This is a genomic window from Nitrobacter sp. TKz-YC02, assembly GCF_049852135.1.
Taxonomy (GTDB): Bacteria; Pseudomonadota; Alphaproteobacteria; order Rhizobiales; family Xanthobacteraceae; genus Nitrobacter; species Nitrobacter vulgaris.
Map to the genome: position 1 here is coordinate 1632336 of NZ_CP180728.1, position 229629 is coordinate 1861964.

200 protein-coding genes, 6 tRNA genes and 7 pseudogenes (1 of these 213 cut by a window edge) are annotated in these 229629 nt (G+C 59.3%); 95 read left to right on the forward strand and 118 right to left on the reverse strand.

What is annotated here, in order from left to right; translation table 11 throughout:
• The 5 genes from ACM561_RS07745 to ACM561_RS07765 form a co-directional block, all read left to right on the forward strand.
• Positions 1–283, forward strand: the 3' portion of a protein-coding gene (locus ACM561_RS07745; protein ID WP_309773997.1) for a sigma-54-dependent transcriptional regulator. 1088 nt of this gene lie to the left of the window's left edge; the window shows 283 of its 1371 coding nt (coding positions 1089–1371); its start codon lies beyond the left edge, outside the window; the stop codon is at positions 281–283.
• 22 nt (positions 284–305) lie between these two features.
• Positions 306–1163, forward strand: a complete 858-nt coding sequence (locus ACM561_RS07750; protein WP_425909220.1) for a D-amino-acid transaminase — start codon at positions 306–308, stop codon at positions 1161–1163.
• Positions 1164–1342: 179 nt separating this feature from the next.
• Positions 1343–1591, forward strand: a complete 249-nt coding sequence (gene hfq, locus ACM561_RS07755; RefSeq protein WP_425909222.1) for an RNA chaperone Hfq — start codon at positions 1343–1345, stop codon at positions 1589–1591.
• A 23-nt stretch (positions 1592–1614) separates the two neighbouring features.
• The gene (gene hflX / locus ACM561_RS07760) at positions 1615–2994 is read left to right on the forward strand and encodes a GTPase HflX (protein WP_425909224.1); all 1380 of its coding nucleotides are present in this window, start codon (positions 1615–1617) and stop codon (positions 2992–2994) included.
• 220 nt (positions 2995–3214) lie between these two features.
• Entirely contained in the window at positions 3215–4651 is a 1437-nt protein-coding gene (locus ACM561_RS07765; protein ID WP_425909225.1) for an NAD-dependent succinate-semialdehyde dehydrogenase, read from the forward strand.
• 71 nt (positions 4652–4722) lie between these two features.
• Here the strand turns inward: ACM561_RS07765 and mazG are convergent, their stop codons facing one another.
• Positions 4723–5571, reverse strand: a complete 849-nt coding sequence (gene mazG / locus ACM561_RS07770; RefSeq protein WP_425909226.1) for a nucleoside triphosphate pyrophosphohydrolase — start codon at positions 5569–5571, stop codon at positions 4723–4725.
• Positions 5572–5705: 134 nt separating this feature from the next.
• Here mazG and queC point away from each other — a divergent pair, with 134 nt between their 5' ends.
• Positions 5706–6422, forward strand: a complete 717-nt coding sequence (queC, locus tag ACM561_RS07775) for a 7-cyano-7-deazaguanine synthase QueC (protein ID WP_425909228.1) — start codon at positions 5706–5708, stop codon at positions 6420–6422.
• 150 nt (positions 6423–6572) lie between these two features.
• Here queC and ACM561_RS07780 read toward each other — a convergent pair whose 3' ends face one another.
• Complete coding sequence (locus ACM561_RS07780) at positions 6573–6917, reverse strand: carboxymuconolactone decarboxylase family protein (RefSeq protein ID WP_425909230.1); 345 nt, start codon at positions 6915–6917, stop codon at positions 6573–6575.
• A 276-nt stretch (positions 6918–7193) separates the two neighbouring features.
• On the opposite strand from ACM561_RS07780, the gene ACM561_RS07785 reads away from it, so the two are divergent.
• Together ACM561_RS07785 and ACM561_RS07790 are read left to right on the forward strand one after the other, a co-directional pair.
• Positions 7194–7847, forward strand: coding sequence for a TetR/AcrR family transcriptional regulator (locus ACM561_RS07785; RefSeq protein ID WP_425909232.1), 654 nt, complete (start codon positions 7194–7196; stop codon positions 7845–7847).
• A 466-nt stretch (positions 7848–8313) separates the two neighbouring features.
• Positions 8314–8739, forward strand: a complete 426-nt coding sequence (locus ACM561_RS07790; RefSeq protein ID WP_425909233.1) for a cation transporter — start codon at positions 8314–8316, stop codon at positions 8737–8739.
• A gap of 101 nt (positions 8740–8840) precedes the next feature.
• Here ACM561_RS07790 and ACM561_RS07795 read toward each other — a convergent pair whose 3' ends face one another.
• Both ACM561_RS07795 and ACM561_RS07800 read right to left on the reverse strand, forming a co-directional pair.
• The gene (locus ACM561_RS07795; protein WP_425909235.1) at positions 8841–9644 is read right to left on the reverse strand and encodes an MBL fold metallo-hydrolase; all 804 of its coding nucleotides are present in this window, start codon (positions 9642–9644) and stop codon (positions 8841–8843) included.
• Positions 9641–10432, reverse strand: a complete 792-nt coding sequence (locus ACM561_RS07800) for a TatD family hydrolase (RefSeq protein WP_425909678.1) — start codon at positions 10430–10432, stop codon at positions 9641–9643. Before ACM561_RS07800 ends, ACM561_RS07795 begins: the two co-directional genes overlap by 4 nt.
• 596 nt (positions 10433–11028) lie before the next feature.
• Between ACM561_RS07800 and ACM561_RS07805 the strand changes: the two genes are divergently transcribed.
• Positions 11029–11532, forward strand: a complete 504-nt coding sequence (locus ACM561_RS07805) for a DoxX family protein (protein ID WP_425909237.1) — start codon at positions 11029–11031, stop codon at positions 11530–11532.
• Between the two features lie 137 nt (positions 11533–11669).
• Here the strand turns inward: ACM561_RS07805 and ACM561_RS07810 are convergent.
• A pseudogene (locus ACM561_RS07810) lies at positions 11670–12260 on the reverse strand (DUF1259 domain-containing protein); the annotation flags it as partial.
• Between the two features lie 225 nt (positions 12261–12485).
• Between ACM561_RS07810 and ACM561_RS07815 the strand changes: the two are divergent.
• From ACM561_RS07815 to ACM561_RS07825, 3 genes are all read left to right on the forward strand, one after another.
• Positions 12486–12701 (forward strand): hypothetical protein, encoded by a 216-nt coding sequence (locus tag ACM561_RS07815; protein WP_425909238.1) that lies wholly within the window; start codon positions 12486–12488, stop codon positions 12699–12701.
• A 142-nt stretch (positions 12702–12843) separates the two neighbouring features.
• Positions 12844–13113: a hypothetical protein gene (locus ACM561_RS07820; RefSeq protein WP_425909240.1), complete on the forward strand. Its 270-nt coding sequence runs from the start codon at positions 12844–12846 to the stop codon at positions 13111–13113.
• Between the two features lie 133 nt (positions 13114–13246).
• Positions 13247–13570 (forward strand): hypothetical protein, encoded by a 324-nt coding sequence (locus ACM561_RS07825; protein ID WP_425909242.1) that lies wholly within the window; start codon positions 13247–13249, stop codon positions 13568–13570.
• Between the two features lie 726 nt (positions 13571–14296).
• On the opposite strand, the pseudogene ACM561_RS07830 reads toward ACM561_RS07825, so the two are convergent.
• Positions 14297–15101: pseudogene (locus tag ACM561_RS07830) on the reverse strand (inorganic phosphate transporter); the annotation flags it as partial.
• 172 nt (positions 15102–15273) lie between these two features.
• Here ACM561_RS07830 and ACM561_RS07835 point away from each other — a divergent pair.
• Both ACM561_RS07835 and ACM561_RS07840 read left to right on the forward strand, forming a co-directional pair.
• Complete coding sequence (locus ACM561_RS07835; RefSeq protein WP_425909244.1) at positions 15274–15414, forward strand: hypothetical protein; 141 nt, start codon at positions 15274–15276, stop codon at positions 15412–15414.
• Between the two features lie 462 nt (positions 15415–15876).
• A complete protein-coding gene (locus tag ACM561_RS07840) occupies positions 15877–16125 on the forward strand; it encodes a hypothetical protein (RefSeq protein ID WP_425909246.1) in 249 nt (82 codons plus the stop codon).
• Between the two features lie 66 nt (positions 16126–16191).
• On the opposite strand, the gene ACM561_RS07845 is transcribed toward ACM561_RS07840, so the two are convergent.
• From ACM561_RS07845 to ACM561_RS07900, 12 genes and pseudogenes are all read right to left on the reverse strand, one after another.
• Complete coding sequence (locus ACM561_RS07845) at positions 16192–17559, reverse strand: OprO/OprP family phosphate-selective porin (protein ID WP_425909247.1); 1368 nt, start codon at positions 17557–17559, stop codon at positions 16192–16194.
• Positions 17560–17900: 341 nt separating this feature from the next.
• Positions 17901–18038, reverse strand: coding sequence for a hypothetical protein (locus ACM561_RS07850; RefSeq protein ID WP_425909248.1), 138 nt, complete (start codon positions 18036–18038; stop codon positions 17901–17903).
• A gap of 159 nt (positions 18039–18197) precedes the next feature.
• On the reverse strand, positions 18198–20186 hold the full coding sequence (metG, locus tag ACM561_RS07855) for a methionine--tRNA ligase (protein WP_425909250.1): 1989 nt from the start codon (positions 20184–20186) through the stop codon (positions 18198–18200).
• A 52-nt stretch (positions 20187–20238) separates the two neighbouring features.
• Positions 20239–21279 carry a DNA polymerase III subunit delta' gene (locus tag ACM561_RS07860; protein WP_425909251.1) on the reverse strand — a complete coding sequence of 347 codons (1041 nt, stop codon included), beginning with the start codon at positions 21277–21279 and terminating at the stop codon, positions 20239–20241.
• Positions 21276–21968: a dTMP kinase gene (gene tmk / locus ACM561_RS07865; RefSeq protein ID WP_425909253.1), complete on the reverse strand. Its 693-nt coding sequence runs from the start codon at positions 21966–21968 to the stop codon at positions 21276–21278. Before tmk ends, ACM561_RS07860 begins: the two co-directional genes overlap by 4 nt.
• The gene (locus ACM561_RS07870; RefSeq protein ID WP_425909255.1) at positions 21968–23209 is read right to left on the reverse strand and encodes a D-alanyl-D-alanine carboxypeptidase family protein; all 1242 of its coding nucleotides are present in this window, start codon (positions 23207–23209) and stop codon (positions 21968–21970) included. The genes tmk and ACM561_RS07870 overlap by 1 nt, the downstream gene beginning before the upstream one ends.
• 126 nt (positions 23210–23335) lie before the next feature.
• Positions 23336–24268: a septal ring lytic transglycosylase RlpA family protein gene (locus tag ACM561_RS07875; RefSeq protein ID WP_425909679.1), complete on the reverse strand. Its 933-nt coding sequence runs from the start codon at positions 24266–24268 to the stop codon at positions 23336–23338.
• A gap of 148 nt (positions 24269–24416) precedes the next feature.
• Positions 24417–24716: a PilZ domain-containing protein gene (locus ACM561_RS07880; protein WP_425909257.1), complete on the reverse strand. Its 300-nt coding sequence runs from the start codon at positions 24714–24716 to the stop codon at positions 24417–24419.
• A gap of 352 nt (positions 24717–25068) precedes the next feature.
• Positions 25069–25299 (reverse strand): annotated as a pseudogene (locus tag ACM561_RS07885) (antibiotic biosynthesis monooxygenase family protein); the annotation flags it as partial.
• Positions 25300–25330: 31 nt separating this feature from the next.
• Positions 25331–26433 (reverse strand): IS3 family transposase gene (locus tag ACM561_RS07890; RefSeq protein ID WP_425905403.1). Its coding sequence is split into 2 segments (ribosomal slippage): positions 25331–26172 and positions 26172–26433, totalling 1104 coding nucleotides; the frame shifts between segments, so codons are not numbered across the junction.
• A gap of 76 nt (positions 26434–26509) precedes the next feature.
• Positions 26510–26614: pseudogene (locus ACM561_RS07895) on the reverse strand (antibiotic biosynthesis monooxygenase family protein); the annotation flags it as partial.
• A gap of 98 nt (positions 26615–26712) precedes the next feature.
• Positions 26713–26916, reverse strand: coding sequence for a cold-shock protein (locus tag ACM561_RS07900; protein ID WP_079446424.1), 204 nt, complete (start codon positions 26914–26916; stop codon positions 26713–26715).
• Positions 26917–27271: 355 nt separating this feature from the next.
• Here ACM561_RS07900 and ACM561_RS07905 point away from each other — a divergent pair.
• Positions 27272–27361, forward strand: a tRNA-Ser gene (locus tag ACM561_RS07905).
• A 234-nt stretch (positions 27362–27595) separates the two neighbouring features.
• Here ACM561_RS07905 and ACM561_RS07910 read toward each other — a convergent pair.
• Positions 27596–28698, reverse strand: a protein-coding gene (locus tag ACM561_RS07910) for an IS3 family transposase (protein ID WP_425905403.1) whose coding sequence is annotated in 2 segments (ribosomal slippage) — positions 27596–28437 and positions 28437–28698 — 1104 coding nt in all. Because the reading frame shifts where the segments join, the coding sequence is not laid out codon by codon here.
• A 999-nt stretch (positions 28699–29697) separates the two neighbouring features.
• Here ACM561_RS07910 and ACM561_RS07915 point away from each other — a divergent pair.
• Positions 29698–29958 carry a hypothetical protein gene (locus tag ACM561_RS07915; RefSeq protein ID WP_425909258.1) on the forward strand — a complete coding sequence of 87 codons (261 nt, stop codon included), beginning with the start codon at positions 29698–29700 and terminating at the stop codon, positions 29956–29958.
• Between the two features lie 37 nt (positions 29959–29995).
• Positions 29996–30736 carry a carbonic anhydrase family protein gene (locus ACM561_RS07920; protein WP_425909260.1) on the forward strand — a complete coding sequence of 247 codons (741 nt, stop codon included), beginning with the start codon at positions 29996–29998 and terminating at the stop codon, positions 30734–30736.
• On the opposite strand, the gene ACM561_RS07925 is transcribed toward ACM561_RS07920, so the two are convergent.
• The 4 genes from ACM561_RS07925 to ACM561_RS07940 all read right to left on the reverse strand — a co-directional run bounded on the left by ACM561_RS07925 (position 30705) and on the right by ACM561_RS07940 (position 32762).
• Complete coding sequence (locus ACM561_RS07925) at positions 30705–30977, reverse strand: hypothetical protein (RefSeq protein ID WP_425909262.1); 273 nt, start codon at positions 30975–30977, stop codon at positions 30705–30707. The genes ACM561_RS07920 and ACM561_RS07925 overlap by 32 nt on opposite strands.
• A gap of 111 nt (positions 30978–31088) precedes the next feature.
• Positions 31089–31355, reverse strand: coding sequence for a BolA/IbaG family iron-sulfur metabolism protein (locus tag ACM561_RS07930; protein WP_425909263.1), 267 nt, complete (start codon positions 31353–31355; stop codon positions 31089–31091).
• 294 nt (positions 31356–31649) lie between these two features.
• Positions 31650–31883: a hypothetical protein gene (locus tag ACM561_RS07935; RefSeq protein ID WP_425909264.1), complete on the reverse strand. Its 234-nt coding sequence runs from the start codon at positions 31881–31883 to the stop codon at positions 31650–31652.
• Between the two features lie 441 nt (positions 31884–32324).
• Positions 32325–32762 carry a hypothetical protein gene (locus ACM561_RS07940; protein WP_425909266.1) on the reverse strand — a complete coding sequence of 146 codons (438 nt, stop codon included), beginning with the start codon at positions 32760–32762 and terminating at the stop codon, positions 32325–32327.
• Positions 32763–33103: 341 nt separating this feature from the next.
• Between ACM561_RS07940 and ACM561_RS07945 the strand changes: the two genes are divergently transcribed.
• Both ACM561_RS07945 and ACM561_RS07950 read left to right on the forward strand, forming a co-directional pair.
• The gene (locus ACM561_RS07945) at positions 33104–33247 is read left to right on the forward strand and encodes a hypothetical protein (protein WP_425909268.1); all 144 of its coding nucleotides are present in this window, start codon (positions 33104–33106) and stop codon (positions 33245–33247) included.
• Positions 33248–33505: 258 nt separating this feature from the next.
• Entirely contained in the window at positions 33506–33958 is a 453-nt protein-coding gene (locus tag ACM561_RS07950) for a hypothetical protein (protein WP_425909270.1), read from the forward strand.
• Between the two features lie 266 nt (positions 33959–34224).
• On the opposite strand, the gene ACM561_RS07955 is transcribed toward ACM561_RS07950, so the two are convergent.
• Complete coding sequence (locus ACM561_RS07955) at positions 34225–34635, reverse strand: (R)-mandelonitrile lyase (RefSeq protein WP_425909272.1); 411 nt, start codon at positions 34633–34635, stop codon at positions 34225–34227.
• Between the two features lie 190 nt (positions 34636–34825).
• Between ACM561_RS07955 and pxpB the strand changes: the two genes are divergently transcribed.
• Genes pxpB through ACM561_RS07970 form a run of 3 tightly spaced genes read left to right on the forward strand, consistent with a single transcriptional unit; the run spans position 34826 to position 37388 of the window.
• Positions 34826–35557, forward strand: coding sequence for a 5-oxoprolinase subunit PxpB (gene pxpB / locus ACM561_RS07960; protein WP_425909274.1), 732 nt, complete (start codon positions 34826–34828; stop codon positions 35555–35557).
• Positions 35554–36591, forward strand: coding sequence for a biotin-dependent carboxyltransferase family protein (locus tag ACM561_RS07965; RefSeq protein ID WP_425909276.1), 1038 nt, complete (start codon positions 35554–35556; stop codon positions 36589–36591). The genes pxpB and ACM561_RS07965 overlap by 4 nt, the downstream gene beginning before the upstream one ends.
• A 29-nt stretch (positions 36592–36620) precedes the next feature.
• Positions 36621–37388: a LamB/YcsF family protein gene (locus tag ACM561_RS07970; RefSeq protein ID WP_425909278.1), complete on the forward strand. Its 768-nt coding sequence runs from the start codon at positions 36621–36623 to the stop codon at positions 37386–37388.
• A 346-nt stretch (positions 37389–37734) separates the two neighbouring features.
• Here the strand turns inward: ACM561_RS07970 and ACM561_RS07975 are convergent, their stop codons facing one another.
• The 3 genes from ACM561_RS07975 to pcsA all read right to left on the reverse strand — a co-directional run bounded on the left by ACM561_RS07975 (position 37735) and on the right by pcsA (position 40243).
• The gene (locus tag ACM561_RS07975; protein ID WP_425909280.1) at positions 37735–38709 is read right to left on the reverse strand and encodes a quinone oxidoreductase family protein; all 975 of its coding nucleotides are present in this window, start codon (positions 38707–38709) and stop codon (positions 37735–37737) included.
• A 78-nt stretch (positions 38710–38787) separates the two neighbouring features.
• A complete protein-coding gene (locus tag ACM561_RS07980) occupies positions 38788–39513 on the reverse strand; it encodes a TerC family protein (RefSeq protein ID WP_425909282.1) in 726 nt (241 codons plus the stop codon).
• Positions 39506–40243: a phosphatidylcholine synthase gene (pcsA, locus tag ACM561_RS07985; protein WP_425909283.1), complete on the reverse strand. Its 738-nt coding sequence runs from the start codon at positions 40241–40243 to the stop codon at positions 39506–39508. Before pcsA ends, ACM561_RS07980 begins: the two co-directional genes overlap by 8 nt.
• A 150-nt stretch (positions 40244–40393) precedes the next feature.
• Between pcsA and ACM561_RS07990 the strand changes: the two genes are divergently transcribed.
• Entirely contained in the window at positions 40394–41620 is a 1227-nt protein-coding gene (locus ACM561_RS07990; protein WP_425909285.1) for a UbiH/UbiF family hydroxylase, read from the forward strand.
• A gap of 90 nt (positions 41621–41710) precedes the next feature.
• Positions 41711–42043 (forward strand): heat shock protein HspQ, encoded by a 333-nt coding sequence (gene hspQ, locus ACM561_RS07995; RefSeq protein ID WP_425909287.1) that lies wholly within the window; start codon positions 41711–41713, stop codon positions 42041–42043.
• 69 nt (positions 42044–42112) lie between these two features.
• Here hspQ and ACM561_RS08000 read toward each other — a convergent pair whose 3' ends face one another.
• The gene (locus ACM561_RS08000; RefSeq protein ID WP_425909681.1) at positions 42113–42886 is read right to left on the reverse strand and encodes an invasion associated locus B family protein; all 774 of its coding nucleotides are present in this window, start codon (positions 42884–42886) and stop codon (positions 42113–42115) included.
• 530 nt (positions 42887–43416) lie between these two features.
• Between ACM561_RS08000 and ACM561_RS08005 the strand changes: the two genes are divergently transcribed.
• The 3 genes from ACM561_RS08005 (at position 43417) to ACM561_RS08015 (ending at position 47954) form a co-directional block, all read left to right on the forward strand.
• Positions 43417–45132 (forward strand): extracellular solute-binding protein, encoded by a 1716-nt coding sequence (locus tag ACM561_RS08005; RefSeq protein ID WP_425909289.1) that lies wholly within the window; start codon positions 43417–43419, stop codon positions 45130–45132.
• A 4-nt stretch (positions 45133–45136) separates the two neighbouring features.
• Positions 45137–46639, forward strand: coding sequence for an AMP-binding protein (locus ACM561_RS08010; RefSeq protein WP_425909291.1), 1503 nt, complete (start codon positions 45137–45139; stop codon positions 46637–46639).
• Between the two features lie 85 nt (positions 46640–46724).
• Complete coding sequence (locus tag ACM561_RS08015) at positions 46725–47954, forward strand: GGDEF domain-containing protein (protein ID WP_425909292.1); 1230 nt, start codon at positions 46725–46727, stop codon at positions 47952–47954.
• Positions 47955–47960: 6 nt separating this feature from the next.
• Here the strand turns inward: ACM561_RS08015 and mfd (ACM561_RS08020) are convergent, their stop codons facing one another.
• Positions 47961–51485, reverse strand: coding sequence for a transcription-repair coupling factor (gene mfd / locus ACM561_RS08020; protein WP_425909294.1), 3525 nt, complete (start codon positions 51483–51485; stop codon positions 47961–47963).
• Positions 51482–51769 carry a succinate dehydrogenase assembly factor 2 gene (locus ACM561_RS08025; RefSeq protein ID WP_079446548.1) on the reverse strand — a complete coding sequence of 96 codons (288 nt, stop codon included), beginning with the start codon at positions 51767–51769 and terminating at the stop codon, positions 51482–51484. The genes mfd (ACM561_RS08020) and ACM561_RS08025 overlap by 4 nt, the downstream gene beginning before the upstream one ends.
• Positions 51770–51927: 158 nt before the next feature.
• On the opposite strand from ACM561_RS08025, the gene recG (ACM561_RS08030) reads away from it, so the two are divergent.
• Positions 51928–54027 (forward strand): ATP-dependent DNA helicase RecG, encoded by a 2100-nt coding sequence (gene recG / locus ACM561_RS08030; protein ID WP_425909296.1) that lies wholly within the window; start codon positions 51928–51930, stop codon positions 54025–54027.
• On the opposite strand, the pseudogene ACM561_RS08035 reads toward recG (ACM561_RS08030), so the two are convergent.
• A pseudogene (locus ACM561_RS08035) lies at positions 53941–54690 on the reverse strand (invasion associated locus B family protein); the annotation flags it as partial. The gene recG (ACM561_RS08030) and the pseudogene ACM561_RS08035 sit on opposite strands and share 87 nt — an antisense overlap.
• A gap of 530 nt (positions 54691–55220) precedes the next feature.
• Between ACM561_RS08035 and ACM561_RS08040 the strand changes: the two are divergent.
• The 3 genes from ACM561_RS08040 (at position 55221) to ACM561_RS08050 (ending at position 59758) form a co-directional block, all read left to right on the forward strand.
• A complete protein-coding gene (locus ACM561_RS08040; protein ID WP_425909289.1) occupies positions 55221–56936 on the forward strand; it encodes an extracellular solute-binding protein in 1716 nt (571 codons plus the stop codon).
• 4 nt (positions 56937–56940) lie between these two features.
• On the forward strand, positions 56941–58443 hold the full coding sequence (locus tag ACM561_RS08045; RefSeq protein ID WP_425909291.1) for an AMP-binding protein: 1503 nt from the start codon (positions 56941–56943) through the stop codon (positions 58441–58443).
• A gap of 85 nt (positions 58444–58528) precedes the next feature.
• Entirely contained in the window at positions 58529–59758 is a 1230-nt protein-coding gene (locus ACM561_RS08050) for a GGDEF domain-containing protein (RefSeq protein ID WP_425909292.1), read from the forward strand.
• Positions 59759–59764: 6 nt separating this feature from the next.
• On the opposite strand, the gene mfd (ACM561_RS08055) is transcribed toward ACM561_RS08050, so the two are convergent.
• A complete protein-coding gene (gene mfd, locus ACM561_RS08055) occupies positions 59765–63289 on the reverse strand; it encodes a transcription-repair coupling factor (protein ID WP_425909294.1) in 3525 nt (1174 codons plus the stop codon).
• Positions 63286–63573, reverse strand: a complete 288-nt coding sequence (locus tag ACM561_RS08060; RefSeq protein ID WP_079446548.1) for a succinate dehydrogenase assembly factor 2 — start codon at positions 63571–63573, stop codon at positions 63286–63288. The genes mfd (ACM561_RS08055) and ACM561_RS08060 overlap by 4 nt, the downstream gene beginning before the upstream one ends.
• Before the next feature lie 158 nt (positions 63574–63731).
• On the opposite strand from ACM561_RS08060, the gene recG (ACM561_RS08065) reads away from it, so the two are divergent.
• A complete protein-coding gene (gene recG / locus ACM561_RS08065; RefSeq protein WP_425909296.1) occupies positions 63732–65831 on the forward strand; it encodes an ATP-dependent DNA helicase RecG in 2100 nt (699 codons plus the stop codon).
• A gap of 106 nt (positions 65832–65937) precedes the next feature.
• Here the strand turns inward: recG (ACM561_RS08065) and ACM561_RS08070 are convergent, their stop codons facing one another.
• Both ACM561_RS08070 and glmS read right to left on the reverse strand, forming a co-directional pair.
• A complete protein-coding gene (locus ACM561_RS08070; protein WP_425909297.1) occupies positions 65938–66711 on the reverse strand; it encodes a DUF502 domain-containing protein in 774 nt (257 codons plus the stop codon).
• Between the two features lie 104 nt (positions 66712–66815).
• Positions 66816–68642, reverse strand: coding sequence for a glutamine--fructose-6-phosphate transaminase (isomerizing) (glmS, locus tag ACM561_RS08075; protein ID WP_425909299.1), 1827 nt, complete (start codon positions 68640–68642; stop codon positions 66816–66818).
• A 427-nt stretch (positions 68643–69069) separates the two neighbouring features.
• Here glmS and ACM561_RS08080 point away from each other — a divergent pair, with 427 nt between their 5' ends.
• Positions 69070–69255: a hypothetical protein gene (locus ACM561_RS08080; protein ID WP_079446552.1), complete on the forward strand. Its 186-nt coding sequence runs from the start codon at positions 69070–69072 to the stop codon at positions 69253–69255.
• Positions 69256–69332: 77 nt separating this feature from the next.
• On the opposite strand, the gene ACM561_RS08085 is transcribed toward ACM561_RS08080, so the two are convergent.
• From ACM561_RS08085 to ACM561_RS08110, 6 genes are all read right to left on the reverse strand, one after another.
• Positions 69333–69406, reverse strand: a tRNA-Cys gene (locus ACM561_RS08085).
• Positions 69407–69507: 101 nt separating this feature from the next.
• Complete coding sequence (locus ACM561_RS08090) at positions 69508–70233, reverse strand: tRNA-uridine aminocarboxypropyltransferase (RefSeq protein ID WP_425909301.1); 726 nt, start codon at positions 70231–70233, stop codon at positions 69508–69510.
• Positions 70234–70283: 50 nt separating this feature from the next.
• A complete protein-coding gene (locus tag ACM561_RS08095) occupies positions 70284–73379 on the reverse strand; it encodes an efflux RND transporter permease subunit (RefSeq protein ID WP_425909303.1) in 3096 nt (1031 codons plus the stop codon).
• Positions 73379–76501: an efflux RND transporter permease subunit gene (locus ACM561_RS08100; RefSeq protein WP_425909305.1), complete on the reverse strand. Its 3123-nt coding sequence runs from the start codon at positions 76499–76501 to the stop codon at positions 73379–73381. The genes ACM561_RS08095 and ACM561_RS08100 overlap by 1 nt, the downstream gene beginning before the upstream one ends.
• Positions 76502–76565: 64 nt before the next feature.
• Positions 76566–77891, reverse strand: a complete 1326-nt coding sequence (locus ACM561_RS08105) for an efflux RND transporter periplasmic adaptor subunit (protein WP_425909307.1) — start codon at positions 77889–77891, stop codon at positions 76566–76568.
• On the reverse strand, positions 77881–79296 hold the full coding sequence (locus ACM561_RS08110; RefSeq protein WP_425909308.1) for an efflux transporter outer membrane subunit: 1416 nt from the start codon (positions 79294–79296) through the stop codon (positions 77881–77883). The genes ACM561_RS08105 and ACM561_RS08110 overlap by 11 nt, the downstream gene beginning before the upstream one ends.
• 517 nt (positions 79297–79813) lie before the next feature.
• Here ACM561_RS08110 and ACM561_RS08115 point away from each other — a divergent pair.
• Entirely contained in the window at positions 79814–80854 is a 1041-nt protein-coding gene (locus ACM561_RS08115; protein ID WP_425909310.1) for a cysteine synthase A, read from the forward strand.
• A 13-nt stretch (positions 80855–80867) separates the two neighbouring features.
• Here the strand turns inward: ACM561_RS08115 and ACM561_RS08120 are convergent, their stop codons facing one another.
• The 4 genes from ACM561_RS08120 to ACM561_RS08135 are packed head-to-tail and all read right to left on the reverse strand — an operon-like array spanning position 80868 to position 85401.
• Complete coding sequence (locus tag ACM561_RS08120) at positions 80868–81611, reverse strand: amino acid ABC transporter ATP-binding protein (RefSeq protein WP_425909312.1); 744 nt, start codon at positions 81609–81611, stop codon at positions 80868–80870.
• 15 nt (positions 81612–81626) lie between these two features.
• Positions 81627–83147 (reverse strand): amino acid ABC transporter permease, encoded by a 1521-nt coding sequence (locus ACM561_RS08125; protein ID WP_425909314.1) that lies wholly within the window; start codon positions 83145–83147, stop codon positions 81627–81629.
• Entirely contained in the window at positions 83144–84349 is a 1206-nt protein-coding gene (locus ACM561_RS08130; protein WP_425909316.1) for an amino acid ABC transporter permease, read from the reverse strand. Before ACM561_RS08130 ends, ACM561_RS08125 begins: the two co-directional genes overlap by 4 nt.
• A 14-nt stretch (positions 84350–84363) precedes the next feature.
• Positions 84364–85401, reverse strand: a complete 1038-nt coding sequence (locus ACM561_RS08135; protein ID WP_425909317.1) for an amino acid ABC transporter substrate-binding protein — start codon at positions 85399–85401, stop codon at positions 84364–84366.
• A gap of 424 nt (positions 85402–85825) precedes the next feature.
• On the opposite strand from ACM561_RS08135, the gene metC reads away from it, so the two are divergent.
• Entirely contained in the window at positions 85826–87022 is a 1197-nt protein-coding gene (gene metC / locus ACM561_RS08140) for a cystathionine beta-lyase (RefSeq protein ID WP_425909319.1), read from the forward strand.
• A 33-nt stretch (positions 87023–87055) separates the two neighbouring features.
• Here metC and ACM561_RS08145 read toward each other — a convergent pair whose 3' ends face one another.
• The 5 genes from ACM561_RS08145 to ACM561_RS08165 form a co-directional block, all read right to left on the reverse strand.
• Complete coding sequence (locus ACM561_RS08145) at positions 87056–87379, reverse strand: lipid-A-disaccharide synthase N-terminal domain-containing protein (RefSeq protein ID WP_425909321.1); 324 nt, start codon at positions 87377–87379, stop codon at positions 87056–87058.
• Positions 87372–88133, reverse strand: a complete 762-nt coding sequence (locus ACM561_RS08150) for a glycosyltransferase family 2 protein (RefSeq protein ID WP_425909322.1) — start codon at positions 88131–88133, stop codon at positions 87372–87374. The genes ACM561_RS08145 and ACM561_RS08150 overlap by 8 nt, the downstream gene beginning before the upstream one ends.
• A 311-nt stretch (positions 88134–88444) precedes the next feature.
• The gene (locus ACM561_RS08155) at positions 88445–90187 is read right to left on the reverse strand and encodes an ArnT family glycosyltransferase (RefSeq protein WP_425909323.1); all 1743 of its coding nucleotides are present in this window, start codon (positions 90185–90187) and stop codon (positions 88445–88447) included.
• Between the two features lie 52 nt (positions 90188–90239).
• A complete protein-coding gene (gene pbpC / locus ACM561_RS08160) occupies positions 90240–92363 on the reverse strand; it encodes a penicillin-binding protein 1C (RefSeq protein WP_425909325.1) in 2124 nt (707 codons plus the stop codon).
• Positions 92360–97579, reverse strand: a complete 5220-nt coding sequence (locus ACM561_RS08165) for an alpha-2-macroglobulin family protein (RefSeq protein ID WP_425909327.1) — start codon at positions 97577–97579, stop codon at positions 92360–92362. The genes pbpC and ACM561_RS08165 overlap by 4 nt, the downstream gene beginning before the upstream one ends.
• Positions 97580–98054: 475 nt before the next feature.
• Here ACM561_RS08165 and ACM561_RS08170 point away from each other — a divergent pair.
• Positions 98055–98131 (forward strand) — tRNA-Arg (locus ACM561_RS08170).
• 153 nt (positions 98132–98284) lie between these two features.
• Here the strand turns inward: ACM561_RS08170 and ACM561_RS08175 are convergent.
• The 3 genes from ACM561_RS08175 to ACM561_RS08185 form a co-directional block, all read right to left on the reverse strand.
• Positions 98285–98410: a hypothetical protein gene (locus ACM561_RS08175; RefSeq protein WP_425909329.1), complete on the reverse strand. Its 126-nt coding sequence runs from the start codon at positions 98408–98410 to the stop codon at positions 98285–98287.
• A gap of 110 nt (positions 98411–98520) precedes the next feature.
• Positions 98521–100185: a pilus assembly protein TadG-related protein gene (locus ACM561_RS08180; protein ID WP_425906041.1), complete on the reverse strand. Its 1665-nt coding sequence runs from the start codon at positions 100183–100185 to the stop codon at positions 98521–98523.
• Positions 100186–100196: 11 nt separating this feature from the next.
• Positions 100197–100637, reverse strand: coding sequence for a TadE/TadG family type IV pilus assembly protein (locus tag ACM561_RS08185; RefSeq protein ID WP_425906043.1), 441 nt, complete (start codon positions 100635–100637; stop codon positions 100197–100199).
• Between the two features lie 68 nt (positions 100638–100705).
• Between ACM561_RS08185 and ACM561_RS08190 the strand changes: the two genes are divergently transcribed.
• Both ACM561_RS08190 and ACM561_RS08195 read left to right on the forward strand, forming a co-directional pair.
• Complete coding sequence (locus ACM561_RS08190) at positions 100706–100990, forward strand: hypothetical protein (RefSeq protein WP_425909330.1); 285 nt, start codon at positions 100706–100708, stop codon at positions 100988–100990.
• A 76-nt stretch (positions 100991–101066) separates the two neighbouring features.
• Positions 101067–101252: a hypothetical protein gene (locus tag ACM561_RS08195; RefSeq protein WP_425909331.1), complete on the forward strand. Its 186-nt coding sequence runs from the start codon at positions 101067–101069 to the stop codon at positions 101250–101252.
• Between the two features lie 57 nt (positions 101253–101309).
• Here ACM561_RS08195 and ACM561_RS08200 read toward each other — a convergent pair whose 3' ends face one another.
• The 6 genes from ACM561_RS08200 to nusG all read right to left on the reverse strand — a co-directional run bounded on the left by ACM561_RS08200 (position 101310) and on the right by nusG (position 104520).
• Positions 101310–101585 carry a DUF6527 family protein gene (locus ACM561_RS08200; protein ID WP_425909333.1) on the reverse strand — a complete coding sequence of 92 codons (276 nt, stop codon included), beginning with the start codon at positions 101583–101585 and terminating at the stop codon, positions 101310–101312.
• On the reverse strand, positions 101582–102343 hold the full coding sequence (locus ACM561_RS08205) for a ParB/Srx family N-terminal domain-containing protein (RefSeq protein ID WP_425909334.1): 762 nt from the start codon (positions 102341–102343) through the stop codon (positions 101582–101584). Before ACM561_RS08205 ends, ACM561_RS08200 begins: the two co-directional genes overlap by 4 nt.
• On the reverse strand, positions 102336–102740 hold the full coding sequence (locus tag ACM561_RS08210; RefSeq protein WP_425909336.1) for a P27 family phage terminase small subunit: 405 nt from the start codon (positions 102738–102740) through the stop codon (positions 102336–102338). Before ACM561_RS08210 ends, ACM561_RS08205 begins: the two co-directional genes overlap by 8 nt.
• Complete coding sequence (locus ACM561_RS08215) at positions 102737–103219, reverse strand: hypothetical protein (protein WP_425909338.1); 483 nt, start codon at positions 103217–103219, stop codon at positions 102737–102739. The genes ACM561_RS08210 and ACM561_RS08215 overlap by 4 nt, the downstream gene beginning before the upstream one ends.
• Positions 103220–103303: 84 nt before the next feature.
• Positions 103304–103627, reverse strand: a complete 324-nt coding sequence (locus tag ACM561_RS08220) for an HNH endonuclease (RefSeq protein ID WP_425909339.1) — start codon at positions 103625–103627, stop codon at positions 103304–103306.
• Positions 103628–103815: 188 nt separating this feature from the next.
• On the reverse strand, positions 103816–104520 hold the full coding sequence (gene nusG / locus ACM561_RS08225) for a transcription termination/antitermination protein NusG (protein ID WP_425909341.1): 705 nt from the start codon (positions 104518–104520) through the stop codon (positions 103816–103818).
• A 93-nt stretch (positions 104521–104613) separates the two neighbouring features.
• Between nusG and ACM561_RS08230 the strand changes: the two genes are divergently transcribed.
• From ACM561_RS08230 to ACM561_RS08240, 3 genes are all read left to right on the forward strand, one after another.
• Complete coding sequence (locus tag ACM561_RS08230; protein WP_425909342.1) at positions 104614–105321, forward strand: DUF5131 family protein; 708 nt, start codon at positions 104614–104616, stop codon at positions 105319–105321.
• 232 nt (positions 105322–105553) lie between these two features.
• A complete protein-coding gene (locus ACM561_RS08235) occupies positions 105554–106732 on the forward strand; it encodes a tyrosine-type recombinase/integrase (protein ID WP_425909344.1) in 1179 nt (392 codons plus the stop codon).
• Positions 106713–106784, forward strand: a tRNA-Arg gene (locus ACM561_RS08240). Before ACM561_RS08235 ends, ACM561_RS08240 begins: the two co-directional genes overlap by 20 nt.
• Positions 106785–106821: 37 nt before the next feature.
• On the opposite strand, the gene ACM561_RS08245 is transcribed toward ACM561_RS08240, so the two are convergent.
• Positions 106822–107313: a single-stranded DNA-binding protein gene (locus ACM561_RS08245; RefSeq protein ID WP_425909345.1), complete on the reverse strand. Its 492-nt coding sequence runs from the start codon at positions 107311–107313 to the stop codon at positions 106822–106824.
• A gap of 391 nt (positions 107314–107704) precedes the next feature.
• Here ACM561_RS08245 and ACM561_RS08250 point away from each other — a divergent pair, with 391 nt between their 5' ends.
• From ACM561_RS08250 to ACM561_RS08270, 5 genes are all read left to right on the forward strand, one after another.
• Positions 107705–108475, forward strand: a complete 771-nt coding sequence (locus ACM561_RS08250) for an outer membrane protein (protein ID WP_425909347.1) — start codon at positions 107705–107707, stop codon at positions 108473–108475.
• Between the two features lie 276 nt (positions 108476–108751).
• A complete protein-coding gene (gene uvrA / locus ACM561_RS08255) occupies positions 108752–111727 on the forward strand; it encodes an excinuclease ABC subunit UvrA (protein WP_425909349.1) in 2976 nt (991 codons plus the stop codon).
• A 209-nt stretch (positions 111728–111936) separates the two neighbouring features.
• Positions 111937–112494 (forward strand): BA14K family protein, encoded by a 558-nt coding sequence (locus tag ACM561_RS08260; RefSeq protein ID WP_425909351.1) that lies wholly within the window; start codon positions 111937–111939, stop codon positions 112492–112494.
• 665 nt (positions 112495–113159) lie between these two features.
• The gene (locus ACM561_RS08265) at positions 113160–116900 is read left to right on the forward strand and encodes a vitamin B12-dependent ribonucleotide reductase (RefSeq protein WP_425909353.1); all 3741 of its coding nucleotides are present in this window, start codon (positions 113160–113162) and stop codon (positions 116898–116900) included.
• A 250-nt stretch (positions 116901–117150) separates the two neighbouring features.
• Positions 117151–117309: an ImmA/IrrE family metallo-endopeptidase gene (locus tag ACM561_RS08270; protein WP_425909683.1), complete on the forward strand. Its 159-nt coding sequence runs from the start codon at positions 117151–117153 to the stop codon at positions 117307–117309.
• Between the two features lie 530 nt (positions 117310–117839).
• Here ACM561_RS08270 and ACM561_RS08275 read toward each other — a convergent pair.
• The 3 genes from ACM561_RS08275 to ACM561_RS08285 all read right to left on the reverse strand — a co-directional run bounded on the left by ACM561_RS08275 (position 117840) and on the right by ACM561_RS08285 (position 119331).
• Positions 117840–117995, reverse strand: a complete 156-nt coding sequence (locus ACM561_RS08275; protein ID WP_425909354.1) for a hypothetical protein — start codon at positions 117993–117995, stop codon at positions 117840–117842.
• Positions 117996–118157: 162 nt separating this feature from the next.
• Complete coding sequence (locus tag ACM561_RS08280; protein ID WP_425909356.1) at positions 118158–118517, reverse strand: hypothetical protein; 360 nt, start codon at positions 118515–118517, stop codon at positions 118158–118160.
• Positions 118518–118584: 67 nt separating this feature from the next.
• Positions 118585–119331, reverse strand: coding sequence for an ROK family protein (locus tag ACM561_RS08285; protein ID WP_425909358.1), 747 nt, complete (start codon positions 119329–119331; stop codon positions 118585–118587).
• A gap of 164 nt (positions 119332–119495) precedes the next feature.
• On the opposite strand from ACM561_RS08285, the gene yghU reads away from it, so the two are divergent.
• The 6 genes from yghU (at position 119496) to ACM561_RS08315 (ending at position 123528) form a co-directional block, all read left to right on the forward strand.
• Positions 119496–120368 carry a glutathione-dependent disulfide-bond oxidoreductase gene (gene yghU, locus ACM561_RS08290; RefSeq protein WP_425909359.1) on the forward strand — a complete coding sequence of 291 codons (873 nt, stop codon included), beginning with the start codon at positions 119496–119498 and terminating at the stop codon, positions 120366–120368.
• A gap of 48 nt (positions 120369–120416) precedes the next feature.
• Positions 120417–121097, forward strand: coding sequence for a 3-oxoacyl-ACP reductase FabG (gene fabG, locus ACM561_RS08295; protein WP_425909361.1), 681 nt, complete (start codon positions 120417–120419; stop codon positions 121095–121097).
• 164 nt (positions 121098–121261) lie between these two features.
• A complete protein-coding gene (fabA, locus tag ACM561_RS08300; protein ID WP_425909363.1) occupies positions 121262–121789 on the forward strand; it encodes a bifunctional 3-hydroxydecanoyl-ACP dehydratase/trans-2-decenoyl-ACP isomerase in 528 nt (175 codons plus the stop codon).
• Positions 121790–121838: 49 nt separating this feature from the next.
• Positions 121839–122516 carry a DUF2161 domain-containing phosphodiesterase gene (locus ACM561_RS08305; protein WP_425909365.1) on the forward strand — a complete coding sequence of 226 codons (678 nt, stop codon included), beginning with the start codon at positions 121839–121841 and terminating at the stop codon, positions 122514–122516.
• Positions 122517–122855: 339 nt separating this feature from the next.
• Entirely contained in the window at positions 122856–123155 is a 300-nt protein-coding gene (locus ACM561_RS08310) for a hypothetical protein (protein WP_425909366.1), read from the forward strand.
• Between the two features lie 127 nt (positions 123156–123282).
• Positions 123283–123528, forward strand: coding sequence for a DUF6719 family protein (locus tag ACM561_RS08315; RefSeq protein WP_425909367.1), 246 nt, complete (start codon positions 123283–123285; stop codon positions 123526–123528).
• Positions 123529–123570: 42 nt separating this feature from the next.
• Here ACM561_RS08315 and ACM561_RS08320 read toward each other — a convergent pair whose 3' ends face one another.
• Positions 123571–124131, reverse strand: a complete 561-nt coding sequence (locus ACM561_RS08320) for a CreA family protein (protein WP_425909368.1) — start codon at positions 124129–124131, stop codon at positions 123571–123573.
• A gap of 201 nt (positions 124132–124332) precedes the next feature.
• On the opposite strand from ACM561_RS08320, the gene ACM561_RS08325 reads away from it, so the two are divergent.
• From ACM561_RS08325 to ACM561_RS08335, 3 genes are all read left to right on the forward strand, one after another.
• Complete coding sequence (locus tag ACM561_RS08325) at positions 124333–125778, forward strand: L,D-transpeptidase (RefSeq protein WP_425909370.1); 1446 nt, start codon at positions 124333–124335, stop codon at positions 125776–125778.
• A gap of 178 nt (positions 125779–125956) precedes the next feature.
• Positions 125957–126886: a polysaccharide deacetylase family protein gene (locus tag ACM561_RS08330; RefSeq protein ID WP_425909372.1), complete on the forward strand. Its 930-nt coding sequence runs from the start codon at positions 125957–125959 to the stop codon at positions 126884–126886.
• A gap of 22 nt (positions 126887–126908) precedes the next feature.
• On the forward strand, positions 126909–127460 hold the full coding sequence (locus ACM561_RS08335) for a dihydrofolate reductase (RefSeq protein ID WP_425909374.1): 552 nt from the start codon (positions 126909–126911) through the stop codon (positions 127458–127460).
• A 115-nt stretch (positions 127461–127575) separates the two neighbouring features.
• On the opposite strand, the gene ACM561_RS08340 is transcribed toward ACM561_RS08335, so the two are convergent.
• Both ACM561_RS08340 and aspS read right to left on the reverse strand, forming a co-directional pair.
• On the reverse strand, positions 127576–129858 hold the full coding sequence (locus ACM561_RS08340; protein ID WP_425909375.1) for an NADP-dependent malic enzyme: 2283 nt from the start codon (positions 129856–129858) through the stop codon (positions 127576–127578).
• 187 nt (positions 129859–130045) lie between these two features.
• Positions 130046–131818 carry an aspartate--tRNA ligase gene (gene aspS / locus ACM561_RS08345; RefSeq protein WP_425909377.1) on the reverse strand — a complete coding sequence of 591 codons (1773 nt, stop codon included), beginning with the start codon at positions 131816–131818 and terminating at the stop codon, positions 130046–130048.
• Positions 131819–132205: 387 nt separating this feature from the next.
• Here aspS and rnd point away from each other — a divergent pair, with 387 nt between their 5' ends.
• The gene (rnd, locus tag ACM561_RS08350) at positions 132206–133354 is read left to right on the forward strand and encodes a ribonuclease D (RefSeq protein WP_425909379.1); all 1149 of its coding nucleotides are present in this window, start codon (positions 132206–132208) and stop codon (positions 133352–133354) included.
• A 40-nt stretch (positions 133355–133394) separates the two neighbouring features.
• On the opposite strand, the gene ACM561_RS08355 is transcribed toward rnd, so the two are convergent.
• The 5 genes from ACM561_RS08355 to ACM561_RS08375 all read right to left on the reverse strand — a co-directional run bounded on the left by ACM561_RS08355 (position 133395) and on the right by ACM561_RS08375 (position 139961).
• Positions 133395–134705 (reverse strand): hemolysin family protein, encoded by a 1311-nt coding sequence (locus ACM561_RS08355; protein ID WP_425909381.1) that lies wholly within the window; start codon positions 134703–134705, stop codon positions 133395–133397.
• Between the two features lie 99 nt (positions 134706–134804).
• Complete coding sequence (gene ppx / locus ACM561_RS08360) at positions 134805–136316, reverse strand: exopolyphosphatase (protein WP_425909382.1); 1512 nt, start codon at positions 136314–136316, stop codon at positions 134805–134807.
• Positions 136317–136323: 7 nt separating this feature from the next.
• On the reverse strand, positions 136324–138525 hold the full coding sequence (locus ACM561_RS08365) for an RNA degradosome polyphosphate kinase (protein WP_425909383.1): 2202 nt from the start codon (positions 138523–138525) through the stop codon (positions 136324–136326).
• A gap of 147 nt (positions 138526–138672) precedes the next feature.
• Positions 138673–139353, reverse strand: a complete 681-nt coding sequence (locus tag ACM561_RS08370; protein ID WP_425909385.1) for a chromosomal replication initiator DnaA — start codon at positions 139351–139353, stop codon at positions 138673–138675.
• A gap of 65 nt (positions 139354–139418) precedes the next feature.
• Entirely contained in the window at positions 139419–139961 is a 543-nt protein-coding gene (locus tag ACM561_RS08375) for a CDP-alcohol phosphatidyltransferase family protein (RefSeq protein WP_425909386.1), read from the reverse strand.
• 170 nt (positions 139962–140131) lie between these two features.
• Between ACM561_RS08375 and purM the strand changes: the two genes are divergently transcribed.
• Together purM and purN are read left to right on the forward strand one after the other, a co-directional pair.
• Positions 140132–141205 carry a phosphoribosylformylglycinamidine cyclo-ligase gene (gene purM, locus ACM561_RS08380; RefSeq protein ID WP_425909388.1) on the forward strand — a complete coding sequence of 358 codons (1074 nt, stop codon included), beginning with the start codon at positions 140132–140134 and terminating at the stop codon, positions 141203–141205.
• 27 nt (positions 141206–141232) lie between these two features.
• Positions 141233–141886 (forward strand): phosphoribosylglycinamide formyltransferase, encoded by a 654-nt coding sequence (gene purN, locus ACM561_RS08385; RefSeq protein WP_425909389.1) that lies wholly within the window; start codon positions 141233–141235, stop codon positions 141884–141886.
• Positions 141887–142019: 133 nt separating this feature from the next.
• Here the strand turns inward: purN and ACM561_RS08390 are convergent, their stop codons facing one another.
• Positions 142020–142847, reverse strand: coding sequence for a TerC family protein (locus tag ACM561_RS08390; protein WP_425909391.1), 828 nt, complete (start codon positions 142845–142847; stop codon positions 142020–142022).
• Positions 142848–142885: 38 nt separating this feature from the next.
• Positions 142886–143308 (reverse strand): nucleoside-diphosphate kinase, encoded by a 423-nt coding sequence (ndk, locus tag ACM561_RS08395; protein WP_425909393.1) that lies wholly within the window; start codon positions 143306–143308, stop codon positions 142886–142888.
• 274 nt (positions 143309–143582) lie between these two features.
• Here ndk and ACM561_RS08400 point away from each other — a divergent pair, with 274 nt between their 5' ends.
• Positions 143583–143930: a DUF6481 family protein gene (locus ACM561_RS08400; protein ID WP_425909395.1), complete on the forward strand. Its 348-nt coding sequence runs from the start codon at positions 143583–143585 to the stop codon at positions 143928–143930.
• A 158-nt stretch (positions 143931–144088) separates the two neighbouring features.
• Here the strand turns inward: ACM561_RS08400 and ACM561_RS08405 are convergent, their stop codons facing one another.
• The 4 genes from ACM561_RS08405 to ACM561_RS08420 form a co-directional block, all read right to left on the reverse strand.
• Positions 144089–146089 (reverse strand): acetyl-CoA carboxylase biotin carboxylase subunit, encoded by a 2001-nt coding sequence (locus tag ACM561_RS08405; protein ID WP_425909397.1) that lies wholly within the window; start codon positions 146087–146089, stop codon positions 144089–144091.
• Between the two features lie 2 nt (positions 146090–146091).
• A complete protein-coding gene (locus ACM561_RS08410; RefSeq protein ID WP_425909399.1) occupies positions 146092–147696 on the reverse strand; it encodes a carboxyl transferase domain-containing protein in 1605 nt (534 codons plus the stop codon).
• 101 nt (positions 147697–147797) lie between these two features.
• Positions 147798–148103: an ETC complex I subunit gene (locus ACM561_RS08415; RefSeq protein WP_309773156.1), complete on the reverse strand. Its 306-nt coding sequence runs from the start codon at positions 148101–148103 to the stop codon at positions 147798–147800.
• A 124-nt stretch (positions 148104–148227) separates the two neighbouring features.
• Positions 148228–150039: a carbamoyltransferase family protein gene (locus tag ACM561_RS08420; protein ID WP_425909685.1), complete on the reverse strand. Its 1812-nt coding sequence runs from the start codon at positions 150037–150039 to the stop codon at positions 148228–148230.
• Positions 150040–150504: 465 nt separating this feature from the next.
• On the opposite strand from ACM561_RS08420, the gene ACM561_RS08425 reads away from it, so the two are divergent.
• On the forward strand, positions 150505–150867 hold the full coding sequence (locus ACM561_RS08425) for a hypothetical protein (protein ID WP_425909400.1): 363 nt from the start codon (positions 150505–150507) through the stop codon (positions 150865–150867).
• A 265-nt stretch (positions 150868–151132) separates the two neighbouring features.
• Here the strand turns inward: ACM561_RS08425 and ACM561_RS08430 are convergent, their stop codons facing one another.
• Positions 151133–151483, reverse strand: a complete 351-nt coding sequence (locus ACM561_RS08430; RefSeq protein WP_079446617.1) for a hypothetical protein — start codon at positions 151481–151483, stop codon at positions 151133–151135.
• A 488-nt stretch (positions 151484–151971) separates the two neighbouring features.
• Between ACM561_RS08430 and ACM561_RS08435 the strand changes: the two genes are divergently transcribed.
• Positions 151972–152304 carry a hypothetical protein gene (locus tag ACM561_RS08435; RefSeq protein ID WP_425909402.1) on the forward strand — a complete coding sequence of 111 codons (333 nt, stop codon included), beginning with the start codon at positions 151972–151974 and terminating at the stop codon, positions 152302–152304.
• Positions 152305–152783: 479 nt separating this feature from the next.
• Here the strand turns inward: ACM561_RS08435 and ACM561_RS08440 are convergent, their stop codons facing one another.
• The 6 genes from ACM561_RS08440 to ACM561_RS08465 all read right to left on the reverse strand — a co-directional run bounded on the left by ACM561_RS08440 (position 152784) and on the right by ACM561_RS08465 (position 155938).
• A complete protein-coding gene (locus tag ACM561_RS08440; protein WP_425909403.1) occupies positions 152784–153107 on the reverse strand; it encodes a hypothetical protein in 324 nt (107 codons plus the stop codon).
• Between the two features lie 350 nt (positions 153108–153457).
• Positions 153458–153534 (reverse strand) — tRNA-Pro (locus ACM561_RS08445).
• Between the two features lie 78 nt (positions 153535–153612).
• On the reverse strand, positions 153613–154104 hold the full coding sequence (locus tag ACM561_RS08450; RefSeq protein WP_425909405.1) for a DUF192 domain-containing protein: 492 nt from the start codon (positions 154102–154104) through the stop codon (positions 153613–153615).
• Between the two features lie 139 nt (positions 154105–154243).
• Complete coding sequence (locus ACM561_RS08455) at positions 154244–154897, reverse strand: cold-shock protein (RefSeq protein WP_425909407.1); 654 nt, start codon at positions 154895–154897, stop codon at positions 154244–154246.
• Between the two features lie 252 nt (positions 154898–155149).
• The gene (locus ACM561_RS08460) at positions 155150–155455 is read right to left on the reverse strand and encodes a hypothetical protein (protein ID WP_425909409.1); all 306 of its coding nucleotides are present in this window, start codon (positions 155453–155455) and stop codon (positions 155150–155152) included.
• Between the two features lie 90 nt (positions 155456–155545).
• Entirely contained in the window at positions 155546–155938 is a 393-nt protein-coding gene (locus tag ACM561_RS08465; RefSeq protein WP_425909410.1) for a hypothetical protein, read from the reverse strand.
• Between the two features lie 328 nt (positions 155939–156266).
• Here ACM561_RS08465 and ACM561_RS08470 point away from each other — a divergent pair, with 328 nt between their 5' ends.
• Together ACM561_RS08470 and ACM561_RS08475 are read left to right on the forward strand one after the other, a co-directional pair.
• Positions 156267–156716, forward strand: coding sequence for a VOC family protein (locus ACM561_RS08470; RefSeq protein ID WP_425909411.1), 450 nt, complete (start codon positions 156267–156269; stop codon positions 156714–156716).
• Positions 156717–157512: 796 nt separating this feature from the next.
• Positions 157513–157587: transfer RNA gene (locus tag ACM561_RS08475), tRNA-Glu, on the forward strand.
• Between the two features lie 207 nt (positions 157588–157794).
• Here the strand turns inward: ACM561_RS08475 and ACM561_RS08480 are convergent.
• Positions 157795–158145: pseudogene (locus ACM561_RS08480) on the reverse strand (PRC-barrel domain-containing protein); the annotation flags it as partial.
• 612 nt (positions 158146–158757) lie between these two features.
• On the opposite strand from ACM561_RS08480, the gene ACM561_RS08485 reads away from it, so the two are divergent.
• The 6 genes from ACM561_RS08485 to ACM561_RS08510 all read left to right on the forward strand — a co-directional run bounded on the left by ACM561_RS08485 (position 158758) and on the right by ACM561_RS08510 (position 162481).
• Positions 158758–159483, forward strand: a complete 726-nt coding sequence (locus ACM561_RS08485; RefSeq protein WP_425909413.1) for a Crp/Fnr family transcriptional regulator — start codon at positions 158758–158760, stop codon at positions 159481–159483.
• 593 nt (positions 159484–160076) lie between these two features.
• Entirely contained in the window at positions 160077–160229 is a 153-nt protein-coding gene (locus tag ACM561_RS08490) for a hypothetical protein (RefSeq protein ID WP_425909414.1), read from the forward strand.
• A 1-nt stretch (position 160230) separates the two neighbouring features.
• On the forward strand, positions 160231–160383 hold the full coding sequence (locus ACM561_RS08495; protein WP_425909416.1) for an aa3-type cytochrome c oxidase subunit IV: 153 nt from the start codon (positions 160231–160233) through the stop codon (positions 160381–160383).
• Positions 160384–160664: 281 nt separating this feature from the next.
• Positions 160665–161006 carry a GNAT family N-acetyltransferase gene (locus ACM561_RS08500; RefSeq protein WP_425909417.1) on the forward strand — a complete coding sequence of 114 codons (342 nt, stop codon included), beginning with the start codon at positions 160665–160667 and terminating at the stop codon, positions 161004–161006.
• A 402-nt stretch (positions 161007–161408) separates the two neighbouring features.
• Positions 161409–161951: a chromate transporter gene (locus ACM561_RS08505; RefSeq protein ID WP_425909419.1), complete on the forward strand. Its 543-nt coding sequence runs from the start codon at positions 161409–161411 to the stop codon at positions 161949–161951.
• The gene (locus ACM561_RS08510; protein WP_425909421.1) at positions 161948–162481 is read left to right on the forward strand and encodes a chromate transporter; all 534 of its coding nucleotides are present in this window, start codon (positions 161948–161950) and stop codon (positions 162479–162481) included. Before ACM561_RS08505 ends, ACM561_RS08510 begins: the two co-directional genes overlap by 4 nt.
• A gap of 225 nt (positions 162482–162706) precedes the next feature.
• On the opposite strand, the gene ACM561_RS08515 is transcribed toward ACM561_RS08510, so the two are convergent.
• Positions 162707–163114: a hypothetical protein gene (locus ACM561_RS08515; protein ID WP_425909422.1), complete on the reverse strand. Its 408-nt coding sequence runs from the start codon at positions 163112–163114 to the stop codon at positions 162707–162709.
• Positions 163115–163436: 322 nt separating this feature from the next.
• Here ACM561_RS08515 and ACM561_RS08520 point away from each other — a divergent pair, with 322 nt between their 5' ends.
• The 3 genes from ACM561_RS08520 to ACM561_RS08530 all read left to right on the forward strand — a co-directional run bounded on the left by ACM561_RS08520 (position 163437) and on the right by ACM561_RS08530 (position 165474).
• Positions 163437–163598 (forward strand): hypothetical protein, encoded by a 162-nt coding sequence (locus ACM561_RS08520; protein WP_425909423.1) that lies wholly within the window; start codon positions 163437–163439, stop codon positions 163596–163598.
• A 74-nt stretch (positions 163599–163672) separates the two neighbouring features.
• A protein-coding gene (locus tag ACM561_RS08525; protein ID WP_425905403.1) for an IS3 family transposase occupies positions 163673–164775 on the forward strand; the annotation gives its coding sequence in 2 pieces (ribosomal slippage) (positions 163673–163934 and positions 163934–164775; 1104 coding nt in all).
• Positions 164776–164850: 75 nt separating this feature from the next.
• Positions 164851–165474: a hypothetical protein gene (locus ACM561_RS08530; RefSeq protein ID WP_425909425.1), complete on the forward strand. Its 624-nt coding sequence runs from the start codon at positions 164851–164853 to the stop codon at positions 165472–165474.
• Between the two features lie 11 nt (positions 165475–165485).
• Here ACM561_RS08530 and ACM561_RS08535 read toward each other — a convergent pair.
• A pseudogene (locus tag ACM561_RS08535) lies at positions 165486–165634 on the reverse strand (transposase); the annotation flags it as partial.
• 262 nt (positions 165635–165896) lie between these two features.
• Here ACM561_RS08535 and ACM561_RS08540 point away from each other — a divergent pair.
• A complete protein-coding gene (locus tag ACM561_RS08540) occupies positions 165897–166406 on the forward strand; it encodes a hypothetical protein (protein ID WP_425909426.1) in 510 nt (169 codons plus the stop codon).
• A gap of 464 nt (positions 166407–166870) precedes the next feature.
• Here the strand turns inward: ACM561_RS08540 and ACM561_RS08545 are convergent, their stop codons facing one another.
• Positions 166871–167551 (reverse strand): phosphatase PAP2 family protein, encoded by a 681-nt coding sequence (locus ACM561_RS08545; protein WP_425909428.1) that lies wholly within the window; start codon positions 167549–167551, stop codon positions 166871–166873.
• Positions 167552–167921: 370 nt separating this feature from the next.
• Between ACM561_RS08545 and ACM561_RS08550 the strand changes: the two genes are divergently transcribed.
• On the forward strand, positions 167922–168224 hold the full coding sequence (locus tag ACM561_RS08550) for a hypothetical protein (protein WP_425909430.1): 303 nt from the start codon (positions 167922–167924) through the stop codon (positions 168222–168224).
• 176 nt (positions 168225–168400) lie between these two features.
• A complete protein-coding gene (locus ACM561_RS08555; protein ID WP_425909431.1) occupies positions 168401–168979 on the forward strand; it encodes an HdeD family acid-resistance protein in 579 nt (192 codons plus the stop codon).
• Positions 168980–169045: 66 nt separating this feature from the next.
• On the opposite strand, the gene ACM561_RS08560 is transcribed toward ACM561_RS08555, so the two are convergent.
• The 3 genes from ACM561_RS08560 to epmA all read right to left on the reverse strand — a co-directional run bounded on the left by ACM561_RS08560 (position 169046) and on the right by epmA (position 171552).
• Positions 169046–169306: a hypothetical protein gene (locus ACM561_RS08560; protein ID WP_425909433.1), complete on the reverse strand. Its 261-nt coding sequence runs from the start codon at positions 169304–169306 to the stop codon at positions 169046–169048.
• 102 nt (positions 169307–169408) lie between these two features.
• Positions 169409–170509 (reverse strand): lysine-2,3-aminomutase-like protein, encoded by a 1101-nt coding sequence (locus tag ACM561_RS08565; RefSeq protein ID WP_425909434.1) that lies wholly within the window; start codon positions 170507–170509, stop codon positions 169409–169411.
• Positions 170506–171552 carry an EF-P lysine aminoacylase EpmA gene (gene epmA / locus ACM561_RS08570; protein ID WP_425909436.1) on the reverse strand — a complete coding sequence of 349 codons (1047 nt, stop codon included), beginning with the start codon at positions 171550–171552 and terminating at the stop codon, positions 170506–170508. The genes ACM561_RS08565 and epmA overlap by 4 nt, the downstream gene beginning before the upstream one ends.
• A 144-nt stretch (positions 171553–171696) precedes the next feature.
• Here epmA and efp point away from each other — a divergent pair, with 144 nt between their 5' ends.
• Positions 171697–172263 carry an elongation factor P gene (gene efp / locus ACM561_RS08575; protein ID WP_079446787.1) on the forward strand — a complete coding sequence of 189 codons (567 nt, stop codon included), beginning with the start codon at positions 171697–171699 and terminating at the stop codon, positions 172261–172263.
• Positions 172264–172400: 137 nt separating this feature from the next.
• Positions 172401–173624, forward strand: coding sequence for a lytic murein transglycosylase (locus ACM561_RS08580; RefSeq protein WP_425909437.1), 1224 nt, complete (start codon positions 172401–172403; stop codon positions 173622–173624).
• A gap of 99 nt (positions 173625–173723) precedes the next feature.
• Here the strand turns inward: ACM561_RS08580 and ACM561_RS08585 are convergent, their stop codons facing one another.
• From ACM561_RS08585 to ACM561_RS08610, 6 genes are all read right to left on the reverse strand, one after another.
• Positions 173724–174485 (reverse strand): class I SAM-dependent methyltransferase, encoded by a 762-nt coding sequence (locus tag ACM561_RS08585; protein ID WP_425909438.1) that lies wholly within the window; start codon positions 174483–174485, stop codon positions 173724–173726.
• A gap of 69 nt (positions 174486–174554) precedes the next feature.
• Entirely contained in the window at positions 174555–176396 is a 1842-nt protein-coding gene (recJ, locus tag ACM561_RS08590; RefSeq protein ID WP_425909440.1) for a single-stranded-DNA-specific exonuclease RecJ, read from the reverse strand.
• A 75-nt stretch (positions 176397–176471) separates the two neighbouring features.
• Complete coding sequence (glpX, locus tag ACM561_RS08595; protein WP_425909441.1) at positions 176472–177467, reverse strand: class II fructose-bisphosphatase; 996 nt, start codon at positions 177465–177467, stop codon at positions 176472–176474.
• A gap of 56 nt (positions 177468–177523) precedes the next feature.
• Positions 177524–178846 carry a homoserine dehydrogenase gene (locus ACM561_RS08600; RefSeq protein ID WP_425909442.1) on the reverse strand — a complete coding sequence of 441 codons (1323 nt, stop codon included), beginning with the start codon at positions 178844–178846 and terminating at the stop codon, positions 177524–177526.
• 76 nt (positions 178847–178922) lie between these two features.
• On the reverse strand, positions 178923–180140 hold the full coding sequence (locus ACM561_RS08605; RefSeq protein WP_079446791.1) for an LL-diaminopimelate aminotransferase: 1218 nt from the start codon (positions 180138–180140) through the stop codon (positions 178923–178925).
• 230 nt (positions 180141–180370) lie between these two features.
• Positions 180371–180682, reverse strand: coding sequence for a hypothetical protein (locus ACM561_RS08610; RefSeq protein ID WP_425909444.1), 312 nt, complete (start codon positions 180680–180682; stop codon positions 180371–180373).
• Between the two features lie 284 nt (positions 180683–180966).
• Between ACM561_RS08610 and phaC the strand changes: the two genes are divergently transcribed.
• Positions 180967–182772 carry a class I poly(R)-hydroxyalkanoic acid synthase gene (gene phaC, locus ACM561_RS08615; protein WP_425909445.1) on the forward strand — a complete coding sequence of 602 codons (1806 nt, stop codon included), beginning with the start codon at positions 180967–180969 and terminating at the stop codon, positions 182770–182772.
• A gap of 62 nt (positions 182773–182834) precedes the next feature.
• On the opposite strand, the gene ACM561_RS08620 is transcribed toward phaC, so the two are convergent.
• The 8 genes from ACM561_RS08620 to ACM561_RS08655 all read right to left on the reverse strand — a co-directional run bounded on the left by ACM561_RS08620 (position 182835) and on the right by ACM561_RS08655 (position 190714).
• On the reverse strand, positions 182835–183185 hold the full coding sequence (locus tag ACM561_RS08620) for a hypothetical protein (protein WP_425909446.1): 351 nt from the start codon (positions 183183–183185) through the stop codon (positions 182835–182837).
• The gene (locus ACM561_RS08625; protein ID WP_425909448.1) at positions 183182–185713 is read right to left on the reverse strand and encodes an arylsulfatase; all 2532 of its coding nucleotides are present in this window, start codon (positions 185711–185713) and stop codon (positions 183182–183184) included. Before ACM561_RS08625 ends, ACM561_RS08620 begins: the two co-directional genes overlap by 4 nt.
• Before the next feature lie 289 nt (positions 185714–186002).
• Positions 186003–186434, reverse strand: coding sequence for a CBS domain-containing protein (locus tag ACM561_RS08630; RefSeq protein ID WP_425909449.1), 432 nt, complete (start codon positions 186432–186434; stop codon positions 186003–186005).
• 290 nt (positions 186435–186724) lie between these two features.
• A complete protein-coding gene (locus ACM561_RS08635) occupies positions 186725–187156 on the reverse strand; it encodes a cupin domain-containing protein (protein WP_425909451.1) in 432 nt (143 codons plus the stop codon).
• 218 nt (positions 187157–187374) lie between these two features.
• A complete protein-coding gene (locus tag ACM561_RS08640) occupies positions 187375–187566 on the reverse strand; it encodes a hypothetical protein (RefSeq protein ID WP_425909453.1) in 192 nt (63 codons plus the stop codon).
• 628 nt (positions 187567–188194) lie between these two features.
• Complete coding sequence (locus ACM561_RS08645) at positions 188195–188872, reverse strand: DUF6928 family protein (RefSeq protein ID WP_425909454.1); 678 nt, start codon at positions 188870–188872, stop codon at positions 188195–188197.
• Positions 188873–189092: 220 nt separating this feature from the next.
• Positions 189093–190091, reverse strand: a complete 999-nt coding sequence (argC, locus tag ACM561_RS08650) for an N-acetyl-gamma-glutamyl-phosphate reductase (RefSeq protein ID WP_425909456.1) — start codon at positions 190089–190091, stop codon at positions 189093–189095.
• Positions 190092–190183: 92 nt separating this feature from the next.
• Positions 190184–190714 carry a DedA family protein gene (locus tag ACM561_RS08655; RefSeq protein ID WP_425909457.1) on the reverse strand — a complete coding sequence of 177 codons (531 nt, stop codon included), beginning with the start codon at positions 190712–190714 and terminating at the stop codon, positions 190184–190186.
• Positions 190715–190900: 186 nt separating this feature from the next.
• Between ACM561_RS08655 and parE the strand changes: the two genes are divergently transcribed.
• Positions 190901–192958 (forward strand): DNA topoisomerase IV subunit B, encoded by a 2058-nt coding sequence (gene parE / locus ACM561_RS08660; protein WP_425909459.1) that lies wholly within the window; start codon positions 190901–190903, stop codon positions 192956–192958.
• Positions 192959–193051: 93 nt separating this feature from the next.
• Positions 193052–193456 (forward strand): VOC family protein, encoded by a 405-nt coding sequence (locus ACM561_RS08665; protein WP_425909460.1) that lies wholly within the window; start codon positions 193052–193054, stop codon positions 193454–193456.
• Positions 193457–193546: 90 nt separating this feature from the next.
• Here the strand turns inward: ACM561_RS08665 and ACM561_RS08670 are convergent, their stop codons facing one another.
• A complete protein-coding gene (locus ACM561_RS08670) occupies positions 193547–195040 on the reverse strand; it encodes a caspase family protein (protein ID WP_425909462.1) in 1494 nt (497 codons plus the stop codon).
• Positions 195041–195582: 542 nt separating this feature from the next.
• Here ACM561_RS08670 and ACM561_RS08675 point away from each other — a divergent pair.
• Positions 195583–197034: a DEAD/DEAH box helicase gene (locus tag ACM561_RS08675; RefSeq protein ID WP_425909464.1), complete on the forward strand. Its 1452-nt coding sequence runs from the start codon at positions 195583–195585 to the stop codon at positions 197032–197034.
• Between the two features lie 186 nt (positions 197035–197220).
• Positions 197221–198300: a GGDEF domain-containing protein gene (locus ACM561_RS08680; protein ID WP_425909465.1), complete on the forward strand. Its 1080-nt coding sequence runs from the start codon at positions 197221–197223 to the stop codon at positions 198298–198300.
• A 16-nt stretch (positions 198301–198316) separates the two neighbouring features.
• On the opposite strand, the gene ACM561_RS08685 is transcribed toward ACM561_RS08680, so the two are convergent.
• The 7 genes from ACM561_RS08685 to ACM561_RS08715 form a co-directional block, all read right to left on the reverse strand.
• Positions 198317–198721, reverse strand: coding sequence for a HesB/IscA family protein (locus ACM561_RS08685; protein ID WP_079446802.1), 405 nt, complete (start codon positions 198719–198721; stop codon positions 198317–198319).
• Positions 198722–198780: 59 nt separating this feature from the next.
• Entirely contained in the window at positions 198781–199161 is a 381-nt protein-coding gene (locus tag ACM561_RS08690) for a DUF59 domain-containing protein (RefSeq protein WP_079446803.1), read from the reverse strand.
• Positions 199158–200402, reverse strand: coding sequence for a cysteine desulfurase (locus tag ACM561_RS08695; RefSeq protein WP_425909468.1), 1245 nt, complete (start codon positions 200400–200402; stop codon positions 199158–199160). The genes ACM561_RS08690 and ACM561_RS08695 overlap by 4 nt, the downstream gene beginning before the upstream one ends.
• A gap of 141 nt (positions 200403–200543) precedes the next feature.
• The gene (gene sufD / locus ACM561_RS08700) at positions 200544–201866 is read right to left on the reverse strand and encodes a Fe-S cluster assembly protein SufD (protein WP_425909470.1); all 1323 of its coding nucleotides are present in this window, start codon (positions 201864–201866) and stop codon (positions 200544–200546) included.
• 64 nt (positions 201867–201930) lie between these two features.
• On the reverse strand, positions 201931–202680 hold the full coding sequence (sufC, locus tag ACM561_RS08705; RefSeq protein ID WP_079447019.1) for a Fe-S cluster assembly ATPase SufC: 750 nt from the start codon (positions 202678–202680) through the stop codon (positions 201931–201933).
• Positions 202681–202823: 143 nt separating this feature from the next.
• On the reverse strand, positions 202824–204305 hold the full coding sequence (gene sufB, locus ACM561_RS08710; protein ID WP_425909471.1) for a Fe-S cluster assembly protein SufB: 1482 nt from the start codon (positions 204303–204305) through the stop codon (positions 202824–202826).
• A gap of 81 nt (positions 204306–204386) precedes the next feature.
• Positions 204387–205547, reverse strand: a complete 1161-nt coding sequence (locus ACM561_RS08715) for a cysteine desulfurase family protein (RefSeq protein ID WP_425909473.1) — start codon at positions 205545–205547, stop codon at positions 204387–204389.
• A 197-nt stretch (positions 205548–205744) separates the two neighbouring features.
• Between ACM561_RS08715 and ACM561_RS08720 the strand changes: the two genes are divergently transcribed.
• On the forward strand, positions 205745–206392 hold the full coding sequence (locus ACM561_RS08720) for an alpha/beta hydrolase (protein ID WP_079446807.1): 648 nt from the start codon (positions 205745–205747) through the stop codon (positions 206390–206392).
• 110 nt (positions 206393–206502) lie between these two features.
• Here the strand turns inward: ACM561_RS08720 and ACM561_RS08725 are convergent, their stop codons facing one another.
• Entirely contained in the window at positions 206503–207603 is a 1101-nt protein-coding gene (locus tag ACM561_RS08725; RefSeq protein WP_425909474.1) for an anhydro-N-acetylmuramic acid kinase, read from the reverse strand.
• 158 nt (positions 207604–207761) lie between these two features.
• On the opposite strand from ACM561_RS08725, the gene tyrS reads away from it, so the two are divergent.
• Positions 207762–209015, forward strand: a complete 1254-nt coding sequence (gene tyrS, locus ACM561_RS08730; RefSeq protein WP_425909475.1) for a tyrosine--tRNA ligase — start codon at positions 207762–207764, stop codon at positions 209013–209015.
• A gap of 66 nt (positions 209016–209081) precedes the next feature.
• Here the strand turns inward: tyrS and ACM561_RS08735 are convergent, their stop codons facing one another.
• Entirely contained in the window at positions 209082–212711 is a 3630-nt protein-coding gene (locus tag ACM561_RS08735) for a DUF3971 domain-containing protein (RefSeq protein WP_425909477.1), read from the reverse strand.
• Positions 212712–213005: 294 nt separating this feature from the next.
• On the opposite strand from ACM561_RS08735, the gene ACM561_RS08740 reads away from it, so the two are divergent.
• The 4 genes from ACM561_RS08740 (at position 213006) to ACM561_RS08755 (ending at position 217459) form a co-directional block, all read left to right on the forward strand.
• On the forward strand, positions 213006–213623 hold the full coding sequence (locus ACM561_RS08740; protein ID WP_425909478.1) for a peroxiredoxin: 618 nt from the start codon (positions 213006–213008) through the stop codon (positions 213621–213623).
• Between the two features lie 99 nt (positions 213624–213722).
• Positions 213723–215090: a M23 family metallopeptidase gene (locus ACM561_RS08745; protein ID WP_425909480.1), complete on the forward strand. Its 1368-nt coding sequence runs from the start codon at positions 213723–213725 to the stop codon at positions 215088–215090.
• A gap of 212 nt (positions 215091–215302) precedes the next feature.
• Positions 215303–215476, forward strand: coding sequence for a hypothetical protein (locus ACM561_RS08750; protein ID WP_425909481.1), 174 nt, complete (start codon positions 215303–215305; stop codon positions 215474–215476).
• A 102-nt stretch (positions 215477–215578) separates the two neighbouring features.
• Entirely contained in the window at positions 215579–217459 is a 1881-nt protein-coding gene (locus ACM561_RS08755; protein WP_425909483.1) for an ABC-F family ATP-binding cassette domain-containing protein, read from the forward strand.
• A gap of 131 nt (positions 217460–217590) precedes the next feature.
• Here the strand turns inward: ACM561_RS08755 and ACM561_RS08760 are convergent, their stop codons facing one another.
• From ACM561_RS08760 to ACM561_RS08770, 3 genes are all read right to left on the reverse strand, one after another.
• On the reverse strand, positions 217591–218109 hold the full coding sequence (locus ACM561_RS08760; protein WP_425909485.1) for a hypothetical protein: 519 nt from the start codon (positions 218107–218109) through the stop codon (positions 217591–217593).
• A 160-nt stretch (positions 218110–218269) separates the two neighbouring features.
• The gene (locus ACM561_RS08765) at positions 218270–218722 is read right to left on the reverse strand and encodes a DNA polymerase III subunit chi (RefSeq protein ID WP_425909487.1); all 453 of its coding nucleotides are present in this window, start codon (positions 218720–218722) and stop codon (positions 218270–218272) included.
• On the reverse strand, positions 218719–220221 hold the full coding sequence (locus tag ACM561_RS08770) for a leucyl aminopeptidase (protein ID WP_425909488.1): 1503 nt from the start codon (positions 220219–220221) through the stop codon (positions 218719–218721). The genes ACM561_RS08765 and ACM561_RS08770 overlap by 4 nt, the downstream gene beginning before the upstream one ends.
• A gap of 357 nt (positions 220222–220578) precedes the next feature.
• Here ACM561_RS08770 and lptF point away from each other — a divergent pair, with 357 nt between their 5' ends.
• The 7 genes from lptF (at position 220579) to ACM561_RS08805 (ending at position 229550) form a co-directional block, all read left to right on the forward strand.
• Complete coding sequence (gene lptF / locus ACM561_RS08775; RefSeq protein WP_309773004.1) at positions 220579–221751, forward strand: LPS export ABC transporter permease LptF; 1173 nt, start codon at positions 220579–220581, stop codon at positions 221749–221751.
• On the forward strand, positions 221748–222845 hold the full coding sequence (lptG, locus tag ACM561_RS08780) for an LPS export ABC transporter permease LptG (protein WP_425909489.1): 1098 nt from the start codon (positions 221748–221750) through the stop codon (positions 222843–222845). Before lptF ends, lptG begins: the two co-directional genes overlap by 4 nt.
• Complete coding sequence (locus tag ACM561_RS08785; RefSeq protein WP_425909490.1) at positions 222845–225340, forward strand: LPS-assembly protein LptD; 2496 nt, start codon at positions 222845–222847, stop codon at positions 225338–225340. The genes lptG and ACM561_RS08785 overlap by 1 nt, the downstream gene beginning before the upstream one ends.
• A gap of 87 nt (positions 225341–225427) precedes the next feature.
• Positions 225428–226387, forward strand: a complete 960-nt coding sequence (locus ACM561_RS08790; RefSeq protein ID WP_425909492.1) for a peptidylprolyl isomerase — start codon at positions 225428–225430, stop codon at positions 226385–226387.
• Positions 226388–226471: 84 nt separating this feature from the next.
• A complete protein-coding gene (gene pdxA / locus ACM561_RS08795) occupies positions 226472–227494 on the forward strand; it encodes a 4-hydroxythreonine-4-phosphate dehydrogenase PdxA (protein WP_425909494.1) in 1023 nt (340 codons plus the stop codon).
• Positions 227491–228357, forward strand: a complete 867-nt coding sequence (gene rsmA / locus ACM561_RS08800; protein ID WP_425909496.1) for a 16S rRNA (adenine(1518)-N(6)/adenine(1519)-N(6))-dimethyltransferase RsmA — start codon at positions 227491–227493, stop codon at positions 228355–228357. The genes pdxA and rsmA overlap by 4 nt, the downstream gene beginning before the upstream one ends.
• Before the next feature lie 257 nt (positions 228358–228614).
• Positions 228615–229550: a hypothetical protein gene (locus ACM561_RS08805; RefSeq protein WP_425909498.1), complete on the forward strand. Its 936-nt coding sequence runs from the start codon at positions 228615–228617 to the stop codon at positions 229548–229550.
• The last annotated feature ends 79 nt before the right edge of the window (positions 229551–229629 follow it).

A 229629-nucleotide genomic window follows, 5' to 3' on the forward strand; every position in this document is an offset into this window, starting at 1 on the left:
TGTCGAGCGCGTGATGATCCTGGCCGGCGGAGGTCCGGAGGTCATCATCACCGCGGATATGTTACCGCAGGATGTCGGCTCCATGGTTCCGGCAATGCCGTCAGGCGTCAATGGTGAGCACATCATGGGCCTGCCGCTGCGAGAGGCTCGCGAGGTTTTCGAGCGCGACTATCTGATCGCTCAGATCAGCCGTTTCTCCAATAATATTTCTCGGACCGCGGAGTTTGTCGGCATGGAGCGCTCGGCGTTGCATCGCAAACTCAAGGCGCTCGGCGTCAACTAGAACTCTGAAGCGAACTCGCCGCATGTCGCGAATTGCTTATGTCAACGGCCGATATCGCGATCTGCGCGATGCTTGCGTCAATGTCGAGGATCGCGGCTATCAGTTTGCTGACGGCGTTTATGAGGTCTGCGAAGTGCGCGGCGCGATGCTGGTTGATTTTCCCCGGCACATGGCCCGCTTGCAGCGGTCGCTGCGCGAGTTGCAGATCGCCGAACCGATGCCGATCACGGCGCTCGCGATCATTATGCGAGAGGTGGTGCGGCGGAATCGCGTGACGTACGGAATAGTGTATCTGCAGGTGACTCGTGGCGTTGCTCGGCGTGATCATGCATTTCCGCCAAGCTCTGTGAAGCCGAGTGTCGTCGTCACAGCCCGTGCGCTCGATTACGAAAAAAAGCAGCAAACCGCCGCTACCGGCATCAAGGTGATCACGCTGGCGGAAAATCGTTGGCCGCGGGTGGATATCAAGTCGGTGTCGCTGCTGCCCAATGTGCTGGCAAAGCAGGAGGCTCGCGAGAAGGGGGCCTATGAGGCGTGGTATGTCGACAGCGATGGATTCATTACCGAAGGTGCGTCGAGCAACGCCTGGATCGTGACGAAAGACGGCCGCGCTGTCACCCGGTCAGTGGACCGCGGCATTCTCGCAGGCATCACGCGGGCCGTGCTCGTGGAAGTCATGGGGGCTCTTCAGATCAGGCTGGAAGAACGCCCATTCACACCTGCGGAAGCGCGCGAGGCGGCGGAGGCCTTTGTAACTTCGGCCTCTCAGATCGTCATGCCTGTCGTCGCGATCGACGGTCAGGTGGTGGGAAATGGTCAGCCTGGCGGTATTACAAGGCAGCTTCGGGAAGAATTCCACCGCTTTTCAGCATTTTCCTGATGGTTTTTGTAAATCCGGGCGAACCTATGGCCCGAACTGGCTTGCGTAACATCATGCTCTGCCCTCTAATCTAGGTGCCGGATCCATGAGGAGGAACTCAGAGGGAGCCGGCGGCCACGGGACGCTCCGGGAGGGTTGTTTCCGGCTCAAAAAACAAAGCTGAACTGCGGATAACAAAAATGGCGATAGAGCGCGCACAAAACCTACAGGACACTTTCCTCAACCACGTTCGCAAGACGAAAACGCCTCTGACGATCTTTCTGGTGAACGGAGTCAAACTACAGGGAATTGTTACTTGGTTCGATAATTTCTGTCTGCTCCTTAGACGCGATGGCCATTCGCAACTGGTTTATAAACACGCGATTTCGACCATCATGCCGGGCGCTCCGATCCAGTTGTTCGAGGGTGGCGAGGACGGTCCGCTTTGAGCATGCATTTGAAAGTTTCCTGATTGGAAACCCGACAATTAGAGGGGAGCATCGACCCATCGGGGTCGATGCAGAACAAGCCGACCGGACGAGCGATCGTCATCGGTCCCTATGTGCGGGCGCGGGGCGGCGATGCCGAGACGCCCCAGACAGGACGCACCCTGCGCAATACCGACGCGCGGCTGGATGAAGCCGCCGGCCTCGCGAGGGCGATCGACCTCCATGTGGTTCAGGCGATAGTCGCTCCGGTCAGCCAGATCAGGCCTGCCACATATCTCGGCAAGGGCAAGGTCGAAGAGTTGAAGGGCTTGATCGTCGCCGATGAAGCGAGTCTCGTGGTGATGGATTGTGCGTTGTCACCCATTCAACAGCGCAATCTGGAAAAAGCCTGGGGCACAAAGGTGCTGGACCGGACGGGCTTGATTCTTGAAATCTTCGGGCGCCGCGCCAAGACAAAAGAGGGTGCGCTTCAGGTTGAGCTCGCCCATCTCAACTATCAGCGTAGCCGTCTGGTGCGCTCCTGGACCCATCTTGAACGGCAGCGTGGTGGCTTCGGCTTCATGGGTGGACCTGGCGAAACCCAGATCGAGGCCGACCGTCGCCTGATCGGTGATCGCATCACGCGACTGGAAAACGAACTCAAAAAGGTACAGGCGACGCGAAGGCTGCATCGCGCCGGGCGGCAACGCGTGCCATATCGCGTGGTCGCGCTCGTCGGGTATACAAATGCTGGCAAATCGACGCTGTTCAATCGATTGACGCGCGCTGATGTTCAGGCAGCGGACATGCTGTTCGCGACGCTCGATCCCACGCTGCGCTCGCTTGTGCTACCCCACGGTGCAAAGGCCATGCTGTCAGACACCGTCGGATTCATTTCCAATTTGCCAACTCAGCTCGTCGCTGCGTTTCGCGCGACGCTGGAGGAGGTGATAGAGGCCGACATTCTCCTTCATGTTCGTGACATTTCGCACGAGGATACCGGGGCGCAGCAGCACGACGTCGAAACGGTGCTGCATCAACTTGGCATCGACCCCGGAGGAACCACGCGCGTTCTCGAGGTCTGGAATAAGATCGATCGCTTCGATGTGGATCAACGCAAAGATCTGGAAAACATAGCTGCACGCCGCTCGACGGACGTGCCCTGTTTCCTCGTCTCTGCCGAAACTGGCGAGGGGGTCGAGCCGCTGCTCGCGGCGATCGAGGATCAACTTGCGGCAACCCGAACCACGCTGGACCTTTCGATCGATGCCTCGAATGGAGCGGCGATCAGTTGGCTGCATCGAAACTCCGAAGTGCTCGCCAAGGAACTGCGCGACGGCCATTACGATATGACCGTCAGGGTCGATGAGACAAAACGAGACATACTCGTCAACCAATATGGCGCGGTACCACGCCCGCTTTAGAGCGTGATCCCGAAAAGTGGAAACCGGTTTTCGGACAAGATCATGCTCAGTTGAAAGAGAATAAAGCAGAGTTTGGTTCAACACAGTTGAATCGAGACTCTGTGAGCTGCGTCACCGGATTCCTTTTCGCAAAGCAGGGTCGCGCAGGACCAGTCTTGACCGGCAAAGCCGCAGCCTATTCCATGCTCCACCAATTTCAGGAAAGCCGCAGGAGATCTCCTTGAGCTATCAGAACACATCGCTGCTGATCGACGGGAGGTGGCGCTCCAGCGCCTCCGGCAAGACTATCGCCGTTTTCAACCCCGCTACCGAAGAGCAGATCGGAACGGTCGCTCATGCCGACCGTTCCGACCTCGACGAGGCGCTCGCCGCCGCCGACAAGGGATTTAAGCTCTGGCGAGCAGTCGCGCCTTTCGAGCGTGCCAAGATCATGCGTAAGGCGGCAGCCTTGATGCGGGAGCGGGTCGACAGCATCGCAACGCTGATGACCATGGAGCACGGCAAGATTTTCGCTGAAGCCAGAATGGAGACGCTGGTTGCGGCGGACGTCATTGAATGGTTTGCAGAAGAGTCTCGACGGACGTATGGCCGCGTGATTCCGGCGCGGGGGCCGGGTATCTATCAGATTGCGATCAAGGAGCCGGTTGGTCCTGTGGCGGCTTTCACGCCATGGAATTTTCCGATCTATCAGGTCTGCCGCAAGTTGTCGGCTGCGCTTTCCGCCGGCTGCTCGATCATCGTCAAAGCGCCTGAGGAAACGCCGGCGTCTCCCGCCGAGCTGCTCCGCGCGTTCGTGGATGCGGGGGTGCCCGATGGCGTGATCAATCTCGTATTCGGCGTGCCTGCCGAAATCTCAGAGTATCTGATCCCGCATCCGATCATCAGGAAAATATCTTTCACAGGCTCGACGGCGGTAGGCAAGCAGCTCGCAGCGCTCGCCGGACTGCATATGAAGCGCGCGACCATGGAACTCGGCGGACATGCGCCAGCCATCGTGTTCGACGACGCCGACATTACAAGCGCGGTCAAGATCATCTCGGGCGCCAAATTCCGTAACGCCGGCCAGGTCTGTATCGCGCCGACGCGCCTTCTCGTGCAGGACAAGGTCTATAAGGATTTTGTCGGCAAGTTCACGGAAGCTGCCAAAGCGATCAAGGTCGGCAACGGGCTTGACCCTGAATCAAATATGGGACCGCTCGCCAATTCGCGCCGCGTTTCCGCAGTGGAAGGCCTTGTTCAAGATGCGGTCGGGAAGGGCGGCAAGCTTGCGGCAGGCGGTCATCGTGTCGGCAATAAGGGCTATTTTTTTGAGCCGACCGTGATCACTGATGTGCCGAAGGACGCCCGCGCCATGAACGAGGAGCCGTTCGGTCCGCTGGCGCTGATTTCGCCGTTCTCGAGTTTTGACGAGGTCGCTGAAGAAGCGAACCGGCTGCCATATGGCCTCGCGTCCTATGCGTTTACCAGTTCGACCAAGACAGCAACCGCCATCGGCGCTGCAATTGAGAGCGGCATGGTCGGAATTAATAACGTTGCTCTGGCTCTGCCGGAAAATCCCTTCGGAGGCGTCAAGGATTCCGGCTACGGCTCGGAAGGTGGAACCGAGGCGATGGAGTCCTATCTTATCACCAAGTTCATTAGTCAGACCGGTATGTAAGGGCAGTCCCGCGACCGATGCCTTCTGTGTGGCGTGGGGCGGTGCGGGCAAAAACGCAAGCGGCGAAGGTCTCAGGACGATATAGGAATCCGGAAAGAACCCTCTTTCTCACGCTCTTTCGCCTCGTTCCAAAGCGCGTCCATTTCCTTGAGCGTCGCTTCCTCAAGAGAACGATTTCTCGCAACGAGCGCCTGTTCGATGTAAGCGAACCTCCGCTCGAATTTCGCATTGGCTCCACGCAGCGCCATTTCAGGGTCGGCATCGACATGACGTGCGAGGTTGACCAGCGCGAACATGAGATCGCCGGTCTCAGACGCGATATCGGACTTGTCGCCATGATCCAACGCCGCTTCGATCTCGTCCGCTTCCTCGCGGATCTTGTCGAGCACGGCACGGGGATCGTTCCAGTCGAACCCAACGGTCGAGGCCTTTTGCTGCAGGGCTATTGCGCGCGCCAATGCAGGCTGTCCGGCCTTGATGCCCGTGAGTAGGCTTGAGGCCGGCGCTTCCTTCATCGGCTTACGTGCAGCACGTTCGGTTTTTTCCTCCGCCTTGATGCGTTCCCAGGTTCCTTTCACGTCCGATGACGCAATGTATCCTGAGCTGTCGGGAAATACATGCGGGTGCCGTCGGATCATTTTGCGCGTAATCGCTTCGACTACATCCCCGAATGAAAAGGCATCCTGCTCTTCGGCCATGCGCGCGTGAAAGACAACTTGCAACAGCAGGTCGCCAAGCTCGTCGCAGAGATCAATCAGATCGTTGCGCACGATCGCGTCCGCCACCTCGTAGGATTCTTCGACCGTGTAGGGCGCAATGCTCGCAAACGTCTGCTCAAGATCCCACGGGCAGCCGGTGCCGGGCGTTCTCAATTGCTCCATGATTTCGATCAGGCGTGAAATATCGCGGGAAGGGGTCATCGGTTCACCGGTTCGAAGGACTTTCGCGTTTTCTATGCCGGAAGCTGCACCCTTATCCCAGCAAAAAGCAGGCAGCCGGCCAAGCAATCCCCGCCGATTGGCGTGGGGTACCGAGGGATGCTATTGGCATCGCCATGATCGACGAACCAGCCTCTCGAACCGCACTGGTTCTGTTTTCCGGTGGACAGGACTCCGCCACGTGCCTTGCCTGGGCGCTTCAACGTTTCGCGCGCGTCGAAACGCTGGGGTTCGACTACGGCCAGCGCCACGCCATCGAACTTGACTGCCGCGACAAGCTGCTCGCGGGGCTGAAATCGCTGCGTCCGGATTGGGCGGATAAACTCGGCGAGAGTCATACGCTTGCCATCCCGACGCTGGCGGAGATTTCCGACACGGCGTTGACCCGGAACGTCGCGATCGAAATGGGCGAGGGCGGATTGCCCAACACGTTCGTGCCGGGGCGTAATCTGGTGTTTCTGACCTTCGCCGCGGCACTGGCCTACAGGCGCGGCGTGACAGATATCGTCGGCGGCATGTGCGAGACCGATTATTCCGGCTATCCCGATTGTCGAGATGAAACCATCAGAGCCCTGCAGATCGCTCTCAATCTTGGAATGACCAGACAGTTCGAGCTTCATACGCCACTGATGCGGCTCGATAAGGGCGCGACCTGGACGCTCGCGTATGAACTCGGCGGGGCTGAATTGGTCGATCTCATTCGCGAACACTCGCATACCTGCTATCTTGGCGAGCGTGGTGCGCGGCACGAGTGGGGCTATGGCTGCGGCGATTGCCCAGCGTGCGGGTTACGCGCAAAAGGTTGGCGCGAATATGTGGCGCGCTCCGTTTAACTACAGCCGGCGGTGCCGAACTGAAACGGTTGGCATAAAAGCGGCGACCGACCCGCCTGTTAAAACCAAACCGACTCGAAGTTGCTTTCGATCAGCTCCGAGCCGGAAGAGTTGCATTCGCGCACGGCGCGAGATCAATGAGAAATCGACTTATCGCGCGCCTTCGACCGAATCCAATGCGTCGAGAACTCTTGCGGAAAAGACGACAGCGGCTCCGGTGTTCATCGCGACAGCAACACCGAGCGCCTCGGCGATCTCCTCGCGCGTTGCGCCTTCTTTTACCGCCTTCGCAGAGTGAACGGCGATGCATCCATCACAGCGCGTCGTTACGGCAACAGCGAGCGAAATGAGCTCGCGCGTTTTTTCACTAAGATGTCCGGTCTTGGTGCCCGCGCCACTGGCTAACCGATAGGCATCCACGGTGTCGGGCGAAAGCTTGCGCAGTTCACCAACACGCAACGGCAACTTGCTCCTGACACTAGCCCAATCAAGCATACACTATCTCCCGTCAGTTAAATGTTCGATGCCGCCTCCGAGGATAACGAACGACCCCCATTACAGATGATCCGTTCTTACATGCTCCTCAGGCAATCGATGTTTTCGTTCGAAGCTAGACAGACAAGTCTGTTCAAGCTAACGCATCGTTGGCTACTGTCAACTCTGTTCTGCGATCAACCTCACAAAGTGTTGATCATTTCACGCAGAAAGAGAAGATTGTTGGTGGAGCAATGGCTCGCAATGTATGTGCCAGCGTTGATCGGGAGGATATGGATGGCAACAAAAAGACTGAGTACTAATAAGGCAGAACTCTTGCCTCGCGCAGTTCGCGGTAGATTGAATTTTGACAGGTCAAAGCGTCGAGCGCTTGGGGTGAGGGAGCGTGTTCTCACTACGGCTGACGATCTCTTCTTTAACGAAGGAATTCATGAAACGGGCATCAATAAATTGATTGATCAGGCAGGTGTCGCAAAAGCCTCATTCTATTCCACCTTTGCAAGCAAAGACGATCTCGTAGAGGCCTGTCTTGAATCGCGTCACAAAGCCTCTCTCGTACGACTGCGGAAAATAGAAAACCAGACTACGTCGCTGGAAACAAAAATCGGCGACGTATTTGATTTGCTGTTGGAAGCTGCATCGAAATCGACCTTCCGAGGTTGTCTATTTGTCGTTGCCGCAATTGAGCAGCACGGTCGGAACTTGCCCGCGTTTCGATGGGTTCGGATTCACAAAGTCGCCGTGCGCGATGCGTTCGTACGGATGCTTACCTCCGCGGGGATCAAACCAGCAAAGGAAATTGCTGAACAACTTTCCATCCTCTATGATGGCAGTTTGGTCACTGCGGCGTTTAGGCCTAAGTCGGGTGCGATTCAGCGAGCGCGCTTGATGGCGATCTCGCTGATCCGTGACAGATCACCGACTCATTAAATTGCAACCCGATGGCGGATTTGATGCGAGTTTGAGTGGCGGCTGAACCATAAGCCATGACCTGGTTCGGCATCGGCTTAAGTTGGCGCGAACCCAAGTGCGGCCAAGGTCTGGGTCTGACGCAGGGTTTGGAGTCGCAAGCCTGATTGGCCTGCGGCATGTCGCTGCACCGATACGGCATTGTGGCGCGGTCCCGCATCCGAATCGCACAGACGGTCGGCTTACTGCGAGCAGCCGCGCTTTTTTGGCCGCGAGAAATGCAACGGGTCTTCCGGGCTGGCGGAACAGGTGGGCGTCTGCGTAAACGTGAGCCACGACGAATTTAGTCGAGGGAAAGCAGGGGTAGACCCAATGACCAGATCAGCCCAAGCATCAGTGACAAATCAAACGCGGACGTGTGCCGCCCGTTGTATAATTCGCATAAGGTATATTATGGAATATTCATGGGCGATACATCAATGCGGCCATGTTTGTTGTCGAGGTCGCGGCAGGCCTTGCGGCTGGCTCGGCATCGCTTCAGGCCGACGCGCTGGACTTCCTAGGCGACGCCGCAAACTACGGCGTAAGCTTATTCGTGGTCGGCATGGCACTTCGCTATCGGGCCACGGCTGCGCTCGCCAAGGGCATCACCATGGGCGTATTCGGGCTGTGGGTTGTCGGAACGGTTATCTGGCACGCGACCCACGGAACGCTGCCCAGCGCGTTCACGATGGGTACAGTCGGCTTCGCGGCGCTTGCAGCTAATACGGCGTCGTTCGGGCTTCTGTGGGCTTACAGAGCTGGTGACGCCAACTGGCCGCCTTGGGCGTGTTCGGAACGGGTACTGGCTGGCCTGACGTTGTCGTGGCCTCGATCATGGCTGGGCTGGCGTTGCAGGGCGCGGCAGTTGTGATCCGGCAGGCGGCGGCCGAATTGCGCATCGGCCGATGGCCGCAGCCGAGTAGACACCTCAGCAGAATTGGTTGGCGTCCCAGATCTCAGCCGATCGATCCATCAGGCCGGATCGATCGCTAGCTGCATCCCGTCGTAGGCCGGTGCGACATTTTCTGGAAGTTCGCGCCGCAGGACCTCATAATCCAGATCAGAGTGCATGTTGGTGATCACGGCACGCCTGGGCTTGAAGCGGTCGATCCACGATAACGCATCCGCGACGCTGAAATGACTGGGATGCTGCGCGTAGCGCAGGCCGTCGATAATCCACAGATTGAGGTTTTCCAGCGCCTGCCAACTTTCATACGGAATATCATGCACGTCAGGCGTATAGGCAGCGTTGCCGATCCGATAGCCCAGCGCCGGGATATTGCCATGCTGCACAAGAAAGGCCGATAGTGTGAGCGCGCCGCCCTTGCCGTCAATCGTTTGGCTTTCGCCCGCCTCGATGGAATGGCTGTCCAGGATCGGCGGGTAGCCGCTGCCTTCGGGCGATACGAAGCAGTATGAAAAACGCGACAGGATATCCTTGGACGTCGATTGATTAAGATAGACCGGAATCCGGCGGCGCTGATGCAGTACGACGGAGCGCAGGTCATCGATTCCGTGAGTCTGGTCGGCGTGTTCGTGCGTCAGAAACACCGCATCGATATGATCGACATTGGCATCGATCAATTGCTCGCGCAGGTCGGGCGAGGTGTCGATCAGGACGCGCGTTGTCCCCTGCTCCGATGCGCGCTCCATCATCAGCGAACAGCGGCGACGACGGTTCTTCGGATTGGCGGGATCGCAGGCACCCCAGCCCAATGCCGGACGCGGCACGCCGGCGGACGAACCGCAGCCGAGAATGGTCAGCGTCAGCGTCATGCGGCTGCGTCCAAGTGCGGTACCTTGGAGAATAGCTGAAAGAAATTCTCGGTGGTCTGTCGCGAGATTTTGTCGAGCGAAACGCCTCGCGCGTCTGCCAGCACCTTCGCTGTCTCCACGACATAAGAAGGTTCGTTGCGTTTGCCACGAAACTTGCCAGGCGCGAGATACGGTGCATCGGTCTCGACGAGAATGCGCTCTTCCGGCAACTCCGCAGCGAGCGCTCGCAACGCGTCGGATTTCTTGAAGGTCAAAATTCCAGTGAAGCCGATATACAATCCAAGCGCGACCGCCTTCATTGCGAGCTCGCGGCCACCGGTGTAACAATGCAGCACCGCCCGAAACGCACCCTTCGTCATTTCCTCCTCGAGGATGTGACCGCAATTTTCGTCTGCCTCCCGGGTGTGGATCACCAGGGGTAAACCGGTCTCGCGTGCGGCGGCGATGTGAGTGCGGAATCCCCGCGCCTGCGCCTCATGCGAGCCGTGCTCGTAGAAATAGTCAAGTCCCGCCTCCCCCAGCGCGACGACTTTTGGATGTTGTGTTAGCGCGATGAGTTCGTCGATAGAAATGCCGTCCTCTTCGTCGGCATGATGCGGATGGGTGCCGACCGAGCAATAGACATTCGGAAACCGCTCCGCGATTGCGAGCAGCTTCGCTTGCTCCCTCACCCGCGTCGAAATCGTCACCATGCGGCGAATCCCCGCCGCTTCCGCGCGCGAAACAATTCCGTCGAGATCATCGGCGAAATCGGGAAAATCCAGATGGCAGTGACTATCGACAAGCATTTCAGGTAACCGGAGGCTCCACGGGAGACGGCATGCAACGCCGTAAGATAGTTCGGGTTTCGGTCGGGCCGTAGACGGGGCAACAATACTGATCTGCCACAGGTGCCCCTGACTGGCAGCCTTGGTCAAGGGCGGCAAGGTTTTCCTCCCGTCGCAGGACCGGCGGGCGCACGCGAGGACTCGGGCGAACGAAAGACTCGAAAGGCGTGATAGATATTGATTGCTAAGCACTTAGAAGGAAAGGCTTGCCCGTTCTCTAAAACCGGGGCGCAGGTTCGCGCCTTGCCACTCCTGCCAGCAAAATCAAAGATCTATGGCGGGGGGCTCAAGTTAAGACCTTTATGGCGGCGACGTTCAGCGACGCGACCGCATCGCCCTGGTTGCCTTACAACTGGTAAAGTTCCTGGGAGAATCGAGATGTTGCGAGAGGCAATCAAGTCTTTTCAGGTTGGTTTTGGGCGGCGTTGGTGGCCTGGTATCGCCTTCTAGGTACTGGTCACGATCTGGGTTGTGGGCCCTGGCCTCATTCTCATTGGACTGGCTTGGAAAACTCTGGCGCCGCGTCCTTGGACAGCAGCGAATAGGAGCACGCTTTCATGAAACAGTCCTGGTGGTTCTCTCCTGGCGAATCGATCTGGACCATTTTCATCCGCTTGGCGCTCGCTGGTGTATTCATCCCCGAAGGCCTGCAGAAGCTGACGCATGCCGACATTCTCGGTGCCGGCCGTTTCGTCAAGATCGGCATTCCCTGGCCGGAGTTCTTTGGGCCGTTCGTTGGCGTGATTGAAATGCTAGCGGGGATCATGTTCATGATCGGCTATGCTTCGCGCGCGGTGGCCGTGCCGATCATCGTCATCATGATCGTGGCGATCATCTCCACGAAAATCCCAATCCTGTTAGGCCGCAACTGGTGGATATTCAGCCTCCGCCACCTGGATCGCTATGGTTTCTTAAGCTTCACTCATGAGACGCGCACCGACTGGGCGATGCTGATGAGCGCAATCTTCATGTTGCTGTCCGGATCAGGTCGCTGGTCGCTCGATGCGCGCGCTTGGCGATCGAAATTCAGTCAGCGGAATGCATTAGCTGATGGTGAATGAGGAAAAGACCACCACGGGGTAATGCGAGGCAGGAAATGCAGCGCTCATATGTTAGCGGGAATGGGCTATCGCCAACTTGGCAACCTTGCCGCTTGAACGGTCGTTGCGTCGCATTACGCCGAGTGGGGGTCGTCGCCTCAGTTTTTTGTGCTTGCGGTCTTGTCGAGTGCTGCGCGTAGGCCTTTGGCGAGCTTGATTGCATCGTCATTGGCCCAGAAGTGCATGAAGAAGAGCCTTGGCTGCTCGTCCAGCATGTGGCTGTGAAGTGCAGTGACTTCGATACCGTGCGTGCGCAGTGCAGCTACCACCGGATTGACCTCATCGCCTGTCAGGACGAAGTCGCCGGTGATAGCAGCCTTACCATCGCCCGTCGGTTGAAAGTTGATTCCGATCGCCACACCCATCGGCCCGGCCGGCGCCAACGTCATGCCACCTTCGCTGACAGGATCACGTCGCGGCACATTGAACTGATAGACGCCGCCATTGGTCTTACCCTTCGCGCCGATAATTTGGTCTAGTTGCGCGGTATCGAGGTCGACAGCAGAAGGTGGATTTGACGACGGAGTAACCTGAAGCGGGGTTTTACTTTCGGCAAGCGCGTCATGGAGCACGGTGGCGAGTTTGGCGGGGTCTCCATGCCCGGCCACATGCATGTAGAACGTCGCGGGGCTCGCCCGGAGCAGATGATTATGGATGGCCGTGATCTCGAGCCCGCCAGCGATCATCTGAAGCGCAGTTTCCACTGCGTCAGTTCGACGGCGACGGGTTTTGGAAGCGGCACCTTGCGGCGCGCTGCCGAACATGCACCTCACTAATTTTCAGATCGACATCTGGCCAACACAGACCGGGTAGTTCGGAGGCGTGCAACGTTAAAGAAACAGGCCCGCACAATGGGCCTGCTCGACCTTGTGCGGAGCTGGCTGTGCCATGGGCTCCGACTGGGATCAGCGCTAGTGGCCATGAATCTTGTGCTGGTGATGGTGATGGGTTTGCCAATGGTGGTGATGATGGTGGTGACGGTGTGGTTGCCCATTGATGTGGTGCACGTTGGTTGTCAGCTTGCCGGCGTCGCTTTGTCCGATAGCAATTCCGGAGCTGAGCGGTTTCGCCTGCGACTGCTGCGCGGGAGCCGCGACAATCAGAAGCGCGCCGAGAGCGGCCAATCCTAGAATTTTCTTCAACATATAGACCTCCGTGGGTGCGCAAGTAACGCAACGTCAGTAAATCATTTCGTTGCCGCCGCGACGCGAGCGAGACGCGAGTGACAGGCTATGAGCCGGGAAGTGAACGCGACGTGAATATGTATCGTACGTGCGGATAGCGTTACCAAAGGCGAGCCTGGTAACGGGCGACGTCGCATGCGGCCCTTTTGTGCTGGAGAAGGAGCAGCCCCTCCTCGATCAGCCGTTCGGCTTTGGACTTTGGTTCATACCCGGCCAAGAGGACTTGAGCCTATGGGGTGCCAAGGTTGGGCGACATTCCGATATCAATTCTGATGAAGGCGTCGGTGCTCCTATAGGCCGCGCTTCCCAGAGCACCACGCTAATCGCATTGAAATTTCTGGTCGCGCTCTACACCTGATTGTAGCGCAAATGGCGAAAGGCTGGCGTGGTAAGCATGAGCTCGTTGCCCGAAGCAAAGCAATGGGCTCCTGCGTTCCAACCTCCTGCGCCGGAGATTTGCGCGGAGACGATTCAACGGATCCTGTGCTTGCATGATCGGCGCGATCATCGAAGCGACCGCGCGTGCTATGCTAGAGCACGTCCTGCGGTACTATGACGAAGGTCACGTTAATCTTCTGGTCGTGACGATCATCGAGTTGGCGGGCAACAAGAATGCTCTTGTCGCGCCCGTAATCGAGGCCGTCCACTCGGTCATGACCCGGCGCCGTGAGTGGGACGGAACAGAGGTCAGAATGGCTGGATGCCTTTGGTTATCTGCACCGCTGATGACTATTCTCGAAGTCAAGCGCGAGCTCGACCTTTTCCTCTACGATGGCGCAACCCTTATCGACCGCGAGTATGAAGATGTCTTTTAAACTGGCGTCCCGCATTATCTCGTCGGCGGCGTTAAACGAGGACACCGCTTTCCATTCCAGATTTTCGCCAGGCGGCGGCAGGTTCTCGGGGTCAAACGCATATGCAGCGCGTTTCGACCTGTAGCCGCCAGTCACACTATGCTCAACGAACATTCGCAACCGGTTCATTTCATCACCCTAGATGCGTGAAGCCCCGCGGGAAATTAAGTACGGGCCGGCGTTTGGCGAGCGGGATAACGCCAAAGATTTGCCGCTAGTATAGGAACAGTTTACCTCTGATTCATGACGGGCATACAAAGGGGTACCGTGAGACAAACCGATGTCTTTTGCACCAAGTGCGGAGCCGCCTTCAGACGACTAGAGCTGGTATCGTTGCCCAATCAAGGCTGGGAACATTCGATGATACCGCAGTTTTCGTTGCCTATCGCCTCACGGTCTCGTCCTCAAAAAGGCCCGGCGCTTCCGCAGCTCCGGGCAAGTTGTGAACGACGGGATCCAAAGGTGAGGATCGAGCGCCAGACAGTGATCTACTGAGGATTCGTGACGGCTAGATTTCACGCAGCTCGTGAAGCATTTTGAGCTCGCGATGATCGAACGTCCCTAGGCGACTGTAGGTTCGCCGGAGACGATTCGGGCGTCGTCCCCGGTCGCCGGCGACAGATCGCAAAAATAAGCGCTCGGTAGGTATCTAGGCGTGATTTTGGAACCAGCGGCGAGAAGACCTTTTCAAAACACCCTCGAAAACATCCAGTAAAGAACGCCGGCAAGGATCATCGCAGAGGGCAGCGTTAGAACCCAGGCGATCGCGAGATTTCGAATGGTTGCCAACTGCAGTCCCGACCCGTTCGCGGCCATCGTTCCGGCGATACCGGACGAAAGAACATGCGTCGTCGAAACCGGCAGGCCGTACCCGTCCGCGGCAGCAATGGTTGCCGCAGCGGTCATCTCCGCAGCCGCGCCTTGGGCGTAAGTGAGATGGGTCTTTCCGATTTTTTCACCAACCGTGACCACGATCCGTTTCCACCCCACCATTGTGCCAAGGCCAAGCGCGATCGCCACCACGATCTTGACCCATGACGGGATTGTAGGCGTGCAAGACCGCGACCTGTTCCCTAGTCAGATCGTTCTCCTTGTCCTTCAGCAGGAACCGTATCGCTTCGGACGCGAGGTACATGTCGTTGCGGGTGTTGCCGACCGCTTCGGCAGGCACCTTTGCCAGCGAATCATAGCGGGTCACCTGATTTGCGATGTCGGTTACAAGCACTGCGAGGGACGGATAAGTGCTCTCGCTGATCTTGTGCTCCGAGACGTAGGCCGTGACAGCGGGCCGCGGGTTGCCGAGTATGTTGTAGCCGGTGGCCTTCTGCGCGATCACATCACTGGCGGCCGCCGAGTTGGTCTGGAATTGTGCCATCTGGCTCTGCGGCATGGATCGATTGAGAGCGTAGGCGGTCGGCACCGTGCCGATCAGGATCAGCATGATTAGGCCCATGCCTTTCTGACCGTCGTTGGAGCCATGGAAAAAACTAACATGGTCGAGCTCGCGCTGATGATGTTTACTCAGCCCCTCCCCAGCCCCGTATCGTGCTGAGAACACAGGTTGGTGTGAGCTTGAGATACTGCAAAACGAGTTCGGAGAAGCCCGCCGCGCAGCAAGGAGCAGTGGCAGCGACTGTCGTTCGCGTTGCGGCTGCTAGTAGCGGATGGCTTACTTCGATTCGATGAAACGAGGGCTCGCCCTGAAGCTCGTGCTCAGTTCGGGCGGTACGAAAATGTTCCGGGTGGTCGCCTATGTCGGGAGTAAAGCGCTCACCGATAAGCTCGGCACCAAATATGAGCCTTAAGAAGGCGAAAATAGCCGCCCGCAGGATTATGAGAACCCGGTGCGAGCCGAGGCCCCCAACGACCAGCTTCCGAAGATGATGAACTGGTACGCGGCCCAATGCGGCGACTGTCGAAGCCCTGTTGGTCCGGATATGCGACGCCCCGATCCGAAGCACGTCACCGCAAGCGCATCAGAGCGTTCGGCGTCCTGATCGAAATTTCGCCGGCGGGCAGCGCAAGACAAGGTCGGAACAACGGGAAAAGCAACCTGCGGCCTAGCGAAATCCATTTATCCGAACGAAGCGGAGGGTCACGCAAACGGGTGACCTTGCACCGCTCGTTGAGACATTGCGTCGCAGGCTTAAGCCTTGTTTTGGATTGACATATTTTTTTGGAACACGATCATAAGTAAACTACATTACAGAAATATGACAGACTAAAAAATTATTCAGGTTCCCTCACTTGGTCTTGGAGGAATGGTAATGCGGTACGGATTGATTGCGGTTTGTGCGGCAACGATGCTGACTACTTCGGCGCTCGCCGCTCCGTGGAACGGCGTAAGAGACAGCGGTCCCGGAGGTTATGAATCGAGTATCTACCAAGCCTACGCCTATGCCGGCCGTGTGAACACGACCTACCGTCGCCGGGGATATGCACCGGCTTATGTCGGTCCGGGGTACCGCGTCGTCTTCCACGAACGCTGCACCTTCACTAACGATCCGAGCTGTTAGAGCTTCCCCTCGGCTCGGAGCGCACATACTCCGAGCCGATTTTATGAATTTTACCCTATAAGGGGTTTAAAATGCCCACTGGGTGCGCATCGCGAAGGCGTCCCAGTTGGCGCCGAGATCCCGATTCGCAAGGTTGGTTTTCCCTACCGTGCCGTGGATCCAGTTGAACATCACGCGCATGTTGTCGTTGAGATACCAGTTGAGGCCGACGGTGATGTTTTCCTGCTTTCCGCCGAACACTAGTTTGTCGTTGAGATCCATATAGCTGTAGCGGGCAGCGATCTCCCAAGCGCCGATGCCGCCTGCCACGTCCCAGAAGAAGGGATTGGTAGGGTGCACACCGCCGAACGCAGCGTCATGTTGGAGGTATTTGCGCTTTTCACCGGTGAGGATGTAGCCGGCCTGAACGTAACCTCCCGCGAAATGAAGGTCGGAGGCCCCCCCGAGGCGGGAGACGCTATAGTCGAAATATTCGCCTTGGGCATGGAAAGGGCCGATGGCACCGCCGACTTCGGCACTTAGCACCCGCACGTCATTGACATTGCCAATGTTATGGGTGTCGAGCACCCGGGTCGGATCGATGCGAAGTTCGATGCGTTCGCGCAACCGGAGGTCATTGACGCCAGGGGCGCCGCCGGTGTCGGCGAGATAGAGCACCTCGCCGCCGAACAGAAAGGTCGCGGCATCGGTGTTGATCGGCGTGAAAACCAGACGGCCAACCGCTGAATAGGGTACGCGCAGCGTGTGATCATAGGCGCGCTCGGGTCCCGTCAGGTAGCCGGCGACCCACCACCACTTGTCGTATTTGATGACCCCGACGGCGGCGCGTTGGCCGCCGGCACCGAGGTCGGCAGCCATCACTTGCGCAGAGGAGCGCTCCATGAATGTGATGTTGTTCGAACTGGTGGCCTGTTCGAGGCTCCACATCACTTTCATATAGCCGAAGTCGATGCTCGTGTTTTTGAAGCCCTTGTATGACACAAAGGCGTTGTTGATCGTCCCCGTGCCGTCCTGAGAGCCGCCGAATTCGCCGATCAACGCATATACCCAGTCGCGTGCGAATACGCCGGTGATACCGATACGTGCGCGGCGTGCGTTGACGCCGTCCTGCAGGTTCTGCGGCACGGTTGCCGCCGAGTTCGGCCTGTAGTCATAACCCCCGACATCGAAGTGCAGACGACCGGTGATGCCGACGCAGTTGTATCCATCGGCGGTGCAGAAACGAGGAGAGTTACCTTTCATCGACACCAGAACGTCCGGTGGTGCGAATGTCCCCTTTGTCGGCATATAACCGGCGCTGGCGTTCAGGAAGGTCTTGTGCTGAACGCTTTCGAGCTTCTTTTCCAGCACGCTAATTTGCCTTTGCAAATCTTCGACCTGTTCCGGAGTCACGGTCTGTGCGCTCGCTTGTGCAGTGCTGACTGTGCCGGCCAAGCCGATGGCTCCAAAAAGCAACTTCGTGCCTACGGAAATGAATTTCCCGTGCTCTCGGCGCGCCGTCCCTTTCCGAGACATTGCGTTGGCCTTCGTTCTTGATTGACGAATTTTTCCCTTCTCGCCCCACGTCAGCATCGGTCATTTCCCCTTTTTTAATCAACTGGGGCAGACCTCTAGAAGGGTTCCATTGCAAGTATGTGACAGACCGGTGCCACTCCGCCGCTAAAGTATTGGAGTGTTGCTGTCCCGCCATCAGCTTCCTAGGAGCTGGTTCGTGGCCCGAGCGGCAAAACATTTTTGCTTCGAGCTCGACTTACGACTCGTGCCGGTCGCGCGTTTCAAAGGGCCCGCGTCCAGCCGAACATCGCGAAGGCGTACATCGGCGCTGGCCGGTTGTTGATCTCTTCCATCAGTTTGACGACGTTGCGGCGCGTGATTTCCGAAATGACCTTGTCGCCCCACACGGGGATCAGCACGTTGTGCACCATCCGCTCCACCGAGCGGTGCTGCCGCTGGTTCGAGACCGTAACGCCTGCCGCAATTCTACGCGGCCGCCCGCGTAACGAGGCACAATGGTGCGTAACCGGCAGAAACAGTTACCACGCTGACTGTTGACTAGCATAAGCGTAAACCGTTCAGGCCGCGGACGGTTCGACATAGCGCGGAAACACCGGCACCGGCGCAGGCAAAGCCGTGCCCGGTTTGATCCGGATTTGACCACCAAGCATCGCGAAACTTCGTTCGCCTTGCGGGATACCTAATATATCGAGCAACTTTGCGCAGGCGACAGGCATCGCGGGCTGGGCCAGAATCGCGATCTGGCGCACCACCTCGGCGGTGACATACAACACCGTCCTTTGCCGCGCCGGATTGGTTTTGGCCAAGACCCAGGGCGCCTCGCCCGCAAAATAGCGGTTGGCTTCGGCGACAACGGACCAGATTGCATTAAGCGCCTGGTGAATTTGCTGCATATTCATCGCCTCGCGCGTGATCGCGATCATGCCGTCCGCCTGTGCGAGGATCGCGTTGTCGGCGTCGCTGAAGTCTCCGGGCTCCGGCAGTACGCCGTCATGCTGCTTGGCGATCATCGACAGCGAGCGTTGCGCGAGATTGCCGAAGTCGTTGGCAAGGTCTGCATTGATGCGCGCCACGATCGCCTCGTGATTGTAGCTGCCGTCCTGCCCGAACGGCACCTCGCGCAGGAAGAAATAGCGCACCTGATCGACGCCGTATTGCGCGGCGAGGCTGAAGGGATCGACGACATTGCCGACCGACTTCGACATCTTCTCACCGCGGTTGAATAGGAAACCATGGGCATAGACCCGCTTCTGCAAGGGAATGCCCGCAGACATCAGAAAAGCAGGCCAGTAGACCGCGTGAAAGCGGATGATGTCCTTGCCGATAATGTGCACGTCGGCCGGCCAATAGTGCCAGTTGCGGTCGTTCTCGTCTGGAAAACCGACGCCCGTGATGTAGTTGGTCAGCGCATCGACCCAGACGTACATGACATGCTCGGGGTCGTCGGGCACCTTGATGCCCCAGTCGAAGTTGGTGCGCGAGATCGACAAATCCTTCAGGCCGCCTTTCACGAAGCTGACCACTTCGTTGCGGCGAGAATCCGGACCTATGAAGTCAGGCTGGCTTTCGTACAGCGCAAGCAGCCTGTCCTGATAGGCCGATAGCTTGAAGAAATAGCTTTTTTCCTCGACCCACTCGACCGGCGTGCCCTGCGGTCCGCGCCGCACATTGTCGTCGCCGACGAGCGTCTCGTCCTCCGCGTAATAGGCTTCGTCGCGTACCGAATACCAGCCGGCGTAGCTCGACAGGTAGATATCGCCATTCGCTGCCATGCGCCTCCAGATTTCCTGGACCGAGCCATGGTGCGCGGGTTCCGAAGTGCGAATGAACCGATCGAACGAAATGTTCAGCGTCTCATCCAATTTACGAAGCAGTTCGGCGTTTCGCGTGGCGAGTTCAAGGGCCGATATGTTTTCCCGCTGCGCGGTCTGCACCATTTTCTGGCCGTGCTCGTCGGTCCCGGTGAGGAAGAACACATCCTTGCCGTCCAACCTTTGGAAACGCGCGAGCGCATCGGTGGCAATGGCCTCGTATGCGTGGCCGATGTGCGGCGCGCCGTTCGGATAAACGATCGCCGTGGTGATATAGAACGTATTGGTGTGCGATGACGCCGTGCTCGAAAGGATCGGTTTTGTCGTCGTACCGACCGTGCGCGGCGCTCGCGGCTTTGCCTTCTTCACGGGATTCTTTGCGACGGATCGTTTCGGCGCAGCCTTCTTCGACACTGCTTTTTTCGCCGAAGCCTTTTTCTTCGCCGCGACCTTTTTCGAGGGCTTTTTCGTCGGCTGCTTCTTTGCCGCTCGCTTTACCGTCTTCTTTGCCGTCTTGCTGGTCCCTTTTGGTAGACGCGCTTTTGCTGTCTTTTTGAGTTTCTTCGCACGAGCTTTTGTCGTCGTCTTCGCGTTCGTCTTTTTGCGTTTGCTGGTCTTTCGAGCCGCCTTCTTGCTGCGCGCCTTCGCGGCCGGGTTACGGCCAGTGGCGGCGGGACGCGACTTGCGCGCCTTCACGCGGGCTTTCTTGGCCAGTTTCTTCTTAGCGGGAGCCACAACAAAATCCTTATCGGTCAGGCAGGAAAAAGAACGGTCAAAAGCCGAGTGCTTATCGGGTAGCTTCTGCGAGAAGCCCGAACACCGAAAAAACCAGTGGTTTTCGCTCGAGATTGTAAGTTTCAGTCTCGCGTGCGGCGGTATTGATCTTTTCCCATACCTCCGCGAGCCGTGCAAGATGAGGAAGATCGGCGTTCGCATCGCTGGTGCGGAGTCGCTCGCCGATCCAACGGTCCACACTGTCGACGAAGGCGCCAAGCGAGGCGCGCTCACTGCCGCTGATTGCGTCCCCCAACGCGTGAAGTTCGCCCGGGTCGACCTGCGGAAGGCTGTTCAACAACGCCGTCGTCCGCTGATGAAGCTTCAGCGCACCCCCTCCGAGGAGCGCCAACGCCCGCGCGACGCTTCCTTCGGCCGCGTAGGCGACTTCCTGCAAGGACGTATCGTCGGGCGCGATCTGCGCTGTCTCAGCGGCCGCGCGGATCACATCGTTCGCTGCAAGTGGGCGCAGCATCAGCTTGCGACAGCGCGATTGCATCGTCGCCAATACCCGCGCCGGGGCATGGCTTATCAAGAAAAACAGCGATTGGTGCGGCGGCTCCTCGAGGATCTTGAGCAGCGCATTGGCGGCATTGGGGTTGAGTTCGTCGACAGTATCGACGATGCACACCCTCCACCCGTTTCCAGTGGCGGTCGAGCCGAAGAAAGCGATCGTCTCTCGGGTCTGCTCGACGCTGATGACCGTGCGCATAACGCCCTTTTCGTTGGGCGTCCGCTCCAGCGTCAGGAGCCCGCCATGGGTATCGGCCGCGATGCGGCGTACAACCGGATGCGTCAGGTCCAGTTTGAGCGTTTCGGCCGATTGCACCTGCGATGTGGCGGGATCGCCATGAGCAAGCACAAATCTGGCCATCCGGTAGGCGAGCGTCGCCTTGCCGATCCCCGGCGCGCCGCCGATAAGCCAGGCGTGCGGGATACGGCCCCCGCGATAGGCATTGAGCAACGTCCGCTCCGCCTCGTTGTGACCGAAAAGCACGGTGGTTTCGCGCGGATGCGGGACCGGCATTTCCGCGGTGGCCGAGCGGGCGATCATGCGGGTGTGGCTTTCGTGGCGGTGTCCGCCGTCAGCACGCGGTCGCGCAGTGCCGCCCATACTCTCGCGGCCACCGTGTCGAGGTCGGCGTTGGCATCGATCACCACGCAGCGTTGCGGGTCGCTCGCTGCGATCTCGCGATAGGCGTCACGGAGTTTCCGGTGAAAAGCAAGGTCCTCTGCCTCAAAGCGATCCGGCGTGCCGCTGCCACGGCGAGCGGCTGCGCGCTGCAAACCTACCTCAACGGGGACATCGAGGATCACCGTCAAGTCAGGCTTGAGATCGCCGATGGTTACCCGCTCCATCGCGTTCAGCACGCCGGGTAGCACGTTCCCCAACTGACCCTGATAGGCGCGGGTCGAATCGGCAAACCGATCGCAGAGCACCCATATGCCCTGCTCCAGCGCAGGCCTGATGACGGTGCGAACATGGTCATCGCGCGCCGCCGCAAACAGCAGGGTTTCAGCGTCAGCGCCGAGCAGTTTGCCCACGCCCGACAGGAGGAGGTGTCGAATGATTTCGGCGCCCGGCGATCCGCCGGGCTCTCGCGTGACGATGGCATGCAGCTTCGCCGCCTGAAGACGCTCGACGAGAATCTTGATCTGCGTGGATTTTCCGGACCCCTCGCCGCCTTCGAAGGTAATAAAACGTCCGCGCGGCGGGTCGGCTTTGGGCGTGGCGTCAGCCATTAGAGTTTCGCGGCGCCCGAGCGCACCATCCCAATGACAAGCTCGATCGCTCCATCCAACGCGCGACGCATGGTCGAGCCGACACCGACGGCTTTCGTGGCATGAACCGGCATCTCGACCGCCACTTCCTTGCCTCGCCACACCTTGATGACCCCGATCGGCTGCTCCGGCGCAACCGGCGCACGGACCGGCCCGGTATAGACGATGCGCGCGAGTAGTTTGTCGTTGCCGTTCTTCTGAACCATGATCTGAACCGGGTCTGACGTGGCGACCTGAACGGAGCCGCTATCACCGCCAAAGACCTTGGCGTAGCCGACCGGCTGGTCCGCAGCAAACAGGGTCCGGATTTCGAAATTTCGAAAACCCCATTCCAGCAGCTTTTTGGCGGCGGTCGCTCGGTCGTCGGCGCTTTCGAGGCCGTTCACGACAACGATCAGCCGGGTGCCGTTTTGAACCACCGAGCCGACCATGCCGTATCCACCCTCCTTGGTGTAGCCGGTCTTGAGTCCGTCGGCTCCGTCCATAGCAGTCAGAAGCGCGTTGCGGTTTGACTGACGAATTTTGTTCCAGGTGAATTCACGTTCGCCGAACAGCTTGTAAAAATCCGGGTAGGTCAAAATGATGTGGCGCGCGAGTGCCGCAAGCTCTCGAACGGTCATCTTGTTGTCAGGATGTGGAAGACCGTTGGAATTCGCGAAGGTGGAGCGGGTCATGCCCAATGCCCGCGCTCGGGCCGTCATCTTTTCTGTGAAGGCGCTTTCGCTGCCGGCGATACCCTCCGCAAGCGCCATGCAGGAGTCATTGCCGCTCTGAATGATCGCTCCGTGCAGGAGATCGTCGACTGCGACGCGGCTGTTGATCGCGGCGAACATGGTCGATCCGCCGGAAGGCGCCCCGCCCTTGCGCCAGGTGTTTTCGCTGATGACGTACTCGTCTGTGAGCTTGATCTCGCCTTTCGTGATGGCGTTGAACACGACTTCAACCGTCATCAGCTTCATCATGCTGGACGGTGCACGTAGTTCGTCTGCGTTTTTCTCGAAAAGAACGCTGCCGCTTCTTGCTTCGATCAAAATAGCGGTCGGGGCGCTGGTCTCGTAGATTTCTTCCTTCTTGGCACCCTGAACGCTGTTGTTGGCAGCCAGCACGATTCCGCCGAGGCCGATCGTGAGGACGGCGGCGGCCACCAGACCGCGCCAGGCGAATCCCCCGCGTCTGTCGGGCGTGGAAGAGCTGGTTGTCATGGTGCGATTCCGAATAGATCCTTTTATCAGTTGGGGTGGTCGCAAACAACATGGTGCCGCGCCTGTGGCGGCGCGGTCGGATAAAATCAAAGCAGATTTCAAGCTTTCCCGGTAGGTGAGCGACGCTTAATAGAGCCCTCGGCCCGAGAGTAGCTCGCTCGGTCCGCTCTGGTCTACCGGCGCATAAGCGGTGACGGGGCGGACATGGCCTGCAACGTTGCCCTCGCCGTATGAAACCTCCCGCGGTCCTTCCATGGACTGCCGACGCGCCGGGACGCGGCCGGACGCAGACATTTCGGAATCGGCGTTGATCGATGCGACGTCCATCGCGGTACGGTCGGGCGTATGGGAGCGGCCTCGCGGAGTCGCGACATCGCCACCGATTGAGCGTTCAGATGGCGTGAGTTCGGGGACAAACGGCCGTGCGGAGGCGATCCTGACGGTGGACGGCGACGGCGCGGGCACGCCCGTTCGCAGGGTCGCCATCAACTGCCGATCATCAGAACCTTCAAGCGGCGCGCGTCCGACGTATTCGACCCGCACCGACGCGACACCATTTTGCTTGAACTCCAGCAACTCGGCGGCCTTGTTCGAGACATCGATCAGCCGGTTACCGTGATACGGCCCGCGATCGTTGACGCGGACCACCAGGGATTTGCTGTTGCCCAAGTTTGTTACCCGGACATAACACGGTAAGGGAAGGGTTGGATGCGCAGCAGACAGCGAGGCCATATCAAAAACCTCGCCGTTGGCTGTCAGACGGCCATGGAAGTTATCGCCATACCAGGAAGCAAGCCCTTCGGCGCGATATTTGGTGTTTTCCTCGGGAACGTAAACGCGCCCAGCGACTGTATAGGGCTTGCCGACCCGGTAAGTGCCGCCGCCTTTTGGCACCGCCTCGCCAGAGGCGATCACCCGAGGGCTGCTCGAAACTCCATACTTAGGATCGATCCGGCTGAGGTTGTTTGATGAACCGCAATTGGCCAGCATCAGGCACGCGCCCGCGACGGCCACAGCGCATGCAGCATGCCCAATTCGATCTGAATTTGGTTTCCTCATCCGTCCCCAAGACCCGGTCCCCGGCAGACTGCCCCACTTCACCGCGCCGGTCAGCACGATATGGTCCATAACCCATACCAAGCCGTGAACATATCGCAGAGCAAACAAGGCGGAAATGGGGTGAGCCCTTCAGAAGCAAAACGGGTGGTCAATCAAGGTCGCGACTCGGAACGCCGGAGCCTGCCTCGGCAGTCGGCGGATCGAAAGCAATTCCGATCCGGTCCTGCTTGATCCAGATGACCCGGCAGAACCGAATCACCCGATCCTTTTCGGTCATCAGCTGGAAACGCGGCGGGACAAGGGCCGGATTTGGGATCTCGATGGCGGCTCCTTGCGAAGATACATTCAACAGCCGGCACCGCATGCTTAATCCGCTTGTAGAAATGTAAGCCGGCTCGTCGATTTCGACGCGCGGATGTTTGCGGCGGTCTTCTGTTGGTGCATTCATTGCCTGTATGTCCGCACGCGTGTCTGTTTTACAGCGTCATTATGATCGTCATCCGAAGGTGCGGGATGGCTCCATGCGGCCAGCTAATACACAAATCGCAAGAAATTCCGACATGTTCGGGCCGCACTCATCCCCGTGCAGGACGCGCCAGGTGCCCTCCTCGCGGAAACGGGTCGCGACACTCTATAAAAGTTCAGCGGCGCCTTAGGGTGGTAAGGGAGGAATATGGGGAGCAGCTTAAAATCAAGATCGGCAATTTAATATATTTCGCAAAGCCTTCTATTAAGCAGCTGACCTTCTGCTGAAGGAATCGGCAGTGTCGATCGCGAATCGCTGAGTGACCCCCAATGGGTTACTCACCTTGAGTTGTAGAACCAGTCACGGTCTGGAGCGTTTCGAATCCCTCCAATTGAGGATGACCCAGATAGAGTGGCTTATTGCTGCCAGCGTTCGCGTGAGCGGCTCGGAACGCCTCTGATTTGGTCCATGCATAGAAAGAGTCGCGGCTTTTCCAGATCGTGTGCGAGGCATAAAGCGTGTGATCCTCAGCTTCAGGTCCACGCAAAAGATGAAATTCAACGAATCTGGAGCTGCCCCGTTTTGTGGTCCAGATGTCAGGCAATTTCTCGAGCTGTTTGAGTTTGTCGTGCGAACTCGTTCGGCGTCAAGTTGCCGAGCGAGGTGTGGGGCCGATCATTGTTGTAGTGGCACCTCCATTCCTCGATCCGTTCGATAGCGTCGGCCATCGACAGGAACCATGAGGCATTCAGGCACTCCGCCCGGACGCGACCGTTGAAGGCCTCGCAAAACGCATTGTCCGTTGGCTTTCCGGGTCTCGAGAAGTCGATCTCGACGCCATTGTGATAGGCCCACTGGTCGAGCATCTTGCCGGCGAACTCGGGGCCATTGTCGCAGCGAATGGTCTTTGGCTTGCCGCGCTCCCTTGCCAGCCGCTCAAGAACCTCGACGACCTGGAAGGCCCTGAAGTTCGTTCTCGGAACGATCGCAAGTGATTCTCGGGTGTGGCAATCGACAACGGTCAAAAGTCGGAACGGGCGACCGTTGAACAACGCATCCGACATGAAGTCCATCGCCCAGCAGTGGTTCACGGCGGCGATCTTCGGCCGATCGGAACGATAGCGCCAGGCCCGTTTGCGCTTCGGCGTTTTTGTCCTGATCGACAGGCCTTCTTCGCGATACAGCCGGTAAGTGCGTTTGTGGTTCAAGCGATAGCCCTCGCGCAGCAGCAGGACGTGGAGACGCCGATAACCGTAACGCACCCGGCTGGCTGCCAGGTCCTTCAGCCGAATGCGCAGCTCGGTTTGCGGATCGCCGCGCGACTTGTAGCGTTGTGAAGAGCGATGAAAGCCGGTCGCTTTGCAGGCCCGTCGTTCGCCAATATCGTAGACCTTCTGCAGATGGAATACGACCTCACGTCGGACGGCGGGCCTCACCATTTTTTTCGCAGGACGTCCTGCAACATCGCCTTGTCCAGCGTCAGATCCGCCACCACACGCTTCAGCTTCGCGTTCTCGTCCTCAAGCTGCTTCAGCCGCCGGATCTCGCTCACGCCCATGCCGGCATAGACTTTCTTCCATCGATAAAATGTCGGCTCCGAGACCCCCATCTTCCGGCAGATCTCCTCGATCGTCGTCCCGCTCTCTGCCTGCCTCAACGCAAAGGCAATCTGTTCCTCCGAAAACCGCTTCCGTTTCATGGCATCCGCCCTCCGTGGGGTTCAGAATGCCCGAAAAAATTGCCTTCAACATGGACCAGCTTCCTGGGTCAGGATCAAATCCAGGCACACTCCCTAGATAGCTATCGCGCGACAGCCAGATTTGTTCAAAAGCCTTTTCATTTCCCTTGATGACCTGGAAGCGATTCATGGCAATGAACATCGGAAAGTCTCCTGGTAATTTGTACCGGTCTCGGGAGTGTGGAACGCGTTCCCTTCGACGAAAAATCACCCGCCGGTGAGCGCCGGCGGGCAAGAAGATCAGCCTACCCGCAGGTTTTCTGCTGAGGTCTTTCCCCTGTTCGCTACTTCCTCGTAGCTCACCTTGGCGCCCTCGTTGAGTGAGCTAAGGCCCGCTTTCTCCACGGCTGAGATATGGACAAACACGTCCTTACCGCCACTGTCGGGCTGAATAAACCCGAAACCCTTTGTCGCATTGAACCACTTCACTGTACCTGTCGCCACAGCCGCAACTCCCTTTTGGAACGATCGAGCTATCATGAGCGCTCGCTTCGCTGGCCGCAAGGAAAACCGCCGGCTCACGCCGGCGAGTCTCTCTTTGCTCGGCGCCATCGAAGAGACCTGCAGTATGCTGTAAGAGGCAGATCCGAAGATCGCCAGCGAACGGCTTGGCCATAGCAAGGCGGGATCACGCTGGATTTTTATTCGCACGTCCTGCCGAATATGCAGGCCGACGCCGTGGCGCAGGTTGACGATGCGTTACGTGCCGCCATAAACAAGCGCACCAGAGACGTTGAATAGCAAATGGCCTGTCTCGACAACCGGCCTCGCGACGATAGCTAAACAGTGTCAACCGTTTGGAAGGGTGGCCGAGTGGTTTAAGGCACCGGTCTTGAAAACCGGCGTGGGTGCAAGCCCACCGTGGGTTCGAATCCCACCCCTTCCGCCATATCATAAAATAAAATCAATTAGTTATATCGCATTTTCTTCCCATGACCTAGCAAGTGACTTGGACTGAGAAGAATACCGATGACGCCGGCACATCCATCCAAGGGAAAACATTGGTCCGGTTGATCAAACCCAATGAGCGTCTTGCCGGCTTAGGAATGAAACCAATTTACTGGTCCCATGAAGTCTATCTGAAACGTTGAGCGTGGAGCTGCCCCGTTTTGTGGTCCAGATGTCAGGCAATTTCTCGAGCTGTTTGAGTTTGTCGTGCGAACTCGTTCGGCGTCAAGTTGCCGAGCGAGGTGTGGGGCCGATCATTGTTGTAGTGGCACCTCCATTCCTCGATCCGTTCGATAGCGTCGGCCATCGACAGGAACCATGAGGCATTCAGGCACTCCGCCCGGACGCGACCGTTGAAGGCCTCGCAAAACGCATTGTCCGTTGGCTTTCCGGGTCTCGAGAAGTCGATCTCGACGCCATTGTGATAGGCCCACTGGTCGAGCATCTTGCCGGCGAACTCGGGGCCATTGTCGCAGCGAATGGTCTTTGGCTTGCCGCGCTCCCTTGCCAGCCGCTCAAGAACCTCGACGACCTGGAAGGCCCTGAAGTTCGTTCTCGGAACGATCGCAAGTGATTCTCGGGTGTGGCAATCGACAACGGTCAAAAGTCGGAACGGGCGACCGTTGAACAACGCATCCGACATGAAGTCCATCGCCCAGCAGTGGTTCACGGCGGCGATCTTCGGCCGATCGGAACGATAGCGCCAGGCCCGTTTGCGCTTCGGCGTTTTTGTCCTGATCGACAGGCCTTCTTCGCGATACAGCCGGTAAGTGCGTTTGTGGTTCAAGCGATAGCCCTCGCGCAGCAGCAGGACGTGGAGACGCCGATAACCGTAACGCACCCGGCTGGCTGCCAGGTCCTTCAGCCGAATGCGCAGCTCGGTTTGCGGATCGCCGCGCGACTTGTAGCGTTGTGAAGAGCGATGAAAGCCGGTCGCTTTGCAGGCCCGTCGTTCGCCAATATCGTAGACCTTCTGCAGATGGAATACGACCTCACGTCGGACGGCGGGCCTCACCATTTTTTTCGCAGGACGTCCTGCAACATCGCCTTGTCCAGCGTCAGATCCGCCACCACACGCTTCAGCTTCGCGTTCTCGTCCTCAAGCTGCTTCAGCCGCCGGATCTCGCTCACGCCCATGCCGGCATAGACTTTCTTCCATCGATAAAATGTCGGCTCCGAGACCCCCATCTTCCGGCAGATCTCCTCGATCGTCGTCCCGCTCTCTGCCTGCCTCAACGCAAAGGCAATCTGTTCCTCCGAAAACCGCTTCCGTTTCATGGCATCCGCCCTCCGTGGGGTTCAGAATGCCCGAAAAAATTGCCTTCAACATGGACCAGCTTCCTGGGTCAGGATCAAGCGGCTACGTCTCCCCAAAACGATAATGGGAAGCCGTCATGTTGGAAGCCGCAGTTGCCGCACTGCTTTTGGTCAGCGCCGTCGTATTCATTGCTCACGCATACGACGCGATGCGCACACATTGATGCGCTGTTTGAGGGTGACGATCGATAACTCGCCGGTCGAGACCGGCGGGCTTTTTAGCGACTGAGCTCCTCCCCAGCGCACTTTATGATTTAAGTGAGGCCGGGTTGCTCATCCCGGGTTCACATTAAACCTTCTACTTTGTGTGAAGATCGGAATGCCACAGGAGGAGACCATGAAGCTTAAATTTGCAATTGTCGGATTGACGGCACTCTTCGGCCTTGCTGCGGCGGGAAGCGCATCTGCAATGCCGCTCGCTCCACTTTCGCCCGCTTCAAACGTCGAGAACGTTGCCGTGGTCTGCGGCCCCAACGGTTGTATCCGCACGGCGCCCGTCTACCGAGGATACGGCTACGGATATCGTGGCTATGGTGGCTACGGTGTCCGTCGCTATGGTTACGTGCACAGAAGTTACGGATACCATGGGGGTTACGGATACCGCCGGGGTTACGGATACCACCGAGGTTATCGCCGCTACTAGAAGATTTAGAGACAAGGGAAGCCCGCCGGGTTAGCCGGCGGACTTTTTTTGTTTTATGGATTCGGAAGCTGGTGGATAGTCCTTTCGGTCTGGAGGTGGCGCTCCGTGACGCTGTTAAGATGGCTCTGAACCATAAGCACCAATCGATGCAGACCGGGGCGGCCGGCTACAGGCAAGAATCCGGCGCGCGCATTTCGGCTATCAGACGAGTTCATTGAGAAGGTCGATGCTTGGGCGGCCCATCAGAAAGATCGACCCGGCCGCTCCGAGGTCGTCCGCCGCCTTGTAGAGATCGGGTAGAAGGCGAAGAACCCAAAATGAGACATCTGGTTTGGTTTATCGCCGCGGTGATGTTGCTGATGCCTGCCGCCGCCATGCAGATCACCAATGAAGTGAAATGGGATACCGCTGATTTCGTCATATTCGGCGGCATGCTGATCGCAGCGTGTCTCGCCTTCGAGGCGACGACGGCTTTGACAAACCGCGCTCGCTATCGCATCGCCGGCGGCCTCGCGATCGTAGCCACATTCTTTGTCGTGTGGCTGGAGCTCGCCGTTGGTATCATGGGCCCCGGCTAGACGAATTGCTAGGTTCGCGCTGAACCAGGAGATTTTGATGCACGAGACGTTAGGTCATTCCAAAGACTGTCATTGCTGGGGACGCCGCGGCTTCCTCAAATTTGCTGGCACGGCCGCAGCCCTCGGTGGTGGCATGCTCCTGACAAAAAATTCTTATGCCGCTGCCCTGACGCAGCAGCAGCGCGATAACTTTACGCCTCAACAAATCATTGAAGCGATGAAGGATGGAAATACTCGGTTTCGCAGCGGCGAAAGGAAGGATCGCAACTACCTGCGAGAGCAGGAATCCAGCGCGGAGGGACAGTATCCAAAAGCAGCCCTGCTCAGCTGTATCGACTCGCGCGCGCCAGCCGAGGTGATCATGGATCTCGGAATCGGCGATATCTTCAACGCTCGAGTGGCCGGCAACATAGAATCTGCCAACATCCTTGGAAGCTTGGAATTCGCTTGCAAAGTTGCTGGAGCTAAAGTCGTGCTTGTGATGGGCCATACATCCTGCGGCGCGATCAAAGGAGCGATCGACAACGTCGAATTAGGAAACCTGACTGGACTTCTCGCCAAGATCAAGCCAGCCGTGCAAGCCACGTCTTACGCGGGTGAACGGTCCGCTAAAAATTACGATTTCGTGGACGCTGTCGCTCGGACGAATGTCGGCATGACCATTGCTAATATTCGGAAGCAAAGTCCCGTCCTCATCGGTCTTGAATCCAGCGGTGCCATTAAGATTGCGGGAGCAATGTACAATCTCAAAACTGGCGCGGTGGAATTTCTTCCATGATCCCCGGCTCAGAAAACTGGATCGGCTCGATAGGAGAATCACCGATCACAATTTCAAGATTGCTGGAATATTTTAACCGGATGCTAACTGGCGCATGCCCCCAGCGACGGCGCTTTTTTGCGGAACTCTGACTCACTCCCCGCATTGATTCTCCGGACGGATTAGCCATCCGTTCGCGCTTCTGCCCTGACCCGCCGGTGATCCCCTTCGCCGGCGGGTTTGCACTGAGCAGCCGTTTCATTGTGAACTCGATCTCGCCGCCGGGCAGCTCGCGCGAAGTTTCACGCGTGTGCCGCGAAGGCTCAGAATCTTCGGCTCAACGACGATCGCGACGGCCGGATCATGCTTGGGCTCAAGACGCAGCTGGCGTTTGAGTTTTCAGACTGTCGACGGCGTGCACCGGCGGCATGTCACCCCGCATCAGGTGGGCGATTGCGCTGTATACCAATCGCTGGCTCTCGAGCTTACTCATGCCGGCGAACACGGGCGACGTCACTTCGATGCTGAAGTGTCCCCCGCCGCCGTTGACTGTGGCCCGTGAATTTTGAATCTGCTGCTCGATGGCCTCGCGCACCGCGTCGATGACGGAACCCTGAAAATCGGTTGGGTGGGATGACATAGTGCTCCTTTTTATATGGCAAATGTCGCGATCTGCGCCAACGAAACTCTGGAGCTCTCACGACGTATCTATCTCGCGGACGGATGTCCGTAGCCCCCGATAAATTGCCCGTCAACCGCGCTGCCTTCCCGGCGACTGTCCCGCTGGTCGCAGAATTCCGTCCCGTCAATGAATCCCGGACAGGAGCACGAGAAAGTCGTTCCGCCGAACACCCAGAACAACTCACCTCACCGCCTTGCGCATTATCCGGCCCGGCCGGTCCCTTGGCCGGGTGCCGTCTAATCATCACTCCGACTAGCCCGCCTGCCCGGCGGGCTTTTCTTTTCCGATAAACAAGATGCCGTCATAAGTGATGATTGCGCGCCCTTCGAATTCTTCGGCAAAACCGAGGGTAATTAGCCTTTGTAAAATGTGAGGCGACACAGCGCTTATTTCCACGTCTGCATTGAGTCGCGCGAGAGCCCTAAGCTCTCTCCTGGTAATTCTATCGGGTAAAAATCGGCCCATCCCCCTGACGAGATAATCCAAAGTTCCGCTTCTCTCTGTCCACTTTGGTACACAGCGAAACTTGCTGGGATCAAGGCACATCAGTTCGCATGTCCGCCGAGCGCGTGCGGGACGTTCGCGTCGAAAGACAACCTGAAGGCGATGCCTGAGTTCAAGTACTAAGCCTCGATCAAGGGCTCCAAAGCATTTGTTTTAGAGCCCTTCTTTGCTCGCGTACCCAATGAGCCAATGAAGGGCTTCTACAAACTCCGATGCAATGACCTGATACGGCGCCAGAGCCCCAGCCCATGTACCTTTCGGAAACGGGCGAGGTTTCATCATCTGCTCCGCGCCCGTGACGTGCCACTTTCACCCGCCCCGCAACGGAGATGCACAAACGACATCTCCGTCGCGAGTTCGTTCTGAGAACTCAGGCAACTCAAAAATAGCGCCGTCATTACTCAGCGCGGAATAACCCCAGCCTTAATTCTGGGTGCAGGTGCCCGACTGCCCGGTGCCCGGCTTGTAGGTGCCGCCATTGGCATTGCAGCCGGTTTTCAGCTTGGCGCAAAGGGCCTTATCCTTGCAGAAAGCATCCGACTGCGGACCAATGTCGGCAGCAAATCCCATCTGCTGGCCGGCCTGTGATGGTTTGGTGCAGACGCCTGACGAACCGTCCGGCTTGCTGGGCGAATATTTATAGCCGGCACCCTCACAGGCCGCCTTGAGCCGGGCGCAACTGAAATTGCTGTTGGGCTTGTCTCCCTTGCTGTTGCAACTGCCGACAGCCTGTCCGGCTGAGGTCGGCGGCGGTTCGGAGCGTATCGTCGCCCCTGGGTCCGGCTTGGTCATGGGCTGTGCCAGCGCGGCGGCCGAGGCGAAAATCAAGAGTGCTGCTGTAACGAGACTACGTCTGATCATCTTCGTTCCTCCGAGGCTACTTACGACAGATCGCCGGTCCTTGACCGACGTGAGACTTCTCATCTGACGGTGACAACGCTTCGGGGGTTCAAGGGCATTGAATAAATCGTTTGCGGATAGCCCGTCACCTTGGGCGACGGTCGCTGTTGAGCGTTTCGCGCAACAGCATTCGGGGGCTACCTCGCCCGCCTCAGATTTATTTGCTTGTTCCATCTCCCGCTGGAGATGATGCATTCCAATATTACCCCTCATCTCTCGCGATACGGAGTCGCGGAGGTGTTGGTCGCTTTCTTGACTGGCAAAAAACGTTTCGTTTCGCTATTTGGAGGCGCGTAAGACCCATGCCCGTGTTGATGTTTAGCGCGATCCTCGGCTGCGGCCTGCTCTTTTATGTCAGCTATCGCTACGTGCGAGCTCATCCCCCCATGCGGGAAGAGCAAGAGGCACCTGAAGATGCACCTAAAGAGATCGCGAAAGGCGATTGAGCGGCCGCGCATAGCGCTTTCTTGACGCGTGAAGCTGATCGCGGAGGGCGAAGCGCATTATCATGTTAAAGTGAATGATATAAAATGTTATTTAACAGACTGATAAATCATGGTTTTTAATCCCATCAGACGGCGTTCTGAATAGACAAAAAACCGCCCATATGCCCCCATACCCAGACGTGTATGGGAACGGATGCGTCGGTAACGCGCGGACTTGGGCCACACCGCCGTCCCCACCTAAACATGGGGAACAGCCAGGTGAGTGAAAACGACCCGACCGAATACGCTCTCGCGGCGATTGCGGTTCACCTCAACAAACCGGAGACATCCAACGAAGCCGACGCCGGCGGCGCACCTGAGGCTGAGACGGCAGAAGAGCCCGGCTTTGAACCGGAGGAGGACATACTAACGGCGGAGCCAGATGCGCCCCAGATGCCTTCCAGCCTCACTGAGGATGACAGCTACACGAAGTTCGGCCCCGGCCCACTCGTCGCCGTTCGGTTCAAGTGGACGACACGCCGCGGCGACAAAGACGAATATTTCGTCGATGAAACGATCGGAGAAAGTTCCTACCCGCTTGTCAGCGGTCCGATGACACACGAAGCCGCAATCAAGTTCGTCGACGACCGCGAACGTGACGCCTGCCAGCGGTTTGAAACTCTGCGAAGTGAGATGGCTGGCGGAGAAACCGGTCAGCGCGCCAGCGAATAGTTGGCGGCCCGACTGAAGAACTGACCTCTCTGAGCCGAACGTCATGCGGCTCAGTCGAAAAGGCGAGCGGCTTCCACCTCGACGCATTGTGAGTGACTTGGATTACATTCCGGAGATTCTAGCTCCAAGGTCGAACATACAATTCCGACAGGCATCTTCTGCCGGCGGGCCATCCTGGACCCCGCTGAACCAATAGATCAGAATTTTGATCGATCTTCTTGTTTTTGCCTCTTGAGCCCTGCCGTATGGGCGGGGCTTTGATGTCGTCAGCCGCTGACCTTGCCGGCATATTCCTCGTCGGTGACGTGCTCCATCCAGGTGACGGCACTTCCGTCAAGGGCTTCGTGCACCGCGATGTGGGTCATGGCGGTGGTCGGCGCGGCGCCGTGCCAGTGCTTTTCTCCCGGTGAGAACCATACCGTGTCGCCAGGGTGGATCTCGCGGATCGGCCCGCCCTCGGTTTGGACCAATCCGACGCCGGAAACCACGTATAGCGTCTGGCCGAGCGGGTGGGTGTGCCATGCTGTGCGCGCGCCCGCCTCGAACGCGACGCTCGCGGCGAGGACGCGCGAGGGCGCATTCACGGCGGCGATGATCGGCTCAACTGAAACCGTGCCGGAGAAGTATTCCTTGGGTCCAGGTTTTGCCGGCCGCGACCCTGCTTGATGGATATCCATGGTGATTCTCCCTGGGTTACCGCGTAACGACGGCGCTCTGAGCGCTGTCGCGCCTCTTCGCCGATTACAGCACCCTGTGAGCTCGCCATCAATAATTCATTGAATTTGCATACACTATTCTTGAGATTTCATTCGGTATTCCTGAGCGTCCGCTCGGGGCAACCGCGCTGGCGAACTTATTTGATCGGTCATGGACGCATCCTTGTCTCCGCCTCGCCTTCTGCCAAGCGGCGACGCCGCCATCACGGTGGAATTCGGCCGCGACATCGACGAGCAGACGAACCGTCGTGTGCTTGCACTCGATCGTGCGCTTTCAGACACGCCAATCGACGGCGTTACGGAAACGGTGCCAACCTATCGATCGCTGCTTGTTCACTACGATCCCGTTCGGATCGGTTTCGAAGAGCTTGGGGAACGCCTGTCGGCACTCGCGCGATTGCCAGTGCCTCCGACCACCCCGGCCCGGCGCTGGCGTATCCCTGTTGTCTATGGTGGCGAGAGCGGCATCGATCTGGAAGATGTCGCGAAGACGTTGAACATCACGCCTGAGGATATCGTGGCGCGTCATGTCGCCGGCGACTATCGTGTCGCCATGATCGGATTTACGCCGGGCTGGTCCTATCTTAGTGGCCTCGACCGTTCGCTACAGATGCCACGGTTGCAGAACCCGCGCTTACTTACGCCTTCCGGTGCAGTTTCGATCGGAGGTCTTCAGACGGGTATCCAGTGCCTCGCTGGACCCAGCGGCTGGCGCCTGTTGGGACGAACCGCTGTGCGTACCTATCAGCTCCATCGCAATCCTGTTTTCCTGCTCGAACCGGGAGACGCCATCACGTTTTATGCGGTCGACGGCAAGCAATTCGCGGAACAGAATCGCGCTGCCGAGCGCGGCGAGCTTGTCGCGCAGTTGGTGACTTCGTGAGCAAACTCGTCGTCACGGCGGCCGGACCCGCGACCTCGGTTCAGGACGGCGGCCGCTATGGCGCACAGCGCTACGGGTTGACGCCAAGCGGTGCAGCGGATCGCCTGGCGCTGGCTGCTGGTAACTGTCTGGTCGGCAATCTACCCTTTGCCGCTGCGGTTGAAATCGGCCCGTTCAGCACAAGCTTCGTGGTCCGCGAAGGCCCGGTACGCGTTGCGCTCACAGGCGCTGTGCGGGATGCTGAAGCTTCGGGCCGCTTGGTTTCGTTCAACGAATCATGCACGCTCGGTGACGGCGATAGCCTGACGCTCTCCGCTGCGCGCGGTGGTACCTTCAGCTATCTCGCGATCGAAAGCGGAGTGAAGGGTGAGCCGATGTTTGGCAGCCTCGCCGTTCATGCACGCGCTGGCCTTGGCAGTCCGTTTCCGCGGCCGTTCCAGGCCGGCGACGTGCTCGATGTGGATGCGGCAAGGGCTGGGGTCGAGCACCGAATCGAACTTCCTATTCAAGCCGATGGCTCGATCCGCGTCGTCATGGGTCCGCAAGACGATGAATTCGGTGATGCTATAGAACTGTTTCTTGGCAGCGAATGGAAAATCTCGGCGACGAGCGATCGCATGGGTTATCGCCTCGAAGGCCCGATTATTAAGCATCTTTACGGCCATAACATCGTCTCCGATGGCACCGTGAATGGCAGCATTCAGGTTCCCGGCAACGGACAACCGATCGTCCTGATGCCGGATCGCGGCACCAGCGGCGGCTATCCGAAAATCGCAACCGTCATTACAGCGGATCTCGGTCGCTTCGCCCAAATTCCCATGGGCCGCAGCTTTCGATTCAAGGCGGTCACCATCGCCGAAGCACAGGCTGAAGCACGCGCGATGGCGCGCCTATTGCGGGCATTGCCCGACCGTGTCTGTAAGGTGCGCAATACGGACATCAATGATGTGTTGCAAAATGCCAATATCGCCGGAACCGCGGTGAATGCATTCGACAGCGGGACGTGGCAGACTTGGCCGCCTTTGGAGCCATAAGGGTTCTTACTCCTCGCATCGGACGGACCATGACGATCGACCTCAACTGCGATCTCGGCGAGAGCTTCGGCGTTTGGCCGATGGGCGACGATGCTGCAATGATCAGGCTTGCGACCTCTGTTAACATCGCCTGCGGCTTCCACGCCGGCGATGCGGACACAATGAAGAAGACTGTCGATCTCGCCAAAACACACGGCGTTAGCATCGGCGCGCACCCTGGCTATCGCGATCTGCACGGCTTCGGGCGGCGGCCGATCGCCGGTCTTACGTCGAGGGAAATCGAAAATCTCGTCGCTTACCAGATCGGCGCTCTCCAGGCGATCGCCACTATGGCCGGGCACAGGGTCACGCATGTGAAGGTGCATGGCGCGCTGTCCAACGTGGCTTGCGAGGACGATACGACCGCGCGCGCGATCGCCTCCGCGATCAAGGCGGTCGACTCTGATCTCGTCTTCATGGTGCTTGCGAACTCGCGCCTCGTTACGGCCGGTGAGGCTGCCGGTCTGCCGATGGTGCATGAAGTGTTCGCCGACCGTGCCTACGAAGACGACGGATCGCTGGTGTCGCGGCGCAAGCCGGATGCGGTGCTGCACAACGCGGACGAGATCGCTCGCCGCGTTGTGAGAATGCTTCAATCCGGAGAGGTTATTTCAATCACCGGCAAGACGATCAAGATGCGCATGGACACCGTCTGCATTCATGGCGATACGCCGGGTGCGGTCAATGTCGCGCGTACATTGTGCAAAGCGCTCAAAGATAACGGCATCGCGGTCGCGCCGTTCAGGGCAATGAAATAATAGATTCGTCAGAACGGATGGACAGCGAGCGAGCCGAATACCACCGCGGCGATCAGGGCGAGCGAGCCGTACAGTGCAAGTGTCTGGAGCCGTAACATTGTTCGCTCGGTTCGCCCATTTAGGCTGCGGGCGCTAACGTTCAGGCGGTCGGATCGTTGTTGCATCTTCGGCCCTCCGGCTCAACACGGGCTACAATGAACGACGGTTCCCATCAGAGGCAAGATCGTAGAGGAAAATAGCGATACGATTCTTCAAAACGCGGCATATCCAGACAGAAATTCTCCCCTCCCCGTTGTACGAAAAATTCCATTCGCGGGCGGTCCGGATGCTGCGACATGATGTGCTTTTACGGCTTGAGGATTATGGCTCCTGTCGTCCGGCGACTTTCCAGGTCCGTTTGAGCTTTCGCTGCGTCCTTCAGCGCGTAGGCATGATTGATCTGAAGGTGCAGCTTGCCATTGATGACGGCGGCGAACAGTGTATCGGCGCCTTCAAGAAGCTCACTGCGCGTCGCCACATAGTCGTTCAGCTTCGGACGTGTGGCAAACAGTGAACCATGATTGGAAAGTTCAGCCAATGCAAACGGTGGCACTCGACCTGAAGCGTTGCCGAAACTGACGAATAGTCCGCGCGGCCTTAAGCAGGATAGCGAGCCTGGAAACGTGGCCTTGCCGACGCCGTCGTAGACCACGTCGCACAATTCGTTGCGGCTGATCTGTTTGACGCGCGCGACAAAATTCTCCTCCTCGTAAAGGATGACGTGATCGCAGCCATTGGCCAGCGCGAGGTCCGCCTTGGCCTTCGACCCTACGGTGCCGATGACGTTCGCGCCAAGCGCCTTCGCCCACTGGCAGGCGAGAAGCCCGATGCCGCCCGCCGCGGCATGGATCAGCACACGATGACCGTGCTCGACCTTGAAGGTCTTGTGCAGGAGATACCAGACCGTTAGTCCCTTAAGCATCAGCACCGCGCCCTGCTCGTAGGTGATGTGGTCGGGCAGTTTGACCAGCTTGTCCGCCGGGATGTTGCGGTCGGTCGCATAGCCGCCAAGATCAAAATAGTAAGCGACGCGGTCGCCGGGATGAAAATTGGTGACCCCCGGTCCAACGGAAACGACTTCGCCGGCGGCTTCATTGCCGACGATAAACGGCGTGGCCGGCATCTTGTAGAGCCCGCTGCGATAGTACACGTCGATGAAATTCAGGCCGATCGCATGTTGTTTGATGCGAACCTCGCCTTGCTCCGGCAAGGGTAAGTCCACGGCCTCATAGACAAGCGCCTCGGGACCGCCGACCTGATGAACGCGTACCGCCCTGGTCATCGTCCCCTCCCTGCCTTTTGCATCAAGAGCGAAAGACATTGGACTGATGTTGTCAACCAGCGAAACGCCTCCAGGAACTCAGCCGCTCGCTTTCTCGCGATTGCGCCTCGCGAGCACGTTGAACATTTCCACCGCCGCGGAGAAAGCCATCGCAAAGTAGATATAGGCGCGCGGGATGTGGAAATGGAATCCGTCGGCCACGAGCGCGACCCCGATCAGCACCAGAAACGCTAACGCCAGCATCTTGGTTGTTGGGTGTTTGCTGACAAACCGGGAAACCGGCCCCGACGCTAGGTACATGACGAAACATGCGATGATGACGGCTGCGATCATGATCTCGAGATCTTTCGCCATGCCGATCGCCGTGATGATGGAGTCAAGAGAAAACACCAGGTCGATGATAATGATCTGCACGATCACCCAAAAAAACGCCCGTGTTTTAGGCGCTTCGTGCACCTCATGTTCTTGCGCTTCCACCTCTCCATGAATCTCGTGCGTGGCCTTGGCGATCAGGAACAAGCCGCCGCCGACCAGGATGATGTCGCGCCAGGAAAATGCGAAGTCTTGCACCGTTAGCACCGGCTCGGTCAGGCCGATCAACCAGACCAGAACGGTCAGCAGAGCAATGCGGAAGATCACCGCCAGCGCCAGGCCGATCTGACGCGCGCGCTTCGCTTGCTTTGGCGGAATCCGCGAAACGATCACCGACAGGAAAATGACATTGTCGATGCCCAACACGATCTCGAGCACAGTCAGCGTCAACAGTGCAGCCCATGCTTCAGGGCTGGTCAGCAGTTCAATCATCAATTTCTGGCCTCAGGAGACGGATCACGGCATCGCCACAGACGATGTAGAGCGCAATGGCGCAAAGCACGGCGGTGACCGGCATTGCCACATTGAAATCGTTGGCAATGGTCATCATCGCAAGCGCAGCCCATACAGCGATCAGCGACAGATTGAAACCGCGAAACCGCTTCACCCGTACCGGATGCAATACCTTGAAGGGAACGAAAGTCAGTACGATAAGCGCAGCGATGGCGAACGCCGATGCCGCCGGCGATGGACGCAGCAGGAACAGATAGAACGCCGCGGCATTCCAGAGCGCCGGAAAGCCGCGAAAGTGGTTGTCCTCTGTCTTCATCCGGCGATCGGAAAAATAGAGTGCGCTGCTGATCACAATGCCTACACCCAGCAACGGTGCGGCGAGCGGAAGCAGCAGGCCGCTCGCGGTAATGGCATAGGCCGGAACGAATACGTAAGTGAGGAAGTCGACAACCAGATCCAGGGTTTCTCCGGACCAGTTTGGTTGCGCTGCTTCGACATTCAGCCGCCGCGCCATCGGCCCGTCCAGGCCATCGATCAGGAGCGCGAGACCAAGCCAAGTAAACATGACTGTCCAGTGCTCTCGCACCGCTTCCAGCATGGCGAGCAGCGCAATTCCGGCCCCACTAGCTGTGAAGACATGGACGAACAGCGCGGCAGCGCGCGACGTTCCGGGTCCGGGTGGCGGGTCCTGCCGGCTTGGTTGGCTCATTTGCACATCTTGCTATCAGGAATCGGACCGGTTTGTATAATGGTCGTTGCGGCGTTCCGCCGCGCGAGCGATCGGAAACGACTCCTGCCGGCTACGGCAATGCTCGTCTGCGGGCTTGAAAATGTCACTGCGAATGCCGATTGTTGATCCATGAATGAGAGTACGAAACCGGTTGCGATCTTTGATGTCGCGGTGGTGGGCGGGGGGCCTGCCGGATTGGCTGCCGCGATCGCCCTCTCCCGTGCCGGTGCACGGACGGCGCTGATCGCGCGGCGCGTTGGTTATGGCGATAATCGGACGACGGCCCTGCTCGGCGGTTCCGTCGATCTTTTGCGGCAGCTTGACATATGGCCCCGCTGCGAGGCCGATGCCGCCGCGCTCCGTGTCATGCGGCTCGTCGACGATACCCGGCGTCTTATCCGGGCTCCGGAGGTGCGTTTCTCCTCCGACGAGATCGGGCTCGATGCGTTCGGCTATAACATTGAAAACCGCACGCTGATGGCCGCCATGGAGGCGCGAGCCGTGGAAGCGGAAAACCTCACGCGGATCGACGGCGAGGCCGAGCACGTAACGCCGGACGATACTGTCGTCACCATCACAACCCGGCAGGGAGAGACGTTAACCGCTCGTCTGGCCATCGGCGCCGACGGACGGCAGTCGCTCTGCCGCAAGGCTGCGGGCATCGGCGTCACACGTCGCGCGCTCGATCAGGCCGCATTGACGTTCAACGTTGCGCACAGCCGGCCGCACAAGAACATTTCCACCGAATTTCACACGCCGCATGGCCCCTGCGTTTTCGTGCCGTTGCCCGGAGACCGCTCCAGCGTCGTTTGGGTCGCCTCTCCGAAGGAGGCAGCACGGCTCGCTGCGCTAACCGACGACGAGTTGGTCGAAGCCGCCGAACGGCAATCGCATTCGATCCTGGGACGGCTTCAGGTCGGCCAAGGGCGGAGTGTGTTTCCGCTAGGGATCGAGCAACCAGCGCGCTTTGCAAGCAACCGCATTGTACTGGTTGGCGAAGCCGCCCATGTATTACCGCCGATCGGCGCGCAGGGGCTGAACTTGGGCCTGCGTGATGCCGCCGATATCGCAGACGTTGTCCGCGACGCTCTCTCTTCCGGAAAGGATCCGGGCGCATCTCAGACTCTTGCGCGATTTGAAACGGCGCGGCGCAGCGACGTCCTAAGCCGGACGTTCGCGATCGACATGGCAAATCGGTCGCTGCTGAGCGATTTCCTGCCGATCCAGACTGCACGCGCGCTCGGGCTGCACTTGATCAGCAAGATCGGCCCGCTCCGACGCCTTGCCATGCGTGAAGGTCTTTCGCCGTCGTGGCGGCAACGTCCATACAGAGAAACCGGATTTGGCTCAGCTTGAACGGCCGCCTCGGCCGTCCCGGTTAGCGGAACCCAATTCACTCAGTTTTGCCTCTAGCTTAGGCCGCAATCCTGGTCTATTCGACCAAGGATGATGAAAGCGCGTATCGCCAAATTCCAGATCGGCCAAATCGTTCGCCATCGGATTTTTTCGTTTCGTGGCGTGATCTTCGATATCGATCCGGTCTTCAACAACACGGAAGAATGGTGGCTCTCGATCCCGGAGAATGTCCGGCCGCACAAGGACCAGCCGTTCTACCATCTGCTTGCCGAGAACGCGGATTCTGAATACGTGGCTTATGTGTCCGAGCAGAACCTTCTGCCAGACGATTCCGGCGAGCCAATTCGGCATTCGCAGGTCACAGAAATTTTCGTCAAGGACAAGTCCGGGAGCTATCGCCCTCGCAACCCGTCCCTGAACTGAGGGCGTAGTTACTCGTCAACAAAAAAGCGCTCCGCGAGGAGCGCTTTTTCATTTGCGTGTTTGAAAAATCTATTGCTTGGCGGTAGGTGCGCCCGCGCTCTGCTGAGTAGCTTCGAGCTTCGCGCGTGCCTCAGCGGCTCGCTTTTGCAGTTCTTCCTGGAGTTTCTTCTGGGTCTCCTCGAACACCTTGGGGTCGGTCGGCGGGCCGTCATAGGCCTTCGCGAATTCAGCGAGCGGCAGCGGCAGCGTCAGCGGAGCCCCGTTGGAATTGATCGCCTGCACAATCAGGTTCTGGCCCTTCTTCATGTGGCCGAGCATATCTGCTGTCAGTTCATAATCAGACATGCAGCCGTTGGTGAAGCAGATCACGTAAGGGCTCTGCTGCGGCGGATTACTGTCGATAATGATCCGCGTTCCGTGGACGAGCTGCATCCCGAGCGGCAGCGTCACGCGAAGAATCTTCTTCGGCTCGCCTTCAGGCTCAATGATGACCGCTGCGATCACAGGTTGGCCGGATTCGATCCGTCCATCCTTGCCGGTGAAACACACCTGCTTGGCCTTCTCGTCCTTCCCCTTCAGGCAGAACTTGGTCCAGGGGGCATAGATCAGCTGCACCTGCTGGTCGGCTGGCGCTGCTTGAGTCGCTGGCGCGGCCTGAGCTGCTGGCGCTGCCTGAGTTGCTGGTGCTCCCTTTGCGGCCGCCGGTTTGCCTTTGGATACGGCGGGTGCTTGCTGAGCGAAGGCGTCCGACACAAATGGAGCGGCTACGAGCGTCACCGCGGCGAACAAGGCAAAGGCCCGTCCGCGAGGCAAAGCGGATGCGGTCAAGAGACGAAAATTCATTGCGGAAAACCCTTTCCTGAACGCCAGCGGTCTCGATTCTATCATTCGCATTTCGTTTCAGCGAGCCTTACGAGTGTTTAGAATCGAAGGACCGCTTGCAACCCAATTGCTGGTGGAGCTTCGAATTCGACATTCGCGTTCCCGACGCGGTCGGCTGACGAAAATGCCGAATTCACTCCACTAAGACCTGCCCCCGAAGGGCGGGCGTCGGTGCAGACCATTCGGCGGCTGTCTCTTAGTGAAATGAGGCGGTTACGTGACGGTTCGCACTATCATGGACAATTGCCAGCCTTCAATACTAGGGCGCATAAAAAGATCAATGGCAACATACGTTTTTTGACATCCCTTCAAACCGCGTCGCGGCGGTTGTGATAAAATTTTCTGTGCGTAAGTTCGAATCAAAACGGACCCGGTGTTTTCGATCGATACCGCGTTACCGCGGCCGGACAGGAGTGTGTCTGGCGCTCGCAGTCGGGCTGCTCGCTGCCGGATACCAAGGAGTTTCGGCGAATCCCGGCTACGCCATCGCAATGCATGGCAAACCGGTCTTGTCTCCTGATTTCAGCCAGATGCCCTATGCCAATCCAGACGCTCCCAAGGGCGGCCAGCTGGTTCAGAGTGTTCCCGGTAGCTTCGATAGCCTCAATCCCTTCATCGTCAAAGGCGTCGCGCTTCAGCAAATTCGAGGGTTCGTGGTCGAGAGCCTGATGGCCCGAGGCAACGACGAACCTTTCACGCTCTATGGCCTGCTGGCGGACAGGATTGAAACCGACGATGCCCGAACTTACGCCACCTTCCACCTCAACCCGCTGGCGCGTTTTTACGACAAACAACCCGTTCGTGCCGAAGACGTGCTCTTTTCCTGGCAACTCCTCCGGGACAAGGGCCGCCCCAATCATCGTCAGTATTATTCGAAAGTTGCAACGGCAGAGGCGATCGATGAGCACACGGTGCGTTTCGATTTCGGTGGAACCGTGGATCGCGAGCTGCCCCTGATCCTCGGCTTGATGCCTATTTTGCCGAAACATGCCATCGATGCCGCTACTTTCGAACAGACCTCGATGACACCCCCGTTGGGGTCCGGGCCGTATCGCGTGACCTCAGTCAAGCCTGGAGCCAGTGTTACGCTGACGCGCAACCCGGACTACTGGGGGCGCGACCTGCCGATCAACCGCGGCCTGTGGAATTTCGATGAGATCAGGTTCGATTTTTATCGGGAAGCCAATAGTCAGTTCGAGGCCTTCAAGCGCGGTTTGTATGATTTTCGTGTTGAGACTGAACCGCTGCGCTGGCACGAAGGGTACAACTTTCCGGCTGCGGACAATGGCCAGCTCGTTCGCGAAGCCGTCAAGACCGGCCTGCCCGCGCCCTCGGAATATCTGGTGTTCAATACGCGACGGCCGATATTCTCCGATATTCGCGTCCGCGAGGCGCTCACGCTGCTATTCGATTTCGAGTGGATCAACCGAAACTATTTTTTCGGACTTTACAGCCGCGCTGGCGGCTTCTTTGCAGGATCGGAGCTATCCGCCTACGCACGCGCTGCTGACGAAGGAGAGCGGTCGCTGCTGGAGCTGTTTCCGTCGGCCGTGCAGCCCGACATTCTCGACGGCAGCTACCGCCTTCCGATGACCGACGGTTCGGGCCGGGACCGCGAGGCCCTGCGGGCTGCCCTCGCCCTTCTGTCGCAAGCGGGTTATGAGTTTGACGGCACGGTTTTACGTCATCGCTCGACCAAAGTGCCTCTCGCCTTTGAAATCCTGGTGACCACCCGCGATCAGGAGCGAATCGCGCTGACTTACGCGCGTGATCTCAAGCGGGCCGGAATCGACGTGTCCGTGCGCTCAGTCGATGGCGTGCAGTTCGATCAGCGGCGGCTCGGGTTTGATTTTGACATGATCCAGAATCGCTGGGATCAATCGCTGTCGCCCGGCAACGAGCAGTCCTTCTACTGGGGCAGCGAAGCCGCCGACACTCCGGGTACCCGAAATTACATGGGCGTGAAGAACCCGGCGATCGATGCCATGATCGCAGCCATGCTCAAAGCCCGGCAGCGACCCGACTTCGTCGATGCGGTTCGCGCACTCGACCGGGTCCTGATGTCCGGATTTTATGCAATTCCGGTCTATAACGTTCGAGAACAATGGATCGCGCGCTGGAATCGGATAGAACAACCAGCAGCGACCGCGTTGACTGGATATCTCCCTGAAACATGGTGGCGAAGGCCGCCGAAGCCGGGCAAGTGACCTCGTGCTCCAGAACAATCCATCGCCCACGCTGGATGAACTATTCGACCGTATCCTTGCCAGGCAGCCGGATCAGCCGGCGCTGATTGATCCGCCCGACAAGTTGCGGGTTACGGGACAACCGCCGCGGCGTCTGACCTTTGCCCAGGCAGATCGGGCCGTATCGGCGTTGGCGGCCCACTTTATCGACGCCGGTTTGCCGGCCAATTCCGTCATAGCAGTACAATTGCCGAACACCATCGAATTGGTGCTGACAGTGCTTGCCGCCTATCGCGCCGGTCTGATCGTCGCGTTATTGCCCCAGCTTTGGCGGCAGGCTGAACTCACTGTTGCGATCAACCGAACGGGCGCGCGCGCGATCGTCGCCATGGGCAATATCGACGGTGTCGATCATGCCGATCTGGCGATGAAGGCGGCTGCGGAAGTCTTTTCTGTCCGTCATGTCTGCGGCTTCGGCAGCAATTTGCCGGAAGGAATGGTTCCGCTGGATATTGCCGTCGATAGGAAAATCGACAACTCGCGGCTCGCGGTTCAGGATTCGCGCCGCGCCGCGCTGGTGACGTTCGAGGCCTCGGGCTCAGGCTTTCTCGCGGTGCCACGAACCCATGTAAACCTGATTGCCGCCGGGCTCGCCGTGTTTCTCGAGAGTGAATTGCCCCAGAGCGCAACAATTCTCTCGGCTCTCGCACCGTCGTCGTTCGCCGGACTGACTTCATCATTCGTGATGTGGCTGCTCAGCGGCGGCACGCTGGCGCTGCATCATCCCTTCGACGAGGATGTTCTCGCGCAGCAGATCGAGACCGAACGTTGCGACACGCTGGTCGCGCCAGCTCCGCTGGCATTGCGGATGGCGGAAGCCGGCGTTCTGTCATCCATGCCGAGCCTGCGTCATGTTGTGGGGCTCTGGCGAGTTCCGGAACAGGTGGGGTCGAGTGCGCTCTGGCCCGACAACGGGTGTCAGATGACGGACGTCTACCTGTTCGGTGAGGTGGGTCTTTTCGCGGCTCGCCGGGCGGAGGATGGCTCCCCTGCCCCCATCATGCCCGGTCCTTACCGGGCGCCGCCTCAGGTTCCCATATCATCGACGGCCGGCGAAATCGTTTTGACTCCGAACGGAACGCTGGGGCTACGGGGACCGATGGTTCCGATCGCGGCTTACGCCCCGTCGGAACGGCCGTCCGATACCCTCGGGTCGCTATCTCAACCGGACTTCGTGGATACAGGTTATGCCGCACGGATCGATCGTGCCACAGGCGCCATCGCCATCACGGCCCCGCCCGCTGGTGTCATGGCCGTAGGTGGCTACAGGTTTCTTGCACCGGATCTCCAGGAGTGGGCACGACGGCTCGGACCGAACGCCATGCTGACCGCGCTTCCCGACCGTCTGAGCGGCCATCGCCTTGCCGGGCGAGCCAGCGACAATACTCGCGCTCGCGAGGCGCTCACTGAACTGGGGTTGAACCCGTTGATGGTGGAAGCGTTTCGCGATCGTCGGGTGACCGACTGATCGAATCCGGCACCATTCATTGACGCTGCATTAAGGGCAACAAACTAGGATCGTAAGCCTTGGTACGTATCCGGGGTCGTGAAAGATGTCCCAGCAAGGCCCGCTCATCGTTATCTCACACGGCGAGCGACGAGCGTCCCTAGTCATCCCATCATGCCAGAGCATCTTTCCCGTCATCGACATCGATTGGTCGGAAGCATCTGAGGGCATCGAACTCCTTCAACCTGCAGCCGTCTTTGTCCCCACGACCGAAGGCGCGGGCGGGGGATTGGATCGCCTTGCTGATCAGCTTGCTGCGATGCAGCCCTACGTTCCCCTGATCGTCGCCGATCCCGAAATGCCCTGCCCGGACAACGCGCTTCCGTTCTCGCTCCTAAACGGAGGGATCGATCGGTTCGACAGGCGTCTCAATGCGGCGCTACGCGTGCGAACGCTTCACAAGACCGTACTTCGGCGGCTTGCGAGTAATCCGGCGGTCCCACGCCTGCCGGATTCGAACCCGATCGGGGATGCGACCGTTCTCCTGATTGGGCGCGGCGCCGCTTATCCCACGCTATCGGTTGCTTTTGGCGAACGGCTCGGCGTCGTCGGGGCGCTCAGCATCGAGGTAGCGGCGAAGCACCTCAACGCGCGCGATCTGGACGGAATCATTATCAGCGAAGGGTTCTCTCAGCGTGTGGTTGACGCGCTGTTGACTGTACTGGCTGAAGACTCGCGCTTTCGTAATTTGCCGATCGCGGTTACGTCCGGCGGCTCGTTGGCGAACTATGATCTTCCCAATCTCGAAGTGATGTCAGGCGAGCCCTATCGCGTCGTAAGCACATTTCTCCCGTTGGTTCGGCAACAAGCTTTCGAAGCCCGTCTCCGTCGTACGCTAAGGTCCATGGATGCGGGCGGTCTCCTGGACCCACGAACCGGCCTTCTGACCCTGGATGCCTTCCACCGTGAACTAAACTCGGCAATCCATCAGACCAGATCCAGTGGGGCAAACATCTCTGTTGCCCGCTTCTCGCTTGGCCAGAAGCATGAACGCTCACTATTCGATGCAGCTCGTATTCTGAGCCGGCTGATGCGGCGAATGGATTTCGGTACGCTCGAAACCGACGGCTCGATCGTTGTGGTCTTCGCCGACGCCGATTTGCGCAACGCCCAGATGATCGCGCGACGGCTTTCGAGCGTGATGAAGCATACGACCCACAGTGTTAAACGAGCAATGCGGGTCGATCCCCAGGTCGCCCTGACGGCATCAAGATCCGATGACTCCGTAGCGTCGCTTCTCAGCCGCTTGAATGAGAAGGCGCGTGCTGCGTCATGATAGCCGTTACGCCGCCTTGCGATCCTCCGCGAGATTGGCAAGCTGGCGCATGATTTCGGTGGTACCCATCAGGCGTTCCTCCGGAGTTTCCCAGTTCTGGAAGAACACGACTTTCATGTCGGGGCGAACCTTTGCCGCCTGTCCATGCTGACGGATGAAATAAACCAGCCGATCGGGTTGTGCGAACTTGTTGTCCCGGAAAGAAATCACCGCGCCTTTCGGTCCCGCATCGACCTTCTCGATATTGGCGCGGCGGCAATAGGCTTTGATCGCTGCGACCTTGAACAGGTAACGGACTTCGTCCGGCAATTGGCCAAAGCGGTCGCGCAGCTCCGCGGCAAAGTTATCGATTTCATCATCGGTGTCGAGGTCGGCAAGCCGACGGTACAACGATAGCCGAACTGCCAGATCAGCGACGTAGTCTTCCGGGATCAACACCGGCATCCCGATGGTGATCTGCGGGGACCAGCGATCGTCGGCGAGTTCCGTCACGCCGGTCTTGAGATTCTCGATCGCCTCCTCCAGCATCGATTGATAGAGCTCGAATCCGACTTCCTTGATGTGGCCCGACTGTTCCTCGCCGAGCAGATTGCCGGCGCCGCGAATGTCGAGATCGTGCGACGCAAGCTGGAACCCGGCCCCCAGAGTTTCGAGCGACTGCAAAACCTTGAGCCTGCGCTCGGCCTGCGCCGTGATCTTATGCTTCGACGGCAGCGTGAACAGCGCATAGGCGCGCAGCTTCGAGCGGCCGACCCGGCCGCGCAACTGATAAAGCTGTGCCAGCCCGAACATGTCGGCGCGATGCACGATGAGAGTGTTGGCGGTCGGAATGTCGAGCCCGGACTCCACGATGGTCGTCGAGAGCAGGACATCGTACTTGCCGTCGTAGAAGGCCGATATGATATCCTCGATCACTGTCGGCGGCATCTGGCCGTGAGCGACGGCAACTTTCATTTCTGGTACGTGTTTGTCGAGAAAGTCCTTGACCTCGGCCAGATCGCTAACGCGCGGTACGACATAGAAGGCCTGGCCGCCGCGATAGCGTTCGCGCAGCAGAGCCTCGCGGATCATCAAAGGATCGTGCGGCGCCACGAAGGTGCGGACCGCGAGACGATCGACCGGCGGCGAAGCGATGATCGAGAGGTCGCGCACACCGGTCAGCGCCAGTTGCAGCGTGCGCGGAATCGGAGTCGCGCTCAACGTCAGAACGTGGACGTGCGCCCGCAGTTGCTTCAGCCGCTCCTTGTGACTGACGCCGAAGTGCTGCTCCTCGTCGACCACCAGAAGTCCCAGGTCTCTGAACTTGATGGATTTGCTAAGTAAGGCATGTGTGCCGACGACGATATCCACCGAGCCGTCGGCCATCCCCTTCTTGACCTGCGTCAACTCCTTCGGAGACACCAGTCTCGATGCCTGCGCGACATTGACCGGGAAACCGCGAAACCGCTCGGTGAAGGTTTTCGCATGTTGACGTGCAAGCAGCGTTGTCGGCACAACGATTGCGACCTGCTTTCCGTCCAGTGCGACAGCAAAAGCTGCCCGCAAGGCCACTTCGGTTTTGCCGAAGCCAACATCACCGCACACCAGCCGATCCATTGGCTTGCCGCTCTCGAGATCCTCCAGCGACGCTTGGATGGCGCCGAGCTGATCCTCCGTTTCATCGTAGGGGAAGCGCGCACAGAATTCATCGTAGAGGCCGGACTGTACCGGCAGCTTCGGCGCATCACGCAAATGCCGCTCCGCGGCGATTCTGATCAATTCACCTGCGATCTCACGAATGCGGCTTTTCAGCTTGGCCTTGCGGGCCTGCCACCCACCGCCGCCGAGCCGATCAAGTTCGACATTGGCGTGATCGGAGCCGTAGCGCGATAACAGTTCAATGTTCTCAACCGGCAGGAATAGTTTGGTCTCATTGGCATAACGTAGTTCCAGACAATCGTGCGGCGCGCCGCCGACTTCCAGCGTCTGCAGGCCGACAAAACGCCCGATACCGTGCTCGACGTGAACAACGAGATCGCTCGCCGCAAGGCTGGTCACTTCCGAGATGAAATTATCGAGTTTGCGGCTGGCCTTGCGCGGCCGCACCAGACGATCGCCAAGTATATCCTGTTCGCTGATGACCGCGACAGATTCGGTCTCAAATCCCGATTCTATTCCAACGACGGCCAGCATGATCTCATTGCGTGGCGTTGCCTGAACCGTGCGCCAGACATTGATGCTCGTCAGGTTGAGCAGCTTGTGATCCCTGAGCATGCTCGCCATGCGGTCGCGCGAACCCTCGCTCCACAACGAAACGATGACTTTCTTGCGCGTGGCCTGCAAGGCCTGCACATGGGACACGACGGACTCGAAAACGTTGAGGGCAGCGTCGGCCCGTTCTGGCGCGAAATCTCGCCCCTGTCGTGCGCCCGCATCGATGACATTGAGAGCTTCGTCAGGCATCGCGAACGGCGTCAGTCGCACCAGCGCCGCTTCATTGATCCGTTTCGTCCATTCATCTGGCATAAGATAAAGGCGATCAGGCGGAAGCGGCTTATAGGGCGCGCCGCCGCCGGCGTGCTCAAGGGCCTCGCGGCGCGCTTCAAAGTAATCGGTGATCTGCTTGAAACGCTCGCCTGCGGCGTCTTCGCCCTGCGGCTCGATGACGATGGCCGCGCCGTCAAGATAATCGAACAGCGTATCCATGCGTTCATGAAACAGCGGCAGCCAGTGCTCCATGCCTGGATATCGCCGCCCTTCGCTGACAGCCTCATACAACAGGTCATCGCGTTCCGGTGCGCCAAAAGCCGCGACGTATCCCATTCGGAAGCGCCGGATGGTTTCGGTGACAAACTGGAATTCGGAGATCGGGACGAGATCGAGCGAGCGTACGTCGAACAGCGTGCGCTGGGTTTCCGGGTCGAATGATCGGATCGACTCCAGCGAGTCGCCGAAGAAATCGAATCGGACAGGCTGGTCGAGACTGGAAGGAAACAGATCGAGGATGCCGCCGCGCACGGCATATTCGCCGGGTTCGCGAACCGTCGAGGAACGATTGTAGCCGTTGTGCTCAAGCCATGCGACGATCGAATCCATCGGCACCACATGGCCAGGCGCGACTGACAGGGCCTGAGACGCAACGATCGCGCGCGCCGGCACGCGTTGCAGGATCGCGTTGATCGTCGTGAGGACGATCAGAGGCGCGTCGCTGCCGGTCAGACGAGACAAGCGCGCAAGCGTTGTCAGGCGCTGGGCAAGTACGCCTCCATGCGGCGAGACTCGATCATAGGGTTGGCAATCCCACGCCGGAAACTGCATGACCGAAATATCAGGCGCGAAGAACTCCAGCCCGCGCGCCAGCTGCTGCATCCGCGGGCCATCCCGGCAGACCACCGCCAGGCTGACTGCCGAAACCTGCCGCCCCGCCTTGGCCTTGATGGCTCGCGCGAGGTCAGAGACGACAAGCCCTTCGGCGCCTTCCGCGACATTTGCGAGCGTCAGTGGACGGCCCTGTGACAGCGAGTCCGCAGGTGATCGGGGAGTCGCTTTCATGCGGCCTGTCCCGGCCGAAATGACTTTATGCGATCAAACAGCGCGGTCCGATACTCGGAAGCCAGCGGAGCGCCGTCGCTGAGTGCTGCGTAAAGGTCCGGGTCCGGAACCTCGATCAAGCTTTCGAGATCGTTTAACTCCGCGTCCGTCAACGAACCAATCTCCTCATCAACGAATCGGCCAAGAATCAAATCCATCTCGCGCATCCCGCGATGCCAGCAGCGATACAGCAGCCGTTTTCGGCGGTCATCTAGGCCACGGCTTGATCGTGTCGATCCTGTCATCCATCAATTCCAATCAAACGCCAAAAGCCCGGACGAGCCGGGCCGGCACCATATAGCCTTCGCGATAACGGATGTCAGCACCTGTCTCGCGCATTGCATAATCAGAAATTTGCATTCAAGGCTTGCAATCGATCCAGTTCACTTCGTCGAGTCGCTTGATGCACCCTGCGCTGCTCAATCCGCTCTTTGTACCGGTGACCAGCCTGTCCGGCGTCGGCCCGAAGCAGGACAAGCTGTTCCGGTATCTGCTCGCACGCGATGAAACTCCGCGGCTGATCGATCTGCTGTTTCATCTGCCTGCAAGCGTCGTCGATCGCAGAGCCCGGCCCAAGATTCGCGACGCCGTCCCCGGCACTATCGTAACGCTGGAGGTGACCGTCGACCAGCATCGCCCCGCGCCGCCCGGGCGCTCGCGCGCGCCGCATCTGGTCTATGCCAGCGACGAGACCGGAGACGTCGTACTAACCTACTTCCGCGCCCAGCCCGGCTACGTCGAAAAGCTGCTTCCCATAGGCAGTAGGCGCTATGTGTCCGGCACGATTCAGACGTTCGACGGTGCGCTTCAGATCGTGCATCCCGATCGTGTGGTCGATGAGGCGGGACTGGCAAAGCTCTCAGGCATCGATCCCGTCTATCCCCTCACGGAGGGTCTGGCGCTGGGCTCCTTGCGGCGCGCCATCGCGGGCGCCTTGCAAAAGCTCCCCGTTTTGCCCGAATGGATCAGTCCGGACATTTTGCGCCGGTGCAGCTTCCCGCCGCTTCAGGAAGCGCTCCATCGCGTTCATGTCCTGCTGGAATTGACCGATATTCTGCCGGAAGGCCGGTTCTGGTCACGCCTTGCCTTCGACGAACTGCTTGCCGGACAACTCGCGCTGGCGCTCGTGCGAACGCAGCTTCGCCGGCCGGCTGGAAGCCGACACGCCGGCGACGGACACCTGCGCAACAGGATCATCGACGCGCTTCCCTACGCCCTGACCGCATCTCAACAGCAGGCGGCTGCCGCGATCAGCGACGACCTGCGGCAGCCGGTGCGGATGCTGCGGCTGCTTCAGGGAGATGTCGGTTCGGGCAAGACGGTTGTCGCCCTGCTCGCTGCGGCGGCGGTGGCCGAAGCCGGCAAGCAGACGGCTTTGATGGCGCCGACCGAGATCCTTGCCCGCCAGCATATCAAGACCATCGCGCCGCTGGCTGAACAGGCCGGCCTGCGCGTTGCGATCCTGACCGGCCGCGAGAAAGGCAAGGAACGGCGCGAGATCACGGCACGCCTCGCCGATGGCGACATCGACCTGCTTGTCGGCACCCACGCGCTGATTCAGGATGACGTCGCGTTCAAGGCGCTAGCGCTTGCGGTAGTGGACGAACAGCACCGTTTCGGCGTGCGCGAGCGTCTCGCACTAACCGCTAAGGGCGAGGCCGTGGATGTTTTGGTGCTGAGTGCGACGCCGATCCCGCGCACGCTCGTTCTCACTTATTTCGGCGACATGGACGTCTCTGAATTGCGCGAAAAACCCGCTGGCCGGCAGCCGATCGATACCCGCGCCGTCCCCGACAACCGGTTGGACGAGGTGATCGATGCCGTCGGCCGCGCGGTGAAGGCCGGTAAGCTGGTTTACTGGATCTGTCCGTTGGTCGAGGAATCCGAGACCGTCGACCTGACCGATGCGGAACAGCGCTTCGACAGCCTCAAGGCACGCTTCGGCGACAAGGTCGGCCTTGTCCATGGCAAGATGCGGGGCCTCGAGAAAGATCGCGTGATGGCGCAATTCGCGGCAGCCGAAATCAATCTGCTGGTCGCGACAACCGTCGTCGAGGTTGGCGTCGACGTGCCGGCGGCGACCATCATGGTCATCGAGAACGCCGAACGCTTCGGTCTCGCGCAACTGCACCAATTGCGGGGACGGATCGGTCGCGGTTCGGAACCCTCGACTTGCCTTCTGCTTTACCGGGAGCCGCTAGGAGAAATGTCCGCCGCCCGGTTGCGGGTGATCCGGGAAACCACAGACGGCTTCCGTATCGCCGAAGAGGACCTGAAACTGCGTGGCGAAGGCGACATACTCGGAACCCGTCAAAGCGGCCTGCCCGGCTATCGCATCGCGCGCTCCGATGTCCACGCGCAACTCATCACGTTGGCTCGCGACGAAGCCCTGCGCATTCTGAAGCAAAATCCGAATCTCACGGGCGCGCACGGCGAAGCGTTGCGATGCTTGCTGCATCTGTTTGAGCGTGACGAAGCCCTGCCCCTGCTCGGCGCGGGTTAAGAACACCTTGGGGTCGGTCGGCGGGCCGTCATAGGCCTTCGCGAATTCAGCGAGCGGCAGCGGCAGCGTCAGCGGAGCCCCGTTGGAATTGATCGCCTGCACAATCAGGTTCTGGCCCTTCTTCATGTGGCCGAGCATATCTGCTGTCAGTTCATAATCAGACATGCAGCCGTTGGTGAAGCAGATCACGTAAGGGCTCTGCTGCGGCGGATTACTGTCGATAATGATCCGCGTTCCGTGGACGAGCTGCATCCCGAGCGGCAGCGTCACGCGAAGAATCTTCTTCGGCTCGCCTTCAGGCTCAATGATGACCGCTGCGATCACAGGTTGGCCGGATTCGATCCGTCCATCCTTGCCGGTGAAACACACCTGCTTGGCCTTCTCGTCCTTCCCCTTCAGGCAGAACTTGGTCCAGGGGGCATAGATCAGCTGCACCTGCTGGTCGGCTGGCGCTGCTTGAGTCGCTGGCGCGGCCTGAGCTGCTGGCGCTGCCTGAGTTGCTGGTGCTCCCTTTGCGGCCGCCGGTTTGCCTTTGGATACGGCGGGTGCTTGCTGAGCGAAGGCGTCCGACACAAATGGAGCGGCTACGAGCGTCACCGCGGCGAACAAGGCAAAGGCCCGTCCGCGAGGCAAAGCGGATGCGGTCAAGAGACGAAAATTCATTGCGGAAAACCCTTTCCTGAACGCCAGCGGTCTCGATTCTATCATTCGCATTTCGTTTCAGCGAGCCTTACGAGTGTTTAGAATCGAAGGACCGCTTGCAACCCAATTGCTGGTGGAGCTTCGAATTCGACATTCGCGTTCCCGACGCGGTCGGCTGACGAAAATGCCGAATTCACTCCACTAAGACCTGCCCCCGAAGGGCGGGCGTCGGTGCAGACCATTCGGCGGCTGTCTCTTAGTGAAATGAGGCGGTTACGTGACGGTTCGCACTATCATGGACAATTGCCAGCCTTCAATACTAGGGCGCATAAAAAGATCAATGGCAACATACGTTTTTTGACATCCCTTCAAACCGCGTCGCGGCGGTTGTGATAAAATTTTCTGTGCGTAAGTTCGAATCAAAACGGACCCGGTGTTTTCGATCGATACCGCGTTACCGCGGCCGGACAGGAGTGTGTCTGGCGCTCGCAGTCGGGCTGCTCGCTGCCGGATACCAAGGAGTTTCGGCGAATCCCGGCTACGCCATCGCAATGCATGGCAAACCGGTCTTGTCTCCTGATTTCAGCCAGATGCCCTATGCCAATCCAGACGCTCCCAAGGGCGGCCAGCTGGTTCAGAGTGTTCCCGGTAGCTTCGATAGCCTCAATCCCTTCATCGTCAAAGGCGTCGCGCTTCAGCAAATTCGAGGGTTCGTGGTCGAGAGCCTGATGGCCCGAGGCAACGACGAACCTTTCACGCTCTATGGCCTGCTGGCGGACAGGATTGAAACCGACGATGCCCGAACTTACGCCACCTTCCACCTCAACCCGCTGGCGCGTTTTTACGACAAACAACCCGTTCGTGCCGAAGACGTGCTCTTTTCCTGGCAACTCCTCCGGGACAAGGGCCGCCCCAATCATCGTCAGTATTATTCGAAAGTTGCAACGGCAGAGGCGATCGATGAGCACACGGTGCGTTTCGATTTCGGTGGAACCGTGGATCGCGAGCTGCCCCTGATCCTCGGCTTGATGCCTATTTTGCCGAAACATGCCATCGATGCCGCTACTTTCGAACAGACCTCGATGACACCCCCGTTGGGGTCCGGGCCGTATCGCGTGACCTCAGTCAAGCCTGGAGCCAGTGTTACGCTGACGCGCAACCCGGACTACTGGGGGCGCGACCTGCCGATCAACCGCGGCCTGTGGAATTTCGATGAGATCAGGTTCGATTTTTATCGGGAAGCCAATAGTCAGTTCGAGGCCTTCAAGCGCGGTTTGTATGATTTTCGTGTTGAGACTGAACCGCTGCGCTGGCACGAAGGGTACAACTTTCCGGCTGCGGACAATGGCCAGCTCGTTCGCGAAGCCGTCAAGACCGGCCTGCCCGCGCCCTCGGAATATCTGGTGTTCAATACGCGACGGCCGATATTCTCCGATATTCGCGTCCGCGAGGCGCTCACGCTGCTATTCGATTTCGAGTGGATCAACCGAAACTATTTTTTCGGACTTTACAGCCGCGCTGGCGGCTTCTTTGCAGGATCGGAGCTATCCGCCTACGCACGCGCTGCTGACGAAGGAGAGCGGTCGCTGCTGGAGCTGTTTCCGTCGGCCGTGCAGCCCGACATTCTCGACGGCAGCTACCGCCTTCCGATGACCGACGGTTCGGGCCGGGACCGCGAGGCCCTGCGGGCTGCCCTCGCCCTTCTGTCGCAAGCGGGTTATGAGTTTGACGGCACGGTTTTACGTCATCGCTCGACCAAAGTGCCTCTCGCCTTTGAAATCCTGGTGACCACCCGCGATCAGGAGCGAATCGCGCTGACTTACGCGCGTGATCTCAAGCGGGCCGGAATCGACGTGTCCGTGCGCTCAGTCGATGGCGTGCAGTTCGATCAGCGGCGGCTCGGGTTTGATTTTGACATGATCCAGAATCGCTGGGATCAATCGCTGTCGCCCGGCAACGAGCAGTCCTTCTACTGGGGCAGCGAAGCCGCCGACACTCCGGGTACCCGAAATTACATGGGCGTGAAGAACCCGGCGATCGATGCCATGATCGCAGCCATGCTCAAAGCCCGGCAGCGACCCGACTTCGTCGATGCGGTTCGCGCACTCGACCGGGTCCTGATGTCCGGATTTTATGCAATTCCGGTCTATAACGTTCGAGAACAATGGATCGCGCGCTGGAATCGGATAGAACAACCAGCAGCGACCGCGTTGACTGGATATCTCCCTGAAACATGGTGGCGAAGGCCGCCGAAGCCGGGCAAGTGACCTCGTGCTCCAGAACAATCCATCGCCCACGCTGGATGAACTATTCGACCGTATCCTTGCCAGGCAGCCGGATCAGCCGGCGCTGATTGATCCGCCCGACAAGTTGCGGGTTACGGGACAACCGCCGCGGCGTCTGACCTTTGCCCAGGCAGATCGGGCCGTATCGGCGTTGGCGGCCCACTTTATCGACGCCGGTTTGCCGGCCAATTCCGTCATAGCAGTACAATTGCCGAACACCATCGAATTGGTGCTGACAGTGCTTGCCGCCTATCGCGCCGGTCTGATCGTCGCGTTATTGCCCCAGCTTTGGCGGCAGGCTGAACTCACTGTTGCGATCAACCGAACGGGCGCGCGCGCGATCGTCGCCATGGGCAATATCGACGGTGTCGATCATGCCGATCTGGCGATGAAGGCGGCTGCGGAAGTCTTTTCTGTCCGTCATGTCTGCGGCTTCGGCAGCAATTTGCCGGAAGGAATGGTTCCGCTGGATATTGCCGTCGATAGGAAAATCGACAACTCGCGGCTCGCGGTTCAGGATTCGCGCCGCGCCGCGCTGGTGACGTTCGAGGCCTCGGGCTCAGGCTTTCTCGCGGTGCCACGAACCCATGTAAACCTGATTGCCGCCGGGCTCGCCGTGTTTCTCGAGAGTGAATTGCCCCAGAGCGCAACAATTCTCTCGGCTCTCGCACCGTCGTCGTTCGCCGGACTGACTTCATCATTCGTGATGTGGCTGCTCAGCGGCGGCACGCTGGCGCTGCATCATCCCTTCGACGAGGATGTTCTCGCGCAGCAGATCGAGACCGAACGTTGCGACACGCTGGTCGCGCCAGCTCCGCTGGCATTGCGGATGGCGGAAGCCGGCGTTCTGTCATCCATGCCGAGCCTGCGTCATGTTGTGGGGCTCTGGCGAGTTCCGGAACAGGTGGGGTCGAGTGCGCTCTGGCCCGACAACGGGTGTCAGATGACGGACGTCTACCTGTTCGGTGAGGTGGGTCTTTTCGCGGCTCGCCGGGCGGAGGATGGCTCCCCTGCCCCCATCATGCCCGGTCCTTACCGGGCGCCGCCTCAGGTTCCCATATCATCGACGGCCGGCGAAATCGTTTTGACTCCGAACGGAACGCTGGGGCTACGGGGACCGATGGTTCCGATCGCGGCTTACGCCCCGTCGGAACGGCCGTCCGATACCCTCGGGTCGCTATCTCAACCGGACTTCGTGGATACAGGTTATGCCGCACGGATCGATCGTGCCACAGGCGCCATCGCCATCACGGCCCCGCCCGCTGGTGTCATGGCCGTAGGTGGCTACAGGTTTCTTGCACCGGATCTCCAGGAGTGGGCACGACGGCTCGGACCGAACGCCATGCTGACCGCGCTTCCCGACCGTCTGAGCGGCCATCGCCTTGCCGGGCGAGCCAGCGACAATACTCGCGCTCGCGAGGCGCTCACTGAACTGGGGTTGAACCCGTTGATGGTGGAAGCGTTTCGCGATCGTCGGGTGACCGACTGATCGAATCCGGCACCATTCATTGACGCTGCATTAAGGGCAACAAACTAGGATCGTAAGCCTTGGTACGTATCCGGGGTCGTGAAAGATGTCCCAGCAAGGCCCGCTCATCGTTATCTCACACGGCGAGCGACGAGCGTCCCTAGTCATCCCATCATGCCAGAGCATCTTTCCCGTCATCGACATCGATTGGTCGGAAGCATCTGAGGGCATCGAACTCCTTCAACCTGCAGCCGTCTTTGTCCCCACGACCGAAGGCGCGGGCGGGGGATTGGATCGCCTTGCTGATCAGCTTGCTGCGATGCAGCCCTACGTTCCCCTGATCGTCGCCGATCCCGAAATGCCCTGCCCGGACAACGCGCTTCCGTTCTCGCTCCTAAACGGAGGGATCGATCGGTTCGACAGGCGTCTCAATGCGGCGCTACGCGTGCGAACGCTTCACAAGACCGTACTTCGGCGGCTTGCGAGTAATCCGGCGGTCCCACGCCTGCCGGATTCGAACCCGATCGGGGATGCGACCGTTCTCCTGATTGGGCGCGGCGCCGCTTATCCCACGCTATCGGTTGCTTTTGGCGAACGGCTCGGCGTCGTCGGGGCGCTCAGCATCGAGGTAGCGGCGAAGCACCTCAACGCGCGCGATCTGGACGGAATCATTATCAGCGAAGGGTTCTCTCAGCGTGTGGTTGACGCGCTGTTGACTGTACTGGCTGAAGACTCGCGCTTTCGTAATTTGCCGATCGCGGTTACGTCCGGCGGCTCGTTGGCGAACTATGATCTTCCCAATCTCGAAGTGATGTCAGGCGAGCCCTATCGCGTCGTAAGCACATTTCTCCCGTTGGTTCGGCAACAAGCTTTCGAAGCCCGTCTCCGTCGTACGCTAAGGTCCATGGATGCGGGCGGTCTCCTGGACCCACGAACCGGCCTTCTGACCCTGGATGCCTTCCACCGTGAACTAAACTCGGCAATCCATCAGACCAGATCCAGTGGGGCAAACATCTCTGTTGCCCGCTTCTCGCTTGGCCAGAAGCATGAACGCTCACTATTCGATGCAGCTCGTATTCTGAGCCGGCTGATGCGGCGAATGGATTTCGGTACGCTCGAAACCGACGGCTCGATCGTTGTGGTCTTCGCCGACGCCGATTTGCGCAACGCCCAGATGATCGCGCGACGGCTTTCGAGCGTGATGAAGCATACGACCCACAGTGTTAAACGAGCAATGCGGGTCGATCCCCAGGTCGCCCTGACGGCATCAAGATCCGATGACTCCGTAGCGTCGCTTCTCAGCCGCTTGAATGAGAAGGCGCGTGCTGCGTCATGATAGCCGTTACGCCGCCTTGCGATCCTCCGCGAGATTGGCAAGCTGGCGCATGATTTCGGTGGTACCCATCAGGCGTTCCTCCGGAGTTTCCCAGTTCTGGAAGAACACGACTTTCATGTCGGGGCGAACCTTTGCCGCCTGTCCATGCTGACGGATGAAATAAACCAGCCGATCGGGTTGTGCGAACTTGTTGTCCCGGAAAGAAATCACCGCGCCTTTCGGTCCCGCATCGACCTTCTCGATATTGGCGCGGCGGCAATAGGCTTTGATCGCTGCGACCTTGAACAGGTAACGGACTTCGTCCGGCAATTGGCCAAAGCGGTCGCGCAGCTCCGCGGCAAAGTTATCGATTTCATCATCGGTGTCGAGGTCGGCAAGCCGACGGTACAACGATAGCCGAACTGCCAGATCAGCGACGTAGTCTTCCGGGATCAACACCGGCATCCCGATGGTGATCTGCGGGGACCAGCGATCGTCGGCGAGTTCCGTCACGCCGGTCTTGAGATTCTCGATCGCCTCCTCCAGCATCGATTGATAGAGCTCGAATCCGACTTCCTTGATGTGGCCCGACTGTTCCTCGCCGAGCAGATTGCCGGCGCCGCGAATGTCGAGATCGTGCGACGCAAGCTGGAACCCGGCCCCCAGAGTTTCGAGCGACTGCAAAACCTTGAGCCTGCGCTCGGCCTGCGCCGTGATCTTATGCTTCGACGGCAGCGTGAACAGCGCATAGGCGCGCAGCTTCGAGCGGCCGACCCGGCCGCGCAACTGATAAAGCTGTGCCAGCCCGAACATGTCGGCGCGATGCACGATGAGAGTGTTGGCGGTCGGAATGTCGAGCCCGGACTCCACGATGGTCGTCGAGAGCAGGACATCGTACTTGCCGTCGTAGAAGGCCGATATGATATCCTCGATCACTGTCGGCGGCATCTGGCCGTGAGCGACGGCAACTTTCATTTCTGGTACGTGTTTGTCGAGAAAGTCCTTGACCTCGGCCAGATCGCTAACGCGCGGTACGACATAGAAGGCCTGGCCGCCGCGATAGCGTTCGCGCAGCAGAGCCTCGCGGATCATCAAAGGATCGTGCGGCGCCACGAAGGTGCGGACCGCGAGACGATCGACCGGCGGCGAAGCGATGATCGAGAGGTCGCGCACACCGGTCAGCGCCAGTTGCAGCGTGCGCGGAATCGGAGTCGCGCTCAACGTCAGAACGTGGACGTGCGCCCGCAGTTGCTTCAGCCGCTCCTTGTGACTGACGCCGAAGTGCTGCTCCTCGTCGACCACCAGAAGTCCCAGGTCTCTGAACTTGATGGATTTGCTAAGTAAGGCATGTGTGCCGACGACGATATCCACCGAGCCGTCGGCCATCCCCTTCTTGACCTGCGTCAACTCCTTCGGAGACACCAGTCTCGATGCCTGCGCGACATTGACCGGGAAACCGCGAAACCGCTCGGTGAAGGTTTTCGCATGTTGACGTGCAAGCAGCGTTGTCGGCACAACGATTGCGACCTGCTTTCCGTCCAGTGCGACAGCAAAAGCTGCCCGCAAGGCCACTTCGGTTTTGCCGAAGCCAACATCACCGCACACCAGCCGATCCATTGGCTTGCCGCTCTCGAGATCCTCCAGCGACGCTTGGATGGCGCCGAGCTGATCCTCCGTTTCATCGTAGGGGAAGCGCGCACAGAATTCATCGTAGAGGCCGGACTGTACCGGCAGCTTCGGCGCATCACGCAAATGCCGCTCCGCGGCGATTCTGATCAATTCACCTGCGATCTCACGAATGCGGCTTTTCAGCTTGGCCTTGCGGGCCTGCCACCCACCGCCGCCGAGCCGATCAAGTTCGACATTGGCGTGATCGGAGCCGTAGCGCGATAACAGTTCAATGTTCTCAACCGGCAGGAATAGTTTGGTCTCATTGGCATAACGTAGTTCCAGACAATCGTGCGGCGCGCCGCCGACTTCCAGCGTCTGCAGGCCGACAAAACGCCCGATACCGTGCTCGACGTGAACAACGAGATCGCTCGCCGCAAGGCTGGTCACTTCCGAGATGAAATTATCGAGTTTGCGGCTGGCCTTGCGCGGCCGCACCAGACGATCGCCAAGTATATCCTGTTCGCTGATGACCGCGACAGATTCGGTCTCAAATCCCGATTCTATTCCAACGACGGCCAGCATGATCTCATTGCGTGGCGTTGCCTGAACCGTGCGCCAGACATTGATGCTCGTCAGGTTGAGCAGCTTGTGATCCCTGAGCATGCTCGCCATGCGGTCGCGCGAACCCTCGCTCCACAACGAAACGATGACTTTCTTGCGCGTGGCCTGCAAGGCCTGCACATGGGACACGACGGACTCGAAAACGTTGAGGGCAGCGTCGGCCCGTTCTGGCGCGAAATCTCGCCCCTGTCGTGCGCCCGCATCGATGACATTGAGAGCTTCGTCAGGCATCGCGAACGGCGTCAGTCGCACCAGCGCCGCTTCATTGATCCGTTTCGTCCATTCATCTGGCATAAGATAAAGGCGATCAGGCGGAAGCGGCTTATAGGGCGCGCCGCCGCCGGCGTGCTCAAGGGCCTCGCGGCGCGCTTCAAAGTAATCGGTGATCTGCTTGAAACGCTCGCCTGCGGCGTCTTCGCCCTGCGGCTCGATGACGATGGCCGCGCCGTCAAGATAATCGAACAGCGTATCCATGCGTTCATGAAACAGCGGCAGCCAGTGCTCCATGCCTGGATATCGCCGCCCTTCGCTGACAGCCTCATACAACAGGTCATCGCGTTCCGGTGCGCCAAAAGCCGCGACGTATCCCATTCGGAAGCGCCGGATGGTTTCGGTGACAAACTGGAATTCGGAGATCGGGACGAGATCGAGCGAGCGTACGTCGAACAGCGTGCGCTGGGTTTCCGGGTCGAATGATCGGATCGACTCCAGCGAGTCGCCGAAGAAATCGAATCGGACAGGCTGGTCGAGACTGGAAGGAAACAGATCGAGGATGCCGCCGCGCACGGCATATTCGCCGGGTTCGCGAACCGTCGAGGAACGATTGTAGCCGTTGTGCTCAAGCCATGCGACGATCGAATCCATCGGCACCACATGGCCAGGCGCGACTGACAGGGCCTGAGACGCAACGATCGCGCGCGCCGGCACGCGTTGCAGGATCGCGTTGATCGTCGTGAGGACGATCAGAGGCGCGTCGCTGCCGGTCAGACGAGACAAGCGCGCAAGCGTTGTCAGGCGCTGGGCAAGTACGCCTCCATGCGGCGAGACTCGATCATAGGGTTGGCAATCCCACGCCGGAAACTGCATGACCGAAATATCAGGCGCGAAGAACTCCAGCCCGCGCGCCAGCTGCTGCATCCGCGGGCCATCCCGGCAGACCACCGCCAGGCTGACTGCCGAAACCTGCCGCCCCGCCTTGGCCTTGATGGCTCGCGCGAGGTCAGAGACGACAAGCCCTTCGGCGCCTTCCGCGACATTTGCGAGCGTCAGTGGACGGCCCTGTGACAGCGAGTCCGCAGGTGATCGGGGAGTCGCTTTCATGCGGCCTGTCCCGGCCGAAATGACTTTATGCGATCAAACAGCGCGGTCCGATACTCGGAAGCCAGCGGAGCGCCGTCGCTGAGTGCTGCGTAAAGGTCCGGGTCCGGAACCTCGATCAAGCTTTCGAGATCGTTTAACTCCGCGTCCGTCAACGAACCAATCTCCTCATCAACGAATCGGCCAAGAATCAAATCCATCTCGCGCATCCCGCGATGCCAGCAGCGATACAGCAGCCGTTTTCGGCGGTCATCTAGGCCACGGCTTGATCGTGTCGATCCTGTCATCCATCAATTCCAATCAAACGCCAAAAGCCCGGACGAGCCGGGCCGGCACCATATAGCCTTCGCGATAACGGATGTCAGCACCTGTCTCGCGCATTGCATAATCAGAAATTTGCATTCAAGGCTTGCAATCGATCCAGTTCACTTCGTCGAGTCGCTTGATGCACCCTGCGCTGCTCAATCCGCTCTTTGTACCGGTGACCAGCCTGTCCGGCGTCGGCCCGAAGCAGGACAAGCTGTTCCGGTATCTGCTCGCACGCGATGAAACTCCGCGGCTGATCGATCTGCTGTTTCATCTGCCTGCAAGCGTCGTCGATCGCAGAGCCCGGCCCAAGATTCGCGACGCCGTCCCCGGCACTATCGTAACGCTGGAGGTGACCGTCGACCAGCATCGCCCCGCGCCGCCCGGGCGCTCGCGCGCGCCGCATCTGGTCTATGCCAGCGACGAGACCGGAGACGTCGTACTAACCTACTTCCGCGCCCAGCCCGGCTACGTCGAAAAGCTGCTTCCCATAGGCAGTAGGCGCTATGTGTCCGGCACGATTCAGACGTTCGACGGTGCGCTTCAGATCGTGCATCCCGATCGTGTGGTCGATGAGGCGGGACTGGCAAAGCTCTCAGGCATCGATCCCGTCTATCCCCTCACGGAGGGTCTGGCGCTGGGCTCCTTGCGGCGCGCCATCGCGGGCGCCTTGCAAAAGCTCCCCGTTTTGCCCGAATGGATCAGTCCGGACATTTTGCGCCGGTGCAGCTTCCCGCCGCTTCAGGAAGCGCTCCATCGCGTTCATGTCCTGCTGGAATTGACCGATATTCTGCCGGAAGGCCGGTTCTGGTCACGCCTTGCCTTCGACGAACTGCTTGCCGGACAACTCGCGCTGGCGCTCGTGCGAACGCAGCTTCGCCGGCCGGCTGGAAGCCGACACGCCGGCGACGGACACCTGCGCAACAGGATCATCGACGCGCTTCCCTACGCCCTGACCGCATCTCAACAGCAGGCGGCTGCCGCGATCAGCGACGACCTGCGGCAGCCGGTGCGGATGCTGCGGCTGCTTCAGGGAGATGTCGGTTCGGGCAAGACGGTTGTCGCCCTGCTCGCTGCGGCGGCGGTGGCCGAAGCCGGCAAGCAGACGGCTTTGATGGCGCCGACCGAGATCCTTGCCCGCCAGCATATCAAGACCATCGCGCCGCTGGCTGAACAGGCCGGCCTGCGCGTTGCGATCCTGACCGGCCGCGAGAAAGGCAAGGAACGGCGCGAGATCACGGCACGCCTCGCCGATGGCGACATCGACCTGCTTGTCGGCACCCACGCGCTGATTCAGGATGACGTCGCGTTCAAGGCGCTAGCGCTTGCGGTAGTGGACGAACAGCACCGTTTCGGCGTGCGCGAGCGTCTCGCACTAACCGCTAAGGGCGAGGCCGTGGATGTTTTGGTGCTGAGTGCGACGCCGATCCCGCGCACGCTCGTTCTCACTTATTTCGGCGACATGGACGTCTCTGAATTGCGCGAAAAACCCGCTGGCCGGCAGCCGATCGATACCCGCGCCGTCCCCGACAACCGGTTGGACGAGGTGATCGATGCCGTCGGCCGCGCGGTGAAGGCCGGTAAGCTGGTTTACTGGATCTGTCCGTTGGTCGAGGAATCCGAGACCGTCGACCTGACCGATGCGGAACAGCGCTTCGACAGCCTCAAGGCACGCTTCGGCGACAAGGTCGGCCTTGTCCATGGCAAGATGCGGGGCCTCGAGAAAGATCGCGTGATGGCGCAATTCGCGGCAGCCGAAATCAATCTGCTGGTCGCGACAACCGTCGTCGAGGTTGGCGTCGACGTGCCGGCGGCGACCATCATGGTCATCGAGAACGCCGAACGCTTCGGTCTCGCGCAACTGCACCAATTGCGGGGACGGATCGGTCGCGGTTCGGAACCCTCGACTTGCCTTCTGCTTTACCGGGAGCCGCTAGGAGAAATGTCCGCCGCCCGGTTGCGGGTGATCCGGGAAACCACAGACGGCTTCCGTATCGCCGAAGAGGACCTGAAACTGCGTGGCGAAGGCGACATACTCGGAACCCGTCAAAGCGGCCTGCCCGGCTATCGCATCGCGCGCTCCGATGTCCACGCGCAACTCATCACGTTGGCTCGCGACGAAGCCCTGCGCATTCTGAAGCAAAATCCGAATCTCACGGGCGCGCACGGCGAAGCGTTGCGATGCTTGCTGCATCTGTTTGAGCGTGACGAAGCCCTGCCCCTGCTCGGCGCGGGTTAAGAGCGTTTCGAGTGAAGTGGGCACCGGCTCGCGTGAAGAAAACGCGTCAGATCGAAATCATAGAGCCCCACTTCTGACTCTGTCAGAAGCGGAAAGGCTCCAAGCGTCAGTCAACCTTTGCAGCCGTTGTGGGCGCAAGGCTCGACGTATTTGCAGCGCGCGCCGCTTCGGCCATTCCTGCGAGAGCTGCGAGCTTCTTCTGCGAATCGGAATTGGGCTGAACGACGCCGGCAGACATGATCAGAGTTGCAGCCTCCTCCGTGGTCATGTCGATCTCGATGACCCTGCTCTTGGGCACGTAGAAGAAGAAACCTGTCGTCGGGTTGGGGGCGCAAGGCAGGAATACGGAAATATGTTCCTCCTGAGCGGGGAGTCTGGCGGCAACGTTCGTGCTTGGTACTTGCGAAATGAGCACAATGGACCACATGCCAGGCGACGGAAATTCAACCAAACCAACTCTGCGGAGGCTCGATCCGGATCCGGAAAAAAGCGTTTCAAAGACCTGCTTGAGTCCACGGTAGATCGCCCGCACCACAGGCATCCGGCCGAGTACTTTTTCGCCAAGATCGACCAGTGTCCGGCCGATCAGGTTGGCTGTCAGGAAGCCGAGCATCGTCAGCGCGAACACGGCAACGATCAGGCCTGATCCCGGCAATACGAAAGGCAGGTACGTTTCAGGCCGATATGCGATCGGGACGAATGGCCGTACCAAGTTGTCGACCCAGTTTACGAACCACCAGGTCAGGTAAAGCGTTATGGCCACCGGGCCTGCGACAATCAGTCCGGTCAGAAAGTAATTCCGGAATCGCGCGATGAGCCCGCGAGGCATATCCGGATGGTGGTCGCCTGGTACGCCGCTCGAAGGGTTGTCACGCGTCATCGTGGTTCCAGATCAAAAGACGTCCAAAAGGCTGATATCTGCTTATATAAGCATTCTAGCAAACTTTGCATGCTGCGTGATGGATCGCCCTGCGACCCCTAATCTTATTCGACAGTGACGGATTTTGCCAGATTGCGCGGCTGGTCGACGTCGGTGCCCATGACGACTGCGGTATGGTAGGCCAGCAATTGCATTGGAATCGCATAGACCAGCGCAACAAAAGTGGCTGCCATATCGGGCAGGATAATCGTCACCAGGGACTCGATGGTCGCCTCCGCCGCCCCCTTCGCGTCGGTCATGAGAATGATGTTACCACCCCGCGCCGCCACCTCTTGCATATTGGACACTGTCTTTTCGAAAACGCGATCATAGGGGGCGATCACCACCACAGGCATGTTCTCGTCGATTAGTGCGATCGGTCCATGTTTGAGTTCTCCCGCTGCGTAACCTTCCGCATGGATGTAGGAGATTTCCTTGAGCTTGAGCGCTCCCTCCAGCGCGAGCGGGTAGCTGGTGCCGCGTCCGAGATATAAGACGTCCCTGGATTTGGCGATCTCGCGCGCGAGCCTGTCTATCTGCGGTTCGGTGGCGAGCGCTTCGGACATCAATCGAGGAATTTCGATCAGTCCATGCACGAGTCGGGCTTCATCTTCTTCGGATAATTCGCCGCGCGCCTTGCCTGCGGCGATCGCGAGAGTTGCAAGCACCATCAGCTGGCAGGTGAAAGCCTTGGTCGATGCGACTCCGATCTCCGGACCTGCCAGCGTTTGCAGCATCGTCTCGCTTTCGCGCGCGATCGTCGACGTCGTGACGTTGACGATCGAGAGCGTGTGCAGTCCATGCTGCTTCGCATATCGCAGCGCCGCGAGCGTATCGGCGGTTTCACCGGATTGCGAAATGAAGATCGCGAGATCGCCTTCGCCGAGCGGCGCTTCACGATAGCGAAATTCGGACGCTATATCGATTTCGACGGGAAGCCGGGCCAGGCGTTCCAGCCAATATTTGCCGATGTAGCCGGCATAGTTAGCGGTTCCGCATGCGATGATCGAGACCCGCTTGATCTCGCGAAAATCGAAAGGGAGATCTACCGGAAGCGATACACGCTCGGTCGCCATGTCGACATAGCGGGCCAGCGTGTGTCCGACCACCTCAGGCTGTTCGTGGATTTCCTTGGCCATGAAGTGGCGATAGTTCGCCTTATCGACCAGAGAGGTCGAAGCGCTGTGCTTGACGACCTCGCGCTGCACGATGGTGTTGCGGTGGTCGTAGACGGTCGCGCCGTTGCGCGTCAAAACAGCCCAGTCACCGTCTTCGAGATAGCTGATCGAATTGGTGAGTGGCCCGAGCGCAATCGAGTCCGATCCCAGATACATTTCGCCGTCGCCATATCCGATCGCCAGCGGAGGCCCGTTGCGCGCACCGATCAGAATGTCATCGTTGGCTGCGAAGATAAAACCGAGAGCGAATGCGCCGCGAAGCTGCGACAACGTGGCTTTGACCGCCTCTACCGGATTGACGCCGGCGGCAAGATAGCCATCGACCAGATGTAGCACTGCTTCGGTATCGGTTTCAGTTTCAAAAACCGCTCCCTTTTTCTGAAGCTTCTCACGCAGTTCGCGAAAATTTTCAATGATGCCGTTGTGAACGACGGCCACGCGCTCGGTTGCGTGCGGGTGCGCGTTGTTCTCGGTCGGTCTGCCGTGCGTCGCCCAGCGCGTGTGTCCGATTCCGACCTGCCCGATCAGCGGCTCGGTCAGCAAGCGCCCGACCAGGTTTCGCAGCTTACCCTCGGCGCGACGACGGGCCAAATGCGCTCCTTCTAGTGTCGCAATGCCGGCGGAATCGTAACCGCGGTATTCGAGACGCCTGAGCGAATCAACCAATTGATCCGCCACTGGACCTCGCCCCAGAATCCCTACAATGCCGCACATGCGGATCAATATCCCCAAAAACTCAGAAAATTGCGAAAAGACCGAGCCCTCTTAACGAAAACCCGGAACGTACGGAAACAATAATTATTGCCGATTGCGACAGTGTTAAATCGGCCGGAACACAAACCGCCGGCGTATAAATGTCCCCTGCATTTCAAGCATTCAGTTGACCGGCTTCTTCGTGAACGAAGCATGTCTCGTAAGAAACGGAAGCCCCAGCGGCGACCTAGCCACTGGTAAGCATTCGATAACCTTGATTGTTTGCGAGCCGACAATCCGCGGCCTCGAGGATGCGCGCCGAGTGCCTCCTGTGGCAGGCTAAAAGCCGCTTGGCAATTTAGCGCCCGATCGAAACAATTTTAGCAGTTTCTGCAACGGGAGCCCAAGTCCCTTTTGTCACTCTGTGTGCATGAACAGTGAGGCGTACATGAGTGAAGTCGAGTTTGATCGGTTGCTGAGCGCAGTGAGCGCGGTGATCGCTCCGCGCATCGAAGAAGCCGCGCAGCCGGATATCGACCACGCGCGTTTCATCAGGCCGCTGCAAGCCGCCAACGACAATGAAGTCGCATGGCCGCTCCTTCCTTTCCCCGAGGGATGGAACGGTGCCTGCTGAACTACATTAAGTTGGACCAACGTATCGGTAAAATATAATATCTATCAATTAGTTGTCTTAAGACTTTGATTGTGTTGTGGAGGCCACGACCGGAATTGAACCGGTGTACACGGTTTTGCAGACCGTTGCGTAACCACTCCGCCACGTGGCCCCTAAGTCCGGGCTTATTATAGAGCATCCTCTGCTTAGGCAACCTGCTCCCTGCAGTCCGCGAGCTTCTATGGTTTGATGGTTGTGGCGCCAGACGACGGGTCAGGCGCGCTGGCGCCGATTCCGGCGGCGTTTTGGTCCGGGAGCAAGCTCGGGTACCCTACCCTGCACCTCCTGATATTTTGTCAACATCCCGTCGAAGCTGGCAAGCAATGTCGTCTCGATGTCAGGCCGACCTTCGAGGTTAGCGAGCATTATCGCTGCGGCCTCGATCGTGGCGAGTCCGTCGCGGCGCGGCTCCCTGCGCAGTTTGCCGTAGCGAGAGGTCCAACCGGGTGCAAGAACAACGCGCTGGCACTTCAACATCCACGGGTTGCGCCACCACAGCGCCTTGGCCTGGCTCCAAGTACCATCCAGCAGCACGATGCCCTCAATATCCGCAAGAGCCGCGCGTTGATCGGTCTCCATCTGGCCGTTGCGATTGATGGCGACGATGGCACGGTCGGTATTGGAACGGTCGACCCTGACCGAGCCAAGGTAAAGTACCGCCCAGCGCGATGGGTCATGCACCGGTCGGCCCAACGCCCTGGACAGACTGGGCCAGGACAGACCGATCTTCAACACGGCGTCCTGGAAATGTAGCGCGGTTAGACGAGCAGTTCCGAGCGCCTTATCTTGCTCCTGTGGGTGCTGCAGAAGAAGCAGCGAAGTCCGGATTTTGATCGGCTTAATGCTGTTGCAAACGCATAACACTGCCAATTTGTGACAGCGCTGGCATTGCGGGAGCGCGTCACGTCCTGCAGTGGAGCTCTCGGGGTTGCTGGACATTGCTCGCTATACGCCGCGCCGATCCAGCCCGCAACAACCGATCGCTCCCCCTATTCGGCCGGCGCGGCAGCGGGTACGGCCTCGCCTCGTCGTCGCAACCGGTCGATCAGAAGATAGATGACCGGAGTCGTATAGAGGGTCAAAATTTGTGAAACGAGAAGCCCGCCGATGATGGTGATTCCGAGCGGGCGTCGTAGTTCCGTGCCGGGACCGACCGCGAGCACCAGCGGTATTGCAGCGAAAAGCGCGGCCATGGTGGTCATGATGATTGGCCGAAAGCGCACGCTACAAGCCTCGAAGATTGCGTCCGCGGATGATAATCCGCGTTGGCGCTCAGCATCCAGCGCGAAATCGACAATCATGATGCCATTTTTCTTGACGATACCGATGAGGAGAATGATGCCGACAAATGCAATGATCGTCAGTGGCGTATTAGTGATCTGCAAGGCCAGAAGTGCTCCGAGTCCAGCGGACGGCAGGGTCGAGATGATCGTGAGCGGATGAGCGAGGCTCTCGTAGAGAACCCCGAGCACAATATACACCGCGGCAAGTGCGCCGAAGATCAGTAGCGGCTGCCGTGCCGACGAGCTGCGGAAATCGGCCGCGTTGCCCTCGAAGTTTCCGCGAATACCCTCGGGCATGTGCAACTCATCGACAGCGCGTTGAATATTGGCGGTAGCGTCCTGAAGTTCCACGCCCGGTAACGTGTCGAAGGACACCGTCATCGACGGAAACGACTGTGAATGAACAACAGCGAGCGGCGACAGATCACGCTGATAGTGAGCGACGGCAGACAGCGGCACCTGAACTCCGTTGGCTCCCGCAACAAAGATGCGCTCGAGGTTGGATGGGTCTTCCTGAAGTTGTGGATCAATTTCCAAAATGACCTGGTATTGATTGCGCTGGGTATAAACTATCGAAATCTGCCGTTGCGAGAATGCGTTGTTGAGTGCGTTGTCGATATCCTGAATCCTGACTCCAAGGCTGGATGCCTTTTGCCGGTCGACGGACACCGTCAGTTGCAGACCACCTGACTCGCGGTCGCTTGACACGTCAGTAATTCCCTCGACCGTTTGCATGCGCTTGGTGACAAGGGGCGCCCACTTCTGCAACAACTCGAGGTCAGTACTGTAGAGTGTGTACTGGTAGTTTGAATCGCTCTGGCGTCCTCCGCTGCGGATGTCCTGGGCGGCGAACATGAGCAGCCTGATGCCTGATAGGTCACTAAGATTTCGGCGCATCCGGTTGATCACCTGCTGGGTCGTCAATTTTCCTCGTTCAGCGGGTGGCTTCAAGATGATGTACATAAATCCTCGATTTGAGCCTCCGAGCTGGCCGCCGCCGATGGAGGAGCCGATTCCCTGTACGGCAGGATCTGCCATTACAATATCCATAGCTTGCTGTTGAAGACCGAGCATGGACTGAAAGGAAACGTCGGCTGACGCGTGCGTGATACCAACTATGAAGCCGCTGTCGTCGATCGGAAAATAACCTTTCGGCGTCTTGATATAGAGAGTCACCGTCAGGGCGATAGTCGCAAAAAACACCAGCAACGTCAGGGCGGGAAAGCGGAGTACGACGCGCAGCGTGCGCGTATAAAACGCCACGATTCGCGAAAGCAGGCCTTCAACCAGCCGGTCGAACCGGGTCGCATTCGTGGACGTCACGCCTTTGATGTAGTGAGCGCAGATCATCGGCGTTACGGTCAAAGACACGATCGTTGACACCACGATCGCGAAGGTGAGTGTGAGCGAGAATTCCCGCAACAGCCGGCCAGCGACGCCGTCCATAAAGATCAAGGGCATGAATGCGGCAATCAACGACAGGCTGATCGAGAATACGGTAAAGCCGATCTGCCTTGCTCCTTCAACCGCCGCCCGGTAAGGCGGCAAACCCTGCTCAAGATTGCGGTACATGTTCTCGATCATGACGATGGCGTCATCGACGACGAAGCCGACCGAGATGGCCAGCGCCATCAGGGACAGGTTGTCGATGGAGAAACCTGCCAGCCACATCCCGACGCATGTACCAGCCAGCGCCAACGGAACTGATATGCCGGCCGCGACAGTCGGCGTAAGACGTCGAAGGAACGTAAATACCACCACCATCACCAGAAAGGCGGTGGCCAACAGTGTCCATTCCATGTCCTCAACGCTTGCCCGGATCGTGCCGGTGCGATCAACGATGATGGATACTTCGACACCGCCAGGAATCCATTTCTTGAGTTCGGGGAGCAGCGCCCTCACCCGGTCGACAGTGTCGATGACATTGGCGTCGCCCTGCTTGGTGACCTGGATCAATACCGCGGGCTGCTTGTTGAACCAAGCGATCGAGCGGCTGTTTCGCGTGGCATCCTTGACATCGGCCACGTCCGAGAGCCGAACGAAATTCCCTCCTGAATTCTTTATAATGATGTCGCGAAATTCGGCTGCCGTCCGCATCTGCCGGTTAGTCGACAACGTCTCGCTCTGGCGGTCGCCATTGAAAATTCCGACTGGGCCAAGCGGATTGGCGTTCACGATCGCGGTCCGGACATCATCGGTCGAGATGCCTGCGTTTGAGAGCGCGACCGGATTGAGAGCGATCCGCACAGCCGGCTGATCAGCTCCACTTACGGAAACCTCACCTACCCCCGGAACCTGCGAAACGCGCTGAACAATAACGGTATCAGCTACGTCATAGATGGCGCTGGTCGACATGGTCTTTGATGTCAGCGCCAGAACGAAGACGGGTGACGCAGAAAGATTGGACTTGCGGAACTTCGGCAATGTCGGCAGATCCGTCGGCAGATCGGCGAGCGATGCGTTGATCGCCGCTTGCACGTCGCGTGCCGCGTGATCGATGTCGCGCCCGATGGCAAACTGCAATTGAATGCTCGTGGCGCCCAACGCGCTCGTGGATGTGATTTGCTCGACGCTGGCGATCTCACCCAGGCGGCGCTCCAGCGGCGCGGCAACGGTAGCAGCCATCACCGACGGCGACGCGCCCGGCCGGTTCGCCGACACTCTGATCATCGGGAAATCGACATTGGGAACCGAAGCTACCGGAAGGACGGCGTAAGCGACAACGCCAATGAGAAACAGGCCAATGGCGAGCAGCGTGGTACCGACCGGTCTTCGAATGAACGGCTCGGAGATCGAGGCCATTATCTTATGTCCTCGGTCGCACCAGGCGGCGGCTTCGAGCCGCCAGTAGGAACGGCTTGCTCGATTCGCTTGTTTAGCCGATCGAGCCCCAGATAGATCACCGGCGTGGTGTAAAGTGTGAGCAACTGACTAAGCAGCAGGCCACCGATGATCGAGATGCCAAGAGGAAACCGCAACTCCGAGCCGGTGCCGCTTTCGATCGCCAGCGGCAACGCGCCGAACAGCGCTGCCAGCGTGGTCATCATGATCGGCCTGAACCGGAGCAGGCACGCCTGCACGATGGCATCGGTCGAAGACATGCCTTGACGGCGTTCTGCCTCGAGCGCGAAGTCGATCATCATGATCGCATTCTTCTTCACGATGCCCATCAGAAGAATGATGCCGATCAGACCGATAACCGACAGATCCTGTCCGAACAGCATCAAGGCGAGAATGGCGCCGATACCAGCCGAAGGCAGTGTTGAGAGGATTGTAATGGGATGAACATAGCTTTCGTACAATACGCCCAGCACGATGTAGATCGTGACCAGTGCGGCCAAGATCAGCCAAGGCTGACCGGCAAGCGCTTTCGAGAATTCCGCCGCATCGCCCGAAAACATGCCGACGATACTAGAGGGCATGCCGATGCGGGTTTCGATGATCTTGACCCGTTCTACGGCGTCGCCCAGCGCTTCGCCCGGGGCGAGATTGAAGCTGAGCGAGAATGCGGGGAATTGCGCCTGATGAGAGATTGCCAGTGGCGCCGTCGTCCTGGTCAGCGTCGCAACTGCAGACAGCGGGACCTGAGCGCCGGCAACACCCGGCAGAAAAAGCTTGGAAAGGATTGAGGGGTCGTTCTGATACTGCGGCAAGGCTTCCAACACGACACGATACTGGTTGGCCTGTCCATAAACGGTCGATATCTGCCGCTGAGCAAAGGCATCGTTCAAAGTGTCGTTAACAGCTTGAAGGCTAACGCCGAGTTGACCGGCGCGCTCGCGATTGATGTTCAGCGCGGCTCGAAGACCTGCGTCTTGCGCTTCCGACGATACGTCCCGAAATAGTGGATCGCGACGAAGTTCCTCGACCAGTTTTTGGGTCCACTCCGAAACGTGGGCTGCGTCCGTTCCCGTCAGGGTGTATTGATAAAGCGAGCGGCTGGTCCGCGTGCTGATCTGAATATCCTGCACCGGTTGAAAATAAACCGCCATACCAGGGATCGAAGCTACGCGCGTCTTCAAACGTGTGATGATTGCAGCGACGTCGTCGCGGCGGTCACTCCGTGGCTTCACCGTCATCACCAGACGGCCGACATTCGTGGTCGGATTCACCGAACCGGCACCGATGACGGATACAACGCCCACGACGTCCGGATCCTTCTCGAGGATGCCCGCTACCTCGGCTTGACGCCTTCCCATTTCGGCAAAGGATACGTCTGGACCCGCCTCAGTTACGGCGGTGATCGACGCTGTATCTTGCAGAGGCAAGAAACCCTTTGGCGCGACGACATAGAGCAACATTGTTACGACGACCGTCGCAAAGACAACGGCCAGCGTTGCCCGCTGACGCTGAAGGACCCATAACAACGTCCAATGATAGAATGCGACAAGCCGATCAATACTGCGGTTGACTGCCGCCAACCCCGGAATCGGAGCTCCTTCCTCCGAGTGTTTTAGCAGCCGAGAGCACATCATCGGCGTCAGTGTAAGCGACACCACGGCGGACGTGATGACCGCGATCGTCAGTGTCAGAGCGAACTCGCGGAACATTCTTCCGACCAGCCCGGACATGAACAAAAGCGGGATAAACACCGCGATTAGCGAAACCGTCAGCGAAATCACGGTGAAGGCAATCTCACTCGCACCCCGGAGCGAGGCCTCCATGACGCTCTCGCCGTTCTCGATGTGTCGGACGATGTTTTCGATCATCACGATGGCGTCGTCGACCACGAATCCGGTGCCGATCGTCAGCGCCATCAGCGACAGGTTGTCGAGGCTGAACCCCGCGAAATACATGATGCCGAAACTGGTGATTAGCGACAACGGCAGCGCCACGCCCGCAATCAACGTCGCCCGGAGCGAGCGCAAGAAAAGCAGCACGACAAGCGTAACGAGGACGATGCTGAGAATGAGCGTGAACTGCACGTCGTGGACTGATGCGCGGATTGTCACGGTCCGGTCGCTGACGACGGTCAGTTTGACACCGGCCGGAATTGCTTTCTGGACCTTCGGAATCTCCTCCCGGATCTGGCGGACAACCTCGATCACATTGGCGCCGGGCTGGCGCTGGATATCGATGATGACCGCCGGCGTTCCGTTATACCAGCCGCCGGTGCGCTCGTTTTCCAGTCCGTCGACGATCCGGGCGACATCGCCAATCGTGACCGGAGAGCCGTTGCGGTAGGCGATAATGATCGGTCTGTATGCGTCGGCCGTTGTGATCTGGTCGTTCGCCGCGATCGTGTAAGCTTGCTGTGCACCGTCCAGAGCCCCTTTGGGACCAGAAACGTTGGCGTTGGCGATTGCGGTCCGCAAATCCTCCATTGAAATGCCGTACGCGGCGAGCCGCGCGAGATCGGCCTGGACACGCACCGCGGGCTTCAAACCTCCGAGCACGGAAACGCGGCCAACGCCTGAAATCTGACTGAGGCGTTGGCTCAGAATGGTGTCCCCAATATCGCTCAAGGTGCGCAATGAGACCGTGTCGGACGTCAGGGCGAGCGTTATCACCGGCGCATCGGCAGGATTCACCTTGGCATAAACGGGCGGGTACGGCAGGTTTTTCGGCAGTACTCCCGCGGCAGCGTTGATAGCAGCCTGCACGTCCTGTGTCGCGCCGTCGATATCCCGATTCAGGTTGAACTGTAAGGAAATCTGACTGAGCCCGAACGAGCTTGTCGATGTCATCGACGACAGCGACGGGATCTGCCCGAGTTGACGTTCCAGCGGCGCTGTCAGTAATGACGCGACCACATCGGGACTGGCGCCTGGGAGCTGAGTCCTCACCTGCACTGACGGGAAATCGACTTGCGGCAGCGCAGAGACCGGCAACGCCCAATAGCCGAGCACGCCTCCGATCATCAGCGCGATCCCGAGCAAGGAGGTTGCAATCGGACGACGAATAAACGGTTCCGAGACACCCATGTCTAATCAACTCGTCTGGCAGCGCACTGCCGAGGGTTCGCTTCTCAGTGCCGTGCCTCCGGAATCATGGCCGAGCCTTCGGTCCGCCGCCAGAACCCCGCTTGCCGCGACGCTCACTGTTGTCGCCGCCTCGGCGAGCGCCGTGCTCATCGTGCCGCTTCTGCGGCGCGAGATCGGCCGTCGGCGCCTGATCGTTCTGACTGATCGTCACCTTTGCTCCGTCGGAGAGATTGGCAAATCCCGTCGTGACCACGCGATCAGTAGGACCAACTCCCTTGGCGATCACAGCATCCTTTCCGTCCTGCTGCTGCACAGTCACTGGTTTGGCCGTTACGATGTCGCCGTCTCCGATCACGTAGCTGAAGGTTCCGAGCGGGCCGCGCTGCACCGCCGACGTCGGTATGACCGTCGCCTGTAATAGCGTTTCAACCTTGATCCGCACGTTCACGAATTGGCCTGGCCAGAGCTGAAAATGCTCATTTGGAAATTTGGCTCTCAGCCTCAACGTGCCGGTCGTCGGATCGACCTGATTATCAATACCGATCAGCTCACCCGTGTCGGCTACTGTTGTGCCGTCGTTTCCGAATACATCGACTTCGATAGCACCCTTGGCTGCTGCTGCATTCACCCGTGTAATCTGCTGTTGCGGAAGGCTGAACTGGACGGAGATAGGCTGAAGCTGCGTAATGACGACGAGTCCGGTCGTATCCGTGGTATTGATGATGTTGCCACGATCGACCTGGCGCAGGCCGACGCGGCCGGAAATCGGCGCGACGATCTTGGTAAAGCCGAGCATCGCTCCCGCGTTGTCGATTGCGGCCTGATCGGCCTTGACCAGCGCCTCCTGTTGAGCAACGACCGCCCTCTGGGTATCTGCCTGCTGCTTCGAACCGGCATTGGAGACGGCCAGCTGCTGGTAGCGTTTCAGATCGAGGAGCATATTGGCAAGTTGCGCTTCGTCCTGGGCCTTCTTCGCGACTGTCTGATCGTACTGGGCCTGGTAGATCACGGGATCGATTTCGCCCAGCACATCGCCCTTCTGAACATCCTGGCCTTCGGTAAAATTGACGGCGATCAGCTTGCCGTTGACCTGAGAGCGTACAGTAACGGTGTTCAGCGCCCGGACCGTTCCGACGCCGTCGAGGTAGACCGGCACATCCTGGATCCGCGGCGTTGCAGCCAGTACGGGAATTGCACGATCGGAATGTTCTCGACCTTCATCGCGCTTCGTTTGCTCAAGCGCGATCCAGCCAAGATAGGCGAGTCCTCCGAGGATCAGAAGCGTAATGACGATCCACACCGGACGCCGCTGGCCGCCGGCCGTCATCTTGCCAGGTATCCTGTCGCCGATTGCTTTCGCGGTTTCATCCAGACCTGGTTTAAAGAGCATTGCCAGCCCTTTCGATCCTCGGCTCCCAACCGCCGCCCAGGGCTTGATAAAGGCTCACGATTGCCTGTAACCGCGCAAGCTGCGCTTGCGATAGGACGTCTGCCGCCTGAAATAGTGTCAACTGCGTGTTTAGCACGATGATGATATCGGCGGTGCCAGCCTGAAGCTGCTGCTCGGAGAGCTCAAACGCCCTGCGCGAAGCTGCTACGACCTCCCGCTGCAGGCGCAGTCTTTCGGTGGTCTGACGCACAGCAGTCAGCGCAGTGTCGACATCGGCGAACGCCGAAACCACCGTCTTGCGGTAAGTCTGAAGCAGCTCGTCCTGTCTTGCCCTCGTGGTTTCGAAATTGCCGAGGATTCTGCCGCCGTCGAAGATCGGCTGCGTCAATCCGCCGGCGAGGTTGAAAAATGCCGCCTGGGGTTGGAACAGTGCGACCAGCGCCGGGCTCTGGTAGCCGCCCTGCGCGGTCAACTGAATGCTCGGGAAAAACTGCGCCCGCGCACTGCCGACATTCGCGGTAGCCGACGCGAGTTGCGCCTCCTGACGGCGGATGTCCGGGCGCTGGGTCAACAATTCGGACGGCAGTCCCGGAGTCACACGTGGCGCGGTGATCTGGTTGAGCGAACCGCCCTTGACCTGCACGCTTTCCGGTGGGCGAGCCACCAGTGTTGCGAGCGCGTTGATGTTCTGTGCAAGCGTCTGCCGAAGCGGGGGAACGGTCGCGCGCTGATTCGCCAACACGCTTTCCTGCTGCGCCAGGTCGAGGTCGGTTCCGGTACCGGCACTCAGCCGCTGTTTGAGTGCATCCAGGATACGCACGGCGCTGGCGATATTGCGCTCGGCGACGCGAATCCGGTCTTGTGAGGCAAGGACCTGAAAATAGGCATTCGCGACGCTGGCGAGCGTCGTCAGCGCGACCACATCGCGGTCAAAGTGGCTGGCGCTGGCTGTCTCCACCGCGGCCAACGCGGCATCGCGGTTTTTGCCCCAGAAATCGATTTCGTAGCTGGCGGCGGTCAACGTGCCTGAGTAGTTCACGATCTCCCGGCCCCGATTTGTCAGGCCGCTTAAGCTCGACCCCGAAGTACGGAAATAGGATTCCTGTCCCCCGATGCTGACGCTCGGTAATAGCGCCGCACCCGCTATCCGGGCTTGCTCGTCGGCCTGGACGATCCTTGCCGCCGCCGCTGCGATATCGAGATTGACGGTCTGGGCTTCCTCCATCAGGTCGGTCAATTCAGGAGAACGAAAACCACGCCACCAGTCGAGCTTTGGCAGAGCGTCGGCCCTGGTCGTCTGCGCAGCCTTGTACCCGCTAGGGATCTCCAGCGCCGGATCCGGAATATCCGCCGTCAGAATGCAGCCAGCCGACAACGCGGCCGCCGCCAACACAGGGAGAAGCATAGCGGAACGCCAAATCCACACCGCGCATCTCTGAGGATGGCTAAAGGCCGTAGCAGGCGAAAAAGTCACACCGGCCCCCTGGGGGAAGACAGAAACGGCGACAGGTATTGACATGATATCACTGCGCCGCAGTATCAACCTTTTCTGGAATAAAGCGACGCGGCCACCGGCAGTCATACTTTCTCTGAGACCGTCCCTATTCTAGCTGTCCGAACAAGCGACGGACAGTCCCGCCCAGCCAAGAACATTAGATGCGTTCCATAGGCGTCACTGCTCTGATTTATCAGAAAAGGCCCGATTTAAGGGCCTTTCTCGAAGTTCAGGCTACATACGCGTCCAACAATCTTACGAAGATTTCATGCGGCGTTGCGAGGGTCCGCCCGTTGGCGGCAGGGATTTTTCGGTCCGAGACCGTCTCTCTGCCGAGATGCGATTCTACGCTCCCTTGTACCTCCCTCGCCCCTCAACTAGGGTTGTCTTGAAATCCTCCAACAGCCCAATGAGAATTTTGCATCTCATGAGAATCGATAACGACGTCGTAGAAGCGATCGGCAATACTCCTCTTATCAAGTTAAAGCACGCCTCAAATGCGACCGGATGCACCGTTCTCGGCAAGGCCGAGTTCATGAATCCGGGCCAATCTGTCAAGGATCGCGCCGGCAAACAGATGATCCTGGAAGCTGAAAGGCGCGGCGATCTCAAGCCCGGCGGCCTCGTGGTCGAGGGCACGGCCGGCAATACTGGCATTGGTCTTGCCATTGTCGCCAGCGCGCGGGGGTATCGCACGATGATCGTGATCCCGGAGACACAAAGCCGCGAAAAGAAGGACATGCTGCGGCTGTGCGGAGCCGAGCTGGTCGAAGTTCCGGCGCTCCCCTACAGCAATCCGAATAATTATCAGCACATCGCAAAGCGTCTCGCTGACGAACTGCGTAAGTCCGAACCCAACGGCGTCTTGTTTGCCGACCAATGGAACAACCTCGACAATCCCAAGGCGCACTACGTTTCAACGGGCCCCGAAATCTGGGAGCAGACCGGTGGCAAGGTCGACGGCTTCATCTGTTCGATCGGCACGGGCGGCACGCTGGCCGGAGCGAGCGCTTTCCTGCGGGAAAAAAAGAAGGATATCGTCATCGGTGTTGCGGACCCTCGCGGGGCGGCCATGTATGAGTTGTTCAAGAACGGCGTGGCCAAGCCGACCGCGGGAGGTTCGATTACCGAGGGAATCGGGCTCGGGCGGGTGACGCCGGTGATTGCCGACGCTAAAGTTGACGAAGCTTACCTCATCCCAGACGAGGAGGCCGTGCCCGTCATCTACGATTTGCTTGAACATGAGGGGCTTTGCCTTGGCGGCTCGACTGGAGTCAACGTCGCCGGCGCGATTCGCCTCGCGCGCCAATTGGGACCCGGTCACACCGTCGTGACGATCCTGTGCGACTCCGGCAACCGTTACCAATCGAAACTTTTCAACCCGGACTTTATGCGCTCCAAGGGCCTTCCCGTGCCGCAATGGCTCGAGAGACAAAGCACCGTAAAAATTCCCCTCGCAGCAGTTTAAAGCCGTTCCGGTCTCACCGCAGGATCTGGCTTAGAAAGAGCTGGCTTCGCGGGTGTCGCGGGTTAGCGAAGAAACTTGCCGGGGTATCGGATTCGATGATCTGCCCCTCATCCATGAACACGACGCGGTTAGCTACTTCTTTGGCGAATCCCATTTCGTGCGTGACCACAAGCATGGTCATGCCTTCTCTAGCCAGATCCACCATCGTGTCGAGAACCTCCTTGACCATTTCGGGATCCAGGGCGGACGTCGGCTCATCGAATAGCATGACCTTGGGGTTCATCGTGAGCGCGCGCGCGATCGCCACACGCTGCTGCTGGCCTCCGGACATCTGTCCAGGATATTTATTGGCCTGATCAGGTATCTTGACGCGTTCCAAAAACTTCATTGCCGCAGCTTCGGCATCTTTCTTCGGAGTATTGCGGACCCAGATGGGAGCGAGCGTGCAGTTTTCGAGCACTGTGAGGTGCGGAAACAGATTGAAACTCTGGAAGACCATTCCGACCTCGCGCCGCACCTCGTCGACGCGCCGCAAATTGGGTCCTAGCTCAATTCCATCGACGACGATGCGACCCTCCTGAAACTCCTCAAGAGCGTTGATGCAGCGGATCAGCGTCGACTTTCCGGAGCCTGACGGCCCGCAAATGACGATGCGTTCGCCACGGGCCACGTCGAGATCGATGTCCCGCAGCACGTGGAAACTGCCGAACCACTTGTTGAGACCGATGATGGAAACGATGGCGTTCGCATCTGTCATTGATATTTCCAAAGCTCAGGTTCGTCGATGCGCGTTCAGTCGATGCTCCACGAATAGGGAATATCGCGACATGCTGAAGCAGAATGCGAAGTAGATGAGTCCGGTGAACGCAAACCCGGTGAACAGCGTGGTTGGCGTCGCCCACGCGGGATCTGCAAACGAAGCTCGCAAGCTCCCGAGCAGGTCGAACAACGCGACGATCGAGACCAGCGAGGTATCCTTGAACAACGCGATAAAGCTGTTGACCAATCCTGGAATGACGTGCCGCACCGCCTGCGGCATTACGATCAGCCCGGTGGTCTTCCAATAGGATAGTCCAAGCGCATGGGCGGCTTCTGCCTGTCCGTTCGGGATCGCCGCGAGACCGCCGCGAATAACCTCGGCATTATACGCCCCGGCGAACAGCGCTATGCCGATTAGGACTCGAACCAGCCCATCGACGGTAAAGTTTCCGGGAAGAAAGAGCGGTAGCATGTAGGTCGCAAAAAACAATACGGTGATCAGGGGAACGCCGCGCCAGAATTCGATGAAAGCGATTGAGAACATCCGGATCAGCGGAAGGGTCGAACGCCGTCCTAGAGCCAACGAAATTCCGATAGGTATCGACGATACGATGCCTGTCACCGACACCACCAGCGTTACCAGCAGGCCGCCCCAGAGACGGGTATCGACAACCGGAAGTCCGCCGCGATCGAGACGCATTGCCGCGATAACCAGGCCAATACCGACAAATGTTGTCAGGCTCGCGAGTAACGCTCCCCAGCCTGCACGGAAGCCGCCGCTGAAAAGGAAGAGCAGCAGCGAAACGATCGCAGCAGTGCAACCAAAATCGTACCAGACCGGCTGACCAGAGCTCTGAAGTCGATCCAGGAGCGAAATCAGCGGCGACGCCAGCCAGCTTAGTGCATCGCCAATCGATGCAACGGCATTTCCCAACAGTCGCAAGATCGAACCGAATTCGCCTACTTCCCCTGACGCGGCGAGCTGCCGCCCGGCATTATCAACGTTGTCAGCCAAGCTGGACAGAATCCCGGCGGTCCAGCTCACGCCAAATCCAGTGATGCCTCCACCGTGGAGAAGAAAAAATGCTGCGACCGGGAAAGCGATGAAGAACAGGCTGGCATTGAGACGTTTGGCCGGCAACCGTGGAATGAGAAGCGGCAGCAACAGGATGGCGGCCAGCAGAAACGTCAAATTTACCCGCCACCGTTCGGGTTCTGGATAAAAGCCGTAAATGAACTGGGTGATCTTCGCGTGGACGAACGGCCAGCACGCCCCGATTGATTGACTTGTATCGGTAACCAGACACGACGTTCGATTCTGACCCTCCCAGACCGCATCAATGAAGAAAAACCGAACTGTTGGAACAAGGAAAAGCCATAGCAGCGCAGCTCCAGCCAACGTAAGCAGCGCGTTGCTCGGGGAGCTGAACAGATGGATCCAGAGAACGCGGGCCAGGCTCGTAGTCCTGATGGGTGCGCGTCGTCCCGGAACGAGAGTGGCGCGCACGAACGATGGTGCGGGCCGAACGCTCATGCACCCCCGCTCCGTGCAACGCGCCTGGAGTAGACGCTCATGATCCCGCTGGTCACGAGCGAAATCAGCAGATACACGCCCATCGTAATCGCGAGGATCTCGATGGCCTGTCCGGTCTGGCTGAGCGTTGTTCCGGCGAAGACTGAGAATAGTTCCGGATAACCGATGGCGACAGCCAACGAGGAATTTTTGGTGAGGTTGAGGTACTGATTGGTTAGTGGCGGCAGAATGACCCTCATGGCTTGCGGGACCACGATCAATCGCAGCGTCGATCTGCGCGAAAGCCCGAGCGCGGCGCCTGCTTCCATCTGTCCCTTATGCACCGAAAGAATCCCGGCGCGCACGACTTCCGCGATGAAGGCGGCCGTATATGTCGAGAGCGCAACCGCTAGCGCGACAAACTCCGGGATCAGGCGCGCGCCGCCAGAGAAATTGAATCCCTGGAGAGTCGGCATTTCGAACGTGAAGGGAGTACCGAAAATGACCATCGCGGCGGCGGGAAGACCAAGCAGCAGACCAAGGGCGTATGGCCATACGACCAAAGCTCGTCCGCTCCGAAACAACTTGCGACGGGAATGGCTTCGCAGCAGCATGCAGCCGACGATCGCAACCACCACTGCGACGGCAAACGCGATTAGCCCCTCCTGCCCGACAGGCTTGGGAACCACAAGACCACGATTGCTGAGGAAGATGCCGTTGATGACCGAAATGCTTTGCTTTGGACTCGGAAGCGTCCTCAGCACCGCGAGATACCAGAACAGAATCTGAAACAGTAAGGGCAGGTTTCGAACCAGCTCCACATAGCCGCCGGAAATGCGGGATATCAACCAGTTCGGCGACAACCGACCGAGCGCCACCATGAAGCCGATAATCGTTGCGAAGAAAATGCCGACTGTGGCGACCACGAGCGTATTCACAAGGCCGACAAGAAAAACGCGCGTGTAACTGTCGGTCTCGGAGTATGGGATCAGGGTCTGGCTAACGCCGAATCCCGCGGTATTCGACATGAAGCCAAGCCCGGATGCGACATTCTGCGCTTCCAGATTTGCTTTTGCGTTGGCCACAATCTCATAGCCGATCCACGCAAGGACGGCAACGAATAGAGCCTGCAATGCAAGCGCACCCCAACCGGCCCGTCCGCCAAGCGCACGTCGTAGCCTGAGAAAAAATTGCAGCGGCGGTTTCCGGGGGGCGACGGCCATTCCTGATGCTGACGCTAGCGGATCGGTGGCGCGTACTGAATGCCGCCCTGCGTCCAGAGCCTATTGAGTCCTCGGGTGATGCCAAGCGGGGATCCGGCGCCGACGTTACGATCAAACGCTTCGCCATAGTTGCCGACGGCCTTGATGATGCGCGAGACCCAATCCTTGGTTACGCCGAGCTGCTCGCCGAAATTGCCGTCGGTCCCGAAAATGCGCTTGAGTTCCGGATTCTCCGATTTTGCCATCTCGCCAACATTCTTCTGCGTGATACCGAGCTCTTCCGCATTGATCATCGCAAACAGAGTCCACTTCACGAGATCGAACCACTGGTCATCGCCCTGGCGCACCATCGGCCCGAGCGGCTCCTTTGAGATCACCTCCGGCAGAACCGCATGATCGGCGGGATTAAGGAGCTTCAGCCTCTGGGCGTAGAGCTGTGAAATATCCGACGTAAACACATCGCATCGACCGGTTTCGTAGGCTTTTAGGGTTTCGTCAGCCGTGCTGAACGCGATCACCTCGTATTTCATCTTATTGCTTTTGAAGTAGTCGGCGAGATTCTGTTCGCTGGTGGTGCCGGTCTGAACGCAGACGGATGCGCTATTCAATTCTAGCGCCGAATTAACCTTGAGAGATTTCCTGACCAGAAAACCCTGCCCGTCGTAGTAAGTCACGCCGGTGAAATTTCCTCCAAGCGAGGTATCGCGTGAGAGTGTCCATGACGTATCGCGCGACAGCACATCTATGTCGCCCCACTGTAGAGCGATAAACCGGTCTTTGGCGGATAGCGGGACGAACTTGATTTTGCTCGGATCGTTGAGCACGACTGCCGCGATTGCGCGGCAGATGTCCACGTCAAGACCGGTCCAGTTTCCTTTGTCGTCAGGGGTGGAGAACCCTGGCAACCCCTGAGTCACGCCACACGACAGCACGCCTCGTTCCTTGACTGCCTCGAGCGTGGTCTTCGCCTTCGCGGATTCCTGTGCGGATGCCGATTGTAATGATGAAATACCAGCGGCGATGGCGAAAATGGCAGCAAGTATGCATTTCATGGCAATGCCTTTCAAGAACGTCAATGGATTGTCAGTTCGTGCCGCTTAGTCGCTCGGTTGAGTGCGGCCAATCGATTCGTTTCTCCCACCAGAATCGGGCCAAAGACGGACTGCGTCGATCAACCGATGTTGAGAGCAGATGGAAACTCGCAGCGGCTCTCCACCCTCGGTCGCAGTGATTGAATTCCATCACGGAATGACTAGCGGTGGACTCTAGCGTCCGCATCCGTTCCGCAATTCGCCTTGCGAAGGTTGGAATCAAGGAGCCACTAGCAAATATATGTTGCTAGTGGGGTTTTAAATTTGACGTTCAGCTCCGCGACACGTGGGGGTTGACGGGGGTCTTTCCCTTCCTGTTACTACCCGACCACTCCGGAACTGCCATCCGGAAAGCGCAGAATGTCTGGTTCAGCAGCGGGAAGATATGACTTTGTCGAAGGGCGACAGACCCACGGATTTGCTTCGAGCGGAAACCAGACTGGTCGTTTCCGGTCGAGACACCGCGTCCCAGAAAGGGTTCATCAACCCTCCCATTGTTCGCGGGTCGACCGTGCTCTACTCGACTGCCGACGATCTTCACGCCCACCGCGGAGAATTCCAATACGGACGGCACGGCACCCCTTCAACCCGCGCGTTGCAGGATGCGTTGGCGGCGTTGGAAGGCCCGCAATGCGCAGGCATAGGCCTCGTTCCTTCGGGCGTGTCTGCGATTTCCACGGCACTATTGTCCGTGCTGAAGGCCGGCGATCATGTTCTGGTCTGCGATAACATTTATCGCCCTACGCGACAATTCTGTGATGGGATTCTGGCGCGCTATGGAATCGAGACCACCTACTTCGATCCACTAATCGGTTCGGGGATCGCCGCGCTGTTCCGGCCAGAAACCCGCGCGGTAATGGTGGAGGCTCCAGGCTCTCAGTCTTTGGAGATGCCCGACGTTCCGGCGATCGCTGCCGCGGCGCACGCCTGCGGCGCGCTTGTGATCGACGACAATACGTGGGCAACCCCCCTCTTCCGCCGCGCACTCGAACAAGGCGTGGACATAAGCATCCAGGCGGCGACCAAGTACATCGGAGGGCATTCCGACCTCATGTTTGGTACCATTGCCGCCAATGCCAAGGCCTGGCCAGCGCTCGCCGAAACCATCAAGCTGCTCGGTCTATGCGTCGGTCCTGACGACGTGTTTTTGGCCTTGCGGGGATTACGCACTCTTGCGGTAAGGCTTTATCATCACCAGCAGGCTGCGATCGACATGGCGCAGTGGCTTGCTCGGCGGCCGGAAGTTGCAAGTATTTTGCATCCCGCATTATCGGACGATCCCGGTCATGCGATCTGGAAACGGGATTTCACCGGCGCATCGGGATTGTTCAGCATCGTCCTCAAACCCGCGCCACAACAAGCGGTCGATGCGCTGCTCGATACGCTGAAGCTGTTTGGCATGGGTTACTCTTGGGGAGGCTTCGAAAGTCTCATTATTCCCTTCGATTGCGCTACGTATCGGACCGCGACGAACTGGACGCCGGGCGGGCCAACGCTACGACTACACATCGGCCTTGAGAATTTGGACGATCTCAAGGCCGATCTCGAACGGGGATTCGCGGCCTTCAACGCCCGGCAATGAAAGATGCTTCTGCCTCGCGCTTTTTGTTGTTTCTCACGTCGATGATTGGCGTCCATTGAGAATGATGAAGTACACGTTGCGAAAATAAACAATGAGACCGAGAGCCTGGCCGGCGATGAACACCGGATCTCGTCGGTAAAGAGCGTAAATCAAAAGAAGAATCCCGCCTCCTATCGAGAAGAACCAGAACGCCACGGGGATCACGCTCTTTCGTGCGCGTTCAGATGCAATCCATTGCACGACGAACCGCATGGTAAAAAAACCCTGCGCAACAAAACCGAGAACGACCCAGCCATCAAAATTGGTTACGAACACGTCGTAGAAATAGCTCGTCAGCATCTCGAAGATGTCAGTCATGACGCATTACCTCGGTTGCCACGGGTGTCGATTTCTTACGGCGGATGAGCCACCACACACCGGCGAGGTCGATGATTCCGATCCACAGGCGGTCGAAGAATCCATAATTCGACACGCCTGAACGTCGCTGCCGGTCGATCACGTCGACATAGGTGATGTCATAGCCCTCTCGCCGCACCAGTGCCGGGAGGAAACGGTGCAGGCCGTCGAAATAAGGGAGGGACAGAAACACCTCCCGTCGAAAGGCCTTCAGCCCGCAACCGGTGTCGCGCGTTCCGTCGCTCAGCACTCGGCTTCGCACCTTGTTGGCGACTCGCGACTGGAATTTCTTGAATCCGGTATCCTTGCGGCCGACGCGTTGGCCGGCGGCGAGACCAATGCGGCCCTCACCCTTCTCGATCGCCATTATGAGTTCCGGCAGAAATTCCGGATTGTTCTGACCGTCGCCATCGAGCGTCACAACGATCGAACCGCGCGCGGCCCGTACCCCGGTCCGAACCGCTGCCGATTGACCCGATGACTTTTCGTGACGAATCTGGCGCACATTCTTACGCTGAGCCATGATCGTAGCCAAACGCTGGGCGGTTGCATCGGCGGAGCCGTCGTCGACATAGACAATCTCGTAGTCCCACCGGCCGTCGAGCGCGGCAGAGATCTCGTCGATTAAGGGTGCGATATTGTCCGCCTCGTTGCGCACAGGCACAACTATGGAAATCGTCGGCGCAGTCGTGCTGGTGGACATGTCGTCGTTCATTGTCCGATTGGTCCGCTAATCAAAGCCCACGAAAAGCTGGCCTATAGCGTTTTCGAGCGAAGTGAAATCCGGTTCGCGTGAAGAAAGCGCGTCATCAAAAAGACAGAGTCTTTCACCGTTTCCGCGAAACGGTGAAAGACCCTAGCCGCGTCCGCTTCTTATGGCGCGTAAGCGTTGCGGGCAACACTTTTGAGATGGGAAATTTCGGCGAGCGAAGAATTTATGTTGTCCACACCAATCGTAAGAACAACATCCGGCATATAATAAAGGCGAAGGTGGTCTATCGCCACATCGTGTGGCCACCCTGATATCTAACGCGTTCCCTCAGAGCGGAAGATGGCGATTGAAATCGCCTTGCCCTGTGAGAAATTGAAACCGTCGATGCGCGTTGCAACGTTATAGCGCAAGCCGATCGCCTCGGCGCGCTGCGCGAAGGCTCTTTCGGAACGGGATTCGACAAGCGCGAACCGGCAGCTTCCATAGCTGAGAAAATCGGCGGCCCCGGAGCCGTCGGTCAGCAGCGTCGACGTCCCCGTCATGAACACCAGACTTGGCTCATGGTAGCCAGCCGCCGCTGCTTTCGGTCCAACACATTCGACATTTCGCAGCGCGCGCGCGACTTCGGGACTCGGGAATAATGGCGTCAGCGCAGCGACTATGATCCCGTAAACGGAAGTGCTCAGGAACAGCGCTGCCAAAATCGCATTCAGCAGGGAGCGTTCCGCGTTATAGTCATCGTAGAGCCACCAGGCGAACAGGCCGGAAATCAAAGCCGCCGCGGCGAACGGCCACGCCAGGAAAACCGGCTGACGCGTTAAGGTAATGGTCGCGACGATTGCGAGCACGAGGGTCATCGCAGGGATGGCAAACCACCACGCCGTGCCTTTCGTCAGCCATGAACGGGACAGGACGTGGCGCTCCAGTGCCCAAACCGACAGGATCGCGACCGCGGGATACAGCGGCAGCACATAGTGCGGTAGCTTCGTCAAAACGAGTTCAAACACGATCCATGAGGGAACCAGCCACGCAAGCAGAAACTGCACCTCCGGCTTTCGCCGCGTGCGCCAGACCGCGGGCGCCGCCAGCCCTGCGAGCGGTGCGCCGGGCCAGAAGGTGATCCAGAACAGCAGGAAGTATATGCCTGGCGGCGCTCCATGTGATTCTTGAGCCGCGAATTTGCTCAGCATGTCGCCGCCGATCGACTGCGTGAAAAACGTGTCGCCTGCGCGGAGAAAAATCGCAACAAACCACGGCATGACGAGGACAAGCATCCACATCAGCCCCCAGACTGACCGTAGCCGCCAAAGCCATGACGCGGAGCGATCGAGTATGGCGAGGGTCCCGATCGTCAATCCCACGAACATCAGGATCAACGGACCCTTGAGCAGGATTCCCCCGGCGAGCGCGGTCCAGAAGATCGCCGGATGTATCCAGGACGGATGCTCGGGGTTCTCGCGCCGTTGAGATGACAGATAGATTCGCGCAAGCGCACCCATCGCTGCAACGATTGTCAGCAACAGCATGGCATCAGTCTTCGCGAGCCGCGCTTCCACTCCGAGCAGGACCGAACTGCACATGATCAGTCCGGCCAAAACAGCGCCCCGTCGCGTTATGAAAGCGAGCGCCGCCCAATAGGTCAAAAGCACCGCGCCAATTGCGCCGATCAGGGAGGGCACGCGATAGAGCCAGATGCGGATCTGCGCGCGCGGTAGGCCGAGAGATGACGCCGTCTCGACGGCTGCTGCCTGCAGCCAGTAAATGCCGACCGGTTTCTTGTAACGCACTTCGTCCTGAAATCGGATGTCGACGAAATCGCCGGTCTCCACCATCTGTTTGGTCGCTTGGGCGAAACGGGCCTCGTCGCGATCGATTGGCGGGATGTTGAAGAAACCAGGCAGAAAGAACAGCAGGCCAACGATCGCCAGAAATAATATCGATCTGCCCTGACTGGCGGCGACAGAGTCGAGCACGTTCGCCAGCCCCCGTCCCCTACCCACCGGGTTCTTCGGCTCGCGCGGTTGTCCAAATTGGGGGTGGGGAAGGGTCTTGGCCATGGGATTTCCGCATACGCTGAACCCGAGGCAGGGACAACCGCTGAGCCGGCTGCTATTGAATTCTGACCGTAACTGTGTCCGCGGTGCCAGCCGCGTCCATCACGGTCAGCCGGACGAAGCCCGGCCCAGGAGGGTCGATCATCCGCTGGCGACGGCCGTCGATCGCTCCGACCGCTTTCCCGTTGACCAGCATCGTCATAGGCAGACTGCCGCCCGTCACTTTCACTGGCAGCGGAGACAGCGTTCCCTGCCCTGCCCCGGCATCGATCCGCGAGCCATTCAACGGAAACTGGATATGGAGCCGGCGCTCATTGTTGTCCGTCCGGATGAGTTCATCAGCAGAGCGAAACCGGCGCAATGGAAGTGGAAGCTTTGCATTATTGGCGATGGTCAGAGTTCCGTGCGGAGCCTTGGGGAGCGGGGCAAGCAAGCTGCCGGTGCGAGCGAATGCATCGAACAGAATGGGCGCGGCCGCGACACGTCCGATAAGACCGGGAACCGGGGCGCCGTCAGGGCGTCCGACCCAAACGCCGATCGTCATGCGGCCGTCGAAGCCGACAGACCAAGCATCGCGATAGCCGTAACTCGTGCCGGTCTTGAAAGCGATCCGGTTCCGGACCGCGTTTTCCGGTGGGGGTGTTCCCAGCAGGACATTGCCGACCTGCCAGGCGGCAACGGGGTCCAGCAGTCGCAACGGCTCGCGGACACCAGAGTCGCTGCGCTCGAACTCGCGCAAAGGCATTACATTGCCCAGCCGGGGAATGCCGGAATAGACTTGCACCAAGTCATGGAGCGTGACGCCGACGCCGCCCAGTCCCATCGCCAGACCCGGAGCTTCGTCCTTGGGGAGCACCAGACTGGTGCCCGCCTGTTTCAGTCGCGACGACAGGCGGCTGGCGCCGACACGATCGAGCAGTTCGATTGCCGGAACGTTGAGCGATAATTGCAGAGCCCGGCGCACCGGAACGGTGCCCTGAAACGTCATATCGAAGTTTTCCGGCGCGTAGCTGCCAAATCGGACCGGATGATCGTCGATCAGGCTATCCGGATGAACAAGCCCGTCTTCGAACGCTAGTCCATAGATAAATGGCTTCAGGGTCGATCCCGGCGAGCGCACCGCCCGCGTCATATCCACCTGGCCGGCAAGCCGCTCGTTAAAATAATCCGCCGAGCCGACATGGGCCATCACATTGCCGGTGGCATTGTCCACTGCGACGATGCCGACCGAAATTTCCGGTCCGAGTGCAGCAGCGCGGTCGCGCGCCAGTGCTTCGAGCTGCCGCTGTAATCCGGACTCCAGCGTTAGCCTGATGAGCTTCGAATCCTTGTTGGTGGCCAGCGCCTGATCCGCCGAATGTGGCGCCAGCATGGGAAACGGCTGGCGCATCCGCATGACAGGCACCGCCAGGGCTCGCTTGGCATCGTCCGCACCGATGCGTGCATCCTCGACCATACGCATGAGCACACGGTCGCGGGCCGCGCGCGCAGTGGCGGGATGTCTGTCGAGGCGCCGCCGTTCCGGCGATTGGGGCAAGGCCACCAGCAAAGCCGACTCTGCCAGCGACAGCCGTTTCGGCTCCTTGCCGAAATAGGCAAGTGACGCCGCGCGGATACCTTCGAGGTTGCCGCCAAACGGCGCGAGCGTCAGATACAGGTCGAGGATTTCATCCTTGGAAAGCTCGTGCTCGATTTGGAACGCACGTACGATCTGATGCAGCTTGGCGTAGATCGAGCGGCGTTGGCGCGGTTCGATCAGCCTGGCGAGTTGCATCGTGATGGTCGACCCGCCTGAGACGATGTGGCCCCGGATCAGGAGTTGCCGTGCCGCGCGGCCGAGTGCGAGCGGGTCGACGCCCAAATGCGAATAGAACCGCTGGTCTTCATAACCTAGCAGTAGGTTGAGATATCCGGGATCAACATCGGTGCTGGCATCGACCGGCAATCGCCACCGGCCGTCGGCCATTGCGAACGCGCGCAGCAATTTGCTGTTGCGGTCGAGCACCGTCGTCGAAACCTCGCGCGCGTTCGCCAACGGCAGAGGTCCCAACGAGACGATCCAGCTCGCGACAGCGCCGGTGATTACCATAGCGACGATGGCGAGGGCTGACGCTGCCAGCTTCAACCGCCGCCAGCGACGCGACTGTACCTTCGTTGCTGGGGTGTCAGGCGCGGTCATTTCGCGGAACGCACCTCCACACGGCCAGTGCCGGTGCGGCCGTAACGCGATGGATTGTACATGTCTTCCACGTACGCTTGCGGCAGAACGTATTTGCCCGGTGATACAGCGCGCACGACATAGGCCACGGTGAACACCGCCTTGTCATTAGCAGCGCGATCGACGGCTGCGGTGAACCGATCGTCGCGGAATTCAGTGCTGACCGGTTCCTTGCCGTCCTCGATCCAGTCGAGCGTACCGGTGTCGCCGGACGAAACCAGATGAGGATTGTCGATTTCGAATCCTGCCGGAAGATAGTCGGCCACCATGATGTGGCCGTATTCCGGCTTGGCTTCGGTGATCCTGAGAACGACGGCGAACCGTTCGTTCTGCGTGGCCTGCGCCGGATCCGCGGGCGTTCCGTCGAGATTGAAATAGTTACGCTCAATCACGAAGCCATTCGAAGCAGCTGGTTCGGGAGTGGCGGGCGCGCCGGCCACGGAAATCACCACCTGCACCGGCGCCTCGCCCGTGTTGGTGATCTTGATCGGCTTGTCGGCCACCTCGGCTGTCTTGTAGCTGCGATAAAGCGCGGCTTTAACGGGCGCGCCGCCGACATCGAGCGACATCGATTCTTTCGCAAGCGCCCGCGCCGCCAGGACCAGCCACGCGTTCTCTTGTGTTGAGGTTGAGGGCGTCAACCCCCGCGCCGCCTCCACCCGCTGCACAGCTTGCGTGATCGTGGCTCGCGGCGCACTGCCCTCACTTGCCAGCGATACCAGCGCGGCAGCATCGCGCAGTGCCGAGCCATAGTCCGGCCGGCCGAATTCGATAGCCGGTTTGGGCGCCAGACTTTGTACCGCTGCGGCATAAACGCGTTCCGCCCGCGCCCGGTCGCCGACCAGAGCAAGCGCCGCGGCAAGTTGCGCCTTGGCGATGGGTGTCGCCAGATTGGTCAGTTTGGTATCGGCGAGATAACGCAAATCCCCGATCGGGGCGGCACCGTTCCTGGCGAGAATATAAAGTCCGTAAGCCAGATCGCGACCGCCGTCCTTCTCGGGCTCGGCTGCATTCACAACCGAGTTGCGGATGCGGTCGAGCGCGCTCTTGAACGGCGTATCGGGGACGGAGAAGCCCTTCTCTCGCGCGCGGGTCATGAAGTCCATGACGTAAGCGTCGAGCCAGGAATCCTCGCCGCCGGACGACCATAAGCCGAACGAACCATTGGAGCCTTGCCGGGCCAGCAGGCGCTCGATCGAGCTCTTGATGCGATCGTCGACACTGGTATCCATCGCGAGGTGTGCGTTGGCGGCGAGATCGTTGACATAGAGCAGCGGCATCGCCCGGCTTGCGATCTGCTCAGAGCAGCCGAAGGGATAGCGATCGAGCGCCTTCAGGACACTCGCCGCATCCAGCGCCGAAGACAGTCCGACCGACACCGATACTCCTCCCGTCCCCGCCACGAGGTCGGAGAACATGTCCGAGGTCAGCGTCAGGCTCTCGCCTTTTGCCAGCGTTCGGACAGAGCGGCGCGCCAGGATCTGGGTCGCCGGCTTGACCTCGAGATCATAGTGCCGCGCGACCGTCAGGCCGTTCGGCCCCTTGATATCGATGTCGAATTGGGCAGCGCCGGAAGAGCCGCCGGCACCAAGCGTCAGCGCCATCGATTTGCGCTGCTTAGCCGCGAGTTTGATCGTGGTCTTGGCGTTGCCCGCCATCTTCACGGGCCCCGAGGTCTTGACGTTGATAACGTAGTCGCCGGGCGGACCTTCGACATTGTCGAGGTCGAAAGTCAGGGTGCCCTGATCGCCGGTCAACAGAAAGCGCGGCAGCGTCGCCGTCAACACCACCGGATCACGCACCGTGACATCGACCGTCGCACGGCCGAGCTTGGTTGCACTCCACGCGACCGCCATCACTCGCGCAGTGCCAGCGAATTCCGGGATGTCGAAGCTGACCTCAGCCGTGCCGTCTGTTGCCACCGTGACGATTCCGGAATAGAGCGCGAGCGGCTTCTGCGTCGGCGGGCTGCCCTGCAACTCCGCTCCGGCCGAATCGCCGCCGGTCCTGAGTTGGCCGCGCGTCCCCTGCATGCCGTCAATCAGTTGTCCGTAAAGGTCTCGGATTTCAGACGTCATACGACGCTGACCGAGATAGTAGTCGTCGGGCGCGGGAGGTTTGTAGTTAGTGAGATTGAGGATACCGACGTCAACCGCGGTAACGACGATCTTGGCGTCTTCGCCAGGGCTTAGGCCACCGATCTTCACAGGCAGCCTTAGCGTCGTCGACGGCCGCACCAATGTCGGCGGCGAGAGATTGACCGAAAGGCTGCGCGCGGTCCTGTCGATGCCGAACCACTTGATGCCGATCGCGCGGCCGGGCATCCGCTGTGCGGCGACGTCGAGTGGCCGCCGAAGCGTTGCCACCACATAGGCCCCGGTGCCCCAGTCCTTGCCGATCGGAATTTTGACCTGGGACGTGCCTTCCTTGACGTCGGCGGTTTGGGTGGTCAACAGCCGGTCGCCGAGAACATTGATCGTCAGTTTGCCGGCGGTCCGGGCATTGACCGAAACGATCATGGTGTCGCCGGACTGGTGATCTGGCTTGTCGATCGAGGTTTCCAGCAGGTCAGGCGTGTCGGCGCTGCCGTCGGAATACCAGCCGACGTCAAATTGAATGGATGTCAGCGGACCATTGGGATCGGACGATTTGACGTCGAGTCGGTAGCGTCCCGACTGTGGAGAGAGTTCGATCCGCGCAGGCTTGTCGGCGGCAATCGTCAGATCTCCGTCGGCCACCCGTCTGGTCGACTTCACTGGCTCGTATTCCCAATACGAATTCTGACGATACCACTGATAGCGACTCTCCAGCTTGAGCAATTCGTAGCGGAGACCCTTGCGGGCAAGCGACGTTCCGTCCGGTGCGACAAAGACGACATCGAAGCTGGCCTTGTCTCCCTCTGCGACGTTCTTGTCGGCAAACAACGGTTTGACGCCGATCATGGCGCTGGGCGGTTTCACCGGAAGCACGATTTTCCGCTCGACCGCGCGTCCGCCGGCCTCCGCCATGCGAACGAAAATCTGTGCTTCCTGCTGTTGGCTCGACGAGGACGGTGTTGCGAGGCTGACCGGGAACGTTGCGGCGCCGTTAGCATCAGCTTCGGGCAGGTTCTCGATCGGCGTGCGCTCGTTACTGGTCGCCTCGTCGCCGGGCACGCCGAATTGATATCCGGCATATCCTGGACGGCTTTCGGCAGGTGCCACCAGCAAATCGCCTTCGATCTGCAAGCCGGATGCGGGAGCACCATAAAGGAAATGGCCGTCGACCTTGAGTTCTACCGGAGCATCAGCGGCAATCTGTTTCGCCTTGGTTGTTAAGTCGAATTCAATCCGGTCTGGGACATAGTCCTCAACCATGAAGGTGGTTTCGCCGACTGACGGTCCCTTCGGGTCAGTGAAGGCGCGAACCCGCCATGTCCCGGTCGGGACCGCTGAATTGAGCGGCAGCGTCAGGCTTCGCCCGCCCGCACCTTGATCGGCCAGGACAGAGCGGCGGAATTCGACCCCGTCGGGCCGTTCGACCACTAGCGTCAGCGGACCGCCGGTCACGGCATTGCCCTGCCCGTCGCGCAACAGCGCCGTGAGAAAGACAGTCTCCCCGGAGCGATAGACGCCACGTTCGGCGTAAACAAACGCGTCGGCCCCGGCAGGCACGGCGCGGCCCGAAACGCCGCGATCCGTCAAATCGAATGCATTCGACTTCAGGCTGAGGAATGCATAATCGGCCTTGTCGGTGCTGACTGTCAGCAGCGCAGGCGACTGCCCTCCTTCGCCTCGAGCCAACCCGGGCTCAAACAGCGCGTGACCTGACTCATCCGTCTTGCGGGTTGCAAGGATTTCATTGTTGCGTGCGACCAGGCGGACTTCCGCTTTGTCCACAGCATCGGTTGTCGCCAGCGAATTGACGAATACGTGGATGCCGTCATTGCCTGAATAGGCGGTCAGGCCAAGGTCCGAGACGATGAACCACTGAGTCGCCAGCGAGCCGGACTCTTCGTCCTCCATCGAGGCCTGACCCTTGGGCGCGGCCGTCATCACATAAACGCCGGGTTGGAGGTTTCCAAGCGCTTCATCGACCGGAAACGCGGTCGTCACATCGGCGTTCAGCGTGGAGGCCGTCGCAACCTCGCCGGACCAGACCTTGATCCCGCGTTCGTTGCCGAGATTGAGCAACTGATAGCCGTTGAGCGTCTTCTGAAAATCGCTGTCGACAACGGTATTGATGAGATTGCGGTCGCCGATCCGGAACACCTTGACGGTCACCGTCTGGGTGTTGACGCTGACCAGCGGGATGCCGCGCTGGCCAACGCGCGGCAGCACGTAGGCCCGTCCGGTGAAGCGGACGAAGGGCTTACGGTCGCGCACATAGACGTTGAATTCAGCGGATTTCGGCAGACTCTCCTTCACGGTCGATGGCAGTCCGGAGCGCAGATGGATGTTGTAGCGCTCACCGTGCTTGAGGCCCTCGACACAAAGCTGTCTGTCTTCCGAGGACAGCGCCGGTCGGTCGACCCCGGCCAGGGTCACGAATGGTGAAAAGTCGGTCCTCTTGGCAAGATCCTCAGAGAACTGGAAACAGACTCGAGGCGATGCCGAGTCCGAATCCACGGTGTAATCGAGCAGCCGAAAGCCGTGGTCGTCTCGCATTTTTTCATACTGCGCGCGAACATCGGCGACCTCGCGCAGATCGAGCGAGAGCCGCAACGTGTCGAGGGCTGGCCGCCACAGCTTTCGATCCGAAAATGCGCGTCCGAGAACCGCTAATGCATCGGCCTCGACAGCAGAATCGTTCGCCCGCTGGTAGGCGAGATAGGCGGCGGTGGACGCTCGCTCGAGCAGGAAGGTCTGTTCCTGACTTGTGGTGGGTCTGATCTGGAAGATTGTCCGTGCCAGGCGCAGCCAGTTGCCGCTGTCGGCTGGTACGACCGTTGCGATCTGGCCGAGTATCTGAAGACCGCTGCGAAAATCGGCTCGTTTGAAGGCCGCGTCGGCATCGGCGCGCAAAGTCGGGGCCAATTTGGTGATAGTGCCCGCTTCGCTCTTGATCTGAGCCTCGAGCTTGATTGCCGCGTCGGCAAGATCATCCCGCTTGAAGGCTTTATCTGCCGCCAGGGCAGACGATCCAAGCCCGATTAGTAAGGTCGCACAGAGGGCTACGGCGCGAACCATCCTGGTCATAAAAAGCTCCTGCGCGCACAAATGTCGCTGGGGTGTTCCCGGGTCAGAGTTCTGCGCTGTGCGGGATCGAAATCGAATTTGACACTTGCGATCCATGAGCCGCGAGTCCGAAACACGATCACGGCCAAAACTCCACTAACAGGTTATATTTGCTGTTGGTCGTTCGTTTTTAACTTCGCGACACCGGCCTGAACGGGATGCGGATGTCAGAATCAAACCACCCGTGCCCAAAAATGCACGAAAATGTAGCAGGTTCATTGCCTTGCCCCGTGTCGCTACAGTATAAGTCCAGCGCTAAAAAATTCCGATTCATCGTCCTCGGACTGCCCGTACGAGGCGTCTGTACGCACTCGAGACGAACGGATCGCACGTGTTTGTCGCCGGCCCGATCGAAATGGTTCGGATCGGACTTGGCGCGAAGGCGGTTTTTTCATATTGCGGTGAGATGAAGCTTTTGGGAGATGAAGCTTTAAACGGTCCCGTAGCTCAACTGGATAGAGTAGCGGATTTCTACTCCGCGGGTTGCAGGTTCGAATCCTGCCGGGATCGCCAAAATAAGTCAATAACATCAATCGCATATATCAGGCAGCCAGCCAGAATAAAGAGAGCAGAATGGGACAAATGTAGACCTTCGGGGACGATTCGGGACCAAAAAGTCCCGAGGAAAATCCCGAGGTTGCGGGACCGAATCGCGATACTTATCAACTAGGTCCGAACCAGACCGTCCGGAAACTCCCCTTCGCACATTTGGGCGACGTCGAAGCCGGTGCCAAGGAACTTGGCCGGCAGATCTGCGGCAATCGCCCGGCTGCGCAATGAAATGATTGCCATTATCGACAACCCGCAAGGGCCAGTAACGCGTACAAGACCCGCTGCCGATTGATTCGGGCGGCGGGTTTTTTATGTGCATGGCTTCAATGCAACCGCCATCCGCCTAAATTCTAGTTCACCAGCACCGCTCCGTCGCAGCGGATGCCGGAGACCCAGACATCTGCCTGCCCGATGCCGACGCCGAGCGTCGCCAACACCTGCGCCAGCACCTGATCGATCGACGCCGTGGCGCCGCTGATGATGCCCGTCACGGCCGGCCCGAGACCGGGGATGGGCAGGCCCAGCGGCCCCACATTGATCTTGAGCGAGAGGTCGCCGAGCAGGCTCGCGGTCAGCGACGCGGTGAAATCCGAGGTGGTCACCGTCTTTTTTGTCAGCGCGGCAATGTCTGCATAACTGAAGGACACCGGCGTCGGCCTGACGTTGCCCATGCCGGCATGGGCGCGGCCTGTCACGGTGACGGTGTCCAGATTGACCAGCGTCGCCGCGCCCGGGTCCGGCTTGCTGGTGAAGTTGGTCATCTCGGCCGCCGACACATTGCCGATCCAGGCGTCGACGATGCCGGGCGTGACGCCGAGCGTGACGCTGGAGGTGCTGATATCGGGGCGGCCGCAGCTCACGGCGTTCAGCGTGGCCGTGCCAGAGGCGACCTCGACATAGACCGGAAGATTGACGGCCGCCACCGGGCCGCTGCCGAGCAACTTGATCGATACCAGCACGCGGGTCTGCGCCGTGTGCACGCTCGCGCCTTCAGTCCCGACCGTCATCCAGCTTGTCCCTTGCGGGCGTTCACCGACCGTCGCCATCACGGAGACGCTGGCGATGCCGGGTAATCCGAGATTGACGGAGGCCGCGATCTGGTTGCTGCCATTGGCGATCGCACCGGTCGCCGAAAGCAGATCGAACGCCGAGACGCTGACGCCTGTTTTCGGTTTTGAGCCGACCGTCATCGCCGCATAAGGGCCGACGTCGATCAGCTTCCCCGGCACGATGGTGGTGGTTAGCCCGGCAAGCGCCAACGAGACCTTCGACAGCGCCGTGGTCGCGGCATTTATGCCGTTCGCCGCCTGCTGCGCGCTCAGCATCGCCGCCACGATGTCGCCGACCTTCACGTCGCCGGACAGCACGGAGTCGTAGGTGACGCCGGTCAGGTCGAGCCGCGTCGCCAGCGCATTGATGAAATCGAAGGCGTCGATGTGAGCGTCGATCAGCGCCTGATAGTCCATCGCCGAAAGCGACAGCGTCGTGCCGAGCATTCGGCCAAGCATCGCATTAAGCAGGCCACCATTGAGCGAGACCAGCCGTGAGCCGATCGCGAACGAGGCAAGCGCGGTGCTCGCGGCCGTTGCCCTGCTGGTGATGTCGAAGTGATTCTTGCCGCCGGTGAACATGCGCGCGAAATAAAGCGGCGTCTCGGTATGCAACGTAACCCGTGCTGCGTTGGCTGCGCCGCTCGAGGGGGTGACGAAGCGCGCCTGCGGCGCCAGCGCGGCGTTCGCGGCATAGCTGCCGAGTTCGACCGAAATCAGCGCGCTCGCCGGATAGCCGTTGGCCGTCACGGTGGCGGCGGCCGCGCTCGTGGCTTTGCCAAGGTTGCCTGCGGCGACAATGGCCGCAAGGTCGGCGGCACTCTGCGCCTTACGGCGGTCGGCATAGATCGACCCGACATCCACGCCGAGCGCGGTGCAGCCGAGCACCAGCACCATGCACCCGGCTCCCATGATCGCGAAATTGCCGCGCGTATCCGAAATGAAGCGCTGAAGCAGGTTCCACATCGTGCGTCTCCTCAAAAGCCGCCGAACGGAATCGCCGCTGAGCGGATGATGATCGAAGGCGGCGTCGGCACGAACGGCAGCGTGAAAATGAGGTTGTCGGAGGCGTCGTAGTTGACGGTGACGACGAAGACGTCGCTGCCGGAGGTTGCCGCGTTGACGGTGAGATGTCCGGGCTGCAACAGAGGATACGACCCGGCATTCGTCGTGACGTAGTTTTCGGCAAGGCTGATGCGTTCTGTCTCGCTCAGGCCCGCGACCGACGAACGCGCTGCTTCCGCGGCAAGTTGCTGCACACCATGCACCATGGTGAAGTAGACGCCGAACACGACGATGCCGAACACCAGCACCAGGAACAGCGGCAGAAGCATCGCGAATTCGACCGCGGACGCGGCGCGGATGCAGCGGGCAAAGCGCGGAAGGCACAAGGCGTGGCGTAGAGAGAAATGTGTCATACGGCAAGTTGAAACACACAACTATTAAGTGTATGTAAATCCAATACACTAAAAATGGCCAGGCTTAGATGCTTAAAATCAATGAAGAGCGCGTCGTGTGGAATGAGGTCTTTTTCACTGAGAGCTTTGATTTTCGCGGCCGAATCAATTTTTGTCGGTTCGACGAGTGCACCTTTGTCAAGTGCACACTGCTGATGGATGCCGACACAGAGCAGATTGCCTTCACAGGGTGCACGTTCAAGGACTGCAACATTGATGGCATGGAAGCCGACGAAGCACGTGGCATCGCTTCCGAAGGCAATACGTTCGAGCCTCCATTAGCGAGCAGCGACATGACTTTGAAGGACGCCTGACCACAGCCCTCAGCCAACGGATGACAAAATCGGCGTAGCTCGATGGCCGAAACAACGACCTAGCACGGAGGTTTGAATGGGCGATAACGGTCCCACGTTGGATCCGACGGAAGCCCTGGCCGATATCCAGACGCTGGTCAGCGTTGCTTTGCGGAGCGACGACATGACCGCCGTGCAGCGAGATCTCGAGATGATCCTGACGATCGTGGAAATGGTGCTGCCGCCCAAAAAGCGGTTCCAGAGCCGGAATGATTTATGTTGAGCAAACTCGGAAGAGTACCGAGCGAACGCTCGCGATTGCGGTGAACTCGCCGGAGCTTCAGCCGCCGAAATAATTCACGGGAATGCTATTTGGCCCTCTCGCCCCTGCTTGATCTGCACCCGAACAGCGCAGTCGGCAACTTCGCGGTAGGCGAGCAGAGGACATCCGCTGCGCACCGCGCAGCCCTCCATGTCTCCTCCATATGCCGTCCGTGCGCCAGCCGTGCCAATGGCCGACGTGATGCATGCTAGGCGTCAGCGTTGGCTTGTCGAGAGAGCCGTTCCATTGCCAAGAGGGGCCGTCGGCTGGCTTAAAGCCATTACCGACATTCAACGACGCGGTGCGGCCGCATCGTTCAGCACCTTCCCCGTCGCGGCATCCTTCGAACTATGTCCGGTCTGCTGGCGCCAGGCCGCGTCATACTTCACCCCATAGGGCGGATCAGTGACCATCAGCAGCGGACGCGCACCGCCGAGCACACGCTCGGCATCGGCGGGATTGGTCGAGTCGCCGCATGTGATGCGATGACGGCCGAGAATCCAGACATCGCCGCGACGCGACGCCGGCGATGTCGGTTCGGCCGGCACCTCATCCGGATCGGTGAGCCCCGCGGGCGCCTGGTGCAACAAACCCGCGATCCGACCAGGCTCGAAACCGAGCATGGAAACGTCGACGCCGAGCGAATCCAGCTCGACGATCTCCAGTTTCAGCGCCTTTTCATCGTAGCCGGTCGCAAGGTTCAGCTGATTGTCGAGCAGGCGGAAACGCCGCTTCTGCTCTTCCGTCCAGTCGACCGCGATCGCTACGCGGACCTCGGACACGTTCTCCTGCAGCAACGCCTGATGGCGGCCATGGCCGGCGATCAATTCGCCATCCGCATCGACAAACAGCCGCTGCACCTCGCCGAACTCGCGATAGGACGCGCGAATCTTGTCGATCTGCTCTTGCGGGTGCAGCTTGGCGTTCCGCTCATACGGACGAATCTGGCTGATCGGCCAGACCTCCTCGCGAATACGATACGGCAGCTCACGCGGCGCGAGCTGCTCGGTCGCAACGGGCGACGCGTCGGTTTTCTTTGTCTTCTTAGGCATCAAACAACTTTCGTCGCGCAGCCGGCGACATATCCAGCAAAGCAAGCAGCGCGTGCTGTCGCTTCAGCGCCGCATCGAGCAACGGCACGTAGGGGTGAACCTTCACGCGTTCGCCGGTCGGCGTTTTCTCGCGATAGACTTCAAGGTTGATGGCCTTGAGTTGCGCCCGGTAGTCGGCAATTCGACAACTCTCAACGCAGTACTCGTTGATCAACGCGCGGTACCGCGGAGACGGTGTCCAACTTGGCGGATCGTCCGCGAACGTCGCAGCAAGCGACCGCCAAGCCGCCTCAACATTGACCGGAATCCCTGTCGGCATAAGCTCGAGGATAGATCGCTCGCGAGCCGCCCATGCCGCCCGCTCGGCTTCCGCTAACCGCTCCGCACGCGTCGTCACGAGTTCAGCCGCTGCTGATCCTGCCGGAGCGCCATCAATTCACCGAGACGCGACCCCTGATCGGGATTTTGCGCGGCCATGATCGCCGCTTCCTTTTTTCCGATCCTATCGGCCGGCTTTTCATCTACCGCCGAGCGCCGCTGGCCAAAGAGCATCAGATCGTTGTGCTCCTGGACTTTCCGGAATTCCCGCATCGCCCCGACGTTGCCAGCCTCTACCTGTTCCCAGAGCTTCATCGCGAGCCGAGCATCGAGACGATCGCGCGCGACCTCCCTCAACTTCAGCTCGGAAAAATAATACTTCCGCAACGTCGGCAGAGTGATGAGCATAGCGCCCGCGATGCGCTCATTGCTCCATCCGAGCCCGACTAACATGCTGACGCGATTCCGGTTTTGCTGGGTCGGAACATGGGCAGGCCGACCGCGCTCGCCATGATTGGCCGCGACTGGATCGCCAAAGAGGTCGAAATTCACGCCCATCAGAAAAAAACCTGCGAATGAGGGAGAGGCCGGTCCGGGAGGATCGGGGGGTCGAGAGGAATTGCCTACCCCCCACCCCATCGCTCAGTACCAGACGCCGCGGGTGTGCAAGCTTCCCTGCTCCTCGGACTGCTTGAACCGGTCATGGCACGCCTTGCAGAGCGTCTGCAGGTTGCGCTCATCCCAGAACAGCTTCTTATCACCACGATGCGGGGATTTGTGGTCGCACACGAGAAGGGACGTGTTGGGCTCGGCCTTGCCACACTTCCTGCAGGTATAGAGATCACGCAGAAATACGGCGTGGCGAAGCGCCCGCCATCGTGCCGTCTTGTACCAAGCCTTCCACGGAAGCGTTCCCACATTCAAAAGAAAGGCCTGCACGGCATGGAGGCCGGCAGGCCAAGTCACACAGGAAACGCCCGATCTGGGCGGGCGATAGTCATGAGCACTACCGCATACCCTAAACGTATGACGCCGCCTGCTTGCTGCAAGACGGCGCCCACTAACTCCCTAGAGGTGCAACGGCCATGGCAACCGCTACATCCCTAAATGCAAAAAGCCCCGCACGATGGCGGGGCTTTTTATGCGGAATCCCTTCAACGGCAGCTAAAGCTGCCTCGCCGAGGCTTTCGCCTCTCACGAACCGTGCAGACATCCGTTGGATACTGTGACGGTTCGATCTGCCACTCCGACACGACGGCCGGCGACAGGCGTCCGAATATCTGGATCGCTACCTTGAGTCGCCCTTTGGAGTCGAGTCGTTCAATACGACCGGAAAAGTCGCGGAACGGTCCATCCACAATGCGCACGAGATCGCCGAGATCAAATTTTGCCTCGCGCTTGCTCTGCGGCGTGTTTGCAATCGCAACCAAAGCATGGATATCCGCCATGCAGGCCACACCGCCTGACCTCGCTTTGCGCTCCGATGGGATGCGCGCGCGCCATTCACCAAACCGGAGCCATCCCGAAACACCGCTGATATCAGTCGGCACCCGCTCAAAGTCTGGCACGAACACAAGCTGCGGAAACAGCGGTACCTCGACAAGCCGCTTGATCTCATAGGTCCAGCTCGATCCGCGCACGCTGCGCGTCACCCGCTGCTGCTTTGTGATCCGCGGACAATAGGCACTGATATTCCGTCGCTCGAACTCACGCATCACCTTGCGTTCGCAGCCCGGGTGCGTGCGCAGGATAAACCAGCACTGCGGCTGCATCGGCACCGATGCCGGACCGTGCAGCGCGTCTAGATCAACCGTTCCGACCAATTGACCGATCTCAAGCCGTTGCAGTTCACCGATCATTATCGCGTTTCCCCCTGCTGGTCGTATTGCGCATCGTCACCGATGATGTCACCGGAACACACCTATCAATGCCTAACGAAACGCAGTGCGCGGATGCGACGATGGTTTGCCGCAGGCCGCGCGGACAGTGTCGGTCTAGCAATGCTCACCATTGTCGACCGCATTCCGCACGGGCACCGGCGCGTGCCGTGGCCCCTCCCCAACCTCTGGCTCGGCGTCTCGACCGAGCGGCAGAAGGAAGCCGACGAACGGATTCCGGATCTGCTGGCGACGCCGGCGGCGGTGAGATTCATTAGCGCGGAGCCGCTGCTCGGACCGATCGATTTGAGCAGGCTACCATTCCCCAAGTCCTGTATCTGCGACGCTGCCGACCCACACCTGAACGTCCTTGACGCAACGGTGTATTGCGACGGGTGCTGCGAAGGCCCCGAACGGGTCGATATCGGTAAACTCGATTGGGTGATCGTCGGCGGAGAATCCGGCCCCGGCGCCCGGCCGATGCATCCGGACTGGGCGCGCGCGCTCCGCGATCAATGCGCCGCCGCCGGCATACCGTTCTTCTTCAAGCAATGGGGCAGTTGGCGCGAGCCAACAGACGACGACGGCCCATTTGATACCGCCAAGGGTCGAATGAACCGACCGCCAGCATTCATTGTGAAGCCTGAAGACGGCACCGTTCACTGTTTCCTGCCCCCCGGCCCGAACCATCGATGTCGTGTGATGCTGGAGGTCGGCAAGAAAGCCGCCGGCCGACTGCTCGACGGCGTCGAGCACAACGGAATGCCGGAGGCCGAGCGATGACGCCAGCCCCGGCCCTACCCGACGCCTTGCAGGCCGCATTCATGCACTCGGCGACCCTCGGGATGCCGGAGCTGGCCCGCCTCATTCCTATGGACGTGAAGACCCTAAGGAGGCATCGTGACGCCGGCCACCTGAGGGGCCGGGTCAAGGGCTTCGGCCGGAAGCATCCGCGCTGGGTCTTTACCGCCGCCGACGTCGCAGGATTCCTACTGACGCTGCACGAGATCGCCGAATGTCCGTCTACCCCATTAAGGGCTCCCGATACTGGCAGTTCGACTTTCAAATCTCAGGTTATCGCTTTTCCGGATCAACAAAAAAGACGTGTGAACGTGACGCGAAGGCCGTCGAGGCCGCGGAGAAAGCCAAAGCCCGCGAGCTGGTCAAATCCATCACCGTCACCGCGGGCGAACCCCTAAGGCTCGGTGCCGCCTGTGACCGCTGGTGGGCCGAGGTCGGCAGCCAGGGCGCCGAGCGCGACATGCAGCATGCGTTGGGCCGGATCCGCGACATCATCGGCGATCGCACTTTCCTGCACGACATTACCGACAACACACTCTCCCGCCTGATCGCCGAGCGGCGCAAGGACCGGGTCCGCGACGGCCGCGACGACAACGGCACCCAACTGTGGCGCCAGATCACCAATAAACGCGTCAACAAGACCACCACGGGGCTCTTGCGCCGGGTCATGAACCGCGCGGTCGACAACTGGGATGCCGTGGTGCCGCGACCGCCGAAATGGGAGAAGCACTGGCTGAAAGAGACAAAGCGGCCTATCCGCGAAATCGGCCACGCCGAGGAGGCTGCGATCGACGCCGAGGAGGATGCCGACTATGCGGCACTGCGGCGTTTCGCGGTCATCACCGGGCTTCGCCGCGGCAGCGTGTTGCTACGCTGGCCCCAGGTCGACTTTGAGCAGGCCGTGGTGCGCGTCATCACCAAGGGGGGCATCCCGCGCGTGATCCCGCTGACGAAAGAGGCCTACGCCCTTCTGTGGTCCCGCCGCGGCCATCACCCGGAGGCTGTCTTCACCTTCATCGCCCGCCGCACCAACAAGAACGCCAAGAACGGCCAGCAATATATCCGAGGCAACCGCTACCCCATCACGGTCTACGGCTTCGTCTCACACTGGCGCTACGCGACGAAGCGAGCCGGCGTGAGGGCCAGGATCCACGACATGCGCCATACCGCCGCCACCCGCACGCTGCGAGAGACAGGCAACCTCCGGCTGGTGCAGAAGCTGCTCGGCCACACCGACATCAAGATCACCGCGGAGTTCTATGCCGACGTACTGGTCGAGGATTTGCGCGAGGGCATGGAGCGCACCAGCGCGGCAAATCCCTGTAATAAATCCCGAGGCGCTTCAGCAACGACCGACAAGCCTTTGCGTTCTCGGCGCAATTCGGAACGGTAGTAGCGGATTTCTACTCCGCGGGTTGCAGGTTCGAATCCTGCCGGGATCGCCAAAAACCGGCGCAGTAAACACCAGGTTATTTTCATTCGCTAAAACGGAATGTCGTCGTCCATGTCGCTGCGGTGGCTGCCGGCGGGCGCTGCGCGGCGCTGCGCTCCGCCTGACGGACTTCCGGACCCGAAATCGCCGCCGGAATCGTCAGATCCGAAGTTGCCGCCACCGCCGCTGTTGCGGCCATCGAGCATTGTCAGAGTCGAATTGAAATTCTGTAGCACCACTTCGGTGGAGTATTTTTCGACACCGCTCTGGTCGGTCCATTTTCGGGTCTGCAACTGACCCTCGATGTAGACCTTCGAGCCTTTCTTCAGATACTGCTCAACAACCTTGCAGAGGCCTTCGTTGAAAATGACGACGCGATGCCACTCTGTCTTCTCCTTGCGCTCGCCGCTGGTCCTGTCGCGCCAGGTTTCAGAAGTTGCGATCCGCAGGCTGGCAATCGGCCGTCCGTCCTGGGTCCGCTTGATTTCCGGGTCGGCTCCGAGATTGCCGATCAGAATAACTTTGTTCACGCTACCCGCCATCGCCGTTCTCCATGTCCCCAATCCCCGATTGCTAGCTCAAAACCGGTGCTAACCCAAACGGGCGTCGCCGCTTCAAAATCGAGCCGTGACGGCGTTCAAGCAGCCTACACTCCCCTCGCCGCGCCGAGAGGCTAATCGCCGGGTTATCCACGGATCGAAGTACACCGTTCTTTATTTGTTCTCAAGAGATAAACAAGAGATAAAACGGAAAGTCCGCGCGGACCGCTCACCGAGATACCTCCGCCCGCTGGACAAACAATTTGACCCAGAGTGTTGCATTTGAGAGACGGCAATTTGCTGCGTCGGAAGGTATAACTGATTCACAAATTTCGGGGTAACTACCAGCGTTCGCGCTTAGTTGTTGAAACTAAGCCAAAATCCGGGGATTGAAATGAACAAGTTTCTGATTGGGGCCGTCGGTGCTCTCGCCATTGGCCTTGGTACCGCGCCTGCCACTGCGGCTGACCTCGCCCCGCGTCCATATACGAAGGCTCCTCCGATGGTGGCCGCGATTTACGACTGGAGCGGCTTTTACATCGGCGCGAACGGCGGCTGGGGATCGAGCAGGAATTGCTGGAACTTCACAACGCCCGCAGGTGCTGCCGTGGCAAGTGAAGGTTGCCATGACGCAACCGGCGGCACGGCTGGTGGCCAGATCGGCTATCGCTGGCAGACCAGCAATTGGGTGTTCGGCCTGGAAGCTCAGGGTAACTGGGCTGATATCAGTGGCCGCCGTGCCAGCCTCGCCTTCCCCGCCTTCACCAACGACAGCCATCTGGGTGCATTCGGCCTGTTCACCGGCCAGATCGGTTACGCCTGGGATGCCACGTTGCTTTACGTGAAGGGCGGCGCTGCCGTGACGTCTAACCGATACCGGAGCCTTGCTACCGCAACCGGCGTTCAAGTGACCAACAACGTCAACAACACCGACTGGGGCGCTACGGTCGGCGTCGGCCTCGAATATGGGTTTGCGCCAAACTGGTCGCTCGGAATCGAGTACGACCACATCTTTATGGGCGGCAACAGACTTACCTTCATCAACAATGGCGTTGCCGGGGCCGCCGGTACGCTGTTTGGAACCGACAATATCAGCCAGGACGTGGACCTCGTCACGGCGCGCATCAACTACCGCTGGGGTGGCCCAGCCATCGCACGGTACTGATCGCATCTGATCCGACGTTCTTGGAAAACTTGAAAGGCCGGCTTTTGCCGGCCTTTTTGTTTGAGGCACGGGCCGCAGGCAACCCCGCGAACGGCTGCATACTGATAAGCCGTCCTGCTTCTCCCGACGAAATCGGGGATGATCGCTGACGCCCTCTGGAAATTGCCCGCTGTTCTATCTACGTTCCATAGACTGCCACAGATAGCGCCTCTCCGGGGATTGGTCGGCGCGGCGCGCCTAAACGCGGTGCGGCTTCTGCACCCGGAAAAACCTATCATGGACGAAGTCATCAAGGCGAAGCGGCAACAATTGAGTCCCGCGAGTCGCGCCATCACGATTCGTGGCGCTCGCGAACACAATCTCAAGAATGTCGATCTGGAAATCCCACGCGACAAGCTCGTGGTGTTCACCGGCCTCTCCGGCTCTGGCAAGTCCTCGCTGGCGTTCGACACCATCTATGCCGAGGGTCAGCGCCGCTATGTCGAGTCCCTGTCGGCTTACGCGCGTCAGTTTCTCGAGATGATGCAGAAGCCCGACGTCGATCAGATCGACGGGCTATCGCCGGCGATCTCCATCGAGCAGAAAACGACTTCGAAGAATCCACGCTCGACCGTGGGGACCGTGACCGAGATCTACGATTACATGCGGCTATTGTGGGCGCGCGTCGGCGTGCCCTATTCGCCCGCAACCGGCCTGCCGATCGAAAGCCAGACGGTGTCGCAGATGGTCGACCGGGTATTGGCGCTGCCCGATGGCACGCGGCTCTATCTGCTGGCGCCGGTCGTTCGCGGCAGAAAGGGCGAGTATCGAAAAGAACTGGCGGAGTATCTCAAAAAGGGTTTTCAGCGCGTCAAGATCGACGGCGCTTTTTACGAACTCGCCGATGCTCCCACTCTGGATAAAAAGTTTCCGCACGATATCGACGTGGTAGTCGACCGCATCGTTGTAAGGCCGGACCTGGGCCAGCGGCTGGCTGAGTCATTCGAGACTGCCTTGAAGCTCGCAGAGGGGCTGGCGGTGATCGAATATGCGGACGCGCCTCCTTCACCTCTCGCCGGAGAGGACGAAAAGAAGAAAATCGCGAAGATCCACGACAAGAGCGGTCCTGAACGCATCCTGTTCTCGGAAAAGTTCGCGTGCCCCGTGTCCGGCTTCACACTTCCTGAGATCGAGCCGCGGCTGTTCTCGTTCAATAATCCCTATGGCGCCTGCCCGAAATGCGGTGGTCTCGGTATCGAGCAGCACGTCGATGAAGATCTCGTCATCCCGAACAGGGAATTGACGCTGCGCAAAGGCGCGATCGCGCCGTGGGCGAAATCGTCGTCACCGTATTACTTGCAGACCCTCACCGCGCTCGGCAAATTTTACAAATTCGCTCTGGATACCAAATGGAAGGACTTGCCGAAGAAGACGCAGGCCGCGCTTTTGCATGGCTCTGGCGACAGTGAGATCAAGTTCTCCTATGAAGACGGCGTGCGCTCCTACGAAACCAGGAAACCATTCGAAGGCATCATTCCCAACATCGATCGTCGTTATCGCGAAACCGAAAGCGAATGGGCGCGCGAGGAGCTTGGAAAATATTTCTCCGACGTGCCGTGCGATTCCTGCAAGGGCTATCGGCTCAAGCAGGAGGCACTGTGCGTCAAAATCGGGGGCAAGCACGTCGGCGAGATCAGCGAACTGTCGGTTCGTCTTGCCGGCGAATGGTTCGAGACCGTTCCGACAGTGCTCTCGGCGCAGCAGAACGAAATTGCCGGCCGCGTACTCAAGGAGATCCGCGAGCGACTGTCGTTTCTGCTCGACGTTGGCCTTAGTTATCTTACGCTGTCACGCGCGTCCGGCACGCTGTCCGGCGGCGAGAGCCAGCGCATTCGGCTTGCTTCGCAGATCGGTTCAGGCCTGACCGGCGTACTGTATGTGCTGGACGAGCCTTCCATCGGCTTGCACCAGCGCGACAACGCCCGCTTGCTTGAAACTCTGAAGCGGCTACGAAATCTCGGCAATACGGTGATCGTCGTAGAGCACGATGAGGATGCCATCCGCCTCGCCGACCATGTGCTCGATATCGGACCCGGCGCCGGCGTTCACGGCGGCCATATCGTCGCGCAGGGCACGCCGGCCGATATCATGCGCAACCCGAAGTCGCTGACCGGCAAGTATCTCACCGGCGAACTGGCAGTCGAGGTGCCGGATCGGCGCCCGCCGAACCATCGCCGCACCATCAAGGTGGTCAACGCACGCGGCAACAACCTCAAGAACGTCACGGCGGAAGTTCCGCTCGGTCTGTTCACCTGCATCACGGGTGTTTCCGGTGGCGGGAAGTCGACACTGCTGATCGACACGCTTTACAAGGCGATTGCGCGGAAACTGAATAATGCGAGCGATCCCCCCGCGCCCCACGACCGCATCGAGGGTCTGGAGCACATCGACAAGATCATCGACATCGACCAGTCGCCAATCGGGCGCACACCGCGCTCGAATCCCGCGACCTACACCGGCGCCTTTACGCCGATCCGTGAGTGGTTCGCCGGTCTGCCCGAAGCCAAGGCCCGCGGTTATGCGCCAGGCCGTTTCTCCTTCAACGTCAAAGGTGGGCGCTGCGAGGCTTGCCAGGGCGATGGAGTCATCAAGATCGAGATGCACTTCCTGCCCGATGTTTATGTCACCTGCGACACCTGCAAGGGCAAGCGCTACAATCGCGAGACGCTCGAGGTGGTATTCAAAGGCAAGTCGATTTCCGACGTGCTTGACATGACGGTCGAGGAAGCGGCCGAATTTTTCAAGGCGGTACCGCGCGTGCGCGAAACCTTCAAGACGCTGCATCGCGTCGGCCTCGACTACATTCATGTGGGGCAACAGGCCACCACGTTGTCTGGCGGTGAGGCGCAGCGCGTCAAACTCGCCAAGGAACTGTCGAAACGCGCAACCGGCCGCACACTCTACATTCTGGACGAGCCGACAACTGGCTTGCACTTCCATGACGTAAAGAAGCTTCTTGAAGTGCTGCACGAGCTGGTCGCGCAGGGCAATACAGTTGTGGTGATCGAACACAATCTTGAAGTCATCAAGACCGCGGATTGGGTGATCGACCTTGGCCCCGATGGTGGGGACGGTGGCGGCGAGATCGTTGCCTGGGGACCACCGGAAGACATTGTGAAAGCGCCGCGCAGTCATACCGGAAATTTTTTGAAGCCGGTGCTGAAGAAGGCAGGAAAGCCGAAGCGACATAACGCGAGCGAAGCGGCTGAATGACGCACGAGACGCAAACTTGTGAACGATAAACTCATCTATAAGGATTTATTCTTATCATATGATCTGAAACGATATTTTTTCAGTATTTTTTGTTGTGATGGATGCCCGTTCCGGAGATGGAACATTTCCAAAAGCCCCGTTGCGGAACTCGCCACCTATCGCCACGTTTTGTTCGTGAGATTTTTGAAATCCGACATGGAGTTGCGAATATGTTTAGCTTCAAACCAGTACTGGTGGCGGCCGTCCTGGCGGTTGCAGCACCACTGGCCATTGCGTCGCCAAGCTATGCACAGGGATTGGGAACAAAGGCCCAAGGATTCGCCGGCGGCGGCGGCGGTGGTGGCGGCGGACACATTGGCATGGGCGGAGGTGGCCGACACATGGGCGGTGGCGGCTGGCGCGGCGGGCATCACATGGGCATGGGTGGAGGCTGGCGAGGCGGCGGCATTGGCTGGCGTCGTGGTTGGGGCTGGGGTGGCGGGTTTTATCCCGGCTTTATTGGTGGCGGCTTGCTGGGCGGCCCGTGGGGTTGGGGTGGAGGTTGGGGTTGGGGCGGTGGTTGGGGATCGCCTTATTACTCGTACTCATCGCCCTACTACGGCTCCCCTTACTACGGGGATGACGGGTATTACGATGATGGTCCCACCGCGGTCCAAAGCAACGGCAGTGGCAGGGACGCTTCCTACTGCCAGCAGCGATTCAAATCATACGATGTGCGTTCCGGAACCTATTTGGGCCGCGACGGCAAACGCCATCGCTGTCCGTAACTAGCTTGCCCCCTTCATGGGCCTTATCCAGGAGCGGTGCCAAAACACCGCTCCTTTTTCTTTTATCTTCCGCTTTCTGCTACGCGGAGCGCGAGTCGCACCTTAGGCAATCCCTCGCGTGCAATAAATAGCTGCCTTGTGAACAGCGGGCGAAATTCGTCGGTGGGGCGACATCAGAGACTTTTTCGTTTCGGAATCCGTGAACACTCACCGATACTTGAAGACATCCAAGGCTTGATTCGACCCTTGGTTTTCCCCTCTTTCCACCATATTTAGTATTTGATTCAAGAATCTGCACTAGTCCTTGACGTGCGCAAGGGAGTCGTCCTAATTTAGATTTCGGTTGGCGCGAGTATGTTTTGGGTTCCGCCGGTCGCTCCTGAAAGGTTCCAGAATGGGCACTTCGTCCGCCGGTTTGGGCAGCGGAGCGTGGACGTGTCTGCTCTGAGCCAAGGTATCAGGAACACCAAAAACCAGATCGAAACTGGCGCAAATGAGGATGTGAGGCGTTGAGTCCGAGATTGCCACGGGCCGCAGGTCCTCTGGTCGGAATCGGACTTCCAAACAGGGCCGGAACCACTGGCCGAACTGCGGGTGCAAGAGTCCGCGAATGGAAACCGCCAACGCCGCCGAAGCGGTGACGGACAGTTACGGGGCACGAAACAATGCGATTCGAACGGCGCTATACCAGGGACGGTCAATCACCCTATGCCGGGATCGATTTCCGGCTGACCACGAGCGAGATCCGTAATCCGGATGGCTCCGTGGTGTTTCGCCTCGAGAATGTGGAGGTGCCGGAACCGTGGTCGCAGGTCGCTTCCGATGTGCTGGCGCAGAAATATTTCAGGAAAGCCGGCGTCGCGGCGCGCCTCAAGAAGGTCGAGGAGGAAACGGTCCCTTCGTGGCTGTGGCGTTCGGTCCCTGATACAGAAGCGCTCGGCACCCTCCCCGAGAACGAACGCATCGTCGGTGAAACCTCGGCCAAGCAGGTGTTCGATCGGCTCAGTGGATGCTGGACCTATTGGGGCTGGAAGGGCGGTTACTTCACCTCTGAAGAGGACGCGCGGGCCTTCAACGACGAACTACGCTACATGCTGGCGCGCCAGATGGTGGCGCCGAACTCGCCGCAGTGGTTCAACACCGGCCTGCACTGGGCGTATGGCATCGACGGCCCCGGCCAGGGCCACTACTACGTCGACTTCAAGACCGGCAAGCTGACCAAGTCGAAGTCGTCATACGAGCATCCGCAGCCGCATGCCTGCTTCATCCAGGGCATCGAGGACGACCTCGTCAACGAAGGCGGCATTATGGACCTGTGGGTGCGCGAGGCGCGCCTGTTTAAATACGGCTCTGGCACAGGCTCCAACTTCTCGCGCCTGCGCGGTGAAGGCGAACGTCTCTCGGGCGGCGGCCGCTCCAGCGGCCTGATGAGTTTCCTCAAGATCGGCGACCGCGCCGCGGGCGCCATCAAGAGCGGCGGCACCACGCGCCGCGCCGCCAAGATGGTGGTGGTCGATGCCGATCATCCGGACATCGAGCAGTATATTGATTGGAAGGTGAAGGAGGAGCAGAAGGTCGCCGCTCTCGTCACCGGCTCCAGGATCAACCAAAAGCACCTCAAGGCGGTGATGCGCGCCTGCGTCAACTGCGAGGGCTCGGGTGACGATTGCTTCGTGCCGGAGAAGAACCCGGCACTGCGCCGTGAGATCAAGCTCGCCCGCCGCGCGTTGGTCCCTGACAACTACATCAAGCGCGTCATTCAGTTCGCGCGACAAGGTTACAAGGAGATCGACTTCCCGGTCTTTGACACCGACTGGGATTCGGAGGCCTATCTCACTGTCTCCGGCCAGAATTCCAACAACTCGGTGTCGCTGAAGGACAACTTCCTGCGCGCGGTCGAGACCGACGGCGACTGGAATCTGATCGGCCGCACCACCGGAAAAGTGACGAAGACGCTGAAGGCGCGCGAGCTCTGGGAAAAGATCGGCTTCGCCGCCTGGGCGTCGGCCGATCCTGGCCTGCACTTCAACACCACGATGAACGACTGGCACACCTGCAAGGCATCCGGCGATATCCGTGCATCGAATCCGTGCTCGGAATACATGTTTCTCGACGATACCGCCTGCAACCTCGCCTCCGCCAACCTGATGACGTTCCACGACACCGCCTCGAAGCAGTTCGATGTCGATGCCTATGAGCACACCGTTCGTCTCTGGACGGTTGTGCTGGAAATCTCGGTGCTGATGGCGCAGTTCCCGTCCAAGGCGATCGCGGAGCTGTCTTACGAATTCCGCACGCTGGGTCTCGGCTTCGCCAACATCGGCGGCCTCCTGATGACGATGGGCCTGTCCTACGACTCGAAGGAAGGCCGCGCGCTGTGCGGCGCGCTGACCGCGATCATGACCGGCATCGCCTACAAGACCTCCGCCGAGATGGCCGGCGAACTCGGTGTCTTTCCCGGCCACAAGAAGAACGCCGGCCACATGCTGCGCGTGATCCGCAATCATCGCCGCGCTGCGCACGGTCAATCCAACGGCTATGAAGCGCTCGCGGTGAACCCGGTGCCGCTCGACCATGCCTCCTGCCCGCAAGCGGATCTGATCGCCCACGCGACCAGGGCGTGGGACGATGCGCTCGCGCTCGGCGAACAGCACGGCTATCGCAACGCGCAGGTCACCGTGGTGGCGCCGACCGGCACCATCGGTCTGGTCATGGACTGCGATACCACCGGCATCGAGCCTGATTTCGCGCTGGTGAAATTTAAGAAGCTCGCGGGCGGCGGCTACTGGAAGATCATCAACCGCGCGGTACCGGAGGCGCTGCGCGCGCTCGGCTATCGCGAGAGCGAAATCGCCGAGATCGAGGCCTATGCGGTCGGTCACGGCTCGCTGTCCAACGCGCCGGGCATCAACGTCTCCACCCTGAAGGCCAAGGGTTTCACCGACGACGCCATCGCGAAGGTGGAAAAGGCGCTGCCGACCGCGTTCGACATCAAGTTCGCCTTTAATAAATGGACGTTTGGCGAAGACTTCATTCGTGACACGCTCGGCGTCGATACTGACGCCCTCGCCTCGCCAGCCTTCGACCTGCTCACGGCGATCGGTTTCAGCAGGCGCGAAATTGAAGCCGCCAACGTGCACATCTGCGGTGCGATGACGGTGGAAGGCGCGCCGCACCTCAGGGCCGAACACTATCCGGTGTTCGATTGCGCCAATCCCTGCGGCAAAATCGGCAAGCGTTATCTCTCGGTCGAAAGCCACATCCGCATGATGGCGGCTTCGCAGCCGTTCATCTCCGGTGCGATCTCGAAAACCATCAACATGCCGAACGACGCCACGGTAGAGGACTGCAAATCGGCCTACCTGCTGTCGTGGAAGCTCGCGCTGAAGGCCAATGCGCTCTATCGCGACGGATCGAAACTGTCCCAGCCGCTCAACTCGCAGCTCATCGCCGATGACGACGGTGACGACGACGCGATCGAGGTGCTGATGGACAAGCCGATGGCCGCGCGCGCCACGCAGGTGGCGGAGAAGGTCGTCGAGAAATTGGTGGAGCGCATCGTCGTGCTGCGCGAGCGCGAGAAGATGCCGGACCGCCGCAAAGGCTACACTCAAAAGGCTGTCGTCGGTGGGCACAAGGTCTACTTGCGCACCGGCGAATATGACGACGGCCGCCTGGGCGAGATCTTCATCGACATGCACAAGGAAGGCGCGGCGCTACGCTCCTTCATCAACAACTTCGCCATCGCGGTTTCGCTCGGTCTGCAATACGGCGTGCCGCTGGAGGAATATGTCGACGCCTTCACGTTCACTCGCTTCGAGCCGGCAGGACCGGTGCAGGGCAACGACTCGATCAAGTATGCGACCTCGATCCTCGACTACGTGTTCCGCGAACTCGCGGTCAGCTACATGAGCCGCTACGACCTCGCCCACGTCGATCCGTCCGAGACCGGCTTTGACGCACTCGGCAAGGGTGTGGCCGAAGGCAAGACGCCGGAAGGCCAGCATGCCACGCGCTACGTGTCGAAGGGCCTGACCCGCTCGCGCACCGATAATCTTGTCGTCATGCGCGGCGGTTCACCCTCCTCCATCGCGGGAGAGAGTCGGAGCGCAGCGGCCAACGTCACCGCCCTCTCCTCCTCGCGCGTGGGCGACACGCTCGAAGGCGCAACCGCGCTGAAGCAGGAGACCGAGCACGACCTCTCGCCGACCGAGCGGCTGGAACAGCAGCAAAGAAGCAAGGCCGCCGCGCATGCAACTGCACCGACCAAGGCCGAGCGCCGCGCGGAAGCGAAAGCGAGAGGCTATGAGGGCGAGATGTGCTCCGAGTGCGGCAACTTCACCTTGGTGCGCAACGGCACCTGCATGAAGTGCGATACGTGCGGAAGCACGACGGGGTGTAGCTAGAAGGAACTTAGTCACCATGACTAGAGACGACGAAATCGAGGCTTGCGCTCGGCGCCTACGCACTAAGCTAGGAATCGATGATCAGCTACGACCTGATATAATCACTGTCGTCTTTAAACTTAAGGAATCTGGACTCATCAGGGATTACATACGTGTCCCTGATGATCAGATGCCTCAGGACGAGGCAAAATATGACTCATTCAACAAACTTCTTCATCTTCGTGAGAGCACTTTCGTAGCCGGCAACGGTATGTTTCCCCACTCGGATGCGGCTCGCAGGCGCGCGAGGTTTACTATTGCGCACGAGATCGGACATGTGGCCCTAGGCCACGGGGGTGTGAGATTTTCGGGGAAATACGGCGGCGAAGGTCGAAGAAATGGTGGCGAAGATCCGTCGCGAAGAATATGAAGCGGATAGATTTGCGGCGGCATTCCTTGCACCATTCCACCTCGCAGAAAATGATCTATGATGACCGCAAAAGACATCGCTGAGCGATTTGATATCAGCCTAAAAGCTGCTCAGATAAGATTACGTGAATTCGAGCGGCAATCTCGAATAAAATCGGGGAAGCTCCGCCCGCTTCCGCAAAGTATCGTAAGCTATCTGGTGGAAGCTCGTAAGCAAGGACACCGCATTACAAGTATAAATGATTACGACAACGAGGGGATCAAGAGAACGCCTTAACTATAAGCACCACGAGCAATAGGCTTTAACCCCACGTCGGACTGATCGGAATCTGCGTCCAGCACGTGACGACACTAACGCCGTAGCGATCGCAATAGATGCTGGGCCGGCTGGGATAGAGCTACTCGCCGTCGCGCCAGTTAAATTCAACAACTGTACGCTTGGCAATCGTGCAAAAACGCGGATCAATCACGTTCTCTAAAAGACGAAGGCACGCATTGCTGAGCAGACACCTTACAAGCCCTGCAGGCTCATCAAATGCCGAGCTGCTTGATAACCACCAACCCGGCGAAGAAAGCAGCCAGCAGGACCGCGCCACCTATCACGTAGATGTTCTTGCGGCGTTTGCTCATGTTCGGCGATCCGTTGTATTCTCGCGTCGAGCTGCGCCATTCCCGAAAATCATTCATTGTTCGTACCTTTGTTGTCTCGGCCCATAAGCCGGGTGCGTCGTTAGCGCCTAGAGTCTGTTTCAACTGCGTTGAGTCAGACTCGTCGCTTATCGTTTTGTTTGAGCATGATCTTTTCCGAAAACCGGTTTCCACTTTTCGGGATCATGCTCTAGCGCACACTCACCCGCAGGTCCACACCGGTCCGATCGGGGTCTGCGTCCAGCACGGGCCGATGCTGCCGCCGTTGTAGCGGCCGCGGTAGAATCCTGGCCGGCCGAAATAATACGGTGTGTCATACCAGTAATAGCGCGGCGTTGGCCCGATATACCAATGACGCTGCTCACGGCGCGCATTGCGTAGCACCGATGCCTCCTGCTTGAACAGCGGAGCCGCGTTGTTCAGCGGCTGATGATACCCCGGCAGAAAGCCGTAGGTGTGCGGGGGATGGGGGTGTTTTCCATGTCGGTGCGCCGCCTCCGCGGAAACCCACGGCAGCGGCAGAAGGAGGATGACAATCGATAAACACAAAAGGCGCGACATGACCCGATCATAAGCATTCGGCGGCGGCGGAACCATTCAAATCCTCGAACGCCGCGTCGCTGCGCCCTCACCTGCGCGCGTGCTCAAGCACGCCACCCTTGTTGGCTGCGATGCGACGGGTGTGGCCCTTGTCATCCTTTCCCCACAGCCTGAACCCGCCTTCGAACGCATCGGCGTTGTCGCCGCGCCGCGATTTTGGCGGCAGCTTGCCGAGATGCTTGACGTTGCCGCCGCCGATCAGCACCTCGTCCGGTTCGAGGGCGGCCGTGAGTTGCATCACGATATCGGTGACGTGCTTGCGCCACTTCTTGTCGCCGCTGCGCTTCCGTCCGGCCTTCCCGGCGTAATCCTCGTAAGTCTTTCCCCTGCGATACGGCAGGTGGGCCAATTCCAACGGCTCCAGTTCGCCATCTACGATCATCGCCGAGCCAAGCCCGGTGCCGAGCCCCAGAAACAGCATCCGCCCGCCGCGATATCCGCCGAGTGCCTGCATCAATGCGTCGTTGACGACCTTGGCTGGCTTGCCGAACGCCTTTTGAAAGTCGAAACCCTTCCACCCCTCGCCGAGATTGAAGGGTTCGTGCAGCGGGCGATTGCCGCAGATCGGACCGGGATAGCCGATCGAAATGACGTCGTAGGACCAATCCTTCGTCAGCGCCTTGACCTTGCGCACCATCTGCTTTGCCGTGAGATCGGGTCCGGATTCGAATTCGCGTTTGATGCGCTCCTTGCTGGTCATCATCTTGACGTGGGACCCGCCGATGTCGATCGCGAGAATGGTTCGGTTCATCCGGCGGGAGCGTGCTGATTTCATAGTTCGTCCTCAAAACACCTGATTCACGCCAGCCTTCCAGGACGATCAAATACGGCAGAGTTTTCCGGTTGCGCCCACCGCTTGCGGCCGTTCGCATTCGGGCCTAACTAGCTGCGGTATCCTGCCTTTTTCCTAGCATACTCGTTCTTCCGGAGTGCCTCTTGATGACCGACGCCCCCTATACGCCGCCCAAAGTCTGGACCTTTGACAAGGAGAATGGCGGCAGATTCGCGTCCGTCAACCGTCCGACCGCAGGCGCGACTCACGAAAAGGTGCTACCCGTCGGCAAACACCCCTTTCAACTTTATTCGCGGGGAACGCCGAACGGCCAGAAGGTCACGATCATGTTCGAGGAGCTGCTCGCGCGCGGCCATCCCGGCGCGGAATATGACGCGTGGCTGATCCAGATCGACGGCGAGCAGTTCGGCTCGGGCTTTGTCGAGGTCAATCCGAATTCGAAGATACCGGCCCTGATTGACCGCTCGAGACCCGAGCCGCTCCGCGTGTTCGAGTCCGGCGCGATCCTCCTGCATCTTGCGGAAAAGTTCCGCGATTTCATTCCGAGGGCAACGGCGGCGCGCGCGGAATGCCTGTCGTGGCTGTTCTGGCAGATGGGCAGCGCGCCCTATCTCGGCGGCGGCTTCGGGCATTTCTACAACTATGCGCCGGAGAAAATCGAATACGCCATCAATCGCTTCGCGATGGAAACGAAGCGGCAAATGGACGTGCTGGACCGGCGGCTCAAGGACAATGAATATCTTGCCGGTGCTGAATATACGATCGCCGACATCGCGGTGTGGCCATGGTATGGCGGCTTGGCCGAGGGCAAGCTCTACGGCGACAGCGCCACCTTCCTCGACGTCCAAAGCTACAAGAACGTGCAACGTTGGACCGCGCAGATCGCTGCACGGCCTGCGGTGAAACGCGGCCGCATCGTCAACCGCACATCGGGTGATCCCGCAAGCCAGCTTCACGAGCGCCACGACGCCTCCGACTTCGCCACCCGGACGCAGGACAAGCTCGTGAAGCAGGGTTGACGCCCTGCCCTCCTCATTTACAGCCAATCCGAGCTGGAGGCTCCTTCAATGCATGGAAAGGTCATCGTCATCACTGGATGCTCCGGCGCACTTGGCAAGGTCGTCGCGGACGCCGCCATCGCGCGCGGCGCCAAGGTGGCCGGCATCGACCGCGCTGCTGTAAACAGCAGTGCTACCGCCGACCGGATCGAATTAGGCGGCGTCGATCTGACCGACCCAGAACAAGCCTTGCGGGCTGTCGATGCGGCGGCGGCGCATTTCGGCCGGCTCGATGCTCTCGTCAATATCGCCGGTGCATTCGCGTTCGAGACTATCGCCGACGGCGACTCCAAAACATGGCAGCACCTCTACGCGATCAACGTGACGACCGCGCTGAACGCCTCGCGGGCCGCGATCCCGCATCTGGTTGCATCCGGCGCCGGACGTATCGTCAACATCGGCGCGACTGGAGCATTACAGGCCGGCGCTGGCATGGGCGCCTATGCTGCGTCGAAAGCGGCCGTGCATCGGCTGACCGAAGCGCTTGCGTCCGAGTTGAAAGGCAAGGTGACCGTGAATGCCGTCCTGCCCTCGACGATCGACACGCCAGCCAATCGCAGGGACATGCCCAAAGCGGATTTCGCGACGTGGGTGACGGCCCACGAACTAGCGAATGTCATTCTGTTTCTGGCCAGCGATGCGGCAAGCGGAGTCACTGGGGCGTTGCTACCCGTGCGTGGACGCGTCTGAAGCGCGACCTTCTCCCCTTGCAAACGGTCTAACCGGGTTTTTAGTAACCTACGGTTCTTCGACTCTTGCATTTCTCTTGTGACGTGTAATCATGGCCGTTACGCTATCTATGGTAGCGACGGTAAGAAGTTTCCAGCCCTAGTGTTTTCTACAGGGATCAGCAGATGCCTGGACGCAGCAGCTATTCCTACGAGGATTTGCTGGCTTGCGGCCGTGGCGAGATGTTCGGTCCTGGCGAACCCAAACTGCCGTTGCCGCCGATGCTGATGTTCGATCGCATCACGGAAATCACGGAAGACGGCGGGAAATACGGGCGCGGGCTGGTGCGCACTGAGCTCGACATCAAACCGGACCTCTGGTTCTTCCAATGTCACTTTCAGAACGATCCGGTGATGCCCGGCTGTCTTGGTCTCGATGGGCTTTGGCAGATGGTGGGATTTTATCTGGTCTGGCTTGGCGGTGACCGGAATGTGAAAGCTCGTGCCCTCGGTCTCGGCGATTTGAAATTTGCAGGTCAGGTTCTGCCGCATGCCCGCAGGCTTTCCTACACGGTGGACATCAAACGGGTGAGGCGTTCGAGGCTGGTGATGGCGATTGCCGACGGCACCGTAAGCGTTGATGGCGATATGATCTACTATGCCAAAGATCTTCGGCTCGGCCTGTTCAAGAGCCTTCCAGGGGCGCCGACTTAACCGACCGACTGATAAGATCCGAGCTGTTGAGTCGGCCTGAGCGTGCAACGTGGAAACCTCGCTTTATCTTCCGGTCAAACGTCATCTTGAAAGCCTCGGCTTCACTGTTAAGGGCGAGGTCGGCGGCTGCGATCTGGTTGCGCTCAGCGGCGATGATCCGCCGATCGTCGTGATCGGAGAGCTGAAACTGAGTTTCAATCTGGAACTCATCCTTCAAGGCGTCGATCGCGCGGGCGCATGCGATGAGGTCTGGCTTGCCGCCAGGCTGTCGATGAACGGCAAGGGACGCGAGAGCGACGCGCGCTATCGCAACCTGTGCCGGCGGCTAGGGTTCGGAATGCTGGGGGTGACATACCAAGGGAGCGTTGAAGTGCTGGTGGCGCCCTCCGCTGTCAGTCCGCGCCGCAATCCCAAGAAGCGCTCTCGGCTGGTCATAGAGCACCAACGCCGCAAGGGCGATCCAGTTGCCGGCGGCAGCACGCGGACGCCGATCATGACAGCGTATCGCCAGCAGGCACTGATCTGCGCAGCCGCAATGGCTACAGGTCCATGCCGCGTACGGGATCTCAGAGTGGAAGCTCCGGACGCCGGAAAAATCCTCCTTCACAATGTCTATGGATGGTTCGACCGCATTGAGCGTGGAATTTATGTCTTGACTGACGCCGGCAGAACCGCGCTGAAGCGATGGCCTCAGCACTCATCCGAAGCAGTACCTATCGCCGAATAGCTCCCGCGGGCTGAGATCTGACCTTATGCAGGGTCTTAAGGCAAAGCGCGGCTGCATGTCGCATGTTGCTTTATGCGCGACTTGGCAATGTGCAAAGCGCGTCAAAATGCATAGCTGTTTTGCCACTTTAGATCCCGTATGAGTGCATACCGAGTCTCCTGACCTAAAGCAGGATGAGGTTTGATTGTACTTTCCGCTTCTTTTTGAATCGAAAAGTGCGGATGCCGGAGACAATCGTTCGAAGTGCCGTCGTTCTTTGAACGATTGTAGTCATGTCGCGTTGAGGCGTTTCACATCAATTTTCATGGGCTGAGTTTTGCCCAACCATTGAGGCGAACGATGAGCGAAGGCTGGCATACAAAATTTGGCATCCGGCGGGTTCGCCACGATCCTCCCACGTTGGAGGAAGCGATCTTTGCGGCTACCGGGATCACCGACGATCTCGACTCGCAGGCGGAGATTGCGGCATCGCTGATTGGAATGCCGTTCGATGTCGTTCACGCAGAGGTCAAGAAGACCGCTCGTGCTGTTACGCGGTCGCCTACGACGCGCGTGATTGCGGGTGAACAGGGCGCGTTGCGCTCGGTCGTGGTCGAGCGCCGCGCAGTTCGCAGATTTGCCAACGACAGGCGATTATGACGCGAGTCGAGTCGAGATTAGCTTAGCTGCAAACCGCACTATTCTTCCGACTGCCTGCTGACGTTCTTCGCAGCGCTGAAAATCGTGTTACGAGAATGCGAATTGTCGCTGCTACGAAGGATACCAGATGCCGAAAAGTTGCGACCTGCTTCTTTTGATAGTTGTCACACTGAGCATTGCGGCGCCCGCCGCACACGCTTCGCAAGTTGCGCGAGAGACCGACGTCGTCAATCTGCGGCTGGGCGAACGCATTCTTGTCGATGATGGATCTTGTCCGGCGGGGCAGATTAAGGAAATCTCCGGTACGAAACTGACTCCGGCCGGCGTTGTTCCGGCACGCAAGTGCATATCGCGGGTCGGCTCAAAGCGGTGAATGCGTACCTCCGTCGCATTAACATCGCCTTCGAACGGGACTCTAATCGGAAATGAAATCCCCGCATTTTTGTATGGTGGTGTCCGAGGCGCCCCAGGGCATGATCGGTACTGAGGACGTCGAATTCTGTGGCGAGCCCTCGATCACTCGGTCGGAATAAACCATATAGACCAGTACGTTTCGTTTCGCGTCACAGCCTCGCACGATCTGCATCTTCTTGAAGAGCAGAGAGCGCCGCTGCCGGAACATGTCTTCGCCCTGCTTCATCTTTTCCTTGAAGCGAATCGGCCCCATCTGGCGACACGACAGCGAAATATCCGAGACTTCCTCCGCCACTCCAAGCCACCCCTTGATACCGCCCTTCTCGGGTAACGTGAAATGGCAAGCAACGCCTTCGATCTCAGGATCATCGACGCCATAAGTCGCAAGCTTGTCATTCGGTGTTAGCAGCTTGAAAACCGTCGAGCGACGAAAGATCAGGTCGGGCTCGTCTGCTGCATGGGCGTATGTTCCGGCGAACACCGCCACCGTAAGGACGATGAAGGCCAAAAAGGTCCGAGCCGTTCGGCGCTTCTTATCATGAATTTGAGCTCGAAATGTCATCAGGTGGCTCCGTTTGCTGGGTCCGGCCTATGTAAGTTCTCAAGTTCCCGAGAAAAGATCTCGACCGGCCAGCGAGCCGAGAATTAGATTCGTGTGAAGGATTTTGCATTATTTAAAGGAAGTCAGCCGGAAAACCGACACAGACCGGTAGGAAGTGAAGTCGGAAGCGCTAAATCTGAACCATGATTCGAGGGCGAAGGCGTGAGTGAATATCTGTCCTTCCTGCGCACGATGCGGTGGACCGCCAATGTTCCCTCGGTTTTCGTGGGTCCATATCTCTGGTCGGTACGCCTCGGGATTGGACTGCTGATCGCTGTCCTGACCGGACTTGGATCACCCGCGCATAGCCAGATCTTCTGGCAGGACGATTATCCGGACTTTTTTAACGAAGGATCTCCCCCGCCGCCCGTCACGAGGTCACAGTCACATGGAGTCAAAGTTCGCCGGCTCCCAAAGCCGGAATCGGCGGCTAAAGTCACGCGGAAGCCAAATGGCCCCATTATCATTGCCATTTCAATCCGGCGGCAAATGCTCAAGGTCTATGACGCCAACGGCCTTTTCGCCGAAACCCCGGTGTCGACTGGAATGAGCGGCCACGGGACTCCAATGGGTGTTTTCAGCGTCATTCAAAAGCAAAAATGGCATCGCTCGAATATCTACAGCGGCGCGCCAATGCCCTACATGCAACGCATCACATGGTCCGGCATTGCGATGCACGCGGGCGTGCTTCCAGGTTATCCTGCGTCGCACGGATGCATCCGAATGCCCTTGGACTTCGCGGTGAAGATGTGGAATTGGACCAGGATCGGTGCTCGAGTCATCATCACTCCTGGCGAGGTAACGCCCGCTGATTTTTCGCACCCTGTGCTGACAAGCCGTCGGCCAGAGCCCGTGCCGGCCGAGGTGAAAGCCGACGCCGCCGCGATGTCGCAAGTCAAAGTTTCATCGCTTGCATCCGGTTTGTCTGCGACCGGCGGATCCATCACTGCGACGCCTGAGGCGGCGGCCGCCGAGCCGATCAAGGGAGATTCAGGCAACACGAGGGACACCGACGTCACGGTAACGGCGGCGGCCAACCCTGTTGGCGATACGGTGGCTTCCCCCGCCGAAATTCCGGCGGGATCGGAAAATCAACCGCAAACCCCTCCTGCGAGTGCGGAGAAGGCTGAACTCGCGGCGATTTCTGCACTGAAGCGGAGCGGCCGGATCGCGGTCTTTGTCAGCGGCAAGGACAGCAAGATCTATGTGCGGCAGAACTTTACGCCGATATTCGATGCTCCCATCACGATCGCCGCGAGCGATCGGCCTTTGGGAACACACGTGTTCACCGCGGAAGTCGCCAAGGACAGCAAGGCTGACTTCCGCTGGTCGGTCGTGTCGCTCCCGGCGCTGGAGCGTCGCGCCGACCGAGTTCACGTTCTCAAAGGTCGGTCCGGCCAGAAAACGACCGTGGTCAACGCAACGGTCAGGCCGACCCCTGTTCCGGATAGCGCCACCGACGCGTTGAACCGCATCTCCATCCCGGAAAACGTCATGGCGCAAATCGCTATTGCCTTTTCAACGGGAGACTCCATCGTTGTCTCCGATCAGAGTATTGCAGGCGGCGAAACCGGTGAAGGCACCGACTTCATTGTCGGGCTGCGATAAAGTGGCGGTTCAATTGCTCGCTTTCGCTCGGCGCTATTGCCATGGTCGCGCACACGGCGGTATCAGAGGAAGCAGCCCAACTGGGGATAAATGCCGTTTCCGTGGAAGAGGACGTCTGTAGCTGCGCTAGAATGAGGAAGCGGGCGATTCAACCGCGATAACCTTTGAGGTGATCGAGATGCGCATGACGACAGGGCTGATCTTTGCAGGCGCGGTTTCGTTGTGTGCGACCACGGTCGCCTGGTCGCAGACGCCCGCACCCAAGGGAGTCCAGAATGCGGCCGCGCCGGTTCCCGCGCGGGCAAGCGGAGCGCAGGTCGCCTGTAACGGAAGCCCCGACGCACTCGGTGTTGCCCGCGTGGTCCAAATTGATACGACCGGTGGTCCTGGCTTCGGATTCGAGCATTTCAAGCAACTCGACTTCCTGCGCGACAAGGAAGTGGTGCTGACGTTTGATGATGGTCCGTGGCCCGGGAATACGCCGGCCGTGCTGAAGGCGCTTGCCGATCAGTGCACCACCGGCATCTTCTTCTCGATCGGCAAGCACGCGACCTACCATCCTGAGATCCTGCGGAATGTCGCCGCCGCCGGACACACGGTCGGCTCGCACACATGGTCGCATGCCAATCTCAACAACAAGAAGTTGTCCGAGGCGCAACGCAAGGACGAGATTGAGAAGGGATTCAGCGCCGTCAAATGGGCGCTCGAGGCTGCTCCTTCCCCGTTCTTCCGTTTCCCGGCGCTTCAGCATCCGCCGGAGATAGTGACCTACTTGGGCGAGCGTAACATCGCGATCTTCTCCTGCGACGTCGACTCGTTCGACTTCAAGGCGCGAAAGGCCGAACAGGTGGTCGACAACATCTTCAAGAAACTCGACAAGGTCGGCAAGGGCATCATTCTGATGCACGACTTCCAGAAGCATACAGCCGAGGCGCTACCGGAGGTTTTGCGCAGGCTGAAGGCCGGTGGATACAAGGTCGTGCAGATGAAGGCCAAGGTGTCGCTCGAGACGCTCGCGCAATACGACGAGGAACTGAAGAAGGATACCAAGCTGCCGACCGTGAGTTCCCGGCCGGTCAACAGCGTCGTCCAGACAATCTCCGAATAGCGCGCGACGATCCGGAAAGCTTATGCTTCGTATCGAGGGCTATGTCATCGTGTCGGCGGACGGAATGCTCGCCGATGCGAGCCATGTGATGCCGGAAGCGCTGAAATTCAAAGGCGACCTTGAGTTTTTCACCGCAGGACTGGATCACGCGGACGTTGTCGTTCACGGACGCAATTCGTTCGAGGATCAGCCTAACTCTCCGCTGCGCAAAAGGGTTAGACTAACCCGCCGCGTAGCCGCTCTTGAACGTGATCCCGAAAACGAAAAGGCTACCTTATGGAATCCCGCTGGCGCGTCGTTCGAAGACGCCTGCGCTCATGCCGGAGTGCGCGACGGAGTGGCCGCGATCATCGGTGGACCTTCAGTATTTGAAATGTTTCTCGATCGTTATGAGACGTTCTGGCTGTCGGAAGCTCCGCACGTGAGGCTGCCCGGAGGCGAAGGCTGCTTTCCTGGCGTCCCCGATAGTTCTCCGCAAGCTGTATTGGCGGCACATGGACTTCAGCCCGGCGAGGTCCGAATTCTCGATGCGGAGAACGGCGTTCGCGTTACAGCATGGCGCCGCGCACGCTAGCCTCTCCGCTTCTGAATGGAACGGTCACAAGGGTCGATGTTTTTTTGGTCTGACGCGATTTTTTCACGAGCGCCGGCAGCCATCTCGCTCGAAAATGCTTCAGTCGAACAAGTTTTTATTGCCGGATCGCGCGCTCTTGCGCCTCGACCACCGCAATGGCCGTCATGTTGAGGATCCCGCGCGCCGTCACTGACGGGGTCAAAATGTGGGCGGGATGCGCGGGACCGATCAGGATAGGCCCGACAAGCAGGCCGCTGCCGAGCACCTTGATCATCTGATAGGCGGCGTTCGCTGCATCGAGGTTGGGCAGAATTAGAACGTTGGCGACGCCGGTTAACCGGGAATGCGGCAAGATCAGTTGTCGTGCGGACTCCGACAAGGCGGTATCGCCCTGCATTTCACCGTCGGCCTCGATATCGGGATGACGGGCGATGAACAGTTCGGTCGCTCGACGTGCCTTGCGCGAGGATTCCGTATCGTAGCTGCCGAAATCGGAATGCGATACGAAAGCGACCTTCGGCGTGATGTTGAAGCGCTGCACATGCACGGCGGCCTGGGCTGCTATGTCCGCGAGTTCGTCAGCGGACGGGTTTGGGCGCACCTGCGTATCCGCGATGAAATAGGCGCCCTTGCCGGTGATCATCAACGACAGCGCGGCGAAGTCGCTCGCGCCGGGCAGATATCCGATGATCTCCCGAATGTGCCGGAGGTGTCGCATATAGCTGCCTTCAACGCCGCACAGCATCGCATCGGCTTCGCCTCGCACCACCGCAAGCGCAGCTATTACGGTCGCATTGGTGCGGATCGTCGTCCGTGCGACGTCTGGTGTCGCGCCGTGCCGACCGGCGACATCGATATAGGACTGCACATAGGCTCGGTAGCGGGGATCGTCCTCGGGGTTGATCAGATCGAAATCCCTGCCTGCCTTGATCGCGAGGCCGAGACGCCTGAGACGAGTCTCCACCACGGACGGGCGACCGACCAGGATCGGGCGGGCCACTTTCTCCTCGAGCACCTCTTGAGTGGCTCGCAGCACACGCAGATCCTCGCCCTCGGCGTAGATCACCCGAAACGGCTGCTTCTTTGCCTTCGCAAATACCGGTTTCATGACGAGGCCGGACCGGAAGGCAAAGCGTTCAAGACGCGCGTGATACTCGTCGAAATTCGTGATCGGTCGCGTCGCAACTCCCGAGGCCATCGCAGCCCTCGCGACGGCGGGCGCGATGCGCAGGATCAGGCGGGGGTCGAATGGACTGGGAATCAAAGAGCCCGGTCCGAAACCATGAGTCTCGCTGTCAAATCGGATAGCGGCATCGGACGGCGGTTCGCGGGCGAGCCGAGCGATGGCATCGACAGCAGCCAGCTTCATATCCTCGTTGATCGCGGTGGCGCCGACGTCGAGAGCGCCGCGGAAGATAAAGGGAAAGCACAGGACGTTGTTCACCTGATTAGGAAAGTCGGAACGTCCCGTGCAGATCATTGCATCGGGCCGCGCCTTGCGCGCCTCATCCGGCATGATTTCCGGAACAGGATTGGCGAGCGCCAGCACCAGTGGCTTATCCGCCATCTGCGCGACCATCTCCGGCGTCAGCACGCCGCCGGCCGAGACGCCCAGAAACACATCTGCGCCCGCGATCGCGTCCGCCAGCTTGCGCTTGTCGGTCTTCTGCGCATAAACCGCTTTCCACTTGTCCATTCGGGTATTGCGGCCGTCGTAAACAACGCCGTCGATATCGCAAACCCAGATGTTTTTGCGTTGCGCACCCATCGACACCAGCAGATTGAGACAGGCGATAGCGGCCGCCCCCGCACCTGACGTGACAATCTTGACCTCTTCGAGCGCCTTGCCATTCAGCAACAGCGCGTTGGTGATGGCGGCAGCGACGATGATCGCGGTGCCGTGCTGGTCGTCATGAAAGACCGGAATCTTCATTCGGGCCTTCAGCCGTTCCTCGATTTCGAAGCACTCGGGCCCCTTGATGTCCTCAAGGTTGATTCCCCCGAAGGTCGGTTCCAGCGCCGCGACCGTCTCCACCACGCGCTCGATGGTATCGGCAGCGATCTCGATGTCGAACACGTCGATGCCGGCGAACTTCTTGAACAGGACCGCCTTTCCTTCCATGACGGGCTTGGAGGCGAGCGGTCCTATGTTGCCAAGACCGAGCACAGCTGTGCCGTTCGATACCACGGCGACCAGATTGGCACGGCCGGTCAGCGTTGCGGCTTCTGTGGGATCGGCGACGATTTCCTCGCAGGCTGCCGCAACGCCCGGTGAATAGGCCAGCGCGAGGTCACGCTGGTTGGCGAGCGGCTTTGTTGGCTGGATTTCGAGCTTGCCGGGACGCGGGTTGCGATGGAACGACAGCGCGGCGGAGCGGAGATCTTCTGAATACGACACGGTAAACGCTCCCCGGAAGCTTCGGTCGGCCGGTTGGCGGAGCGGATCTGACAATAGCGCGCCACCGGCTGCCAGTCCCAAACACGAACGTTAAATCCAAAGGACCGCCAGCAATTTGCCTGCGATTGCTCGATTCTGACATTCGCAGAGATGCTTGCGAAAAGGTGCCGAAGTTAGAATCGAGCCGCTAGTCTTTTGGCAGATTGAGCCGGATATGAAGCTCGCGCAACTGCTTCGGAGCGACGTCTGATGGCGCGCTCATCAGCAGATCCTCGGCCTGCTGGTTCATCGGAAACAGGGAGATTTCGCGCAGGTTGGTGGTGCCGCAGAGCAGCATGACGATGCGGTCGACGCCGGCCGCCATGCCGCCATGCGGCGGTGCGCCGTATTGAAACGCGCGGTACATGCCGCCGAAGCGCTCGACCACCTCGTTCTCGCCATAGCCCGCGATCTCGAACGCCTTCACCATCGCTTCCGGCCTGTGATTACGAATGCCGCCGGAGGCGATCTCGTAGCCGTTGCAGGCGATGTCGTACTGGAACGCCTTGATCGTCAGCGGGTCCTGGGTGTTGAGCGCGTCGAGCCCGCCCTGTGGCATCGAAAATGGATTGTGCGAGAAGTCGACCTTTTTATCTTCTTCGTTGTACTCATACATCGGGAAGTCGACGATCCAGGCCAGCTCGAACCTGTCCTTGTCGATCAGGTTCAGTTCCTCGCCGAGTTTGGTGCGCGCGAGCCCTGCGAACTTCCAGAATTTCGCCGGATCGCCAGCAACGAAGAATGCCGCATCGCCGGCTTTCAATCCAAGTGCCGCGCGAACAGCCTCGGTGCGCTCAGGCCCGATATTGTTGGCGAGCGGGCCTGCGCCCTCGCCTTCCTCGCGCCACATGATGTAGCCGAGGCCCGGTTGCCCCTCGCCCTGCGCCCACGAATTCATGCGGTCGCAGAACGCCCGGCTGCCGCCGCCCGGTCCCGGAATCGCCCAGACCTGGTTCTTCGAATCCTCCAGCATCCGCGCGAACACCTTGAAGCCCGAGCCGCGGAAATGCTCGGATACGTCCTGCATTTCCAACGGATTGCGCAGGTCGGGCTTGTCGGTGCCGTACTTGCGTAAGCTTTCAGCAAACGGAATCCGCGGCCAGTTCTTTGTGACTGGCTTGCCCTTGGCGAACTCCTCGAACACGCCGGTGACAACCGGCTCAACCGCAGCAAAAACATCGTCTTGCTCGATGAAGCTCATTTCAAGATCGAGCTGGTAGAACTCGCCCGGCAGGCGGTCGGCGCGCGGGTCTTCGTCTCGGAAGCACGGCGCGATCTGAAAGTAGCGGTCGAAGCCGGACATCATCAAAAGCTGCTTGTACTGCTGCGGCGCCTGCGGCAGCGCGTAGAACTTGCCGGGATGAATGCGGCTCGGCACCAGGAAGTCGCGTGCGCCTTCCGGAGAGGAGGCCGTCAGGATCGGGGTCTGGAACTCGAAGAAACCCTGTTCCTTCATGCGCCTGCGCATCGAATCGACGATGGCGCCGCGGGTCATGATGTTCTGATGCAGCTTCTCGCGACGAAGGTCGAGAAAACGGTACTTAAGCCTTATGTCTTCGGGGTATTCCTGCTCGCCGAAGACCGGCAGCGGCAACTCGGCGGCAGCACCGAGCACCTCGATTTCCGTAACATAGATTTCGACGCTACCGGTCGGCAGTTCCGGATTTTCGGTACCTGCCGGACGGCGGCGCGCCTTGCCGTCAATCCGGACCACCCATTCGGAGCGCAGCTTCTCAGCGTCGGCGAAAGCCGGCGAGTCCGGATCGGCTACGCATTGGGTCAGCCCGTAATGGTCGCGCAGGTCTATGAACAGCACCCCGCCGTGGTCGCGAATGCGATGGCACCAGCCGGACAGGCGGACCGTCTGGTCGATGTGGCTGTCGCGGAGCGCGCCGCAGGTATGGGACCGATAGCGATGCATGGAAATCCTGCAGGAATGCGTCAGAGGTCGGAATCAGAGGTCGGACCGGGCCGAACGGTTGAGCGTCAGGGGTTTACCCGAGCGGAAGGAGCGCGGCAACCGGATGGCGGAACCTGAAAGAGCGGCGAGTGGTCCGATTCTAACATTCGCACCCCGTTTTTGGACGCGCCTTTTTGCGAATGTTAAAATCGAAAGACCATTAGCAAACATAAGATGCTAGTGGAGTTTTGAGTTTGACGTTCGCGTCCCAGCCGTGCGGCCAAGTGGGTCGCGAATGTCAAATTCACTCTACTAAAAGCATTTTTTGACCGCAGAAGTCTGCAAAACAAGCGCAGTGGCGGCCTAAAGCAGGGCGACAAGGTTAAGAAGACGGGCTATGGAGCGTTCATGGACCTGATTACGACCACTGCGGAACTGACCTCCGTCTGCGCTCGCTTCGCCAAGTATCCCGTCATCACTGTCGATACGGAATTCCTCCGCGAGACCACCTACTATCCCCTACTCTGCGTCATTCAGCTGGCGAGCCCCGACGAGGCCATTGCGATCGACGCTCTAGCAGCGGGAATCGATCTGAAGCCTTTTTTCACTTTGATGTCGAACGAAAGTGTCCTGAAGGTCTTCCACGCGGCACGGCAGGACATCGAAATTATCTGGCACCAGGCCGGCATCATTCCTCATCCCGTCTTCGACACACAGGTAGCTGCCATGGTGCTCGGATACGGCGATTCCATTGCCTATGATGCGTTGGTCGAACGCGTCACGGGGCATCGTCCGGACAAGACCCATCGATTCACCGACTGGTCGCGCCGGCCCCTGACGGCGGAACAACTCGAATACGCCGTAGCGGACGTCACTCATCTCCGCGACGTCTTTGCCGCTCTCGATGCCGATCTCAAGAAGCGCGGCCGCAGTGATTGGGTCAGCGAGGAGATGGACGTTCTGACCTCGCCAAAGACCTATGACTTTCACCCCGAACGTGCATGGGAGCGATTGAAGACCCGTGTCCGCAAGCCGAAGGACCTCGCCATTTTGATGGAAGTGGCGGCATGGCGCGAACAGGAAGCCCAGAGTCGGAACATTCCGCGGTCGCGGGTGCTGAAAGACGACGCCGTCAGTGATATCGCGACCCACGCTCCCGCCAGCCCTGAGCGGCTGGCGACGCTGCGCTCGCTGCCAAAAGGTTTTGAAAAATCCCAGTGGGGCGCCGATATCGTCGCGGCCGTCCAGCGCGGGCTCGCACGAGACCCGCACGCGCTGCCGAAGATCGAGAAACCGCGCAATAATTCGAACGGCGCCGCGACGGTGGAGCTTCTCAAGGTTCTCCTGCGCATGACGTCCGAGCGCCATGCCGTTGCGAGCAAGGTGATCGCGACCGTGGACGACCTGGAACGGATCGCAGCCGATGACGAGGCCGATGTCGGTGCGCTGCACGGCTGGCGGCGCGAACTGTTCGGCGAGGCCGCCCTCGCGCTAAAGCACGGCCGGCTGGCTCTGGCGATCGAAAAGGGCCGTGTGGTGCGTGTCGAGCGAGCTTAGAGCGTACCTCGAGTTTCGCACAACAAGTTCAGGACGCACATCACGGGACCGACCTCCGGCCTACCAGCTTACTGACCCGCGGACCGTCCATTTCCGTGATCCGGAACGACCATCCCTCCCAGGTAAACTCATCACCGATAGCGGGTATTCGACCTAGCAGCTCAATCGCGCAGCCTGCCACGGTATGAAAGTCTCCATCGGGCTTGCGAGCGATGTTCAAGTGTATCATCGCTTCGTCAATCGGCATTTTTCCATTGATGATAAGCTGGCCGTCGTCGCCTTCCTGTATGCCCGCCTCCTCGCCGGCGTCCGGCAATTCTCCCGCGATGGACTCCAGAAGATCGGTGCGAGTAATAATTCCCTGCAATGTGCCGTACTCATCAACGACAATGCCAACGCGAACGGGTTGCGTCTTGAAACGCTCGATAGCTTGCAGGATTGGCGTGAACTCCGCGAATACCAGTGGTTGTTGCAGAACCGCGAGCGGATCAACTTCAGCGCCTTCAAGTGCCTGATCGAGCAAGTCCTGTTTCCGCAGCACGCCGACGATCTCGTCGATGCTCCCCTGCCCGATCACGACGTGCTCATGCGGGCAGTCACGGACCACATTGAGAATTTCGTCCCGGTTGTCATTTGCGTCCGCCCAAACCACGCTCGTCCGCGGAGTCATGATGTCGCTCACATCGCGACTCGTGAGGCTGATGACCCGCTCGACGACTTCCCGCTGGGTTCGAGCAAGCAGGCCAGCTCGTTCAGTCTCTGCAACGAGAAGTCTGATCTCGTCAGGCGAGTGAAGCGATTCCTTTTCGCTGGCTGCGCTGAGGCCGAACAAGCGCAAGACACCGTTGCCGAGCCCGTTCAATGATACGATTGCCGGCTTCAACAAAAACCCAAACAGGGAGAGCGGACGAACGATAATCAACGCAGTGGTCTCGGTTCGCTGCAAGGCGAGGCTTTTGGGGGCGAGCTCGCCAAGCACGATGTGCAAAATCGTAATGATCGCGAAGGCGACAATGAAAGCGATGGCGTGAGCGCCGATTTCGGCTCCGGTGCCGAATGGCAGTATCAACAACGGCTCGATCAGGTGAGCCAACGCGGGCTCCCCGATCCAGCCGAGAGCCAATGACGACAGCGTAATTCCGAGCTGGCATGCTGCGAGATTATAATCCAGGTGTTCGACCGCCTTCTGTAACGCACGGGCGTTTACACGTCCTGCAGCAACCAGTTGCGCGACGCGGCTGCGACGCATGGCCACCAGTGAAAATTCGGATGCGACGAAAAAACCATTCGCCACGACAAGAATGATGACTGAGAGAACTCCGGCTAGACTGGCTGAACTGCCATCACCCACGGCGACATCTCCTTATGAGTGTTCCAGCACGATAGTATTACGAGGCGGATGGCCGATGCGCGCAGAGAAAACGCCGCAGCCGGCGTCCCCACGAACGGGCTAGCGGAGGACGATCGAGCCCGAGCGGCCAACAAGGCGCGCCAGTTGTTTGAACCGGCCGCCCACACGATCCGCGACCAGATCGATCAGCTGGTGTTCGAACACAAGCGTCAGCTTGCGGCCGCTGCTTTTAAAATGAGTGGCGGACAACACACCTGGCCGAGCCGCCGAAATCATATGCGCGACGCGAAAGGCTGCGCCCAGAATGCGCGCTCTCTCATCCATAGGCGGAGTCACCAATTCGCATATCACCGGGGATGGTTCGTTCACCTCATTTAACCCGGCATAGCGGTAATATACCGACAGCGCGACGAACGCTCGTCCTTGATGGTCGATGCTGCCAAAATTGCCGTGCATGACCGAATCGAGTGTCTGCTCGCTGCGGTAGTCCGGATGTATGCGCCAGCCGATATCGGAAAGCAGGCAAGCGGCGTGACGCAGTCGACGATCGTTTTCGGTCTCATGAAGTTTCGCAATCCGGAACAATCGATCGGTCCATTGGATCAATTCTTCTGCATGGCGCGCGGAACGTGAGAGCAAGCCGTTCAGCGACTGCGCGGCGCAGATTAATCCATCCCGGGAGCGGTCGGCGGCCGGCAGCATCGAATAAAGCAAACCTTCGCGGACACCATAGGTCGAGAACACGATGGTTTTTGGCTTCGCCATCTGGACGATATGTTCTAGGACGAGAGCGGCATAAGTCAGCAGCGGCTGGCGCGCCTCAGCAACGGCCTCGATATCTGCCAGCGTCTGGGAAGCCGCTAGACGACGCAGCCGCCGGACGAAATCGAGCGCGTCTGCTGCGGGAATGGAATAGCCGTGCATGACGCGAAGTGGATAACCGCTCTGGATGATGTGAATGCGAGCTAACGCTCGCCACGTCCCGCCGATCGCGTAAAAGGTACGGCCCTGTCCGGTCTTTAGCGGCACCGCGCCGGCAAGCGCGGCTTTTACGATTCGGTCTGCGCGCTTCAACGATTTCTTCGACGCATCCTGCAATGCGAGACTGCCCAGTGGGAGCGTTATTCCACGACCGATGCGATGACCGCGCACGTCGGTCAATTCCAACGAGCCGCCACCGAGATCCCCCACGATCCCGTTCGGTTTGTGGACGCTGGAAACCACGCCTAGCGCTGCGAAATAAGCCTCCCGCGATCCCGACAGGATTTCGATCGGCACACGGCAGATGCGTTCAGCTTTGGTTATGAAATCAGGGCCATTCGTGGCATCGCGACAAGCGGCGGTTGCGATGGCGTAGACGCGGCCGACCTTCATGACCCTGCACAGGGCGTGAAAACGCCGCAGGGAGGTCAGCGCCTTGTTGATCGGATCCTGCGCGAGCAGCCCGGTGGATTGCACCTCGCGCCCGAGTCCGCACGATGCTTTTTCGTTGAAAATCGAAACGAGGCTCCGCTGCAACGCTTCATAGACGACGAGGCGTACGGAATTGGAGCCGATATCGATAACAGCGACGCTGGAGCCAGGCTTCCTTGGGCGCGGATATTCTCGCACAGGCCTCCTATGCGGGTGACTGCCGCTCTGCGCGACGCGTGAGGCGGCGCGGCGAAGATTCCTTGAGCGACTTTCCACGGCCGGACAGACTCGGATTCGTCATGAAATAGTTATGCAGGTTGAAGGGCTCCTCACCCTTCGCGGCCTTCATACGCGTTGATGATCCATCCGGCAACAACTGCCAACTCTGTTCGGTATCCTTCAGGTTCGCGACCATGATCTGCTCGAGAACCTGCTGATGCACCGTCGCATTTTGCAAGGGGCATAACACTTCGACGCGGCGATCGAGGTTGCGCGGCATCATGTCCGCAGACGAGATATACACAGCAGCTTTTGGGCCGGGCATCGGTTGCCCCATTCCAAAGCAGTAAATTCGTCCGTGTTCAAGAAACCTGCCGATGATTGATTTGACCCGAATGTTTTCCGACAATCCGGGAACTCCGGGTCGAAGGCAGCACATGCCGCGCACGATCAACTCGACAGAAACGCCGGCCAGAGATGCTTCATACAGAGCATCGATGATATCGGGATCGACCAGCGCGTTCATCTTCATCCAGATCGCGGCCGGTTTGCCGTTACGGGCAAACGTGGTTTCGCCGCGAATATGATCGAGAATCCGGTTTCGCAATGTCAGAGGCGATACGGCCATTTTTTCGATATCGCTCGGCTCGGCGTAGCCCGTGATATAATTGAATACGCGCGCCGCATCACGGCCTATGATCGGGTCCGATGTAAAATAGGACAGGTCGGTATAAATGCGCGCGGTCACGGGGTGGTAGTTGCCGGTGCCGGTGTGGACGTAAGTCGCGAGGCTGCCGCCTTCCCGGCGCACAACCAGCGACAGCTTGGCATGCGTCTTCAGCTCAAGGAAGCCGTAAACCACTTGGGCGCCGGCGCGCTCGAGATCGCGCGCCCACCGGATGTTTGCCTCTTCGTCAAAACGCGCTTTGAGTTCAATGAGCGCCGTGACCGACTTACCAGCCTCCGCGGCCTCCACCAGCGCCCGCACGATCGGCGAGTTGTTGGAGGTACGGTAGAGCGTCTGCTTGATCGCGACCACGTCAGGGTCGCGCGCAGCCTGCTGCAAGAACTGCACGACGACGTCAAACGATTCATAAGGATGATGAACAATCAGGTCCTTCTGCCGGATTGCAGCGAACACGTCGCCGCCGTGATCGCGCACCCGCTCGGGGTGGCGCGGGACGTACGGCACGAATTCAAGGTCTGACCGATCAAGCCGTGTGAGTTGCGACAGCTCGTTCATGGCCAGGACACCATCCACCAGCAATACTTCGTCGTCGGCCGCCGATAACGCTCGTTGAACGAATGCACGTAGCTCGGCCGGCATAGCGGCTTCGATCTCGAGCCGGATGACGGAGCCGCGGCGGCGGCGTTTCAATGCGGTTTCGAACAGGCGAACCAGATCCTCCGCCTCCTCCTCGATCTCCAGTTCGGAATCCCGGATGATGCGAAACGCGCCCTGTCCCTTGACGGTGTAACCCGGAAACAGCCGGTTGATGAACAGGCTGGTGGCGCCTTCAAGCGTGATCAACCTGACGGGGTCGTCCTTGCTGACTGGCGGCAGCCTCAGAAACCGGTCGATCTTTCCTGGCATGCGGATCAACGCATTCATCGGCTTGCCATCGGAGGTGCGCGCCAGTTGCAGCGCGATGGTGAAGCCAAGACTTGGAATGAACGGAAAGGGGTGGGCCGGATCGATAGCGAGCGGCGTCAGTAAGGGGAAAATATTGTGCAGGAAGTGATCCGCGATCCAGCTACGCTCGGCTTTGGTGACGTCCTTGCCATCGATCAGGACGATCCCGACTTCGGTCAGCACATTACGGAGATCTCGCCAGATCGCCTGTTGATCGCTCGCGAGCCTTGAGACCGTCTCGTTGATGAGAATAAGTTGCTCCGACGGCGGTAGCCCGTCCGGGCTGCGCTCGGTAATCCCTTCCCGGACCTGTGCCTTGATACCGGCAACGCGAACCATGAAGAACTCGTCAAGGTTATTGGCGGAAATCGACAGGAAGCGGACGCGTTCGAGCGCGGGGTGGCCGGCATTGACGGATTCCTCAAGTACGCGACGATTGAAATGCAGCCAGGACAGCTCCCGATTGATGAACCGTTCCGGGCTGGTGCGGATTGCGGAGTCCAGTTGCGGCTCCGGCCTTTTTTCTTCGGTAGCAATAGTTTGAACTGAATCCATTGATATGACGGTTCCGTATCTCGTTGGTCGTGCGGGCGCGGCGCAGCTGCAAACCATGGGCCAGCTCAATGACCTTTCCATGACATTTGATGTTACGGAAGGTCGTGGCGTCAAGGGTGAGCCGGAGGGGTGCCGAGTCGTATGGCTTCAGTCGTGATTCCGCAGCAGTTCGGCGGCGAGCGCGCGAGTCACAGGTCTGCCAAGCCGTAACGATTCGGTATCGAGTTGTTCGACGGCGAGGCGAGCGGCAGCAAATGATCGTTCGGTTCGGGTTGCGATATAATTGACGACCGCTTCGTCGATGTTCATTTGGCGGTCCGCGGAGAACTTCACGATCAGCGCCCGGAATAGCTGATCGTCAGGCGGCATCAACGTCACGACCGGCACCGCGCGGAGTCGCGAACGGAGATCGCGCAACCTGATCTCCATCGCGGCCGGAGTAACTCGCGCCGTGATCAGCACGAACGCGGCCTCTTCACGGGCAAGATTTATCAGGTGAAACATTGCCAGCTCGTCGAAGGCTTGCGGATTAATGTCCTCCACGACGAGCGCCCCTGTCGCCAAAGCAGCCGGTACTGTCGCTGCAGTCAGGCTTCGCGCGCTTATGGAGCGCGCGCCCGCCTGCTCCGCCCAGATCGTCGCGAGATGGCTCTTGCCGCAACCTTCGGGACCGGCCAGCAACATGATCCTGTTCGGCCACTCCGGCCAGCTCTCAATCAGCGATAGCGCCGCCGCGTTCGCGTGACCTTCCAGAAAGTCGTCTCGCGAAAAGCTTTCAGCGTGTGGCAGCGCGAATGCGAGCTGACGGGAGGGAGGGCGGCTTGCCAAGCATCTACTCCACTACAAACTCCACACCGGACCAATAACGCCAACTGGAGCGCGCCGTGCCATCTTCATTTCGGATCGATGGTGCTCATGTGACGCACCCACTCAACGAGATAGAAAGAGACGGAAACCAGGGTCAAGATCGCGATGGCGGCCATCAGAAAGGTATCGTAGGGCGAGGAATCAAATCCGAATCCCAGCGCCGCCAGCACCAACGCCGCGAACCCGACCTGCGCCCCCGTATTGAGCTTCGAAACCAGCAGCGGCTTCATGGGCACCGGCTTGTTGAACAGCCACGACACGATCACGGCCCCGACGATCATGATGTCGCGCGAGACCACCAGAATAACGAGCCAAATGGGAACGGCCCCTAAGATGCCGAGCGTCACGAAGATCGAGACCAGCAGCGCCTTGTCGGCCAATGGATCCAGAAGTGCGCCCAGTTCACTTGCCATATTGAAGCGCTTGGCTAAAAACCCGTCCACCGCATCGCTGACGCCGGCAACCACAAAGATGGCAAACGCGATTTCCATCTGATTGGAGGCGATAGCCCAGATAATGACTGGCACGAGCAGAATGCGCCCGAGCGTAATGATATTTGGAATACTCACGCGACGTTTCCCAGGCTCCGGATGGTTTCCGCACAAAACCTTCGGGAGACAAGGCTTTGCCGAAGGGATCGGCCCTTGTCTACATAGTATATGCGGACAGCCCGTGCGAGCCATTGCGCAAGTCCGCAATCCGACGTAACCAGCCGGAAAATGTCTTCGGGCGCTGCTGCATGACCGACAAGAACGATGGCCTTACCTATGCTGGGGCAGGTGTCGATATCGACGCCGGCAACCGGCTGGTTGACCTCATCAAGCCGATGGTTCGCGCGACCGCTCGCGCCGGCGCGGATGCTGAAATCGGCGGGTTCGGCGGACTGTTTGATCTCAAGGCCGCCGGATTTACGGACCCGATTTTGGTCGCGGCCAACGACGGGGTCGGAACCAAGGTCAAGATCGCAATCGAAACCGGTATGCACGATACCATCGGCATCGATCTTGTCGCCATGTCCGTCAACGATCTCGTCGTGCAAGGTGCGGAGCCGTTGTTCTTCCTTGATTATTTTGCCTGCGGCAAGCTTGATCCCGAAACGACCGCGGCGATCGTGGCCGGGATCGCGGAAGGTTGCCGGGAGGCGGGTTGCGCCCTGATCGGTGGGGAAACGGCCGAAATGCCGGGTCTCTACAAGGACGGCGACTACGACCTTGCTGGCTTCGCAGTCGGCGGGGTGGAGCGCGGCGCTCTGTTGCCAACCCGCGATATCGTCGCCGGAGATGCGGTGATCGGACTTGCGTCGTCCGGTGTGCATTCCAACGGCTATTCGCTGGTCCGCAAGATTGTCGAAGTTTCGGGAACCGCCCTCGCCGCTCCAGCGCCTTTTGCCCCGGTTACGACCTTGGGAGGCGCGCTGCTTACCCCCACCCGGCTTTACGTCAAATCCTGCCTGCGCGCGATCCGCGAAACCGGCGCGGTGAAAGGGCTTGCCCACATCACCGGAGGCGGTTTCACCGACAACATTCCTCGCGTACTGCCCGAAGGACTCGGTGTGCGGATCGATCTCGCCAGGTTGACGGTACTTCCGGTATTCAAATGGCTGGCGCATCAGGGCAGCATAGCCGAACGCGAAATGCTTCGAACCTTCAATTGCGGTATCGGCATGATCGCGATCGTGCGCCGTGATGCGGTTCAGCAAGTCGCGGACGTGCTGGCGCAGGCCGGTGAACGCGTTTCGTTGCTCGGTGATGTGATCGTCGCCGGCGATGATGGACGTGTCATTTACGACGGCCACCTCGATCTCGCGATGTAGAAACGCGCCCCCGCAGGGAATGAGAGCATGAAACGCCGTGTCGCCATCCTGATTTCCGGACGCGGATCGAACATGATGGCGCTGGTGGAAGCCGCCGAAGCCCCGGACTTTCCGGCTGAGATCGCGGTCGTCATTTCCAATAAGGCCGACGCGGCGGGCCTCGCCAGAGCTGGAGCAGCCGGCATCGAGACCCTCGTCATTGAAAGCAAGCCATTTGGCAAGGATCGCGTGGCGTTCGAGGCCAAACTGCAATCCGCTCTGGACGACAAGCGCATCGAATTCATCTGCCTCGGCGGTTTCATGCGGCTGTTCACTGCTGAGTTCGTCCAACGTTGGCATGGGCGAATGCTCAACATCCATCCCTCGTTGCTTCCATCATTCCGAGGACTCGACCCCCACGGTCAGGCCCTGCGCGCAGGCGTGAAGATCTCTGGCGCCACGGTTCATTTCGTTGTTGCGGAAACAGATGCCGGCCCCATCATCATGCAGGGCGCGGTGACCGTCCGCGACGACGATACAGCTGAGATACTGGCCGCACGCGTGCTGGAGATCGAGCATCGTATCTACCCGGATGCGCTGCGGCTGGTCGCGGGTGGTGGCACGCGACTGGATGGCGACATCTGTAATACGTCGGCAAAGGCCAGTTTGGACGATAGCCTGATCTCGCCGTTGGTGATTTGACCACGTTCAGTCGGGTCAAAAGTGGTCCTCCGGCCCGCGCGACCGGGGAGCACATCGCCGAGCCGATCGCGGGATCGCGCCCAACTACGCCGGAGACCGGCCCACGCTGCGCGCCAAATCGATTCATCACACTTTAGAAGCTCGTATCGGCGGCCCGCATGTGATTACGCCAGATCGATCCGGCGATCAGCACGATCATAACCCCCAGTACGCCACACAATACCTCGCCTCCGGGTCCGCCGGAGGCAAATTGCGGTACGATGCCAAGCCATCCCAAGACCGCATCCAGAAAAGTACCGGCGCCCGTGTCGAAGAATTGATGCAGCTGTGGCGCAACCGCCGGATCGGTTGCAATGACTTCGCCTGCGACCCAGCCCAGCAACGCCGATCCGGCCCAGATCAAAAAAGGCAGGCGCGTCAGAAGCATCATGATCAGTGCTGCACCCGTCACGATCAGCGGCACACTGACGGCCAGTCCGATGATCAACAGCGGCACGCTGCCTTTCGCTGCCGCCGCGATCGCAATCACATTATCTAGGCTCATGACGAAGTCGGCGACAACCACGACCCGGACGGCGGCCCAGAGACGGCCGGCCGCCGGAATCTCCTCCTCGCTCTGCCTTTCCGGCAAGAGCAATTTGGTGGCAATCACAAGCAGCGCGAGCCCTCCTGCCAACTTGAGGTAGGGCAACCCCATCAAGGTCGTGATGATCCCGGCGAAGATGATGCGGAGGCCGACCGCAGCGCCGGCGCCGAGCATCACTCCCCAAAAACGCAGTTGGGGAGGCAGCCCGCGACAGGCAAGCGCGATCACCAGCGCGTTGTCGCCGGACAGGACAATATCGATCCAAATGATCTTGCCGACGGCGAGCCAGAATGCCGGATCATCTACATCGTTTCGAAACTGGTCGAAGGCCGATGCAATCGTCGTTAGATCGAAGACGTGCAGAAGCGAATCCAACGCCAGCTTCCCTTCGATCGAGCGCCGCCAGATCTGGCCTAGCCGACTATCTCGTTGCCGGAGAAGAACTGGGCAATCTCGATCGCGGCTGTCTCGGCGGCGTCCGATCCATGAACGGAGTTTTCACCGACCGATTTCGCATGAAGCTTGCGGATGGTGCCATCGGCCGCCTTGGACGGGTCGGTCGCGCCCATGATCTCGCGATGCTTGAGGACCGCATTGTCGCCCTCAAGCACTTGCACGACCACCGGCCCGGAAATCATGAAGTCGACGAGTTCTCCGAAGAAGGGACGCGTCTTGTGCACGGCGTAAAACGTCTCGGCCTGCTCACGGGTCATGCGGATGCGCTTTTGGGCCACAACTCGCAGTCCAGCCTTTTCTATCAGGGCGTTGATCGCGCCGGTCAGGTTTCGCGCGGTCGCGTCCGGCTTGAGAATCGAAAAGGTGCGTTCAATCGCCATGATATCGTCCTTAATTCAGCGGTCGTGGGAATTGCGGCGCTTATATCGGCGTGCATCATTCACGGCAAGCTCGCTCGGCGGGCCGCCGGAGGGCTGGTAATGCGGCAAAACAACCCGCGTCGGGAATGCTTGGTACTGAAAATCGCACGATTTTCGTGAAAATGAGCAACAATGATGGATAACAAAGCGCGCAGGCGTTTTTCACAACGCATGCGATGGCGAAGGCTGCTATAAGCCCCGCACCTGCTATTGCGATGAACGAACAGGCCTCGATATGAGTGGATTCAAGGAGCCGGGCTTCGCGGACCGCCAAAAAGCGGCGCTGGAGGCCCGGAAAAATATTCTCGACAAGTTTCGCGCGCGGCCCGGTCTTGACGATCCCACCGTAAAGCAAAGGCAGGCCGAGCGCGAGGCCCAGGCGGCCGCCCGCGAAAAGGCGCGGCAAGCCCGTGAAGTCGAAAAGGCTGCGCAAAAAGCCCGTGAGGCAGAGGCCGCTGCGGCCGCCGCCGCGCAACTCGCCCGGGAGAAAGAAGAAGCCGCCGCCGCCGCCGCGGCGCTTGAGGCCGAGCGCAAGGCGGCGCGCGATGCCCGCTATGCCGCCAGAAAGCAGCGGAAGAAGTAGCCAGCAATTTAGTGGACGTTGGTCCCGGACCATTGCCGTATACCGGCCGGTGGCAAACTGCCGGAGACGAATCGGCCTGATGACGTATCTGGTCCCTACCTGAGAATAGACCCTGACGGAAAAGTCACGGGGATGGAAATTCCGGGTCGTGAGACAGACTAAGCCGCGGGCTCGATGTCGGCGAGTTCGGCGCCTTCCTGCACGATATCGCCGACCTTGCATTTAAGCTCTTTCAACTTACCGGCGTAGGGCGCCCGCAACGTCTGCTCCATCTTCATTACTTCGAGGGTGAGGATGGGTGTACCCTTCTCCAACAGCGCCCCCTCTTCCGCGAGCAGCGCGACCACTGTGCCCGGAAGCGGTGCGACGATGCGATCTTCGCCGGTCTGCTCCTCATCGTCTTCGCCAAAGGGATCGACCCAGTGCAACTCGAACCGTCCATTGCGTGTCCGCAAGTAGAGTTCGCGTCCGTCGACGACGAAGACAACATGGCTTCGTATTCCATCGAGTGCGAGGATCATGCCTTCTCGGTCGTCCGCAGCAAACGCGAATGCAAGATTCTCTTTTCCTAGCCGGATTTCGTACGGGCCATTGCCATAGACAAATGTGATTTCGTGTTCGGCCTGACCCTGACGGAATACGAACCGCCGCCGACGTCGGCCGACCACCATCCAGCCCGCCGTTCGCCAGGGCGATGCCTGGTCCGTTGGAGACATCTTGCTTTCCGCCAGCAGGACAGCAGCGACGGATGCCGCGAGTTCAGTCTCGCTCGGTGGCGCTGAAGGCTGGGTCAGGTCTTGAAGATGACGCTCGATAAACCCCGTGTCGACCGCGTTAGCGCGTACGTCCGCATGCGTGACCAGCGCGGATAGAAACGGAATGTTGGTGACGACGCCGCGGACATCGGTTTCTTCGATGCCGCGGTTGAGCCGGCAGATCGCGGCTTCGCGGGTTGGCGCCCATGCGACTATTTTGGCGAGCATGGCATCGTAATTCGGCGAAACCGCATCGCCTTCACGGTAGCCGGCATCGATGCGCAAGCCATCCACCTCCGGAGGCGTGCGCCACGTCTTGATGCGGCCGACAGATGGCATGAAGCTCTTATTTGGGTTCTCGGCGTAGACTCGCGCTTCGATGGCGTGGCCGTTCAGTCTGATCTGGTCCTGCATCAGCGGCAGTTTTTCACCGAACGCGACCCGAAGCTGCCATTCCACGAGGTCGATTCCGGTGATGAGTTCGGTCACGGGATGCTCGACCTGCAGCCGGGTGTTCATTTCAATGAAGAACACGTCCTTGCCGTCAGATACGAACTCGACGGTGCCTGCGCCGACATAGCTCACCGCGGCGGCGGCCTTGCGCGCGGCTTCGCATACCTTGTCGCGCTGCGCGGCGTCGAGTGTTGGCGACGGCGCTTCCTCGATCACCTTCTGGTGTCTGCGCTGCAAGGTGCATTCACGCTCGAACAAAGACAGGAGATTGCCATGGCTGTCGCCGATCACCTGCACCTCGATATGCCGAGGGCTCTCGACGTATTTCTCGATCAGCATCCGGTCGTCGCCGAATGCCGCCTTGGCCTCCCGCCGGGCGCTGATGATAGCCGGGGTCAGTTCCGCAGCCGAACGCACGATCCGCATACCGCGGCCACCGCCGCCAGCGGACGCCTTCACCAGAACCGGATAGCCGATCCGGTCCGCAGCGCCCCGCAGAGTGGCTTCGTCCTGCGCCTCGCCGTGATAGCCCGGCACCAGCGGCACGCCCGCTTTTTGCATCAGCGCCTTGGCGTCCGACTTCGCCCCCATGGCGGTCATCATCGCCGCCGTCGGTCCGACGAATACGAGGCCGGCATCGGCGCAGGCTTGCGCGAAACCGGCATTCTCCGACAAAAACCCATAGCCCGGATGGATGCCTTCCGCGCCGGATTTGCGGGCCGCGTCGATCACTTTCTCGATGTTGAGATAGCTGTCGCGGGCGGGCGCGGGTCCAAGCAGCACGGCGTCGTCGGCCATCCTAACATGCAGTGCGTCGCGATCCGCTTCCGAATAGACGGCAACGGTGCGCAGACCCATGGCTCGGGCGGAACGGATTACGCGGCACGCAATCTCGCCGCGATTGGCGATCAGGAGCGTGCTGAAACGGCGATAATGCGGACGCTTCGCCATGATCACATCCTGAACAGCCCAAACGTCGTCGGCTCGATCGGCGCGTTTGCGGCCGCCGACAATCCGAGTCCCAGCACGAGGCGCGTATCGGCGGGATCGATCACCCCGTCATCCCATAGCCGCGCGGTGGCGTAATAAGGATTGCCCTGGTTCTCGTATTGCGCGCGGATCGGTGCCTGGAATTCGCGCTCCTCCTCCGCAGACCAGGTGCCGCCTTTGGCTTCGATATTCTCCCGGCGCAGCGTACTGAGAACCATCGCGGCCTGTTCGCCGCCCATCACCGAGATGCGTGCGTTCGGCCACATCCACAAAAATCGGGGCGAGAAAGCGCGGCCACCCATGCCGTAATTGCCGGCGCCGTAAGAACCGCCGATCACCACGGTGAACTTCGGCACGCCCGCGGTCGCAACCGCCGTGACAAGCTTGGCCCCGTCGCGCGCGATGCCGCCCGCTTCGTATTTCTTACCGACCATAAAGCCCGCAATGTTTTGCAGGAATACCAGCGGAATGCCGCGCTGGCAGCACAGCTCGATGAAATGTGTTCCCTTCAGCGAGCTCTCGCTGAACAGGATGCCGTTGTTGGCGACGATGCCGACCGGATATCCCCAGATATGCGCGAAGCCGCACACCAGCGTCTGGCCGTAAAGCTTCTTAAATTCATCAAACTCCGAACCGTCAACGATACGGGCGATGATGTCGCGCACGTCGAACGGCTTGCGACCGTCCATCGGCACCACGCCGTAGATTTCGTCTCGTGCGAACAGTGGCTCGCGCGGTTCATGCATGTTGAGCGCAGCGTGTTGCGGCGGCTTCAGGGTGGAAACGATACGGCGCGCAATCCCGATCGCATGGGCGTCGTTTTGCGCATAATGATCGGTGACGCCGGATTGGCGCGAATGCACATCGGCACCGCCCAGCTCTTCAGCGGTAACGACTTCGCCCGTGGCTGCCTTCACAAGCGGCGGACCGCCTAGAAAGATCGTGCCCTGATTGCGGACGATGATGCTCTCGTCCGACATTGCAGGCACATAGGCGCCGCCCGCGGTGCATGATCCCATCACGATTGCGATCTGCGGAATGCCTGTCGCCGACATGTTGGCCTGGTTGTAGAAGATGCGGCCGAAGTGACGCTCGTCCGGAAAAATTTCGTCCTGCTGCGGCAGGAAAGCGCCGCCGGAATCCACCATGTAGATGCAGGGCAGATTGTTCTGCCGCGCGATCTCTTGCGCCCGCAGATGCTTCTTCACAGTCATCGGATAGTAGGTGCCGCCCTTAATGGTCGCATCGTTGGCGACGATCACGCACTCTCGGCCCGAGACGCGCCCGACGCCGGTGATAATGCTCGCCGAATGCACGTCGCCGCCGTACATGCCGTTCGCCGCCAGCGGCGATAGCTCAAGAAACGCGGTGCCGGGATCGAGCAGCAGGTCGACACGGTCGCGGGCCAGCATTTTGCCACGCGAGGTGTGGCGGGCGCGCGCGGTCTCGCCGCCTCCGCCCGCGACGCTCGCGAGCTTGTCGCGCAACTCGTGGACCAGAGTTTTCATCGCCTCGACGTTGAGCGCGAAATCTGACGACGTTGGATCGACACCGGAACGGAGCGCCATGACAGTCCAGAATGCTTGGCAGGCGTGAAGCGCGCCTTAATCCGGCCAGGGTGCCCGGCCCTTCCGGGTAAGGTCAACCTTGGTTCGGTCCATACTCCCGCTTAATGGGTCCAGGGTTCGATGCGACGAAACGCAAAATTGTCCGCGTAGGCGGCTTTTCGCTCCGGCTTCACCTTTGGTTCTATCACTTGATAGGGGATGCCTTCGCGCTCGCAATAGGCGATCGCATCCTCCTTGGTCTCGAAGCGAAGCGTGATCTGCTGCTTCATGTCGCCGGAACTGGTCCAACCCATCAGGGGCTCGATCACCCTTGCCTGCTCGGGCTCGTAGTCCAGTTGCCATTCCTTCGTTCTGGCAGCGCCCGACTGCATCGCATTCTTGGCGGGCTTAAAGATACGTGCCGTCATGGATCACTATAACCTGCTGCTGGCGGGCCGATCCGGCAGAAAAGCCGGCGGACACCATCGGATATAATCGTTAAGTCGCGGCCTGACAATCTGGTGTTCTCGCGGCGCAATGGCGCCGCCGGCCTTAGGCTCGCCTGAGGTTCGACATGACAACGGTGCCTACGTCGGTGTAGACGCCGACGAGCGGTCCCACGATCCGGTGCAAGCCTGTCTTGGAAACCACCGTGTCATGTAGCACCAGATGATCGATGCCTGTGGTCAGGAAGCAGCGCATGGCATCGCGCGGCGTCTCCACGATCGGTTCGCCCTTGACGTTGAATGATGTGTTGATCAGCACGGGAACGCCGGTCAGCTCCTCGAATTCCTTCAGCAGCCGATAGAGTGCGGGGTTCGTGCTCTCGCGCACGGTCTGCACTCTCGCCGTGCCGTCGACGTGAACCACCGCCGGAATCCGGTCGCGCCATTCCGGCCGAACTGCCTTGGCGATCAGCATGAACGGCGAATCCTCGTCGCCCTCGAAGACATCGGTCATGCGCTCGGCCAACACGATGGGCGCGAAAGGGCGGAACGGCTGGCGGTGCTTGACCCGGCTGTTGAGGATATCCTTCATATCGGCCTTGCGCGGATCGGCGATCAGGCTGCGATTGCCGAGCGCGCGCGGGCCGAACTCGGAACGCCCCTGAAACCAGCCGATGACTTTCTGATCCGCCAGAAGTTTCGCGGTTTCGGCGTAGACATTTGAGCTTTTCACTGCCGCCGTCTGGACCTTGACGATCGAGCGCTGGGTTGCGGCCTCGACCTCGGCGTCCGAATAGCCGCGACCGACATAGGCGTGCTCCATCACGAAGCCGCGCTGCTGCTTCTGCACTTCGAGCCAACCGTAGAGAGCGCAGCCGATGGCGATGCCGTCGTCACCCGCCGCTGGCTGAATCCAGACGTTCTCGAATCCGGATTCCCGCGCGACGCGTCCGTTGGCCACGCAGTTCAGCGCCACGCCGCCGGCGATGCAGAGGTTTTTCGCGCCCGTGGTTTCCCGCAACCAGTTGGCGCGCGCTAGTAGCACCTTTTCGGTGTCGTCCTGCACCCGCCAGGCAAGATCCTCCCAATGCCGCATGGAGGGGCTGCTGTCCCATTTTCCGCCACCTTCAGCGATGTAGGGCTGGTTAAATTCGGCCGACCAGCGCGGGACCGTGAGACGATTGTCGGTGATGTCCATCAGCGACTTGATCTGCTCGCGGCGTCCGTACGGTGCGAGCCCCATCAGCTCGCCGCATTTATTCCAGTCGCCGAATACATAAGTCGAAGCGCGGCTGTAGAGCGCACCGAGGCCCGGCATGTTGTAGAATTCATCGCTGAAAAATCCGCGGTCCGGCTCCATCCAAACCTTCTTCAGGCATTCGAGCGACTCGCCGCTGAACTGGTAGTAGCTCTCCGACTCGCGCGCGAGCGGCGATGCGGTGTCACTTTCCGGATAGGGCTCGGTTACGTCCGATCGATAGCTGCCGACGCCGTCGACGATCATGATCGCGCCCTCATCGAACGGGCAGGCCGCAAAGGCGCTATAGGCGTGCGCCAGATGGTGTGAGATTGACACCACCTTGTCGGACCGCGAGCGGAAATACGGATGGTTGTGCGCGTCCGCGCGTTCCTCGGGGGGAAGAAATCCCGGCATGTCCTGATAGATCAGCCGCTCCTCCATTTCCGGAACGGGAAGGATGTAGCAATTGCGGACCACCAGATCGATGTCGCCGATGCCGATGCCTTCGGCTCCGAGACAGTAGTCGATGACCTCCTTGAAGAATCCGCTGGCGTGCTTTTCGCGCGTGATCCGTTCCTTGGCGATGGCGAAAGCAACGGCGCCGTCTCGAAGCAGGCAGGCGCTCACGTCGTGATCATAGGTGTTGAGACCGAGAACATAGGTGTGCTTTTTTGACATGAGCCTCTGCGGAGCAATCTCGAGGGAGGATTCGGGCGCCGCCTCGTATTCGCGAAGCCCAACCTGGGTGATGGCGGCTAACATGACGCCATCAAGGGAGCCACGTTTATGCCTGCCCTTTTGCGTCGCTTCTGCGGCACAGGAAGTTCACGACGGCTCGACCAGAAAACTTGGATTAAAGATGCACACAACTAAAAGTTGTTATATACAACCATCGATTGTTATTTCGTGGTATCGCGTCTTTTTCGCCATCGTTGCGTGAACCCTAACACGTTAGCTGCCGACCCTTGACTGAGCGGAAGCCGACCCTGGTCTCGATTAGCGGCAACGCTCAAATTCGTTGGAAATGTTATTTTATCATGCACCAAACCAAGGCAAACTGATTGCCTTATATTCGCGACAATGGTTGTTCCGAATACGAGGTCTGCTTCACGACGGTGCCAAACAGAGTTGGAGATTCACTTGATGATTCAAAAAAGTTCGAGCGCGCAACGTAGCATCATCACTCGCGTCCTGGCGGCAGCGGCGATGGTTGGCGTGTACTTTATCAGCGTTGCCGGTGTGTCCTCGGTTCTGGTCGCCGGATCGACCACCTCGGCGGAAGCGCGCGGCGGCGGCCGTGGTCGCGGCGGCGGCTGGGGTCGCGGCGGCGGCTGGGGTCGCGGCGGCGGCTGGGGTCGTGGCGGCGGCTGGGGTCGCGGTCGCGGCTGGGGTCGCGGTCGCGGCTGGGGCTACGGCGGCTTGGGCTACGGCGGCTTGGGCTACGGCTTGGGCTATGGCGGTTGCTACTTCAGCCCGCGCTGGGGCCGCACGATCTGCCCATACTGATCGTCGCTCAGGCAATATCAACGGGGTGCGCCGGTTGGCGTGCCCCTTTTTTTGAATGCGGATGCTTCAAGACAAAGTATGCGTCGCTTGTGTCTGACGCATGAATGCGATCCATGCCGCCTTGGAGCCTTTCCGCTTCTGATGGAATCAGAGGCGCAGCTCTCAGATCTTAATCTGACGCGTTTTCTTCACGCGAACCGGTATCCGCACGCATCGGCGGTTCGTTCAACACCTTCGCGAACTAGGTCTGGTTCGATCTCCCTCATCAAGGAACGGGAGTACCTAGCGGATCTTCGACGGCGCCTGAATCGGTAAATTCAGTGCCTCTGCCTGCCAGAAGTTCTTTTAGGTGGCTGCGAAGTAGCTCCGCCTTTTCATATCTCAGCGATGCAACCGTGATCTTATCGATTGCAACGATGATTTGGGTGGCTGCGTTCACGCATGAAATTCGGCCGGATGCGTTATCAATGCCCGCGAGTGTTTTGCCCAACCCAGTTTCCAGGATCTCAGCTTCGACCGCGTCCAACGTGAGCGGATCACCACCATCAATCGCAAGGTCGATCTCGATGCCGTTGCCTTCGAGCGGCTTCCGAGCACCTAGCACCCAACTGCTCATTGTTTCGTCCTTCCCAACATCGTGAACGCCCCATCAGCCTCGCTGATCCGGATCGATCGTCTCCAATCGACAGCCCTTATCATGCCTCGGCTTTCCCATCTCCCATCTGGTCCTTCTGGGAGGTTTCGTCGATCGAAATTGCTCTGAGATACCGATTGATGGTCGGGGCAACTCTACTCTATCCGTGGTCCGGTGACGAACGGAAAGCGATCCTCATTCGCGAACGCCGTCGCGTTTCTTTGCGGGCTACGTTAAGAACGTTGGCGTCAAAGAGGACAAAAGCGGGAATTTCCCCAGCTTCCGGCATAGCACCGCCGATGCCCTCCGCCGGGGCGGGCATATGGATGAACCGTTCGTCCCCCTACTCGATCACACCAAAGCGACGACTGCAGGAACCTATGGTGTGTTACCGAAAGGTGTGTTGAGTGAGCGCCAGAAGATCATTGAGGCGATCATACCCCACAATCTCTCAGAAGGCTGCTTAAAATATGTCTCCTCCCCGAACCTATGTTGACCCGAGCCAAGATCAAACGGCCGAAGAAATCGAGTGCTACTATCGCAACGCCAAGATCGGTGATCGAGCAGCGATTAGAAACAGCCAACATGGACGCCTTGAAATCAAGATCACGACTGTGAGCAACATCAATCCAGAAGTTGGAAGCATACATTTGAATGACGAGGCCGTATGGGGTGGCGTCGCTTATTCTATGAAAAGTGGAAAGAGCTTTTACGCGCCTAGCAGCCCGTCATCGCTTGTCGTTCCAAATGAAGCGATTACGACTTGGGCTAAGGAAAATCCGCGCGGCACACCTGATTATTGACTGTTGCGGGCGATGCGTCGGCAAAACGGTTGTCCTGATTTCTCCGAAGTTCATACGCCTTGCAACGGAAGCTGCTATTTCCATACGATAGTCATCGGCTTGCACTTGGAGCTCACGGGTCACTGACGACGGACGATCACGAAACATTGCATCCTTATTTCACGACGCTTTACGCCTAGACATCTTTGGGTTGCCTACGATATATTTATATGGAAATAACGTGTGGAGCATCACAAATGTCCAACCGTGCTTCCAAGTCTATCACTCCGATAACCATCGCTTGTGCTCTCAAAAAGATTTGTCGACTTTCGCAGGAATTGGAACGACATCCAAAGCTAAAGGTAATTTGGCAGACCGATAACGCTATAAAGTGGGTCAATTCACCGGAGTTGCAGCGGCCAAAGTAACGGGCAGCAACCCGCTCGGATCAATCTTCCGGATCAAGGCGCAGGATGATCTGCTCAAGCCTCAGCATATGTCTATTCGACGGCGCCTGAATCGCTAAATTCAGTGCCGTTGCCCGCCAGAAGTCCTTTCAACTGGCTGCGCATCAGTTCTGCCTTGTCATGCGTAAGAGTAGCTATCGCTGTCTTATCGACCGCGATGACGATTTGCACACCTACGTTCACGCATGAAATTCGGCCGGACGCGTCATTGACGCTCGTAAGCGCATTGCCCAATGCGGCTTCTAATCCCTCAGCTTCGACTAAGCCCAGTGTGAGCGGATCACCGCCGTCGACCGTAAGATCAACGGCCACATCTCCTTCGGATGGCCTCTTGGTTACAAGCGTCCAACTGCTCATTTGGCCATTCTTCCTCTGCTATTTCCCGGATGCCTTTAGGCCAGGTGATGTCCAGTTTTCGCCCAAGGCCAGTTTGATCCCGTCTTTGATCGCGCACTCGGCGAATGGGCACGGTTCATTCGCTTTGGACGGATCCAAAGCTGCTTCCCCGGCCCCTTCCTTCTGAGCAGCGTTCAGCCGTTGCTTCAATTCGACGGCTCTGCCCATCGTTGCCTTGAAACGTCGGGAGCTTCAAACCCCGAACCGGGTCAAAGTTACGGAAAACTGCCCCGGAGAACTGTTACGGACTGTAACTTTCTGCTATTCGAAAGTCGTCGTAAATTATTGATTTGTTTTGATAAATATCAAAATGGTCGGGGCAGCTGGATTCGAACCAACGACCTGCAGTACCCAAAACTGCCGCGCTACCAGGCTGCGCTATACCCCGATCTGCTGGGAAACGATGTCGTTACATGCTTCCGGCCGGCCCAGCAAGTCGCTCAGAGCCTTTCCGCTATTAGCGGAATCAATGGCCGTTAAAGAGCGGATGCGAGACCCGGTTGCCGCGCGCGATGCCGTACTTTTTCGCAGTCCCTCCGATCACCTCAAGCACAGCTTTGGCCGGGCCGCGTGAAGAAATGATCCGAGTCGATAGCGGCTCGGTGTTCTCGGCGATCCGCATTATGCGACCATTCTGGCCGATAAAGATCATGTCGAGTGGGATGTAGGTGTTCTTCATCCACATCGACACCTCCTGCAAAGGAGAAAAATCGAACAGCATACCCTGCCCGTCCGGCAGATGCTTTCGATACATCAGTCCGGTGGTCTTCTCCTCGGGGGTTGTCGCCATCTCAACCAAGAACGTCCTTACGCCGGCTTGGGTTGCGATTTCTAGCGGCTGGAGTTCGGCTGCGTGGACGTCGGAGTCGTCTGGCGCGACCATGACAATCCAGGAAAACAGGGCGATCCATAAACCGGCACGGAGCCATCCTAGACCGATATTCCGCAGTCGTAGCATCGGGCAACCTGTCAAAACTATGGTCACAATGCGCGTCGCCGCAAACAGCAGGCTTGTTGCGGGTGCAAGGCACGATTTCCGGAAAGTCAGATCTCAAGTCACTCCCGCGCAACGCAGTTTTGGCGGTAGCTCCGCCGGATCAGTGCGAGGACACGCTGGGAGAACCGGTTTCCGGCTGAACTTCCGCCGCCATCATACCCTTGCTACCCGGCCCAAACCGGACCAGAACGAACTGTCCCGGCCGAAGCTCCGTTATGCCGAAGCGCCGTAGCGTTTCCATGTGGACGAAAATATCCGGCGTTCCCTCGCCGCGCGTCAAGAACCCGAAACCGCGCAGCCGATTGAACCACTTTACCTGCGCCCTCTCTAAGCCGCTGGTAGGCGTTATGCTGACGTGGGTCCGCGGCGGCAGCATCTGCGCCGGGTGAATCGCGGTGGACTCGTCCATCGAGGTGATCCGGAACGCCTGATAGCCCCTAGCCCGCTGCACGCAGTCACAGACCAGACGGGCCCCCTCATAAGCCGTCTGATAGCCGTCGCGACGAAGCACGGTGACATGCAAGAGCACATCCGGCCAGCCATTGTCAGGGACGATAAATCCGTAGCCTTTTGAAGCGTCAAACCATTTGATGACGCCGCTGATCTCGACGATGTTGGCGGGAGATTCTCCAAGCCCGGCGAAAGGCCCGGCACCCGACTCTCGATCTGTTGTTCCGGAAAAGTCCTTTGACCCTAAGTGATCGCTCACCGTCGGTCCCGCAAATTTCCTGGATTCAAAACCGTCCGACCCCATGACGCAGGCCCCCACACATTTTACTATGGTTGTCGTCTGCTCGACGACGTTATACACAACTGTATATAGCCAAGCGAATCTTAGGAATCAAAAGATAACACTCTCGTTGGCGTCGCAAGACAAAAGATAAATTGACGACACCTATAAACAGCCTTGCACAGGCACGAATCAGTTACTCACGGGTTTTTGATCCTCATCTGATTGCCGATCAGGTTTGGCCCTAACGAGCATACAATCCGTTGTGGGCAGTTTTCATCTATGAATAAGTAGCCAGACGTTTTGCAGAAACATCGCATGATAATTCACTGGACCGGTGAACGCGCGAATAGTTCCTGCGCCAAGACGTTTCCAAATAGCCACAAGCTGGCCCCGTGTCCGTGATTGTTTTGAATCTTTTTTTGGAAATTCTCCAAATTCAAGGCACGCCCAACGAAGATCCAAATGCACACGCACGGGAAGCCGATAGAAAAATAACAGCGGCTCAAAATGAAGGCATCGCAGCACGTCCAGCGCTATTCCATTCTCGAAGAGGCCGCGAATGAGCGCTTCGCTGCGCAACAGCTAACCGCCAAAGGGACGAAATACTGCGGTGCATCCGTGTCCCGGAGAGATTCCATCTCGATCTCTCCGGGGGGTCAACTCAGATCACTAGCGTCGACGACCACCCCCATAATACCCACGGCCTCCGCCACCCCAACCGCGACCTCCATAGTACGCGCGGCCTCCGCCCCAACCACGGCGATAGCCCCAACCACCGCCATAATAACCTGGTCCCCATCCGCCATAATAGGCCGGAGCATAGCCGCCACCCCAACCGCCGCCGTAGTAGGCCGGTCCATATCCGCCATAGCCATAGTACGGACCGCCGCCGTAGTAGCCGTAAGGTCCGTAATACGAATTCGCCATTGCGCCCGCTGCCAGAGCGCCGACGGCAAGACCGACTCCGAGGCCCGGTCCAAATCGTTGAGCCTGAGCTGGCAGCGATATAACGGCGCTGCCGAGCGTTGCCACGGTCGCAATCATGATCAACTTCTTCTTCATGTCGCTATCCTCTCACCAAAAATCGACGCAAAACGCGCGTCTATTTGACTTGGTTCTATTTAACTTGGTTGCAATGACGTTGGGCTTGGACACATCCTAATTCTCAGGAATTATGGTTTATGCCGTTTTTGCGTTAGCTAACGAGCAAGCCGCCGAAAGAGTTCCACAGCCGTGGAAAAAGGGCGCTTAATTGGCGCTCCGCTCATCGGAAATTGCGCCAAAAAGCGACCGCCCCGATCTGGTATTGCTACGATGTATCAACAAGCAGGCACCCGCCTGCTGTCTGGACCCACCGCCCATCTTGTACGTCTTCAGGAGACAGTCACACATGCGCTACCTTCACACCATGCTGCGCGTGCGCAATCTCGAGGTCGCGCTGAAGTTCTATGTCGAAGCGTTGGGACTGAAAGAAGTCCGTCGCGTCGATAACGACAAAGGCAGATTCACGTTGGTTTTCCTGTGCGCCCCCGAGGACGAGAATCTGGTGAAACAGTGCAGAGGCCGCGGCGCACCGCTGGTCGAATTGACCTACAACTGGGCTGAGGAGACGTACGGCGAGGACCGCTTTTTCGGTCACCTCGCCTATGAGGTCGACGACATCTATGCCACCTGTGAACGATTGATGAAGCTCGGGATCACCATCAATCGTCCGCCCCGCGATGGCCAGATGGCGTTCGTCCGCTCCCCAGACCTGCACTCGATCGAGTTGTTGCAAAAGGGTGATGCTCGTCCGTCGGCCGAACCGTGGAGCTCGATGCCCAACACCGGTCATTGGTGAGAAGTTCAGAGCGGCGCTACTGTGCCTGATCGCGCTTTCGTGCGATTGCAACGAAACATCACCGCACGACCTTGTACCGCCCTTACTGTTCGGCTCGGTAGCAGGCGGGAACGATCGTGCGCAGTTCACGTTCTCCTTAACGTATATGACATTCAAGGAGACGGCGGATGGGAAAAGGACTTTTGCTCTGGCTGATTGGCGTACCGATACCGGTGATACTTCTGCTGTGGCTATTCTTCGGTAGTTGAACGCGCACGCCAGACATTGGTTGAAGGCCTCGCTTTAGCGAGGCTTTTTTTACCGTACGCCGTGACGTCGCGAACTTCGCAACGGCGCACCCTTACGACGCAGCACCAGCACCTATTGATGCCGATCCTGTTGCCGCTGACATACAACTCGACGATCCCTCGATCCAGATAACCCCTGTGCGTATCCTCGGCACGCTTTTCGCGCGCGGATGGTCTTGACTTCTTGATCGGCTATCTCCGTTGGCGATGAGCGAACCGCGCCCCTGCGCTCACGTGGAGCCAATGACCGACACCCCACGGGTGGGCTTGTGAGGGGGCTCGCCTTTTAGTCCAAGTGAGACCCGGCGTAACCCGGTCCTGCCGTGGTCCTGCCGTGGGAGATGCTTGCTCCTCCGGGAAAACGCCACTATACGTTTCGCGACTGCAGCCGGTCGGTTCATGTCGGCCGGAAACTCCGTCTGATCAAATCAATATAGGATATTGATTTGACGGTAGTATCGCAGCGGATTGAGCCTGAAACGGCGTGCGATTTGCCGCCGAAAAGTTCAGCTCCCTTCGTCTATCGGTTAGGACGCCACCCTTTCACGGTGGAGAGAGCGGTTCGATTCCGCTAGGGAGCGCCAAAGGCCATTTCTCCACCAGTTCCTAGCGCCGGTGTCTAATCATTTCCCTCGCGGACCTTACCGGTCCCACTCAAGGCGATGGCTTTGCGGACGGGGTACGGGGGAAACTGCTCTCGCAGCCGTCACGCCCTACCATTCGCGTTTGTTACCCTTAAAAATAGAGCCCGCAGCCTCACCAACCTTACCAAACCAGTGCTTGTCAGCAGAAAGGACTTCCTCGTTGTAGTAGTCGTCCAGTTCGGCGTACCTGGCGTTCCAATCGAAGATGGTCTCGGTACCGTGTTTCGGAGCGCCGTGCAGCCGGTTCTCGCTGATGTCGGAACGGTAACCGCCAAGCTCGGAATCAAATCGCAATAGCTTCCAAGGCACCGGGAAATGGTCTTTGCCGATACCGAGAAATCCACCGAAACTGAGGACAGCGTAAGCGATTTCCCCGCTGGTCTTGTCGATCATGACACTTTCGATTTTACCAATCTTCTTGTTCTCAGCGCCGTAGACAGCTTTCCCCGACTCTTTATCGCTGGTGGTCAGATGGCCAGTTTCGTGATCGTTACTCATGGACATGCTCCTTTGCACAAGCATGTGCTGAGTAGACTAATCCGCCGACTGACCGTTCGTTCCTTAATTGGTCGCCGTCGCGGGGTAAGTTCGTCTGTAAGTTTCTCGACGGGCAGTTCCGATAGGGTTGGTTCCCTGATGCTAAACGGGGCGCTGCACTTGCACCCGGTGAGCCACGCGTATTGGAAAGCATAAGAATCCCGCGGAACGCCTCCGGGTCTCACCTCAGGCCAACACCTTGAAACGGCTCAGTCGTCTTGGTCCGCTAGGGAGCGCCAATGATTTCAATAGGCTAGCTCGACAAGCCCGTTTCGGGTCCAATGGATGGCCAATAAACCGCTGTGTACACTTCTCACGGCACTGGCCATGGTCGAGCTAGCGATATGCAATGGGCGTTGCCGTTCACTGGTCGTCAGCTCAGAAATCGCTCGTGTGCAATCATCGCTCGTCGCTCAAACTATTCAGATTGTGGTAGCGCAACAATTCAGGTTCGCCTTTGCGCGACCGCAAAGACAGGAAGATTTATGGGATGCAGGATCCGTCCGGAGAACCGGCAGCTGGAAAGAAGCGGTGTCTCGGCCCTGCAGACGATTATCCTCAAGCTAGAGCAGTATGAACCCGCCCCGGAAGGACATCCATAACTCTAATGTGCCGAAGCTCTGTCGGAGCTGTGATGTACGGCACAAGGGTATGTGCGGCGCGCTCAATGCCGACGAATTGGTGGGTTTCGCCAAATTCACGCGTGTCGTAAAGGTATCCGCCGGCGACGTTCTCTTACAGGAGCAAGGACCGATCAGATCCTATGCCAATGTCATGCGCGGCGTGCTCAAGCTGACCAAGACTTTGGCCGATGGTCGCCAACAAATCGTCGGACTTCAATTCGCGCCCGATTTCGTCGGACGACTTCATCAAGAGGAGAGTTTTGTTCGGGTCGAAGCCTGTTCGGATGTTGAGATCTGCAGCATAACCAGGAGCGCGCTGCGGAAGATGCTCGAAGAAAATCCGGCCCTCGAAGCAAAACTGCTGCACCAAGCCCTTCGTGAGGTCGATCAGGGTCGCGAGTGGATGCTGGCGCTTGGACGCAAGACGGCACACGAAAAGGTAGCCAGCTTTCTTATGATGATGGTTCGGCAGATCGATCCGTTTGCAGGAGGCGATGGCGTCACAGCTTTCGATCTTCCGCTTTCGCGCGCCGAAATTGGCGACTTTCTCGGCTTGACGATTGGAACGGTTTCGCGCGAGCTCACGCGGTTGCGGCGAGCCGGAGTGATTCAGATTTCCTCGCACCGCCACATCGACATTCTGGATATTGAAGCGCTTCGCCAATGCGTCGGCTAAACGGAACGGTCCTCGCGCGGGAACCCTATATGACGCCATAACCCTCCTTGGTCTCGTGAAGGGAGCATGGGTCGAAACGACGGCCGGTTATTGCCCGCAGCAGCTTCTATCGAACCGTTCATGGCGCCTCGTCGGCGCCCGCGGTCGACACGGTTCAAGGCAAGCGAGCCGCAGCCGAAAAGAAAGGCCCAGCGCCGTGAAGCGTCGGGCCGAGTCAGAGAAGGAACGGGCCCAGGACGGGCCTGGATACCGCCGGGGTCTCTACCGGCAATTCACTCGTTTAACATGCCTTCTATTTTTATAGTTTGTTCTAGATCAATAAGGCGTTGCGCTCACTCCAGCGCCAAGCCGAACCCCAGCATCAGCAGCGCCGCAGCACATAGTGCGAAGAGATTCCATTCTGGGTCTGACGCCCCAGAGCATCTGTGTGAGAGAATAACGGCGTCTTTGCGCTAGATGAAAAACATGCATGTGATTGAAATGTATTCTTGGCTTGTCGAAAGCAAAATGGGAGATCGACATGCCAACCGAAACAATCATTGTGACCGCATTCGTTGCCGGCGTCATAGCGATATTCTCGCTAGCTTTAGTTTATGGCGAGCGTCAGACCGAGAGCCGCCGGCGCGAACACCCGCCAGCGTAAGCTCGCAGAACTGCATGAATTGGCGGTGACCGCGGGCAACTATATCGGTCTCACCGGTCACCGTCGTGAGAGACGCAAGATCAACCGCACCTGGGAAGCTTGACATGTCTGATCATGGCGAATTGTCGTACTCGACCGCGGAAGGAATGGATTATCCAGCGCACGAGGAAACGTATAAGTCCTTCATCAAACTCGGGACGATCGGTGCCGCGGTCGTAGTCACCGTTGTCGTGTTGTTGGCGATTTTCCTCCTCTAATCCGCTCGTCTCCATTCCAAACCCGCCGGGGCTCCCGCACCGGCGGGTTTCGCGCACCGAAAGCTAATTCGCGCTGCGCAGCCGCTTCATCGTAAACTCGGTCTCGCCGACCGCCAGCTCTCACAAGGTCTCAACCTTCGACATGTACGCTGCGGCCGGGCCATCGGCCGAACGGCCAACGGCTAACCTGCCCCTTGTTTTCCTTAGCGCCCTACCCTTCGTGTTTGTGACCCTTAAATACGATGCTAACGTCCTCGACCATGGCATTGGTCATACGGGAAATGCGGGACTACGACGCCCGAGCGTTTTTGGAAGTGCACCATGCGGCCGTGCGTCGTCTTGCTGCCCGGGACTACCCAGCCGAAATCATTGAGGCGTGGGCACCATTGCCTATTACGTCGGATGTTGTGGAAGCTGTTACAGCCAATCCCGAGAATGAAATCCGGTTTGTTGCCGATAGCGACGGTCTCATTATCGGTTTGGCCTGTCTAGTCATGGCGAACAATGAATTGCGAGCATGTTACGTGGCTCCCGACGTTGCCAGGACAGGCGTCGGAAAAGCCCTTCTCATGAGAATTGAGGAGACGGCTCGGAACGCGGGCATCAAACCGACTCGTCTTTGACAGCTGAACCGTTTTATCGGAGCCAGGGGTATGAGGTCACCGAATACGGAAGCCATTTGCTGAACGGTCGCTGGTCAATGGCGTGCGTAAAGATGAGGAAGGCGCTCTGACATGGTGAGCTTAACGGATCGGAAAAGCATAAGAGTTTCTTGGAACCTCTTCGGTCTCACTTCAGACTAACGCACTGACACAGTGGAGCGGGGCAAACTCCCTTGGCAGTCGTTACGCCCTATCCCTCGCGTTTGTGACCGCTGAATAGCCGCAGCTTGAAACCCTCCGGGAGTTCTGATTAGTTCGTGCATGCCTCACGGCCTGCCGTAAGCAGGTGTGAAACTCTCCGGCACGACGGAAACGGGCTTGTCTTAATCTGGCGCACTAGGCGCCCAAGCGGTCGTGTCGTGCATGTCGATGAATCAACCAACACTCAGGCAACTCGCTGGCGTTTTCGCGCGCTATGCCAACTTCACGCTCGGTGGAGGAAGCGCGACAACGGAAGTCATACACAGTGAGGTCGTTGCAAAACGGCGATGGATTAGCGAAGAGCAGTTCGCGCTGTCATTCGCCCTTGGTCGGCTAACGCCCGGCACCAATGTTCTTGCCTTCTGTGTCGGTGTCGGCTGGATGTTGCGCCGTTGGTCTGGCGCGATTGCTACGCTGCTGGCGTCCTCTATCCCCTGCACGCTGTTCGTGGTGGTTATCACCATGCTGTTTGCCCAATGGCAAGAAAACGCATTCGCTCAGGCGGCGATCAAGGGTGCGGTTGCAGCGGCCGTCGCGGTTACGGTGAAGACGGTTTGGACCATCGCGCATCCGTACTTCAAGACGGGTAAGCGACTGCGCGTGATCCTGATTGGTGCGAGCGCGTTCCTTCTAAATGTTGTCGTTGGCATCTCGCCCATTTACGTGCTGGTCATCGCCGCCGTCGTGGGATGCTTCCTGCCATGAACATACTGTTGCTTTATCTTGTGCTCTTGAAGGGCACGGTGACCTCCTTTGCAGGACTCGCGTCGTTGCCGGTCATCCAAGAGGCACTGGTGAATCACTATCACGTCCTTACCAATGAGCAGCTCAACGAAGCCGTCGTAATTACCCGTAGTTCGCCGGGGCCTGTCGGACTTTATATCGTGAGCGTCGGGTATTTTGCGGCAGGGATTCCGGGGGCCGTCGCGGGATGGCTTGCTATGATTACGCCTGCGCTCCTCATCATTCCACTGGTTCACTTCGTGGGCCGCAGAATGGAACACTCCCGCGTCAAATCGATCTTGCAAACGGTTGTGATCGCGAGTGCTGGGTTGCTGTTAGCTGCGGCGATTCCGCTGGGGCATGACGGCTTGACAGGTCCAATTACCATCACCATTGCGGCTGTCTGCTTCGTCCTTTTGCTGACGACGAAACTCGATACGCTATGGATGATGCTTGGAGCCGCGCTGATATCGCTTGCGGCGTCGTCTGTAGGGTTGGTCGCTTATCTCTGAAGCTAAACCAAGGCGCTGTAGTGGGACCCCGAATGCTTTCGGGTCTCACTTCAGGCGAACATCCTAAAACCGTCTAATCTCCTGCTTTGCTAGGAAATGCGGCCCTTATGTCTCGTCGTTTCATTTGGTGATGCCAGCTAAGATGTCTTGGCGTCTGCGCGCAATGCCACTGGCATAGACATGACGAACCTCCATCGTCCGCCACAAATGTCGCCGTCCGGACGGTCACATCGGGCAGCGAACATATGGCATTTCAACCGGTACAGGCTCCTTTGAGCTAAGTGTGAATTTGTTTTCTCCGGAGATTTTCACGTCGAACTCCATGTCCGATACCGCGATACCGTCCGAGCACGCCGCAATCACTCGCACATCCCGCCCGTCATCGTGCAATGATTTGATGGTGCATTTCTCAAATGTGCCAGTTATTTGCTTTCCATGAACGATTATACCGCCCGCGTGGAGATCAGCATCTTGCTTGAAAGCAAGCTTGTTATTCTTTTTGGTAAATATGTCACCGCAGGTCGAGGAATCAATCGCCCAAGCTCCGTTCAAATCCGCAGCCTCTGTCGAAGCCGATTGTGCAACGAGCAATACTAACAGCGCTAGCAGTCCCAACGGCTTGATGGTTCTCATGCAACTCTCCGATCTACTGGTCAATTGGCTATCTAGCATCCGACGTGACCTTTGCCGATCATCGGAGTGCGATAGCGGACCTTTTCGTTGATCTAAGTCAATAAACTGTAGCGTCGTCAGTTTCGCTAGCTATTTGCGGTTGACGCGCGCGTAGCCGTAAACCGCCATCTCCGATTTCGCACCATAATATGCACAGCATAACTGCATTTCATATGTGCGCGCAGTCCTCCCTGACGATCATACAACGAAGTTGGGATGTTGATTTCTGATAGGTTGACAGCTCTTATATGGGATAGGGATCGGCTCCGCTGGACGAGGGACGATGAAAATTACGCTGGACATTTCCAAGCTTGTTGAGGAAGGCAAGCTAACGAGCGAGGAAGCCGAAAAGCTCACGAAGCTCGCTGCACATGATACAGTCTCTCTCGGCATCAACATCCTTGTCGGGTTCGCTGTCGTCGCTATTGCGGCGGGTGCGGTGTGATCCTGACCCAGGAAGCTGGTCCATGTTGAAGGCAATTTTTTCGGGCATTCTGAACCCCACGGAGGGCGGATGCCATGAAACGGAAGCGGTTTTCGGAGGAACAGATTGCCTTTGCGTTGAGGCAGGCAGAGAGCGGGACGACGATCGAGGAGATCTGCCGGAAGATGGGGGTCTCGGAGCCGACATTTTATCGATGGAAGAAAGTCTATGCCGGCATGGGCGTGAGCGAGATCCGGCGGCTGAAGCAGCTTGAGGACGAGAACGCGAAGCTGAAGCGTGTGGTGGCGGATCTGACGCTGGACAAGGCGATGTTGCAGGACGTCCTGCGAAAAAAATGGTGAGGCCCGCCGTCCGACGTGAGGTCGTATTCCATCTGCAGAAGGTCTACGATATTGGCGAACGACGGGCCTGCAAAGCGACCGGCTTTCATCGCTCTTCACAACGCTACAAGTCGCGCGGCGATCCGCAAACCGAGCTGCGCATTCGGCTGAAGGACCTGGCAGCCAGCCGGGTGCGTTACGGTTATCGGCGTCTCCACGTCCTGCTGCTGCGCGAGGGCTATCGCTTGAACCACAAACGCACTTACCGGCTGTATCGCGAAGAAGGCCTGTCGATCAGGACAAAAACGCCGAAGCGCAAACGGGCCTGGCGCTATCGTTCCGATCGGCCGAAGATCGCCGCCGTGAACCACTGCTGGGCGATGGACTTCATGTCGGATGCGTTGTTCAACGGTCGCCCGTTCCGACTTTTGACCGTTGTCGATTGCCACACCCGAGAATCACTTGCGATCGTTCCGAGAACGAACTTCAGGGCCTTCCAGGTCGTCGAGGTTCTTGAGCGGCTGGCAAGGGAGCGCGGCAAGCCAAAGACCATTCGCTGCGACAATGGCCCCGAGTTCGCCGGCAAGATGCTCGACCAGTGGGCCTATCACAATGGCGTCGAGATCGACTTCTCGAGACCCGGAAAGCCAACGGACAATGCGTTTTGCGAGGCCTTCAACGGTCGCGTCCGGGCGGAGTGCCTGAATGCCTCATGGTTCCTGTCGATGGCCGACGCTATCGAACGGATCGAGGAATGGAGGTGCCACTACAACAATGATCGGCCCCACACCTCGCTCGGCAACTTGACGCCGAACGAGTTCGCACGACAAACTCAAACAGCTCGAGAAATTGCCTGACATCTGGACCACAAAACGGGGCAGCTCCAGTTAGGCGGCGGCGCTATCGCCTATCGTGCCGACCTCCTTGCCACCATGCTGATTGTCACAGGTGTTTTCTGTCTCGCAGCTATCATCGCTCGCTCCAGCCTCTTGATGGCGCTGGCGGTGCTGGCAGCTTCGGCTTGCCTGGGCGCACGCACGGGTTATAGCTACGCCAGCTATTCGCTAGCCATTTTCGAACCGACGCTCACCGTGGTCGTGTTTTCTATGGTGGCGCTGATCGCCTATCGAGCTTCGCGACGTCTGCCAGCCGAATATGCGCGGCTCGCGGTCACAGCCGCGCGAACCTCGCTGCTGTTGATCAATTTCGGCTTTTGGATCGGTTCACTATGGGGCGATCCACTGATGCTGATACGTTCGCTCGCTGCCAAGGACGTATCCTCGACGCTCATGACCAAACCCATCATTCCGGCCGTGGCATTCAGCGTGATGTGGGCGGTGGCGTTGCTCGGTGCTGGATTCTGGGCCGTTCGGGCTAATCGACGCTGGTTGGTCAATCTCGTCGCCGTCTTCAGCGGTATTCATTTCTATACTCAATGGTTTGAGCGACTCGGGGCTACGCCGTTGTCGGTGCTGCTGGGCGGGCTGGTGATGCTGGTAAGCGCCCTCGCGCTTTGGTTGTTTAACCGACGTATCGCAAATAGTTCTAGATCGTAGTGATGATTTAGCTATCTGAGCCAGATGGCGATGGCGGCGACGAATCCCATGAAGTGGCGAGCAATTTGTCATAGCGGGTTGCGACGCGCCCGAACTGCTTCAGCTTGCTGAAGAAGCGCTCGATGATGTTGTGCTTCTTGTAGAGACTGGCGTCGTAAGATGCTGATCTTTTCGGTTTCGCTTGGCGGAATGACGACGGTAGCTTGCACGGCGTCCGAGGGCGAAGTTCCTGGATGGAACACCGTCGCTCTTTCTGGCCCTTTTCGAAAATGCCGCGATGAGCACAGACCCCCGCAGACGCCGCCAATGGATGCGTGCGCCCCTGTACAAAATGTCGCAGCTCAGTCATAGTTGGCAACTGGCTCGAAGGGAGACGACGCAACGTAAGCAATGCAACGTTAGCAACGCAAGGAGGCAACGTGATGAATGAACACGACCGCTCCAATCAGTTGATCGGGGGCATAGCCGTTATCTGCGTGATGTTTTTCGGCAGCATGGCCTTGGTATGGAGCAGTACCGGCCGGCTTACGAGCGAAGCGAAGGCGGCATCCGCCCCTGCACACCAGGCTGCGCCGCACGCCGATGCAACCGCCGGACTTGAACAACGCTTGCTCCTCCTCGAAGCCAAGATGAAGGCTCCGCCAACATCTGATGCTCAGCTCGATGCTAGGATTAAGGGCCTGGAGTCTCAGATCGCGGCCGTACAAACTAAGTTGGGCGCTTTCTCTGCATCGGATTTCGACACGCTCAAGAGGAAGGTTGCTGGGACGGAAAATCCTGAGTCCATCAAGACGACCGTAGACGCTCTTCAAGCGGACGTAGGAAAGCTGAACACACGTCTCGATCAACTTTCGGAGCAAGCTGCTTCTGCTTCTGCGTCTGCTCCGGCGTCGGAGACGAAACACAGCTCGCGGAAATCGCACTCGAAATAAAACAGACGGGGCGAGTTTGGCGCCGAGCTGTGACATACGGGAAATCAGGGCAACGGCGCATCTGTCGCTGTGTTGTTCCGTTGGTTTCCCGTGTGTAGCGGCTCGGTTGGGTCAGTGTCACCAAGCGCAGCCATGATGTCGTGGACTGACGGCTCCTGCATGGCTGGAGCCGGCCTATCGTTCTGCTCAAGCGGTGTGGGCTGCGCGTGCGGCGGCATCCCGGCGGCCTGAATGGCATCGCATGAGGCGAACCCAACCCCCGTGATGGCTTTCCCTGTTCGGTGATCTGAACTCATGTGTGCTTGTGCAGTATGGCAAGCCCGAAGGACATGTTTCGTTCGAAAACGCTTTGTCAAAAACTCTATAGCGTTTTAGAGCGAAGTGGATACCGGTTCACGTGAAGAAAACGCGTCAAAAAATAAAGAAAGAGTTCCGCTTCTGATTCCGTCAAAAGCGAAAAGGCTCTAGGAGTGAAGCATTCGCGCAAACACCTTTCCGAGGGCTTGCAAGCTCGGGAACAGGTCGAACGCTTCGGCCAAAAAAATGAATAAGAGTGCGTGAACAATATACAGACGGCCTTCGAACCATGTGAGCGCGCGTTCAAACAGACCCTTTGGGTATGGAAGCGTGGCAAAAAGGAAAACGGTCGCCGGTCCAAGAATAAACGCCCCAAGAATGTCGCTTGGATAGTGGAGCCCGACAATGATCCGGGGAATCGCGACTATCGCCGCGACCCAAACAAAGCAGAACAGCCCGACCCACCGCTTTTCTACAAAAACCACAGCAGCGAGACTAAAAAACAAGGTCGCTGTGTCGCTCGGAAACGAATTCGTTCGGTCCCATGGTGTTCGCGGAATGACAGTGTCCAGAGGAATCGCCAAGTCCAAAATTGGACGTATGTGAACCGCGGTGTGAAACTGTGACCAAACAGAAAGCATTGTCGCCAAACAGACCGCCAGCAGCCCGGCTAGCATACGACCGCGACGCTCAGCCTGGTCACCGGAAAACCACAGGGCGACAAGAGAAAAGAACACCGGAAATCCCCTGAAAAGCGAATTGTTCGCGAGGTCCCAGAGGTTGTTGCTTCCTCCACCGAATGCGTTGAGCGTGAGCAGAATTTCTCTATCGAGACCCGTAATTGTCATAGTCAACAATTCATCGCATCAATTGAAATGGTAATCAGAACGAACGCAAAGCTACAATTTTCACGGCCCTGCTTTTACGTGCAATCCGCTGCCGGTCAATAAAACAATCACGGTTGGCGGGTCGCTTCTAAACATTCCTTTTCCCCTTCAGTAAGCCTTCTTGCGAACGATGGAATCGAGGATCCCCCGCGTGTTGCTGGGCCTCACCCAGCGCCATGAACGGTCGTTAACCTTTGATTAACCAGAATCCGTCGACGCTTTCTCAGTCTCAATTCCCTCCTCCGCTGACGAATCGAAATCAGCGGATGATGGGTTCGGCTCTCGTTCTTTATTGCGGCTAAATACAGCCGCGCAGAGTGAGGATTTTTTGATGGCTGATAGCGATAGCACCATCGCATGGCACCGCGCTCAATTGAAAAAGTATCGCGAAGCTCTGCGCGACATCGAGGTTCGCCGTTTTCGCTTTGGGGAAACTGCGGATCCGCGAGTGCGCGTCGAGACGCTGCGGATAGCGGCTAACCTACGGCGCAAGCTCACCGCCTCAGAGAAGGTCATCGGCGCTTACGAGAAACTTACACGGCGTCCGCTGACGACAGATTTTCGTAGTCTTGCCAATGTTCAGTGGGGCAATTGGAACAGTGCGCCCTGCAACGGAGAGGGTGTGCAGGTCTGAACGGTGGACGTCTTGGTGCGGCCTGCCCCGTAAAAGCAGGCTGGTTTGACCATGGCACCGTGCCGGTCGGAAATGTCGCCATCCGATCGGGATTCCGGTTTTTGCTGCTTTTGAAGCCGTCGCGCGTTAAGCTGGTGCCCGAGGGATGCGCGTTTCCGCTTCATGGAGCCCAGCCAATGACGACCCCTTCCCAAGATTTCGAACGCCTTCAGTTGAAAGTGAGCACGGAAGTCCGCGAGCATTGGAAGGCCTTCCTTTTCGAAGGCATCCTGCTTGCGCTTCTGGGGTTGGCTGTCATCGTCGTGCCACCCCTGGCGAGCCTCGCCATCACGATCTTTCTCGGTTGGCTCTTTCTCGTTGGCGGTGTCGTCGGACTTGTCGCCACCTTCTGGGCACGGGGGATGCCGGGCTTTTGGTGGTCGTTGCTCTCGGCTGCGCTGTCGATTCTCGTCGGCATCCTGCTCGTGGTGCAGCCCGTACAGGGTATGTTGACGCTGACAATCTTGCTCGGCGCCTACTTCCTCGCCGAGGGTGCCGTCACGATCATGTACGCTCTTGAACATCGCCGCGAACTCTCACAGCGGTGGGGCTGGCTGCTGACCGCGGGAGTGATGGACATCATCATAGCCAGCGTTATCATCGTCGGCCTCCCGGGATCGGCGGCCTGGGCCATCGGGTTGCTGGTCGGCCTCAATATGATATTCGGCGGTGCCACGTTGATTGGAATGGCGCTTGCCATGCGAAATGCGCGTTAGAGCGTTTCGCCTTCTGACAGAGGTCAGATGAAGGCGCTAATTCGCAAACTTTGAAACCCAGGCGCATCAGCAGCCGCGGCAGATGCTTTTAATCTTGCGTTTGAGGGCGGCATCCGCCGGATCGACCTGTGTCGGGTTCTCCGTGTCCGCCCTCTCCGGCGGCAAGTCGCTCGGGCGCGGCTGGCGATGACCGATCGGCGCGTCGTAACGCGAGGACTTGTCAACGCTTGAACCTGGTGACGACCCGTCCCTCGCTTGATACTGCCCAAGCGCCGCGGGCGCACCGATCAAGACCCCAAAAGCCGCCAACGCGATGATCTTGTTCATTTCGCTGCCTCCAACGTCCGAGATCGGCCTGTCAAGAACGGTTGAGAACGCGCAAACGTTCCGCGATTGATCTGTGACTAAGCCAGCCGGACAAACGAACCTCTACAATACCGGCGGATAAAGGTGAACGCCGCCACAATAGTCGGTAATACGATAACGCAATTTTGGACCATGTTCACCTTCCCCGGATATTAAATCTGAGCGCGATAGATAATCCGGTCCCACAGGCACCTTTCCGTGCCCGCCGGGAATGTCGAGAACATAATCCGGCTGACACAAGCCGGACACGCGACCACGTAGCGCACGCATTAAAACTTGGCCTTTTTCCAGGGTGGTTCGCAGATGTGCGGTGCCTGGCGCGAGATCCCCGTGATGCAGATAGTACGGCTTGATGCGGCATTCGACGAAGGCGCGCATCAGCGTCTCCAGCGTCGCCGCGTCATCGTTGACGCCGCGCAGCAGCACCGACTGGCTGACCATGGGAATGCCAGCGTCGACAATCCGCGCGCAGGCCGACCGCGCCGCCGCGGTCAGTTCGCGCGGGTGATTAGCGTGCAGCGCCAGCCATGTCGTGGCGCCGTCCATCCGTAGGGCCGCCGCCATCTCGTCAGTGACGCGAGCGGGATCGGCTACCGGCACGCGCGTATGGACGCGGACAACCCTGACGTGATCGATTGCGGCAAGTTCGCCCATGATTTCGGCCAGCCGCCGCGGCGACAGCATCAGCGGATCGCCGCCGGTCAGGATCACTTCCCAGACTGCCGGATGCGACCGGATGTAATCGAGCGCGGTTGTGATGGCGGATTTCGATAGCGCAGTTTCCTTGGCGGGTCCCACCATCTCGCGACGGAAGCAGAACCGGCAGTATACAGCGCAGACGTGAACGAGCTTGAGCAGCACCCGGTCGGGATAACGGTGAACGATGCCGTCCACCGGGGAATGTGCGTGATCGCCGATCGGATCGGCGCGTTCGCCCGGTTGTGCAGCCAGTTCATTGGCGCTTGGGAGATATTGCCGCGCGATCGGATCATCGGGATCGGTCGGATCGATCAGGGCGGCGACGTGCGGTGTGATCGCGATCGCATAGCGCGCGGCAACCTTCTCGAGATCGGCCAGCCCTGATGCGGGTGCGAGGCCATGGGCGATCAGGTCTTCCGGCCGCCGTAATGTCGAAACGACGCTCCTGTTGGTCTTGACGCTCATGCATCCTCCGCGGGCGGCGCCCATACCACCTGATCGATTCTCGACGCTCCGCTCGCCAGCATCACCAGCCGATCCAAGCCCAGCGCCACTCCGCCCGCTTCCGGCATTTTGGCCACGGCCGCAAGAAAATCCTCATCCAGCGGATAGCGCTCGCCGTAGCGGCTTTGCTTGTCGTTCATCGCTCGCACGAAACGGATGCGCTGTTCTGCGGCGTCGGTCAATTCACCAAAGCCGTTCGCAAGCTCGACGCCGCAGGCATAGATCTCGAAACGCTCGGCGACACGGCTGTCGGACGGACTGACGCGCGCGAGCGCGGCTTCCGGCGCGGGATATTCGAATAGCACCGTCAATCGGCCCTGCCCTAGTTGGGGCTCGATATGCTCGACCAGCACCTTGCTGAAGATATCCGACCAATTATCGTCGTCCGCGATCCGCACCCTCCTCCCCCGCGCCGCCGCAGCCAGGGCCGGGCGGTCACCCTCGCGGCCGACGACCGTATTCAGGAGGTCGATCCCCGCGTAGCGGTCGAACGCAGCGGCGACCGTCAACCGCTCCGGTTCGACGAACGGATCGGCCTGCCGGCCGCGAAACGAAAATCTCGGAATGCCGGTCGCTTGCGCCGCAATGGCGATTACGGAGATAGAGTCGGCCATGACCGCATCATAGGAACTGCCCGCGCGATACCATTCCAGCATCGTGAATTCCGGCAGGTGCAGTACGCCGCGCTCGCGGTCCCGAAATACCCGCGCGAACTCCACGATCTTCTGCTCGCCGGCCGCCAGCAGCTTCTTGCAGGCGAATTCCGGGGAGGTGCGCAAGTGGCGCGTGACTCGGTCGCCGGCGGGCATCGTTAGCGTGGTGCCGAGCGCGTGAAGGTGGGTTTCGTTGCCCGGCGACACCTGCAAAACGCCGGTTTCGACCTCGACGAACCCCTGCGCGTCGAACCAGGCCCGCAGCGCCTTCGTCACAGTCCTGCGCGCTTCCAGAAACGGCTTCCGGTCCGCGTGCCTTGCCCGGTCCCACCAGGGTGAAATCCGATTCATCCATCCTCAGCAATCGACCGGAATCGGCCGCAAACCACTGGCGCGAGCGAACCAAATCAGTATGTTGCGGCCCGAAGCCGCCTCAACGGCCGCAGGACGCCCCCGTCCGGACCGGTCTCGAGCCAAACCTTAGGAAATCCAGCCGTGAGAGTCATCGCCAGTTCTATTCGCAAGGGCAACGTCATCGAGCAAGACGGCAAGCTCTACGTGGTCCTCACCGCGGAGAACATCCACCCCGGCAAGGGAACCCCGGTCAGCCAAATCGAGATGCGGCGGATCAGCGACGGCGTGAAAATTTCCGAGCGCTACAAGACCACAGACCAGGTCGAGCGCGCCACCATCGAGGATCACAACTTCACGTTCCTCTATGAAGACGCCGACGGCTTCCACTTCATGAATGCGGAGACCTACGATCAGGTTCAGGTGCCTAAGGAGGTCGTGGGCAACGCCGCGCCCTACCTGCAGGAAAACATGGTGGTGAAACTGTCCCTGCACGACATGGTGCCGGTGGCGATCACGCTACCGCAGCGGGTGACGCTCGAAGTGGTCGACACCGAGCCGGTCACCAAGGGGCAGACCGCCTCCTCATCCTACAAGCCCGCGGTGCTGTCGAACGGCGTCCGCACCGGCGTGCCGCCCCATGTCGGCGTCGGCACGCGGATCGTGGTCATGACCGAGGACGGCTCTTACGTCGAGCGCGCCAAGGACTGACAACCTGATAAACACTGATCTCCGAAGACAACTTATCGGAGTACGGTTCGAGTCCGAGAAGCTTTCCGGGGGAGTCGAGGTTCCCGCAACGCAATGAGGCTTTGCTGCGGGGTGCTTCCCTCCGTTATGCTCGCTGCATGACAATCCTCGATTCTCACATCCGGCTCAGCCGGCGCACCGCGCTACAATGCCTTGGAGCGTTGGGAGCGCTTGCGCCCTTCCCCGCTCTTGCCACCCCGCCTCAGGGCTTCGAGCAATGGCGCGACAGCTTTCGCGCCCGCGCGCTCGCGAAGGGCATCTCAGAGGCGACCTGGAGCCGCTGCATGGGCCGGATCGAACCGGACATGAGCGTGTTCAAGCAGATGCGCAACCAGCCGGAGTTCCATGAAAAGACTTGGCAATACATCAACCGTCGCGTCTCGGACTGGCGGATTACCGCGGGCAAAGAAGCGCTGCGGAAGAACGAAGCGCTCTTCGCACGGATCGAACACGATTTCGGCGTCGAGCGCGGCACACTGCTGGCACTGTGGGGGGTTGAATCCGCGTTCGGCGATCCGCTGGTTCAGAAGAACCACATGCGCCCGGTGTTTCCTTCACTGGCGGCGCTCGCCTGGAATGAACCACGACGGCGCAGCTATTGGGAAACCGAACTGATCAACGCGTTGCGCATCGTGAACAAGGGTTGGAGCACGCCCGAAGAGATGCACGGCTCATGGGCCGGTGCGATGGGACACACCCAATGGATGCCCGAGGTCTGGCTTAACGTCGGCATGGACTACGATCACGACGGCCGGGTCTCGCCATTTGGAAAACCCGACGACGCGCTGGGCTCGACCGCGCGCTACCTGATCAACCGTGGAAAATATCATCGCGGCGAACATTGGGGTTATGAGGTGCGCGCGCCCGGTGGCGCGAGCGGCAGCCGCAGTTATGCCGCGTGGGCGGCCGCCGGCGTGCAACGCGCCGATGGCAAGGCGTTTCCGCAGCCGAATGCATCTGCCAAACTCTGGGTCCCGGAACCGGGCGGCCCGGCGTTCCTGCTTGGACCGAATTTCTATGCGGTTCGCAGCTACAATCCGTCGATGAACTATGCATTGGCAATCTGCCATCTCGGCGATCGCATTCTCGGGGCGTCGCCTTTCATTCATCCCTTCCCCGGTTCGGAACGCGCGCTCACGCTCGCGGAAGTGCAGGAGGTGCAGACGCGTCTGACCAAAGCCGGATTCGATACCGGCGGCACCGACGGCCGCGTCGGCAACGACACCATGAAGGCGGTGAAGGATTTTCAGACCCGCGTCGGATTGCCGACCGACGGCTATGCCGGACTGCAAGTGCTGGCGAAGCTGAGGGAGCTGAGGTAATCCGATCCCAGCCTTTGCTAACTTCGTCAGGGATCGATTCGGCCAAACGTAGACACGTAAAATGGCTTTGCCGTTATGTGCCCAGCTGTGAACCTCAATTTATTCTTCGTTTGGCCGGCACACACATACATGCCGTAGGCTCTCTGAGGTCATCGGGCTACAATCAAAGTCACCGAACCGCCGTTCGAGGCGCAAGCCACCTGACGCTATCAGAAGCGGCATCTCCTGCGGAAAGATGCTGCGTATCTGCAAAGAGGTCTTCAAAAAGTCTCGCTTCTCCGGTGTCGACCAAAACCAATCTAGGTGGCTAACTTGTGTAAGTGGATCATATCGAACAAGACCCTCCTCTACGGTGACGTGGCCTAATGTTTCGTGCGCAGCCACGCCGACTAATTGACGCTGTTTGGGATCACGGCCAAGCATAGCGACATTCGGGATGAATGCGTCGAAAACAAGCCTGCCCTTCAGTGAAAGATGCCGCGCAACAGATCGAAAAAAGCCCTTGAAATCGTCGAGGCTTTGAAGGTGCGCAACAGAATTGACGGCGACGATAATGGTGTCGAAGGTGCGCCCATTCAAATCGAAGTTGCGCATATCCAGTTGAACAAACTCGACGGCAGCAGCCTGTCTTTCGGCGCAATGTTGCGCCCGCGACAACATCCCGGCAGAAACATCACCTCCCACAACCTGTAGGCCGGCTTGAGCGAGCGGAATTGTTAGACGACCCGTTCCGCAGGCAAGATCGAGAACGCTGCCCCCTCGTTCGCTGGCGGTTTCAAGGTAGAACCGCTCTAGAACGTGGTCACGCGGGGCCATCAAGTCATATAGGTCGGGCTGATCGTAAAGCGTGTTCTCTTCCACGGATATCAATCATACCGGATAACGCGTCGAAAGCCAGATACTCGCGAAACGCTATGGGTAATGATCGTTTCAGCGAATAACCGCTGGCCCTGGATCTGGCGTCGCCACATCCACCACCCGCAACTGCACACGCTCCGCGCCCTGCCAGCGGTCCACTGCCAGCGATCCCGCCACATGCAGCGGTTGTCCCCGCATTTGCGCCAGCGCGTTGCCGAGCGGTTGGCCGACCGCGCGGAACGCGATGCCGTTTACGATAGCCCCGTCTCCGGATTTGAGCCGCAACCGAAGGTGCGCCTGCCCGACCTCGTCGGCATGGATCAACTGGTGCGACGGCAACGCCACCACCGGCTCGGGGTTGCCCGCGCCGAACGGTCCCGCGCGATTGAGTGTCGCCACGAACTCGGGCGTCGCCGCCCTCGCGCTGACCGCGCCATCAATGAAAAGCTCGCGGACGTGGCGCGACCGCGCGACATCGGCAGCGAGCGCTGTTTCCATGTAGGCGCGGAATTCCGCGAGCCGTTCTTTCCGCAGCGTGACGCCGGCCGCCATGGCGTGACCACCCCCCTTCAGCAACACGCCATCGGTCACGGCCTGCCTCACCGCCTTGCCGAGATCGACGCCGCCGATGGAGCGGCCCGATCCGGTGCCGATGCCGCCCGGCTCGAGCGCGACAACAAAGGCGGGCCGGGAAAATTTGTCCTTCAGCCGAGACGCAACGAGACCGACGACGCCGGGATGCCAGCCCTCGGACGCCGTGACGATGACGGACCCCTTGTCCTCGAGGCCAAGCGAGGCCAGCGCCTCGGCTTCGGCCTGCGCTTCGGCCGCCCGCTCGATCACGCGGCGCTCGGTATTGAGGCGATCGAGTTCGGTGGCGATCCGCGCAGCTTCCGAGACATCGCCTTCCAGCAGCAGCCGCACGCCGAGATCGGCGCGTCCGATGCGGCCTCCGGCATTGATGCGCGGTCCCAGCATGAAACCGAGATGCCAGGCTTCCGGCGGACCGTTCAGCCGCGCCACGTCCATCAGCGCGGTATGGCCGACATGATCGCGGCGGCGCAGCGCGATCAACCCCTTCGCGACGAAGGCACGGTTAAGGCCGGTCAGCGGCGCGACGTCGGCGACCGTGCCGAGCGCGACATGATGCAGCATGTTCAGGAGATCCGGCTCCGGCCGCTCGTCAATCCAGAAGCCGCGCTGGCGCAGCTCGCGGTTCAACGCGACCAGCGTCACCAATACGAGACCGACGGCGGCGAGATGTCCGAGCCCGGAAAGATCGTCCGGCCGGTTCGGGTTCACCAGCGCCTCGACCTCGGGCAGATCGTTGCCGCACTGGTGATGGTCGATTACGACGACCGACATACCCCGCTGTCTTGCGACCGCCAGCGGCTCGATACTCGTGGTGCCGCAGTCCACGGTCACCAGCAGCGTCGCGCCTTTCGTCGCGAGCGTGTTGATCGCATCGACGTTCGGACCATAGCCTTCGAAAATGCGGTCCGGGATATGGATCAGTGGATCAAGGCCGCAATGTCGCAGATGCCAGGCGAGAAGCGCCGCAGAGGTCGCGCCGTCAACGTCGTAATCGCCGAAGATCGCAACCTTCTCGCCGCGCATCGCGGCATCTGCGAGCTGCTTGGCGGCCGCCTCCATCTGCGTCACGGTGAACGGATCGGGCATCAGCCGGCGGATGGTGGGGTCGAGAAAATCCTCAACGGCATCGATTTCGACGCCACGTCCGGCGATCACCCGCGCCAGCATTTCCGGTAGCCGATGGCGCTGAGTGATCGCCAGTGCGCGCGCCGTGCCTCGCGGATCGAGGCGATCACGCCACAGACGGCCGGTCGCCGAATGCGACACACCGAGAAAGGCATCAGGCGCTTCGATCGGCAACGCGGAGGCTGGCAAGGTCATGATGTTGTCCGTGCCTTGCGATATCGCATGAAGCCAACAACCTCGTCGGCCTTATCGCCGGCCTTGGGGTCTGGTTCAATCCAGGTCGAACTTGTCTATCTTGCGATGTTCGGCCTTGATGCGGCGCATGGTCTCGGTCGCCGACCGCATCACCACCGTTTCGGTTTCGATCCCGTTCTTGCGGAACCGGACACCGGACAAAAGCGAACCTGATGTCACTCCTGTGGCGGCGAACAGGCAGTCGCCTTTCACCATGTCGCTGATTTCGTATTTTTTCCTGGCATCCGCGATGCCCATCTGAAGAGTTCGCTCGCGTAACGCCTCGCTGTCGATGATAAGACGAGTTTGCATTTGACCGCCGATGCAGCGAAGCGCAGCCGCTGACAGCACGCCTTCGGGGGCGCCACCGCTACCGAGATAAATGTCGATTCCCGTTCGCGGCTCGGCGGTGTGGATGACGCCGGCGACGTCGCCGTCGCTGATAAGGCTCACCGCGGCGCCGAGCTTGCGGAGCGCGGCGATCTTCGCCGCATGGCGAGGCCGGTCAAGCAGGATGGCGGTGATCTCGGTAGGCTTGACCCCCTTGGCCTTGGCCAGATTGATGATGTTCTCTTCCACAGGCGCGTCGAGATCCACCGTGCCGATCGGATAGCCCGGACCAATCGCGATCTTGTCCATGTAGCAGTCCGGCGCGTGAAGCAGCGTGCCAGCTTGAGCCATCGCGATGGTAGCGATCGCGCCCGGCATGTTTTTGGCACATAGCACGGTCCCCTCGAGCGGATCGACGGCGATATCGACCTGCGGGCCTCGTGTGTTGCCGACCTTCTCGCCGATGAACAGCATCGGCGCTTCGTCGATCTCGCCCTCCCCGATCACGACTGTTCCGTCGATCGGCAAATTGTTGAGTTCTCGCCGCATCGCATCGACCGCGGCCTGATCCGATGCCTCTTCCATGCCACGACCGCGCAGACGCGCCGCCGACACCGCCGCCCGCTCCGTCACGCGCACGATTTCGAGCGTCAGGATACGCTCCAGCACCTCCTGCGATGGGACGGAATTCTGTGTCGGCATCGTCTCAAACTCCCTCGGGCAGCGTGGAGGCCCCTGCGTCGGCACGCAATCCTCGTTCAGTTCTTCTCGATTCGTATCACCTGCGGGCGTCCTGTGATGACCTTGTCAGCCCGCACCGCATGGAGCGCGCGATGCACCGCATCCTCGTGGGTTGCATAGGTGATCAGGAGCACCGGAACCGGCGAAGTCGGCGTGTCGGATTCCTCGTCATCCAGCTTGCCGTTGGGATGACGCTGGACGATCGATTCGATTGAAATCTTCTGCTCGGCCAGCCGCGTGGCGATGGTCGCAGCAGTGCCGGCGAAATCGCGTGCCATCAGCCTGATGTAATAACCGCCCTCGTGGCGCTCCATCGGTGCCTTCTCGGTCGCGCGCAGCTTCGCCGAGGGCCGGCCGAACGGCAAAGCCCGAATGCCGGACGCGACATCGGCGATATCTGCCACCACGGCAGACGCAGTCGCGGCTCCGCCGGCACCCGGACCGACAAGTGTGATCGGAGGGATGCCTTCGCCATCGATGGTTACCGCGTTGGTGACGCCCATGACCTGTGCGATAGACGACGTCTTCGGCACCATGGTCGGATGCACTCGCTGCTCGATGCCTTTTGAGGTCCGCACCGCGACCCCCAGCAGCTTGACCCGGTAGCCAAGTTCCTCGGCGGCGCGAAGATCCTCCGGCGCGATCGAGGAAATGCCTTCGACATAGACCGCGCTCTGCGCAACACGCGTGCCGAAAGCCAGGCTCGCCAGGATCGACAGCTTTTGCGCGGTGTCGTGCCCGTCCACATCGAACGACGGATCGGCTTCGGCATAGCCGAGACGCTGGGCATCCTTCAGGCATTCGGCGAACGACAGGCCTTCCTTCTCCATCCGCGTCAGGATGTAGTTACAGGTGCCATTGAGAATGCCGTAGACGCGATTGATCGTGGTTCCCGCAAGCCCTTCGCGCAGCGTCTTAATGACGGGAATGGCGGCGCCGACCGCGGCTTCGTAGTTCAACGCGCCGTGGTGTTGCTCGGCGAGAGCGGCGAGCCGCAGACCGTGCTTGGCGATCAGCGCCTTGTTGGCCGTCACCACCGACTTGCCGGATTTCAGGGCCGCCTCGATCGCCGAGTGCGCCGGATCGCCTGAACCGCCCATCAGCTCAACGAAGCAGTCGATGCCGGGATCGTTCGCCAGCGCCAGGGCGTCCTTAGCCCATGCGATGTCGGTAAGGTCGACGTCGCGTTTCTTGGTTTTCGAGCGTGCTGCAACAGCGACGACGCGAACGCCGCGTCCGCAGCGTGCTGACAGCGCGCGGCTTTGCTGTTCTATCAGTCGGACGACGGCGGACCCGACAGTTCCGAGCCCCGCGACGCCCACTTTCAGTGGTGCGACCATAACAAACCTGCTGGAAAACCGGCGTGCAGGGCACGATCCGAGCGAAAGACCGGAAAGCCGTTCTCCGGACTGGCGCCTACCGCCGGTTGGCGAGAGGAACCACGTTGTGCAACGTTTCAATGCCGCTTTCAAGGAAGTGGCGAACGCCCCGTGCGGCCTGGCGAATTCTCTGCTCGTTTTCTACCATGGCGATGCGGACATAACCTTCGCCGTGCTCGCCGAAACCGACACCGGGCGAAACCACGACGCCCGATTTCTCAACCATCAGGGTCGAGAACTGCATGCTCCCGAGATCACGGAAACGCTCGGGCAGCGGCGCCCATGCGAACATGGAGGCCTGAGGCGGCGGAATCACCCATCCGGCACGGCCGAACGATTCAACCAGTATATCACGGCGCTTGCGATAGATCTCGCGCATCTCCCGGATGCAGGTGTCGGGGCCGTTCAGCGCCGCCGTGGCCGCCACCTGCACGGGCGTGAAAGCCCCGTAATCGAGGTAGGATTTGACACGCGCCAGCGCCGCGATGATGCGTTCGTTGCCAACCGCGAAACCGATGCGCCAGCCGGCCATCGAAAACGTCTTCGACATCGAGGTGAACTCCACGGTGACGTCGAAAGCGCCGGGCACCTGTAGCACCGAAGGCGGCGGGTTATCGTCGAAATAGACTTCGGAATAAGCGAGATCGGACAGGATGAATATCTCGTGCTTCTTGGCGAACGCGACGAGATCCTTGTAGAAATCGAGACTTGCCACCTGTGCCGTCGGGTTCGACGGGTAGCAGACGATCAGTCCGATCGGTTTCGGAATGGAATGGATGATCGCGCGCTCGCAGGCGGCGAAAAAATCGGGCGTCGGCGACGACGGCACGGAGCGGATCACGCCGCCAGCCATCAAAAAGCCGAATGCATGAATCGGGTAGCTGGGGTTTGGACAGAGCACCACGTCGCCCGGCGCGGTGATTGCCTGAGCGACGTTCGCAAAACCTTCCTTGGAGCCGAGCGTCGCCACGATCTGCGTATCGGGATTGAGCTTCACGCCGAAGCGGCGGGCATAGTAACCCGCCTGAGCCTTCCGCAGGCCGGTGATGCCGCGCGAAGCTGAATAGCGGTCGGTCTTGGGTTTGCCGAGGGTTTCCTTGAGTTTTTCGATGACGTGGCGCGGCGTCGGCAAGTCGGGGTTGCCCATACCGAGGTCGATGATATCGGCTCCGGCGTTCCGTGCAGCCGCCTTGGCGCGATTGATCTGTTCGAACACGTAAGGCGGCAGACGGCGGATGCGATAAAACTCTTCCATAAGTCCTGGCTCCAGGTCGGATTGACGAGGCGATCGCCCATTGCCTCGATGAAGTCGACGAAGCTTCAGCAGAAAACGTGTGTATTCAAAGGCTTGGCACATTCAAGTGTCAGCTCGCCGACGTCGAGGTCTGACGTTTCAGGCGCAGCCTTCTACTTGAATCATATCTTTTAGCACGGACACCCTGCTCTGCCATCACTTCGCGTGTTTTATAGCGTTTCCGAGCGAAGTTATCTGGGTTCCGAGCCGTGGTCCTGTGAGGCGTGAGCTTGGCGGTCGCGCGCGTCGATCAGTTCCTTTTCGATCCGCGCTTGTTCGGCACGATCCATCGCCGCATGATCTCTTGGGGCAGGAAGGTCATGCACCGCAGGATAGGATGATACGTCATGGGGCCGTTCCGCCGCACCCGACGGAGCCTCGAAAGGTAGATCCGCAATCGATGTGCAGCCTCCGAGCGCCTGCGACATCAACGCCAATGCGGCGGTGCAGGCGATCACGGGTCCCGCACGTCTGCTCGTCTGTCGTTGTGATGCTACCGTCACGCTGCTCACATCGTCCCGTCCAAGCTTGCGCCGGTAAATGTTTGTTTTATCAAACCTAATCGCAGGCGAGACCATTATGCTTCCGAAAATATTAAAACTTCGAAATCCAAGAAGCTGCGGCCATTTCAATCGAGTCATCACGGCCCATGTATGGCGGGATCAAGAAGTGTTGTCGCACTGCACCACATCGAATCAGGCAACAAGTCCCCAAGATTATGTCATGATCCATGCCCGCCATTGGCAACCTGCGTGACGGAATGATGAACAAGCCCTCAGACGCGTCCATGAGCGAGGTATCCACCGAGACCAAGCCGACGACGGGGTTCGACTCCGACACCTTCGCGATGAACCTTGCGAATGCCATGCAAAACGGTGGCAGGGCGCTGGCCGCTTATCTTAAGGCTCGTGAGCACGACCAGACCCCCGACAACTCGCCGACCGAGTTCGCCGAGTTGATCAAGACCGTCAGCACGGTTTGTGAATACTGGCTGTCGGACCAGACCCGGGCCGTCGAATTACAGGCCAAGCTCGGCGCATCCTATCTGGAGCTTTGGGGTTATGCCGCGCGGCGCCTGGCCGGCGAGGAGGTCAGGCCAGCCATCGAGCCGGAACCGCGCGACAAACGCTTCGCTGATCCGGAATGGCGGTCGAACCTGCTCTTCGACTTTCTGATGCAGGCGTATCTGCTGACGACCAAATGGACGAACGAACTGGTGCACGACGCCCACGGCCTCGATCCACATACCCGCAAAAAGGCTGAGTTCTATATTACACAGCTCGCCAATGCAGTCGCGCCGTCCAATTTCGTGATGACCAACCCCGAAGTACTCCGTGAAACCTTCGCCTCCAACGCCGACAATCTGGCGCGCGGTATGAAGATGCTAGCGGAAGACATCGAGGCCGGCAGAGGGGTGTTGCGCATCCGCCAGACCGACTCTGCCGGTCTTGCGGTCGGCGTCAACCTCGCGACGACGCCGGGCAAGGTGATCTATCAGAACGAATTGATGCAACTGATCCAGTATTCACCGAGCACCGAAAGCGTGCTGCGGACGCCGCTGCTGATCGTGCCGCCTTGGATCAACAAATTCTACATCCTCGATCTCAGGCCGGAGAAATCCTACATCAAGTGGTGCGTGGACCAAGGCATCACGGTGTTCGTGATATCGTGGGTCAATCCGGACGGAAGGCTCGGGGAAAAGACCTTCGAGGACTATATGAAGGAAGGTCCGCTCGCCGCGATGGATGCCATCGAAAAGGCCACCGGAGAGACAAAGGTGCATACCGCTGGCTACTGCGTCGGCGGCACTCTGCTTGCTGCCACGTTGGCATGGCTTGCGAATAAGCGGCGGTCGCGCGTGAGGTCGGCGACCTTCTTCGCCGCTCAGGTAGACTTCACCCATGCCGGCGACCTGCTGATATTCGCTGATGAGGATCAGATCTCCGCGCTCGAACGCGACATGAAGCGGTCCGGTGTGCTGGAAGGTAGCAAGATGGCGATGACCTTCAACATGCTGCGCTCCAACGACCTGATCTGGTCCTACGTCGTCAGCAACTATCTCAAGGGCAAGGCACCACCCGCCTTCGATCTTCTGCACTGGAATTCAGATGCCACGCGGATGCCGGCGGCCAACCACTCCTTTTATCTGCGCAACTGCTATCTCGAAAATCGTCTCTCCACCGGCTCCATGGTACTCGACAATACCTTGCTCGACCTTTCGAAGGTCAAGTTGCCCGTCTATGCGCTCGCTACCCGCGACGATCACATCGCGCCTGCGGAATCCGTATTGTACGGCTCGCGCTTCTTTGGCGGTTCGGTACGCTTCGTGTTGTCGGGATCGGGCCACATCGCAGGTGTGATCAATCCACCCGCGCGCGGCAAATACCAGTATTGGACCAACGACAAGCTCCGCAACAAGACTCTCGCCCAGTGGCTGAAGGGTGCGGAGGAACATAAGGGCTCGTGGTGGCCGGACTGGCTCGCATGGCTGCGAAATATCGACGGCAAGGAGATCGCGGCGCGCGAGGTCGGGGCCGGCGCGCTACCTCCGATCGAGGATGCACCGGGCAGCTACGTTCGCGTGCGCTCGTGAGATAAGCAGTTTGATTTGATGCGTTTTCTTCACGCGAACCCGATTCACTTCGCTCGAAAAGGCTATAGATCGCGGATTTGCGGGCCGTCGCGCATCAAGAGAGCGGTCAGTATGAGATGAAGGATGACTGCCGGCCACAGAAGAACGCCGGTCAATCCGCCTGCGAAACCGAGGTAAGCCAAATATAGGGCGACGGCTCCGCTGTAGATCAACATGCCCGCGCGTGGGGGCCACCTTGGCCAGCAGGCGATCCCCAAAGCAATCAGCGCAATGCCGGCGACACGCGCGACCGGCGTTGCGACACCGGAAAGCTGCTCGCCCAGCAACAACTGGCCCACCAGCGACGGGGCGATCAGCAGCGCCAATCCCGTTGCAGCTTCGCTGACGGCAGCAAACACCAATGCGCCTTTCATTTCTTCCCAACGTTCGCGGATGGTTTTTGAGGCTTCGCCCTCTCAATGGAATCCGGCTCGGGTGCCGGCATTTGTCCGAGCTCTGCCTTGGCTTGCGCCGGATCCTTCAGCACTGGTCCGAGCTTGAACGTCAGCTTGTTGATCTTGCCCGTGAACTTGAACGGAGTATCGTAGCGATACTCGAGCATCGCGACACCGGTCCGGGTGTCCTGGCCGACGTCGAAGGTCTCGTCCTCCGGGAACGTGACAGGCGTGCCGTGTTCAATGGACTTCCGGTCTACTTCCTTGCCGTCAACTGAAAGTACGCCCGTGCCGCCCTTCCCTAATCCCGGCCCATCAAGCTTGAAGTCGAAAACGATGGTGTGCTTGCCCGCGCTCAATTCCGGTCCCGACCAGATCGTGCGCTTCAGGTTGAGAAGGTTATAGAGGAATACAGGCTTGCCCCGCCGAAAGCCCGCCACACCCTTGCTCAGAAACAGCCCGTAGCCGCCGAAACGTCCGCCTTCGGTGACGATCATGCCCTCAGCGCCGCCCTCGGGAATCTGGATCTCGGCGGTGATGGTATAGGACTTGTTGAGGATGCTCGGCGCAGCGCTTGCCGGCACACCGGTCAGCCCGCCTGAATAGGTGAATACCGTCTGCCCTGCGGTCAGGCTTGGACGCGGCGTATTCCAACGCGCGAGCGTCGTGTTATCGAGCGGCAGCACGTTGTACTTCTTCGCCTCGACATCGAAGATAGCTTGCAGCTCCTTGACTTTGTCCGGCATCTCGGCGGCCAGATCGTTGAACTGGGTAGGATCTTCCTGGACGTTATAGAGCTCCCACTTGTACCCCGTGATCACATCCGGTGGAGGCGCGCTGCTTAACGCCCATGGAAGCGTGATCGGCGTCGTGGCCGCAATCCATCCATCATGATAGATGGCGCGATTACCGAGCATCTCGAAATATTGGGTCGTGTGCGTCGTCTTGGCGTCGGCGTTAGCGCTGTCCCACGTGTACGCCATACTCACCCCTTCCATGGGGCTCTGTTTGATACCGTCGATCGTATCAGCTTGCGAAATGCCGGTCGCTTCGAGGATGGTTGGAGCGATGTCGATGACATGATGGAATTGGCGACGGATAGCTCCGGCATCTTTGATATGGCCAGGCCAGGACATGACGACGCCTTGGGTGGTCCCGCCAAAATGCGACGGCACCTGCTTGACCCACTTGAATGGAGTGTCCATCGCCCAGGCCCACGGCGCAGCAAAATGCGGGAAAGTCTTGTCCGAGCCCCAGAACGAGTACCAGAGGTACTGAGCCTTCACCGGCACCGGGACACCATTGAAGGTCGTGAATTCGTTCGGCGTACCGTTGATCATGCCTTCGGCACTCGCGCCGTTGTCACCGCCGATATAGATGATCAAGGTGTTGTTCATCTCTCCGAGATCTTCGATCGCCTGGATGACGCGGCCGATCTCATGGTCTGCGTAAGCGAGGTAAGCCCCATAGACATCGGCCTGCTTGATGAAGAGTTTCTTCTCCAGCAAACCGAGCGAGTCCCATTGCGGCAATTCCTTCGGCCACGGCGTCAGCTTGGCATTTTCCGGCATAATGCCCAGGCGTTTCTGATTGGCGAAGATTTTCTCGCGCACTTTGTTCCAGCCGTCATCGAACAGGTGCATACCGCCGATCTTCTCGATCCACTCCGGTGTCGGGTGATGTGGCGCGTGGGTTGCGCCCGGCACGTAATAGACAAAGAACGGCTTGTCCGGCGCAATCTCCTTGAGTTGCTTGATGTGCTGGATGGCCTCGTCGGCCATGGCGGTTTCCAGATTCCAGCTGGGATTGCCCTGGAAAGGATAGATAGCCGTGGTGTTGCGGAACAGGTTCGGCTGCCACTGGCTGGCGTCACCGCCGACAAAACCATAGAAATACTCGAAGCCCATGCCGTTAGGCCATTGATTGAAGGGCCCTGCCTGGCTCGACTGGAACGAGGGTGTGTTGTGGTCCTTGCCGAACCACGAGGTCGCGTACCCGTTCGCTTTCAGGATGGTGCCGATGGTGCCCTTCTCGATTGGAATGATCGAGTCGTAACCTGGGAATCCCGTCGATATTTCACCGACCACTCCGAAGCCGACAGAATGATGATTGCGGCCGGTGATAAGGGCCGCCCGCGTCGGTGAGCACAGCGAGGTAGAATGGAAATTGGTATACCGCAGGCCCTGCGCAGCGATGCGATCCATTGCGGGTGTGGGAATAACACCGCCGAAGGTGCTCGGTGCCCCGAAACCCTGGTCGTCTGTCATGATGAGCAACACGTTGGGAGCGCCCTTCGGCGGCACGACACGGGGCGCCCACCAGGCGGTTGACTCCGAGGCCTTCTCCTTGATCATCCCGCCGAACGCCGGAGGGAGCGGTGGAATCTGCTTCCCGTCGATGGTGGTCGTGGCACCGGGTGAACCTGGAGTAGCCGTGACCTGAGCAAATGCCGAGACAGAACTCAGGACGAAAAGACTCGCGCCTGCAAGCAAACTACTGAGTTTCATTGAATGCCTCCGCGGCTCAAAAAAGAAAGCCTGAATGCACCCAACTTGCCGATGTTGACTTAGATCAAAGCACAAATTGAGGAGGGATCAGCGCTAGCCGCCGATCGAGGATGCGCCGGACAGCTACGTCCGCGTGCGCTCGTGATGACCCGCTTGCGCCCGATGGGCCACCAATAGCGGGCATCCCCAAGGTGCGCGCGAGCATGCACGCCAAGCCCAAGCGAGTGGGCTCTCGTTCAAATTGGAACAAGATCAAACACGGGCAGGCTTATGAGCGATGCCCGAGCCGTCAACGCGAGATGCTGTAGGCATCACGTAGGACGTTCGCCTCAAGCTCCAGCTCCTCCAGCCGATACTTGATTACATCGCCGATGCTGACGATGCCGGCTAGCTTGCCGCCAAGAACTACCGGCAAGTGTCGCACGCGTTGGTGCGTCATCAGTTTCATCACGCGAGTGACGCTTTCGTCCGGGGACACGGTGGTCACACCGTGCTGCATGACTTCCTTCACACGCATCGACCCGGCTGCCTCGCCGTACCGAAAAAATGCGTCAACGATCTCACGTTCGGAAAGGAGGCCAAGAATTGCGTTTCCACTCGTCACAACGAGAGCGCCAATATTTTTTGCGCGGAGCCAGCCCGCCGCGCTCTTGATATTGGCTTCCGGACCTATTGTTGTGACGTCAGGGCCCTTCCGCCTCAGAATGCTTTCGATGGACATAGCTTCCTCCATCGTGCGGCTCAACGCCTATCGCATTGATTTTGCGTGGCAGTGCCGGTCACGCTCCCGCGATTGGGATGCATTGACCTAATATATCATATTGGCGGGAAGCAGTCAGCATTTGGTATCGTGGAACCGATCAATCGTTGTCTAACTGATGCGTGATCGGTTCGGGTCAAAAAAGCCGCTTTGGTCGCCCGCTCGCCGCTTCCGGTCTGCCCCGAGGAACGGAGATTTCAGAGTTGGACAGCAGTCCCAAAGGACGAACAGCAGAAGCACGAATTTATGACTTACGACGCTGTCGCGCCCAGCCTCTGCGCCAATATTGCATCAAGTTCTGGTAGCAGGACGATGCCGTCCTGATCGCTACCGGATGAATGCACGACAAGCCACTTGCACGGCGCTCCGCTCTCATTCGATGGAGCATGCGGAACATCCTTAGGCATATAGACCTGGTCCTCGGCCTTGACGACGAGACGATGCTCAAGTTTGTCGCCATAGTAGACGGCGCATTCACCTTCCAAAAGGTAAGCAATCGTCTCGATACCCTTGTGGTAATGGACCTTTGCCTTGGCACCCGGAGGCATGGGCAGCACATTCAAACAGACCTGCTTTGTTCCAGCCGTCTCCTTCGATACGCCGGCTCCGTAGGTAAAGCCCTGCTTGCCGACATAGGTCTTGCCGGGCTGGATCACTCTCACCGCATCGGATGATCCTGGCATTTGCAATCTCCCACAAACAAACCGACCGGACGTAACTTACCACAGAAATTCGAAACCATTCGCACGCACGCCGAATGGGCTCGCTGGAAGCATTTCTGAACCGCTCAAATGACTGCGTCGCGTCATTCGCGATCGGGTCGAGTCAGCCAACACGGGTTGCTGCCTTCGGAAAGATCGAAAGAGTAGCCATGGGATTGTCCGGTGCTGAAGGGAAAAGGCTAACTGCCTAGCTTCTGCATCACTGCGTCGACATTCTCGTCGATCGTGAATGTCGGATTTTGAGGATTTGCCGTGTGAACCCACGTTTGCGTTCGGTCTGCTGAAGTCGGGGTAACCGCGATGATATGAGTCACGTTGACGAAAATTTCATGGCTGGTGGCGGCGTCGGTGAATTTGACGAATTTGTTCATTGAGATTTCCTGGCTTGGTGTTGCGGAGCCCGCACATGATAGCGATCCGGAAGGTGCGGCTGAATGTGCTAGAGATCGACAAATCCGAAACGATGGTCCGCGAAACGCGCTCCCGCACTTGCTCGAACGTGGGCAGGTCGGGGTTCGGTTTCATCGGCTCATTTTTTCAACGACAACATTTGAGTTCGTCGAGAACCAGAGTGTACCAGTAGCAGCAATCAGTCCTGCAATGCCGATCGCAGCTAGGGTCTTCAAGATAAACTTTTGGAATGTGTTTGTGCCGCGCTGCCCGCGAAAATAACGCTGCGCTGTCGCCGTGACAGATGGTCTGCGCCTTTGCTTTCCTACGTTTTTCTGCTGGTTGATCTCGTAATCTGGACCATCCGGAAGTTGATTGCGTGGAAACGAACGCTCCCGCGAAAGGAGGCGACCTAGTTGTGCCCTACGCCCCCGCGTCCCGCGTGCGGGCTGATTTATTTACCCCTTTCGGCGGGCATGACGTGCAGCGCTCCCTTGTGCACCGGTCGCCGCCACAACGACCCTACGCCACATAGTGATGCTGCAAACTCTTATCGCTTTGTGAGATGGATTAGTTTTGATCTGTGGTCGCGGCCGACAGGGGCGTGCGTCAGCCCCAAAACTTCCACCACGGACGTCTTCGCCTCGCAAGGAACTCATCTTCGTCGTCGTTCAACCAGAAATCGCTGCCAGGGATTTGCAAAAGCTCGGGAGCATCGAACCCGTAGCCTGTAAACGATCGCCAAACCTCGCAAAACAGTCCCTCGCCATGATCGGCCAAACTGAGCGGCTCATCGCCAAGATCAGAACGACTTCTGTACAGAATTTCCCCGTCGACTTCGACGCGGTCGCAGTTTGCGAGATAGGCGTTCTCGGCGGGCAACTGCGAACCTTCATCGCCTATTATGGTTCCATCATGTCCGTAGAAACGGCGAATCAAAGCTCCCCTACGAAAAACAGCAAAACCCCAGGCGCCGACGCGCGAGTCTAGAAAAAACGCGGCGATATCCGCTTCGGGGAAATGCCGAAACAGCGCGCTCCTCAAAAAGGAGAAGTCTTGATCGACTGGACCATCAACACAGCCATCAAAGAAATGTCCTGCGAGAGGCGTGTACACGATTATGCGATCGCTGATCGCACCAATCCAAATGCTGGCACCACCTGACTCCGCGAGAAGTACCTCTTTGCTCTTGCGGCGCTTCTCATATCCAAGGCGTCCGAGAAACTCATCGGGATCGGCACCGAGGAGCGCAGGACGAACCACGATCGTATTTGTTTTCCAACTCATGACCCGACATGAGAGCTGCAAGAGTTCGTGTCAAACGGAATCCAAATCGCCCCATAGTTTCTGCTAATTATTCGGCCCGAACCACATCGTAATGACTGCAACGGGTCCTTCGCGGCCGCGGGTCGAGCCAACTCTACGTTTTTCTGCTGGCTGATCTGGCGATCTGGACCGGCAGAAGGTTGATTGCATTGAAACGAACGCTCCGGCCAAAGGAAGCGATCTAATCCGTCCCCTCATCCTTCAGCCCGAGCATCAGCCGCATGTTCTGCACCGCCGCGCCGGATGCGCCCTTGCCGAGATTATCGAGCCGCGCGACCAGGACGGCCTGCCGATGTTTATCGCTGGCGAAGACATGGAGTTCGAGCTTGTTGCTGCCGTTCAGCGACTCCGGCTCGATCCTTCCGCTTTTGGTCGTGGCGCTGTCCAGCGGCATCACCGAGACATAGATGCTGCCGGTGTAACGCTTCGCCAGCACCTCATGAAGTGCCGCGCCGTTGGGTTGTCCGGGCAGCGTGTCGAGGTGCAGCGGGATCGACACCAGCATACCCTGCCGGTAGTCGCCGACCGATGGCGCGAAAATCGGCCGTCGCGTCAGGTTCGCGTATTTCTGCGTTTCCGGCAGGTGCTTGTGCTCGAAGCCGAGTCCATAGAGTTCGAATGCCGGCGCGGTCCCCTTCTCAAAACTTTCGATCATGGATTTGCCGCCGCCGGAATAGCCGCTCACCGCATTGATGGTGACGGGATAGTCCCGTGGGATCAGGCCGGCATCGGTCAGCGGCCGTAGCAACGCAATCGATCCGGTCGGATAGCAGCCGGGGTTCGCAACCTTGCGCGCCGCCTTGATCCTGTCCGCCTGATCCGGCGTCAGTTCCGGAAAGCCGTAGGTCCAGTCCGGCGCGACGCGGAAGGCGGTCGAGGCGTCCAGCACTTTCGGCGCGTCAGCACCCATGTCGTCGATCAATGCGACCGTTTCCTTCGCCGCGTCGTCCGGCAAACAGAGGATGACTAGATCGACTTCCGCCATGAGCGCGCGCTTGGCGGCCGGATCCTTCCGCTTGTCCTCAGGGAGGCTTTTGGCATTGACGTCGCCTTGCCGATCAAGCCGTTGACGGATTTCGAGGCCAGTCGTTCCCGATGCGCCATCGACGAACACTGTTGGTCTGCTCGCCGTATCGCCGCTTGAAGCGGTGCTTTTCATCCTGGTGTCTGTGCCGGTCATGACATTATCCTAGCATCCGCGAGCGCGCTCGCGTCTGCGGCTTGTAACTCATTGTGGTGGTTGCGCGACAGCCGGCTCTCCGTTCGTCAGACTCAAATCGCGCTCCAGACCCATTCGACGATCCGTGAAATCAGGTCGCCGAACAGCAGCAGCACCGCCGACCAGATCAGCGCTGATGTCCAGTTGGCGAACTGAAATCGCAAGGACGGCATTTCGAAAATGCCTGCGGCGAGTGGCACGGTGGCGCGCAGTGGTCCGAAGAACCGCCCGATATAGATCGATGGGACACCCCATTTCTCAACCAAGGCCACGCCGCGGGGCAGAAGGCCGGGATGTCGCGACAGCGGCCAGATCGAAGCGACCTGTTCCTTGAAGGTGAAGCCGATCCAATAGGACAGCCAGTCGCCGAGCGCCGCGCCGACCCCCCCGGCTACCCACACCGGCCAGAAATTGATCTGACCAGGCCCCATCATCGCGCCGATGGCCACCAGTACGCCCCACGCCGGGACCAGCAGCGAGATGAAGGCGAGCGATTCGCCGAAAGCAAGCACCAGAACGACAGCGGCAGCCCAAACCTGATGATCGCGCACGAAGTCGACCAGGCCACGTGCGACGTTTTCCATTCCACAGCGCCTCTCGTCAAATCTCAAATGCAGCCAGGAAACCTCTTCCCCGCCAGATCCGCCACAGGTAAGCCACCCCCGTCAGGCGACTTCAAGTCACAAAGACGCGGACGGCACGAAACCACCATGGCATAGTCGGCGCAGCCGATTCTTTCATACGCAGCCGTACGCAATATCTGAATAATTATGGCCAAATCACTGAAATCGAACGCTAATAAGAAGAAGTCTGGCGATCTTTTCGCGGCTTCGGACGTCAAGGGCCGCGTCCCCGCTCGAGCTTCAACTCCCGTATCGGGAGCTGAGGCCGGCTACACCGCCGCTGACATCGAAGTGCTGGAGGGGCTTGAGCCGGTCCGCCGCCGCCCCGGAATGTACATCGGCGGGACTGACGAGAAGGCACTGCACCACTTGTTCGCGGAGGTGATCGACAACGCCATGGACGAGGCGTTGGCCGGCCACGCGACTTTTATCGTCGTCGAACTGACCGCCGACGGTTTCCTTACCGTCACCGACAACGGGCGCGGCATCCCGATCGACCCACACCCCAAGTTCCCAAAGAAGTCTGCACTCGAAGTCATCATGTGTACGCTGCATTCGGGCGGCAAGTTCGACTCCAAGGTTTATGAGACCTCCGGCGGCCTACACGGTGTCGGCGTCTCCGTGGTCAACGCCCTCTCCTCGCTCCTTGAGGTGGAAGTGGCGCGCAGCCAAAATCTGTACAAGATGACCTTCGAGCGCGGTCACCCTCGGGGCAAGCTCGAAGACCTTGGCAGGATAGCCAACCGCCGCGGTACCACCATCCGCTTCAAGCCGGACACCGAAATTTTTGGTGCAAAGGCCGCGTTCAAGCCGCAGCGCCTTTTCAAGATGACGCGCTCGAAGGCGTATCTGTTCGGCGGCGTTGAAATCCGCTGGCGTTGCGCGCCGGAACTGCTCAAGGGCGTTGATGACGTCCCGGCGGAAGCAACCTTTCACTTCCCCGGCGGCCTGAAAGATTATCTTGCCGCCGCGATCCACAAGGACACCCTGGTTCATCCCGACATCTTCTCGGGCAAGTCCGGCCGCAACGGCGCACACGGCGCTTGCGAATGGGCGGTGGCGTGGACCGCGGACGCCGACGGCTTCCTGTCCTCCTACTGCAACACGGTACCGACACCTGACGGCGGCACCCACGAGTCCGGTTTACGCAGCGCGCTGCTGCGTGGACTGAGGGATCATGCCGAACGTGTCGGCCTCGGCAAGCGCGCCGCGCCAATCACGTCTGAAGATGTGATGGTCGGGGCGGCCGTGATGCTGAGTGTGTTCGTGCGTGAACCGGAGTTTCAGGGCCAGACCAAGGACCGCCTTGCCACCGCCGAAGCCTCGCGGATCGTCGAGCAGGCGATCAAGGATCCGTTCGATCATTGGTTGTCCGGCAATCCGGTGCAGGCCAACAAGCTGCTCGATTTTGTGATCGAGCGCGCGGACGAACGGTTGCGCCGTCGTGCAGAGAAGGAAACCTCGCGCAAGAGCGCCGTGAAGAAGCTGCGCCTGCCCGGCAAGCTTGCCGACTGCACCAACACCGCAACCGAAGGTTCGGAACTGTTCATCGTCGAAGGCGACTCGGCCGGCGGCAGCGCGAAGCAGGCGCGCGATCGCAAGACGCAGGCCGTGCTTCCCCTACGCGGCAAAATCCTCAACGTGGCATCGGCGACCAAAGACAAGGTCGTCGCTAACGCTCAATTGGCTGACTTAATCCAGGCGCTGGGCTGTGGCACTGGGACCAACTATCGCGAGGAGGACTTGCGCTATTCGCGAGTCATCATCATGACGGACGCCGACGTCGATGGCGCGCATATCGCATCGCTGCTGATTACGTTCTTCTATCGGCAGATGCCGCACCTGATCGACGAGGGTCATTTGTATCTTGCGGTGCCGCCGCTCTATCGCCTGACCCACGGCAGCAAGACGGTCTACGCCCGCGACGACGCCCACAAGGATGCGCTGCTCAAGAGCGAGTTCAACGCCAACGCGAAGGTGGATGTCGGCCGCTTCAAAGGGCTCGGCGAGATGATGCCGGCGCAACTCAAGGAAACCACCATGGACCCGGCGAAGCGCGCAATGTTGCGCGTGATGCTGCTGGCGGACGATCGCGAGGATACGGCGGATTCGGTCGAGCGTTTGATGGGTACCAAGGCGGAGGCGCGCTTCGCCTTCATCTCCGACAAGGCGGAATTCGCCAGCGAGGATATGCTGGACGTATAAGCATTATCACGGGGTGCGCTAACTAGTTGACTAGATTCCAGCAGCAAGTTGCGGTCTTATTCAGGGAGACCTCAACTGCAAGGAGGCTAGGCAATGAGTTCAACCGTGATTCCCGCGATGCGTTATCGCGATCCACACAAAATGATCGATTGGCTGTGCGATACCTTCGGCTTTATCCGCAAAGCCGTTCATGACGACGGCAACGGCGGTGTTGTCCATGCCGAACTGTCGCTAGGCGATGGCATGATCATGCTGGGTTCGGCGCGCGACGACGACTTCGCCAAGGTTCAGAAGCCGGCCACGACCAATCACCTGGTGACTCAGAGCGCCTACATCGTCGTGCCGGATGCCGACGCTGTCTATGACAAGGCCAAGGCCAACGGCGCCATCATCGTTCTCGAGATTTCCGACAAAGACTATGGAGGGCGCGACTTCACCTGCCGCGATCCTGAGGGCCAGGTCTGGAGTGTTGGCACTTATAATCCGTGGGTTAATTGACGGCCAGAGATCAGGCCCGATCCTCTTGTGAGGTCGGAAGCCATGCGCAGCGCCGCTATGACAGTCGGCGGAGTTCTTGGAGCCAAGAAATCAGCGACGGAAACTTTTGATCTCCGATACGCTGCCGTCGCGATAGGTCAATTCAACCGATATGGTTTTCGTTGCAGGCGGCAGCTTCAAATATGGCGTGGCGTCATGCGGAATTGCGACGGGATCAAGCGGATCGCAGGGCGGCATCTTGAGCGCGCGATCCGGCACCGACGAGTCGATTCCGATCTTCACCTCGCGGATCGCGCAGCGATATGACATCAGGTGGGTGTAATAGACGAGTAGCCCATTAAACTGACGAAACGACAACCAGCTCGTGGCAGTCATGTCGAGGATTTTCCGCTGATCGCGGACCAGTGCGGCATCCGGATCGAACCGGATCGGAAATGGTCCCTGTACTTCGCCGTTGGCATCGACATAGCGCATCTGGATTGTCGCGGCCGGCGCGTCGGCGGCAAGCTCGATCGCAGGATTTGGCATGCGCTTTCGGGTTCGTGGATCGAGCGTATCGAGAAAGCCGGTTTCCTTGAACTGGCCGCTGTCATCCATGCGCCAGGAAATCCCGAGCGCGGGATCGGCGATCGAGAACACGACGGTCCACCCGCCGTTGTGGCGCGAGAAATTTGCAATCGGCGCGTTGACCGCTTCGTTGGACGGCGGCTTGAGCGGTGCGACGGGTAGCGCTGCAACCTTCTGGGCAGGCTCGGCGTGCGCCGTCAGCGGCTCTGCTTTGGTAGGACCGTTCAGAAAGACATCGTCGACCATCTGATCGAAATAGACCGGCACTTGCTTGTGCCGCACCGTCTCGGCCATTTCGCTGACGGTGCGGCGGGTGCGCTGCGCCACCTGCACCATGGTCTCTCCGGGCTGCACCAATTCCTTCGCGAAGATGCGGGTGAATACCGAGTTCGGATTGCTGTCGTTGTCCGACAGACGATCGAGCGCCGTCTGGCGGGGGCCGGCCGAAAACACCGAGAACACGCCTTCCGGCAGTTCGGTCATCGGTGCGAGTCCTGCGCCGCCGGCAACCGCGCGCGTGCCCTTGCGCTCGAACGGATTGTTGCGGCAGGCATCGAACACCAAAACCGACGTGCGGGCCTTCCTGTTCTGCAACCTCTCAACGATGCGGTCGGCGAGGATCGAAGCGTCACGGACTAGCTCCTCCTGCCCTTCGGTGGCGGCCGGAACATCGGTCGGTAGCAGATAATTCTGGCCGGCGATTTCGAAGCCGTGACCAGCGTAGAAGAAGAACGCGGTGTCGCCGGCCTCGATCTGCTGATCGAACGCCAGCAGCGTCTGGCTAAATGCCTGACGGGTCTGGTTTTCCGCAACCATCACGCTGAAGCCGAGTTGCCTCAACGCGTCACCCATGGTTCGGGCATCGTTGACGGCCTTCTGAAGTTTCGAAACGTTCCTGTAGTCGTTGTTGCCGATCACGAGTGCGATACGCTTGGCGGCCAGCGCAGGGCTTGCGAGCACCAGGAACGCGGATGCAATGCCCAACAGCGTCGCGCGTTCGACCGAAATGCCCCTCATTCCAACTTTCCCATATTCCGTGTTTCAGCGATCACCGCGCGCAAAGCAAATTGGATTATGCCATAGTCGGCCAAATATCGACCGCGGTTCATCCCGTTGCCGGCTGCTTTGCCGACCGGAAAAACTCCACCTGCCGAAAATCTCCGCCCGGATTAGGCAGAAACATTAAGGTTTTTCGGCATTTCGCCATTTCCGCATTGACTTTGGCTGGTTCGCCCCTATGTTCCGGCCAACGCGGCCCGGGACCCGAACACGATTTCCCGGTGAGCCGCCCGTCAGCGTAAGTCAGAGCCCCCTTCGCTTTTATGAGCACGCCGTTAAGGGGTTGAGCGCGACAGCCTTTTACCTTCGATTCCGAACGGCGGTTTCGGCGAGCGTCCTGAATACGAAGTTCGCCCCGCATGGACGCGGGTGACGAGCGAGCTTCGTATTCGAGAGGACGCTCGAAAACGAAGTATGCTAGTGCGGTTTGGTTCAGAAGTTCTCTTAATGAATCTGCCGCACTTCTGAAGAGAACTTCTGAACACCGCACTAGAGGCTCAATGTCTTTTTCTCATCTCGGTTTGTCCGACAAGGTGCTCGCCGCTGTTGCGGCCGCAGGTTATACCTCCCCTACCCCCATTCAGGACCAGGCTATACCCCACGTGCTGGCGCGTCGCGATGTCCTTGGCATCGCTCAGACCGGCACCGGCAAGACCGCCGCCTTCGTCCTACCCATGCTTACATTGCTGGAGAAGGGCCGTGCCCGGGCGCGAATGCCCCGCACGCTGATCCTCGAGCCGACACGCGAGCTCGCCGCTCAGGTGAAGGAGCAGTTCGACAAGTATGGCGCCGGCCAGAAACTCAACGTGGCGCTTCTGATCGGCGGCGTTTCCTTCGGCGATCAGGATTTGAAGCTGACTCGCGGCGTCGATGTGCTGATCGCAACTCCGGGCCGCCTGCTCGATCACACCGAACGCGGTGGCCTGCTGCTCACGGGCGTCGAACTATTGGTGATCGATGAAGCCGACCGGATGTTGGATATGGGTTTCATTCCCGACATCGAGCGCGTCTGCAAGCTGGTGCCGTTCACGCGGCAGACCCTCTTCTTCACGGCGACGATGCCGAACGAGATCCGTCGCGTCACGGACGCCTTTCTGCACAATCCCGAAAAGATCGAGGTCTCCAGGCCCGCAACCACGGCGGCGACCGTGACGCAATCGCAGGTCAGTTGCAGCCGCGAACCGCACGAGAAGCGTGAGCTGCTGCGCCACCTGCTGCGCGAAGCCAAGGAGCTCAAGAACGCAATCATCTTTTGCAACCGCAAGCGCGACGTCGCCATTGTTTATAAATCGCTTCAGAAGCATGGCTTCAGCGTCGGCGCCCTTCACGGCGATATGGATCAGTCGGCGCGGACCGCTTCACTCGAGCAATTTCGCAAGGGGGAACTGCCGCTGCTTGTCGCCTCTGACGTAGCTGCCCGCGGTCTCGACATTCCCGAAGTCAGCCACGTCCTCAATTTCGATGTCCCCCACCATCCCGACGATTACGTCCATCGCATCGGCCGCACCGGCCGCGCCGGTCGCGCCGGCACCGCAATCACGATCGTTTGCCCCGTGGATTTCAAATCACTCGCAGCCATCGAGAAGTTGACCGGTCAGGCTATACCCAAGGCAGACCTTCCCGGCTACGATGTTGGTGCGAACGAAGTAGTCGCGGAAGCCGGTGCCAGCGAAGCGGCTGCAGGAAAGCCTTCTCGATCCCGCCAGGCACGCGACAAGGGCGGCGAGAGTCATGCACGCGGCGGAAAGCGCGAAGCCCGCAAACCGCGCCGTTCCAGTGGGGATCGCCAGAGGCACGAGGCCCCTGCCGCGCCGGTCGCAGCATCCATAGCCGCGCCGTCGCCGCCTTCAATCGGACGCGCACCCGCACCACGCCGGGAAGCGGTCTCCGAGCCGGGAGACCATTCACACCTGCCGGCGTTCTTGCTCCGCCCGATCCGCGCCCGCGGCTGAACCTTTCGGCCGGCGCGGTTCTCCACCGGCCGGCTCGTTGAAAACACCGTTTACCGCGCGTAAACCCCCTGCTGCTATCTTCAACCAATATTCTACGTTTATTTTTTTTGTCGTTTTGAGACGACGATTGCACGAATCGTCGGCGGGGCCGCATCAGTGGTTGAGCTAGACGAACATGAACGCACCATGGCGTTCGCCGAGTTGGCGCTCGGCCAGATCCGATCGTTGCGGCAGACCGCGGTCCCACGCAACTACGAAATCTGGTACGTCTACGCTGCCGGATATAATCGCTCCCTCAGCAGGATCATTAATGAGACGCTGACGCGCAACGGCACGCTGAGCGATGCCGACCTCGAACAGATCTACGAAACCTATCTTTCTCCGATGAGGACTACCGAACGCATCGATAAGCTCGGTGCGCGGGTCATCAATGAGATCGACGACGTGATGGCCCTCATCGCCGATGTGCTCGGCATGACGGCCGGTTTCGATGATAGCCTGAAGAGCGCCGCCGAGAAACTCGGCGCTGCCGGTAGCCGCGAGCAGGTCAGGACGGTCATCGAAGCGCTGATGAAGTCAACCCGCGAGATGCAGGAAACCAACAAGGCGCTGGAGAATCGGTTGGATCTCTCGAAGGTCGAGATCAGCAACCTTCAGCATAGTCTTGAGGCCATCAGAGCCGAGAGCATGACAGATCCTCTTACCGGTCTCGGCAACCGCAAGTATTTCGATCGAGCCGTGGCGGATGCCGTGGCGCGGGCGACTGGTGAAGGCAAGCCGCTGTCACTCCTGATGTTCGACATCGACCACTTCAAGTTGTTCAACGACAACTATGGACACCTGACCGGTGACCAGGTCCTGCGGTTGGTCGCAATGTCATTGAAGCAGACCATTAAGGGCCAGGACATCACCGCGCGTTACGGCGGAGAAGAATTTGCGGTTGTGCTGCCAAGCACCGCGCTGAAACAGGCGTTGGCGGTCGCGGATCATATTCGCCGCGCCGTGATGGCCAAGGAATTGAAGAAAAAATCGACTGGTGAGATCCTGGGTCGCGTCACGGTCTCTATCGGTGTCTCGATGCTTCGCCGCGGCGACACCCCGGATTTACTGATTGAACGCGCCGATGCCTGTTTGTACGCCGCCAAGCGCAACGGCCGCAACCGTGCCGTTTGCGAGACTGATCCGGAATATTTCGCTGGCACCGAAATCGCGTGGCCCGACGCCTCTTCGCTCGCCAAAAACACTGACCGCGATTGTTCGTTGTAACCCGCTTAAGTATCGACTAGCCGTCGATTTTGGCGGGCGCGAGCTGCACGGATTCACCGCACCCGCAGGCTGAAACCTGGTTCGGATTGTTGAAGACGAACTGGGCTTGCATCTTTTCAGCCTTGTAGTCCATCTCGGTGCCGAGCAAGTACAGCACCGCCTTGGGATCGACCAAAATCTTGACGCCCTTGTCCTCGACCACTTCGTCGGTCGGTTTAATATCGTGAGCGTACTCCACCGTGTAGGATTGACCGGCGCAGCCACCGTTCTTGATACCGACCCGAAGGCCGACGATTTCCGAATCGGCTCGCGCCGCGAGTTCCTTGACCCGATCCGCGGCGGCGTCAGTCAACCGCATGACCTGTGGACGAGGCCGGGGTTTCGGCTTGGCTGCTGGTGTGCTTGGCGTCATGTCTGTCATCTGGTCAATCCTGACGGCGATTCAAGCCCGATCATAGCATCGGGACGGGCGTAAGATAGTCACCACATATTCAGGACGAGGCGAGCCTCGTCGGTCATCCGATCGGGCATCCACACAGGTTCCCAGACGATGCTGACATTGACCACCCCAACGCCGGGAACGCTTGCGACGGCGTTTTCAACCATAGTCGGTAGTTCGGCCGCCGACGGACAGCTCGGCGACGTCAGCGTCATCTCGACGTCGACAGCGCGATCGTCCTTGATGTCGACTTTGTAGATCAGGCCGAGTTCATAAATATCGGCCGGAATTTCCGGGTCGAACACGGTTTTCAGCGCGGCCACAATTCCCGTGCCCATACGCTCGGTTTCATCTGGCGCCAGCGCTGAGCTGGTCTGCATGTGGCAGGTCTTGTTTACAACCATTTCGGCTACGTCGCTCATGAGAACAACTCCCGTGCCTTGATCAGCGCTTGCGCCAGATGATCGACTTCCTCGCGGGTATTATACATACCGAACGAGGCGCGGCAGGTCGCCGAAACGTTGAACCGCTCTAAAAGCGGCATCACGCAATGCGTCCCGGCGCGAACCGCGATACCGGCGCGGTCGATCACGGTCGCAACATCGTGGGGATGCGCACCCTTCATCTCGAACGAGATCACGGGCCCCTTGTCGCGGGCAGTGCCGATGATGCGCAGCGAGTTGATCTCGCGCAGCCGCTCCTGGGCATAGGCCAGAAGATCGTGTTCGTGCGCCGCGATGCGCGCCTTCCCGATCGAATTGACGTAATCGATTGCAGCGCCAAGCCCGATCGACTCGACGATCGCGGGCGTGCCTGCCTCGAACTTGTGCGGCGGATCGCCGTAGGTGACCCAATCCTGCGCGACCTCACGGATCATCTCGCCGCCGCCATTGTACGGGCGCATGGAGACGAGATGATCATGCTTTGCATACAGCGCGCCGATACCGGTCGGACCGTAGAGCTTGTGGCCGGTGAAGACATAGAAGTCGCAATCAATGTCCTGCACGTCGATGGCAAGATGCACCGCAGCCTGACTCCCGTCCACCAGAACCGGGATGCCGCGCGCATGAGCCAGCTTCACAACGTCCTTGACCGGAACGAGTGTGCCGAGCGCGTTCGACATCTGCGTGATCGCCACGAGCTTCGTCCTCGGCGACAGAAGCTTCTCGAATTCCTCGATGAGGAAATTGCCGTCGTCGTCGACGGGAGCCCACTTGATGACGGCGCCGTGGCGCTCGCGCAGAAAATGCCATGGGACGATGTTGGAATGATGCTCCATGATAGAGAGCACAATCTCGTCGCCCGTCTTGATGTTCGGCTCGCCCCATGACGATGCCACGAGGTTGATCGCCTCGCTGGCATTACGGGTAAAGATGATTTCCTCGGTCCGTCTTGCGTTCAAAAACTGCGCGACCCGCGCGCGACCGCCTTCATAGGCTTCGGTTGCGGCGTTGGCGAGATAATGCAGCCCGCGATGGACGTTGGCATATTCAGTCTTGTAGGCCTCCGTCATTCGGTCGAGCACGGCGTTTGGCTTCTGCGCCGAGGCGGCGTTGTCGAGATAGACCAGCGGTTTGCCGTAAACCTTCATCGCCAGCGCCGGAAAATCCTCGCGCACGCGCATGACATCATAGGAACCGTTGGCAACCGCCGGATGCGTCATATCACTCCACGTCCATATCCATCGTTTCGGAGTCGGGCCTTGAACCGCTCCTGTGTAAAGGAACCGCTCTCGTCATTGCGGCTTGCGATAATTGGCGTCCGCCGGTTTTCGCGGTGCAAAGCAATACGAGGCCCTGTCCATTCACCCTCTTGCCGCGAGCCACCGCTCGGCGGCCTCGATAACAACATCACGCAAGCCATCATCGGCAACGGTTTCGATCGCCTCACCGACGAACGCTTGAATCAAAAGCGCCTGCGCTTCCTTTTCCGAAAGACCGCGTGCACGCAGATAGAACAGCAGGCTTTCGTCGAGTGCGCCGATTGTCGCGCCATGACCACAGGTGACATCATCAGCGAAAATCTCAAGCTCGGGCTTGTTGTCGGCTTCGGCGCCATCGGACAGCAACAAAGCCCGCGTCATCATCTTGCCATCGGTCTTTTGCGCATCGGGCCGCACGATGATCTTGCCCTGAAACACCGAGTGCGCCTGATCGTCCAGGACAGCGCGGAACACCTCGTTGCTGCTGCAATGTGGTACGGCATGATCCAATACCAGCGTCGTATCGCCGTGTTGGCGACCATTGAGCAGATTGACGCCGTTCACGTCCGCGTGGGACCCCTCACCGGTGAACTTGATGAAGCCTTGATATCGGCTCACCGCCGCGCCGCTCGTGAGATTGAGGGAGTTGAAACGTGCATTCGCGCCAATTGTGACGATCGCGGTGGAGATGTTAGCGGCATCATTGGCATCTTCGACAAGTCGGACATGTTGCAGTTCGGCGCCGTCGCCAATCCACAACACGACCGAGTCATGAGCCTGATAGGCAGCGGCACCCTCGGCTGCGACGAAACTTTCAACCAGCGTGGCATGTGCGCCATTTGCCAGCCGCAGCAACGAACGCGTGAATGCCGCGGTGTTGGATTGGGTGGTAATATGGACGATATGCAGCGGCTTGGTCAGCTTCGCATTTTCGGCCACATCGATGACAACGCCATCGGTGGCCATCGCGGTGTTGAGCGAAATCATCGTATCGGATGCCGCGGTAGTGATCAGCAGATCGGCGCGAGCGGCAACGTCGTTGCTCTCCAGAATGTCACGCAGCGCCCGCACCTCAAGGCCAGTTTCGGGCGCCTGATCGGATAGTTGCGGTACGAATACTCCGTCAACCAGCACCAGCTTGTGCATAGCGCTCGCGCCACGCGCGATGACAGCCTTGGCCGCGCGCGCCAATGCCGCCTGATCTGGTGCGGCAGCAAGCGGCGCAATCTCGCGCAATAGTGTGCGCAAGTCGGTGTATTTCCATTCTTCAATGCGCCGGTACGGCAGACCTCGCTGAACGAAATCGTCGAATGCGACCTGCCGCACTTCGTTCACCGGACCGGATCCCGGCAAACGGTCACGCGCCGCGGCAAACAGTTCTGTGGTCGCGCGTTCCGTAGCCGGCTTTACCAATGCAACATCCATGATCAAATCCGTTCAGATCATATTTTCCGCATGATCTCGTCCGAAACCGAAGGCCACGTCCGAACTACGCTTCCTCGAATTGTGCATATCCGGACGCTTCGAGCTCCAGCGCTAAATCCTTGTTTCCGCTCTTCACGACACGGCCCTTCGACATCACGTGCACGAAGTCGGGCACAATGTAATTGAGTAGCCGCTGGTAGTGCGTGATGACGACCATGGCGCGATCCGGTGATCGCAACGCATTGACCCCATCGGCCGCAACGCGAAGCGCGTCGATGTCCAGTCCGGAATCCATTTCATCGAGAATGCATAGGCTAGGCTCGAAGAGTGCCATCTGCAGCACTTCGTTGCGCTTCTTCTCACCGCCCGAAAAGCCGACATTGATGCCTCGGCGCAGCATGTCCTGCGGAATGTTCAACGAAGCCGCGACGTCACGCACCTTCTTGAGAAAATTCGGCGTCGAATATTCGCTTTCGCCGCGGGCCTTGCGCTGCGCGTTCAACGCGGTGCGCAGGAAGGTCATGGTGGCGACACCGGGGATTTCCACGGGATACTGAAAAGCCAGGAAGACGCCTTTCGCCGCGCGCTCGTCAGGCTCCATCTCCAGCAGGTCCTCACCCTTGAACAGGATTTGACCGCCGGTAACCTCGTAGCCGGGCTTGCCCGCGATGACATGGCTCAACGTCGATTTGCCGGAGCCGTTCGGCCCCATGATCGCATGAACTTCGCCCTTGTTCACAGTCAGCGACAGGCCGTGAAGAATTTCACGCTCCTCGACACGGACCTGCAGGTCTTTGACTTCAAGCAACGGCATCATTCATCCTTCGCTATCGTTACGTCATCGCGAGGAGCGTGCTCGTGCCGCGAAGCAATCCGGCGTTTCCATCGGTGGATCGCTTCGTCCAGCGCAAAACCGGCACAAAAGCCGACTTTGAAGCGAGCTCGCAGTGACGTGGGTTAACCCACACTTCCTTCGAGCGAGATCGAGATCAACTTCTGAGCCTCGACCGCGAATTCCATCGGCAACTGCTGCAGCACGTCTCTCACGAAGCCATTGACGACGAGGCCGACGGCCTCTTCCTGCGACAGTCCGCGTTGGACGCAATAGAACAGCACGTCTTCCGAAATCTTCGACGTCGTCGCCTCGTGCTCGAACAGCGCCGAGGTATTCTTGGCCTCGATGTACGGCACGGTGTGAGCGCCGCATTTGTCGCCGATCAGAAGCGAGTCGCACGCGGTGAAGTTGCGCGCATTGGTCGCCTTGCGGTGCGCAGTGACGAGGCCGCGATAGGTGTTCTGCGACTTGCCCGCCGCGATGCCCTTGGAGATGATCCGGCTCGTGGTGTTCTTGCCGAGATGCAGCATCTTGGTGCCGCTGTCGACCTGCTGGTAGCCGTTAGAGATCGCGATCGAGTAAAACTCGCCGCGCGAATTGTCGCCGCGCAGGATGCAGCTCGGATATTTCCAGGTGATGGCGGAACCGGTCTCGACCTGGGTCCACGAGATCTTCGAATGAGCGCCGCGACAGTCGCCGCGCTTGGTGACGAAGTTGAAGATGCCGCCCTTGCCCTCGGAATTGCCGGGGTACCAGTTCTGCACCGTCGAATACTTGATCTCGGCATCGTCGAGCGCGACCAGTTCGACGACCGCGGCGTGCAACTGGTTCTCGTCGCGCTGCGGCGCCGTGCAGCCCTCGAGATAGCTGACATAGGCCCCCTTGTCGGCGATGATAAGCGTACGCTCGAACTGGCCGGTGTTGCGCTCGTTAATGCGGAAGTAGGTCGACAGCTCCATCGGACAACGAACGCCCGGCGGGATGTAGACGAACGAGCCGTCGGAGAACACCGCCGAATTCAGCGTCGCGAAGAAATTGTCGGAGGTCGGCACCACGCTGCCGAGATACTGCTTCACCAATTCCGGATGCTGCTGAATAGCATGCGAGATCGGCATGAAGATCACGCCGGCTTTCTTCAGCTCCTCCTGGAAGGTGGTCGCCACCGAGACCGAGTCGAACACGGCATCGACCGCGACTTTCCGCTCACCCTCGGGGCGAACAACGCCTTCCAGCGCCTCGACCTCGCGCAAGGGAATGCCAAGCTTCTCGTAGGTCTTCAGGATCTCCGGATCTATCTCGTCAAGCGAGGCGATCTCTTTCTTCGGCTTCGGCGCGGAATAATAATAAAGATCCTGATAATCGATCTTCGGGTAGTCCACCCGCGCCCAGGTCGGCTCTTGCATGGTGAGCCAGCGGCGGTAGGCCTCAAGCCTCCACTCCAGCATCCATGCGGGCTCGTTTTTCTTTGCGGAAATAAACCGGATGGTGTCTTCGGACAGTCCCTTAGGGGCCTTCTCGGACTCGATGATCGTCTCGAATCCATACCGGTATTGATCGACGTCGATCTGGCGAACCCGATCGACCGTCTCTTGTACGGCTGCCATTCCTACCTCCGCTCGCGGTTTCAAGGACCACGGTGGATTGAATTCTTGGTGGCTTGCTGCAATTCTAAGGAAGAAACCGTCTTAGAATGGTTCAAGCCCTGTTTCGTCCCTCCTTAGTAGTGCACCTGAAAGCTTTCGCCAAGTCTTAATAGCCCGATCGACGTCCGCCTCCGTGGTCTCCCAGCCCAGAGAGAACCGTAATGCGCTCCGGGTCATTTCCGGGCCGTACCCCATTGCTTTCAACACATGCGAGGGCTGGACTTTGCCTGACGAGCATGCGGAACCTGATGAGACGGCCACCCCCTCAAGGTCAAATCTGATCACGGCCGTCTCCGCTTTCAAGGTAGGAACTCCGAAAAGTGTCGTATTCGGCAGGCGCTCGATCTCCTGCGAGAAGATCACGCTGCCTGGCGTTTGTCTCAAGCCGTTCTCAAGCCGGTTGCGCAGCGTTTGAACTCGGGCCATGTCTGTAGCGCGGCCTGTTTCCGCCGCCATCACAGCGGCCCCGAAGCCCGCGATGCCGGGCACATTCTCGGTTCCGGCACGACCACCCTGCTCCTGACCGCCTCCCCTTATCAATGCACTCGGACGAATCTGGTTCTCCGCGAAAACCAATGCGCCCATCCCTTTCGGACCGCCGACTTTGTGCGAAGAAATTGATAGAAGGTCGATATTCAGTTCTTTGATATCAATATTGATTTTTCCAATAGCTTGAACCGCGTCAACGTGCAACAGACCACCTGCTTCGTGGACCAGATGAGCGGCTTCGGCGACTGGCTGAATGGCGCCGGTTTCGTTATTGGCCAGCATGAGCGAGACCAGCGCCGGAGGCCCCTGCGCGAGCAATGTTCGCAAGGCGTCGAGGTCCACCAATCCCGAGCGATGGACCGGCAGACGCGCAACCCGATCCGGCGCAAACCGGCCCCCTGCCAGGACCGAAGCGTGTTCTATGGATGAAACTATAAGATTATCAATATCTTGTTTTTGTTTACTGTTGCTGGGAGTTAACGCCAAGGTGTTGGCTTCTGTCCCGCCTGACGTAAAGATAACGTTGTGGGGTCGGCCTCCTACTGCATCCGCGACCCTCACCCGCGCATCTTCTACGAGGCCTCGCGCTCGCCTGCCTTCCGCGTGAACGGATGAAGGATTGCCGAAGAGGTCCCACGCCGCGGCCATTGCGTCGCGTGCCTCGCGCCGAAGCGGCGCGGTTGCGTTCCAGTCAAGATAAGTTCGTTCCTGCATGTGGTTGCGACCATACGACATTTTCGGCGAATGCGGACATAGCCGCGCAAGATGCTTGCTTTTCGCCCCTCGCCCTATGCTAGAACGCGGCGGTGTTCACTGGCCACTTTCTGCATCGCCGTGCGGTGGGCCTGTTGCCTCGTCGTCAGGCTACGAACCGAACCAGCCCGTGGGCGGCCGATTTGCCAAGGATTCCGATGCCTGAAGTCATTTTTACCGGTCCTGCCGGCCGTCTCGAAGGCCGCTATCACCCGGCGAAGCAGAAAAATGCCCCGATAGCGATGGTCCTGCATCCGCACCCCCAGTTTCGTGGCAGCATGAACCATCCGATCGTCTATCAAGTCTACTATGCTTTCGTGGCGCGAGGTTTTTCTGTGCTGCGTTTCAATTTTCGCGGCGTCGGCCGTAGCCAGGGCTCGTTCGACCACGGTACCGGCGAATTGTCGGACGCCGCGGCGGCACTCGACTGGGCGCAGACCATCAACCCGGAGGCACGGGCCTGTTGGGTCGCCGGGTTTTCCTTTGGCGCCTGGATCGGAATGCAGTTGCTGATGCGCCGGCCCGAGGTGGAAGGCTTCATCTCGATCGCACCTGAGCCTAACCGTTACGATTTCTCGTTTCTGGCGCCTTGCCCATCGTCGGGCCTCATCGTCCATGGCGAGAAGGATATCGTCGCGCCCGCCAAGGATGTCACGACGCTGGTCGAGAAATTGAAGACCCAGAAAGGCATCGTGATCGATCAGCAAACCATTCCGGGTGCGAACCATTTCTTCGAGGACAGGATGGAGCCGTTGATGGAGACGGTTACCAGCTATCTCGATATGAGACTCGCCAACATCCGATAGCTCATCGCGGCGAAGCCGGACCCCTGCAAGGCTCACCCTCGTTACGATCCCGGTTCCGCGCAGCAATTGCTTGTTGGCCCCGCCTCGGACTCACATCGGCAGGCGATGGCTCAGGGTCGCACGATCACGCCGCCGGTCATCGGCACCGGCACCCCGGTAGTCGCCGGATAGCTCAACGGCAAGCCTTTGAGGCCTCTCGCCGCGAGATAGCCGAAGGCTTGCGCCTCCATCGCATCAATCGACCAACCGAACGCATCTGCGGGCTCGACCGTTGCAGGCGCAACTCTTTCCCGCAGCATCTCAAGCATGATCGGATTGCGGGCGCCGCCGCCAGCGACGATCCACCTTTCTGGCATCTTCGGCAACAGCGGAATAATCTGCGCTATGGCCGCTGCGGTGAAGGCCGTCAGGGTTGCGGCACCATCGGTCGGCATCATGTCGTGCAGGACGAGCGAAGCGAAATCGTTGCGGTCGAGAGATTTGGGCGGGGGCAGCGTGAAGAACGGGTGCTTCAAGGCGCGCGCGATCCAGTCCGCGTCGGGATGGCCCTCTGCCGCCAGCCGGCCGTCGCGGTCGAACGGCTGGCCTGTCACGCGGAGCATGAAATCATCGAGCAGCGCGTTGCCCGGTCCGGTATCGCAGGCGATCAATGTATCGGCGCCGTCGATATAGGTGATGTTGGAAACGCCACCGATATTGACCACGCAGATCGGTCCCTCGCAACTGAGCGATTGCGCCAGCGCGCGATGATAGGCGGGGACGAATGGCGCGCCCTGTCCGCCGGCGGCTACGTCGGCCGCGCGAAAATCGTGCATTACCGGAACGCGGATCGCTTTCGCCAAAGCCGCCGCGTCACCGATCTGCACGGTCAGCCGCTGAGCGGGCCGATGCAGCACGGTCTGACCGTGGAAGCCGACGATATCGATATCCTCCCATACGATGCGGTTTTGCGCGATGAACGCCGCAACGGCTTCGGCGTGCGCCAAGGTCACGGCGCGCTCGGCGTCGCCGATTACGCCCGGTCGCGCGTCGCGCCGCGACAAACTGACAGCCTCCGCGAGCGCCTCACGCAACAAACCGCGCTCGAAATCCGTGTAGGGACGATAGCCGGTCGGCCCGAACGCGGCTACTCGCTCACCGTCGGTTTCGATCAAGGCGACATCGATGCCGTCCAGAGAGGTACCGCTCATCAGACCGATTGCCGTCATCATCGCCTTGCGGTCTCCAGTTGCCTTCTGCGGGCCGGCTTGTGCCGAACGCACACTTCTTATAATGGCACACAGCGAAGCCTGGCGGCGGTGTCCGGCCATGATCCACCGGAATCGAGTTTGCGACAGAGCCTAACAAGAACGATCGGGGTCCTATAGCCATGGCCGCCTTCAAGTCCGATTTTCTCAACATCCTTCAGGAACGAGGCTTCATTCATCAGTGCTCCGACCTCGAGGGTCTTGATACGTTGGCCGCAAAAGGCGAGGCAACGGCTTACGTCGGCTACGATTGCACCGCGCCGTCGCTGCACATCGGCAACTACCTGACCATGATGATGCTCTACTGGCTCCAGCAGAGCGGCAACAAACCGATCACGCTAATGGGTGGCGGAACCACCATGGTCGGCGATCCCTCCGGCAAGGATGAATCGCGCGCGATCCGCAGCGTGGCGGAAATCGAGTCCAACAAGGCCAGCATTCGCGGCGTATTCGCCAAGGTGCTGCGTTACGGTTCGGCCGCGAGCGACGCGGTGATGCTGGACAACGCCGAGTGGCTGACCAAGCTCAACTGGATCGAGATGTTGCGTGACATCGGTCGGCATTTCTCGGTCAATCGCATGCTGACGATGGACTCCGTTCGCCTCCGCCTTGAGCGCGAACAGGAGATGAGTTTCATCGAATTCAACTACATGATCTGCCAGGCTTATGACTTCGTCGAACTGTCGCGCCGGGCCGGCTGCCGGCTGCAGATGGGTGGCTCGGATCAGTGGGGCAATATCGTCAATGGCGTCGATCTCGGCCGCCGTATGGGAACGCCTCAGTTGTTCGCGCTGACGACGCCGCTATTGACGACGGCATCGGGCGCGAAGATGGGAAAGACCGCGCAAGGCGCCGTCTGGCTCAATGCGGACGCCTTCAGCCCCTACGATTTCTGGCAATACTGGCGCAACGTCGAGGACGCCGACGTCGTCAAATTCTTGAAACTGTTCACGATCCTGCCGATGAGCGAGATCACAAAACTGGCTGCGTTGCGGGACGCCGAGATCAACGAGGCCAAAAAAGTGCTCGCGACCGAGGCGACCGCGCTTCTGCATGGTCGCCCCGAGGCTGAGAAAGCTGCCGACACTGCGCGCATGACCTTCGAACAAGGCGCGATCGCCGAGAGCCTTCCCACGCTGGATATTTCGCAGAGCGAGCTTGCAAGCGGTACAGGCGTGCTCGCGCTGTTTGTAAAAGCGGGTCTTGTCGCCTCAAACGGCGAAGCGCGTCGCCAGATCAAGGGCGGCGGCCTTCGCGTCAATGATGTCGCCGTCGCCGACGAAAAGATGATGCTGACACCGGACCACCTTACGCCCGAGGGTGTGATCAAGCTCTCAATGGGCAAGAAACGCCATGTCTTACTACGGCCTGCATAGCGCATTCCGGAGGTATGGATTGATTCCGATGTCGCACCTGCGTTCAAGCAGCGATTTGGCGAGTGTTCAGTTGTCGGTCGGTGACGGAAACTCGATCTGATTAGCCGTTCTTCCGGTCTGGAATTCAAAAATCTTGCGCACCAGTCCGGGCGCCATGGCAGAGATCGGGTTGACGCGCAGTTGCGGTTGCCCCGGGGTTCCCACCACCTCATAGGTCACGCCGATCAATCCCTCGTCGCTACCGCCGCCAAGGATCAACCCGACGACCGGAAGCTGTCCAAAGATGTTATTGAGCCCGTACATCGGGACGAACGTGCCGCTCATGCGAACTTCGTTGGCAGGATAGTCGATCTGGCCTTCGATGGTCGCGCCGATCGTCGGCCCCTTGACGACACCGTCGCGGACCGTGAGCTGTCCGTTCTGGCGGGTGAATTCCGCGCGCAGACGCGAAAATGAAATGCCGCTCTGAGCGGTCCGAGGGCCACTCGCCGCAGCGCTATCCAGAGCCGTTTCGCCCTTGATCGTAAAATCGCGGACGTTGATCAGCCCCTGCTTGGCGCGCGACTCGGCTGTCGGCGGATCCATGGCCAGCGTGAGCTGACCGCCAAACATTTTTCCGTAGATATCGGTAAAACGGAAGAACGCGCCCGCGTCGTTGGTCTCGATCAAAATGACGTCGCGGCCCTGCGGACGCCCACGCAGATCGCCCGAGAGGGATGTATTACGTCCGATCTTGCCACTCATGGTGAGGCTGCGGACCGATCCATTACGCCGGGCCATCTTCACGTCCGCGCTGCGAATGGCTTCGCCGTAAAACCCGGCGACAGCGCCGATCTTCAGGTCGATGTCGAAATCGACGTTCTTGGACTTGCTTTTGGCGTCGGCCTGCTTTCCCGAGATCGTCGATTTGAGAAAGCCGCGGCCGTCGAACACGTCGCCGCGCATGACGACCTTCATCACGCCGTCAGAGTTTCGCTCCACCTTCAGAGTAGCCCTGTCACCTTCTGACGGCGCGTAAACCGGGAAGTTCACATTCAACAGATCGCCGTTTTGATCGACCTCCAGCGATCCCTTTATCATGACGCCGCTGCCGTCGATAACGATGTCCTCCAGACGCGTGGATTGCGCTTTATGCACGACATTGAACGTCGCGTGCCCTGACTTTCCCGGTAGCTTGACCCAGCCGGGCAGAACGTTGTCGAGTTTCAAGGATGTGAGATCGGCATCGATGGCGAATTTGCTGTCCCTGTCGCGGCTAATCTTCCCGACCAGCTTGATAGGAATCGAACCGGTTGCTCCTGCGCCGAGATCGACTCCGAGCTTTGCGCGGCTCGCATCATCCAGCGTGGTCTGCAGTTTGATGTCTGCATCGCCCGCGGCCGGCTTGCGGTAGTCCAGCGAAGCAGGCTGGCCGTTGATCTTGACGTCGCCCTTGACCTGGTACCCCTCGTTGTTGGCGGCTACCTTTAACGTGCTCGCTTCAAGCTTCTGATTCATGACTAGCTTGTCGGCGGCAAAACCCGTGAGATCCGCGGTGATGGAATAGGTGGTGTCCTCCTTGGTGATCTTTCGCGTGAGCGGCAGGCCCAAAGCGATCTGTGCCGCAACCGTCCCCTTGCTGGAATTCGGATCGATTAAATTATCGGTGAATTCGCGGAGGCGGTCCGAGACAAGAATTTCGGCGGCTGCGGGGACCGGAGCATCGATTCTGAATTTCACTCTTGCCAGAGCGGGTTTGGGTGCCAAATCCGGCACCTCGAAAACGACGTCGGAAATGTTGAGCTTTCGGCCGGACGGAGTATCGGCGGCGGCCTGGGAGATTGTTACCGTCGCTGTTCTTCCTGTCACCCGCGCCTTTAAGTCGGCGTCATGGACCGAGGGCATTTCATCAACGGGATGCAGGGTCACATTGCGAGCAACGATGTCAACCGAAAGCCCGTCATCCGGCATCGGTGGCCCGCGTCGCGACAGGTTGTGAAGTGGCGAATTCACGCCAATCTCAATGCGCTGGACCGAGCCTCGTTCAATTCGCTGGATCACCCATTCGCGCAACTCCGGCACGATCAGAGCCGGCCAAATACTCTTGAGGGCGGCGGCAGACATCGGCGTCCCGGCAAAGCCCAGTTTCAGGCGCGGCGGGTCCGAATAGTCGATGCTGCCCGTACCTGCGACGCCGATCTCACCGTTGCTGATATCTGCTTGAGTGAGAATTACCTGCCTGTGTTCGGTGTCGAAACGCAGGCCGATCGCGATGCGATTGAGGATCAGAGGCGTTAAGCCATCGGAGCCGGCGAGCACGATGGTGCCGCCGCTCAAACCCATCTGCCAGTCCGGAATATCGTCATTCGGAGGCTGAAGACGGGCGAGCAGGGTAATTCTATTTTCGCCGGACACCATCTTGAACGGTGCCACCAGGACACGCCGTCCCGAATCCCATTCCATGTTCATTTCGATCTCATCGATCGCCATGGGATAATCCGGCGTGTCAGAGTCGATGATCGTGCCTTTGCCGGCGACAAGACTGCCGCGCATATACGTGGGCAAGCCGTCGCGACCAATCTCGCCTTTCAGTTCGCCGCTGAGCGGCATGTCGGCGCTGTAAGTGAGGTCCTTGACGCGAAGAGCAAGCAAAATGTTCTTTGCTGGAATGCCAGCGGCTTGAAGATCAATCGGACGGACACCATTCGCGGGCGGTCCGACCGTGACGTGAAGCGACCACCCCTTGCTGCCGCCTTCGCTGACAGTGAATGCGACGCCGCCCGTGCCCGGCCTGCGAAGGCTCAGGCTGATGTTGCTAAAACTCCAACGGTTGCCGCGCTGCTGGTCATCAACCACCAGTCTCCCGTTCTTTAGACCGATCTCGTTGAGATTTTGGCCATCAAGCCCCCTTACGCCGAGGCCGTCGAGCCACTCCAACCCTGCCAACAAGGTGCTCGCGTTCCCGCCGTCTTCTGAAATCGCCGGCACTGCGGTCGGGGCGTCGGGGAATTGTTGCGTTCCCTTTGTCGGCAACGATGTTTCGGAGGATATGGCTGTTGATGGTAAGTCAGATCGTCGCGTTGGCGCGACGCCCGTGGCAAGCGGCTTAGCGTTATCACCTGTCGAAACAGTGACTTGGCCGTCCGACGTAATTCTAACCGCAAGTTCGGCGTCGACCAGATTGAGACTTTCGGCACGCAACCGGCCGGTCAACAACGCTATACCGGACAGTCTAACCTCGGCCTTAGGTGCGCTCGCGATGATGACATGATCGCGGTCACGGACGACGACGTCACGAATACGAACCGCGATACGAATTCTGCCGGCCCGCTCGATTTGCGTGCCGCCAATTTCCACCGTGTTGTCGTGACCAATGTTTTCCTCGATCGCAGCGACAAGCCAAGGCGTCATCATGTCGAGATTGACGGGACCAGCGCCGAGGCGCCACCAGAGCGCACCGAACCCGCCCGCGAACATGACCGTCAGGACCAAGCCGGTGATCGCGAGCCGTCTGACCCAGCGTTCTCCCGCCAGCCAGTTTCTGAATTTCACGAATCGGTCGCCGACTCTGTCGAATCTGGAATCCGACCGCGACAGCAATCGACGTATGCGACGATTTTGGAGTTCGTCGTCCTCGTCCCAGCCGGCACCCTCTCCTTGCGAGACCTGATGATCGCCGTGCAATTTCGGATTTCGTGTCGGCGTCTTATTAGCCATTGCCTCTCAGTGCCCGCTTGGTCCGGAGCTTTCGCCCTTATCGGTCCGCGCGCCGCTTCCGGACGAACGTTCCTGTAATGGCCCTTCGGCTAATCCCCGATTTGGCGTGTTACGCGTCATCCGGCTCCTGGTGCCCACTTGAACAGAATGTGGGGCGGACAACTCGTCGAATTCCTTGTAACCGAACCCGCGGTCGGCAGTCATGCACAGCGGCGGCGGTCTGACCGATTCGCCCTCGGCATCCCCCGCAGTCGAATGGATACTGAGCGTTGGAAAGCGACGAAAGGAAGGCGTATGTCCAAGAAGATACGCAAGAAATCCTCCAAGTCGGACAGTTCTGGGACTGCCCGGGCTGCGACGGTCAACCGCATAAAACCGGCTCGCAACGTCGATATGACAGCGAGCGAGAAACCCAAATCAGGCCCGACTTCGCCCTTCTCACAAGCGGGTGAGCTTGCGGAAGGCTCTCCGGCGCCACCATTCAACCTCCCGAGGGAAGACGGCACCCGCGTTTCGCTTACCGATTTTGCCGGAACGAAGCTCGTGATTTTCTTCTATCCGCGCGCAGGCACCCCGGGCTGCACCAGGGAGGCTATGGATTTCACCCGGCTGGCAAAAGAGTTTGCGGCCAGCGGAACGATTGTGATGGGCGTGTCATCCGACTCCGTAAAGGCTCAGGAATCGTTTCGAAACAAGCATAAACTGTCCACTCCTCTTATTTCGGACGAAAAGCACGACATGTTGAAAGCGTATAACGCCTGGGGCGAAAAATCCATGTATGGCAAAACTTTCGTCGGCGTTCTTCGTACAACCGTGCTGGTGGACGAAGCCGGGCGGGTCGCTCGTATCTGGCGCCGCGTCAGGGTCGAAGGTCACGCGGACGAGGTGCTCGCGGCAGCGCGAGAACTGTAAAAGCGCACCGCCATTTTCCGAAAATTAACCATGAAAGGTTCAAATCAGCATCGAAGTTGAGCCGTCTGAAGCCTGTTTCAGGTCGGCACAGGAGTATCGATGCCGTACCGTTCCAGTCAGTGTGCCGAGTACCCGCCGCATCGCACTCACGATCATGATCGACATCCTTCGCGCTACGCGGCAGCGGCTAGCTTGTCGCCGGGAATGAGGGAAAAGCGGAGCGGTTACACTTTTGCTCATGGCGGCAGACAGGTTCGGTTTGGCCCGGTCGTGTTCTGGATTGCGGTCGGAACCGTCACGCTGCTCGGGATCTGGTCGGCTGCGACTGCGACCTATTTCGCCTTCCGCGATGATGTGCTGACGCGGCTCATCGCCCGGCAGGCCGACATGCAATATGCCTACGAAGATCGCATTGCCGAATTGCGCTCGCGAGTCGATCGTACCACCAGCCGTCAATTGATCGATCAGGAACAGTTCGAGAGAAAGCTTGACGAGATCATGCGCCGTCAGACGGTGCTTGAATCTCGCGCAGGTGCCCTGAGTGCCATATCTGAGGTTTCAGTAACGGGGTCAATCAAAGGGTCGGCCCGGAAGGCGGGAAACGACGCTGACGCAGGCTCATCGCGGTCTGAAAAGCCCTCGCCGATCAACGATACTACTGCTTCCGAGGCGCTACCCGATCGAGGCGCGCCCCTTGACTTTCGCCAGCCGGCCAATGCCCGTCCAAAACCGGTCCCGCTCATGAACGTCACCGGCGAGGACAATAGGCTCTTGCAGCTGAAATCCTCGCTCGATCGGGTCGAGAGCCGTCAGATCGCCGAGTTGAGTTCGATCGCGGATGGTATGGATTCCCGCTTGCACCGGATGCGTGGAGTTTTCTCCGATCTTGGACTGAGCGTGGCGAAGATGGCGACCGCCACGCTGTATCCCGGCACGGGTGGGCCCTATGTGCCTGTCAAGCTGCGATCCGATTCTGATCCGTTCGAGCGTCAGCTTTACCGCGTCAACCTGACGCGTGCGCAGATCGACCGGCTGGATCGCGCGCTCGCCCTTGTTCCCTATCGCAAGCCGGTCGTGGGAGAGCTCGAATTTACGTCCGGTTTCGGCGTTCGCGTCGATCCGTTCGTTGGGCGACCGGCAATGCACACCGGGCTCGATTTTCGCGCTACGGCGGGAAACCCCGTGCGGACGACGGCGAACGGAAAGGTCATCTCCGCGAACTGGACGGGTGGCTATGGCCGGATGGTCGAGGTGGATCATGGCAATGGCTTGTCGACCCGCTACGGTCACCTTTCGGAAATCGATGTGAAGATCGGCCAAACCGTTAAGGCCGGACAGGTCATCGGTGAGGTCGGATCGACGGGCCGTTCGACAGGTCCGCACCTGCACTACGAAACAAGGATCGACGGGGAAGCTGTCGATCCTCAGAAATTTCTGCGAGCGGGCACGCGCTTGAACAATGGCTAGCCGAGAATGACGACTTGCTCGGCCTCGGTTTCGTATACGCGGGGCCGGCCCGGCCTCCGATTTCCGAGACCTTGGCCCGTCTAAACGTTTGATTTCCACATCGGCTGTTATCCTCGGGCTTGCAGATACTGCACGCGATAGGCCATATCCTCGAAACAATTTGCCGCTTCGGGGCTTAATCCTCTAGCGCACCGCAGGGACACTGAACGACAATGCCCGACCGAATCGCTGAAAGCGCCGATCGGATTGATCCGCAGACCAGCAAAGAGGTCGCGAAAGCGATTGGCGAGCGGCTGCGGACCGACCTGCGGCCGGAAGAGCCTGAACTACCTTTCCGGCTTCAGATGCTGTTGCAACAGCTGAGTGCGCAGGACGCCCACGGCTGACCTCCTTGCGCTGGTCTCGTTTCGGTTGAAGCCTTCGCCGCATTTGCTTCCGAACGACCACAAACGAGTTGCGTTTGGCCGGCGCAGCGGTGAAAAACAACCATGCTGTCCATCACCGATATTTCGATCCGCATCGCCGGACGGCTGCTGATCGACCATAGCTCTGTTCAGATCGTGCCCGGCGCTCGTGTCGGCTTCGTCGGGCGTAACGGCGTCGGAAAATCGACGCTGTTCCATGCCATACGCGGTGAGCTGCCGACGGAAACGGGGACCATTGCCGTTCCGCCGCGCTGGCGCGTCGGCAGCCTCGCACAAGAAGCTCCCGACGGCCCTGAAAGCCTGATCGAGGTGGTGCTGAAGGCCGACATCGAACGCCACGCGCTGCTGCATGAAGCCGAAATTGCTCGCGATCCACACCGCATCGCCGACATCCAGACGCGTCTCGTCGATATCGACGCCCATTCCGCACCCGCACGCGCGGCGTCGATCCTGAGCGGTCTCGGATTTTCAACGGCGGACCAAGCCCGCCCCTGTTCGGAATTCTCAGGCGGCTGGCGTATGCGCGTCGCGCTCGCGGCAACCCTCTTTGCTGCACCCGATTTGTTGCTGTTGGATGAGCCGACCAACTACCTCGATCTCGAAGGAACACTCTGGTTGGAAGATCACCTCGCGCACTACCCGCGCACGGTCATCATCATTAGTCACGACCGCGACCTGCTCGACACATCCGTCGATCAGATACTGCATCTCGATCGCGGCAAGCTCACCCTCTACAAGGGTACCTATTCCTCGTTCGAGGACCAGCGCGCTGCCCGCGAGATGCTCGATGCCAAGCACGCCAGGCGGCAGGCCGACGAACGCAAGCGGCTTCAGGATTTCGTCGATCGCTTCAAGGCCAAGGCCTCGAAGGCACGCCAGGCGCAGTCGCGCGTGAAGATGCTCGAGCGCATGAAGCCTGTGACGGCGTTGGTGACACAAGACGTGCGCGAGATTTCGTTTCCCGTGCCGGACAAGCTGTTGTCGCCGCCGATCATTGCCGTTGACGAGGCAGTCGTAGGTTACGATCGGGAATCGCCAGTCCTCAAGCGCGTAACCTTACGGATCGATGAGGATGATCGCATCGCCCTGCTCGGCGCCAATGGCAACGGCAAGTCCACCCTCGTCAAACTGCTTGCCGGCAAGCTCCAACCGTTCGCCGGCAAAGTGGTGTGCGCCGACAAGCTATCGATCGGCTATTTCGCCCAGCATCAGACCGACGAACTGGACCTCGACGGCTCGCCCTACGATCATGTGCGGCGACTGATGTCAGATGCCCCCGAAACAAAAATTCGCGCTCGCGTGGGGGGCATCGGCTTTTCAGGCAAGGCGGGCGACACCCTTGTTCGAAGCCTTTCGGGTGGCGAAAAAGCGCGCCTTTTACTCGGGCTTGCGACGTTCTTCGCCCCCAACATGATCATTCTTGACGAGCCGACCAACCATCTCGATATCGACAGCCGAGCCGCGCTTGCCGAAGCAATCAACGAATATCCCGGTGCTGTCATTATGGTCTCGCATGACCGCTATCTGATTGAGGCCTGCGCCGATCGGCTCTGGGTTGTGGCAGACCGCACCGTAACTCCTTACGACGGTGACCTCGACGATTACCGCCGCGCGGTTTTGTCGGCACGCGGCCTCCGCACAAACGGTCGCGACCGCGGGTCGTCTGGCGAGCGCGACGACGGCCGTGACAAGCCGCGGCGCGAGAGGATCGAACGGCGCGCGCCGCTCAAACAGAAGATTACGGCCGCCGAGGCCGAGATCGAGCGAATCACCGGCATCATCGCAAAAATCGACGCCGCCCTTGCGTTGCCGGATCTGTTCAAGCGTGAGCCCAAGCAGGCGGCGCAACTCACCAAGGCCCGGGCCAGCGCGGTCGACGCCCTGCAGCGCGCTGAGGAGGAATGGCTGGAGGCCAGCTCGTCCTACGATAACGCCCTAGGCTGACGAAACCGCCGCTGAAAACTTTAGTGTTTTCGAGCGCGGCGGATGCCGGTTTGCGTGAAGAAAACGCGTTAAATCAAAATCATAGAGCCAGGATTTTAATTCTATTAGAAGCGGAGCTCCAGCTCACGCTCCTACCGTTTTTTCGCTCGCCGCTCCGGCTTCTGAGGTGCTGCTAGTTCAGGCGCCCGCTCGATCGAGGACAGACGTCCCGCCGAAAATGTATAAGTTCCGGCGCGTGGTCCTCTCAGGAACGTCAAGACTGCAACACGATCCCCCCCAGGATTGTTGGAGAGACTCACATTGTCTGGCGCCACGCCGATGCCGCGCGTCACGTCGCATTCGGTATGACCTAGCGCCACCGTACCCGTTGCAGTTGGCGGAGCAGCGGTAGCGTTGTCGGAGGGTGCACCGGATCCCCCTGCGCCGATCGGCGGCGCCATCCCCGTACAAAGACCGTCCGCACTGATGAGGTCGTCCGGCGCGACCGGCTTGTCCGGCGTGAGCGGCGGTGTTTCAATCGAAACGTTCTTGACGAACACCCTGCCGGATCTCGAAAACCAGTCCGCATCCTTCGACAGCAGATCTGACGACAATATATCCGATGCGCTGCCGCAGCCCGATACAAGCGGCGCCATCAGAAGGAGCGACATCAAGGCCCTTCGGCGAAATCTGGGCTGTCTCACGACGAATTTTATCCCGACGGATCGTAGAAAACCTGTCCCACCACCTATTTGCGGCGTGACCATGACTGGACCTTAGTGTCTGAGCAGAAAGCTTCAAGTATCATCAAATTACAACCGCTCTATCTGGCTACTTGCGACGCTGCCAGCGTCCAGTTTCGTCAGGCTGCCAGTAGGTCGCCTCAAACCCTCGTGACTTGCACTCTGTCCAGACAGCCCTCGCGGCATCTAGCGCGCCACTATCGTCGCCATCGAAGATCAGCACCAGCCGTTCGTAGGTATCAGGACTGTCCGGAAGTGGGGCACTGTCGATTAGAAATCTGACGGTGGCCCGGTTGGGATTTCGGCCGTCGACTGTCAGGACAATCGGCTGTTCGCTGGCGTCCTCGATCCGCCACGTCGCATGCGGCAGGAAAGAATCGTCACGATAGGACCATAGGTGAGCATCGAGCGCATCGGCGCGCTCCTCAGATGTTGTATGTACGACGGCACGCCATCCGCGTTCGAAGGTTTTCTCGAGCAGCGGTGGCAGAACTTTTTCAAGCGACATGTTCTGCAAATGGTAGAACAGAACTTCCGTCATCGCTGCGTTTCGTAATGCTCCGCGACGAGATGGTCCAGCAACCGCACGCCGAACCCTGATCCCCAACTCTGATTGATGTCGGATTTGGGAGCGCCCATCGCCGTTCCCGCGATGTCGAGATGCGCCCACGGCGTATCGTCGATGAACCGTTGCAAAAATTGAGCAGCCGTGATCGAGCCGCCATAGCGGCCGCCGGTGTTTTTCATGTCAGCAAACTGCGAGTCGATCAGCTTGTCGTATTCAGGCGCAAGCGGCATCCGCCAGACCCGCTCACCGGTCTCCAAGCCTGCTTTCGTCAGTCGCTCCGACAGTTCGTCATTGTTGGAGAACAGGCCGGCGTGGGCGGTTCCGAGCGCCACCATGATCGCGCCGGTGAGCGTTGCGAGATCAACCATCACCTTCGGCTTGAACTTGCGGGCGACGTACCAGAGCACGTCTGCAAGGACCAGCCTGCCCTCGGCGTCGGTGTTGATGATCTCGATGGTCTGCCCTGACATTGATGTCACGATATCGCCGGGCCGCTGCGCGTTGCCGTCCGGCATGTTCTCGACAAGGCCGATGACGCCGACGGCATTCACCTTCGCCTTGCGCGAGGCGAGCGCATGCATCAACCCCACCACACAGGCCGCCCCGCCCATGTCGCCCTTCATGTCTTCCATGCCGCTGGCGGATTTGATCGAGATTCCGCCGGTGTCGAAGCAAACGCCCTTGCCGATGAAAGCGACGGGCGGTTCGCCCTTCTTGCCGCCATTCCAGCGCATGACGACCGTCCGGCTGGGCCGTGCCGACCCCTGCCCCACACCCAGCAGCGCCCCCATGCCAAGTTTGGTCATCGCCTTGACGTCAAGAACGTTGATACCGACCCCGATAGCGCGCAACTGGCTCGCGCGCCGCGCGAATTCCTCCGGATAAAGTACATTCGGCGGTTCGTTCACGAGGTCGCGTGCGATTATGACACCATCGACAACGTGATTGACCGGCGCGAACGCCTTCTTTGCTGCGGCGACGTCGGCGACCGCTATCGATATATCGGCGCGCAATACCGCATCGTCGTCGTCCTTTTTCCGCGTCTTGTAACGATCGAATTTGTAAGCGCGTAACCGGATACCGGAAGCCAGCGACGCCGACTGATCCGGACCCATCATTGCGGATGGCAGCTCCGCAATGATCGTGACGCCGCCGTTATCGCTACGAATCTTTCCCGCAAGAACACCGCCGAATTTCAAGAAATCGCTGCTTTTTAGAGCCGAGGTTTTGCCGGCACCCACAACGATCAGGCGATTAGCCTTGAGCCCCTCCGGCGCGAGAATATCGAGTGTCGTCGCGCTTTTGCCTTTGAACTGATTGGCTGCAGCCGCCCGTTTGACAAGTGCGGTTGACGACCCGAGAGCCTTGCTCGCGGCTTGGCCGAACTTCAGCGCATCATCGCAAAATACTACTAGGGTCCCGCGCGAAGCGGTCGAAACAGGAACAAAGCCCACCGTGACGGCGTCGGGCATCGGAAACCTCCAGGATCAGGGTGGTGCGGCCGCGAAATCGGGCCAGCGTGTGACTTAGCGACTATGACCTGTCAACGGCAACGCTGCCAAGGGTTCAACACGGTGTCAGCTTTCGGCGCCGTTGCTACAAATTCGCTTTGAGCGCAATTAACCCCCGCCGCCGTGGCTGCAGTGTCACATATTCCGGATTTTAACTATAATCGACGGACATTAAGCCTCGGCCATTTTGTTGACAGATCAAAGGGATGGTACTGAGAGACGAGTCAGGTAAAACATGGCGGGACGCTGGGGACGTCTCGGTCGCGGTCTGGCGTTGCCGGATGTGTTTGCCTGAAAGATTGGGGATCGTTCAGACCGATGGGGTCGATCGACAAGTATATTTTCCGGACGACGCTGGCGTCGTTTGTGGTGGTCCTGGTCAGCCTGACAGGGGTGATCTGGATTACGCAGGCGTTGCGCGGAATCGACCTGATGACAAGCCAGGGACAGACCATCCTGACGTTTCTGGGGATCACCAGTCTTGCTATCCCCGTGCTGGTGCTGATCATCTCCCCGATTGCGCTGATGATCGCGATCTCGCACACCCTCCACAAGCTTGCTACGGACTCGGAAATCATCGTGATGAACGCCGCCGGCCTATCGCCGTTTCGGCTCTTCCGGCCGTTCATCTATGCAACGGTGATTGTGGCCTTGCTGGTGGCGTTCATCGCGGCCTACCTTGCGCCTGATGGGATGCGTCGGTTGAAGCGATGGGATGCCGAGATCACCGCCGACGTTCTGGCGAACGTTCTGCAACCCGGCCGATTTGCGCAACTGGATCCGAATCTGACAATTCGTATTCGGGAACGACAGCCTGGTGGCCAACTCGCCGGAATTTTCATTGATGATCGCCGTAATCCTGAAGAGCGCCTCAGTATCATCGCCGACCACGGAACGGTGATGAAGAACGACCAGGGATCGTTTCTTATTCTGGAAGATGGGCACCTGGAGAGATTCGAGACGGGCAAGCGCGAACCGGCCATGGTCGCGTTTGACCGCTATGCGTTCGACATGTCGAAATTCTCCAATCGAGGGCATGACGTTATTTATGGCATTCGTGAACGTTACCTTTGGGAGTTGATTGCTCCCGATCAGAAGGACCCGCTGGTTCAGCAGATGCGTGGCCAATTCCGCGCCGAGCTTCACGATCGATTCACCGCCCCGATCTATCCGTTTGCCTTTGCAGCGCTGACCTTCGCATTCCTCGGAACACCGCGCACCACGCGCCAGAGTCGCAATTTCTCCATGGGAGCGGCAATTGCGGCGGTGTTCGGCCTTCGTATGGCAGGCTTCGCGCTTTCGGTCATGACTGTGAAATCGCCGATGGCCGCGCTCCTGCAATACCTGCTTCTTTTCGGGGCAATTGGTATCTGCTTGCGGGTGATCGTTGCTGGAATCGTGCTCGAACCATCCGCCGCGTTAACGGAGGCGATCAACAGATCGAACGAGCGGCTCCTCCGCCTGCTGGGGAAGAGACCGGCCCTCGCATGAGCATGTTGACGAACACGTTGGGTCGTTATTTTGCTGGCCGCTTCATGGTGGCTGCGCTCGGCGTTTTCGTCAGCATTTTTCTGCTACTCGTTCTTGTCGATTACATTGAAATGGTCCGGAGGACGTCCGGGCTTGCGTCGGCATCGGCACTGGTGGTTGCGGAAACATCGCTTTTCAGGGTGCCCCAGCTCCTTGAGAAACTGACCCCGTTCTGTGTCCTGATCGGCGCCATGACGTGCTATCTCGCACTGTCGCGGCAGCTTGAACTGGTGGTGGCCCGCGCCGCCGGCGTTTCGGCGTGGCAATTTATCTCGCCGGCGCTCGTGTGCGCGATCGTGCTCGGCGCCCTCGCCACCACGGTCTACAATCCTTTGTCTGCCAACCTGCGTGAATTGTCCAAGCGGATGGAGGCCGGACTGTTTGGCGGTGTCTCCGGAGGAGGTCTCCAGGACGCGTCCGGTTTCTGGATCAACCAAGTGACCGACGACGGTCAGGCGATCATCAATGCGGCGCGCAGTGAGCAGCAAGGCGTGCGCTTGACGGGGCTCACGGTGTTCACGTTCGATCCCCATTCCAAGTTCAAGGAACGTATCGAGGCACGCGAAGCAGCCTTGGAAGAAGGCCGCTGGCTGTTCAAAGGCGTTCGCCGGTTTACGCTCGACAATCCGCCGGTCGAGCAGGAAACTTTCGTCCTTCCGACCAGTCTGACGCCGGCACAGGTCCAAAACAGCTTCTCCACCCCCGAAACTGTGTCATTTTGGCAACTTCCGGGTTATATCAGATCCTCCGAGAGCTCAGGGTTTGCAACCGCAGGATACCGGCTGCAATACCACAAACTCATCGCACAGCCGTTTTTGCTGGCTGCAATGGTGATGCTGGCGGCCTCGGTGAGCCTCCGCTTCTTCCGCTTCGGCGGGGTGCAAAAGATGGTTTTAAGTGGCGTGGGTTCGGGCTTTCTGCTCTATGTCCTGTCTAAGGTAACTGAGGATTTGAGCAAGGCCGAGCTGATGAATCCAATCGCTGCGGCGTGGCTGCCGGTCTGCGTCGGCAGCCTCACCGGCTTTTTGGTCTTGCTGCATCAGGAGGACGGATAGTGGCTGAAATCGCCACCCTCCGTAAGCGCTCGCCTGTTCGCGAGCGGCGCGTCTCACTGCGCCGCCGTCGGTCTGGTGCGTCCGTGATTCCGGCCTCGCTGACGGCGGCCGTTCTCGGACTGATTGCCGCCGCTGTGATTGACGTCGTCGCAACTACTCCGGCTGTGGCACAAAGCTTCACTTACAATCCGCGCCCGCCCAAGCCTACGCCGCCGCCACCTCAGAATGACGGGCAGATGCTCGTTCAAGCCACCGAACTCGACTACGACTACAACAATTCTCGCGTGTCGGCCGTCGGCAATGTGCAGATGTTCTACAACGGCACGAGCGTCGAGGCGGACAAGGTCATCTACGACCAGAAAACCAAGCGGCTCCATGCCGAAGGCAACATCCGCATGACTGATGCGGGAGGCAAGGTCACCTACGCCAATATCCTCGATTTGAGCGACGACTACCGGGACGGCTTCGTCGATTCGCTGAGAGTTGACACGGCCGATGCGACGCGCATGGCCGCAACCCGGGCCGATCGGACCAAGGGCAACTACACGGTATTCGAGAACGGCGTCTATACAGCCTGCGCGCCCTGCAGGGAGAATCCGAAAAAGCCCCCGCTTTGGCAGGTCAAGGGTGCCCGCATCATTCACGATCAGACCGAGAAGATGTTGTACTTCGAGGACGCCCGATTGGAATTCTACGGCGTGCCTATGGCCTATATGCCTTTCTTCTCAACACCAGATCCGACTGTGAAGCGCAAAAGCGGCTTCCTGGTGCCCACCTTTACGTCCTATTCTCCCTACGGGGTCGGGGTCGAGGTTCCCTACTATTTCGCGCTCGCGCCGGACTACGACCTGACCCTTTCTCCCCGATTCACCACGCGACAAGGCGTGTTGATGCAAGGCGAGTTCAGGCAGCGTTTAATGGACGGTGCCTATCAAATCCGTGCTTATGGCATCAATCAGCTTGATCCGGACGCCTTCGGTTCGGGTCCCGGAAACCGGGACTTCCGCGGCGGTGTGGATACCAAAGGCCAGTTTGCCTTGAACGATAAATGGGTCTGGGGTTGGGATGGCGTTCTGTTAAGCGACTACTTCTTCTTCTCCGATTACCGGTTGAAGCAGTACAGGGACTTGATGCAATCGTTCCTGACTCTGCCGACCGAAGCGATCTCGCAACTCTATCTGACCGGCGTCGGTAACCGTAGCTACTTCGACGCCCGCGCGATCCACTACCTGAGCTTCTCGGGCAATCAGAGCCTGGTTCCGGTGGTTGCGCCTGTCATCGACTATTCGAATGTCATCAACCATTCGGTCATTGGCGGCGAATTCAGCTACAAGTTCAACTTCGTCAATCTTGCGCGTGATCAGGCGCAGTTCGATCCGATCTCGACGCTGGCGAATACCTCGTTCGTGTGCGCGCCAACGTCGGCTGACCCAGCGGCGAGAACACCGGCCAATTGTTTGCTTCGAGGCATTCCGGGAACCTATACACGCTTGACCGCACAGGCGCAGTGGCGGAAGTCGTTCACCGATTCCTTTGGTCAGATATGGACGCCGTTCGCTTCGCTCCGCGCCGACGCCATCAATGCTGACATCTCGAACCAGCCGGGCGTGTCCAATTTCATCCAGCCCGGCACCACGCAGGCACTCCGCCTCATGCCCGTTGTGGGCCTCGAATATCGCTATCCCTTCATCAACGTTCAGCCCTGGGGTACCACAACGATCGAACCGATCGCACAGGTCATCATTCGTCCGAATGAAAGCTATGCGGGCAAGCTGCCGAATGAGGATGCGCAAAGCCTGGTCTTCGACGCCAGCAACCTCTTCAGCGTGGACAAATTCTCCGGTTATGACCGTGTCGAGGGTGGCGGCCGCGCCAACGTCGGCGCACAGGCGACGACTCAATTCGATCAGGGTGGCGCGATCAACTTTCTGTTCGGACAGTCCTATCAGCTGTTCGGCCTGAACTCGTTTGCTGTCGCGGATATCACCAATACCGGCGTCAATTCCGGCTTGCAGCGCCCGCAATCCGACTACGTGACAAGCGTCAACTATTCGCCGAACAGTATCTTCACGTTCAGCACCCGCGCGCGGATTGATGAGGCGACCTTGAATGTGCAGCGCTTCGAAGCCGAAGGCCGCGCCAGTTTCTACCGTTGGTCCGGGAGTATCTTGTACGGCGATTATGCGGAGCAGCCCAGCCTCGGGTTTCTCACAAGGCGCCGAGGTCTTTTGGGCACGGGTTCCATAAAGGTCGCATCCAACTGGGTCGTGCAGGGTGCGGCACGCTGGGATCTCGAAGCTAATCAAATCAACCAGTATGCAGTCGGCGCGGGATACGTGGACGATTGTTTTGTTCTCGGCCTCAACTACGTGACGTCATACATTTACTCCGCGGGAGCAACGCCGCCCCAGCTTAACCATGCTTTTATGCTTCAGCTTGGACTGAGAACCTTGGGCCAGACCCGCGGCGGGTCGACCGGATCTGGCATCCACTAAATTCAAGTCGCGCCCGTTGAAGGGCAGGCTGTGCCGCCTGATTAACTCAGACCCCGTCGACAAGAGACTGCTAGCGCGCGCACTGACATGAAAATGACCTTGCTCTTCCGGCCGTTGAGCCGTCTTGCCTTATTCGTGTTTCTTTCGTTCGTCGGCTTGAACTCGCCGCTGCTTGCCCAGTCGGTCGCGGTCATGGTCAACGGCGAGCCGATCACCACTTTTGATATCGAGCAGCGCATCCGCCTGATTAAAATATCCACCCACAAATCTCCACCCCGGCAGGAGGTGATCGACGAGCTGATCGGCGAAAAGGTGAAGATCAGGGAGGCCAAGAAGTTCGGCGTGAACCCGACTTCGACGGATATTGATCAGGCATACGCCAACATGGGCGCGCGGATGGGGATGTCGCCCGAACAGCTGACAAAATCGATCGGCTCTCAGGGAGTTCGCCCGGACACGATCAAGGCGCGCCTGAGAGCTGATATGGTTTGGGGAAGCCTTGTGCGCGGCCGCTTCAAGGAAAGTCTTCTTGTGAGCGATCGTGATGTCAATGAAGCGCTGAAGAATGGCGGCGAGGATAAATCGAAAATCGAGGGGGTCGAATACCAGATGCGTCCCGTTGTCCTGATCGTTCCGCGCGGCGCGGCGGGTCCGGTGGTGGAGGCGCGGCGCAACGAGGCCAATTCTTTGCGCGAGCGCATTCAGTCTTGCTCGGACGCCGTTCGCACTGTCAAGGCGATGCGGAATGCCACCCTACGCGATCCGGTCACAAAAACGTCCGCCGACCTGCCACCCACGCTTCGAGATCTGCTCGATAAGACGCCCGTAGGGCACCTGACTCCACCGGAAATCACGCGGCAGGGCGTCGAAATGGTGGCGGTATGCGAAAAGAAGGTAACCAGCGTGGACACCCCGAAGAAAAAGGAAATTCGGGAAAAAATGTTTGCCGACAAGTATGAGAAGCGGTCCAAGTCCTACCTGGACGATATTCGAAGGTCCGCGATGATCGAATATCGTGAGAGTCGTCCAGAGAAAGGCGACAAATGACGTTTCCCGTGTCCAGCAGGGTGATGCGGCAGATGTCATGAACGGCGACGTGTATTCTATCAAAAGCCGCGTTGGAGCCACCGCGTGGTGAAGCCGATTGCATTGACCCTGGGCGAGCCGGCCGGCATCGGACCGGATATCACGATCGCGGCCTGGCTGCGCCGCAAGAGCGATGCCGTTCCTCCCTTCTATCTTCTTGGCGATAGCGCGTTCATCGCGACCCGAGCAAAGCTGCTCGGACTTGATCTTCCCTTGCTTGATCTTTCCTTGGCGGAGGTCGGCCAGAAAGACCTTTCCCAGATATTCAATGAGGCACTTCCGATTGTCGCCACGGGGCATCCGGCAACCGCGCATCCCGGCCATCCCGACGACAACAGCGCCCCCGCGGCGATCGGATCGATCCGCCATGCGGTCAACGACGTTGTAGCGGGCCATGCGGGAGCAGTGGTCACCAATCCGATTGCCAAGAGCGTGCTCTACCGGGCGGGTTTCGTCCATCCTGGCCACACCGAATTTCTCGCCGAACTGGCGGCAGCGAACTCCAACGCGCCGCAACCGGTTATGCTGCTGTGGTCGCCCGATCTTGCGGTAGTGCCCGTCACGATCCACCTGCCCTTGCGCGATGCGATCACAACGCTGTCGAGCCGCATGATTGTGGATACCGTTCGCATTGTCGTTGCAGACCTACGCTCGCGGTTCGGAATCGCCAGCCCCCGCATCGCGGTATCCGGATTGAATCCCCATGCGGGAGAGGACGGCTCGCTCGGAACCGAGGATCAGACGATTGTTGCACCGGCCGTCGCAATCCTGCGCGCCGAAGCAATCGACGTCAAAGGCCCACTTCCGGCCGACACCATGTTCCATGAGGCCGCGCGACGGACTTACGACTGTGCCATTTGCATGTATCACGATCAGGCTCTGATTCCGGTCAAAACGCTGGCTTTCGATCGGGCCGTCAACGTCACGCTGGGACTACCGTTTATCCGTACATCGCCTGATCACGGCACTGCATTCGACATCGCCGGCACGGGACGCGCCGATCCATCGAGTCTAATCGCTGCGCTGAGCCTCGCCGCGCGGATGGCAGCGTCGACGCGTTCGGCATGAGCGCGATTGACGACCTTCCGCCGCTGCGCGACGTCATCAAACGTCACGCGTTATCGGCGCGAAAATCGCTGGGACAGAACTTTCTACTCGATCTGAATCTCACGGCCCGGATCGCGCGCGCCGCCGGTCCACTCCAGGATGCGACCGTCATCGAGATCGGGCCAGGTCCTGGCGGATTGACGCGGGCGCTGCTTGCGCTCGGCGCGATGCGCGTCATCGCCATCGAGCGTGACGAACGCGCGCTGGGCGCGCTGGAAGAAATTTCGGTTCGCTATCCCGGCCGCCTCACGATCGTCAACGCGGACGCGATGAGCTTCGATCCACGACCCCTGCTCGGCACGATGCGTGCAAAGATCGTCGCCAACCTGCCTTACAACATCGCCACCGCGCTTCTGATCCGCTGGCTCAGTATCGAGCCCTGGCCGCCATGGTATGACGCCATGGTGCTGATGTTTCAGCGCGAGGTTGCCGAACGGATCGTTGCCCGAGAAAACGACGAGGCGTATGGCCGCCTCGCCGTGCTGTCGAACTGGCGCACAGAGACCAAAATTCTGTTCGACATCTCGCCCGCGGCTTTCGTTCCGCAACCCCAGGTCACGTCTTCGGTGGTGCGGCTGATACCACGCGACAGCCCCGAGCCATGCGACCGCCGGATGCTGGAGCAAGTTGCCGCCGCGGCGTTCGGGCATCGCCGGAAGATGCTACGGCAGAGCCTCAAATCGTTGTCCGCTGATCCGGCGTCGCTGGCGGCTGCGGCAGGCATCGACCCCACGCGGCGCGCAGAGACGGTTCCAATATCCGGTTTCGTTGCGATGGCTCGTGAATTGGCGGACATACACGGCAATAGAGCGGAGCGGATTTGAGACGATGTTATGGAGTTGATGCGCCGCCAATCGCCGTAAAGTTCGGTGTTGTTGTGCACATGTTATCCATATCGCGAAGCCGCGAGACCGCGCGCCTGCGTTAAGGTGGCCGACGCAGGTAAGAATGTAGGCAGAAGAGAGGTAATTCAGCCTCAATTACGCCCTGACCATTCCGGATTTGCGGCTCAATGCGACCCAAGTCTTTCCTGACTATTAAAGAAAAAGCATCGTGAATCTTGTCATGATCGGGGATATGCATGTCAAACCGTTTGGGGAAACGTCTCTCAACCTTTGGGGTCGCCTTGTTCACGGGCGGCATGCTTGCGATCGCCGTTCAGAGCTCGGCACGCGCGGAGGATACTTGCCTGGTAAAACCGGGCGCGACGACTCCGCGCGGAGGTCACTGGCATTATCGCGTCGAGCCGGGAACTAAGCGTCACTGCTGGTATCTCGGCGAAGGCAAGGCCGCGCTGGAAACCGCAGCAAAGCTGTCGTCGTCTGCTCCCGCGTCGGACAAACGGGCAATGAAGGCGTCCGCACCACCTCTCCGGCCGTCCATCACGAATGCTCATGCGGAGCTCGATGACGCGACAAGCGCGAACGATTCAGCAGACGCCAACTCCCTGCCGTCCACGAGGGATTCTTCCGGCGAGCCTGCGCAAAACACGAATATCTCGCAACCGACCGCTACCGCGCAGTGGCCCGATCCGGCCATCAACGCAGTGCCGGTCGTCAATGCGACGCAACCGCCGGTACAAGCCGCAGTCACGTCTGGTCCGCAGACGCCCGACCCGCCGGTCTCTGCGGCAACAATCGAGCCTGCTACTCAGGCGGTCGGCGAACGCAGCGAGCCAAGCCTTGCTTCAGCCGTCGTCAACGCTCCCGAGGCTGAAATTCAGTCCCACTCGTCATCTATGCTGCTGGGTGGGCTCGCTGGCGCGTTAGCCGTAGCAGGGTTTCTTGGATTTGCAGCTGTCAGATTCGGGAATCTGGGCAGCCTCTTGCAAATCCGTCACTCGCGATTGATCGAGGATTTGGTCGACCAAGGTTACCCTCCGCCCTGGAAACGAAAGGGGCCCGATACTGCACAAACCTCTCGCAGTGACGTGCTGCGCATACGCCAGGACATCGAGGCGCAATCTCGCGACATCATGGAAATTCTGTCTCGGGCATCACGTGGAGCAACGACGTAGCGGCGAATGAAAGGTTTCTAAGCGAACTCGTCAAACCAAAATCACAGAGCCTCGCTTCTGATGCATCACAGGCGAATCT

Excerpts from the sequence above, each read along its gene's own strand:
- ACM561_RS08270 (WP_425909683.1), top strand. The coding sequence starts at position 117,151 with ATGTTTCCCCACTCGGATGCGGCTCGCAGGCGCGCGAGGTTTACTATT.
- ACM561_RS07795 (WP_425909235.1), bottom strand. The coding sequence starts at position 9,644 with ATGACGCTGACGCTGACCATTCTCGGCTGCGGTTCGTCCGCCGGCGTG.
- ACM561_RS08500 (WP_425909417.1), top strand. The coding sequence starts at position 160,665 with ATGCGGGACTACGACGCCCGAGCGTTTTTGGAAGTGCACCATGCGGCC.
- ACM561_RS07835 (WP_425909244.1), top strand. The coding sequence starts at position 15,274 with ATGGCTTACTTCGATTCGATGAAACGAGGGCTCGCCCTGAAGCTCGTG.
- ACM561_RS08555 (WP_425909431.1), top strand. The coding sequence starts at position 168,401 with ATGACGACCCCTTCCCAAGATTTCGAACGCCTTCAGTTGAAAGTGAGC.
- ACM561_RS08185 (WP_425906043.1), bottom strand. The coding sequence starts at position 100,637 with ATGACACATTTCTCTCTACGCCACGCCTTGTGCCTTCCGCGCTTTGCC.
- ACM561_RS08465 (WP_425909410.1), bottom strand. The coding sequence starts at position 155,938 with ATGAAGAAGAAGTTGATCATGATTGCGACCGTGGCAACGCTCGGCAGC.
- sufD (WP_425909470.1), bottom strand. The coding sequence starts at position 201,866 with ATGGATGTTGCATTGGTAAAGCCGGCTACGGAACGCGCGACCACAGAA.
- ACM561_RS07970 (WP_425909278.1), top strand. The coding sequence starts at position 36,621 with ATGACGATCGACCTCAACTGCGATCTCGGCGAGAGCTTCGGCGTTTGG.
- ACM561_RS08670 (WP_425909462.1), bottom strand. The coding sequence starts at position 195,040 with ATGAGGGGCATTTCGGTCGAACGCGCGACGCTGTTGGGCATTGCATCC.
- ACM561_RS07840 (WP_425909246.1), top strand. The coding sequence starts at position 15,877 with ATGCGGTACGGATTGATTGCGGTTTGTGCGGCAACGATGCTGACTACT.
- lptF (WP_309773004.1), top strand. The coding sequence starts at position 220,579 with ATGGGGTCGATCGACAAGTATATTTTCCGGACGACGCTGGCGTCGTTT.
- ACM561_RS07920 (WP_425909260.1), top strand. The coding sequence starts at position 29,996 with ATGCACGAGACGTTAGGTCATTCCAAAGACTGTCATTGCTGGGGACGC.
- ACM561_RS08620 (WP_425909446.1), bottom strand. The coding sequence starts at position 183,185 with ATGAAAGGCGCATTGGTGTTTGCTGCCGTCAGCGAAGCTGCAACGGGA.
- ACM561_RS08400 (WP_425909395.1), top strand. The coding sequence starts at position 143,583 with ATGAGTGGATTCAAGGAGCCGGGCTTCGCGGACCGCCAAAAAGCGGCG.
- ACM561_RS08310 (WP_425909366.1), top strand. The coding sequence starts at position 122,856 with ATGAGCGAAGGCTGGCATACAAAATTTGGCATCCGGCGGGTTCGCCAC.
- ACM561_RS08420 (WP_425909685.1), bottom strand. The coding sequence starts at position 150,039 with ATGTCAAAAAAGCACACCTATGTTCTCGGTCTCAACACCTATGATCAC.
- ACM561_RS08180 (WP_425906041.1), bottom strand. The coding sequence starts at position 100,185 with ATGTGGAACCTGCTTCAGCGCTTCATTTCGGATACGCGCGGCAATTTC.
- ACM561_RS07870 (WP_425909255.1), bottom strand. The coding sequence starts at position 23,209 with ATGACAACCAGCTCTTCCACGCCCGACAGACGCGGGGGATTCGCCTGG.
- rnd (WP_425909379.1), top strand. The coding sequence starts at position 132,206 with ATGGACCTGATTACGACCACTGCGGAACTGACCTCCGTCTGCGCTCGC.
- ACM561_RS08100 (WP_425909305.1), bottom strand. The coding sequence starts at position 76,501 with ATGGGTGTCTCGGAACCGTTTATTCGTCGTCCGATTGCAACCTCCTTG.
- ACM561_RS08000 (WP_425909681.1), bottom strand. The coding sequence starts at position 42,886 with ATGAATTTTCGTCTCTTGACCGCATCCGCTTTGCCTCGCGGACGGGCC.
- ACM561_RS08130 (WP_425909316.1), bottom strand. The coding sequence starts at position 84,349 with ATGGCCGTCGCCCCCCGGAAACCGCCGCTGCAATTTTTTCTCAGGCTA.
- hspQ (WP_425909287.1), top strand. The coding sequence starts at position 41,711 with ATGATGAAAGCGCGTATCGCCAAATTCCAGATCGGCCAAATCGTTCGC.
- ACM561_RS08695 (WP_425909468.1), bottom strand. The coding sequence starts at position 200,402 with ATGACGCATCCGGCGGTTGCCAACGGTTCCTATGATGTCATGCGCGTG.
- fabA (WP_425909363.1), top strand. The coding sequence starts at position 121,262 with ATGCCTGGACGCAGCAGCTATTCCTACGAGGATTTGCTGGCTTGCGGC.
- metC (WP_425909319.1), top strand. The coding sequence starts at position 85,826 with ATGACTTTGTCGAAGGGCGACAGACCCACGGATTTGCTTCGAGCGGAA.
- ACM561_RS08635 (WP_425909451.1), bottom strand. The coding sequence starts at position 187,156 with ATGCCAGGATCATCCGATGCGGTGAGAGTGATCCAGCCCGGCAAGACC.
- ACM561_RS08580 (WP_425909437.1), top strand. The coding sequence starts at position 172,401 with ATGACAATCCTCGATTCTCACATCCGGCTCAGCCGGCGCACCGCGCTA.
- ACM561_RS08630 (WP_425909449.1), bottom strand. The coding sequence starts at position 186,434 with ATGTCCATCGAAAGCATTCTGAGGCGGAAGGGCCCTGACGTCACAACA.
- mfd (WP_425909294.1), bottom strand. The coding sequence starts at position 63,289 with ATGAAAGCGACTCCCCGATCACCTGCGGACTCGCTGTCACAGGGCCGT.
- ACM561_RS08530 (WP_425909425.1), top strand. The coding sequence starts at position 164,851 with ATGCTGATTGTCACAGGTGTTTTCTGTCTCGCAGCTATCATCGCTCGC.
- ACM561_RS08175 (WP_425909329.1), bottom strand. The coding sequence starts at position 98,410 with ATGGCAATCATTTCATTGCGCAGCCGGGCGATTGCCGCAGATCTGCCG.
- ACM561_RS08680 (WP_425909465.1), top strand. The coding sequence starts at position 197,221 with ATGGCGTTCGCCGAGTTGGCGCTCGGCCAGATCCGATCGTTGCGGCAG.
- ACM561_RS08770 (WP_425909488.1), bottom strand. The coding sequence starts at position 220,221 with ATGCCCGACGCCGTCACGGTGGGCTTTGTTCCTGTTTCGACCGCTTCG.
- ACM561_RS07915 (WP_425909258.1), top strand. The coding sequence starts at position 29,698 with ATGAGACATCTGGTTTGGTTTATCGCCGCGGTGATGTTGCTGATGCCT.
- ACM561_RS08410 (WP_425909399.1), bottom strand. The coding sequence starts at position 147,696 with ATGGCGCTCCGTTCCGGTGTCGATCCAACGTCGTCAGATTTCGCGCTC.
- ACM561_RS07780 (WP_425909230.1), bottom strand. The coding sequence starts at position 6,917 with ATGCTTGATTGGGCTAGTGTCAGGAGCAAGTTGCCGTTGCGTGTTGGT.
- ACM561_RS08070 (WP_425909297.1), bottom strand. The coding sequence starts at position 66,711 with ATGACGCGTGACAACCCTTCGAGCGGCGTACCAGGCGACCACCATCCG.
- ACM561_RS08145 (WP_425909321.1), bottom strand. The coding sequence starts at position 87,379 with ATGACTGACATCTTCGAGATGCTGACGAGCTATTTCTACGACGTGTTC.
- ACM561_RS08105 (WP_425909307.1), bottom strand. The coding sequence starts at position 77,891 with ATGCTCTTTAAACCAGGTCTGGATGAAACCGCGAAAGCAATCGGCGAC.
- ACM561_RS08725 (WP_425909474.1), bottom strand. The coding sequence starts at position 207,603 with ATGATGACGGCAATCGGTCTGATGAGCGGTACCTCTCTGGACGGCATC.
- ACM561_RS08150 (WP_425909322.1), bottom strand. The coding sequence starts at position 88,133 with ATGAACGACGACATGTCCACCAGCACGACTGCGCCGACGATTTCCATA.
- epmA (WP_425909436.1), bottom strand. The coding sequence starts at position 171,552 with ATGAATCGGATTTCACCCTGGTGGGACCGGGCAAGGCACGCGGACCGG.
- ACM561_RS08470 (WP_425909411.1), top strand. The coding sequence starts at position 156,267 with ATGCGCTACCTTCACACCATGCTGCGCGTGCGCAATCTCGAGGTCGCG.
- ACM561_RS08720 (WP_079446807.1), top strand. The coding sequence starts at position 205,745 with ATGCCTGAAGTCATTTTTACCGGTCCTGCCGGCCGTCTCGAAGGCCGC.
- ACM561_RS08755 (WP_425909483.1), top strand. The coding sequence starts at position 215,579 with ATGCTGTCCATCACCGATATTTCGATCCGCATCGCCGGACGGCTGCTG.
- ACM561_RS08315 (WP_425909367.1), top strand. The coding sequence starts at position 123,283 with ATGCCGAAAAGTTGCGACCTGCTTCTTTTGATAGTTGTCACACTGAGC.
- yghU (WP_425909359.1), top strand. The coding sequence starts at position 119,496 with ATGACCGACGCCCCCTATACGCCGCCCAAAGTCTGGACCTTTGACAAG.
- ACM561_RS08205 (WP_425909334.1), bottom strand. The coding sequence starts at position 102,343 with ATGCCTAAGAAGACAAAGAAAACCGACGCGTCGCCCGTTGCGACCGAG.
- ACM561_RS08265 (WP_425909353.1), top strand. The coding sequence starts at position 113,160 with ATGCGATTCGAACGGCGCTATACCAGGGACGGTCAATCACCCTATGCC.
- ACM561_RS08120 (WP_425909312.1), bottom strand. The coding sequence starts at position 81,611 with ATGACAGATGCGAACGCCATCGTTTCCATCATCGGTCTCAACAAGTGG.
- ACM561_RS08115 (WP_425909310.1), top strand. The coding sequence starts at position 79,814 with ATGAGAATCGATAACGACGTCGTAGAAGCGATCGGCAATACTCCTCTT.
- ACM561_RS07825 (WP_425909242.1), top strand. The coding sequence starts at position 13,247 with ATGATCGGCGCGATCATCGAAGCGACCGCGCGTGCTATGCTAGAGCAC.
- ACM561_RS08095 (WP_425909303.1), bottom strand. The coding sequence starts at position 73,379 with ATGGCCTCGATCTCCGAGCCGTTCATTCGAAGACCGGTCGGTACCACG.
- recJ (WP_425909440.1), bottom strand. The coding sequence starts at position 176,396 with ATGACCTTGCCAGCCTCCGCGTTGCCGATCGAAGCGCCTGATGCCTTT.
- ACM561_RS08510 (WP_425909421.1), top strand. The coding sequence starts at position 161,948 with ATGAACATACTGTTGCTTTATCTTGTGCTCTTGAAGGGCACGGTGACC.
- ACM561_RS08430 (WP_079446617.1), bottom strand. The coding sequence starts at position 151,483 with ATGAGCAGTTGGGTGCTAGGTGCTCGGAAGCCGCTCGAAGGCAACGGC.
- ACM561_RS08425 (WP_425909400.1), top strand. The coding sequence starts at position 150,505 with ATGATTCAAAAAAGTTCGAGCGCGCAACGTAGCATCATCACTCGCGTC.
- ACM561_RS08135 (WP_425909317.1), bottom strand. The coding sequence starts at position 85,401 with ATGAAATGCATACTTGCTGCCATTTTCGCCATCGCCGCTGGTATTTCA.
- ACM561_RS08280 (WP_425909356.1), bottom strand. The coding sequence starts at position 118,517 with ATGTCGCGCCTTTTGTGTTTATCGATTGTCATCCTCCTTCTGCCGCTG.
- ACM561_RS08735 (WP_425909477.1), bottom strand. The coding sequence starts at position 212,711 with ATGGCTAATAAGACGCCGACACGAAATCCGAAATTGCACGGCGATCAT.
- ACM561_RS08090 (WP_425909301.1), bottom strand. The coding sequence starts at position 70,233 with ATGTCCAGCAACCCCGAGAGCTCCACTGCAGGACGTGACGCGCTCCCG.
- ACM561_RS07880 (WP_425909257.1), bottom strand. The coding sequence starts at position 24,716 with ATGAATGCACCAACAGAAGACCGCCGCAAACATCCGCGCGTCGAAATC.
- ACM561_RS08625 (WP_425909448.1), bottom strand. The coding sequence starts at position 185,713 with ATGAAACTCAGTAGTTTGCTTGCAGGCGCGAGTCTTTTCGTCCTGAGT.
- ACM561_RS07785 (WP_425909232.1), top strand. The coding sequence starts at position 7,194 with ATGGCAACAAAAAGACTGAGTACTAATAAGGCAGAACTCTTGCCTCGC.
- ACM561_RS08740 (WP_425909478.1), top strand. The coding sequence starts at position 213,006 with ATGTCCAAGAAGATACGCAAGAAATCCTCCAAGTCGGACAGTTCTGGG.
- ACM561_RS07925 (WP_425909262.1), bottom strand. The coding sequence starts at position 30,977 with ATGAAACGGCTGCTCAGTGCAAACCCGCCGGCGAAGGGGATCACCGGC.
- ACM561_RS08190 (WP_425909330.1), top strand. The coding sequence starts at position 100,706 with ATGCTTAAAATCAATGAAGAGCGCGTCGTGTGGAATGAGGTCTTTTTC.
- ACM561_RS07930 (WP_425909263.1), bottom strand. The coding sequence starts at position 31,355 with ATGTCATCCCACCCAACCGATTTTCAGGGTTCCGTCATCGACGCGGTG.
- parE (WP_425909459.1), top strand. The coding sequence starts at position 190,901 with ATGGCCAAATCACTGAAATCGAACGCTAATAAGAAGAAGTCTGGCGAT.
- recG (WP_425909296.1), top strand. The coding sequence starts at position 51,928 with ATGCACCCTGCGCTGCTCAATCCGCTCTTTGTACCGGTGACCAGCCTG.
- ACM561_RS08655 (WP_425909457.1), bottom strand. The coding sequence starts at position 190,714 with ATGGAAAACGTCGCACGTGGCCTGGTCGACTTCGTGCGCGATCATCAG.
- purN (WP_425909389.1), top strand. The coding sequence starts at position 141,233 with ATGAAACGCCGTGTCGCCATCCTGATTTCCGGACGCGGATCGAACATG.
- tmk (WP_425909253.1), bottom strand. The coding sequence starts at position 21,968 with ATGGCTGACGCCACGCCCAAAGCCGACCCGCCGCGCGGACGTTTTATT.
- ACM561_RS08675 (WP_425909464.1), top strand. The coding sequence starts at position 195,583 with ATGTCTTTTTCTCATCTCGGTTTGTCCGACAAGGTGCTCGCCGCTGTT.
- ACM561_RS08080 (WP_079446552.1), top strand. The coding sequence starts at position 69,070 with ATGAGTGAAGTCGAGTTTGATCGGTTGCTGAGCGCAGTGAGCGCGGTG.
- ACM561_RS08260 (WP_425909351.1), top strand. The coding sequence starts at position 111,937 with ATGTTTAGCTTCAAACCAGTACTGGTGGCGGCCGTCCTGGCGGTTGCA.
- ACM561_RS08285 (WP_425909358.1), bottom strand. The coding sequence starts at position 119,331 with ATGAAATCAGCACGCTCCCGCCGGATGAACCGAACCATTCTCGCGATC.
- ACM561_RS08435 (WP_425909402.1), top strand. The coding sequence starts at position 151,972 with ATGTCTCCTCCCCGAACCTATGTTGACCCGAGCCAAGATCAAACGGCC.
- ACM561_RS07990 (WP_425909285.1), top strand. The coding sequence starts at position 40,394 with ATGAATGAGAGTACGAAACCGGTTGCGATCTTTGATGTCGCGGTGGTG.
- ACM561_RS08320 (WP_425909368.1), bottom strand. The coding sequence starts at position 124,131 with ATGACATTTCGAGCTCAAATTCATGATAAGAAGCGCCGAACGGCTCGG.
- ACM561_RS08455 (WP_425909407.1), bottom strand. The coding sequence starts at position 154,897 with ATGGGGTCGGACGGTTTTGAATCCAGGAAATTTGCGGGACCGACGGTG.
- recG (WP_425909296.1), top strand. The coding sequence starts at position 63,732 with ATGCACCCTGCGCTGCTCAATCCGCTCTTTGTACCGGTGACCAGCCTG.
- sufB (WP_425909471.1), bottom strand. The coding sequence starts at position 204,305 with ATGGCAGCCGTACAAGAGACGGTCGATCGGGTTCGCCAGATCGACGTC.
- ACM561_RS08450 (WP_425909405.1), bottom strand. The coding sequence starts at position 154,104 with ATGCTACGACTGCGGAATATCGGTCTAGGATGGCTCCGTGCCGGTTTA.
- pcsA (WP_425909283.1), bottom strand. The coding sequence starts at position 40,243 with ATGAGCCAACCAAGCCGGCAGGACCCGCCACCCGGACCCGGAACGTCG.
- ACM561_RS08195 (WP_425909331.1), top strand. The coding sequence starts at position 101,067 with ATGGGCGATAACGGTCCCACGTTGGATCCGACGGAAGCCCTGGCCGAT.
- ACM561_RS08335 (WP_425909374.1), top strand. The coding sequence starts at position 126,909 with ATGCTTCGTATCGAGGGCTATGTCATCGTGTCGGCGGACGGAATGCTC.
- ACM561_RS08805 (WP_425909498.1), top strand. The coding sequence starts at position 228,615 with ATGTCAAACCGTTTGGGGAAACGTCTCTCAACCTTTGGGGTCGCCTTG.
- queC (WP_425909228.1), top strand. The coding sequence starts at position 5,706 with ATGATCGACGAACCAGCCTCTCGAACCGCACTGGTTCTGTTTTCCGGT.
- sufC (WP_079447019.1), bottom strand. The coding sequence starts at position 202,680 with ATGCCGTTGCTTGAAGTCAAAGACCTGCAGGTCCGTGTCGAGGAGCGT.
- ACM561_RS08110 (WP_425909308.1), bottom strand. The coding sequence starts at position 79,296 with ATGCTTCTCCCTGTGTTGGCGGCGGCCGCGTTGTCGGCTGGCTGCATT.
- ACM561_RS08405 (WP_425909397.1), bottom strand. The coding sequence starts at position 146,089 with ATGGCGAAGCGTCCGCATTATCGCCGTTTCAGCACGCTCCTGATCGCC.
- pbpC (WP_425909325.1), bottom strand. The coding sequence starts at position 92,363 with ATGACCGCGCCTGACACCCCAGCAACGAAGGTACAGTCGCGTCGCTGG.
- ACM561_RS08440 (WP_425909403.1), bottom strand. The coding sequence starts at position 153,107 with ATGAGCAGTTGGACGCTTGTAACCAAGAGGCCATCCGAAGGAGATGTG.
- hfq (WP_425909222.1), top strand. The coding sequence starts at position 1,343 with ATGGCGATAGAGCGCGCACAAAACCTACAGGACACTTTCCTCAACCAC.
- tyrS (WP_425909475.1), top strand. The coding sequence starts at position 207,762 with ATGGCCGCCTTCAAGTCCGATTTTCTCAACATCCTTCAGGAACGAGGC.
- ACM561_RS08165 (WP_425909327.1), bottom strand. The coding sequence starts at position 97,579 with ATGACCAGGATGGTTCGCGCCGTAGCCCTCTGTGCGACCTTACTAATC.
- ACM561_RS08040 (WP_425909289.1), top strand. The coding sequence starts at position 55,221 with ATGCATGGCAAACCGGTCTTGTCTCCTGATTTCAGCCAGATGCCCTAT.
- ACM561_RS08215 (WP_425909338.1), bottom strand. The coding sequence starts at position 103,219 with ATGGGCGTGAATTTCGACCTCTTTGGCGATCCAGTCGCGGCCAATCAT.
- ACM561_RS07860 (WP_425909251.1), bottom strand. The coding sequence starts at position 21,279 with ATGATCGCCCGCTCGGCCACCGCGGAAATGCCGGTCCCGCATCCGCGC.
- ACM561_RS08600 (WP_425909442.1), bottom strand. The coding sequence starts at position 178,846 with ATGGTCGCACCACTGAAAGTGGGCGTCGCGGGGCTCGGAACTGTCGGG.
- ACM561_RS08690 (WP_079446803.1), bottom strand. The coding sequence starts at position 199,161 with ATGAGCGACGTAGCCGAAATGGTTGTAAACAAGACCTGCCACATGCAG.
- ACM561_RS08005 (WP_425909289.1), top strand. The coding sequence starts at position 43,417 with ATGCATGGCAAACCGGTCTTGTCTCCTGATTTCAGCCAGATGCCCTAT.
- ACM561_RS08520 (WP_425909423.1), top strand. The coding sequence starts at position 163,437 with ATGAAAATTACGCTGGACATTTCCAAGCTTGTTGAGGAAGGCAAGCTA.
- ACM561_RS07945 (WP_425909268.1), top strand. The coding sequence starts at position 33,104 with ATGCCCGTGTTGATGTTTAGCGCGATCCTCGGCTGCGGCCTGCTCTTT.
- ACM561_RS08665 (WP_425909460.1), top strand. The coding sequence starts at position 193,052 with ATGAGTTCAACCGTGATTCCCGCGATGCGTTATCGCGATCCACACAAA.
- nusG (WP_425909341.1), bottom strand. The coding sequence starts at position 104,520 with ATGATCGGTGAACTGCAACGGCTTGAGATCGGTCAATTGGTCGGAACG.
- ACM561_RS07800 (WP_425909678.1), bottom strand. The coding sequence starts at position 10,432 with ATGCTTGTCGATAGTCACTGCCATCTGGATTTTCCCGATTTCGCCGAT.
- purM (WP_425909388.1), top strand. The coding sequence starts at position 140,132 with ATGACCGACAAGAACGATGGCCTTACCTATGCTGGGGCAGGTGTCGAT.
- ACM561_RS08155 (WP_425909323.1), bottom strand. The coding sequence starts at position 90,187 with ATGGCCAAGACCCTTCCCCACCCCCAATTTGGACAACCGCGCGAGCCG.
- ACM561_RS07750 (WP_425909220.1), top strand. The coding sequence starts at position 306 with ATGTCGCGAATTGCTTATGTCAACGGCCGATATCGCGATCTGCGCGAT.
- rsmA (WP_425909496.1), top strand. The coding sequence starts at position 227,491 with ATGAGCGCGATTGACGACCTTCCGCCGCTGCGCGACGTCATCAAACGT.
- pxpB (WP_425909274.1), top strand. The coding sequence starts at position 34,826 with ATGGACGCATCCTTGTCTCCGCCTCGCCTTCTGCCAAGCGGCGACGCC.
- ACM561_RS08515 (WP_425909422.1), bottom strand. The coding sequence starts at position 163,114 with ATGAGAACCATCAAGCCGTTGGGACTGCTAGCGCTGTTAGTATTGCTC.
- ACM561_RS08495 (WP_425909416.1), top strand. The coding sequence starts at position 160,231 with ATGTCTGATCATGGCGAATTGTCGTACTCGACCGCGGAAGGAATGGAT.
- ACM561_RS08760 (WP_425909485.1), bottom strand. The coding sequence starts at position 218,109 with ATGTCGCTCCTTCTGATGGCGCCGCTTGTATCGGGCTGCGGCAGCGCA.
- ACM561_RS08490 (WP_425909414.1), top strand. The coding sequence starts at position 160,077 with ATGGCGAGCGTCAGACCGAGAGCCGCCGGCGCGAACACCCGCCAGCGT.
- ACM561_RS08060 (WP_079446548.1), bottom strand. The coding sequence starts at position 63,573 with ATGACAGGATCGACACGATCAAGCCGTGGCCTAGATGACCGCCGAAAA.
- ACM561_RS07940 (WP_425909266.1), bottom strand. The coding sequence starts at position 32,762 with ATGATCAGACGTAGTCTCGTTACAGCAGCACTCTTGATTTTCGCCTCG.
- ACM561_RS08245 (WP_425909345.1), bottom strand. The coding sequence starts at position 107,313 with ATGGCGGGTAGCGTGAACAAAGTTATTCTGATCGGCAATCTCGGAGCC.
- ACM561_RS08125 (WP_425909314.1), bottom strand. The coding sequence starts at position 83,147 with ATGAGCGTTCGGCCCGCACCATCGTTCGTGCGCGCCACTCTCGTTCCG.
- aspS (WP_425909377.1), bottom strand. The coding sequence starts at position 131,818 with ATGCATCGCTATCGGTCCCATACCTGCGGCGCGCTCCGCGACAGCCAC.
- ACM561_RS08640 (WP_425909453.1), bottom strand. The coding sequence starts at position 187,566 with ATGAACAAATTCGTCAAATTCACCGACGCCGCCACCAGCCATGAAATT.
- ACM561_RS08330 (WP_425909372.1), top strand. The coding sequence starts at position 125,957 with ATGCGCATGACGACAGGGCTGATCTTTGCAGGCGCGGTTTCGTTGTGT.
- mfd (WP_425909294.1), bottom strand. The coding sequence starts at position 51,485 with ATGAAAGCGACTCCCCGATCACCTGCGGACTCGCTGTCACAGGGCCGT.
- lptG (WP_425909489.1), top strand. The coding sequence starts at position 221,748 with ATGAGCATGTTGACGAACACGTTGGGTCGTTATTTTGCTGGCCGCTTC.
- ACM561_RS08715 (WP_425909473.1), bottom strand. The coding sequence starts at position 205,547 with ATGCAGGAACGAACTTATCTTGACTGGAACGCAACCGCGCCGCTTCGG.
- ACM561_RS07980 (WP_425909282.1), bottom strand. The coding sequence starts at position 39,513 with ATGATTGAACTGCTGACCAGCCCTGAAGCATGGGCTGCACTGTTGACG.
- ACM561_RS08565 (WP_425909434.1), bottom strand. The coding sequence starts at position 170,509 with ATGAGCGTCAAGACCAACAGGAGCGTCGTTTCGACATTACGGCGGCCG.
- ACM561_RS08415 (WP_309773156.1), bottom strand. The coding sequence starts at position 148,103 with ATGACGGCACGTATCTTTAAGCCCGCCAAGAATGCGATGCAGTCGGGC.
- ACM561_RS08230 (WP_425909342.1), top strand. The coding sequence starts at position 104,614 with ATGCGACGATGGTTTGCCGCAGGCCGCGCGGACAGTGTCGGTCTAGCA.
- ACM561_RS08275 (WP_425909354.1), bottom strand. The coding sequence starts at position 117,995 with ATGAATGATTTTCGGGAATGGCGCAGCTCGACGCGAGAATACAACGGA.
- ACM561_RS08540 (WP_425909426.1), top strand. The coding sequence starts at position 165,897 with ATGAATGAACACGACCGCTCCAATCAGTTGATCGGGGGCATAGCCGTT.
- ACM561_RS07975 (WP_425909280.1), bottom strand. The coding sequence starts at position 38,709 with ATGACCAGGGCGGTACGCGTTCATCAGGTCGGCGGTCCCGAGGCGCTT.
- ACM561_RS08765 (WP_425909487.1), bottom strand. The coding sequence starts at position 218,722 with ATGACGGAAGTTCTGTTCTACCATTTGCAGAACATGTCGCTTGAAAAA.
- mazG (WP_425909226.1), bottom strand. The coding sequence starts at position 5,571 with ATGACCCCTTCCCGCGATATTTCACGCCTGATCGAAATCATGGAGCAA.
- ACM561_RS08015 (WP_425909292.1), top strand. The coding sequence starts at position 46,725 with ATGTCCCAGCAAGGCCCGCTCATCGTTATCTCACACGGCGAGCGACGA.
- fabG (WP_425909361.1), top strand. The coding sequence starts at position 120,417 with ATGCATGGAAAGGTCATCGTCATCACTGGATGCTCCGGCGCACTTGGC.
- ACM561_RS07790 (WP_425909233.1), top strand. The coding sequence starts at position 8,314 with ATGTTTGTTGTCGAGGTCGCGGCAGGCCTTGCGGCTGGCTCGGCATCG.
- glpX (WP_425909441.1), bottom strand. The coding sequence starts at position 177,467 with ATGCCGACACAGAATTCCGTCCCATCGCAGGAGGTGCTGGAGCGTATC.
- ACM561_RS08545 (WP_425909428.1), bottom strand. The coding sequence starts at position 167,551 with ATGACAATTACGGGTCTCGATAGAGAAATTCTGCTCACGCTCAACGCA.
- ACM561_RS08365 (WP_425909383.1), bottom strand. The coding sequence starts at position 138,525 with ATGGATTCAGTTCAAACTATTGCTACCGAAGAAAAAAGGCCGGAGCCG.
- glmS (WP_425909299.1), bottom strand. The coding sequence starts at position 68,642 with ATGTGCGGCATTGTAGGGATTCTGGGGCGAGGTCCAGTGGCGGATCAA.
- ACM561_RS08485 (WP_425909413.1), top strand. The coding sequence starts at position 158,758 with ATGAACCCGCCCCGGAAGGACATCCATAACTCTAATGTGCCGAAGCTC.
- uvrA (WP_425909349.1), top strand. The coding sequence starts at position 108,752 with ATGGACGAAGTCATCAAGGCGAAGCGGCAACAATTGAGTCCCGCGAGT.
- ACM561_RS07955 (WP_425909272.1), bottom strand. The coding sequence starts at position 34,635 with ATGGATATCCATCAAGCAGGGTCGCGGCCGGCAAAACCTGGACCCAAG.
- ACM561_RS08050 (WP_425909292.1), top strand. The coding sequence starts at position 58,529 with ATGTCCCAGCAAGGCCCGCTCATCGTTATCTCACACGGCGAGCGACGA.
- argC (WP_425909456.1), bottom strand. The coding sequence starts at position 190,091 with ATGACCGGCACAGACACCAGGATGAAAAGCACCGCTTCAAGCGGCGAT.
- ACM561_RS08025 (WP_079446548.1), bottom strand. The coding sequence starts at position 51,769 with ATGACAGGATCGACACGATCAAGCCGTGGCCTAGATGACCGCCGAAAA.
- ACM561_RS08505 (WP_425909419.1), top strand. The coding sequence starts at position 161,409 with ATGTCGATGAATCAACCAACACTCAGGCAACTCGCTGGCGTTTTCGCG.
- ACM561_RS08790 (WP_425909492.1), top strand. The coding sequence starts at position 225,428 with ATGAAAATGACCTTGCTCTTCCGGCCGTTGAGCCGTCTTGCCTTATTC.
- ACM561_RS08685 (WP_079446802.1), bottom strand. The coding sequence starts at position 198,721 with ATGACAGACATGACGCCAAGCACACCAGCAGCCAAGCCGAAACCCCGG.
- ACM561_RS08250 (WP_425909347.1), top strand. The coding sequence starts at position 107,705 with ATGAACAAGTTTCTGATTGGGGCCGTCGGTGCTCTCGCCATTGGCCTT.
- ACM561_RS08560 (WP_425909433.1), bottom strand. The coding sequence starts at position 169,306 with ATGAACAAGATCATCGCGTTGGCGGCTTTTGGGGTCTTGATCGGTGCG.
- ACM561_RS08750 (WP_425909481.1), top strand. The coding sequence starts at position 215,303 with ATGCCCGACCGAATCGCTGAAAGCGCCGATCGGATTGATCCGCAGACC.
- ACM561_RS07875 (WP_425909679.1), bottom strand. The coding sequence starts at position 24,268 with ATGAGGAAACCAAATTCAGATCGAATTGGGCATGCTGCATGCGCTGTG.
- ACM561_RS08550 (WP_425909430.1), top strand. The coding sequence starts at position 167,922 with ATGGCTGATAGCGATAGCACCATCGCATGGCACCGCGCTCAATTGAAA.
- ACM561_RS08745 (WP_425909480.1), top strand. The coding sequence starts at position 213,723 with ATGCCGTACCGTTCCAGTCAGTGTGCCGAGTACCCGCCGCATCGCACT.
- ACM561_RS08235 (WP_425909344.1), top strand. The coding sequence starts at position 105,554 with ATGTCCGTCTACCCCATTAAGGGCTCCCGATACTGGCAGTTCGACTTT.
- ACM561_RS08645 (WP_425909454.1), bottom strand. The coding sequence starts at position 188,872 with ATGAGTTGGAAAACAAATACGATCGTGGTTCGTCCTGCGCTCCTCGGT.
- phaC (WP_425909445.1), top strand. The coding sequence starts at position 180,967 with ATGAGCGAGGTATCCACCGAGACCAAGCCGACGACGGGGTTCGACTCC.
- ACM561_RS07805 (WP_425909237.1), top strand. The coding sequence starts at position 11,029 with ATGAAACAGTCCTGGTGGTTCTCTCCTGGCGAATCGATCTGGACCATT.
- ACM561_RS08605 (WP_079446791.1), bottom strand. The coding sequence starts at position 180,140 with ATGGAAGAGTTTTATCGCATCCGCCGTCTGCCGCCTTACGTGTTCGAA.
- ndk (WP_425909393.1), bottom strand. The coding sequence starts at position 143,308 with ATGGCGATTGAACGCACCTTTTCGATTCTCAAGCCGGACGCGACCGCG.